We start from the raw sequence: 230686 nt of genomic DNA, 5'->3' as shown, positions 1-230686 counted from the left end.
CAGATCAATCAGCGGTTTCCAGGTTCCTCCCAGAAATCCTTTCAGTGAACCTTCACTGACGCCGGTGAGTGAATGATCATTCCCATGATCTTTCATCAAATCAAGCTTCACGTCCGCACGACGCTCTTTATAGGCATCTACAATCTTATCAATGATCGTATCACTCAAGCTTTTCCTGTTTTCGAAATCAAACGGTATGTATTCTGCATTTGCCTTTTTCGCCACGTCATCCAGACAGATCTGTTTGATTTTCAGTTCTTCGCAAATCGGCTCTATGCCTGGAAGTGTACAGTTAAATTCAGACAGTACCGCGTCGATCGCTCCCGTTGCCAGTACCGCTTCGCTTGTATAATTATTTCCTGCATGACCGTCGAACACTTCTGTGTAATGGCTCCCGCGAAGCTGCAGATCCTGACCTACACAGGTACATCCGACCAGCTTGAATCCTTTCGCACCGACAGCCTGCGCTTTTGCGATGGCTTCTTTACTCGTCAGGCGTTCCTGAAGGTCCACAAACATGGTATGCTGATGGCCCGTGATCATAATATTGATATATTCCGGATCGATGACACGCAGTCCGACCGGCGCCATACGCAGTTCCGGTTCTCCAAGCAATACATCGTTCAGAAGATTTGTCAGGGTGAGTCCGTAGATACCTGTGGATATCCCGAGTTTCAGACAGTCAACCAGCATATCAACCGGATCAGAATTCAAGTTAGTAGAAGTCTTTACCACACCGTGGAACACCTCAGATTTCGCTCCGCCAGGCATGATGCCAAGCTCCTTCCATCGCTCAACGCGCGGTTTATATGCAACCTTTTCAACAAGTTCCATTTTCTCATATTCCGGTTTATAGAGATCCGCCAGAACAGCATCCGCAACTGCCTGTGCCCTCTCATAATTGTCATCCGCCGTTATCCCGAACAGTTCACAGAGCCGGTTCAGTGCATGTAAGCCCTTTAATTCACCCTTTGCCTGTGCCGTCTTTTTCAAATTCAATGCTGTATTTTCAATCACATGGATATAACACCCCGATCCCGCTGCGACAGCTCTTAAGAAATTCCTTGTCACGATCGTATCGGCATTTGCCCCGCAGATTCCCCGCGGTGATTTTGGCGTGATGCGGCACGGGCCGTTGGAACACAGACGGCAGCAGACGCCCTGAAGCCCAAAATTACATTTCGTTTTCTGTGTATCCACACGGTGATGAGAGGTTTCCATTGGCAAACTGCGGATAAATTCCTCTAACGGTTTATCTGCACTTTTACACGTATTACATCCAAAGCACTGATTCATTTTCATTCCTCCTGTTTCTTAACAATTTTTGTCCACTTTCAATCTAAAAAATAACTGTTGATTTACTGATAGTTGTATTTTACCATTCTTAACCTTTTTAGTCAAGTTTATTTTATGGCAGATATTGCATCTTTTATATTATCCACAAAGATCAAACGGATCCCCGTCACCTCTTTCACTGCGGACCTGCATACTTTGGGCAGGATCACCGTCTCGAATCCTAGTTTTTTCGCCTCCTGAACACGCTGAAGCGCCATGCTGACTGCCCGTACTTCCCCGCTCAGCCCTACTTCGCCAAAAGCAACTACGCTTTCCGGAATCACAATATCACGGTAACTCGAAGCAATCGCGAGGAGAATGCCCAGGTCGATCGCCGGTTCTGTCATCTTGATTCCTCCGGCTATATTGACGTATGCATCACTGTCAGAGAGGTTCATGCCGCCCCGTTTTTCCAGAACGGCCATCAAAAGATTCACGCGGTTAAAATCCGTTCCCGCCGCCGTCCTTCTTGGTATTCCGAAATTACTCCTGCAAACCAGCGCCTGGACCTCGATCAGTATCGGTCTGGTCCCCTCCATGGAACATGCCACAACTGACCCCGATGCTCCCTTTGGTTTACCGTTCAGCATAAACTCCGAAGGATTTTTTACCTCTGCGAGACCCGTCTGACACATCTCAAATACTCCGATTTCATTCGTCGAGCCAAAACGGTTCTTCACACTGCGCAGGATACGGTAGGAAGCATGACGATCACCTTCGAAATACAGGACGGTATCTACCATGTGTTCCAGCACCCGCGGTCCTGCCACATTTCCGTCCTTCGTCACATGTCCGACGATAAATACAGAAACACCCATACCTTTCGCAATCTGCATCAGCGCGGCCGTCGATTCGCGAACCTGTGAAACACTGCCGGGAGCTGAACTCACCTCCTCATCGTACATAGTCTGTATGGAATCAATGATCAGGACATCCGGTTTCTGCTGTTCCACGGCGCTCCTGATGTCTGCCAGGTTTGTCTCACACAGCAGCAGCATATATTCATTAAAACTGCCGATTCTCTGCGCGCGCAGTTTAATCTGTGCAAGAGACTCCTCACCCGAGATATACAATACTTTCTTTTCCTGTTCTGCAATCTTCCTGCATACCTGAAGAAGCAGTGTGGATTTGCCGATTCCCGGGTCTCCGCCCACCAGAGTCATCGAACCCTGTACGATTCCTCCTCCGAGAACCCGGTCCAGCTCTCCGATATTCGTATGAAGACGTTCCTCTGTCTCCGTCTGAATCCGTGACAGCTGTACCGGTTCCACATGATTCTTTCTGCCAGCCGCTTTTTTTGACGTCCGTTCTGCCACCGGTTCTTCCACCAGTGTATTCCATTCTCTGCATCCGGGGCACTGTCCCATCCATTTTGCGGATTCATATCCACAATTCTGGCAGAAAAATATAGTCTTTCTCGCTTTCGCCATACCCTTTCCTCTCCGTTTCCATATCAATCGGGTAGGAGGTAGATAATTATTTTATCTACCGACCTCCCACACCACCGTACATACCGTTCAGTATACGGCGGTTCTTTAGTTTTCACATATTTTCAAATAGAACTCTGTGAATGTTGGATAACCTAATTCACAGAGTTTCTTATTGTTAAAAGCAGTCTGAAGCACGAAATATCCACTACAATACCAATTTCTATTTCGCATGTTGGCACATATCCATGCCTTTTCCTTTTCTACTCCTAACTTTTTGAGTTCTTTAAACTTTGTTTTGACTTTCTTCCACTGTTTCCAATAGATTGCCCTTATTCTATGGCGTAACCACTCATCATTACTCTGTAATAGACTTTTCATATCAGCCATTCCAAAGTAGTTTACCCATCCTCTAATAAACTGTGTCAATTTTAATGCTCGATATTCATTTCCCCATCCATTGCTTCTGTCAGTAAGTTCTCTGATTTTATTCTTCATCTTCGTTACTGATTTAGAATGTACTCGAAATCTGCATTTTCCCTTGTATCTATAGAAACTATAGCCAAGGTACTTGACTCTACTGATGTGTGCCACGCCAGTTTTGGTGCGATTTACTTTAAGGAATAGTTTTCCCTCGATATATGGCACTATATTGTCTAAGGTTCTTTCTGCACTTTTTCTGCTTTTACAAAAAATCATACAGTCATCTGCGTATCGGACAAATCTATGTCCTCTGCTTGTTAGTTCCTTATCCAGTTCATTCAGCATTATATTACTTAGGATCGGGCTTAATGGTCCCCCTTGTGGCATACCGACCTCTGTCTTTTCAAATATCCCTCCACTAATAACTCCAGCATTGAGATATTTGTGAATGAGCGATATTACATGTCCATCCTTGATGGTTCGTGATAGTACTTCAATTAGTTTGCTCTGACATACTGTGTCAAAGAACTTCTCTAAATCCATATCTACCACGTATACATATCCATCATTGACATTTGTCTGGCATTGTTTCAGTGCATCGTGTGCACCTCTGTTTGGACGAAACCCAAAACTGTTCTTCGAAAACTGTTTCTCATAAATCGGCGATAGCACCTGTGTGATTGCCTGTTGAAACACTCTATCTACCACTGTAGGCACTCCCAGTTTTCTGAACTCGCCTTTTGTTTCTTTGGGTATTTCTACCCTACGGACTGGGTTGGGCTTATATTTCCCATCCTTTATCTGTTGGGTTAGTTGCTCTTGGTTATCTCTTAGAAAGCCTAGAAGTTCATCCACGCTCATTCCGTCAACACCGCCTGCCCCTTTGTTTGATTTTACTTTCTTATAAGCCTTGTTTAGGTTATCCCTGTGTAAAATCTGTTCCATTAGATTGTCCGTCTGAAAATCTGTGATGTTGTTGTTGTTTTCAGCAATCCTCTGATGGGCGGACACTTCTGCATACTCTTTCTGTTCCGCAGATACCCTTTGCAGATAGTCCTCTATATGAAGTTGTCTGTCCTTAAATCCATCATTGGTTACATTCATTTACTCACATCTCCTAAAGTTCAGTCCTTCCCACTATGTTTGCAACCATAGTAGTACTATGACCTCTGCTGACTTCTCGCCATTCGTTGTTACTACAGACTTCATACTCTGTTTTCGTCTGCTGACGAGACCTCCCTAGGTACCACACGTTTCTTTCTCTCCATCCATCTGCCACATTTACCACAGTTAATTCCGAGTAGTTATTGGACTTTAGTTTGTAAGGCAACCTTATCCTTAACTGTAGCCTGATGTGATTTCTGTTCGTCAGACCGGAGATTTGCCTACACCTTCCTTCAGATTCCACCTCACGATGGACACCCTTGGTGTTCAGCTATATCCTTCCCACTACTAGGGCGGATTCGGGACTTTCACCCATTAGAAACGTGCGCCGCTAGGCGCACCTCCAAAAAGGGCTGTTGCATTCACAACAGCCCCGTAACCCTCTTAATTTATCAGTCATACTCTTTCAATTCTCACGGATACCCTGTCAACTTCTGCAAGATCCACGCTGAAGGAAAGCTTTCCGCCAAGATTCGTCTTTATCCGGTCGATTTCTTTGCCGTCCAGAATAATACCATATTCCGTATCAGCCTCCATCTCAACTGTGATCTGCGCGTCCTCCGCTCCTTCCACCAAAAACTCCATGCCGTTTTCCTGCAGCATCAGATTCGTCACTGTCGTTCCCGGAACTGACTCATATACGAATATCCCGTTTCTCTCCATTTTTGTGATTTCCGAAAAGGTTTTGACCTTATATACATCTCCATTACACTCAAAATCGGAAACCTTTGATTTCGTATCCAGTTCATAATTACCGAAACTGATCGTACCGTTTTCCTCTGCGCGAATTAATTCTTTAATTGTTGACATAATATGTCCTCCTGGAATCTAGTCTGTAGTGTCTTTTTACTGTATCTGATTGTTCTTTTTTATTCTTTTTCATTATATAATAAAAGGCCTGTTTATGCTAGTCAGTAACATAAAATTTAATTTCTTTTTTCTGTACGCCCACGCTTACCGTATCTCCGGCTTTCATGCGTCCGTTCAGTATCTCCTCCGCCATCGCGTCCTCTATTTTACTCTGAATCGCCCTCTTCAGCGGTCTGGCACCGTACTTGCTGTCAAATCCCTGTTCCGCAAGAAAATCTTTCACGGACGATCGGACTTTCAGTGTGATATTCATCTGCAGCTGGCATCTTTCCTGAAGATTTCTCAGAAGAATACTGACGATCTTCTTTATGTGCTCCCTGTTCAGCGCATGGAATACAATGATCTCATCGATCCGGTTCAAAAATTCCGGTTTAAACATCCGGCGCACTTCCTCCATAACGCCGCTCTTCATATACTCATAATCTTTTTTCTCATCATCACCGGATGTAAAACCGAGCTTCTTAGGTTCCATGATCGCCTGTGCTCCGGCATTTGACGTCATGATGATACAAGTCTGCTTGAAATCCACTTTACGTCCCTGAGCATCTGTAATATGCCCGTCGTCCAGGACCTGGAGCAGAATGTTGAAAACATCCGGATGAGCTTTCTCGATCTCGTCGAACAGAATCACGCTGTATGGGTTCCTTCGTACCTTTTCGCTCAACTGGCCGCCCTCCTCGTATCCGACGTATCCCGGCGGAGAGCCAATCAGTTTTGATACACTGTGTTTTTCCATATACTCAGACATATCGACCCGAATCATAGCCTGCTCGCTGCCAAATACCGCCTCCGCGAGCGCTTTGGAGAGCTCCGTCTTGCCCACACCGGTAGGACCGAGGAACAGAAATGACCCAATTGGCCTGTTTGGATCCTTCAGTCCTACTCTGCCTCTTTTAATAGCCTTGGCCACCGCAGATACTGCTTCCTCCTGTCCGATCACGCGTTTATGGAGAATTGACTCAAGCTTTGCGAGCCTTTTTGTCTCCTCCTCCTGCAGCTGCTGCACCGGAATCTTGGTCCATCCCGATACAATCTCCGCAACGGATTCTGCACAAACCTGCTGCGGTTTACTTTTCATATTCTTTCTGAAACGTCCTTCCGCTGACTTTTTCTTCTTCTCGAGCGCCGACTGTTCCTTCTGCAGCTCTTTTGCAAGCTCAAAATCCCCCTGCTTTACCGCCTCTTCTTTTTTCTGCTGTATTTCATCCAGCCGCCTGTCTGTGTCTGCATTCTTTTTCGGCGTCCCAAATCCAGCCAACTGTACCTTTGAGGCAGCTTCGTCTATGAGGTCTATCGCCTTATCCGGCAGGAACCGGTCATTAATATAGCGTACCGACATACTGACAGCCGCCTCCAGCGCCTCATCCGAGATTTCCACTCCGTGATGAGCTTCATAATATGGGCGAAGCCCCTTCAGAATCTCCAGTGCCTCCTCAGCAGTCGGTTCTTCAACCATGACCGGCTGGAATCTTCTTTCCAGAGCCGCGTCTTTTTCAATATATTTTCTGTATTCCTCTATCGTTGTAGCACCTATCATCTGTATCTCACCGCGTGACAGAGACGGTTTCAGAATGTTTGAAGCGTCCAGCGCACCCTCCGCACCGCCAGCACCGATAATCGTATGAAGTTCATCAATGAACAGCAGAATATCCCGGTTCCCGGCTACTTCTTTCACTACATTTTTTATACGCTCTTCAAACTCTCCACGATATTTCGATCCTGCTACCATCCCGGATAAATCCAGCACAACCACGCGCTTATTCAGCATCGCCTCCGGTACGTCCCCATCTACAACCCTCTGTGCAAGTCCTTCTGCAATCGCTGTCTTGCCCACTCCCGGCTCGCCGATCAGGCACGGGTTGTTTTTTGTCCGCCTGCTCAGGATCTGAATCACGCGGTCCATCTCGTGCTGACGTCCTACGACCGGGTCCAGTTCCCTGCGGCGTGCCATCTCTGTCAGATCCCTGCTGTACTGGTCCAATGTCGGCGTCACCGCCGCCTGACCTTCTCTGGAGGATTTTGCATTCGCCATCTCCTCCTTGATCTGTGCCGGGTTCTCTCCCATGGCGATCAATATCTCCATGTACAGTTTCTGAATGCTGATCCCCATAGTATGGAGCAGACGCGTGGCGACACATTCCGTTTCCTTTATCATCGCAATCAGAATGTGCTCTGTTCCGGTCTTATCCGCCTGAAAAGATACCGCCTCACGAGCGGCACCTTCCAGGACCTGTTCCGCTCGTTTTGAATATTCCACAGAGGAATCCAGCATCACATTGCCCGGCGTGGAGATAAACCGCTCAATATAGCCTCTCAGGTTCTTTTCCTCCACTCCCATATCAGCCAGCACCCTGCCGGCTGTTCCTTCTTTCTCCATCACCAATCCAAGCAGCAGGTGCTCTGTCCCGATATAATTCTGCTGACACTCACGTGATGCTTTGCGTGCACACTGCAGTGCGCTGCGCGCCTGTTCCGTATACTGTTCTCTCATGTAAGCCCTCCTGCTTATTTATATTCCTCAAATATCTCATCAATCAGTGCATGCACTTCTTCTTTTGATATATTTTTACACCAGCCTTTCGCCAGTGCCACCACAAGCTCATCTTTCAGTTCTTCCAGTGCAATGATCTTATCTGTGTCGATACTGACAACCGCACCCTTTCTTCTGTCTATACTCACAAATCCTTCCTGCTTTAGGACAGTATATGCTTTATTTACCGTGTGCATATTGATTCCGATTCCATCTGCCAGCTGCCGGACGGACGGGAGCGTCTCGCCTTCCTGTATCCTCGATGTAGCAATCCCCAGTATAATCTGATTCCTGAGCTGCATATAGATGGCTTCTTCACTGCTAAAATCAATATGGATCATCTCTATCAGCATTGTATCACCCTGCTTTCTTTATCTCATAAACATTACGCTTATCAGCTTTTGTTATAGAAATAATATAACAATTACCATTAAATTTCAAGTCCCAAAAGCTGGGTAATCTTCTGTCAGTCAACAAAATGGGGGTATCGCCCAGTGTAGATTGACGCTATCCCCATTGTATCTGTACTTTTATTCATTTGACCCTGGTATCATTCATTTTCAAACAGAGGCGTGGAAAAATACCGTTCCGCGGTATCCGGCAGTACTGTTACGACCGTCTTCCCTTTCCCCAGTTTTTTCGCAAGTTTCAGCGCTGCTGCAACATTTGTGCCGCTGGAAATCCCGCACATAAGTCCTTCTTTTCTGGCCAGATCCTTGGCAGTCTGAATTGCTTCTTCATCTGTAACGACATATATATCATCATAAATCTGCTGATTGAGGATTGCAGGTATCAATCCGTCTCCGATTCCCATCTGCAGATGTGTTCCGATCGTACCGCCTGCCAGTATCGCGGCATTCTCAGGCTCTACTGCCCATATCGTAATATCCGGATTCAGTGCCTTCAGGACTTCACCGATCCCGGTAATGGTTCCTCCGGTTCCTATCCCTGAACAGAACCCATGTATCGGTCCCGCCACCTGTTCCAGTATCTCCAGCCCCGTATGATGACGGTGCACCATGGGGTTCGCCGGGTTTTCAAACTGCTGCGGTACGAATACATTCGGATTTTCCTTTGCCATGCGAAGCGCTGTCTGCAGGCATTCGTCGATACATTCCCCGATATTTCCCGCATCATGGACCAGTTTTACCTCTGCCCCGTAATGCTGTACCAGTTTTCTGCGCTCTTCGCTGACCGAGTCCGGCATGATGATGATCGTCCGGTACCCCTTTACTGCGCCGATCAGTGAAAGCCCAATGCCCTGGTTTCCGCTCGTCGGCTCCACAATAATGGTATCCTTTGTCAGAAGTCCCTGCTTTTCTGCCTCCTCAATCATGTTGAAAGCCGTACGGGTCTTGATCGATCCACCCACATTCAATCCCTCAAATTTCACCAGAACCTCTGCATTTTCAGGGCTGTTCATGCGGTTCAGCCGGATCATCGGAGTATGCCCGATCGCTTCTAATACATTGTTGTATATCATCTTCGTAGTCCCTTCTGCCTGTGCGGCAGTTTTATTATATTTAATTCGCCTTCCGGCAAATTGGTGCGAGTTTGCACCGAACGTACATTACGCCTCGTCAATCGCCTTACCGATATCATTGCGGCAGTACTTGTTTTCAAATTCCACCAGCTTAATGGCTTCATAAGCATTTGCACGGGCATCCTTCAGATCTTTTCCCTTTGCGGTCACACCGAGCACCCTTCCCCCGTTCGTCACGATGCCCTTATCTGTCCTCTTTGTTCCTGCATGAAATACGTAATAGCCCTCTTTATCTTTAAAATTCTCCAGTCCGCTGATCACAAAACCCTTTTCGTAAGAAACGGGATATCCATCAGACGCCAGTACGACACAGACAGCCGCGTTGTCTTCAAACTGCAGATCAATCTGATCCAGAGTACCGTCAATACACGCCTCCACAACCTCGATCATATCATTTTTCATGCGCGGAAGAACAACCTGAGCTTCCGGATCACCAAATCTCGCGTTATATTCCAGAACTTTCGGTCCCTCCTCAGTCAGCATCAGGCCAAAGAAAATGATTCCCTTAAATTCTCTGCCCTCCGAAGCCATTGCGTCAACCGTTGCCTGGTAAATGTATTGATTGCAGAAATCGTCTACTTCATCCGTGTAGAATGGGCTCGGAGAAAAGGTACCCATTCCTCCGGTATTAAGCCCCTGGTCACCGTCTTTCGCACGTTTGTGGTCCTGTGCGGAGGTCATCGTTCTGATCGTCTTTCCATCAACAAAAGACAGAACCGAGACTTCACGCCCGGTCATAAATTCTTCAATGACCATCGTGTTTCCGGCAGTGCCGAACTTTTTATCCATCATAATGGACTTCACACCATCCCTGGCCTCCTGAAGCGTGTTGCAGATCAATACGCCTTTGCCCAGTGCCAGTCCGTCAGCCTTCAGGACGATCGGGAATTTTGCAGTTTCCAGATAAGCAAGCGCCTTTTCGGGATCCTCAAAATTCTCATACGCCGCCGTCGGTATGTTATATTTCTTCATAAGGTCTTTCGAAAAAGCCTTGGAGCCCTCCAGGATCGCCGCATTCTTTCTCGGTCCGAACACGCGCAGCCCTTCCGCCTCGAATACATCCACGATACCGCCCACAAGCGGATCATCCATTCCAACGATCGTAAGGTCTATCCCTTCTTCTTTCGCAAATGCCGCCAGTTTCTCAAATTCCATGGCGCCAATATCCACACACTTTGCATATTCTTCAATTCCGGCATTGCCCGGAGCACAGTAAATTTCGTCCACCCGGGGACTCTTCGACACCTTCCATGCAATCGCATGTTCTCTTCCGCCGCTTCCAATTATAAGAACCTTCATCTATCCGTCTCCTTCATACTTTCTTCTGCAGTACCCGCCGCTTTCATGCGGACAATTCCATTTTCGATTACCAGCTTGTCATTGGCGATCAGGTCAATGGCCCTGGGCATGATCACCCATTCGGCCTCTTCCATCACGCGTCTCTGCAGAACTTCCGGCGTATCACCGTCCCTCACTTCAACCGCCTTCTGAAGAATAATGGGACCGGTATCCGTTCCCTCATCTACGAAATGCACCGTCGCGCCTGTCACCTTGACTCCGCGTGCAAGTACACCCTCATGGACTTTCAGCCCGTAATACCCTGTACCGCAGAATGACGGAATCAGCGCAGGATGAATGTTGATAATTCTGTTCGGAAATGCACGCACGATACTCTTCGGAATCACTACCAGACAGCCTGCGAGTACGACCAGGTCGACATTCAGCTTTTGCAGAGCCTGAAGCAGCGCATCGTTAAATGCGTCCCTCGAATCATAATCCTTTGGCGAAACACAGATCGCGCGGATTCCGTGCTGTCTGGCTCTCTCCAGTGCATAGGCATCCGCGTTATTACTGATAACAGCTTCAATCTGTGTATTTGTGATTGTCTCATTAGCGATTCCATCGATAATAGCCTGCAGATTGGTTCCTCCTCCGGATACCAGAACTGCTAATCTCAGCATAGTGATACTCCTTTTTCACCGGACTCTATCCGTCCGATCCGGTACGGCTCTTCCCCCGCTGCCCGCATCGCTTCCATCGTCCTGTCTGCATCTGCCGGGTCTACCGCTACGATCATGCCAATCCCCATATTGTAGGTGTTATACATCATTTTCTCATCAATCTGACCTTTTTCTGCCAGCATTTTGAAGATCGGAGGAACAGGGTAACTGCCCTTTTCGATAACTGCGCACACATCGTCATTCAGCATACGAGGAACATTCTCATAGAATCCACCGCCTGTAATGTGACTGCACCCTTTGATTTTTACGCCTGCCTTTTTAATTTCCTTGAGCGCTTTTACATAAATCTTAGTCGGGGCAAGAAGAGCCTCTCCCAGTGTATTTCCAAGCTCTTCATAATATGTGTTCAGAGATTCTTTCGTAATTTCAAAAACTTTTCTGACCAGTGAGAAACCATTGCTGTGTACACCGGAAGATGCCATTCCGATCAGCACATCGCCTGCCTTCAGTTCTTTTCCCGTAATAAGATCCTTTTCATCTACGACACCTACCGCGAAGCCTGCAAGATCATATTCGTCTTCCGGGTAGAACCCCGGCATCTCAGCGGTTTCTCCGCCGATCAGTGCCGCCTCAGACTGTTCACATCCGTCTGCAACTCCCTTTACAATCCCGGCAATTTTCTCAGGAACATTCTTCCCGCATGCAATGTAATCAAGGAAAAACAGCGGTTCACCGCCAGCACATGCAATGTCATTCACACACATCGCGACACAGTCTATTCCAACCGTGTCATGTCTGTCCATCACGAACGCCAGTTTCAGTTTTGTTCCGACACCGTCTGTTCCGGACACAAGGGTTGGTTTCTCCATATCTTTGAATGCACTCATGGAAAAAGCACCGGAAAACCCTCCGATATTCGTCAATACCTCCGGGCGCATCGTTTTCTTAATATGTTCTTTCATGAGCTCTACAGATTTGTATCCGGCTTCAATGTCCACGCCCGCTTTTTTATAATCCATCATTCGTTTACCGTCCTTTTCTCGTCTGGTCAGATTTTATTTGGTATAATTCTTATATCCCACTTCCTGAAGTTTTGCATCTTTTGCCACCACCTGGTCTTTCAGCTCAGCAGAATACGCCTTTACTTTTGCAAGCAGTTCCGGATCAGATGTCCCAAGGATTTTCGCAGCAAGAATTCCGGCATTTGCCCCGCCGCCTATCGCTACCGTCGCAACCGGAATCCCCGATGGCATCTGTACGATCGAATACAGGGAATCTCTTCCGCCGAGAGATGTGGTATGCATCGGGATACCGATGACCGGCATCGGGAAAATTGCCGCACACATTCCCGGAAGATGTGCGGCCATGCCTGCCCCTGCGATGATCACTTTAAATCCCTTTTCCTCTGCAGTCTTCGCATATTCAAAAAACACATCCGGTTCTCTGTGCGCAGAAATAATCGTCATTTCATAATCGATTCCAAACTTCTCCAGCATATCTGCTGCTTTTGCCATAATCGGCATATCTGAGTCACTACCCATTACAATTCCTACTTTAGCCATTTCGTTCTCCTTTTCCTTTGCATAGACGCTGTTTATTTAATATTCTACTAGACCCGTTTCATGATTGTCAACCGCTAAAAACGGAAGGTTCAGTTCCTCCGTCCCCGGCAGGACAAAACGCCCGTTCTCAATTACTGAAACCGGTGCTTTTTCTTCCGACAAAATGTGTATGAATTCCAGTTCCTCATACGGTATCGTGATATCTGTATGACAGCCGAAATACGCATCCGCCGGATTTTCTTTCCGTTTGATGGAGACCTCATTGTCTCTGGCTGCGATCTCTTTGCCGTCCGGATTATATACCGGCGTATCCTCCGACCAGCTGTAACACGTGTCACCGACGGCAAAATGCGGTCCCATCTTCTCCGCGATCAGTATCGGAAGTTTAGCCGCAATGCCGTATTTCTCCGCCATAACATAGGCTGTGGTATTGGTGCCGATCGCAAATTCTCCCATCGGCAGGCTTTTATGCTGATACAGTATATTCTCACGAACCAATGTCCTTCCGGCTTCTTTGCTGTCAAAATTTCCGCAGCCATAATCTTCAATCATACCATTCTTAAATGTAAACCACAGATCTCTGTACTCCAGCCCATTCAGGAATACACGGGTTACGTGAAGCAGCCCGTTGGTTCCCTCCAGCACAGGTGATGTGAATACCTCTCCGACCGGAATATTTACATCCGCCACACAATTTTCAAAAATCGTCTGCCTTGCCGCATCAAAAAGCCGGTACAGCTGAACTTTCAGATCGGTCCTGTTCTCTTTGCATCCCCTGATGTGCACCGAGCTCCCCGCATCCAGTGCATCGATCAGGGTCTGCTGAATCCTCTGGTACTGCTTATAATCCAGCGTATTGATCTTCACTGTCTCCCTGAAAATTTCCTCATAGTCCCTGCCGATTTCGGGAAGCGGATAGGCTATGATGGTAAAGCTGCGCTCCTCACCTATGATATACCGGTTTGTTATCTGAGCTGACTCCATATCGAAACGCACTTTCAGGTTCTGCTGCTTTTCTGTGAGTGTACAGCTGCTCTCCTTGTTTGCCGGTGAAAACGGCTCTTCTCCGAAAACCTCTATCACCGCTGGACCGGCATGTGTATTTGCCAGCTCCTTATTTGCCTCAAAAGAATTCTGGAGCGCCCGCAGCTTCTTCTGTACCATTTCGTCGGTCAGATAGAGTGCCGCATCATTTCTGTGATCATATTCATACTGCTTATTCGGGATTCCTCCGTAATAACCGATGCGCAGATGCTGTCTTTTATTAATCAGGTGTACCGCACTCCTGTATATCACAGGCTTTAGACCCATCTCCTCAAACTGCAGAACCGCTGCACGGACCATACGCTCGAATCCCAGGCAGTACCGGATGTTTACCGTTTTCTTTTTAGACAGATCAATGCCGCCGTTTACGAATCCGATCCGGTACCCCTCTGTAAACGTCCGTGCCATCTGATCAATTTCCTGCTGCGGCAGCGTATTCAGAAACTCTGCCGTCCGTTTCTCATTTTCAGAAATGTACTCTCCGAACAGATAGAGATACCTCAGATCCGTTAGATCGGATTTCATGATGATCTCAGCTGCAAAATCCAGACTGGGATCTATCATTTCACGTACTCTGTAGTTCATCATATCATCACAGTAGTCTCTGATAAAACTGTAGATGATTCCGCGGACTGTCTCGGCGGCCGGCAGCTCCCCGCCGGAAAATGCAGTGTAAACCTCCAAAAACAATTCACAGAGAATCGTAATATCATACACACGCGCCTCAAAGGCAAATACGATGCAGCCCCTCATCTGGCTGTACAGAGCACACAGCTCCCGCCCGTACTCCTCCCCAAGACTGACTGCTGCATAATCAGGGTTCGCATAGGACACCTCATAATTGCCAGGAAGGATATCCTCATACAAAACATGATTCCATTCTCCCAGTGCCTCCATGGTCATCCTTCTCAGTGCGCCCTTCTCCTTCAGGTCCAGCAGTCCGAAGATCTGCTGCATAAATGACGCTGTTTTGATAAAGTAGTTTCTGTACGGAACAGAGACAATCCGTTCCGAAGGTATCTGCTCAATTCTGTCTTTTGCGAGCTTCCATCTCTCCACTAAAATCTCATCCATCTCTGTCACCTCTGTCATTTTATTCATCGATGATCATTCCCGCTTCCACATTGCGCTCAATCATCTGATTCATATATTCCCAAATATCAGCAGACCCCTGCGCCGTCTTTTCGTTGCGTTTTAAAATCTGAGACTTTTTCACCTGGTGTTCTTTCCAGTCGCTTCCTCCGTTCGCATCATTTAAAGTCAATGGCTGAAAATTGTCAAGCACATGGGCAAACAATGCTTCCGGTGTCTCATATGCTTCGAATTCTTCCCACAGTTCCCGAAGCTCACTTTCCTGATCTTCGGGAAGCAGTCCGAAAATGCGGTCCGCCGCCTTTTCTTCGCGCTGACGCTTTGTCACATTTCCGGCATCATCATATGCATACGTATCTCCGGCATCAATTTCCACCAGATCATGAATCAGCAGCATCTTGATTACTCTCAGCTGGTCTACTGCCTGATTCGCATGCTCGCTAAGCAGAAACGCCATCAGCGCCATATGCCAGGAGTGTTCCGCATCATTCTCATTTCTTCCATGGCCGGACAGATGTGTCTGGCGAAATATATTTTTTGCTTTGTCCGCTTCCAGCATAAATGCTGCCTGTTTTTCTAATCGTTTATTCATATTCAGGATACTCCTATCAGAAACAGTGCCAGCCATAAGACCGCCAGCACACCGTTTATCAATGAACCGGCCGTACTTGACCGGTGATTCTTATGTTTCTCTTTGAAACTGCCAAGTCCCGTAACAAACCCGGCAGCCGCCATCATAATTCCTGTCAGCCCCAGCACGCCTATATAAATCCCGGCTTTCCCTGCAAGTACAAATGATATCAGCACTGCAGCCAGAAACAGCAGCCCGGAAACTGCAGCCATCCACAGAGCCGCCCGTCCACCCTCGGCTTCTTCCTCCAGGACAAGTTTATATCTATAGCGTTTTGCCATACTTCCATCTCCTTATCACATTGCAGATTGAAAACAGCAGATAGCCCAGAACTGCTCCGGCTGTATTCAATAATAAATCATCCACATCAAAGCTACCGACTTTTCCAATCAGCTGCAGCGTCTCCACCGACAGACTCAGTAAACATCCCATAACTCCCGTCAGCAGCAGGTTTGGACGCTTTTTACTTAAAATCGGGAGGATAAATCCAAAGGGCAGAAACCCTACTACATTTCCCACCAGATTCAACAGTACCGCCTGCATTCCCAGCTGTTCCCTGTAAACCCAGAAACGCTTGATTTCCTTGAACAGAATCAGATTGTATCGGTAATCCTCTTCTATCCAGTTTTTACGGCCGTACCACTCTGAAAAAAACAGAAAATACAGCAGCAGGATCAGATAAAGGATAAAAAGAATCCAGCCTGCTGTCCGGATCCGTCGCTTGGTCTTAGTTTTCACACATGCTCCTCAACATATGAAACTGCCTCAACCGCAATTGAGACAGTCCATGATTTCCATTATATGGTTACTTTATATTTCTCTTTCAAAAGACGCGCACCGCCAATGATCATTAGAGTTCCGGTTACAACACCTGTGACCACTGCAATGATTCCAAGGGCGATACTGCCGCTTCCGACTCGTGACATGGTTCTGTATGTCTTTTCGTTCATCTGTATCCCTCCGTCTATTCCAGTACTCCGTACTGCTCATAATATGCATCAATCGCTGCCTTCAATGAGTCATCAATGATAATTTTGCCGTTATACTCACGATTATACAGATGTTCTGTAACTTCTTCCATTGTTACGATCGCCGTCGTATTCAGTCCATATTTTTCTTCAATTTCTTTGAGTGCGCTTTTCGTACCCTTTCCGCGTTCCATCCGGTCCACTGACACGACGAGTCCGATGGGGTCGACCTCTCCCTGTGCCCTTATGATCGGCAGGGTTTCTTCGATCGATGTACCGGCCGTCGTTACATCTTCGATAATCACTACACGATCCCCGTCCTGAATCGGGCTGCCGAGCAGAATTCCGGTGTCTCCATGGTCTTTTACCTCTTTCCGGTTGGAGCAGTACCGGATATCCGTATCATATAATTCACTGATCGCCATAGATGCAGCTACTGACAGCGGAATCCCTTTATAAGCCGGTCCGAACAGCACATCAAACTCCAGTCCGAATCTTTCTTTGATCGCTCTTGCATAATATCCGCCCAGTCTTCGCAGCTGTGCTCCTGTTCTGTAAAATCCGGTATTTACAAAAAATGGAGTCTTTCTTCCGCTCTTAGTTACAAAATCTCCGAACTTTAAAACGCCGCAGTCTACCATAAATTCAATGAACTCTTTCTTATAATTCTCCATGGGCTCAATTTCTCCTTATTCATTTCCTGCTATTAGGTGATTGCCAAATATCTTTCCCATTTTATCACATTTCTCCCGTGTTTTCAATCAATCGCGATACTTAATTGGCGGAACCGTCACTTGTTATCGCATCCCTGCAGTTTTCCCTGAGCGGATGCAGTAACTCGTCAAAAAAAACCGGGGAACCCGCAACGGAAAAACATGACTTGACCGGAGATGAACTGTCCTTTTTCACTGAGTATGCAAACGAGGCGGAGAACAACGGCTTTCTGCTCTCCACTTACACCAGCCCTCAGGACATAGATCTGGATCAGCTTTTCTACAATGGGGCCGGCATGATGACAGAAGGTCTTACTCAGGAAGAGACGGCGGCGTATCTGGCTGCCACAGACAGCTCAGAGCTCATGACCGATATGGTCCGTCTGACCACAGAGCAGATTGACAATTTCCTGCAGCATAAAATGGGAATCAGTCTGAGTGAAACAAACGGGCTTGACTGGACATACCTGGAGGATTTTGACAGTTATTACATCGAACACGGAGACACAAACTTCAGAAATTACACCTGCACGAGCGGTCAGGAGGAGAACGGCACATATCATCTGGAGTTTCAGTCAGAAGACGGTTCATTAACAAGCAGCCTTACCCTCAAAAAGAACGGTGATGAGTATCAGTTTCTCTCCAACGTCCTGGAGTAGCCTGGACCTCACACAAATATCGAAAGCAGCCGGGCATACGCAATCTCCGGCTGCTTTTTCTTCTGCTATCTCACGGCGCCAATCAGCTCACCGATATCCTCAATCCTGTATTTTTTCATATATTCTTCCAGTCCGTCTATGATCTCCGTTGTCGTATAAGGATTTGTGAAATTGGCTGTTCCTACGGATACGGCAGTGGCACCCGCCAGAATAAATTCGAGTGCATCCTCTGCTGTGGCTATGCCGCCCATACCAATAATGGGAACCTTCACCGCATTCGCCACCTGATACACCATGCGCACTGCGACCGGTTTAATAGCAGGTCCGGAGAGTCCGCCCGTTTTATTCGCGATCGCAAATGTTCTTCTGTTTACGTCTATCTTCATACCGGTCAGGGTATTGATCAGGGACAGGACATCGGCACCGCCCGCCTCCGCAGCCTTCGCCATCTCGGTAATATCCGTCACATTCGGACTCAGTTTCATGATGACGGGATGCTTCGCCCGCTTCTTCACCTCAGCAGTGATCGCTTCCACAGCTTTCGGGTTCTGTCCAAAGGCGATCCCGCCCTCCTTGACATTCGGGCAGGAGATATTGATCTCCATCATGTCGATTGCTTCATCCGAGAGGCGTTCCACGACCTCACAGTAATCTTCCGTCGTCCTGCCGCAGACATTTACGATGATCCGGGTATGAAACTGTCTGAGAAACGGCAGATCACGTTCACAAAAAACATCAATGCCCGGATTTTGAAGTCCGATCGCATTCAGCATTCCTCCACAGGTTTCGGCTATCCTGGGCGTCGGATTCCCAGGCCAGGGGGTATTGGCAACTCCCTTCGTCACAACCGCCCCCAGGCGGTTCAGGTCAACGAACTCACTGTACTCCGTACCGGACCCGAATGTCCCCGACGCCGTCATGACCGGATTTTGCAGCTGCACACCTGCCAGATTCACTTTCATACTCATAATTCCACCTCCGAAGCCAGAAACACCGGTCCGTCTTTGCAAATCCGTTTATTGTGGACGTGAGAATGCCCGTCCACTTCTTTCGACTGACAGACACACGCGAGGCAGGCCCCCACACCGCAGGCCATCTTTTCTTCCATGGAGATCCAGCATGGAATGTTCTGTTTTGCTGCATACTGCTTGATGGCTCTGAGCATCGGTGTCGGTCCGCATGCAAAAATTATATCAGCCGCAAGTGCCTGTTCGCGCACAGCATCCAGCACAGTGCCTTTCGTCCCTGCACTGCCGTCTTCTGTCGCTGTATACACATCACAGAACCCTTTGAGTTCCTCCTGCAAAAACAAAACGTCGCGGTACCCTGCGACTGCAACTGTCCCGGCGGCATTCAGCTCTCTTGCAGTCTGAACCATCGGCGGAATGCCGATACCGCCCCCCATCAGCATCACATGTTTGCCCCGTGCTTCGTCAAGCGGGAATCCATTGCCGAGCGGTCCAAGTACGGAAATCACTTCTCCCTCTTTCATCTGTGAAAATTCCCTGGTTCCCTCTCCGGCAATCCGGTACACCAGACGCAGTCTTCCCTGCGTACGGTCAATCTCACAGAGACTGATCGGTCTTGGCAGCATCCGGCTTTTGTCCCTGCTGTACAGCGACACAAACTGCCCCGCCGCCGCAGTTTCCGCTATCTTCCCGGTCTGAATCCACATGCTGAAGATATCCGGTGCAATCTCTTTTTGCTCCACTATTGTACAATTCTCTTTGATCTTCATCCGTTGTTATCTCCCGCTGTTTTTTAACGCACCGTCAATATCCGCAGCCATATCTTTTACCGCACACCGCGCGGCATCCGCAAAATTCTCAGCGCCCAGATGCTTATAGGCGTCCTGCTTGTACGCGGCAATAATTCCGCGGGAGGAATTCACGATCGCACCCAGACCATCCTCATTAAAGAAATGAACCAGATCGGCACCTTTTCCGCCCTGTGCGCCATATCCCGGGACCAGGATAAACGTCTTAGGCATCAGTTTGCGCAGGACTTTACCCATTTCCGGATAGGTTGCACCCACAACCGCACCGATGTAACTGTAGGAATCTCCCATGCAGGAAGCCCCCCACTGTGCAACTTTCTCACCCACCAGCTCGTAGAGCGGTCTGCCGTCTACCAGCTGATCCTGGAATTCCCCGCTTGACGGATTGGAGGTCTTCACCAGAATAAACAATCCTTTCTTTTCATCCTGGCACACCTTAATAAACGGCTTTACACCGTCAGATCCCAGATACGGATTTACGGTAGCAAAATCTTCGTCAAATCCGTAAAAGGATTGTCTGCCTATCTGTACTTTTCCGAGATGCCCCACTGCGTACGCCTCAGAAGTTGATCCGATATCCCCTCTCTTGATATCACCGATGACAATCAGATCTTTTTCATGACAGTAATCTACAGTCTTCTTAAACGCAGCCAGCCCCGGAATCCCAAACTGTTCATACATGGCGATCTGCGGCTTCACTGCCGGAATTAGATCATACGTCGCATCTACGACCGCCTTATTAAACTGCCATACTGCTTCAGCAGCACCTTCCAGTGTTTCCCCGTATTCTGCAAACGCTTTCTGCTGGATGTGTTCCGGAATATAAGAGAGCATCGGATCCAGGCCCACAACAATTGGTGCATTCGTTTTCTTTATTTTATCTGTCAGTTTATTTATCATATATTCCTCCGCTAATTTGCCTCGTATACTATTTTCCCGCCGCAGATCGTATATTTGACCTCGCCACTTACTCTGCGTCCCTGAAATGGTGTGTTTTTGCTCCTTGATACAAATGTGCGAGCATCGATGGTATATTCTGCATCCGGATCGATGATGACGACATCCGCCTCTTTTCCCACTGCAAGAGACCCTCTGTCCCCAAGCTTCAGAATCTTTGCAGGATTGTAGCTCATCTTCTCCGCCATCTGCATAGGTGTGATAACCCCCGGCTTTACAAGTTCTGATATTGTCAGCGCAACGCACGTCTCCAGACCCACGATGCCGAACGGCGCATCCCGCATGCTTCCGCTCTTTTCAGAATGCCTGTGAGGCGCATGGTCTGTGCTGATCACATCAAAAACATCGTCTTTCAATCCGCGTTTCAGTGCTTCCACATCCTCCTTTGTACGCAGTGGAGGATTCATCTTAAAGTTGCTGTTTCCCTCTTTGATATCCGCTGAAGTCAGCGTGAAGTGATGCGGGCATACTTCCGCCGTCACCTTCTGTCCGTCTTCTTTCGCATTGCGCATCATCAACTCGCTGTTTTTCGTGGAGCAATGGCACAGATGCAGCCTGCATCCCGTATCAAAAGACATAAAAATATCTCTGGCGATAATGACATCTTCTACGGAGTTGCTGATCCCCGGCAGTCCCAGCTTCTTCGCCACCTCATCGTCATTCAGACATCCGCCGTTTGCCATGTTGATATCCTCACAGTGTGCAAGAATGGGGATATCATACTGTGCAGCAATTTTCATGGCCTCCAGATACAGATGTGAATTCATGACCGTTTTTCCATCCTCACTCAGAGCCGGGACACCTGCCCTGATCATCCCCTCCAGATCTGCCAGTTCCTCGCCCTTCTGCCCTTTTGTGATAGCTCCTGTCTGGAGCACATGGATCGGCGAGCACTGCAGCGCTTTGTTGATGACGTAGCTGACCCTCGTCGGTTCATCTATTACGGGCTTTGTATTCGGCATGGCTACGATCGTTGTAAATCCGCCTTTTGCAGCAGCCTTAGAGCCGGTTTCGACATCCTCTTTATGTGTCTGTCCCGGGTCCCTGAGATGAACGTGCATATCAATCAATCCGGGCATCACATAACATCCCCTGGCATCGATGACCTTCTTTGCTTTCTTTCTGATCGCCGGCTGTACATCAGCAATCTTTCCATCCTCAATATACAGGTCCGCTTTTTCATCCCGTTTTGTATCCGGATCGATGATCCTTCCGTTTTTAATCAAAATATCCATATTAGGTTCTCCTTGCACTCATCTTGGGGTTACCGTATACATCCAGGCCTGCCCGGAAATTCACGGTCAACCTACTCATATCATACACGAAATTTTTCTTGAAATAAAGCTTTTTTTCTTCTTGACTTTTCACAATCTTCAGACTATAATAAAATCGTATCGGGAAGTTATTGGATATAATAGTAATTCACTAGTTATTAGAGATTATATTATGTTTACAATATAGTCTGTGATAACTGGTGATTTTTTATTTTCCAGTTCTTTCAATTTATTATTTTTTTTATTTTATGGAGGTAACATCTTATGAACAAAGGAACAGTAAAATGGTTCAACGCTGAAAAAGGTTATGGATTCATCACAAGCGACGACGGATCTGATGTATTCGTACACTTTTCTGCAATCCAGGGCGACGGCTTTAAATCTTTAGATGAAGGTCAGGCTGTATCTTATGACTTAACTGAAGGCGCTCGTGGTATGCAGGCTGCCAACGTTGTAAAATTATAATTATATAAGAGACAACGCTTAAGTCGAAACCAAAACGCTTCTGCCGGTCTGTATATCAGCCGGCAGAAGCGTTTTTCATGTCCCTGTTCTAATGGTTGTCCTCCATCACAAGAATATCCTGCGGTGCAATATAAAGAGTATCGGGCAGCTGTTTCGCCAGCCTGGACCCGATCTGGTTTTTTCCGATCTTCCACCAGAGCAGTGAATGATTCGCCGCCGGTGTCTCGATCAGGATGCTCCATTCGAACGGTGACTCACTGATCTCTTTTACCTTGCACAGAATTATGTTGCTTCCGTCTATCACCTGCTGCTCATTTGCAGGCATAAAATCATGTGCCCGGATGCCGATATGGCTGAAATGTTCCGGCAGTTCGGCCTCCACCTCGAGCGTCAGTCCCCAGTCGGCGGCCCAGACTCTTTTTCCTTCCAGCTTTTTTGCCGCCGATATATTTTTGCAGCCTGTCAGCCGCGCAACTTTCATAAATCCGGGATTGCGAAATACCTCCTTTGTCTCGCCCTGCCGTATGATACGTCCTTCATCCAGCATGCAGACCCGCCGGCATGTCTGATACGCCTCGTCTCTGCTGTGAGTCACCAGCACCGCATCTCCCCGATACAATTCCAGTATATTTTCAAACTGTATCTGCAGTTCCTCCTTCAGATACGCATCAAGCGCTGAAAACGGTTCGTCAAACAACATCACCTCCGGCTCATATGCCAGTATCCTTGCAAGTGCCACACGCTGCTGCTGTCCGCCGGAGAGCTGTCCCGGCCTGCGCTGTTCCAGACCTTCCAGCTGAAAAAGGCGGATCATGTGATTTACCTTTTCAGTCACATCCCCGGCTGACTTCTTAAGACCGGCTGCAATATTCTGCTCGACTGTCATATTGGGAAACAGAGCATAATTCTGGAACAGATAACCGACGCCGCGGGCCTGCGGCCTGACATTAATCTTCTTTCTGGAGTCGTAAAGCACACGTCCGTTGAGCTCGATATGACCTTCATCCGGGGTCATTATCCCGGCGATGCACCTGAGCGTCATGCTTTTTCCACATCCGGAGGCCCCCAGGATACCCAGGCAGCCTCCATCAGTCTCAAACGCAATATCCAGCTGAAAATTTTTTACTTTTTTCTTTATCTCTACTTTCAGACTCATATCTTCATCCCGCGTTTTTCTCTCGCCGTAGCGAGATTCATCACGACAACCACCGCGAATGATATGATTACCAGTATCATCACATAGTCGTATGCCGTATTCATATCGCCCGCCGCTACCGCCGAATAGACGGCGAGCGGAAGGGTTCTTGTTTTGCCGGCAATATTCCCGGCTATCATTGCAGTAGCACCAAATTCACCGAGTCCTCTGGCAAACGCCAGCACTGCTCCGGAGACCACACCGGGCATCGCATTGGGAAGCAGGACTTTCCAGAAAATCGTCCACTCCGACATTCCGAGGGTCCTTCCGGCATGAAGCAGATTTTCGTCCACCTGCTCAAAGGCACCGCGCGCCGAACGGTACATCAGCGGGAATGAAATAACGACCGCCGCGAGCACTGTAGCTCCCCAGGAGAAAGCGATCTTTACGCTGAAATAATCGATGAAAAATTTACCCAGCGGCCGTTTCACACCACATATGTAAAGCAGAAAAAATCCTGCCACGGTGGGCGGAAGAACCAGCGGCAAAGTAAACAATCCGTCCAGGATATGTTTCACAGCAGTTTTTTTAATCCCCACAACAAACCGCGCCAGTGCGATGCCGATAAAAAATGTGACAAGGATCGCAAGCCCCGCTGTTTTCATGGATATCAGAATTGGTGAATAGTCCATACGCCGTCTATCCTATATTTGAGGTGAAACCGTATTCTTCAAATACGGCCATGGCCTCCGGTGTCTGCAGGAAATCCACGAACTTCTGTGCCGCATCCTTTTTCTCAGACGCTGTGACAACTCCAACCGGATAAATAACAGGATCTGCCAGGGATCCCTCCGGCGCCTCCGACACAACTTTCACCTTGTCTGTAGTCGCTGCATCTGTCGCATATACGATACCCGCATCTGCGCTTCCCTCAGCTACCCAGTTCAGAACCTCCGTCACATTGGTTCCAAAGCTGGCTTTCGCGGCTATCTCATCATAGATTCCCAGGCTTGTAAGCGCTTCCTGCGCATACTGTCCTGCCGGTACGCTCTCCGGATCTCCGAGTGCGACGGTCCCGGCATTTTTGATATCTTCAAATGCCGCAAGTGCTGAATCACCCTCAGCCGGTACAATCAGTACGATTTTATTTTCCAGCAGTTCTACAACAGAATCTGCATCGATCATGGATTCATCTTTCAGAGCATTCATCTGCTTCATCGCAGCCGACATAAAAACATCTGCTTCCAGACCTTCTTCAATCTGCGTCTGCAGTTTTCCTGAACTGTCATATGTACCCTCTACCCTGATGCCGGGATTTGCTTTCTCGAACATCGGAATCAGTTCGTCCGTATACGAATATTCAAGACTTGCTGCTGCTGCAACAAGAATCGTAGTCTCCCCGCCTTCTGCATCTTTTTCATCCGCCGCCTCTGTCGGATCTGCCTCCGCCGTTGTCGGTTCTGCCTCCTGTGATGTCCCGGCATCCTTTGCAGTATCCGTCTTGGATTCGTCTGCGGCTTTATTTCCGCATCCGGCCATGGCTGCCGTCATCACTGCCGCCATCATCACTGCCACTAATTTTTTCTTCATTTTTGTCGTCCTCCTTTTAGCAAAACATTTTTTATTTGTATAACATGATCAGTCCTCTGCCTTCACTGATGATGCCTCCTTTCATCACCTCTGCGGCAGTATTTACTGATCACTGTCATATCCAGGATTAGCGCTGTGTTACTTTCTTGCACAGTTGGCGTCAGCGCCCGTCAGGATATCAAGTCCGTGTCCCAATTCACTGATAATATATTCCAGACACTCCCTGACCGCCTTCGGGCTCCCCGGGAGATTGACGATCAGCGTAGCCTCCCGGATACCGGCGGCCGCCCTGCTTAGCATCGCCCTCTTTGTAAACTGTGCACTGTAAGCACGCATGGCTTCCGGAATCCCCGGAACCAGCCGCTGTACAACCTCCGCCGTCGCCTCAGGCATACAGTCTCTCGGTGAAAATCCGGTCCCCCCTGTTGTCAGAATCAGATCTGCCAGGTTTCCGTCAGCGATGCGTCTCATCTCATCACTCAGCATCTGCTTTTCGTCCGGCAGAACTACCGCAGATACCACCTGATATCCATTCGCCTCTGCAATTTTCCTGATCGCTGGACCGCTCTGGTCCGCTCTCTCTTTTCGATATCCCGCATCACTGGACGTTATAATCGCTACCCGATACATCTTCTCATCATCCTCCTATCTGTGCCATACAATGAGATTCTTCTTCTGCTATCTGTTCTGTGAGAAACTCATGTCCCGTCGGTTTTCTCAAAATGGCATCACGGACGGCAGCCTCGATTTCCCGGTCATCCGCTCCTGTTCTCAGAAGCGCACGCAGGTCACGCCCCGCCTCATACTGAAGACATGACTTCAGAAATCCCTGTGAAGTCATTCTGATCCGGTTACATTCATTACAGAACTTATGGCTGATCGCACTGATAAACCCGATTTTTCCAGTCAGCCGATCAACCGTATAGTAATGCCCGGGACCATTCCCCAGTTTTTCTGGGCACGGTGTCACCTCTCCAAAAGCCTCTCTTAGCTGCCCGACGATCTCATCTTCTCCGACAAAAGTAAATTTTTTACCGAAACCAATCGGCATCATCTCAATAAATCTTACGTGAACGGGATAATCCCTTGCCAATGCTGCGATCTCCATCAGGTCCTGCCTCTCCATTCCCATCGGTACACAGTTGATCTTAAGCGGAACGTCACGGTACTGCATGGCAGCTTTAATTCCGCATGTTACCTGGTCCAGCATATCCCGTCTGGTGATCTCGCGAAACAGCACGGGATCCATGGTGTCCAGACTGATATTGATACCGCTGATCCCCGCGGCATGCAGGTCCTCCATATATTCTGTCAGCAAGATACCATTCGTCGTCAGAGTCACTTTTTCAATACCGGAAATCTGTTTCAGCTCATGCACAAGATACGGTACATTTTTTCGCACAAGAGGTTCCCCTCCTGTCAGCTTGATTTTGGAAATCCCAAGTCCCGCCATAATGCGGCATACTCTGAGAATCTCGTCATATCTGAGGATATCCTCGTGCGGCGTGCTTTTCACACCGTCTTCCGGCATGCAGTAGACACATCTCAGATTGCACCGGTCCGTCACAGAAATCCTGACATAGTCGATATTTCTCCCACATTGATCAATCATATGTAAAATCCCCGCTCTTTCCTCCGCTCTTGTTCACCAGATGAATATCCGTCATGACCATTCGCTTGTCAATCGCCTTACACATATCATAGATGGTCAGAAGTGCAGTTTGTACACCCGTAAGTGCCTCCATTTCCACACCCGTCTTCCCGTCCGTCTTCACTGTACATATGGCTGTAATCTCCTGCTTCTCTTCTGAAATCTCATACTCGATACTGCATTTTCCGACAGGCAGAGGATGACACATCGGTATCAAATCAGAAGTCTTTTTTACGCCCATGATACCCGCTACCCTGGCAACTCCGAGTACATCTCCTTTTTTCACACTGCCTTCCAGTACCGCCTGCATGATCTCTTTATTCACCCTGATCGTACCGCAGGCTGCAGCCGTGCGGCTGGTCACTTCCTTTTCTGTCACGTCTACCATCACCGCATTTCCATTCCTGTCAAAATGCGTCAGTTTATTCCCCATAACCGTGTTCCTCCTTACAGCGGCTCAAACATCACCTCAACGCGTCCTCCGCATGCCATTCCCAGCGTCGCCGCATCCGAATTGCTCAGGTCATAACCCGCAGTATCAAAAGCCTTTGTTCTGCAGACTTCGGCAGCCCGCTTTACTGCAGCATATTCAATGGCCCCGCCGCCAATTGTCCCATAGTTTTTTCCGTCGGAAGTTACCACCATCCGGCTGCCTCTGCCGCGCGGCGACGATCCCTCCTTTTCCGTCACGGTCACCATCACGGATGGTTTTGCCTGATTCAGGCCTTCAAGCACCGCACTATCCAGTGTACTGCCGGATTTGGCATTCTTCACCTGAATAATTTCAGCTGCAATACTGACCGCGATCTCCGCCGGCGTCTGTCCCCCGATTCTCAGCCCGACCGGTGCATGTACCTCATCAATCTGCGCCGCCGAAAAGCCCTCCTGTGCCAGCCGTTCTCTGGACAGCTTCACTTTACTTCTGCTCCCAATCATACCGATATATCCGTACGAACGTGTCAGCACGTTACGAAGACACGTATAGTCATGCTCATGTCCCCGCGTCACGATCACATAATACGCATGTTCCGGAAACTGTGCATCTGGAAACTCCGTTTCAAAATTGAGACAGCGAATTTCGTCTGCCATCGGAAATCTGCCTGCATTTGCATATTCCACACGGTCATCTACCACGATCAGGCGATATTCCAATTCCCGGAAAATACGCGCTGACGCCTGCGACACATGGCCAGCCCCGCACAGTACCACAGTCATTTGACCCTGAAAGTCTTCCGAAAAACATCCGTTTCCCCGATCTGTCCCAAATTTCTTTTCCCCCCGTCTGGCTCCGCTCAGATACGTGGTCACGGGTACCATCCCTTCCCTTCGCATTCTCCTGTGCAGTTCCAGATAAAATCCCCGGTAATCCATATCTTCTCCTCCCATTCAGACTACGCTTTTCCAAATCCGCAGTTCGGGAACGTACAAGTCGGACACCCCAGACACAGTCCGCCGACTCCCAGACTTGCGATCTCTTCTTTTGATATCGGATCATCAGCCAGTATCCGCGGAAGCAGGATATCAAAAATTGTTCTCTTCGCATACATCACGCATCCCGGAAGCCCCAGAACGGGTACCGCCTCTCCACCCTCTCTGTGATAATAGGAAAGCAGCATCATCGCCCCCGGCAGAACCGGTGCCCCGTATGTTATCACCTCTGCGCCTGTGGCAGCGATCGCGCCCGGCGTCCGGTCGTCCGGGTCCACGCTCATACCGCCTGTGCAGACTACGACCTCCGCTCCCTGTGCGATCATATCCAGAATCGCCTGGCGGATGTTATCTTTATCATCACCGACTAACGTTTTCATTGTAACTTCAGCACCGAATTCTTTAAACTTTTTCTCGACCACCGGAGTAAACGTATCTTCAATCCTCCCGTAGAATACTTCATTTCCGGTTGTTACGATCCCTGCCTTTTTCGGCTCTATTGGTTTGAGCATGAGCAGCGGCTGTTCCCCTGCCGCTTCTTTTGCAGCCTCCATCTTCTCTTTCTCAATCACCAGCGGAATAATACGGGTTCCCGCCAGCACCTCGCCCTTTTTTACGACTGTATTATTATGGCGGCATGCAATCATCATTTCCCCCAGCAGGTTGACTTTCATCAGACGGTCCTCTCTGATCTTCAGCAGTCCGTCCCTGGTAGCCCTGATTTCTATCTTTCCTTCCTTCACCTCCGAAGGCTCCATATATTCGCTCCTGCACATCTGATACAGGATATCAGCCGCCTCATTTTCATGAAGTATGCTTTCATCTCTTTCCCAGACATAGATGTGGTCTTTTCCCATGGAGAGCAGCACCGGGATGTCCTCCTCCCGGATGATATGCCCCTTTCGAAAAGCCGGCCCTTTCTTTTTGTCCTTAATAATCTGTGTCAGATCATGACATAATACCTGACCAACTGCATCTGTTGTCGCTATTTCTCTCATCTTATGTTCCTCCTTTTAGTGATAACCCTGATCCTTCAGCCTTTCCATCATATCTGCTCTTTCCGCCTCCCAGACCATATATTCCCCATATCCGATCCGATAGTGCAGCAATTCATCCGGATTCCTTCCATCTCTGCAGCAGCAAAGCGTTCTGATAACACCTGCATGTGTAATGAAAAGGAGCACCTTTTCCCCTTGAAGACATTGTACTCTTTCTTTCGTAAACTGTACAGCGCGCATCATCACCTGGCGGAAATTTTCTCCGCCGGGGGGGTGGTAAGTTCCCAGGTGCTCTCCCCTCATCCTGTACTCCTCCGGAAACTCCCGGCGGATATCACGAAAGGTTTTTCCCTCCCATTCCCCGAGATCAATTTCCCGGAGACGCCGGTCTGTCTGATAGGGCACGCCGAAATACTCTGCCGCACATTCGGCAGCCTCCACGCATCTTCCCAGGTCACTGGACCATATTTCGTCGGCCCGCCCGAACTGTCTTTCCATCCGCTGCAGGCCATCGGCAATTTCCGCCTGTCCTTTCTGCGTCACAGGCCTATCCGTCTGTCCGATATAACGCTTTTCTTCGTCAGGCAGCCGGATAGAACCGTGCCGCATCAAAATCAACTTCAATTGATGTCACCCTCCCATATGATTGTACGCTTCTGTAAATACTGCGGACGGATCTCATCAGATGCTTCCGCAGTGATCTCTGTCTGCAGTCCCGTCCGATGCCTTATCTCCTCCCGTATTGTCCTGCATGAGTCTGCGGTGTCGTCTGTGAGCCTTCTATAGAACATTAGATGAAGCTTCAGCTGTTTGTCTATACTCTGATATACGACCCTATAATCCATCAGGCCATCCGCCTCAAACACCAATTCATCCAAATCCTCCATTGACAAATTACCGCCCGGATACGATATTTCATTGCCTATCCTGCCCCGGGACGCCCAAAGACGCGTAAGAAAGCTTCCGCAGACACATTGTCTGCTGTCTGTTTTCCCGTAATCCCCGGTCCGGTACCGGATCAGCGGCATCCCCTTCCTCGTCAGCGTTGTCAGTACAAGTTCTCCGCACCGTCCATCAGGAAGAACTTCTCCGCTTTCTGGATGGATCACCTCAAACAGCAGATCATTTTCACGAATGTGCATACCACAGTGTGCCGGACAGTCGATCGCCGCCCCAAGACCTGCCTCTGTGATACCAAAATGATTATAAACCTCACACTGCAGCTCCTTCTCAAGCCGTTTTTTCACACTGTCTGACAGATGATCCGTGCTCAGCAGAATCCTCTGAAGCGGGAGACGGACGCCGTGTTCCCTCACGTAATATGCGAGCGCGAGCGCCTGAACAGGCGCTGCCACAAAGGAATCCGCCTTACTTTTCACCAAAACATCAGCTGCATCCCCGAGCTTCGTGATCAAACCATATCCGATCCCCCTTACCTGCAGCCGTGAAAGGCCCGTAAGCAGCAGATCTCCCACACTTCCCACCCTCTCACAGGGCAGAAATACCACAGTCACCCCGCCTGGTCCTGTCACAAGTTCCATGCCGTGGTGAAAAAAATCAATCGTCAGTTCCTGATCTTCTCCCGTAAAATACAGGCGTTTCGGACGGCCTGAGGTTCCTGTCGTGGTGAGCGTGACCACGCGTTCAATTTCTCCTTGCGGCACACAGAGCATCTGCAGTCCCTGCTCCCGGACCGCGGAAGCATCCGTAAACGGAAGACGCCGAAACTCCTCCCACGTATCCGGCACTGAAATTTCCTCATACAGTGTTCTGTAAAAAGGGCTCTCGCTTTTCGCCATCTGGATCACTTCCCGGATCCGGCCAAGCTGCCAGCCGCGTATTTCCTCCTCCCGCTCTGTTTCTATTCCATATTTTTGTCTGATCCATTCATCAAGTACCACTGTCTTCCAGCCCCCGGTATAGTGTCCTCCCGTCTGCCGCCGTCAGATTATAGGCACAGAACGGCACGAGATTCATCTTTTCTTTCTGAGATATAATATGAATATAGCATTCCCGCAGACGTTCCAGATCCAGATTCCAGGCGTCCATAAACGTCATACAGGAGACTGCAAGCGTATACTGTTCGATCCGCTCCAGAAAGTCATCGAGAGAGCCAGTCTGGCAGCAGCAGCCTGTTTTTTGATCCGCACTCCTGACCTTCGGCCGGCCCGACGACCAGCGTCTCGCCACGAACTTCTGTGCCTTTCTGGATGCTGCTCCCGGCTGTGCATGTGCCGCCCCGCAGCCGCAGCTCTTTTCCGAGTTCAGCGTCCGTATCGTTCCATCCTGCATTTTCATGAAATTCCCGCTGAACGAACAGTAGGCATTCTCCGCATTCCCCGGCGAAAAATCGCTGACTTTCATCCTGCCTTCCGTCTGATTCTCAATATCACGCAGCAGATCCGGCAGCGTGTAGCGCATGCCCGCATCCATATCCTCAAACCGCCCAAAATAGCTGATCGGCTGAAAATGCACGCCGCGTACCGCCGGCATATGATCCAGTGCAAACTGAAGAATGTCACCCGCCTCCTGTGTATTGACACCCGCCGCAAGTGTCGGAACCAGCACGACTCCGATATCGGCAGCCTCGCATTCGGCGATCGCCTTCTTCTTCAGTTCAAACAACGGCCGGCCGCGCAGCTTTCGGTAGGTCTCATCTCTGAGTCCGTCAAACTGTAAAAATACGCAGTTCAGACCCGCATCGGCAAGGTGCCTGATGTAGCCCGGTTCCTCTGCGATCCGGATCCCATTGGTATTCAGCTGGAAGAATGAAAATCCCTTCCCCCTGCCCAGTCTGATGATCTCATCCAGATCATCCCGCATGGTCGGTTCTCCTCCGGACAGCTGAATATTGAATGGTCCGCCGCTGTTCATCATCGCATCAAACCAGCTGCCGATCATCGCAATGTCCGGCTCCTTCGAAGGAGTTCCGGCAGACGCAAAGCAGACGGGACACCCCAGGTTGCAGCGGCTGGTAACTTCCATCAGCACACAGCACGTATGCTGGCGGTGATCCGGACACAGTCCGCAGTCATAAGGACACCCCTTCTCCCTCTCTGCATGCGCTGGATTCACCGGCGCTGCCTGTTCGTGGGCCCGTCCCCAGTTTTCGTAATCAGGCCATCCCCTCCAGATCAGCGTCCGAAAACTTCCGTGACCCGGGCATTCCTTTTCCAGATAGACCTCATCCCCCGTTTTTACTCTGCGAGCCGGTATCCTCTGCAGGCATACCGGGCACACACTCTCTGTAGTTCCTATACATGTTTCCTGATCGCTCATAACTCTTCCTCCTGCCGTCATGGCAGTTTTTCCAAAATTCCGGAAAGCTGCTGTTCAAATTTCTGTTTTTGTTCCTCCCACCCATCCTCTGCAAAACCGGCTTTTAATATCACATCGTTCAGAATCCCTTTTGTCTTAACGCCGTCTGCCGTCTCCATCATAAAAAACGGGCGCCGGAAATTCCGCTTTACCGTAAGATTTCCCCATTCGGAAAACCTCTCCAGCATGGATTCATCGATCGGACGTTCTAATAGATAGTGGAAGGATTTTGCATTAGCGAAACAATTCTCTGCTTTCTTACATGTAAAATATTCTCTCATGTCAGCACCGCCTTTAACGCCTCCTCCGTCTCCGCGATCTCCTCCTCCGTGGTGAACCGGGACAGGCTGAGACGCACGCTGCCAGTCTTCGGCATGCCAATCTCCGGAAAGATCAGCGGCGCGCAGTGCAGCCCCGTACGGCAGATAATATCAAAGCCGCCGGCGAGCATATCTCCGATATCCTCCGCCACCAGAAAATCCGATGAAAAGGTCAGCACCGGCGTCCTTACGGCATCCACCTGTGCCACACGGCAACCGAGATCCCGCAGGATCTCTTCCAGTCTTCGGACATAACCAAGTGTTCGCTCAAGATCCATCGGATGTTGTCCCGCCCAGCCGATGGAGAACGCGAGACCGCTTAAGGACTGTTCATTCTGAGTTCCCGCCTCAAGACGGATCGGCATCTCATCCGGCATCTCATCCTCGTCCGAGCGGATTCCGGTCCCTCCCGTCAGCACCGGTGTCAGTTCCGTATTCCCGGAAACGTACAGCGCTCCCGTCCCCTGGGGTCCCAGCAGATACTTATGCCCGGTCACCGCTGCCAGGTCAACACCCCAGTTCTCCGGTTCGACCGGATATAACCCCGCAGTCTGTGAAGCGTCCAGAAAAACCGAACAGCCATATTCTTTCGCAAGTGACGTCAGACCTGCAGCATCATTGACCGCCCCCGTTACATTAGAACCATGGGTCAATACCAGCATCCGCGGCCGGTACTCCTTCAGGAACCGTGACAGTGTCTCCTCCGTCAGACGTCCGCTTCTGTCAACCGGCATCACATGATACCGGAGCCTTTTATGTTTCTGCAGGAAATATAACGGCCTCAGCACCGCATTGTGTTCTGCAGCCGTTGTCAGTACGGCGTCCCCGTCTCTCCAGGGGAACCCGAGCAATCCCATGTTCAATGCATGAGTGGCACAGGATGCATACACGATACAGCTCTCATCCCGTACCTTTAAAAGTTTCGCCAGATAGCCTCTGCAGGTACGGCCCGCTTCGTGGCTGGCAAGGGTTGCACGGTTTCCGTGACCCGGAAGGTTCTGAAACACTTCCCTCATATATTCCGGAAGCCCCTCTGCCTTCGGCCAGGAGGTCGCCGCATTGTTCAGATAGATCATTCTCATCATCCTTTCTGCCGCAGTTCATACGCCCTCAGCAGCCGTTCATAATCAGTCGGAAGGTCTGTATCCTGAAGGATTTCTTCATCATCAACTTCCAGAAAACAGGTACTGTCCCCGTAACGTCTGAAAACTCCTCTCAATCCCTCTTCCCCCCGGTATTCCAGAATCTCTCTCATTATTTCCCCGGAGAACATCGGCGGGTGCCCCGGCTTTCCCCGGTAGGTAGGAATGAGCAGTTTCGGCTGTTTCTCCTGAAATGTCTCAGCGACACGCACGATCGTCTCCGGTGCGATCAGCGGTACATCTCCCGGACAAAACAGTATCCCCTGCGTCTCCGGTCTCACTGCACGGATCCCGATCCTGACAGATTCCATCATATCCGTCTCGTCATAATCTTTATTTTCCGAATAATGGACTTTCATTTTACGAAGGAGCGGAATCACTTTATGTCTCTGATATCCCACCACGACTTCAATGTTCCCGAAACCGGCACGTCTGAAACTGTTGATGGTTGATTCCAGGATACAGCCGTCCCCCAGCGGGAGAAGCGGTTTAAACTTCTTCATTCTTCTTGAGCAGCCTGCGGCTACTATGACTACGGTATAGTTTTCGTATGTGTTCTTCATGATGTCTTCCACCTGTTCTATCCCTCTAAAATCTCATATTCTGTCAGTAACTCCAGTATCTTTCCACAGCACTCCTCAAGGATCGGTGCACACACCATCAGACACTTTGAGAAGTCCCCCCCGATGATCTGCACGCAGTCTGTGCCTCCATACTGCGGCAGATATTGTTCACGAAACCAGTCGGTATACTCCTGAATGATTTCATGACATCGGTTGTCCTCCATCTCCTCAGGATCTCCTTTTCCGGTGAACAGCCCCAGCACACAGCACCCCCCGGTCAGCGCACCGCATGTTCCGCCTCCATGGCCCATGCCTCCGGTCAGTCCGCTCACCGCACGGATCAGATCCGGATTTTCTTTCTCTTCAATCTCCAGTGCGATCATCATCATGATCTGACTGCACTCAAATCCCTGCATTCCAAGTTCCAGCAGACGTTCCTTTAAATCCATCAGCGTCCCCACCTTTCCCGTCGTTATTTATCCTCCAGTGCCTGTTCTACCTGAAAGATTTTTCCAAGAGCGAGCTCCTCCGGAAGAAATGCCTGTCCGCAGCCCGGACATTTCGGCATCAGAATCGGAAAATCATTTCCCATATAATGGAGCACGATCTCCCCCGGTTCCATCGGCACCTGACATTTTTCACAAATCAGACTCCCCGGCTCAAAATCCCAGGACTCATAATATTTTTCTGACATCGCTCATCCCCCGCCCTCATTCGATATCGTCATCCGGTGTGCGTATGCTTTTTCTATCACGTAAGCACCTTCCTTCGTTTCACGGTAATACACCCAGAATGTTACATTTCCCACCTGCCGGTGCGCAATTGATAATCCGCTTTTTAGGTCTCTCACACTGTAACCTTCCCGCGCACGCGCCAGCACAGCCCGTATATCACTGTCCAGGATTTTCCGTTCTTCCAGCATCCGCTTCACCTGATCATCATACTGCAGTTTCACCCGTACCTCATCCTCCGTCTTTTCATCCCAGAATCTTTCCAACACTGCACTGCGAAGAAACAGCCGGTTGTCACGGCGCAGTGAATACCCGGGATTTGCTCTTTTGTATGCTTCCTCCGTATCGTAGAGCAGTTCCAGGATATGAGCCGCGGCGGCTCCGCCTTTCTGAAAACGATCCCTGCAGTTGATGCAGTATGTCAGATAGAAATCCGCCCCATCTGCCAGACATTGCTCCGTCATCAGATCCGCAACTACAGGATTGGAGATCTGCGCCAAACCGCCGTACCCGCAGCAGGACGTCTGTTTCCCACGGTAGTTTCCTTCCTGAAGCTCATACCCCATAGCTTTTGCCAGCTGACGCACCTGTTCCTGTGTTTTGGCATCATTGCGTGCGCCGCAGGAGTCATGCATCATCATCGTTTTCTGTTGTCCGCGATACGAGGGCGGCAGACCGATATTCAGTAACGCCTCCCAGACTCCCCTGCACTCCATGCCGGGAATCTGTTCGGAAAGCACCCGGAGACACATCGGACATGCGGCGATCACGATCGGTTTCCCCATCTGCTCCCAGGCTTTTTGAATCTTCTCAAGCGCCTCCCGGTACTGCCCTTTCTCTCCGGCCCATTCCGCCATCACACCGCAGCATCCCAGAATCAGACCGACGCCTCCGTCCAGCCGTTCCCGCAGATCAGCATACGCTTTTTCCACGGCTTTCGGTGCAGATGCGGGCAGCTGACACCCCGGGAAAAAGGCATAGGCGCTCGTTCCTTCATTCTGTGGTCTTGCCAGAAATACCCGATCTGAATTGCTGTACTGCATGTCATTCAGTGCAAATTCAAAAGCTGACGGGGGCATCTTTTCTTTCTCCACCATGATCTGACGGGCTTCCCGAATGACCTCCCCGAGGTCAAGTCCATGGGGACAGACTTCTTTACACTGGCCGCAGAGGCTGCACGAGTTGATCATCCTGTTCGCGTGACGTGTGCCCATGGCAATCGAAAGGTTATTATAGATCTCCCTTAAATACTTCTTCGGATAGCCCTTATGATAACGCATAAACGCACAGGCATTTGTGCAGTCCGTACATTTACAGTCCAGACAGCGTCCGGCTTCAGCCACGGCAGCCTCTCTGGTGATTTCCTGCTCCTGCCCGGTCAGCTCTGATTCGACAGTCCCCTCCTGTGCCGTATTGACATGGAGACTCGTAATGTAAACGCCTTCCTGCTCGCGCCCGGCGTCCATAGATACCTTTTTCAGGAAACGGTCTGCTGAGATTGCTGCACGTCTGCCCTCAGCCAACACGTCTACAAATCGCCCCTTAACCGCACGTATCGCATCGCCGCAGGCAAAGCGGTTTGTTTCTCCAAGCTGAAAATCCTCTTTTTTCACATTCAGCGCTGTATTCCGAAGTCCCCATGCAGCGACTACCGCATCATATTCAGCCGCCAACGCTTCGAGATCAATGATTTCCTGTCCCGTCTTTATGGTTATCGGGTACTTTTCGAGGCGTTTCTGTTCCCGTTTCAGCATATCCTCAGATATGAGGGGATTTTTTTCCAGTGATGACCACACTTTTTCTTCTTTTTCATAAACGGTTACCGCGTATCCCTTTTTTCCCAGTTCAAGCGCTGCCGCCATTCCCGCGGCACCGGCTCCTACCACAGCTGCCCGCTGTGTTTTTTTGGGCAGAAACATGCGTTTCTCTTTTATGTTTCCGAACTGAACGGCTGCCTTCTCGAGAGCCCGCAGACGCAGGCTGCCTCCGCAGTTTCCTCTTGTGCAGGATCCGCTGCACGGCTCTTCGCAAAGAGCGCTTAAAAGTTCCGGAAAGACGGCGCCCTTTTCATAGACAGCCCTCGCCCCGTCAAAATCCCCCTGTGCCAGTGCCCGGCAGACATCCCGGCAGTTGATATGAAGCGGACAGGACGCCATTGCCGCAGGCGGCTGCTCCTGTGTACACAGCTGTTCCAGTTCATGAAGTTTTTGCTGATTGACTTCCATTAATATCACATCCCTTTTGTGCACGATAGCAAAAGGATGACAGAAATAATCACCTGTGGATTATCCCTGTCATCCATGGACGGGGAAACTTCTTTCCCGCTGTTAATTATAGGCTATTTGAGTGCGTCCAGTGCCGCTTTTACTTTCTCCGGTCTCGCCGGGATTTCTGTGATCCTGGCACCGGTCGCGTTATAAATCGCACTTAAAATAGCCGGGTGTCCTGCCGTAAGAGGACCTTCACCACATCCGGATGCACCGTACGGTCCAAGCGGTCTCGGCGTCTCTGTGTAAATGATATTGAAATCATCCGGTACATCTTCCGGGTACGGAATTCCGCAGCCGGCAAGTGTCGTATGTTTCTTGTAATCCTCAAAGTCCTCAGAGAGGCCGAGCCCGAATCCCTGCGTACAGCCGCCGTAAACCTGGCCGTCAACAACAATCTTATTGATGATCGTTCCGAAATCACAAACCGTTGTGAAACGGATGATACGAACCTTACCAGTCTCAACGTTTACTTCCACTTCCGGAATAAAGAGCTGATACATGTAGTTCGAGAACGGCGCTCCCTGTCCTGTCTCCAGGTCACAGTCTGTACACGCACTGGCTACCCAGGTTCCCTCATAAAACGTCGGAATATTTTCAGCAACCATCTCATCATAAGTACGGAAGGTACCGTCCGGTTTCCGCATTGCATTGATCAGCATTTCTGCTGCAACACGTGTGGCATTTCCTGTCACAACGTTGGAACGGCTTCCACCTGCGGGACCGGACGCCGGTGTCAGTGCCGTGTCATTCATGACCAGTTTGATCATATCCGGTGTGATGCCTGCCTCGCGCAGTGTCTCATGAGCCATGGTCAGCGTACCGATATCCGCCCCCTGTCCGTGATCCTCCCAGGAGTTAAACACCGTCACGGTTCCATCCGGATTCAGCTGGATATTGGCAAACGATCCATCCTTGCCGTCCAGACCGCATCCATAGACGCCTGCCGCGAATCCGACACCGTATTTCAGTTTATCCGTATTCATCTTTGCGAGGCGCTCTTTTGCTTCATAATAGATCGGTCTCGCCTTGTCATACATCTCTTCCAGACAGTAAACTTCCGGCTCCTGACCGGTCGGAGTTGTACATCCGGTTCCTTCTCTGTAGATGTTGCGGTAGCGCAGTTCAAACGGATCAATCCCCATCTTCTCTGCCAGCACATCCATGCAGACCTCGGATCCCATGAAAGACTGCGGCGAGCCATATCCGCGGAATGCAGACCCCCATGCATGGTTGGTACATACGGTCTGGCTCTTATTGCGGATATTGCGGATGTCGTATCCGGCACCCGTGAACTGTGTCAGACGCATCGTCAGCAGATCGCCGAATTCGGAGTAAGGACCATGGTCGATATAATTGTCGCCTTCCATTGCCAGCAGTTTTCCGTTCTCATCCGCTGCCATCTTAATATGCATAAACGCCGGAGAACGTTTTCCTGTATACGTGATATTCTGATACTGATCGTACACGAGTGAACATGGACGTCCGTCCAGTGCCAGGCATGCAACACCGAGCAGCGCTTCCATTGTAGGGCTGAATTTATAGCCGAAGGTTCCGCCTGCCGGATTCTGCACAAGACGGAATTTTTCCGGCTCAATGCCGATGCCTGCGGTGATCATCGCAGAGTGCAGATGAATGCCGATACTCTTGGAATGCACGGTCAGTCTGCCTTCATCATCAATATACGCGAGTCCGCAGTCGGGTTCTATGTGCAGGTGCGGCTGACGGCTGGAATAAGCATCGATCTCCGCTACATAAGGAGCACGTTCCATGATCGGAGCGGTCTCCTCCCCCTTGATACAATTTGTTTCATAATAAATATTCGGTGTTCCCGGATGGATCTCAATCGCATCCTCAGCGATTGCTTCCATCGCGCTCATATAAGCCGGAAGCGCCTCCAGATCCAGTTTCACTTTCTTTGCAGCTTCCTTCGCATGCTCTTCCGTGTCGGCAGCTACGATGGCAACCGCATCGCCGATCTGGAAAATCTTCTCGTCACAGAGGATCGGACGGTCCCACCCGTCGCCTTTGTTGTTGGCAAATGTAATCAGCCCGCTGATGCGGTTCTTTCCTTTTACATCCTTATGTGTGATAACCTTGTAAACTCCAGGCATCTTTTCCGCTTCCGAATAATCGATCCCCTTCAGGAGCGCATGCGGAATATCCGCCTGTACAAGCGCAAGCCTTGCCGTGTTTGCCGGCATCTGCAGTGCCATGTCAGCACCGTAATCCCATGTTCCCGTAACTTTCTGAGCAGCCGACGGACGGATATAGCTTGTTCCCAGAATCTTATTGCCGACCGGTTTGAAGATCAGGTCCTCTTTCACCATCTCACCGCGCATGACTTTCGCTGCGTCCATAACCGCATCAACGAGCGGTTTATAGCCGGTACAGCGGCAAAGGTTGCGGTGAACCTGGAACCAGTGACGTACCTCCTCACGCGTAGGCGAAGGGTTCTCCGCCAGCAGCACTTTGGCAGACATGATAAAGCCAGGTGAACAGAAACCGCACTGCGCACATCCGTGACCCATCCACGCCAGCTGCAGCGGATGCAGATCTTCCGGTGTACCGATGCCTTCAATCGTCTCAATCACGGTGTCATCTTTTACCTTACCCATCTTCATAATACAGGAACGCACTGCCTTCCCGTCTACAATGACAGTACACGTCCCGCACTGGCCCTGATCACAGCCGATCTTACATCCCGTAAGAAGAAGCTGCTCACGGAGCACCTTTGCCAGGGAGTCTTCTGGATTCACCAACAGAGTGCGTGATAATCCGTTAATTACTAATCTCTTTTTAACCATTCATTAACCTCCTTAAACATCACGTTGACTTTCGTTTCCCTGGTAACCGAAATTGTGTCCGTAAGTAGCAGAACTAACATAAAAATACCGTGCAAAAATGCTTTTCATCTCTGCAGGATTCTTTTATAATGAAAACAAAGATAAGCATGCACCGGAAAGGAAGAATATTATGAAAAATCCCTATGTAGAAATCGAACTGCAGATGGCACGTACCATCGACTATCTCATCGCAGCTGCCAAAGCCGACACACAGGAAAAACTAGGTGATCTTCACTCCCAGATCATCCAGGCAGTCAATGCACAGATGGAACTTCAATATGAAAATTATGAACTGCCGGATCATATCTGCTCTTCATCTGTCACACTTCAGATTCAGGATGACGAAACGGGCCGCCTTTACACCCGCACGCTGCCGCTTGATTTTAAGGAAAACAACAATGGACTGACTCTGGAAGGTGAGACTTCACAGGGAAAACCCTCAGAAATTGTCTTCCTGTCAAACACAGCACTTGATAAAATCGCTGATGTTACCGGCCACGGACCTGATCAATCGAGGTGTGATGATTAAATAAAGCAGAACTATTAGATTTTGTGCATTTTTTCAAATTTTATCTATGTTTTGCATCATATTGTATTTATATTGTACATAATTCAGGCGGTTGCGTCAAGAAAATTTCGGAAAATTTCAAGATATACTTTGCATATTTGTAAAAGTTACATGCAGCCGCTCATCACAGATCTCATGACATTGCAGAGGAGAACACCCATGGACATTTCACACGAACTGATCATGCCGAATGATGACATTCCATTTAAGATGTTTATCTTTGAAGGCAAGGACGGCAATTATCACCGCGAAAAGCACTGGCACCGTTCGATCGAGATTTTTGCGCTTTTTGAGGGGGAACTTCAGTTTTTTATCAATGAAAAAGAATATCCGCTCATCCCCGGAGAATTCATGCTGGTGAATTCCAACGAGGTCCATTCGATTCTGTCCCCGAAGCCCAACCTGACGATCGTCTTGCAGATTCCTCTGTCTGCCTTCGAAAGTTATTATACGGATGAAAAATTCATTTATTTCTCACACAGCTCACGCAATCAGGATGCTGAAGTCATGACTTTGCTGCACAGCCTTTACACAACATATGCCAGGGGAGAGTGCGGTTATGAGCTCAAAGTCCTTAGCCAGTTCTATATGCTGGTGTATCTGCTCGTGACAAAATACCGGAAACTGGATGTCAATCCGGAGCTCGTGCGCAGCAATAAGAACCTGAACCGCCTCTCCAGGATCACTTCCTATATGAAGGAAAACTATGCTCAGAATCTGACACTTGAAAGTCTTGCTCAGACTTTCGGATACTCTCCCACGTACTTGTCACGGATGTTTCAGAAATATGCCGGTACTACCTTTAAAACTTATCTGCAGAACCTCCGCCTGGAGTATGCTTATAAACAACTGGTGAATACCAGAACTCCCATTTGCGAGATTGCCCTGAGCCACGGTTTTGCCAGCAGCAAGTCTTTTTCTCATGTCTTTACAAAGCGCTACGGTGTCCTTCCCAGTGAATTTCGCAAAACAGAGTTTTCCAAAAAGGATAAGAAATAGCCATAAACAGGCTAATTTTTTGGTCGTCAGGGCAAAAAAAGGTTGTTATAATGTCCATATAGAACACGGCGGGTCCAAACGGGCCGGCTGCCGTACCATGAAGGAGGATCTCTATGAGGATACAGGAAATAACGGCCCCCTCTTTCCGCAAATATGGAAAGATACTTCGCTCTTATGACGTAAGCGGACTTCTCGAAGAGATGAAACACACACCGCTGCCTGACAATGATGTGATTTACGTTCCGTCCGATCAGGATATGGAACAGCTTCCCGCTGCAGAAGAATTTAAAAACAGGGCTTACGGCGGGCTTCCCATTCAGATTGGTTACTGCAACGGCAACAATCGATCGCTGAATGCCGTCGAGTACCACCGTGATTCGGAAATCAATGTCGCTGTGACAGATCTCATCCTGCTGCTCGGCATGCAGCAGGATATCGCGGACGATTTAACCTATGAGACCTCAAAGATGGAAGCCTTTCTGCTTCCCGCAGGAACTGCGGCTGAGCTTTATGCCACCACGCTGCACTACGCGCCGATATCCGTCTCCGGAGAAAATTTCCGCTGTGTTGTCGTCCTGCCCCGCGGAACGAACACGGACATCGATTTTCCGCTGCAAGCTGAAGGCGAGGACCGTCTGATGGCGGCAAAGAACAAATGGCTGATCGCCCATCCGGATGCAGGGATCAAAGGTGCATTCTGCGGTCTGAAAGGCGATAACATCACACTGTAATGTCAAATCATATTGGGAGGAAATCTATGATGAACAATCTACCAGAAGTAAAAATAGGAATTGTAGCCGTGAGCAGGGACTGTTTCCCGGAAAGCCTGTCTGTCAACCGCAGAAAGGCACTGGTTGAAGCCTATACACAGAAATACGGGGCTGACTCCATCTATGAGTGCCCGGTTTGTATCGTGGAGAGTGAGCTCCACATGGTACAGGCTCTGGAAGATATCAAACAGGCAGGCTGCAATGCACTGGCAGTCTACCTCGGCAACTTCGGTCCTGAGATCTCGGAGACACTGCTCGCCAAGCACTTCGACGGTCCCAAAATGTTTGTGGCCGCAGCTGAGGAGAGCGGTGATAATCTCATTCAGGGCAGAGGAGACGCCTACTGCGGTATGCTCAACGCCAGCTACAATCTGAAACTGAGAAATGTTAAAGCTTACATCCCTGAATATCCGGTCGGGGATGCAGAAGAATGCGCTGATATGATCCACGAGTTTCTGCCGGTCGCACGCGCAGTCATCGGTCTCAGAGACCTTAAGATCATCAGCTTCGGACCGCGTCCGCTCAATTTCCTCGCCTGCAACGCCCCGATTCAGCAGCTGTACAACCTCGGCGTGGAACTGGAAGAAAACTCCGAGCTGGACCTGTTCGAGGCATTCCACAAGCATGACGGAGACGAAAGGATCCCGGAACTTGTAAAAGAGATGGAAGCAGAGCTTGGCAGCGGAAATAAGAAACCGGACATTCTGCCGAAACTCGCCCAGTATGAACTGACGTTGAAAGACTGGGTGGAGGAACACCGCGGATACCGCAAATATGTGGCGATCGCCGGAAAATGCTGGCCCGCATTCCAGACACAGTTCGGATTCGTTCCGTGTTACGTCAACAGCCGGCTGACCGCGCAGGGAATCCCGGTTTCCTGTGAAGTCGATATCTACGGTGCCCTGAGTGAATTTATCGGAACAGCCGTAAGCGAAGATATCGTGACGCTGCTTGACATCAACAACTCCGTGCCGAAAGATCTGTACAGCGAAGATATCAGCGGAAAATATGACTACACCTTAAAAGATACCTTCATGGGATTCCACTGCGGAAATACCGCGTCACAGAAGCTCTCTTTCTGTGAGATGAAATATCAGTTTATCATGGCAAGAGCGCTCCCGGAAGAAGTGACGCAGGGTACGCTGGAAGGAGATATCGTGCCGGGCGACATCACATTCTTCCGCCTGCAGAGCACCTCCGACAACAAACTGCGCGCCTATATCGCGCAGGGCGAAGTTCTTCCAGTGGCCACCCGCTCCTTTGGTGCGATTGGTATCTTTGCCATCCCTGAGATGGGAAGATTTTACCGCCACGTGCTGATCGAAGGGAACTACCCGCACCACGGCGCAGTGGCATTCGGTCATTTCGGAAAAGCATTATATGAGGTATTTAAATACATCGGCGTTCCTGTAGATGAAATCGGCTATAATCAGCCGGCCGGCGTTCGTTACCCGACAGAAAACCCATTTTGCAGCAGCCTGTAATCGGCTGCGCGGAGGTATATCTATGCTGTATATCGGTATCGATCTCGGTACTTCGGCAGTCAAATTGCTGCTGATGGACGAAAAAGGAACGATTTATAAAACAGTCAGCCGGGAGTATCCGCTGTATTTCCCACGTCCGGGATGGTCACAGCAGGACCCTGAAGACTGGTTTGTACAGACAATGAACGGCCTGCTGGAACTGACGGACGGTGCTGACAAGGGCAGTATCCGCGGCATCAGTTTCGGGGGCCAGATGCACGGCCTCGTTGTCCTGGATGACCGGGACCGTGTCATCCGCCCCGCCATCCTCTGGAATGACGGCAGAACGGGGGAGGAGACGGATTACCTGAACCACCAGATTGGTCAGGATAAACTCTCCGAATATACTGCCAATATTGCATTTGCAGGTTTTACTGCACCAAAAATTCTCTGGCTTGCAAAACATGAACCGGAAAATTTCAAACGCATCAGCAAGATCATGCTTCCGAAAGATTATCTGGCATACCGCCTGTCCGGCGAGTTCTGTACGGATATGTCGGATGCTTCGGGCATGCTGCTGCTCAATGTAAAAGAAAGATGTTGGTCAGAGGAGATGCTTTCTCTGTGCGGCATCACGGCAAAACAGCTCCCGAAGCTGTATGAGAGCTACGAACCTGTCGGAACGCTGAAACCGCAGATTGCAGATGAGCTTGGCCTCCCGCATACAGTAAAAGTCATCGCAGGAGCAGGCGACAATGCAGCGGCTGCCGTCGGAACCGGAACAGTCGGAGACGGCATGTGTAATCTCTCACTCGGAACTTCCGGGACGATCTTCATCTCCAGTGATACGTTTGGAGTAGATGAAAACAATGCACTGCATTCCTTCGCACATGCGGACGGCCACTATCACCTGATGGGCTGTATGCTCAGCGCTGCATCCTGCAATAAGTGGTGGAATGACGATATCTTAAAGACTTCAGATTATGCGGCAGAACAGAAAAACATCACGCGCCTCGGTGAGAATCAGGTATTCTACCTGCCTTATCTGATGGGAGAACGCTCCCCTCACAATGATCCGAATGCCAGAGCCGTCTTTCTCGGCATGACTATGGATACTGCACGGGAAGATATGACACAGGCCGTCCTCGAAGGCGTTGCCTTTGCCTTAAGAGACTCACTGGAAGTAGCCAGAAGCCTGGGCATCCAAATCACCCGGACAAAAATCTGCGGCGGCGGCGCCAAGAGCCCGCTCTGGAAGACCATCATCGCGAATGTCATGAACCTGAAGGTCGATGTGCCCGAAACGGAAGAAGGTCCCGCCCTCGGAGCCGCCATGCTCGCAGCAGTGGGCTGCGGAGAATATCCGGATGTCATAAGCGCTGCGGACGCGATCGTAAAGGTCGTACAGACGGTGGAACCGGATCCGGCACTTGCTGCAAAATACGAAGCGCGGTATCAGAAATTCAGGACGTTGTATCCTGCTTTAAAAGACATCTTCTAATATTTATATACTTTTCCTTAAAAGGGGACTGTTCCGAAACATTATTTGGAACCGTCCCTTTCTCCATGTACAGAAATGTCAAAACTCCACGGCTGGCAGATGATTATGATTGGATTTAAGAGACTTTTCATAATATGTGTAAAGAAAAACTATGAAGTTTTACTAGTTCATTAAAGTATGATATTTTAAAAGAAAAGGGGGGATTTACCACAAAATCATCTTTAAACAAGGAGTTCCCATGATAGTTACCTGCTTAAAATATTATTTTCTGTCCTGTCTAATCATTAAAGATGACATGCAAGAAATATTTGATGCTATTCTTAAATCTGATAAAATAATATTGTCTGCACCAATTTGTAGCTGGTTATGTTCAGCACACGTTTTAAGCTGTTTGGTGTGAATAAAATCAAAAAAAAGACCGATTCCGTTAAGAACCAGTCCTTATATTCATATAATCTTATTTCCGCTGCTTTGCTATTACTGCCCCAGACCATTGACGTAATCGTCCACTGCAGTCGTATCCATCGTATATTCTACCGCCGGTTTTCCGGAAGGATCTGCTGCCTTTTGGTAAATGGACCAGCCAAACCATCCGACCAATGCTACAGCCACAACGATGGCTGCTGTATATTCCAGTCTGCGGATACGTTTTTCTCTTTTCAAAATCTTATCTTTATTTGCCTTATAGTTTTTATAACGGTCAACTTTTTCCTGACTCATGCCTTCCTCTCCTTCACTCACAGATGTATAGACAGTATAGCACAATTCCATCTGTCTGCAAAGTATTAAAATCATCAGATCACAACGATCACACCGCCGTCATTTGCGTACATGGAGCTCAGGCCCCTGGTGTCCAGAATCACCGCATCTTTTACCTTCATGCGTGCCATAATTCCTTCTTTCACGATCTCTGCGCGTTCCGCACAGTTACAGTGAGAGATCGCCAGCACACGGTTCGCACTGTCTGCGGTGCGTTCCGCCACATAATCTACCATTTTGACCAGAGCCTTGTTAATGCCTCTTGCCTGATCCAGCTGACAGATTGTGCCCTCGTCTGTCGCCCCCATCACCGGTTTGATCTTAAGAGCAGACGCCACAAACGCCTTAACCAGACTCAGACGTCCGTTCTTGCGGAGTGTGTCCAGATTCTCCAATACAAAAAAGGTATTCTGGCTGGCAATATACGCCTCTACCGCCTGTACGATTTCTTCGAATTCCATTCCGGCCTCTTCAAATTCCGCAATCTTCATCGCGATCAATGTTTCCCCGATCGATGCACTTCTGGAATTAAACACATAAATCTTCTGATCCGGCTTCTCCTCCAGCAGAAGATCCCGTCCCAGCATCGCACTGTTAAAAGATCCGCTCAGTTCTGCCGACAGCGTCACCGCATAGACATGCTTGGCGCCGCAGTCAAATGCTCTTCGGAAGCTCTCCGGCGACGGACATGAAGACTTCGGACAGTTTGGGGAAGCAGCTACTTTCCTCAGAAAATCCGCCTGCACGAACGTCTCATCGTCAACAATGGATTCGCCGTCCACGTCCAGGATCAGCGGAACTGACTCAAAACGGGGGTCCGCTTTCATCTCCTCCGTAAATTCTCCGCTGCTGTCCACTACTATTTTAAAATCCATATCTTCCTCTTTCCTCCGGTTACTATAATATCTGTATTATCGAAATTCATTCTTATTTCCACTTAATGTAGTATTCAATACCATATTATACTAACACAGATATGCCGCTTTGAAAAGAGGTATTTTATGCTTTCTAAAAGCTGCACAAAAGGGACTGCACCAGACAAAATGGCAGTCCCTTTTGTATATCTCATCATTATCTTTCGTCGATATCTTCGAATTGTTTATGTGTTCCCACATATTTGTAAGCAGGGCGAATGATTTTCCCCTGGTTTACCAGCTCTTCCAGGCGGTGTGCACACCATCCGGATATACGGGCAATTGCAAAAATCGGAGTGAACAGTTCCCTCGGAATGCCAAGCATGGTATATACGAATCCGCTGTAGAAATCCACATTTGCGCAGACAGGCTTAAACAGTTTTCTCTTGTTCATGATCAGCTCGCCGGCATTTCTCTCTACCAGCTCATACAGTGCAAATTGATCCATCAGACCCTTTTCCTCGGCAAGACTTCTTGCATAGTCCTTCAGTATCACACATCTCGGATCAGACTCTGTATAAACGGCGTGTCCCATGCCATAGATAAGTCCGCTGTTGTCAAACGCTTTTCTATCCAGAATATCATTCAGATAGGCACGGATTTTGATTTCATCCGTCCAGTCCGGACAATTTTCCATAATATTGGCAAACATATCCTGAACCTTCAGGTTTGCACCGCCGTGGCGCGGTCCTTTCAGTGAACCGATGGATGCTGCAATCGCAGAATATGTATCTGTTCCCGTCGAAGTCACAACGTGCGTGGTAAATGTCGAGTTATTTCCGCCGCCATGCTCAGTATGAAGAACCAGTGCGATATCCAGCACCTTTGCCTCCAGCTCTGAAAATTTTCCGTCTTCGCGCAGCATGTGAAGAATATTCTCTGCAACAGACAGCCCGCGCTCAGGATTTCGAATCAGCAGATTCTTATCGAGACGGAAGTGCTGGAATGCATGGTAGGAATACACCGCGATCAGCGGCATCTTTCCAATCAGTTCCAGGGACTGGCGCAGAACATTCGGAATCGAAATATCATCCGGGTTATCATCGTAGCTGTACAGTGTCAGGATGCACCGCTGCATCGCATTCATGATATTGGCATTGGACGCCTTCATGATGACATCGCGGATGAAACGTCCGGAAAGGTCCTGCATGTCAAACAGAATATCCATGAATTTTTCCATCTGAGATCTGTTCGGAAGCTCCCCAAACATCAGAAGATACGTCACTTCTTCAAACCCAAATCTGCGGTTCTTATAGCTCTTTACCAGGTCCATCACATCATATCCCTGATAGTACAGCCGCCCGTCACTCGGGATCTTACGTCCGTCCACCGTATCGTATGCACAGACATCAGATATCTCTGTCAGCCCTGTCAGCACACCCTTACCGTTTGAATCACGAAGTCCTCTCTTTACGTCATACTCTGCATACAGGTCCAGATTAATCTTGCCGGATATCATACAATATTTCAACAGCTCTTCGAAATCCTTGTCCTGCTCAATCTTCACAGTATTGGAATCAGAATGATTTGTGCTCATTTATTATTTCCTCCTTCTTGTAATATTAAAAGAACACCAATTGCGATTAACTTCGTAATCAGTGTCCTTTTTAGCTCTGTAGCTTATTATAGCGGAAAAGTATTTTGATTTCAACTAATTTTTAACAATCTTTCAGAAATTAGTATTAAAATTAGTATTTTTGACATATATTACGATAAAATCTCGCCGCCAATTCAGCGTTTTACCGGTATTCCATCGATATAGACGTCCACAACTTCCAGTTCCTGATTGAGCAGTACCAGATCCGCGGCTTTCCCGGGCGTGATGCTTCCGCAGGTTTCGTAAACCCCGATCTGCTTTGCCGGGTTCATCGTAGCAGCACCTATCGCATCTTCCAATGGGATGCCCATCTCCTTCACAGCTGTCCTGACACATGACATAAGATCTGTGACTGATCCGGCAATTGTCCCATCAGCGAGTACTGCCTTTCTGCCGGCAACCGATACTTTCTGCCCTCCCAGTGTATAGGTTCCGTCCGTAAGCCCTGCAGCGCGCATACTGTCGCTGATCATGATGACCCGTTCAGCCCCGAACATCGCAAAAGCTGCACGCACTGCCGCCGGATGAATATGCACGCCGTCACAGATCAGTTCCACTCGGCAGTCCCGGTGATCAAATGCCGCGCCAATGACTCCCGGTTCCCGGTGTGAGAGCGGAGGCATCGCATTGAACATATGCGTGACATGAGACACGCCCTCTGCAAATGCCTGTCCCGCCGTTTCATAGTCTGCTTCCGTATGAGCAATGGAGACCACAACATCATCTTTCACCCCGCGGATAAATTCCATAGCCCCTTCGCACTCCGGAGCGATATCCACAAGCCGGATCAGTCCCCCGGAAGCTTTTAAAAGCTTCCGGAACATTCCGATGTCACACGCACGTATATATCTGGCATTCTGTGCCCCTTTTTTATTCACATTGATGAAGGGACCTTCCATATTGATGCCGACGAGTTTAGCCCCGTCTCCGCGGTAAACGGCGGCTGTCTCCATGATATGCAGCAGCTCCTCCTCCGGAAGCGTCATCGTCGCCGGACAGATGGATGTGATACCGGCCGCTGCCTCATATGCGGCAATTCTGGCAATCGCTTCTGTACTGCCGTCACAGAAATCAGCTCCGTCACAGCCGTGAAAATGGATATCTACAAGCCCCGGTACTGCATAGCAGCCCCGACCGTCCACGGTCTCATGGTCTTTGTGTCCGCCCGCGGAGAACCTGCCGTTTTCAATGATCACATTTCCTTCTCTGAATGTTCTGTCCTCGCCATATACAAGTACGTTCTTAAGAATCATCGGTCTCCTCCTGATACTATTCGGTAATGATTTTCGACATCGCCGCCTTATCTGCAACGATTGTTACGTCATGATGCATCTGCAGCACAGAAGCCGGTACTTTCGGTGTCACCTCGCCGAAAAACGCTTTTTTCACGATATCAGCCTTATCTTCTCCGCTGACAACCACCAGGATCTTCTTTGCACGCATGATAGTTCCTATCCCCATCGTATATGCCTGCCTCGGCACATCATCCGCGGATGCGAAAAAGCGTTTGTTTGCCTCAATGGTACTCTCCTGCAGATTCACACAGTTCGTCTCCGATGCGAAAAATTCAGCCGGCTCATTGAACCCTATATGTCCGTTATGCCCAAGGCCAAGCAGCTGCAGATCCACACCGCCCATGGATTTTATCACTTCCTCATAGCGGCGGCATTCTTTGTCGCTGTCCGGCTGGGTACCGTCCGGGAGATGTGTATTGTTCAGATCGATATTAACGTGGCTGAACAGATGATCGTGCATGAAGTAGTAATAGCTCTGGTCGTTTTCCCTGTCCAGTCCCCTGTACTCATCCAGATTCACCGTTTTAATTTCTTTAAAATCAAGATCTCCTTCGTTATACCATTTCACCAGATTCTGATAGGTGCCGATCGGAGTGGAACCGGTCGCGAGCCCCAGGACACTGTCCGGCTTCAGTATGATCTGTGATGCGATGATGTGAGCCGCCTTTCTGCTCATCTCCTGATAGTCATTTGTCGTATAAATTTTCATAAGTTCCTCCAAATTTGGTTTACTATATTATATGGTTTTATCCTCTTTCGCGCAGTGCTTTCAACGTATCATCATGCAGCATTTCCTTTTCATATTTGTCCAGGTTCACATAATATGAATACAGGATATCGATCATCACGAGAATCGGGAACTGGGGAGAAATGACATTTCCATGGTTCAGATGGGCCAGCGATGGAAGCAGAACCACCTCGTCACAGTAATTTCCAAACTCATCTTTATTTGTCGCAGTCAAAAGCACCGTGCGTGCGCGCCGTTTGTGGCCTTCTTTCAGAAGATAACGCACGGCCTCATTCTCACCGCTGATACTGATGCCGATGATCATACACCTCTCATTCTGGAATACGGAACGCATGCGGATGACATCCGGATCGTTTATGGTGTCGATATCCACACCGATGCGCATAAAACGAAGCTCCATCTCCCTGGCGGCAAGTCCCGAACTTCCGAGTCCGCTTACAAATACTCTGGATGCCTTTGCCATGTAACTGCACACTCTCGCAATCTGTGCTTCATCCTCCAGATTGTATGTTTTGTTCAGAAGCTCCTGGTACGTGTTCAGAACTGTCCTTGTATTTCCCGCCATCGCCTCTGTCCGCTCCGCAAAACCCTCCTCATACTGATAAATAAATTCCCGGTATCCTCTGTAGCCGCATTTTTTTGCAAAACGTGATAACGATGCCTCCGATACAAACAGCTGCTCAGATATGGCCCGTGCTGAAAAATCCATCTTTGTTCGGTTTTCAATGAAAAAATCGGCAATATTGCGCTCCACGGTCGTCAGCTTCCCGTAATTCGATTCGATGACAGGAATCACTGTTTTTGCATAAACTTCCATCCTCTGATCCTCATCTGCACTGTCTCTGTTTAAAGTTATAAAAGGCCCCCAGCATTCCCGCGTCGTTTCTGTGTCTGGCAAACGCAAGCTCTGTATGTTCCTCGATACTTGATACCAGATATTTTTTCAGCGCCTTTTGGACTCTGTCCTTCAGATAGTCTTCCTGCGTCATAATACCTCCGCCCAGCACCACGATTTCCGGATTCAGCACACAGCAGATATTGGCGATTCCCTTTCCCAGCACATCCGCCAGCTCATCGATCGCCTGGATACAGTCTTGATCACCCTGCCGGGCAGCTTCAAAGATGCGGTATCCATTCCATTTTCCGGAATTATCCTGTTTTTTCTGCGCCACCTTTTTACTCAGGATACTGCTGGCACCAAGCGACTGAAAGTCGCTGTCATCCATTTTCATGTATCCAACCTCACAGGCACTGCCGGACGCACCGTGAAAGACCTTTCCATCCAGTATGATCGCGCCTCCGATTCCGGTGCCTATCGTCAGGCAGACTGCATATTTTTTCCCGCGTGCAGCCCCTGATATGCTCTCCGCAAGCCCTGCGCACTTGACGTCATTTTCCACCTCGCATGGTATCCCGAATTTCTTCTCCATGGTATTTTTAAAATTCGTACCCGCATAATCCGGAATCAAGGGAGCCGCATAAAAAATCTCTCCCTTTTCCCTGTCTACCATACCGGCAGTGGAAATACAGATACCCGCAGGACGGTATGCATCCAGGTACTGCTGTACGATCCCCACGGCCTTCTCCAAAATGGCTGCTCCGCCTTCCTGCGCCCTGGTTTCCATCTTATCTTTCTCAGCAAACGTACCGTTCTCATCCAGAACCCCGTATTTGACAGCCGTTCCCCCGATGTCGATGCTTACATAATATTTCAACCCTGATCCCCCTTTCTTTCCTGATAAAGACTGCCACAAAAGACAAACCTCATGGTTTGTCTTTCGGTGACAGTTACTGGATTTTCACCTTGAAAATTGCTTTTTTTATCGTCTGCGGTTCTCCCGTCTGTATACCCGTCATATGGCCGTCATCCGGAAAACAGATCAGAAAGTCTCCCGGCTGCAGCACAGCATGGCCGGCTGCACTGCCTTCCAGCGGAAGAAAATCATCCTCCGGCACAAATTCTCCCTGTTTCATATTCCGGATAAAATTAAGATCAATCCGTTCTTCTCCGCGCAGCATGACATGAATATCCAGATACTGCCTGTGCGCCTCAAAAAAGCGCTGTTCCCTTTCCTGCGTTCTGTATTCTACAATATTAACATATCGGTTGTCTTTGTCAATCTCATGTCGTCCCGTATCATACGAAACCAGGTCATGTTCTGCTGCATATGCAAAACAAGATTTGATATTTTCTTTCAGAAAATCATATTCCGACAGCTGATGCAGATTTCCAAATATCATCCGTTACGCCTCCTCCTTCTTTTTGCCGATGCCGTAAATGGTCGTTTTATCATCCGGCAGCTCTCTGTTTCCCGTAACCGCCCTGTGAATATAACTGACGACCAGGCCGACCACGACGGAGATTCCTATGGTAATCAGTGAATAGGACCAGATGGAGACCTCCGGCTGCGTATATTTCACCCAGATGATGACGACTGCCGAAACGCCAAATGCCACATACGCGCCCAGTGTGGTCGCCACTTTTGTAAAAGCGCCCAGCACGAAGGTTCCACCCAGAACTCCGAGGACCAGCCCCATAAAACCATTGAACCATTCGTATGCGGACTTAATCTCTCCGTTCGCCAGCACCATGGAAATCAAAATTGCAACAATCCCCACACCCAGAGATACAAACTGCGCAATCCTTGTCTGCAGTTTAAAGCTCATCTCCTTTTTGGAGAGGCGCTCCTGGATATCCAGGGTCCAGCTGGTCGCCACGGAATTCAGACCAGTGGAGAGTGTGGACTGAGAGGCCGCGTAAATCGCTGCCAGCAGGACTCCTGTGATGCCGACAGGAAGCTGATATGCGATAAACGATGCAAAGATCTGGTCCTGCTGCACCGTCTGTGCAAGCTCGGGATTCTGTCCGTAGAACACGTAAAGACCAGTTCCGATCAGATAAAATACGGTCGCAATGAAAATGGAAAGTGCACCGTTCGTAAGCATCATTTTATTCAGCTTTTTCGTGTCTGTCGTCGTAGTAAAACGCTGAACGATATCCTGACTGGAAATGTAAGAGGAACATGTATTAAGACCGGCCCCCACAATGATAATGAACACGCTGTTCTTCAGGAAATTCCAGTCAAATATAGCCTCATCGCCTCCCAGGAATTTCCCTGCCTGAAAGGCTCCGAAGATCGATCCCATTCCGCCGTCGATATGGAAGATCAAAAATATAAGCGCAAAGGTGACACCAATCAGTAGCACGGAGCCCTGAATAAAGTCCGTCCAGAGTACGGATTTCAAGCCTCCCGTGTAGGAGTAAATGATCGCGATCACTCCCATCACAATGATCAGGATATTGACGTTGATCCCTGTCAGATTCGAAAGTACCATGGACGGCAGATACATGATGATGGACATTCTTCCGATCTGATAGATGATAAACATTACCGCTCCCAGTACGCGGAGTCCCTTGCTGCGGAACCGTAGTTCCAGGTAATGATATGCGGTGTCAATATCCAGTTTGCTGTAGATCGGCAGGAAAAAACGGATGGTAAGCGGTATCGCAATCAGCATTCCCAGCTGAGCAAACCATAAGATCCATGTGCCGCCGTAGGAATTTCCCGCCAGTGACAGAAACGAAATCGGACTCAACAGTGTTGCAAAAATGGAGACAGACGTTACCCACCAGGGAATCGTACCGTCGCCTTTAAAAAATTCTTTCCCCTTCATCTCTTTCTTCGAGAAATGAAGACCGGCGTACAGAACAGCCGCCAGATATACCACTAAGATCACCAAGTCAATGGTTGTAAAACCCTTCATCCCAACACCCTCCTGTATCTGTTACCTGCAGAATCTGCTGACAGCTTCTTTAATCATGTCTGCCGCTTCTCTTACTGTTGCCATATCTGCGTCAATTAATGCAGGCAGCGGTTCGCGGACACTCCCGAGTTCGAGGCCTTCATTGATGCGCAGAATCTCCTTGATCACCCCATACATGTTTCCATGGCAGGAACACATTTTATAAATGATATCATTTGCCGCATACTGTGCTTCCATCGCTTTGCTCATCTGCCCGGCACGCACCAGTTCATCAATCTTCAGATACAGTTCGGGCATCGCTCCGTAAGTGCCTCCGATTCCGCCTTCTGCACCGATCACGAGTCCGCTCACCAGCTGTTCATCCGGACCGTTGAACACGATGAAGTCTTCGCCTCCTCCTGCCTTAAACATCTGAATATCCTGAACGGGCATGGAAGAATTCTTCACCCCGATCACGCGGGGATTTTTTCTCATTTTAGCAAACAGGCTCATAGTAAGCGCGACTCCCGCCAGCTGCGGAATATTGTAAATGATAAAATCCGTGTTTGGTGCGGCTTCGCTGATCGTATTCCAGTATTCGGCGATTGCATATTCCGGAAGCCTGAAATAGATGGGCGGAATTGCCGCGATTGCATCGACGCCCAGGCTCTCGGCATGACGCGCCAGTTCCACGGAGTCTTTCGTATTGTTGCATGCCACATGTGCGATCACCGTAAGTTTTCCCTCTGCGGCCGCCACCACATGTTCCAGTACCGTCTTACGATCTTGTACGCTCTGGTAAATACACTCACCGGACGAACCGTTTACATAGACACCTTTCACACCTTTTTTCACAAAATATTTCGTCAGGTTCCGAACGCCTTCGGGACTTACATTCCCCTCGCTGTCATAGCATGCATAAAATGCCGGTATGATCCCTTTGTATTTTTTCAACTCTGCCATTTTCATATCTCCTCTCTTTCGCACTTACTGGAGTGCCTCTGCAAAATTTCTGGTAATGAGCTGCGGTCTTGTGATGATTGATCCGACTACAACACTGAACGCTCCGAGCTCGATCACCCGTCTGGCTTTTTCCGGTGTATTGATATTTCCTTCCGCGATCACGGGATGTTTTACCTGTCTTACGATGCTCCGAATGATTTCAAAATCATTTTCCTCGATTTTAGAACCCTCACTCTGCCTGGTATAACCGACAAGCGTTGTCCCGATAAAATCAAATCCCAGCGCATCCGCATGAAGCGCTTCTTCCACAGTGGAACAATCCGCCATCAGCTGCTGCTGCGGATACTTTTCCCTGACCTCCTTAAAAAAAGCATCCAATGTCTGACCGCCCGGGCGCAGGCTGACCGTCGCATCAACCGCAATAATCTCAGGTTTCACCTCCATCAGCTCATCAACCTCTCGGATGGTAGGGGTAATGTAAATGTCACTGTCCCCGTAATCTCTCTTCACGATTCCGATGATCGGCAGATCCACCTGACTCTTTATTTCTGCAATGTCTTCTCTGGTGTTTGCGCGGATGCCGCATGCTCCACCCTCCTGGGCTGCTTTTGCCATGCGCCCCATAATAAATGAAGAATGCAGTGGTTCATGCGGCAGTGCCTGACACGATACGATCAGTTTTCCTCTCAGCTTCTCGATTCTTTCGTCCATTTGCTGCGACCTCCTCAATTAGTAATGTCAGTATAACACTCTCGTTTTCATTTTCAATAGTTCTCACTTTTTGTGAAAGTACTTTCAAATCTTTTTATGTGTCCCTCATTATGGTCTAGCTTCCGCTGTTTTTTTAGTAAATATGCACAATGGAATGTCGCTTCTTTCAAATGGCATACAAAAAAACGGCTCTCTAAAATTTTGAGAGCCGCCAGTACTTAATTTTCGGTTGAAATTTTTTGTTTCCTCCGTTCTTTATTTCCAAAAAACGCAGCCAGGTGCGTAAGGGACACTGTCAGCGTCAGTATCTCCGCCAACGGGATCGACAGCCATACTCCGTCAGTCCCCAGAAAGTACGGTAAAACCAGCACTGATATCACAATAAACACAAATGTCCGCAGAAATGAAATCAATGCAGAGGTCCTGCCATCCGACAGTGCGGTAAAGATTCCCGACGCCAGAATATTGACGCCACAGAACAGATAGGCAAATGCAAACAGATAGCATCCCCGTTCCGTCAGTCTGTAAACTGCAGTCCCCTCATCCACAAATATCCGGGCAATCAGCGGGGCACCTGCAAAGGCTGCCGCCCCTATGATAACAGAAGAAACTGTAGTAAACCGCATACAGATCCGATAGATCCTTCGCAGCATATCCCGTCTTCCGGCGCCGTAGTTGTAGCTGAACACCGGCGCAACCCCGATGCTGAAGCCAAGATACAGGGCACAGAACAAAAACTGCCCGTATAATACGACGGTGATCGCCGCCACTCCGTCTTCTTTTGCCAGTCGAAGCATAATGATATTGAACAGGTACGTCACGATCGCCGCAGACAGATTCGTCACCATCTCTGAGGAGCCATTCAGGCAGCTCGCCCGAAGCGCCTTCCAGTCCAGCTTTGGTCTGACAAACCGCAAACCGTCTTTCTTGATCAGGAAATATACAATCCCTGTCACCGCCGGTATACACTGACCGATCCCTGTCGCCAGTGCGGCACCTGTAACCCCCATACCGAGCGGTCCCATGAACAGATAGTCGAGCACCATATTGGCTGCCCCTGCAGCCACCGTCAGCGTCAGACCCATACCCGGTCTTCCTGCTGTTACAAAGAATGACTGGAACAACATCTGCAGCATACACATCGGAGCAAAAAACAGGACCACCCGCAGGTACGCCGAACTATATCCGATCTGCATATCGGTTGCTCCTAAAAGCCGGCAGATCTGCTCCAGGAACACGACCCCGACAATCAGGCCGATAATTCCCGTAATCACACCCGTGACAACGATCAGTGAAAAATTTTCATTTGCCTCTTTTGGTTTCTTCTCACCCAGCTTCCTGGCAATGATCGCACTTCCTCCAGTCGCCAGCATAATTCCAATCGCCATCAGGATATTCACTGCCGGATATACAATATTATTCGCAGACAGTGCCACACTTCCGACCATCCTGGAGATAAAAATTCCATCTACAATTGTATACAGCGACATGAATACCATCATAACCATTGATGGAAGCGCAAATTTCATCAATGATAAAAATTTAAAATCACGCGCAATTGTTTGTTTCATACTATCAAACCTCTCTTTTTCTTTGCAAAATTCCTCTACATAAGGTATGATAAAGTATCGGGTTACCCTATAGTCAAGTTTTTTATCCATTACGGATCAGAGCTGCTGCAAGTACGGCACGGGAGGAGAATATGAAAACAAACCGCTTTCTGACAGCCGGTGAATTTGCAAAAATAACCGGTACCACCAAACACACGCTGTTCCACTATGATAAGATCGGTCTGCTTCCGCCCGACCACCGCGCAGACAACGGTTACCGGTATTATTCTCCCGAACAGCTGGAAACCTTTGATGTAATCTGCACACTCAGAGAACTTGACATGCCTCTTGCCGAGATCAGGCAGTATCTGGAGCATAAAAGCCCCGGTCTTTTTATGAAACTGCTTGAACAGGAGGAAGAACTGATCTCCCGCAAGATGAAGCAGCTGAAACAGACGCGGGCACTGCTGCGCAAAAAATCCGCCCAGCTTGCGTCCTATCTGGAACGCAGGCCGGCGGGTCCTGAACTTCTGGAATTTCCCGAACAATATTATATTTCATCCTACAGTGACCTGACCGACAGTACCATGATGGCTTCCGCTATCGGCAGTCTCTATGAACATTGTGCATCCATGGATGATAAAAGCCCTTACGGCGTCGGATACCTCCAGTACCGTTCCAGCCTGACAAAGGGCATCTATACAGATTACCACACTCTGTACCTGCTGTTTGACAGTCGGCCAAAACATCTCAGCCATACCGTAAAACCCGCCGGAACTTACCTGTGCGGCTGGCACACGGGCCCCTGGGATCTGATCGGAAAGACATATCAGAAGATATTTGCGCACGCCGATGCCCGTGCCCTTAAATTAGATGACCATTTCTTCGAGGACGCCATCCTGGATGGACTGACCGTCAGTGAGGAAAATCTTTACGTCACACGGATCTCAGTTCGAGTACTGTAGGATATACCAATTTTTCTATTTACTGCTCTCGCAGATAAATTCTTCCAGTTTTCTCATGGCAGCCCCCGTATCAATCAGTTCTTCTGCCAGCTTCACACCCTCTTCTATTGTTCCGGTCTTCCCGGTGATATAAAGGGCTGCTCCCGCATTTAGACATACGGCACAGCGTTTTGCTCCCCGTTCCGTCCCGTTTAAAATATTACGTGTGATCTTAGCATTTTCTTCCGGAGTCCCTCCCGTCAGCTCTTCCTTCGAACAACGCGTATAACCAAACTGTTCCGGGGTAACCGTGTAAGACTGAAACCATCCGTCCCTGATCTCACAAATCCTGGTCGGTGCGCTCATGGAAATCTCATCCAGTTTATCCTGTCCATACACCACCATTCCCCTCGAGACACCCAGTTTAGCCATAACCTGTGCCAGCGGCTCAACCAGTGCCTCTTCATATACGCCCATCAGCTCCATATTTGCCCCGGCCGGATTGGACAGCGGTCCCAGAATATTAAATACCGTACGGATTCCCAGTTCACGGCGGATCGGCGCCACGTATTTCATAGCGATGTGATAGTTCTGCGCAAACAGGAAACAGATACCAATATCTTTCAGCAGATCGGCGCTTTTCTCCGGCGGAAGATTAATGGTGACCCCCAATGCCTCCAATACGTCGGCAGCTCCGCACTTCGATGATGCGGCACGGTTTCCGTGCTTCGCCACCGGCACCCCTCCCGCAGCGATGACCAGCGCTGATGTGGTGGAAATGTTAAAGGAATTGGCTCCGTCTCCGCCGGTACCCACGATTTCCAGTACATCCATATCGTGCAGCAGTTTAATGCAGTGAGCCCGCATTCCGGCTGCGGAGGCCGTGATCTCATCGATCGTTTCCCCTTTCATGGACAGGGCTGCCAGATATGCCGCCATCTGAATGTCGTTCGCTTTGCCTTCCATGATCTCATCCATGACCTGCTGTGCTTCTCCATATGACAGGTCCTCATTCCTTGCCAGTTTTAAAATTGCTTCTTTAATCATGCTCTTTCCCTCCTGTATGATCTCCTGGTTTCTCCGTCAGGACGCAGCACGATCCGAATCGCACAAATAAAAAACCCGTCCAGACAGACATAGACTCTGTCAAGGACGGGTGATAATTCCCGCGGTGCCACCTTGATTCACGGTTTGACCCGTGCCCTTAGCGAGATACCAGCATATCTCCGGCAACTGACGTATGCCTACACGTCGCAGAATACTCGGCAGCTGCCTTTCCCTGCGCCCTCAACGGTCCATTTAACAGATTGCATTTCGACCCGGCTCTCAGCTCCCCGGACTCTCTGTGCGCGCATCCCTGTTTTTATCTCCGCTTCAACGGTTTGGCTATATGAATTTTTTACATAATATCACCAACAGCCCACCCTGTCAAGCCCTTTCCTGCCATTGACACGGCCGTCCCCCGCATGGTAAAGTTGTTATTAGAGAAAGGGGAATTTTCATGAAAGCTTTTCAAATCTGCGAGGTCAAAGACTTCATGTCCAAAATGCTTATCCGGAATATATTTGATCAGTTCTTGCTTTTTGAGCTGTCACTGACTACGAATGTTACTTACAATATAGACGGTACCCTCCATCCTGATTTTTATGATGCAGGTGAAGCTGAACAGCTCAAAGCTCACGAACAGACACATGTTCTCTGGAGTGATGTCCGGCCTTTTTGCTTCTCGCTGATCAAGGGAAAGAAAACCCCCCTGAATTTCAAGATCGTATTTCAGCTTGCCCGCCCTGACGTGGAGCATCTCCTGGCACAGAGCAGCCTTGGCATACAGGCGGATGATATCTTCGGACTGTATCTGAACTGCCAGTTCGACGGTGAGCATCTGACATGTGTAACCGGCACTTCCCTGCGCTTCTTTACGATGGATAAGTCGCTCGATTACGCGTGGGATGACAAGGTGACTCGCTTTTTCAAGACACAGGGCATCACGTTTGAGTCCTGATCACGACTATCTCTGTGATCCGGCTCAGCAGTTCATTTGTGATACTGCCGGAACGTGCGGCTGCATCAGCGGCCAGCAGTTCTTCCTGTCCGTCTCTTCCGATCAGTGTCGCTACATCTCCCACAGCCGCATCGGGAATATCTGTGATGTCAACTGCCAGCTGATCCATGCTGACCCGTCCGGCAATCGGAACCCTGCAGCCTCTGATCAGAACCTCTCCTTTGCCGCAGGACAGATTTCTCGGTATCCCATCTGCATATCCGATGGGCAGTATGGCGATCCGACTGTCCCTCACCGCCTCGTACATTCTGCCGTATCCCACATGCTCTCCCGCTTTAATCTCCCTGATTAAAACAACCTGTGACCGCAGCGACAGCACCGGACGCAGATCCGGCTGAAGCCTGGTCGTATCGTCTGGGGCACTCAAAACACCGTAGAGAGAGATTCCGGCTCTCACATAGCTGCATCCAAGTTCCGGATAGTTGAGAAGACCATAGCTGCTCTGGATATGTATGTCGGGGATCGTCACCTCCTGCTCCTTCAGCCACTCCAGTAATTCAAAAAACACCTCTGTCTGCCTGCGCGTAAACTTCACATCGTCTTCTAAAAGGCTGTCCGCCGCACATAAATGTGTATAGATTCCGCACACATTCAGATTCCTGCTCCGTACCGTCCTTAAGATCTCACTTCTTTCATTCACCCCGAAGCCAAGCCGGTGCATACCCGTATCAATTTTTATATGTGACCTGATGATATACCCCTGCCGTGCCAGTCTTTTTGCATATGGAGCATCGATCAGAGTCTGTATCAGCCGGTACCGGTGCAGTTCTTTCGCCCGCGAAGGATCCGTGAATCCCAGGATCAGGATGTCTCCCCGGATTCCCCAGCGGCGCAGCGCGATGCCCTCATCAATGGTCGCGACCGCAAATGAGGTCACGCCGATCTGTTCAAGGCATACCGCCGTTTCAAAAGCCCCGTGTCCATATGCATTTGCTTTCACCACAGCCATCAGCCTGCATCCCGGCGGCATGGCCTTACTCAGGGTTCTCGCATTGTGCTTCAGATTGTTCAGATCAACCTCTATCCACGCCCGGTCCGCACGTACCCGGCGGAGTTTTCTTCTCTGTTTCTTCCACCTGCTCCAGACGATAGCCACAGCGGCAGAACCTGCCACCGATACGGCGCACACTGCCAGAAAATGAATCAGGCTGTTCTCCACCAGCAACTTGTGTAAACCAGTCAGTCCGGCAAACAGGCGCACCACAACGATCATCATCGGATGAACCAGATACAGGAGCAGAGCAAAGTCAGAGATTCCCTCAAGCCTCTTCCCTCTCCAAAATGTCAGGGCTGTAAACAGAAAGTACATGACAGGTAAAAGCATCACATACATGCTGTCGTGTCTTTGCATCTGAAAATAGTGCAGACTCATGCCTTCTGCCAGCATCAGGAATAATGAAACCGCAGTCCCGGCGATACATGTTCTCAGCGAGATGCGGACAGTCTGTTCTGCGATGATCCCTCCCATCACAAAAAACACCGGCGCAAAAAAAATGCCGTTGCGCGTATAATCGGAAATTTCAAAAATGCCGGAATAGAAGCTCCAAAATAGCGGTATCTTTTCAGTCGCTCCATAATAACTGTCCCCGAACAGCCCCACTGTATAGAGTAATACGGTTACCGCCAGCGCTCGTTTCATACCGAGCTTTTTTACCAGCGTCCATGCCGCGGCTGCACCGATAACGGCAGCCGGAAGATACCAGAGGTGGTACAGTGTTCCGTCAAACACCAGATCCTTTACTATATTCGGCAGCAGATGTTTCATGTTGAAATATCCGTTATATATATTTAATGGCAGATAAAAAAGAATCGCGCATCCGTATATCACGGCCGTTTTCCTTACAAAGCTCACCAGCTTTTCCGCATTGCGATTGTAGCTCGATATGAGAAAAAATCCGGAAGTCATAAAAAAGAAAGGAACCGCCGTGCGGGCAAAAATACGTGTCAGTATGAAGTCCCCCGTATGACCAAATGAAGCCAGCGGCGAGGTGTGAATCGCAACAACGAGAATCGCCGCTGCCAGCCTCGCATAATCGATACCCCTGTATCCTCTGTCCCTACTCATCATACATATCCAACAGCCTCTCCAACAGCTGCTCAAAGGACAGGCCGATTCCTTTCATCATATTCGGATAACGGCTGTGGGCGGTAAAACCCGGTATGGTATTCACTTCATTAAATACCACATCACCGGAAGGCGTCAGAAACATGTCCACCCGGGCAAAGCCTGAACATCCCAGCACTTGATAAATGTTCTTTGCCGTCTCCTGTATTTTCTGCTCAGTTTTTGCATCAATTCTGGCCGGCATGTGGATTCTGGAATGCTTCAGTGCATACTTCTCTGTAAAGTCAAAGAATCCACCCGTCAGCTCGATCTCATCGACTCTCCCCACAGTGAGGACATCCATCCCCAGAATGGCACATCCAACCTCAAATCCGTCCACATTCTCCTCTACAATCACTTCGTCATCGTGGCAGAAGGCCGCACTGACTGCTGCATCAAGCTCCCCTTCCCCGTATATCTTTGCGATTCCACACGAAGAGCCGGCGCGTACCGGTTTGACAAACAGCGGATACGTAAAATCTTCCGGCAGGACAACCGCTCTGCACTTCTGATGTTTTTGCAGCACCACAGCCTTCGGGACAGATATTCCTGCCGCCCCGGCCAGTCTGTGCGCCCTGTCCTTGTCCATGCAAAGTGCTGAGGCGAGGACGCCGCAGCCGACAATCGGAATCCCGGCAAGTTCAAGTAATCCCTGTACGGTTCCATCCTCCCCGTTCTTTCCATGCAGTACCGGAAATGCGAGATCCAGCTGGGTCACACGATTTTCCCATACGGAAAGTTCCAGTATTCCATGCACCGCAGGATTTTGATGCACAACAACCGGTGTCAGATTTTTTTCATCCCGCATCCAGGTATCATCCGGTATTTTTCCGTAAGCTCCCCCGTAACGGTACCAGCTCCCCTGTCTCGTGATTCCGATCGGTATCACTTCATATTTCTCCTGATTCACATTTTCCAGTACAGAAAATGCCGACTGCAGTGATACGCCATATTCTGTTGAATTTCCTCCGAAGATAACCGCCAGTCTTTTTTTACCCATGTCTTATTTCCCTTTCTCTGATGTATGTGATGAAACTCTTATAGCGGCCTGCCTGTAAACTTTCTCCAGATCCTGCTCGTTTGAAATAATTTGGAAAACAGCAAAAAAATCAGATACCCAATGACACCTCCGATGGTATTCTGCAGAAAATCGTCGATATCCGAAGAACGGCCGATAAAATACTGTGCAAATTCGATCAGAAAAGAAAAACACGCAGCGCAGAGCATCGTCCTGAAAAATCTCCGAAATACAGGCAGGGCCGCCGGCAGGATAAAGCCAAACGGAATAAACATGACAACATTAGCGGCAACCTGTGTAAGCATTTCTTCCCTGCCCATCGCCCATTCCTCCGCTGTCCATCGCAGCGGGATCATGTTAATATCATGCCTGACAGCCATAGCGTCCAGACCTTCTGTCATGCCAAGGAACACGGAAATCAGTACGGTTGCCAATAGTATGATAAGACAGCAGCCAATCAGAAGCAGAAACGACATCTGCCTCAGAAAGCAGAACTTTTTCCTCAACACCAAATAAACGGGCAGATACAAAATTGCGACAGCAGCCATCAATATAAAGCCGATCAATACATATCCCAGAATGTCTCCCATAACTTTCACCTCCAAACCGTATATCTACATGCAAAAAGCACCTCCGGTCCTGATATGATATTATCAAAACCGGAGATGCCTTTTCTCCGCAAAACCAATTAAATTTCCTGTTTTTTTCTATATGAATTCTTACGATTCTCCTACGAAACCGGAATCGTCACCTCAAATGTCGTCCGTTCTTCTTTACTCTGCACCGTTATCTCTCCGTGATGCAGCTCCACGATCTCTCTGGCGATGGCAAGCCCAAGCCCCGCTCCGCCGCTGTTCGAACCGCGTGCCGTATCCAGCCGGTAAAACTGTTCGAAAATGCGTCCCAGCTTTTCCTTCGGGATTGTATTCCCCTGATTCACCACCGTGATGACTGCCGCATCCTCTTTGAATGCCGCCGCAATTTCCACAGTGCTTCCCTCGAAACTGTAATAAACGGCGTTTCGCAGCAGGTTATCCAATACACGCTGCATTTTATCGGCATCACACAGGATCATAAGATCCGGTTCGGCATGCAGCATGTAATTCAGATGCTTCTCTCCAAACATCGGTCCAAATTCAAAGACCAGCTGCTCCAGCAGGCGGGTCAGATTGACCCTGCTGTATTCCAGTACGATATTGGAAAGGTTAAACCGGGTGATCTCGAAAAACTCATCGATCAGCTCCTCCAGCCGCTCTGCCTTATCCAGGGAAATCCCCAGGTATTTTACACGAAGCTCCTCTGAGATTTCCTTTTCATCTCTGAGCAGTGTAAGATACCCGATCACAGAAGTCAGCGGCGTCTTCAGGTCGTGGGCCAGGTAAACAACCAGATCGTTCTTTCTCTGCTCCGCCAGCTGCGCGTCCAGCTTGCGTTTTTCCAGCGTATGTCTGATATCATTGAGCTTTTTCTCCGTCGCTGATAATTCCGGAGACATTGTGATATCATGGGCATCTTCCTGAATGAGCGCATCAATTCCGCTGTTCACTTCACCAAAGTATTTCGTAAACCATCTCAGGTAAAACCAGAAAATACAAAAAAAGGCGATGGCGATAACAGTCATAAAAATGAGGTCCATATAGTTGCGGAACGTCTGCTGATACAAGTTCAGAGCTTCCTGATAATCCATCCGGAACATCATTTCAAAAAGCGATATCATCCACTCCGAAAAGCGTCCGAAGAAAATCAGATCATAGATCATCCAGACACCCGCTGTCGCACCTGCCACCATCATCAGCGTCCTGATAAATATCTTTGTCCTAAGCTGCCCGTAACCGTCCTTTTCCCTTTTCACTCTACGCTTCAATCTTGTACCCCACTCCCCAGACCGTCTTTATAAATCTCGGCTTTTTCGCAGGCTCATGCAGCTTTTCCCGCAGCCGCCCGATATGCGCCATCACAGTATTGTTATTGTCAAGATATTTCTCTTTCCACACTGCTTCAAATAATTCCTCTGAGGATACCACCTTTCCCCGGTTTTCGCAGAGATACCAGAGCACCGAAAACTCAATCGGTGTAAGAGAAATCTCTTCCTCAAACAGACGGCAGCTGTGCGTTTCCCTGTTGATCAGAAGACCTTTGATGTCATATTCGCTGACGCTCTCTTTCTGCTGCTCAGAATTGCTGTTGTAGCGCATGTACCTTCTCAGCTGAGTCTTAACCCTCGCCACCACTTCCAGCGGATTAAAAGGCTTTGTGATGTAATCGTCTGCTCCGATGGTCAGCCCCATGATCTTATCCGAATCCTCCACCTTTGCCGTCAGCATGATGATCGGGAAAAAAAACTTCTCCCGGATCTTCCTGCAGATCTGAAATCCATCAATATCCGGCAGCATCACATCAAGCACCGCCAGGTCTATCTTTTTTGATTCTATGCATTCCAGCGCCTCAGCGCCGCTGTAAAATTTATACACGGTATAGCCGTCATTGTTCAGATAGACTTCCATCAGATCGGCAATCTCTCTTTCGTCATCTACGATCAGAATACTTTCCTTCATATTGCTGCCAAGCACTTCCTTTCCTGTCAGTCTCTGTACGTTTCTCCTATACAGCATATCCCAAACTGACCCAAAACGCAACGGAATATGACGGGCACCTGCTCACAGCCTTCGGAAGACATACGTTCTCAGAACTCTGTACGCCCCTGCCCCGAATGCCGGCGGAATCAGGATCAGCGGCGCATATCCGGCTTTTGCATAATCCAGGTACATATTTCCGGAAAGAAACATATTGAAGGATATGACATCGATCTTTTCTATTCCCGCCAGATGGATGAGCAGCGGAAATACGATAAGCAGCGTACAGAACACCATCGTCTTCATCGTGTCCCGAAGCATCACTGAGACGGCAAAAATCGTCATCCCCAGGCATAGATAGCACAGTCCGCGCAGCAAGAAAAGCAGCAGCAGATACTCACCGAGTGACATTATTTCTCCAAATGCAGACAGGGAAGGAATCGCTGCACAGGGAGCGGACAGTGCGGGAAAACCGTAATGGTATGCAGTATAGATAAAATCCGGCAGATACGCCATCACAAAGATGACAGCAGATATGGCAAATCCAAGGAGCAGCTTTTTGTGTACGGTCACCAGTCCTCCGTTCGGACTGCAGGAGAGCAGACGGATCATGCCGGTATTATATTCCACAGGGAAGAGAGACGAAAAAGCGGCGATCGTCGCCAGCATGAGCAGCGCTGCATTAATCATATCATACCGATATCCCTCATACGAATGTCCGCTGATGCGGTCGTACCCTGTTTCATATACGAAACCCAGATTTTTCCTGTTTGTCATGGCATAGTCCTGCAGATACCAAAGTCTCTGTGCCACACGCTGGAAGGCGCTCCGGTTCTTTGTCTGGTCTGACACCAGCCGCTGCACGGCATTCCATTGTGCATCACTGATTTCTTTTGCCTTATACTGTTTCCAGGCATCTGACAGCATCGTATCATAGTACAGCAAACGCTCCTGCTCTTTTCTCAGAACCTCCGTCTTTTGCCGTGTCACCGGTCCCTCAAGACGCTCCATATACTGCCGGTAATACTGCTCTTCCGAGCTGATATAGTCTGACCGCTGCACTCCCAGACAGATCTGCAGCGCAGCGAACACTGCCAGGATCATAAGTGCCCGCTGCATGACCAGACATTTGTATCCCTCGTGACTGAGCAGACCGCCGCTGCAGCCGCGCACGGCATTTATCTTTCTGCCTGCCCCAGGCGGCTCAGGTGCTTTCGTCAGCCTCTTTGCCGCAAAGCCATACAGATTCAGACAAATAAACACACACGCCAGCAATGCAAGCATAGCCCAATACAGCGGCATCATACTGACCGGGCGCGACATCAGGCTGACGTTGAAGTAGTAGCGGTAAATGGAATTCACCTGCTGAAACGGTATCAGATTGATATACTTTATAAGCTGAAAGACTGAATTGCCGTCAATCAGCTGATAAAGGCCGAAAGACACTCCAAACAGCAGTGCCGTCTGTACATACAGCATCGCAGTCCTCCTGATATGCAGAGCAAAAAAAACAAGAATAAGCGATACTATGTAACAGATTAAGATTTTAGATATTACAAAAAGCAGCAGATATTCCCCTGACGTCACGGACAACGCACATCCCATATAGCCGCTGACCGACTGAATGGGAGCCTCCCAGTTCATCTGACCGTATTTTGCGGACGCCAAAACTGCATTCATGCCCCAGAATACCAGATTAGCAAACACGCTTCCGAAAAACAGTGTACCCATCTTCGCTGCAATCAGGTGCCGTCTTCCCCGCAGAAGCGGTAACAACAGCGCTGTCAGTCCGCGCTCCCGCTCCCATACCACTAGAATCAGCACCATATAAAACAACAGACACAGCACCAGAAAATCCGTCGCCGGAAAATCCACCGTGTCATGGAACGTATGCGAATTGACAAATACCGGCCGCGTACCGGCAAGCGGCGCGAATGCCGCTGCGGTCTTTCTGGCATTCTCTCTTGAAAAGCGGCTCTCATTTTGAAAGATTGCAATCCCGCTCTGTCCCTTTGCCTTCTCCTGGATGTCCTCCAGATACGCCTCATATCCCGAGATATCTCTCAGCTGCTTTTCAAACTCCTGTAAAAGAGAATACTCCTGATAAGCATCCCGTGCAAATTTCGGCTCGTATTTCTCGATCTTTACATACTGGGCATACGCCTCAAACTCGTCCAGCTCTTCCTGAAACAAAAGCGCTTCGAGTTCTTTCGTACGTTCCTGTACTTCCCGGTAACATTCTTCTTCTGACAGACTTAAATAATAGGCATACGCTTTTTGATACACGGAGGTATCCAGCATCTCATCCGGGGCCTTCGTATACAGCAGTACGCCGTTTATCAGAAGCAGGACGGCCAGAACCAGCCAGAATGCCGGACTGAGCCAGACTTTCACGCATTCATTTTTCCATATCCGCATCCCGCCTCACCTCATCCTCGAACCGGTATAAATACACATCCTCAAGCGTCGGATGACTCCGCTGCCAGGGATATTCATTCGGTACCTCCTCCGCGATCACATGCACCATCAGCTGCTCCCCGCAGTATGAGACATTGCTGACCAGATACCGCTGCTCCAGGCCCGCAAGCGCCGATACCGGAACGATGAGATCATACACTTTTCCCTCCAGTTCTTCGATCAGCTCCTGGGGCCGTGCCACTGCCAGCACATTCCCCTGTTTCATCAGAATCACTTTCTTTCCGATCTGCTCAATATCTGAGACAACGTGAGTTGCCAGCAGAACAATCTTGTCTTCTGCGATCTGGGAGATCATATTGCGCACCCGTATACGTTCCCTGGGATCCAGTCCTGCCGTAGGCTCATCCAGGATCAGCACGGAGGGCTGGTTCAGAACCGCCTGGGCAATCAGTATCCTCTGCTTCATTCCGCCGGAATATGACCCCATCCTTTTTTTCGCCTGTTCCGTCATATTAACAAATTTCAGCACCTCCTTGATCTCTTTTATCGCCTGTCGCTTCGGCATTCCCTTCAAATCCGCCATATACGCCAGAAAGCGGTAGCCGGTAAACTGATCATACAATGCCTGCTGCTGGGGCATAAATCCCAAAACCTTGCGGAATACGGCGCTTCCACCGGTGACATCGATATTGTTGTACAGCACCATTCCGGTATCCGGGGCGAGGTTGCCCGCAATGATATTCATCAGCGTACTCTTCCCGGCACCGTTCGGCCCCAACAGTCCATAGACTCCCGGCGTCAGCTCCAGATTTATTCTCGACAAAGCCTTCTTTTTTCCATATGATTTGCTAAGTCCCAGTATTTCGAGTTTCAATTTTTCAACTCCTTTGATTTTTTCTCAGATCTGTGATATCTTCATTCTCCCCCTCCTGACTTTCTCCATTCGGCGAGCTGACGGTTGGCTTCCTCCACAATCCTGTTGACACCAGCAGTTTTTAGTTTTTGATTAAAAGATTCCATGGCTGCATCCAGATCATCCACACTACCGCAAAACATCCGATAGACTTCATCCGTATGCATAACAGGGGATCCAAATATCTCTGTGACAGCATTTATTTCTTCCTGAACCGGTTGTGTATCAAAACGGAATCCAAGCGGCAAATGAGTTTCATTCTCCTCATAACACCGTTCTACCATAGAGCGCTTGTCCTGCGGCATCCCCTCCTTAGGATATGTCAGCAGCGGATTGGTAAAGTTCTCTCCGTAATTACGCAGCCCATTATCTTGGTTGTAAACAGCATATCCACTTTCGACAGAATAATCGACCCCTTCCACACCGTACTGGATCAGATTGGCAATCTCTGCATCTGTGTACAACAGCGTCAAAAAGTCAAACGCCTCTTCCGGATATTTTGACCACGCTGCAATTCCCGTTGAGGAATCTCCGCCGTACGGGAGGAGACACATCCGTTTTTTGTCCGGTATCACCACCATATCAATCTTATGTTCTTTCTCTTCTCCGGGTTTTGAAAATTTATACACCGTTTCATATATCTGATCCGTATCCGTAACGGATTCCATAGCAAAGAATTCTCCAATGTTCTTAAGATCAGCATTCATTAAATTCTGATCCTGAAAACTTTTCATCTGAATCAGGTAATTCTTCAGTTCCTCTGTTTCAAAAGCATTCACAAACATACCTTCCGGATGATATCCAACTGCCTCGCATTCATCTATAAGCCAAAAACCCAGCCGATTCAACGCATCCATATATGTAACATACGGTACTATGTTTCCTCCCTCTCCGTCTCGTATCATCTTCAGTATATCAGCATTTTCAAAAATATCCTCAGATAATGCTTCCTGATTTATTCCATACTTTCTCAGGAGATCCTTCCGATAAGTCACCGCATTGAACAGCGGCATGTGCTGAGAGATCCCATACGTCACGCCATTAACCTGTGACCGTATCGGTTCCAGCTCGGTGAGCGCTGATTTGATCTTCACACCTTTTTCGGTCTCCAGCATATCATCCAGCGGCTCCAACAATTTTTTCCCAGCCATTTCTGTATATGGCGAGTAGTCATAATAAATATTTCCTTTATCATCATATCCTGACATCCCTGTGGGAACCGATATCACATCGGCCTGTCTGTCTTCTGACTTCAGTTTCTCCAGCGCCTGGTCCGGACTTAGTTGTTCATTATCGTTCATCGTATCATAATAAACTTCAATTTTAACATCATAGGGTACACTTTTATCTTCCAGCAGTTTATTCAATGGCTCCTGCCACATCTCCTGAAAAGTTCTTCCAAGACCACCTCCCCCTTCATAAATCTGCCAGACAATTACGTTCTCATTCTCTTTTTCCGTTTTCCGGGCTTCTTCGGTGTCCGTACTTTTTGCACTGCAGCCGCTGTGTAGTAAGATCATGAAGCCGACGGTCAGGATTGCTGGAATCCATTTTCTCATTCTCATAAAACCTCCTCCCTTACATGATTCGTACAGCGTGTTTCTATTTCATATTAATTACTTTTCCGGAACTGGCAAAGCAACTAACAGGATAAGGAGAAATATATATTTTCATTGATATCATCTTCGTTCCTGCATTTTCAAGATTAATGCAAATTTATATTACATATTTTCTCATATCTATGCATGTAGGTCAATGTTTTTGGTCTTATGTTTTGTTTTTTTGTATTTTATTCGCATTTCCTTTTAACTTTTTACAATTTTTCCCTAAAACACAGACGGAGGAGAACGGTCATGCAACACATTCTCCCCCGACTTATCATCTCCGGTCTGCCCGGTGCCGGTACACCTTCATCACTCCGCTTCCCCATTCTCCCATTTAAGCGGAATAAATACCTCATTTCCGTTATAAAAGTCTTTTTTTGTAATCAGACATGGCTGCCCGTTCTGTCCTGCCGTCACACCGTGGATATATTCTCCCGGAGTCTGCCAGCAGTAAAACGCATTCAGCACGGAATCTTGTAATTCCCTCGTCTTCTTCGTCTCCGCTTCATAATACCGATATGTTTCTCCTTCGGTCAGGAATGCCTTACCGTCCGCATACTGCGGCTGCTGGTCGGACTCCCCGCATTTTTTTATTTCTCCAGACGCTAAATCCGCTGCATATACCGCATAGCGCTCAAACCCATTGTCACCCCAATTCTCACCAACATCATACAATAATGTGTTGTGCGCCATATAGAAGCCGCCGTTGCCGTCTGCTCCCTCAAGGGTTTTCTCGTATGTCCCCGCCGCAATGTCGTACACATACCATGTTACCCGTTGTCCTGCCTCCTCAAAGTTCAGACCGTCAAAAGGCTTTTCAAAAAAAATTCCCCTGCAATACAGTTTATCCTCGTTTAGTCCCGCAACCTGCAGCGTCGCATTATTTCCTTTTTGTTTCGGCGTTAGCTCTTTTTGTTTTCCAGTGTCCAAATCCACACTGTATATCCATGTATCCACGACTCCTGTAGGCACCTGCATCCCATTCTCATCTGTCTCCAACTCATTCGATATACCGGCCAGATAAAGAATGCCATCTTTTACCGCGAAAGTGTCCAGATGATCCATCGTAAGCTCCGCCACCTTCTTCTGCGCGGATCGGTCCATGGCCGAGCTGGTGATCACGGCCTGCTGAAGCATCGGATCGATCTGTATCGTATACAGTTGATCTGCCGATAAAAAACCGCCGATCAGGCCCTCTCCGAGATAAGAATGACAGCGTTCCTCGTCCGGTGTATCCTCCTGCCACGTTTCATGAGTACAGTTCGGTTTGTTGCACACCTGCACGTCCTCTTTTTCCTTATAATCATAAAAATAAAGAAAATTCCGGCTGTCCACATGGTAAAGACCGTCATCTGTGGCAATGGCAAGCCCCATGCTCTGATTATAGAATGTGGTGTCTGCCAGCTTTTCCCTTCGCGTACCTCCTGCAAGAACGGCAGCTGCAATGCCTGCTGCCACAAAAACTACCAACATCACTATGATTACGATCCGCTTCTTTTTCATTCGTATTTTCCCCTCCATTCTTCAAGCTGGCGATTGGCTTCCGCCACGATTTTGTCTGCACCTGCGGCCTTTAGTTTCTGATTAAAGGATTTCAGGGCTGCATCCAGATCATCCACTTCACCCATAAATAACTTTATAACCTCATCGGTGTATTCTCCACTGCGTCCCAAAATCTCTCCTACCGCATCTTTTTCTTGTTGAACCGATTTCGTATTAAAGCGGAAACCGTTTGGCATATGAGTTTCATTTTCTTCATAACATTGTTCCAGCATGTTTCGCTTGTCCTCCTGCATCCCCTCTCCTGGATATGTAAGCAACGGATTTGTAAAATGTTCTCCGTAATTGCGAAGCGGGTTATTTTGATTGTAAACAACATATCCATTTTGCACAGAATAATCAACATTTTCCACACCATACTGAATTAGATTAGCAATATCCGCATCTGTGTATAATAAGCTTAAAAAGTCAAACGCTTCTTTCTGATGATTTGACCATGCAGAAATACCTGTTGCGGAATCTCCTCCATACAAGGCAAGCGTGGGCAGTTTTTTATTCGGTATCACTACAATATCAATTTCTTCCTCGCCCTGACCAGGGTGATACACTTTATATACTGTTTCATATATTTGATTTGTATCGCAATAATAAACCCCGGAAAAAAACTCTCCAGCACTTTGCGCATATGTACTTATCAGATTCTGATCCCATAAATGCTTCATTTGACTCAGATAATTTCTCAGTTCTTCTATTTCAAAAGCATTCATGAATTTCCCATTTCGCCCGTATACAAGGAGCTCACATTCATCTATGACCCAAAACCCAAGTCTGTTTAGTACTCCCATATCGGTAACATATGGCACTATTTTTCCATTCTCACCATCACATACCATTTTCAATATATCTTCGTTTTCAAAAATATCGTCAGATAGTTCCTCTATGCCTATTCCATATTTTTGCAGAAGATCCTTTCGATAGATTACTGAATTGAATGTCCGCATGTGTTGAGCAATCCCGTAAGTCACACCGTTAACCTGTAACCTCTTCAGCTCAGGCCCAGTAACATTCTCTTTAATCTTGATGCCCTTATCTGCCTCCAGCATATCATCCAGCGGTACCAACAATTTGTTTGTACCCATATCTCGATATGAAGAGTAATACGCATAAAGTTTTTCTCCGTACGCATCAAACCCAGTTATTCCTGTCGGAACAGAGATAATATCTGCCTGTAAATTTTCAGACTTTAAGTGTTCCAATGCTTCTGCTGGACTTAATCGCTCAACATCTTTTTCCAAATCGTAATAAACTTCTATTTTCACCTCATATGGCACACCCTTTTCCTTCAGAAGGTGATTAAGCGGCTCCTGCCATATATACGAAAAGCTTTCATCTGAAACCTGACTCTGTTCATAAACCCACCAAATAATTGTATTGGACTGCTCTTCTGTTTGATTCTCTGAAAATGTTTGATTTACATTTTCACCTTTTAACTGATTTTCACTGCAGCCGGTACAGCTGCATAGCAACACACAGCTTATCACCAGTAAGAGAAGCTTTTTGGACATACCTTTAATCATTCCTTTCTCATTTAATACTAAAACAGCATACATGAGTTATACACGCTTATATTCAAAAAGTAAATCTCTACTTAATTTTAATAGCATATCAAAGAAATAAGCTTTGTCATTTATTAACTAATCTTAATATTTTTAAAATATCTTATGGTATTGCCGTAACAACGTATCCACTATAAGTTGTTTTTGCATTGGTGGGACTATTTATAGCACCCGGACTAATACTTCCATACCAATATGTGGAATATGAAGTGCCTACGGTTGTCCTATAATCAGATGCCTTATTATAGACAAAATTAAACCTACCCGTACCTTTTGGATAAGAACCGCCCGAAAACTGATGCCACGAACTTTTAGTGCCACAATTAGCTGTTACTTTTTTTCCATTATAGTAACTACTGCTTGTACCTGCTGACACCGACATCGGTATCGCCAAAACCATTGTTAATGCCAATAAAAGTGCAATACTTCTTTTTCTTATCATACGTTTCCCCCTTTATTAAATGATATATATGATTATCTCTTTGATATCAAAATTGTATATTCATTATTATGCATTATTATTACTTTTTTATCAATATTTTTCCACTGACTTATTATTAATTTTTTTGTCTATGTTTTTTTATCAATACTTTCTTTTTAACTCTTTTGAGTGTTTTTTAGTTGACTTCATGGCATTTAAATATTATAATATAGACCAAAGGAGGTCCCTCATGAAAAAAATAAAGTTAAGCAATCGCGAAGCGGAAGTAATGGTCGTCCTGTGGAATTCAGACAAACCGCTAGCAGCCACTGATATTCCGGCAATTAATCCGGAATTAAGTGTTAATACAGTTCAGGCGGCTTTAAAAAACCTGCTGAAGAAATCTTACATCAAAGTGGCAGACATCATCTACCACGGAACAGTATTGACCCGCTCTTACGAGCCGTTGTTGACGCACGAGGATTATATCAACTCCCAGCTGGAAGATACGGTACTGACACCTTATGGTTATGCCGCCTCACTGGTCAAGAATGAAGAAAATGAAAATTTGTTGAATGAGCTGGAACAAATAATAAAGGAACAAAAGAAAAAACTAAAGAAGAGGTGATGATTTGATTCTTTCCTTCTCTTCATTTTTGGCGGCCTTTGCCGCCGGTAATGTAATGGTTCTTTTTCTCGCTGTACTTTTGAGAAGTAAATCTCCTTTGTCCAGATTGGGACTCAATGTTTTACTTCTTTTTACAGCATTTATTGGAATTCGTATGTTGTTCCCATTCGAATTTTTTTATACCATCACATTCCCATCTAAAGTAACCTTGCCGTTTTTATTTAGCTGGTTGTTTGAACATCCCATTTCACTGCCTGGCGGCATAACAGTTTACTTATGTCAGATACTGCTCACGTTATGGATTTCAGGAACTTTCTATTACCTTTTTCAAATCTTCTGGGGATATAGGAAACTTCAAAGACTTGTCAGGTTCCTTCCAACGCTGAACAGTGCGCAGGTTTCAATGATATTAAAGGAGGTACAAAAAGAACGGAATGACAGCACACAAATCCGCATCGTTCAGACCCCCTACATAGCAACACCTGCCCTGACTGGGTTCGTCCATCCGGTGATTCTTCTGCCAAATCTTCTTTTTGAAGATGAGGAGCTGCGCTATATCCTGACCCACGAATTTGATCATTATTACAGGCATGATCTGTTATGGAAATTATGTTTTGAGATATTAACTGCAGTTTACTGGTGGAATCCACTGATGTGGTTTTTAAAGAAAGAGCTTTCTGCTATAACTGAATTAAAAGCTGACGATACGGTCATCAAAAGCCTGGATGCTGAAAAACGCATTTCATATCTTGAATGTCTTGCCCGCATTCACAAATATCAGATACAGCAGCTTCAAAATTCCAACCTGATCCTGACTTTCAGTAATGATAAGCCTGATAGCTTATTATTTAGAGCACACTATATTATTAATGACAGAAAAAAGACGCATGGGGTTGGACTTGCCATTATATGTTTTATGCTGCTTGTATTATCTACACTTTTTATTTTTGAGTCGTATTCTGTCAGTCCGGATGTTAAAGAAGAAAGTGTAGAAGTTATTCCTGAAGAATGCTATTTTATAAAACTTGATGATTCTTTATATGAGTTTTATTCAGGCGATACATATTGCGGCACTGTTACTAATCCCTATTCAAATGATTTTAAAAACTATCCAATTTATTCCAAAGAAAATGAGGTATTGAGATGAAAAAATTAATGGTTATTGGCATGTTATTCTTATTGACATTTAATACTGCTCTGATTACTTTTGCAGGTGGAACAGATGTTTCTTCTATGCAAAATACAGATAGTGTCAGCTCCTCTGAGAGTATCACCCCTCGCAAAGACATTACGGGCTGGAGATATAAAAATGTTTCTGGTTTATGCTATAAAAGACTTTATAACTATACAACTCAAGAATGGATCGGCGGCTGGATTCGCTGCTAATACATAATTCTGGTTATTCTTCCCTTCTTCACACCGGGAAGATATGGTCTTAACGGACGATATCTTCCCGGTGTTTGCTGTCTGCAGGATAATCTTCTCATACTTTCTCCTTTTCTCACTTTTCGGGCTGACTTTCACAACTTACATAGTCACTTCCACAAAATCTGTGTTATAGTAAAAAGAAAACGGAGGTATCAATCATATGTATACAACATCACGCCACGAAGCAACGATATCGGTACCGGAATACCTGGAGGGATTTGTGGATGTTCCTACATTTCTGGAAGCCTGCAAGGCCTGTCCCAATTATGACCGTGTGTGGTCCTGCCCTTCGTATGATTTCGATGTTATGAAATACTGGAACCGCTATAAAACCTTCCGGCTGCTGGCAACCAAGATCACATTTGATGACGAATGTCTGTCAAAAACCTATACGCCGGAGGAGCAAAAAGAACTCCTGGATAAGATTCTTCCTGCCGAGAAACAGAAACTCAGTGATGAATTGCTGCGGGCGGAAAAACTTAATCCGGGCAGTATCAGTCTTTCTGCCGGAAGCTGTCATTTGTGCCCTCAGTGTACCAAACCGACGGGCAAGTCCTGTCTGAATCCTGAGATGATGCGTTACTCCATTGAATCTCTTGGCGGTAATGTCGGCCTGACGATCGAGAAACTTCTCGGACTCAGCCTGGAATGGATGGAAGAAGGTAAGCTCCCTCACCACTTTGTTCTTGTGTGCGGTCTGCTGCTTCCGTGATATGTGGCAGGTACAGATATTATACATAAAACAACTGCTCTGAATTTAGTTCATCAGAGCAGTTATTTTATATCTGCGGACTTTGGTTCGCCTTTCGGTATTGTTTCGACGTGATGCCGGCGTATCTTCATATTTAATTACAAAAACCCCCCCGTACAGGACGGCAAAACCGTGTGTGCAGGGGGTTCTATTTGTCTCATAAGCTGACTGCTTATTTCGTCAGCAGCATCATGATCTTATTGCTTCTCTCAAGGAACTTCGTCATCTGCTCCGGTGAAAGCTGTTTATGACTGAGCATGGCCATATCATACAGCTGCTCACAGATCATATCTGTATTCTCATCCTCTTTGTGGTCCATGATGTAGGACACGAGCGGATGATTCACGTTGAGCACGAGCGTCTCATTTCCGCCTCCGAACATGCTGGAATCCATACCATACATCTTCATCATATCCTGCATCCGGCGGTTTTCCTCTGAGAGTGTCATCATTGCAGAGACACTGTCATCTTTCAGTTTTTCGGCCCTGACATCAAGCTTCTCTGCATTCAGGACTTTCTTAAACATATCAGTAAGAGCCTCTGCTGCTTCCTTCAGTTCTTCACTGTCACCTTCCTTAAAGTCTTCTGTCAGATCAGCATCGATTCTCTGGAAATGCACTTCCTCTTTCACCTGCTCAACATGTGAGATAAACGCAGAATCTATATTGTGTTTCAGGACAACGGCATCTTTACCTTCCTTCCGGAACATATTGATATACTGGCTCTGCTGTACCTCGTCCGTCACATAGAAGATGTTTGTCTTAACAACTTCCTTCTTCTCTTCGGAATCTTTGTTTTCCTCCGCTGTCTCTGCTACTGTCTCTTCGGCTGCCTCATCTGCTTTTTCCTCTTCCGGTTTCTTATTCTCCTCGATGCAGTCAGTGAGCGTGAGATATTTGCCATCCAGGTTTTTGTAGAGGATATAGTCCATCATCTTCTCTGAGAATTTCGTCTCTTTGATGCATCCGAACTTGATGAACGGACTGATATCATCCCAGCATTTCTCATAGGCTTCGCGGTCCGTCTTGCACATGCCAGTCAGTTTATCCGCAACCTTTTTGCTGATATATTCTGAGATCTTCTTAACAAATCCGTCGTTCTGCAGCGCGCTTCTGGATACATTGAGCGGCAGGTCCGGACAGTCGATCACGCCTTTTAACAGCATCAGGAATTCCGGAATGACTTCTTTGATGTTGTCCGCAATAAATACCTGATTGTTGTACAGTTTGATGGTTCCCTCAATGGAATCGTATTCTGTATTGATCTTCGGGAAGTACAGGATACCCTTTAAATTAAACGGATAGTCTGTATTCAGATGGATCCAGAACAGAGGCTCTTTATAATCCATAAATACTTTGCGATAAAATTCTTTATACTCCTCATCCGTGCAGTCATTCGGATGCTTCATCCAGAGCGGCTGTGTATCGCTTAAGGAAACCGGTCGTTTATTGATCTTCACCATGTCACGGGCAGGAGAAATCTCCACGACTTCCTTTTCTCCGTCTTCATTTTCCTGTTCCTCTGTCCTGGCCTCCTCATGGATACGCTCCACGATCACGTCATCTTCTCTTAATTCTGACTCTTCAATCGTCTCGTATTCCTGTTCGGCGTTCTCTTTGGACAGGAAGATTTCTACCGGCATGAAGGAGCAGTATTTTTCGATGACTTCACGCATACGGTATTCATTTGCGAATTCCAGACTGTCTTCATTCAGGAACAGGGTAATCTCGGTACCGACGGTCTGTTTATCGCCCTCACCGATCTCATACTCTACGCCGCCGTCACACTCCCAGTGTACCGGTTTTGCGCCTTCTTTGAAAGAAAGCGTATCAATATGCACATCGTCTGCCACCATGAATGCAGAATAGAATCCAAGTCCGAAATGTCCGATGATCTGGTCTTCATTCGTCTTGTCCTTATACTTTTCCAGGAACTGGGTTGCCCCTGAAAATGCAATCTGAGTAATATACTCTTCTACTTCTTCCTCCGTCATACCGAGTCCGCTGTCGATAAACTTCAGAGTCTTCTTCTCCGGATTTACGATAACATCAATCTTACATTTATAATCATCCGGAAATGTGTATTCACCCATAATTTCCAGCTTTTTCAGCTTTGTGATGGCATCACATCCGTTGGAAATCATCTCACGTACAAAAATATCGTGATCGGAATACAGCCATTTTTTAATAATCGGAAAAATATTATCGCTGTCGATTGATAAATTACCGCGTTTTAAATTCTCTGCCATTGCAGTCCACACTCCTTTGTTCAATTAATATACTGTTTGGTAATATCTTAATACCCATTGTGCAAAAAGTCAAGAAAAAATTAGCACTCAATTTTAGTGAGTGCTAGTAATCTGCGCCGAGTGGCATTTCCCCTGCAAATCTATATACTAAATAAAAAAGGAAACCATAATCATATGAAATTTTGTTTCTGTCATCCCAAACCCGATTGCAAGCCGTATGAAATACAATCTTATGCTCAATATGGAGTGCAGTCCAATCAGCCCTCCAACACAGACCTGACAATGCAGGTTCTGTTTCAGGAAGGCGATCTGATTTCACTTAACAATCATGAGATACGGTTGGCGTCCGGTTATTTATATCTTATTGATTATGTATTTTTAGCAACACCAGAAATAAACAGTTACTTTCAAATAACACCTAAAATAAACGGCCGGCTCAACTTACTATACTCATTTTTTGCACCGTCAGGGTCTGCGGCACGTAACGCCTCCGCATCCGGCAGTTTCACTACAAACGCTGCTGCTGCTAAGGATGCTGTCCTAGGCTTTAACCTGACTTATCCGGAAACGGTCCGTAACATAGATATCACCGGTGCCATATCAGTCACTGCACTTGGCAGGATCAGATCTTCTTAAAATAGCTGGGCGGATATCCCATCACTTTTTTAAATACTCTGGTAAAGTAATTCGGGTCGTAGATTCCCACCTGCTCTGCGGCCTGTCTTATTGTAATCCCGTCACCAGGCAGAAACTCCAAAGATTTAATGATACGGACACGCGTCACATACTCCAGCGGAGTCAGTCCCGTCACATCCTTAAAAAGCATCCGGAAATAGCTCTCTGAAAGCGCAGAATCCCGGGCAAGTTTTGCGACATCCAGTTCTTCACTAAAGTGCTCTTCCATGTACGAAAGGGCACTGCCTACCAGTTCCCGTTTTCTAGTATTATGTTTCAGCAGCTTTGGCGGCTGCCGGTTCTGCGCCCGTTTGATCGTGACAAGGATAACCTGCAGAAGTGACGCTTTGATGTACTCTGCACCGAACTGCGTACAGTCCTGTTCTTCAAGAATCTGGAGCAGCAGAGCCTCAACGCGAAGAGCCTCCTGCGGTGTGAGATGGATAATTCCCTGAATATGAGACTTCTCATCATTTGTAAGAGAAGCCGCGTCATCTGTATCATTACCGGACATGTTCTCGAGCAGATTTTCCCACTGCGAACGGATGTCTTCCATACTGTCAGTAGCCGAGCCCGGCGGAAGTGTCTCGCGCATCAGCTGCTTCCACTCCTCACCCAACTGTTCCGGAAAAAAATAACAGTTAATAAACCGAATCTGGGAATTCATCATGTAACCATGTTTCTGGTGGGCGGGAACTAAAAAAACATCTCCGGAAATCAGCGGCATCTCAATGCCGCGGAACCGGTGCATGCACGCGCCCTTCGTGATCAGTACGAATTCCTGAAATGCATGTGTGTGCTCAGCGATCACCGTCTCGCTTTCATATTCCGCAGCTTCTGCCGCGATCGCCGTATTTTTCAGCGGGAAGTCAATATAATTTTCCATATACAGCACCTCTGTTAAATTTGAAGTATATCGTTTTCTCTATGAGATGTGGCATTATACTGACACTATAGCACAGAAACCAGACACACTCCAGAAAAATCATAAGATTGTGCTACTTTATTCTTGCATCGTTATGCTAATTTCAACAATCGGTGTGATAAACTGATAACATCAAATGAATTCATGCATGATTTTATCAAGACCGTTCCCCGCGTGATCTGCGGGTGTAACTCAAACCAAAAAGTATAACAGGAGGCGCAATATATGACGTCAAGAGAACGAGTATTAAAAACATTGAACTTTGAGGAAGCAGACCGCATTGCCGTTGACTGGGGTAACAATGCAGTTACCGGCATCCAGGCAGATGCATACCGCAATCTGCTCAAATATATCGGACATGAGGAAGAGGAGATCGTCATCCGCGATATCAAACAGGGACTCGCCCTTGTAAGTGATTACGTACTGGATTACTTTGATGTGGACACACGTCCGCTCCTGACCAACCCGCCAGACGGATGGCAGATGCGGATTGATGAAAACGGCGGCTTTTATGATGAGAACGGTGTTTACTTCAAACAGATGGGTGAATATTTCGATTTCGTAAAAAACCCGCTCGAAGATGCCGATACCATAGAAGATCTGAAAGCCTTTAAACCGTCTGACCCAACCGATCCTTCCAGATTTGCCGGAATGAGAGAACGTGCGAAATACCTGAGAGAGAACACAGACAAGGCGATCGTCATCGGTGAGCACGGTTCTGTATTCTATCAGGCCTGGGAGTGGAGAGGCATGCAGAACTTCATGGGTGACTTCGCCGGCGATCCTGAGTTTGCAGACTACCTGATGGATATGGCTGCCGACTGGTGGAGTGCCTGGTATGAGACCATGCTCAAAGAAGTCGGCGAGTATGTCGACATCATGTGGCTGGGAGACGACTGGGGAACACAGAACGGTCCGCTGGTCCAGCCGGAGCAGTTCGAAAAGCGAGTACAGCCGCGTATCAGGAGAGTCATCGACTCCATGCATAAATACTGCGATGCAAAAGTAGCATACCACAGCTGCGGATCAATCTCCTGGGCGTTTGACTCACTTCGTGATGCCGGAGTCGATATTATACAGCCGGTACAGGCAAACGCTGCGGGCATGCAGGACAGCAGGAAAATAAAAGAAATGACTTACGGAAAGCTGGTACTGCACGGCGGTCTTGACAATCAGGGGAAATTTGCCGGGCCAACAGATGCAGTCATCGCGGATGTTAAGCAGAAAATACGTGACTTTGCGCCGGGCGGCGGTTATCTGTTCGCATGCGGACACAATATCCAGTCCGACTGTCCGCCTGAAAATATCGTGGCGATCTTTGACACCTACAAAAAGTATGGTAAATATCCAATCAGCATCGACGAGGATTAATATCTGAATCCATCTATATATTCCTTTACTGAAAAAGAGGTCCGCCGGACCTCTTTTTCACTTACCGTAAGAATAATCTGATCAGCGTCTCTTTCCACTTCGTCAGCGGATAATACCGCATCGGCAGGTCCAGCCAGTTATATTTCTGCAGCACACTCTTCCTGTGGCTGAATGTCTCAAAAGATGCCTTTCCATGATAGCTTCCCATACCGCTTGCGCCGACCCCTCCGAATCCCATCTGGGATGTGGCCAGGTGAATGATCGTATCGTTGATACATCCGCCCCCAAATGATAGTTCTTTCAGCACCCGGTGTTCCATCGCAGGATCCCTGGTGAACAGATACAGTGCCAAAGGCTTATCTTTCGCCTTCACACGCGATATCGCTTCCGGTATATTGCAAAACGTCAGAATGGGGAGAATCGGTCCGAATATCTCCTGCTGCATAACCGGCGACTCCCAGGTGATATGGTCCAGGATCGTCGGTGCGATCTGCATCGTATCCTGATTCGCATATCCGCCTTCCAGTACCGCCTCATCCTTTATCAGCTCCATCAGTCGGTTAAAATGCTTCTGATTGATGATCCTGGGATAATCAGGGTGCATCACCGGTTCGCTCCCCAGCATTTTGTGAAGCCATTTCTTCAGGTATGTGACAAGCTCATCCTTTACGATTTCTTCTACCAGAAGGTAATCAGGCGCCACACAGGTCTGACCGCTGTTCAGAAACTTTCCAAACACGATACGGCGTGCCGCCAGATCAAGATCCGCAGTCGCGTCGACGATACACGGACTCTTTCCCCCCAGCTCCAGCGTTACCGGAGTCAGATTCTTTGCAGCTTTTTCCATAACTGTCTTCCCGACTTCCACGCCGCCGGTGAAGAAGATATAATCAAATCTTTGATTCAAAAGCTCCGTATTTTCTTTTCTGCCGCCTTCGACGACAGCCACATATTTTCTCGGGAACACTTCAGATATGATCTTCTGGATCACTCTCGAAACAGTAGGCGCATATGCGGAGGGTTTCAGAACACAGCAATTCCCCGCGGCGATAGCCCCGATCAGCGGTTCCATGCACAGCATAAACGGATAGTTCCACGGGGACATAATCAGCGTCACACCGTATGGCTCCGGGATCACAAAGCTTTTCGCCGGAAAATGGACAAGCGGTGTCGACACTCTCCTTCCTCTGATCCAGAACGGAAGATGGCGTTTGACGTAGCGCAGCTCAGAGAGCGTCATGCCGACCTCCGCCATATAGGACTCCGCACCTGATTTATGCAGATCCTGCTTCAGTGCGCTCAGTATCTCTGACTCGTTCTTTTTTATGCCCGCCTCCAGACGGCTCAGTGCCGTCATCCGGAACTGAAGACTTTTTGTCTGGTTTCCCGAAAAAAACGTCTGTTGTATTTTCACCAGTTTTCTGATATCCATAACCTATCCCCTTTCATCTTCTCCGTTCATTGTCACAAATCCATGTCAGAACGCTTTCTCCAGGATAAAAATAACGTCCTCATATTTCACCTCACGCGGGTTGACGATCATGGCACCGTCATTGATCGCCGTCCTGGCAATCTGGGCAAAATCACTTCTTTTAACACCGCATTCCCGCAGCCTGACGGGGAGTCCGCACTCTTTATGCAGACGCATACGCAGTTCCCACACGGCGCGTATCGCTTCTTTTCCCCGTTCACTTTCTGGAGTCCTGGCAAAGACCTCCGCTCCGGCGAGATGCAGCAGCAGCTCGGCATACATCTCTTTGCAAAGCCGGTGATTAAATGCCATGCCGTGCGGCAGCAGGATCGTCATCGCATCCCCGTGCGGAACCCGGCAGACACCGCCGAGCGCATGACCGACGGCATGTATCACGCCGACCATGCTGTTTGAAAATGCCGCGCCCGCCATCATGGATGCATTTGCCATGGCAAGGCGCGCCTTTTTGTCTCTTCCGTTTGTCACTGCACGCTCCAGATTATCTGCGATCAGACGGATGGCACCCACCGCATACGCGTCGCTTGGCGGATTCTTCTGAATACAGGTATACGCCTCAATCGCGTGACAGAGGGCATCCATACCCGTGGAAGCTGTCATTCTCGGCGGAAGCGTCTCTGTCATCCTTTCGTCCAGCACAGCTGCATCCGGCTGCAGATAGTAAGAGATAAACTCCATCTTCAGCCTGCGGGCCTCATTTTTGATGACTGCTACAAGTGTAGACTCCGAACCCGTCCCGGAGGTTGTCGGCACTGCGATAAACGGAATATGATTCAGCCCTGTCATGTTTTCACAGCCCCAGATATCCAGCAAATCCTCCACATTCTGAGAAAGGACCATCCGGACTCCCTTCGCCGTATCGATGACAGAACCTCCCCCCACCGCAACAAGGCTGTCACAGCCAAGCCTGCGGTATTCTTTTACAATATTATGCACGACCTTCAGAGAAGAGTCCGGCGGAATGCTGGTATAAATACCGCCCGGTTCAGTTCCGCCCCCCATCATTGCATCCAGCACAATCTTCAATGTACCGATTTTCTTCAGCATTTCATCAGAGAGCACCATCGGTTTTTCCGCCCCCAGATTTTCAAGTTCTGACGGAATGTTTTCCAGCGCATACCGTCCGCACATCACTTTTGCCGAGCTCTGAAATTCATAATATTCTGGTATCATACGTGTTACGTCTCCTCAAATTTTTTATGCATACATTTGATCCGGTATGGTTTCTTCTCCTCCGGCGACATCGTATATGCCCCTCTCGCCGCACCGATCAGTATTCTCGTGTACAGTGCCAGTGTACCGCAGTGCTTTTGTGCCACTTCCTTTAATATCCGCCTGGTCATCACCTTCGGAAAAAGATAGGATTCTACCACATCCACACAGCGCGTCAGCTCCATCGCTGTTCCGACGTCCCCATGCAGTGTAAATGCATGCGCGGCATACGCCTGAGCGATTCCCTGTCTTCCTGTCAGCACCATAGATGCCGCCTCCAGGCTGCGGAATGTGATACAGGTGTCGTAATACCTTTGGATCCGGGGATTCAAACGCTGCAGCTTATCTTTATTCTTGCGAAAAAACAGTCTCGGTCCATCCTTGGAGCATGCAAGGCAGTACGTCATCCCGTCCGGCCAGCTGTCGATCTCTTCCCTTACCCGTCCGTCGATTTTGTGCAGCTCACAGATACCTGCATACATCACATACAGTACGATGGCGCCAAGCCGCTTTTCCATCTTTTGTTTCATCACCGATTCTATGCTCATATGAAAATCCATTGTCATTCTTCTCCACTCAATTTACGTAAAATGCTTCTCGCCGCACTGATGCCGTTTGCACTCGCCTGCTGCAGCCCGCGTGTCACAGACGCACCGTCGCCGATGGCGCGGAGCCCGCTGATACTGGTCTGAAAATCACGGTCTACCACGACTTTATTAGAGTAGAACTTCACCTCGACCCCATACAGAAGCGTCTCATCACTGGCAATTCCGGGAGTCACCTTATCGAGCGCCATGATCATCTCGGAAATATCCACCATGATTCGGTGAGGCAGCACTAATGAAAGGTCCCCGGGCACGGAGTCCTTAAGTGTGGGGATCAGATTGTTCCTGCACAACCGTTCCTCGGTCGTTCTTCTGCCCCTCCTGAGATCCCCGAACGTCTGAACCATGATCTTTCCGTCACACAGCATGTTGCTCAGCTGTGCGACCGCCTTTCCGTATTCAATCGGTGTCTTAAATGGTTTGGTGAAATTTTTAGAGACGAGAAGCGCAAAATTCGTGTTATTCGTCTTATACTCAGCAGATTTGTAAGCGTGGCCGTTAACCACAGCCAGACCGTGTTCATAGTATTCCGTTGCGACTTCTCCGGAAGGATTCGTGCAGAAGGTACGAACCTTATCGTCAAACGTAGGCGTATAGTAAATCAGCTTCGCTTCATACAGATTTTTGTTCAGGAATTCCATGACCTCATCCCGAACTTCTACACGCACACCGATATCAACTGTCCCGACCTCCGTCTCAATGCCGTGATCACGGCAGACATGGCTCAGCCAATCGGCTCCTTCCCTGCCCACAGATGCGACAATCTCATCTGCCTGATAAATTTCACCGTCCTGCGTCACAACATTTTTTGCACAGCCCTCTTCTATCGTGATATCCGTCACCATGGTGTTAAATTTCACCTGAATTCCCTGACTTAGCAGGTGATCCTCAAGACGCTGGTAAATCTTATAACCTTCCTCCGTCCCCAGATGGCGGATGGGACATTCTACCAGTTTTAGATTTGCGTTGATCGCCTTTTTCCGGATCTCCCGCAGTTCTTTTTCCTTATCAAGCCCATACACCTTACTGTCTGCACCGAATTTCAGATAGATATCATCAGACTCTTTCAAGAGCTGTACGGTCTTTTCATAACCCAGAATCTCCGGCAGATTCCCTCCGACATCAGGCGAGAGTGACAGTTTCCCATCTGAAAAAGCTCCCGCCCCCGCAAATCCTGTGGTGATCGAACACGGGCTGCAGCCCATGCATTTTTGTGTCCTGCGCTTGGGACAGCTTCTGTTCTCAATCGCGCGGCCCTTCTCGATCATCAGAATCTTCAGACCGGGATTCTCCTGGATCAGCGTATATGCACAGAATATTCCCGACGGTCCTGCGCCTATGATTATCACATCATATTTGTTATTCATTCAGACTTTACCCTTCCACAATCAGATATTTTCCGTCCGGCAGCTCAAACACTTCACTGGCCTCTCTCAGCTCATCATCCGGCATATCCTGCACATCCATTCCGGATTCCTCCATGTAATCACGGACCTCCCTGATAGAATCCACAACGACGGCCATACAGTCTTCCAGAAACGCCTCGGCCTCCGCGAGTGTCTCTGCCACCGGTTCATCAAAAAGCTGTGACTGTTTTTTTAAAAATACTTCCAGACATTCTTCACTGTAACTCTGCATGATATTTCCCCCTTTTCCTCTGTATATCCAGTAATTCTTCCGGACGTTCGATAATGTAATGGGCATGGTGTTCTTCCAGTTCCCCGCGTTCCCTGAAGCCCCACAGAACTCCGATCGTCAGCATACACGCCCTGTTGCCCGTCTTCATATCTGTGTCGGTATCGCCGACATACATGCATTCTTCCGGCTTCACTCCCAGTCTGTGCGCGATCAGCAGAGCACTGTCAGGCGCAGGTTTCCGCGGGATACTTGGCATCTGCCCCTGAATGACATCGAACAGCCCATCCCCGTATATCCCATGAATGGCCCCCACAGCCGCCGGATGCGGCTTGTTCGTACAGACGGCCAGATGTACTCCGCGTTCTCTCAGCTCCAGCAGTGTCTCCGGCATGCCTTCATACGCCCTCACATGATAAAGAGGGTCTTTTGCAAATAAATCCCGGTACATCTGTCTTGCCTCATCCAGGTACGACAGATCGCCTCCTGTCTTAACAAAGCAGCGCCTGATCAGTTCATCCGCACCGTCACCGGCAAAATAATTGAAAAGTTCCACCGGAACCGAGTCCAGTCCATAATGTGTCAGTACCTGATTTGCCACATGCGCAATAGACTCTACGGTATCTAATAGTGTTCCATCCAAATCAAATAAACATGCCTTGTACATCCATGTTCTCCTTTTTCGCGCATTTTTGTTTAAAATTCAAAAAAAAGCATACGCTTTAAGTATACCCCGCTCAAATCGGTGCCGCAACCGATTTTCAGTTTTTTTTACTTTATGCTTTCTTTTTTTACAGAAAAGTATTACAATGATTTTAAATTCAGGTTATAAAAAAGGAGAATGATTGCTATGTGCAAAAACAATGTCATAAAGAAGCTGGCATGCCTTGCATTTATCGGTGCCGCTATCGGCGGGCTCATTATTTTTTTCAAAAAATTTGAAAAAGACGGTGATGACCTGTTCGAGGAAGGAGAGGACGATTTTGACTCCTGTCCCGGATGTGCCGACACCAGCCGAAGTTATACGACAATCTCCGGCGATGCGGTTGCTGCCCAGGATGAGCATCCTGAAAAAGCTGCAGAAGAAGCTGTGAAAGAGGCTGTTGAAAAAACAGAAAAAGAAGCAGAGAATACCTCAGAAACCATATAAACGATGCTATGAAGGAAGAGGCTGATTTCGTCACAAGAAATCAGCCTCTTCTGTCGTTTATTTCCATGCCCGGCAAAGCCTGTTCATCCCCTGCCGTATTTCCTCCTCGGACAGCGTCGCATACCCGAGAATCACCGCCCGGGATTCTTCCGGAGACATACTGCCTGCGGTATCATAGGCAGAAAGTCCATAGATACGAACACCCTGTGCAGCAGCCCGCTCCACAGCTTCCTGTTCTGTTATTCCGCCGGTGAATGTCAGCCCCACATGAACTCCCGCATTTTCCCCAAACACCCGGCAGATATCCGTCATCTGTTTCAATTCTGCAAGAAGTACATCATGTTTTCCTTTGTACAGGGCCCGCATCCGGTTCAGATGCCGCTCGTAATGCCCGTCACGGATCAGCAGTTCGATAATCCTCTGGTCCACTTTCGATACTGTGGCAGAAAAATTGCTTCCGCACTGTCCATATCGTTTGACCAGCTTTTCCGGCAAAACCATATAACTGATACGTATTGCAGGTGCGATTGATTTGGAAAACGTGCCGAGATAAATCACATTCTGATGGCTGTCATACCCCTGCAGTGCCGGAATCGGCTTTCCGCGGTACCGAAATTCACTGTCATAATCATCCTCAATGATGTAGCGTTCGCCGGCGTCATCCGCCCACGAAAGCAGCTGCATGCGCCGTTTGACCGGCATGACATTTCCCATGGGGAACTGGTGAGACGGCATCACGTAAGCAATATCTGCGCCGCTTCTCTCCAGTTCATCGATCCTCATACCCGCATCATCCATGGCTATGCTGCATACCTGATATTCCAGGTTCAAAAACCCCTGATACGCGCTCTTATACGTTGGGTTCTCCATGGCGATCACATGGTGCTGCCCCAGGATTACCCTGAGCAGCATCAGCAGGTAATCGTTTCCGGCGCCCACGATAATCTGTCCCGGCGTACAGTGCACTCCGCGGGCATGGTGCAGATAGGATGCCAGAACCTGGCGGAGTTCCCATTCTCCCTGCGGATCTCCCAGCTGAAACAGCGATGTGTCATCCTGCTGAAGGATTTCCTTTGATATTTTTCTCCACTGATTCTGCGGAAAGCCATGCGCATCGATACCATTGACCGCAAAATCGTATGTGTATTCCTCCAGATTTCCCGGCTTTTTCTCGTCCGGCACAGCCTCTTCTTCCGGAAACTGATATATGCCTTCAAGTTCACATACGAAATATCCCCTGTATGGGATAGATTCGATGTATCCTTCCGACATCAGCTGCATATAGGCAAGGTCCACAGTGCTCCTGCTGACCTGCAGGTAACGGCTCAGTGCACGCGTAGAAGGCAGACACTCCCCCGGGAGTATCTGCCTCTTTTGAATTTCCATTTTCAGGTGCTGATAAATCTGTTCATACAGGGGAGTTTTACTCTCTCCATCCAGAGATATGGTCAGCTCTCTCATCCTTCACCCTCTTATTTCGGCAGCTTGAATGAACTTTTCAGAGATACAATTCTGTTGAATACAAGCGCATCTTTCTTCGAATCTTTTACATCCACGCAGAAATATCCATTTCTCACAAACTGAAAACTATCGTACGCTTCTGCCTCTGCAAGTGAGGGCTCAAGATAACAGTCTTTTAATACGGTCAGAGAATTCGGATTCAGATTCAGAGTTCCGTCTTCATTGTATACCCCTTTTTCTTCATCGATGATATTTTCATAGAGGCGCACCTCCGCCTTGACAGCAGTCGCGGCAGCCACCCAGTGAATCGTACCCTTTACCTTTCTTCCCGTAAATCCGCTTCCGCTTCTCGTCTCGGGATCGTACGTGCAGTGTACTTCCGTCACGCGGCCGTTTTCGTCTTTGACGAAGCTTTCACATTTGACAAAGTATGCATTCATCAGACGGACTTCATTTCCCGGAAACAACCGGAAGTACTTTCTCGGCGGTTCCTCCATAAAATCTTCGCGTTCGATATACAGCTCTCTTGCAAACGGAACTTTTCTGGTGCCGAGATCTTCATTTTCCATATTGTTGGAGACCTCAAAATATTCCACCTGATCTTCCGGATAGTTGTCGATCACAAGTTTGACCGGATCCAGCACCGCCATCATACGCGGCCGTTTCATCTTCAGATCCTCGCGTATACAGTATTCCAGCATTGCATAGTCCACGGAACTGTTTGCCTTTGACACCCCACAGAGTTCCACGAACATCCTGATGGATTCCGGCGTAAACCCTCTTCTTCGAAGCGCCGCGATCGATACGAGACGTGGATCATCCCAGCCGTCTACAATGCCGTCTTCCACGAGTTTCTTTATATAACGCTTTCCCGTCACAACGTTGGTCAGATATAATTTGGCAAATTCAATCTGTTTCGGCGGCTTTTCGTACCCTAACTCCTGAACAACCCAGTCATACAGAGGTCTGTGGTCTTCGAATTCCAGGGTACAGATGGAATGTGTCACTCCTTCAATCGCATCCTCGATCGGATGCGCAAAGTCGTACATCGGATAAATACACCATGCATCCCCGGTGTTGTGATGTGTCATATGCGCTACCCGGTAAATGATCGGATCTCTCATATTGATGTTCGGAGAGGACATATCGATTTTTGCACGGAGTACTTTTTCACCGTCCTGATATTTTCCTTCTTTCATCTCCTGGAACAGTCTCAGATTCTCCTCTGCGCTTCTTTCTCTGTACGGACTGTTTTTTCCGGGCTTTGTCAGCGTTCCGCGGTATTCTCTGATCTCTTCCGCAGTCAGATCGCAGACATATGCTTTGCCTTTTTTGATCAGCTTCACTGCCGCCTCATACATCTGCGGAAAATAGTTGGATGCGAGAAACAGACGATCTTCCCAGTCAGCCCCCAGCCATGCGACATCCTCTTTGATCGAATCCACAAATTCTTCTTTCTCTTTCGTAGGATTCGTATCGTCAAAGCGAAGATTAAACTTCCCATGATATTCCTGTGCCAGCCCATAGTTCAACAGTATGGATTTGGCATGTCCGATATGCAGATAACCATTCGGCTCCGGCGGAAATCTGGTACATATCTCCTCATATGAACCTTCAGACAGATCCTTTTCGATGATCTGCTCAATAAAATTTTTGGAAATCGTTTCTTTTTCCACTTGTTTTCCTCCTCAGGTGCGAACTGAGCCGCCTGTTCGTGGGCGACTCAGCTTTTTACATTATTATTTTAGTATCATACCATAAAATTCCCACTTGTCAAAGGGTCTTACATCATTCCCCGAAACATACTCATCAGATTTTGCGTTCCCGCATCCGCAATAATCGGAATAAAGATGTACAGGATCAGGCAGACAGCTGCCGCCGTCACCACCAGCGATACGATCAGGCAGTAAAGCTTACGGTTCGTTTCCATCCTGACACCGTGTTCATATCCCCTCAGGAAAAACAGATAACTGACTGCAGCGAATATCAGAAACAGAACCACCGCAAATTTGGGAAGCGCCAGCGCAAAGATCGCCGACAGCAAAATACCTGCACTGTCAGCAAATGATGATACGCCGACGGCAGTCAGCATTTTATGCAGTGTCGTACTCCCTCCAAACATGGCAACAACTCCCTTAAAGATCCCCGCCTGAAGATACGCCCCGCCAAAGGCAGCTATGATGATCAGAAGAAATACCTTCAGGATCGAAATATCCACCGCACCATAAGAGATGCTCTTCAGTTTCGATATGGCCACCAGGCTGACCAGAAAACAGATCAGCGCCTTCAGCCCAACCATCTCCAGTCCCATCACACTGTTGTTGCTGTCACTGATCTTTCTGATCGTTGAATCCGGTCTGGAGATCAGCGGAATAATTTCAGCGAACATATTTTTCGTATTCTTCACGAACTGACCTTTTTTCTCATTAAACCACTGGGTGTTGAAGTTACCCTGTGGTCCTCCATATGGACTGCTCTGATACGGATTCCCCGGCTGCGGTCCCACATACGGGTTCCCCTGATACGGATTCCCCGGCTGCGGCCCCATGTACGGATTTCCCTGATATGGATTCCCCGGCTGCGGCCCCATGTACGGATTCCCCTGATATGGATTCCCCGGCTGCGGCCCCATGTACGGATTCCCCTGATACGGGTTCTTCTGACACTCTCTATCCTGATCTTCCTGCAAATCTGTTGATCTTCCCCCATCATCAGGAGTCTTTGCATCATGATCTGCCTGTCCCGCTGTATCCCGGGCTTTCTCCCGATCCTGTGCCGAGACTTCCGTCACTTTTTCTTCCTGTGAACCGCAGACCGATGATGTCTTCTCCGTGCAGCCGCAGGGTTGTCCGTTGATCAGCGGTTTCCCGCATTTTGTACAGAAATTTGCCATAGTCCCCTCCTCTTTCCTTTATTTTTTATTCCTATGTTAAAATTATAAGATATTCACGGGTAATGTCAAGTATTTCCCCAGCTGCCGGGTTATTGACATATCATAAAATCTATGATACGTTATATACCAAAAAAGAAAGGTGTGATAAATTTAAATGGACGACAGTGACAATAGCCACAGGGAAACAACCCTTACTGATTATCATATGATGACATCGACTGTTCCATGCAGTATCTTAGATAGCTGAGGTATAGTCTGCGCTTCCGAACCGAAGTACAGACTATGCCTTTTTATGTTCTCTTACATGTCACATATAAAAAATCAAGGAGGTTTCCAATACTATGATTGGTGCAATTATCTTACAGATCATTCTGATCATTTTGAATGCGACTTTTGCAAGCGCAGAGATCGCCGTTATTTCTATGAACGATACGAAACTGAAACGACTCACCGCGCAGGGTGATTCCCGGGCAGTAAAACTCTCTTCCCTGACCGAACAGCCGGCACGTTTTCTCGCCACCATACAGGTTGCCATTACGCTTGCATCGCTGCTGGGAAGTGCTTTCGCCGCTGACAATTTCGCAGGTCCTCTCGTCGATATCCTTATCAGCGCCGGCGTACCCATACCCAGGAATATAATGAACTCCCTGGCTGTCTTTCTCATAACACTGATTCTCTCATATTTCAGCCTGGTCTTCGGAGAGCTGGTGCCGAAACGGATCGCAATGAAGCAGGCCGACGCCCTCTCACTGAAGATGTCCCACCTTCTGTACGGAGTATCGAAGGCATTTGCACCGCTCGTCGCGCTGCTAACTGCCTCCACCAATGTAATGCTCAGGCTCCTGGGGATCAATCCTGATGAGGATGATGAAAAGGTAACCGAGGAAGAGATCCGCATGCTTCTGATGGAAGGAAGTGAGGACGGAACGATTGATATACACGAGAATGAAATTATACAGAATGTATTTGAATTTGACGATATCTCAGTAGAACAGATCTGTACTCATCGTATCGATGTGATCGCTCTGTACATAACAGACGACATCGAGAAATGGGAAGATACGATTTACAGCAGCCGCCATACTTATTATCCGGTCTGCGGCGAGAGCAATGACGATATCATCGGCATCTTAAATACCAAAGAATACTTCCGGATCAAAAACCGGACGCGTGAACATGTACTGGATGCAGCACTTGACAAGCCTTATTTTGTACCCGAGAGCATGAAAGCCAATGTACTGTTTCAGAACATGAAAAATTCCCGTATCTATTTTGCCGTCGTGCTGGATGAATACGGCGGACTGAGCGGTATCATAACCGTCCATGATCTGATCGAAGAGATTGTCGGTGATCTGTACGAGACCGAGGAACCGGCAGATATCGAACAGATCAGCGATGATACCTGGTGCATCCAGGGCTGCGCTGCGCTCGACGATGTTGCGGACATCCTGGGCATCAAACTTCCCGTCGATGATTACGATACGTACGGGGGGTACCTGTGCAGCGTCATCGGCAGGGTTCCCAACGATGAAGAGTGTTTTGAATGTGAAACCGATGATATACATGTCCAGGTACATTCGGTCTTTAACCACCGGATCGGCAGTACGACGGTTAAAAAACGAAAACATTGACCATGACAGAAGGAGTCCGCGGGCAACTGCCCCGGACTCCTTCTGTGTTCTTGAGTTATAGCCGTATCTGGCTGGTACACACATAGTCCAGCAGTTCCTGGCTGTGGCTGACCACCAGCATTCCAATCTTTCTCTCCTTCACTTCCCGGAGCAGGAAGTTCCAGATCTGTCCCTGGGTAATCAGGTCCAGCATGGTACTGATCTCATCGGCAATCAGGTAGCGGGTTCTTTGTCCAAGGGCTCTGGCTATGCAAAAACGCTGCAGCTCTCCTCCGGAAAGCTCCTGCGGATATCGTCCGAGCCAATCCGGTTCAATCCCCAGTCCGCGGACCACACGTTCTTCAATCTGGTCTCCTTCCTCCAGCACTGCCTCCATCTTCAGCCTGGGATTGACTGATTTCTCAGGATGCTGCCAGATCATCTGTACCGGACAGTATCCTTTCTTCGGAAGCGGGCGGCCATCCAGCAGGACCTGTCCCGAATCCGGCTGCATATACCCCCCGATAATCTTCATCAGCGTAGTCTTCCCGTAACCGCTGGGGGCGGTGACGCCTATGCGTTCCTGTGAGCCCACTTCCAGGCTGACACGATTCAGAACCGGTTCACCCTCTTCCTGATAGGAAAATACAATATCTTTAGCTTGCAGACTCATGACTGTGCCCCTCCTCACCCTGACATTTTACACAGCGTACAGTTCCGCAGCGTACGATTCGTGAAGTGATCTCTCCTTCACATTCTTTTGAAAACATCGGGCAGCGCGGTCCAAACACACATCCTTTCGGAAGTTCCTTCACATACGGCTGATTCCCGGCTATCGGCGAAAATCCATTTCTCGGCATTGCACGCCAGAGAGCTTTCGTATACGGGTGCCTCAGCGTCTCTTCCGCTTCAAAATCCGCCACCAGCGCCTCTTCTACCGTCGTCCCGGCGTAAAAAACCGCAATGCGGTCAGCCACCTCAAGCGCCAGTTCAATATCGTGGGTAATCAGCAGCACCCCGTTTCCCTCATCAGCGAAAGTCCGGAAATCCTTCATCGCCTTCTTGGCAAGCGAAAGCTCGAGCCCCGGTGTAGGCTCATCTGCGATGATCAGTCTCGGATTACCCATAAGAGCCGTACTGAGCAGAATCCTTCTGCTCATGCCCCCGGAGCACTCGAACGGGTACAGATCCTGTGTATCTTCCTGCAGCTGATATTTTTTAAACAGTCCGCGCTGCTTTTTTTTGGTCACGTCGTCTTTTCTGCCCTGGCGCACCTGTTTCCCAACTTTCATCAAAGGATCCAGATAATTGACGCTCTGCGGAACCAGTGCGATTTCTTTTCCTCTCACCTGCTGCTTGCGCTGTTGTGTCAAAAGCTCCTGCTCAAAATAAATTTCTCCGCTCATGCTGGCATTTCCCGGCAGAATTCCGAGAATGGCGTGTGCCAGCAGGCTTTTTCCGGAGCCGCTCGCACCAACCACCGCTACGATCTCACCTTCATGGACAGATACATTCAGATCCGATATGACCGGAAGGTCTATCTGCCTGGTTCCCCGGTCATACTGTTTAAACGATACTGAGAGATTACTGATCTCCAGTATATGCCACTTATTCAGACAACTCATACTTACCTCCCGTTTTTATTCATGCGCACTGGATGGGTCCAGAAGCTTTCTGAGGCTGCTGCCCGCCACATCAAACAATACAACTGTCAGCACCAGCATCACACCCGGCAGCACTGCCAGCCACCATTTTCCGGTAATCAGATATTTCATGCTTTCCGAAAGAATAATGCCGATCGCCGGCTGCTCTGATGAAAGACCAAAGCCTAAGAATGTAATACTGGCCTCGTGCAGGATCGCATGCGGAAACATCAGGATCAGCCCTACGATAAACTGAGGCAGAAGATGCGGCACCATATGCTTCATGGCTGTCTTCATTTTGCTGTGTCCCAGCCGATGGGCAATCTGGATATACTGACTGTTCTTCAGCTGCAGCACCTCTCCCCTGATAACACGCGCAAGTGATGGCCAGTGGGTAAGTGCAACTCCAAGGACGACCCCTTTCAGCCCTTTCCCAAGTGCATACGAGATCAGCAGCAGCAGCAGGATATGCGGGATCCCCAGAATCATATCGATCAAAAAGGAGATTACACTGTCAACTTTATTCCCAAGCACCGCCGCCATCACGCCCAGTAAAAATGCGATGACCGCGCTGATCCCTGCTGCCGCTACTCCGATCAGAATACTGATGGACAGTCCGGTCAGAGTTCTCGCCAGCATATCCCTGCCCAGCCAGTCCGTGCCGAACAGATATGAAAGACCCGGCGCAAGATTTTTTCTTGAAAAGTCTGTCACTCTGGCAGTATCGTAACAAAACACGCCGGCTGCCGCCACCAACACAAGAAACACCACTGCGGCTGTAAAAATGATAATGGTCTTTTTTCTCTGGTTCATGATACGGCCCCTCCTTTTCTCATTCGCGGGTCGACCACACCGTACAGTATATTGGCAATAAAATTGCCTGAAAATACGATCGCCGCCGTGACCAGAGTAATACCCATTAAAAGCGGCACATCACTGCCCGTACCCGCGGCGACAGCCGCCTGTCCGAGACCCGGGTAAGAAAATACCTGTTCAACCAGTACAGAACCGCCGATAATCTCGCTGATAGAAGCAAACTGAAGGGTGAGTGCCGGAAGAATAATATTGCGCAGGCCATGCCGGCATACCATACGCTTTCTGCTCTCTCCCCGCGCCTGTGCGAACAGCATATAATCGCTTTCCATCACATCGATCATCTTCTCCCTGGTATGGAGCGTGATATTGGAAACACCCGTGATGGAAAGGGTGAGTGCCGGAAGTATCGCATGCTGGATACGGTCGAGAAACGTTACGCCTGCAGCCTCCACTCCGATCGGCACGCTTAAGCCCACCGGCAGCACCTTAAGCCATACCGCAAATACAAGCAGCAGCAGCAGCGCCAGCCAGAAAACAGGAGTGCTGGCGATCAGAAGGGAATACCCCTTGATGAGCCTGTCAATCCAGGTCCCCCGGAACACGCCTGCCAGGATTCCCAGCAGAAAGCCCAAAAGCCCGGATATCATCCAGGCTATTACCATCAGCATCATCGAGTTGGCAAGTTTCACCCCGATCACCGCTGTCACAGGCTGGCGATACAGGAGAGAATCTCCCATATCGCCCTTTATAAAATCTTTTGCCCAATTCAGATACCGCTGCACGGGCGGTTCATCCACACCCCAGTAAGATTCCAGCTTCTCTTTCTGTTCCTGACTCATCGCTCCCAGTGCAGCCTGGCCCACGTTTGCCTGCAGCGGATCGATCGGCGACACACTGACCAGTGTAAATGTCACCACGCTGACAGCAAACAGCAGCAAAATCATTCTGATGAAGTTTTTTCCTATAAATCGTATACCGTAGCTTTTCAACGTCAGTTACTCCATTCCCACTGATCTACATTATTTACAATAGACCATCCATGTCCGTGCGGATGAATCTTCTGTTCCGCCACTTTCAGCCCATCTCTCACATAATAGAGGTGGTCCACATTGCACAGCCAGATCCATGGAATATCGCCGTCCTGTGTGATGCCGGAAGTACCGTCCCACTGGGCTTTCTGCCACAGTTCGTAGGATTCTTCCAGACTTCCCGCCTGAAGTGCTTCATCCATATATTTATCCACTGTTTCATTCGCATACGGAGAATACTCTGCAGTTCCTGTATCACTCATCGTGTGATAAATATTATAAAGTTCCATCGGCGTGTGCGCGCCCCATCCCCACATCAGCGGCTCGGAAAGCGCCCTGTCATATGCCACATCCCAGCCGGCACCTTCTGTTTTGACAGAAATGCCGATCTCTCTCAGCTGGTTAGCCGTATCTTCTGCCAATGCCTGGCGAACTGAGTCATCCGGGTGGAACATCAGTGTGAATTCAGCTTTCACTCCGTCTTTTTCACGGATACCGTCGGAGCCTTCCGCCCAGCCGGCATCGTCCAGAATCTTTTTCGCCGCTTCCTGATCATAAGACACTTCCGCGTCGGCATTGTACCAGGGCAGTTTGTCACATACGCTGTAAGCAGCCGTTCCGTAACCGCCCAGTACATTTTCAATCATTTCCTCACGGTCAATACCGATATTGATCGCTCTGCGGATTGCGAGATCTGAGGTAACATCGTTGCCAACCGTCAGTCCGTCTTTCTCCTCGGCCGGTACCGCCGGCAGATTAAAGCCTCTGTTGTCAACAGATGCCACCTGCAGGAGACTATAACCTGAAATGTCCTGATCTGCATAGGAAGCCGCAGTGTGCGCCACATCCACCTGTCCCGCCATTGCCGCAGCAAGCGCCGCGTCTTCATCCATAAACAGAACCGTCAGTTTTTTAATTTTAACTTCGTCACCATAATAATCCGGATTTGCCTCAAAGATTACCTGCTGTCCCTTGTCCCACTGTTTCATGATATAACGTCCGGACCCAATCGGGTTCTGTCCGTAATTGCTGTCATATGCATGTTCCGGGACAATGCCGACGATCGCCATCGTATAAGGCCAGATGGAAAACGGTGTTTCCAGATGAAATTCTACTGTTGTTTCATCCACAGCCACAGCCTCCTTCAGCATCGTAAAATCATTGACACTGCTGTTTTCTTTACAATTGTTATAGGTAAACGCCACATCTTCTGCTGTCAGCGGTTCTCCGTCTGTGAATTTCACATCATCGCGGATTTTCACAGTCCAGGTAAGTCCATCCTCGCTGACCGTATAGTCTGTCGCCAGATCTTTATCAATCTTCAGATCTTTTGTTGTTGTGGTCAGAGTACTCTGGATGAGCGGCTCATGCACGTGTTCCCCGGCTCCCCATCCGTACGCAGGGTCAAATCCGGATTCAGGCTCTGATGTCGTCGGCATCGTCACAACGACAGATTCCTGATCCGCTGAAGTGCCTTCATCTGTCTTCTCTGCACCCCCCGCTTCCTGTTTATTCTCCGGACCTTCTTTGCTGCCGCCGCTGCATCCGGCTAAAATCCCTGCTGTCATCGTAACAATACATAACAGCGCAAATAATCTCTTTTTCATGTCAATCTCCTTCCAACGGTTTGTGTTAACATATTAACACTCTGACTAATCGTCCACAAGCCCGGCCGGGGGATATTTTTTGTTTTTCCTTTTTGTCACATCTTCAGATTAAAGTCATAATATAATATGATAACAGGCCTGGGAACCTGTAAAACATGAGACACCCGCCCGGACAGGGCGGTCGTTGGTATCGCAGCACCTAAAATATAAATCGGAGGTAACATGCAGGTAATTTCAAATAAGACGCTGGAAAACACAATGTATTATCGTGATATACCAGTATTTGTTTATCAGATTAATTATCCTTCTTTCTCCACCTCATGCCGGATGAGGGCAGCCCGGGAAATCAATGAATATTACGCCTCCGCAGCTAAAGACCTTGAGTTCTACTGCCGAACGACACTCTATCCGCGCGCTGTGGAAAATGCCAGATACATACCCAGCAATCGTCCTCCATTCAACAGCTATGAGCTGATCGTCAAATATCATGTTCCGTACAATATAAACTGTATCACCAGTTTATATTTCGATCAGTATACTTTTATGGGCGGCGCTCACGGGGAAACTCTGCGCAAATCAAGTACCTGGGATTTCTGCAGCGGCAGACAGCTCCAGCTCTCTGATTTCTACCCGCCGGTTTCCACATCTTTGGAAACACTTTTTAAGGAGCTTGAACGCCAGACTGCAGAGCGCCTGCGTACGTCTCCCTCCTCTTATTTCGACAATTATGCGGAGCTACTCAGAAAAAACTTCCGACCGGAAAATTTTTACCTGAAACCGGAAGGCATCGTAATTTATTATCAACAGTATGAAATTGCTCCATATGCCAGTGGTATTCCAGAATTTTTGATAACATAACTTGTGTCACATGCTGAAAAGGTCATCCGCCGAAGGTGACCTTTTTCAATTTGCAGATAGTTCCTGCTATATTCCCGGCAGACAAAAACGCTCAGTAATCATTGTTATAAACAACTGTTTTTTTCGTAATTCTTGTTATTAACATGTCTTTTTTAGACTTATATTGTCTTATTTTGTCTTATTTCACCAAATTTTTTTAATTTACAGCATACTTAAGAATGTTTACATCAAGGAGGTAGTTACCGTGTCCCTACAAGACGTTATGCTGCTTATTCAGTCTATTTCAGGCCATCCCTGCCGTAAGGGGTATTATCATCTGGCTCTCGCTGTCTATTACTGCTGCCAGGTTCCTGTCTATTCCGGAATTTGTCTCGAACGTCAGATTTATCCCTTGATCTCCAATGAAATCAATCTTCCTGTAAGGTCAATTTCACGCAGCATCTCCCGTGCCGTCTGCGACTGCTGGGATTACGGAAATCGCACTAACCTTGACAAGGTTGCCAATCGCCATCTGATCGAAAAGCCTTCCCCAAAAGAGCTTATCATCTATCTCTGCAGTTATCTCGCAGGGTATCCGGATTTAATATAGACAAATTTGTTTTACAAATGAGAGGGTAACATGGACAGAATCACACAGTTAATACAAAAACTTGGGATCCGCTCTACGTATTGCGGATATCATTATTTACATTATGCGATGACTTTATGTCTCAGAGATGAAAATTATCTTCTTCACATCTGGAAATATCTTTACAGTGATGTCGCACTTCATTACGGCAAAAGCAGAAGCAGCGTTGAGCACGCCCTGCGTACTGTCGTCGCCGCCTGCTGGAATCACGGAAACAGGGAATTCCTGCATGAGATCTCCGGCTGCCGCCTCGAACAGTGCCCGACGGTTGGTGAATTTATTGAAATTCTTTTCCACTGGCTCGAAACAGACAAATAATTTCTATTGAAATTTTTCAGTATCGTGCTATACTACCCTTATGGGGTATTGGCGCAGCTGGGAGCGCGCAACATTCGCATTGTTGAGGCCACGGGTTCGAATCCCGTATACTCCACTGTTAAAAGTCTGTATTTATGCGGGTTTTCGGGAAATTTATTTTTATATCTGTCCTCTCATGGGCAGATATTTTTTTGTTTGGGGACTATTCTCGCGTAGCCATTTGCTGGTTCTGTTTTTTGTGCAAATAAAAATAGCCCCCGGCGGGACTTCCAGGGGGCACATAGCGCAGCATACTATGATTGCAAATAATATCTTAATCTTATGCTACGTAGATATTATAGACTAAAAACATCTATTTTTCAATAGTATACCATCATTTTTACAGTACTCTCAGTTGTAGTTTTGCAATGTTTCCCCTGATTAATGTTTGTATACACACCAAAACAAATTTGCGAAAACATATTGTATCCTAAACATATAAATAATTACATTCTTAATCAGGAGGGAACATATGGATACACAAAACACAGAAAAATCTTCAAGTGCTGCTTTGGGAGCTGTATTATGTTTTGCCGCAGCCTTTTTACCCATCAGCAGATCAGAAACTTACTCCGATGTAACGGCCGCTTTGCAGGGAGGCTCCATTGCCTCTAATATGATTATTGGGTTTTCCAAATTGGGAGCAGCCTATATCATCATGGCAGTCATTACATTATATTTGATTGTAAAATCCAATTCGTTTTCAAAATTTATGGCTGTTGTAACGAGTGTTTATGGTTTGTTTCTACTAAAAGCTCTCTGTTATCAAAGTAATACCGCATTTTATACGACAAAAATGGCATGGGGGAGTTACGTACTTATTGGCGGTATCATCTTAATGCTTGGTGGTCTATTTTTCGGTACTAAAACAAAGGTTAATCCTGTAACGAATACTACTAAAAATACAAAAACGCTCTTAACATGTCCATACTGCTCAAAAAGAATGAATGTGCCTTCAGGTCGTGGAAATATTGAAGTAACTTGTGCTTATTGTAGTCAGATATTCAATGTTAGAACTTGAATTAGTCCATTGTTTTTGTAAGCCGGTTGGAAACAGAAGGCCTGGTCACCTTAAAGAGTCTCTTTATCAACGAAACAAAAACAGAAGCGAATGTCCGATGCCCTTTACACAAAGTACAACATGTTTTTGGCAGACCATGGACATGATATCATATAAGAACGACCATTTCCGGAAGTTCAGAAAAAAAATTGTACAGTAATATCCTTCAAAACAACTTTTTTCCGTCCGAAATATCAATACCAAGCTCTTTCGCCCTGCCGGTCTGCTGATATGGATTGATTTTTTCCACGAAGCCGTCATGCTTGAAAAGCGAACCCGTATTCTTAAACCAAAAGGTCACGCCCGCCCCCGCGCATTGCTCCCGGATATTCAGCACCCACTCATAATCGCACTCACGCGCAGCCCGCCCCGTTTCTCCGCCAACGGTAACATGATCCACTCCGTAAAGATATGGGGTCAGGTCAATTGCCTCTAAAAGCGGAGCGCAGGCAATGAAACGCCGTTTTATAGGATAGGATAAAAACAAGGGCAGCCGGTAATCAGCCAGCGCCTGGTTTTCTACCGTGCAGCCGATGTTCACATTGTCATAGCCCTCACCCCAGTCGGCGGGAAGGGATACCAAGAAGCGGTCGATCCGCTTTGTCAAAATCAAAAAATCAATGTCCGTCCGTTCCCGGATCATTGCCCAGACTTCTTCACGCCACCCGTCTGCTTCAGGCAGGAAAAAGTCGGTGGCAAAGCAGGTAGCGAGGATCTTATCCCCTTTGATGTTGTATTCGCCCTTTTTATTTCTCCGGATGGGCCAGTCGAATTTATCTGTTTTCAGAATCGTATTCTGACCATAGCGTTTTGCATACGGCCCATAAAAATAACAGTTTGCACAGCCGTCACTTATTTTGTAGCAGCCCGTCCACGGTTCCCAGTTCATAGGTGTCCTCCTTATTTCTGTGCATAATATCGGTGCTTGGCTTTACCAAAACCACCCGTACCGATATTCCCTGATTTCATGTACCCACTGCCGGGTGGGTATCAGATAAATTATATAATAAAATCCCATCACGTTATAGTAAAAAACCGACATGATTTTCAAATTTTTTGAGGAGTAAAGCACTGATGAAATCCTTATTGTAAAATTCTTATTAAGCATTTTATATATCTTTTATCATCTTGTCACTATTTGTTAAGAATAGCATCACAGTTCTATCACAATTGTACTGTATACTTCTCTTATAAACAAAGAGGGCAGCAGCAATAAAAGTCAGAGATAAGTTCAGAGAACGCCGTTGTACCTCGCCTAAAAACAATTTACATTTATATAGATTTTTTTCATATCTGCCGGGGCTTTTGCCTCAGCTCTCCTTTTATTAACTCATATTGTTCATTAAAACGTTGTGTGGAATCGCACATGGTATTTCAAACCCTGGGGCGGCTATATCCGGTTTGACCCGTCCCTCCCGCGTATAGCCCCTGCCGGAAGTCAGCAAAATACTGTCATTGTATTGATTATAAGCACCCACCGTCAGTGCATAATCTGCGTTCCATTCTCCTCTTCAAGCAGTATATTGTTAACCCATATCGTTGTCGTGCTTAAGACAAAATGATGTTCAACGCATCCGGATAAAGATGGGTATACAATCGGCATGGATTCTCCGTTCGGCGATATAATCTGGATTGAAAGCCTTGCCAGAAGATCCGGCCAGATTTGGAAAGCAAACATCGGGTCCTTGCGGGACACTTTGAGCTCAAACTCTTCGCTGAAAGGAGCCTCAGTCACATTGCCATAGTAATGCCTGCGGTTGTTCCCTTCATTTCCCGCGGCAGCAGATACATTGACCTGTGCCATTTGTCCGAGATTATTAATATAACTGCTTGTCGCCCCTGCCGCCTCATGACCTGTCATGGCTGAACTTATGGCAATGCAGATAACAAGTGGTTTCCCCAGGGTTTTTGCCACATTTAATACGTATCGGATTCCCAGCATGAGATCTGTCTCCTGATAGCATAAAACGTCATCAGGAACACACATGATCTTCCGAAGGTTCTGTTTTGCCTTTTTAAGTTTAACCACAACAAGCTGAGCTTCCGGAACGACACCGGAAAAAGAAGTTTCTTCATTTCGGCTGCCTGCTATGATACTCGCAATCGCTGTACCGTGGCCGTTATCATCGAACGTGGTAACAACAGACATCGGTTCTCCGGAGTGGAGCGCAATGTTAATCATTTCCCTGCTGAATTCCGACCCAAAGTTAAAACCCTGCGGCGTCTTATCATCCTGTAATGTCTGATCCCATATAGAAATGATCCGCGTCGTCCCGTCATGAAAAAGAAAGGCAGGATATAAGTATAACAAAAACCACCCTCACGGATGGTTTATATGTTTTACAGCTGATCATACATCTCTTGAAATGTCTGAAGATGGCACTCTTCGTCCTTAATAATACGATGCAGATTTTCAACAATATTCATATCTTCAATGACTTTTGCCTGCCTGGAGTACTTTATAACAGCATCCTTCTCAGCCTTAACCGATTCTGCTATCATAGCCCTCAGCTCCTGAGGATAACCGACATACGAAGGCGACCACCAGCGCCTCCTTCCGTTCTTTACGCACCAGAGTCTGGGGTCTGCACCGAGCTGCCTCGCCAGCTCCGCGAATATATTGAGATGATGCATCTCCACAATACTGATATTATGAAAACATTCTGAAATCTCTCCGTACTTCGGTGCCGTCATAACCGCTATGTAAAAGTACCGTGAGACATCACTTATCTCTGACGCAATATCAGCCATATTGCTGAGCATCTCGCGGGCATACGCTGCATTTCTTTCTTTTACCTGTACTTTCGGATACGGACCCTCCGCCTTGTAGATGCACTCACTGCATTTGCCTTCACTCATTTCCATCCTCCTGATAAAAGATATCATTACCCTATATCTATTGATGAGAGCTGGACAATATGACACAAAGAAAAAACAGTCATCAGCCTGAGAAGCATCTCACTCAATCCAATGGCTGTTCCAGGTATTTTTTATATGTCTTCCCATTTTTTTATGTAATCATTTGTATTGATATTCCTGTTTTTATATGCAAGCACCAGTACCACCAAAAACAGAACAATTGCAGAGCACAGCTTACATTCCTCATAAACCTGAGGAAGCTTATCCCATTGAGTGCGATACATGAACAGGATGACAGCAGCCGCACTGACAAAAATAAACGGGAAGTTTGATGACACGATATGGGAGAATATAGTAACATGTTTCTGGTTAAACTTAATATTTCTTGTTTCCCAGTTAAACTTCTCCCCCTCATGAAACAGACTTAAATATGCTCCGATTTTACAAATTCCCTGCATCTTACTGATAACAATCAGATATGCAGGAATAATCACAATATAAGACAGCAGGATAAAGATCGTATCCTCCTGCGTCAGGGCAAATGCAATAAACGATGCAATAAACACATAGAAAAAATTAATAGTATTATTCACAACAGTGTCTAAATGCAGGAGTTCATCTCTCAGCATTAAATATTCTTTATCCATGTAACGCTCCCTCTGTCCGTTGATTCCCTTTTGATTCCACAATTTCCTTAACTCTGTATAACTTGCCAATATTTTGTACACCCTATGAAAAAAAGGAGTATACACACATGGAAAAACAATCTATTTTCCCGCCAGTGAAAGATATTGTCGATGATTACGACGATGGCAACATCCCGGAGGTGGATCTGCCGAAAAATGCGGCAGATCCGCTGCCGGAATCAGAACGGCCGCGCAAGGACGGGACCGGAGGGGACTGACCCCTCCTTTTTCTTTGCAGAAAATCAAGAAGTCTCCGAAAACACTGATAAAATCAGCATTCCGGAGACTTATCCATAAGCTACAGACGGGAATCGAACCCGTGACCTCAACACTACCAATGTTGCGCTCTACCTACTGAGCTACTGCAGCGCGTAACGTTCCGCTACGATTAGTAATTTTAACAAAGTCCGAGACTGATGTCAAGCGGAAATTGCAGTAATTTCGCGTGACGTCATCAGGTTTTTTCTGTCCCGGTCACACATGCTTTGACTTTCTGACGGATGCGCTGCAATGCATTGTCGATAGATTTAACAGAACGATCCAGCTTTTCAGAAATCTGAACATAATCTGCACCTTCCAGATACAGTTTGAGCACCTGGTTCTCAAAGTCACTGAGTGCTGACTGTATCATTTTCTCAATTCCTGCAGTGCTTTCCTGATCTATGATGATCGCTTCCGGATTTTGTACAGAAAGCTGGATAAGCTGAGATGCAAATTCTTCATCACTCAGCGAAACATAGGAATTCAGCGGCTGATGCTTCTGCCTTTTAGAGCTTTGAATGGCGTTGTACAGCTGACGCTCAATGCAGATCTGGGCAAATGTAGAAAAAGAGGCTGCCTTTCCGGGGCGGAAATCACGCACTGCCTTAAAGAGGCCAAGCATGCCCTCCTGTATCAGGTCATCCGTATCACCGCCTGCCAGATACATCGCCCTGGCTTTCTTCCTGACCAACGGCTTGTATTTATTCAGCAGATACTCTTCCACTTTCCCATCATGATGATTTATTCGTTCTAATAACTCTTCATCCGTAAACTCGTCAAAGTTTTTCATCTTAACCTCTCTGTCTGACGATTTCAAAAGCAAGAATTCCGGCAGCAACCGAAGCATTCAGCGAATCAATGTCTCCTTTCATCGGTATGGAAGCCACAAAATCACATTTTTCTCTTACAAGACGACTGACACCTTCTCCTTCGCTTCCGATCACAAGACCAATCGGCCCTTTCAGATCAAGATCGTACATGGATTCCCCTCCCATATCCGCACAGACAAACCAGAGACCTTCCTTTTTCAGCTGATCGATCTCCGCCGACAGATTTGTCACCTTTGCAACGGGGGTATAGTTCAGCGCCCCCGCCGAAGCCTTAGCGACTGTCGCTGTCAGTCCGACCGCCCGTCTCTTAGGGATAATCACTCCGTGTGCCCCTGCCAGATTTGCTGTACGGATAATTGCTCCCAGATTATGTGGATCTTCAATGTTGTCAAGCAGTATCAGAAATGGCGGCTCGCCTTTTTCCCTGGCCAGCTCCAGCATCGCCTCCACGCTGCTGTATACATAGGATGCGGCATATGCAATCACACCCTGATGCTTCCCTGTCTCAGAAATTTGATCCAGCCGTTCCTTTGCAACGTAATTGATGATCGTATCCTGTTTTTTGGCTTCCCTTATGATCGTCCTTACAGGCCCGTCCTGATTTCCATCGAGGACAAACAGTTTGTCTACACTGCGCCCGGCACGGAAGGCTTCAAGAACCGCGTTGCGCCCCTCTATTTTATTTTCCTCAAACTCACGATTTTCCATATTTTTATTTTTCCTCCAGACCTGCTTTCATCAGGTCAATCATCCTTTTTATATTTCCTGACAGATACAGATACCCCATCAGGGCTTCAAACCCCGTAGCCCTGCGGTAATCCGACACTGAGGCATTCTTCGCGACTGTATGTGGCTTTGCATTCCTTCCCCTTCTGAACACACTGGCTTCCTCATCCGTCAGAAGCGGCAGGATCCTGTCCATCATACCCGCCTGCTTCTGTGCCTTGACAAGCCCGCTGGCCTTTTTATGCATTTTCTGAACCGGCAGATTACCCTCGCTCATAATAATCGTCCGGATCAGAAGGTCATAAATGCTGTCACCGATATAAGCCAGTGACAGCGGCGAATATGACCGCACATCAATATCCGCCAGCTGAAATTGTTCTTTCAGGTAACTTAAGCTCTCTTCCATTTTACCCCTTCTCTTGTGTCCTCAAGAATGATTCCCTGCGCAAGCAGCTGGTCACGGATCTCATCTGCCAGTTTGAAATCGCGGGCTTTTCTGGCTTCCTGCCGTTTTTCGATCAGCGCTTCGATCTCCTCATCGAGGTTCTCCGCCTTTTTGTCGACGATCAGACCAAGCAGATCACAGAGGAACTTGATCTCCTCCAGCAGTGACGCCGCATACGCATGAGAGCTGTTCTCACCGGCAGTTGTATTGGCGAATTTTACAAGTTCAAACACTGCTGAAATCGCATCTGCCGTATTCAGGTCATCATCCATCGCCAGTTCAAATTTATCCCGGTATTCGTTCATCTCTTTCAGCTGTTTCTCTTCCTGCTGTGTCAGCTCGTGTATTTTGGCGCCATCACACAGCGTCTTCAAATGATCCACGGCAGTTACGATCCGTTCCAGCGCATTCTTAGAGGACTCCATGATATCCGCACTGAAATTCAGCGGACTTCTGTAATGGGCGCTCAGCATAAAGAAGCGCAGTACCTGAAGATCGTATTTTTCACCGATCTGACGGACGGTAAAGAAATTGCCAAGTGATTTTGACATTTTGCGGTTGTCGATATTCAGAAACGCATTATGCAGCCAGTATCTGGCAAATATCTTGCCGTTGCAGCACTCACTCTGCGCAATCTCATTTTCATGGTGGGGAAATACAAGATCCTCCCCTCCCGCATGGATATCGATTTCATCGCCGAGATACTTTTTGGACATAACGGAACATTCGATATGCCAGCCCGGACGCCCGTCGCCCCATGGCGACTGCCAGGACGGCTCTCCTTCTTTTTTTGGCTTCCAAAGCACAAAATCCAGCGGATCTTCCTTGGAATCTTCCCCTGTCACGAGCAGGGAACGGCCTCCGCTGCGCAGATCATCCAGATTTTTATGTGAAAGTTTTCCGTACTCCTGGAACTTTCTGGTTCTGAAATATACGGTCCCATCCGCGTTATATGCGTAGCCTTTGTCAACCAGTGTCTGGATCATATCGATCATGCCGTCAATTTCCTGCGTTGCCAGCGGATGTGTTGTCGCGGGTCTGACATTCATCGCCTCCATATCCTTCTTGCACTCTTTGATGTATCGTGTCGAGATCACTTCCGAATCAACGCCTTCTTCAATCGCTTTTGCGATAATTTTATCATCAACATCAGTGAAATTGGATACAAAGTTCACTTCATATCCTTTATATTCCATATAACGTCTCGCTGTGTCAAACACGATCATAGGACGTGCGTTTCCAATGTGGATCAGGTTATATACCGTTGGTCCGCACACATACATCCTGACCTTTCCTTCGGTAAGCGGTACGAACTCTTCCTTGCTTTTCGTCAGCGTATTATACAGCTTCATCTTTATTCTCCTTCTTCTTCATCTTATTCATCAACTGTTTATTAAACTAAAAAAACTCCGTCTCAGACAAGAGACGAAGTAATCCGCGGTTCCACTCTTATAGAGAGATATCCTCTCCACTTTCATACAGATAACGCCTGCCTGCGTGGCGGCATACTCAACGTTCTTCCGCCCGGCTCCCGAATGCACTTCTCTGCTTTTCCCCTTAAGACGGCTTGCAGCCAATGACCATCTCTCTCTGAAAGTTTTCAAACAGGTACTCTTTTCGTTCTCAGCCTTTTATGCTCTTAGTGTATGCAAAAAAATGCTGTTTGTCAACACTTATCCTGTGCATTATTTATCTTTTACACAGCCGCAGCAGCCCTCACATGGCCTGGCGCTCATCCTGTCCTCATCAGCCAGCTCAAGCACCGGTATCAGAGAGCAGATTGCCTGAGATGAAATTCCTTCCATCTGTCCGGTAAAACCAAGTCCTTCCTCTGTCGTGGCTTTTATATTCACCTGATTTGCTTCAAGATTCAGCGCCCGCGCCACATTTTCTGCCATCTGTCCGATATACGGCATCAGCTTTGGCTTCTGCGCAATGATGGTCGCATCAATATTATTAATGATATACCGCTCTTCCTCCAGCAGTTTCCCTACTTTTTCCAGGAGCATAATGCTGGAAACACCACAGTACTGCGGATCAGTATCCGGAAAATGAGTTCCGATATCACGCAGCGCAGCAGCTCCCAAAAGTGCATCCATAATGGCATGTACCACCACATCTGCATCCGAATGTCCCAGCAGGCCTTTCTCATATGGAATTTCAACGCCTCCCAGGATCAGTTTCCGTCCTTCCTCCAGCCGGTGTACATCATATCCCATTCCTACTCTCATATGCTTATCCCTCCGTTTTTCTTATCATACCGTATCATACATTGATTTTCAAACAAAGTTTGTACAAACTTTTACATCGGAGGTCCGTCAGATGCCTCTTGTCCGGCATAAGCCAGACAAGAAGATGCACCTCCTGAACCGGAATAATTAAAGATCCAGCAGCGCGCGCCAGGTCTTTTTGCCTACAATGCCGTCAATTGACAGACCCTTTTGCTTTTGAAATTCCATAACAGCCGCTTCCGTATCTTTCCCGAAGATTCCGTCCGCTCCGGAAGTCCCGATTCCAATTTTATATACATTAGACAGTTTCTCCTGAATCAGCCTGGTTATACCACCGCTTGCCCCTTTGCGCACTGTGGGACAGCCATTCAGTGTATTCGGTCCTGCGATCCCATCCACCTTACCAGGATTATATCCCTGTCTCACCAGCTCCTGCTGCAAACGCAGCACCCAGTTATCCTGCGACGGTGCCGGAATGTTTCCGCCGGCATTCCCCCAGGTTTTCATAAAAGAAGTGACATTTCCATATTTACTTTTCAGCCGTGACGGCGTACTGCCCCAGTCCGGGAGCTGAAAATGCGGACGGTCCACCGGTGAAGTCCAGTCTCCTCCCCATTCCAGTCCAAGAGATTTTCCGATTGCACCTACATGTTCAAAAAAGTTTCCGCTTTCATTGTACGCTCCTGTTCCATCATTTCTGTAAAAATCAAATGCTACCCCCCACTGATGCATGGAACTGTAGGAACTGCCCGGCGCATTTGTTACGATCTGACCCGGTTTTGTCCTCCCCTGAGCGTACAGCGCATCCTGCTCCGCCACACTCCGAAAACTCTCACCTATTGCTATCTGATACCCCTGTCTGGTACACTCTGCTTTTAATTCAGCAGCAAGCTCCTGCAGGCGAGGATGACATTTCGTTATATCTCTGCCCATTATACTTTCTCCTTAACATTTAAATTCCAAATTGCGAGAGCATACTTTCACCGCACCTATCATAAAAATTCTCATAATCATTGAAGATACAGCATATACTCTCTTAATTCATAATATGCCAATAGTTTTAGGGGGTGCGTTTCTGACATTTTTCACGTTAATCATACTTAAAAATATTATTTTATTTTTTTTAATTTAGGTATTGACTTTTTCTTTTTACAATTATATAATAGCAGAGCAGGTTGCGGTTGAGACAAGCAAAAGCGTCTGAATCCACTGTATTACCGTGGGATCTTAGCTCAGCTGGGAGAGCATCTGCCTTACAAGCAGAGGGTCATAGGTTCGAGCCCTATAGGTCCCACTTACTTTGAAAAAAGTAAAATTTCATATGTTTTGGCGAGATAGCTCAGTTGGCTAGAGCACACGGTTCATACCCGTGGTGTCGGGGGTTCAAATCCCTTTCTCGCTACTCAAAGAAAAACCCGTAAACTCAGAGTTTGCGGGTTTTTTATTGTTTGCTCTCAGATCATAGCCAAACAAAAAAACAGCCCCCGGTGGGAAATCCGAGGGCACATAGCGCAGCATACCAAGGTTGCAATTATTCATCTAGTCTTATGCTACATTTATATTATATAAAGATTTCAGCCAAAAATCAAATGGTAAATAATACCATTCATTATCCTCTGCGGTATATCATACTCCCGATCTATACCACCCTGCATTCTTCAGGTTTCTTGTCACCACGTATCGCCTTAAATACCGCCCGCCGAACCCCGATTCTTTCCGAGGGTACATATACAATGGTACAGACAACAGGTTTAATCCATGTCGCATACAGGCATCCTTTCGGAATTTTGAAAAACGGACAGTCTGCTTCTGCTATGCTGTATTGACGCAGCGTTCTTATGCTGATATTTACTGACACATGATTAGTCACCACAAATTTGGCATCCTCACTGCACTTTGCAAGAATAAGACTGGTCATATCATTTTCCTTTCTGACATATCCCAGACAGACAAAATCTTCAGTTCTCATCTCATCTATTCGTTTCCATTTTGGCGTCATAACACTGTCTCCCGTTGTAATAGAAGATATTCTCAATCATCCATCCCGACTTTTATATAGTATGTGTAAAATACATTTCTTTATTTGTCTAATTTTATCGTTTTTTGTCTTTCTATTTCCTGTTTTCCATTAACTCTGTATAATATCATAGACAAAATAATTATATAAGGACGGATTGTTATGCCACTAAAAGATATTATATTACTCATTCAGTCAGTATCTGGACACCCATGTCATAAAAGCTATTATCATTTAGCTCTGGCGGTGTATTATTGCTGCGATTTTCAGATATATCATGGGTTTTGCCTTGATCGTCAGATTTATCCATTAATATCTGACGAAACTGAACTTCCGGTTAAATCGATTTCACGCAGTATTTCCAGGGCTGTTTGTGACTGCTGGGATTACGGTAACCGCGAGAAACTGGACCAAATCGCCAGCCGTCATTTAACCGAAAAGCCCACTCCAAAAGAGTTTATTGTTTATCTCTGCAGTTATCTGATGGGATTTTCTGCGGATCTGATGATCTGACATGCCGCCTCGATACCGCATCCCATCATATCACTGCTGCTGCATCACTGTGTTATCCGTTTTCCCTGGGCTCACCCGCCAGCCCGAGCGCCAGAAGCATTGCGGGGATACATAAGATCCAGGAATGAACTACTGCAATTTGAAAAATGATCCCGCTAAACGCAAATTCAAAACCTGTCACAAAAATGTTTTTCTGTTTTACTATCTGACCGGACACGCCCCAGTCGAACAGTCAGAGTCTCCAATGTCAAAATCCGATTCTTCGTACTCATACCTTGTAAGAAGTGATGGATTAAACGGTCTCATGGCCGTCTTGCGTGCGTCGTACTCCTCTTTCGTAATGGCTTCGTATGGCAATAATTCATAGAAACTGTCATCATAGCTTAAAAATGAAAGAGCAACCACATCGTCCCAGTTATCCCACACCCACTGTTCCGTATCGTCCCACTCATTTTCCCGCACGTGGATCGTGACAGAACAGTTATGGTCCACATAATGCTCCATGAACATTTTATACGTTTCCAGCTGCTCTACAGCCGATACATCCGCTTTCACTTTGCCGGCTGGTGCCTTTACCGGAAATTCCACAACCTTGGTCGTCGGGTTCTCAGGATTCTGCCCCACCTCAGGCAGAACCGGATACCCCAGTTCTTCACATACCCGGCACAAAGGATCTGCCGCATTAATGCGCACCCTCCGGATATAATAGGGAGAATGTGAATAATGAACCCCGCTCGAGACTGTCGGCAGCAGGGACAGTGTCCCCTCGGGCTTGACGGTTGTCACCAGCAGCGGTCTTCCTGTGCCCAATCTGTCTGCGAGTTGTTCCGCCGCTTCGTGAGCCTCCCTGCGCAGTTTGTCAAGAAGCTCCATTTGCTTTTCCACAGGCATACCGGTCGCATTGACCATATCCTGCCACCCGGTCATTGAACAGCCTAAAAGGCGGTCTCTTTTCTGTACGGAATCCCAGCGGTGTATCTCCAGTTCACGGCAGGTCATGCGGTATCCGGCCCTGGCTGACAGCCTCTGCGCCTCCAGCAATGCCTGCTCATCCAGCTTGCCATCCCGAACAAATCCCATGACGTTGAGCGTTGTCAGATTACAGAGTCCGTGGCTGTCCATCAGTACTTCCCCGCACGGGTTGCATCCGTTAAAATTCGGCCGGCGCTTCTTTCCGGCCTCCTCATTGATCCATCCCGGCTCCCCGGAATAACGCATCTGCTGCATATGCCAGTGAAGCTGTTCTCTGGTCGGTTTTTTCTTATAATAGATTGAGTTGTTGCTCATCTGTCTGTGAGCGAGGGACTGGTCCAGCTCCCACCGTCCGTTGATCTGACGGTACAGATTGCTCTTTGCCTTGATACACACCTGATCATCTGCATCGATCAGGCCGATCTCCGACGTCCTGCGTACGCCCCCGGAGACGACATTTTCACCGATAATGTTGGCGATATCCAGCAGATCGATGGGCTGCAGCTGCGTCCGCGGTGCCTTGTCTCTGTCTCCTGCCGCCCGTATCACTTTGTGTATTTTCCCCAGCATGGCCATCATAGATTCATGTCCGCTGGCTGTCCCCCCGAAGGTTTTCAGTCTTTCACCTCTGGGACGGATCGAATCATAATTTACCACAATTTCCCGTATCTTACTGTACTCATGATTGCTCAATATATCAAAATAATGACTCAGAGCCTGGGCCCAACCCTCTTTGGAATCTCCGATAGACAGAACTGCAGTGTCCTTCGTGAAGGTCAGATCTGTAAATTCCAGTCGGTCCCGAGGCGGGCATCCGTCGTATGCTTTGTGCAGGATCTCGATATCCGTTCGGATCTTAGGAAGTTTTTCGGCATCTTCTTTCAATACCCTCACTCCCACGCCGCTGCCCACCATCAGCAGATAAAACAGATCATGATAAGCTCCAAAGTCATCAATCACCTCAAATGCACAGTTGTAATTTGCCATGGGATAGGCGTCTGCCACCGGGGTATTTCCCACCCAGAGTGTCCGCCCTGATAAAAACTGACGCAGGTGATAAATGTTATCATACAGCTTCCTGGCCTCGTCCTTTGAAGTTGGCGCCAATGAGCAGTTATACTCCACGGCGCGGCGCACCGTCTCCCACCAGAATTCACGCCGGCCAAACTTAGGCAGATACCTGGAATAGGTACGGGTATAGACGAAAGATCCAAGTTGTTCCATGGGATTCGGTGCATGTTTATAAGTACTCAGAAATTCTCTGTCTAGGAGTCCGTCTTCCCAGCTCCCGCCGGCACGTTCTTTATCCTTCTCTATCCGGTATAGAATATATGCCTTTGCCGTTTTGTAGTATTTCTGCTCAAACAGCGTTTCCTCCACCGTATCCTGGATTTTTTCAATATCCAGAATGTCCGTCCCCATGTCTTTCAGCCTGCTTACCGTAAGCTCAGTGGCTTCTTTTACCATAGTCTGGTCCATCTCTCCCGCCGCGGCCGAAGCAAGTGCAATCGCTCTCGATATAAAATCCTCGTTAAAAGGTACAACCTTTCCACTTCGCTTTCTTACGTTCATATGCATCCTCCTGTGATAACGTTCCTGTCTTTTTATGGCATATTTTGTATTTGATTTTACGCAATATACCATATATAGTATCTTATTAGCAGGAGATTATCAAGGGGGAAATAATTGGATAACACAAAATCACTTAGGCTGACCTTACACCAGTTTTCTCAGAAACCTTCTCGTCAAAACTCCGGTCCATGCCAGGTACAGGATAACTGCCGGCAGAATCCAGATGGCTGACTGCGCAAAAACTGCTTTTCCAATCCAGTAAGAGGGAAGCGGTGTGAAAAAATACTGTACGTGATTCGGAACACAGTAAGGCACCGCAACTCCCAGCGTTGTAAGTGTCGACAACTTTGCCGCTGCCATCCCTTCCAGCTTATTTGATGACACCGATACGATCAGCAGTGCGATAATAATTCCCTGCACTACTCCTCCTGCACTTAAAAACAGGATTTCCCACGCACTTAACTTTGTCAGCCTGAAAATCGGGAGAAGAACCAGTGTGATGATAAACGAGATCACAGCCGGTAACCCCAGCCGGGCCGCCAGATATCCCTTTCTCCCCAGCGTTGTGATAAACAGATAACCTGTGATATGATCATCTGTTTCTTCCAGTATTACCATCGCAGCCACAAAGCAGAACATGACCGGGGACAGCATGGAAAAAAACATATCCAGCACTCCGTAGTACGGGGCAAACACGCTTGGTCTGGAAAGCCAGCCCGTGAGCGCCTCCTCCAGAAAGGGTATGCCGAATCTGAAAAATATCCCGCAAAGCACCGGAGCAAAACAGGCGGCAAACAGCATCAAATCACGCCTTATAAAACGAATCATCTGTATAAAACACAGTCTTATTGCTTTCATAGTCCACACCTCATGAATTTTCCCACATTTTCAGTACACAGCTGCGCGCCGCACACACGAGTACCCCGACCATAAGTGCAAGGATCAGTACTTCCACTGCTGATGGCACATGTCCGTCAATCATATTCATACAGATAATCGCAGGATAGAACTGCAATATTTCAGATGTGATCCCCAATATATGGAGAACTGCCGGAAGAAAGGTGATAAGCTCAATCGGCATTATCCAGAGTATGAACTGATTAAGGCTGCTGATTTTCGTCGACACAATGATGCCAAGAAGCGTAAAAATAACGGAAGACACGGCAGTCCCTGCAAGAACAACAGATACCCTGCCCGTGTCCGCAGCTGCGGCAAGCACTGCCGCCACAGCCATTGATATCACACACAGAGAAAGTACTTTGGCAGCTACATATTCCATCGCACGAACCGGCATAACGGCGAATGCCAATGAGACTCTCTGACTTTTTTCCAGCAGAATGATCGCCCCCATAAAGAACAGTCCCATCGTCGCCGGATCAGAGAAAATCAGGATCGGTGCCACTTTTTCCTGCCATGATTCCGGCATTGCCAGCAGCACAACGGCGTAAAGCACCGTCAGAACCGTATACAGAAAATAAAATCCATATTTGAGCTGAAAACGCATATCCCACAACGTCAGGCTCCTGAGTCTCATACCAGTGTCCTCCCTGTTATATCGATGAAAATATCATTCAGCGTAGGTTCACTGCTGTGAATCGACTGCAGACGATTTTCCATGATCAGTGTCTGCAGTCTCTTATCCTGAGAAAGCGCATCGAGCGGACAGTCTGCCTGTTGTTCTCCCTGATCAATCCAGGTATAAGTGACCCTTGCAGCTCCCCTGGACATGATCAGATTATGAGGGCTGTCCAGGGCCATGATTTTGCCATTTACAATGAACGCTACCCTGTCACACAGCTCTGCTGCGTCCTGCATATTATGGGTGGTGAACAGAATCGTCTTCCCCTGTTCTTTTTCCCTGCGGATCAAATCTTTCATGACACGGCTGTTCGCCGGGTCCAGTCCGCTTGTCGGTTCATCGAGGCAGAGCAGCGCAGGATCATGCATCAGGGCCTTTATAAAGTTCAGCCGTGCCTTCATGCCTTTGGAGTATTCCGATACACGCTTATCACCGTCCCGATCCAATCCCACCTCAGAGAGAAGTTCATCAATTGAACGCCCCTGCTTTTTATACAGAGAACCGAAAAAGCGGAGGTTTTCTTTTGCCGAGAGTTTTTCATACATGGTTGAAAATTCAAAGTCGACCCCAATGTTCTCATAAAAACGACGATCCCGATGTCTGCATTCTGTCCCGTTTACCACCACACTTCCCTGGTAATCCGGGAGCATTCCGATCAAAATTTTCTGCAGCGTGCTTTTTCCCGCGCCGGACGGTCCCAAAAAGCCGAAAATTTCTCCCCTTCCGACAGAAAAATCCATATCCGATATGAACGGCTGATCGGTATAGCTGAAAAAAAGGTTCTTTACTTCGATCATAACTACCTCCGTACTTTTTGACCATTTTTATTGTAATGGTCAAAATAGGACTAACAGACAGTCCGGCAATAGAATCTGCCGGACTGATTTACAGTAACTGCAGGACTAACCCGTGAATCAGTAATCGCAGTGCGCTCTCATAATGGGGTTCCCCGATTTCTGCCTTATGCAGTGTCGCCATGTAGACGGCACGAAATGCCGCGCCGAATGCCTCTGCATCCACCCCTGTTTTTACAGGAAGCATGGAAAATAATTTTTCAAACATAGTGCTGTCATGTCCCAGATGTTCTTCCACAACACCCTTCGGCAGCTTACGCGCCAGAATCTCCAACTCATCAGAATTCAGTATCTTCAGAATGGGCGCCTCCGCAGCAATCCTGAATATCTGCAGGAGCATATCCGTCAGCTGATCCGCGGTAAGACTGTCCGGATCAACACTGCTGACTTTCCGGAAAATCTGCTGCTCAATCAGCTCATGCTGTTTCAGTATCACGTCAAACAACAGCAGTTCTTTAGATTTATAAAAGAGATAAAATGTCCCTTTGGGTATCTTAACACGCCTTACGATCTCATCCACCGTCGTATGCCGGACTCCGTATTGAACGAGGCATTTTTCAGCCTCCTCCTTCAGCCTTTTTATGATATCTTCTCTTTCCAGTTCCGAATAACATTTTGGCAAACAGGCCACCTCTTTTTTGACTAATTAATTGTATTTGGTCATTATATATCTGTTTTCAAATATTGTCAATACTTTTCCTCCACGACAAACATCTTCTCCAGATTATCCATATCTGAATTAAAGGAAACGCCGCATTTCTTATCATTTCTGATCATCAAAGCTTTCTCTCAGCGATACGATCCAATTTTCAATTGCCCCTGCCAGCAGATACTGCTGATGTAACACAGCCATTCCGGTTTTGGGAATGTCCGAAACAGGTTCTTTCAGACGTATATTTTCTTCCATGTATATTTTTAACGCTTTTACGTTGCTTTCTATATTCGTCAGGCATACTCTTTGTTCCTCAGGTGTCAGACTGTCCAGATTTACGATCACGGCGTTGAAATCCAGAAACATGCGGATCGGTTTCGATGCAGTCTCCAGCATCAGCTTTTCGAAACGTTTTTCTCCCTCATCCGTCAGAGTATAGACCGCCTTCTCCGCCATTTTACCCTCTTTTACCGTATTACTTTTGATATATCCCTTATCTTCCAGTTGAATCACTTTCTTATAAATTGAGGGTGTACTGATTTTTACCCACTTAGAGATATTTCGGTACTCAACCAGTTTTTGAATATCGTAGGCACTCAGTGATTCTTTCTTCAATATTCCTAATACAATCAAATCTATCGTTGCCATCGTGCCCTCCTACTTTGCTTGACATGTACTATAAATTATAGTACTATATAACTCGTTGTCAATATACTATAAATTATAGTACTATATTTTACACCTTAATCAAGAAAGGAGTACGACTTATGAAAGAACAGAACAAACGAATGGAACTGCTGGGAAGTGCCCCCATCCCAAAGGCACTTCTGGCAATGGGGCTTCCCGCTATGATCGGCATGATGGTCAATGCATTGTATAACCTCGCGGATGCATACTTTGTCGGGGGACTTGGGACGAGTCAGGTCGGTGCGATTACTGTCACTTTTCCACTTGGGCAGGTGATTGTGGGATTGGGCCTGTTATTCGGAAACGGTGCTGCGTCCTGCATCTCCCGATTATTAGGACGCGGCGAAAAGGCTGACGCCGACCGAATCGCAAGCACAGCCCTGTACAGCAGCCTGATCGTCGGAGCTGTGATCATTATACTTACCATGATCTTCCTGACTCCGATCCTGAAACTCCTGGGCGCAACTGAGAGTATCCTGCCTCACGCGTTAACATATGCGGGAATTTACATCATTTCGTCCATCTTTAGTATCTTTAATGTGACAATGAATAATATCGTGACAAGTGAGGGCGTTGCGAAGACTACGATGTGTGCACTGCTGACAGGCGCCGTTTTGAATATCATGCTGGATCCGTTCTTTATCTATGTTCTTAATCTGGGGATTATAGGTGCAGCAGTCGCCACCGCTATTTCACAGGCAGTCTCCACGCTGGTATACCTTGGTTATGTACTCACAAAAAAAAGTGTCTTCAGCTTCCATTTTAAAAAATGCTGTTTTTCCAGACAAGCATTATCAGAAATTCTGAAAATCGGGATTCCTACACTGGTATTTCAGCTGCTGACAAGTCTGTCGATTGCACTTGTCAATCTGCGTGCAGGAGAATACGGAGATTCTGTCATCGCCGGAATGGGTATCGTGACAAGAATCATATCGATGGGAAGCCTTATGGTATTTGGATTCATGAAAGGCTTCCAGCCAATCGCCGGATACAGCTATGGAGCAAAGAATTTTAAACGCCTGCACGAAGCTGTCAGAACCTCCATCATCTGGTCAACGGTATTCTGCGCCGTCTACGGAATCATCATGGCGGTATGTTCCGCCACAGTCATATCATGGTTTACCAAAGTAGATGCAGAAATGATCAATATCGGTCAAAAAGCACTGAGAGCAAACGGTGTATCCTTCCTGTTTTTTGGTTTTTATACCGTGTATTCCTCGCTTTTCCTTGCACTCGGAAAGGCAAAAGACGGTTTTATCCTGGGTGCATGCAGACAGGGAATCTGCTTCGTCCCTATCATTCTGATTTTTCCTATGATCTGGGGAATCAGAGGTGTTCTTTACGCACAGCCGACTGCTGACCTGATCTCTGCCATAATAGCAGCAGCGATGGCTGTACATCTTCATAACAGTTTTTTGATAAAACAGCAATAATTATTAAAAGACTTCAACAGAAATCGGATATAATAGTGGTGCGAAAGGAGAAGATATCATGCGGAACAAAAATATCCGGAAAATCATACCGGTGATTGACTATCTGGAGGCTCATCTGACAGAAAAGCCGGATCTGGAACGGGTGGCAAATGCGGCACATTATTCCAAGTATCATCTGCACCGCATGTTTGCCGATACGGTTGGCCTTACCATACATGAGTATCTGCAAAGAAGGCAGCTGACGGAAGCTGCAAAACTTCTGGTATTTTCAGATAAACCCATTCTGGACATCGCCCTGCTGGCAGGATATGACAGCCAGCAGGCGTTTACCAATATATTTACAGTCATGTACAAGATGCCCCCAAACAAATACAGGGAAAATGAAAAATTTTACCCGCTGCAGCTTAAGTTTGAATTGAAAGGAAGTGATCAGATGCTGAACCAGAAAGAAAAGACAGGCTGGGATATCCAGTTTGCCACAGAGAAGGACATCCCATGCTGGATGGAGCTGGTACGGCTTGTGATCGACGGTTTCCCGGGTCTGTTCGAAAATGACTATATCCCGATCCTGCGTGAAAAAATCCGTACAAAACAGGCGTTGATCTTAAAAGACGGCGATACAGCAATCGGAATCATGCTTTTCTCGTCTGAGACAGGAAGCATTGATTTTATGGGAAGCCATCCGCTCTGTCGAGGGCAGGGAATACCGCGGGCATTCCTTGATAAAGTTATGAAGGAATTACTGAAGGGAAAAGATATCAGCATCACCACGTTTCGGGAAGGTGACCGGGCGGATACCGGACACCGCAGAGAAATCAAGGGGCTTGGATTCGCGGAAGCCGAGTTGTTAATCGAATATGGGTATCCCACCCAGCGTTTTATTTTGCCAAAGGAGGACAACTATGAGTAATCAGAAAAAAAGCGGCAGTGCCATCCCGTTTCCTGACGAAATTGCCCATCTTGCCGGCATCACCCGCATGCTGGACGAGGCATTGGAGACTGCCGAGGCCGATGTGCAGCATGCGGATCGTGACTATATGGACGCCAAACGATACATGGCGGAATACCGCGGGGAAATCGATCCCAACGAGATGTTCCAGAATGAGCTGCTGCTCAGACAGACGGACCATACAGGTGCACTGGCTGTCAGAACCCGTGATATACTGGCAAAGCTGAGAGAGTCGCCGTATTTTGCCCGCATCGATTTTTCCGAAAATGGCAGTCTGCCTCCCGTCCCCTGTTACATCGGGCGCTTTACCTTCCGCCATAACAGTGAACTGCTTGTCTTCGACTGGCGCGCCCCTGTTTCCAGCATGTTTTACGATTATGAGACGGGTCCTGCCGGCTATGATTCCCCAATGGGACGTGTTGAGGGTATAATCACAAGAAAACGGCAGTTTAAGATCGCTGACGGCGTGATGGAGTACGCAATCGAAAGTTCTTCAAGTATACAGGATGATATCCTGCAAAAAGAACTTTCTCACACGTCCGATGAAAAAATGAAATCGATCATTGCCACCATACAGACAGAGCAAAACCAGATCATCCGGAATGAAAGCACAAAGACAATGATCATTCAGGGGGTAGCGGGATCCGGTAAAACATCGATTGCACTGCACCGGATTGCATTTCTCCTTTATCGTTTTAAAAACCAGCTGAAATCACAAAATGTGACCATCCTGTCGCCCAATAGAGTCTTCGGTGACTATATCTCAGGTGTAATCCCGGAACTCGGTGAGGAACCAATCTTTGAAATGGGGTTCACCGACATTGCAAGAGTACAGCTAAAACAAACTCTTGTTTTTGAGCCGGACAGAGACCCGATGGAACCGCATGATGAAAATTGGGCAAAAAGAGTGTGCTTTAAATCCACAGGGGAATTTGTCGTCCTGATGAACGCATACATAGAACAGCTTCCGAATCGTATCTTTAAACCGCGCGACTATTCCTTCGGCCGTTTCACGGCAGATGCCGGCTGGATTTCAAAACGCTTTTCTGCCTATCGCAGCTATCCTGTAAAACAGAGGCTCTCCATGACCGCGGATGACATCTATCACCGCTTTGAATCAGAAAACATCATGGAAGATGATCTGCCGAAACCCCGTACGATTTTGAAGAGCCTGACCGCTATGCTTACAGTTAAAAACTCTCTGGCTTTATATAAGGATTTTTACCGAAGCCTCAACCTCCCCCGGATGTTCGTGATGCCGGAGAAAAAAACACTGGAATGGGCAGATGTATTTCCATTCCTGTACATCCAGGCCGCTTTCGAAGGACTAAAGAAGAGTCCGATCACAAAGCATCTGGTCATAGATGAAATGCAGGATTATACCCCCATCCAGTACACAGTGATCAATCTGCTGTTTTCGTGCCCCAAGACGATACTGGGTGACTTCGGACAGTCCCTGAATCCACACCGGCGCCATACATTATCAGATCTCCGGCAAATCTATGATGGGGCTGAGTATGTAGAACTTAATCAAAGCTACCGCTCCACCTGCGAGATTATGACCTTTGCTAAATGTATCGGAGGTATTCACAAACTGAGCCCCATAGAACGACACGGTAACATCCCCGATGTGACTGCCTGTGCTGACAGGCAGGAGGAACTACAGATGATAGAAAAAGCAGTTCGCGATTTTATATCCGGAAATCATGCAACACTGGGCATTATCACCAAAACAGACAGGGAAGCCGGAGAGTTGTATGATGCCCTTCACCTTGTTGAACAGATACATCTTCTCACCCCGGACAGTACGAATTTCAAAAATGGTGTAACCATCACCTCCATACGGATGGCGAAAGGCCTCGAGTTTGATGAAGTCATAATACCTGATACTGACAGCCGTACATATGGCTCCGAATCTGACCGCAGCCTGCTCTATATTGCCTGCACAAGGGCAATGCATGACCTGACACTGCTGTATACGGGCATCCCCTCTCCGTTTATCGGGCAGACTTAAAAAACGGCGCAGCTGTTAAAAGATTATGATTTTTTTATAACAGGTATCCACACTTCAAACTGTGCGTTGTTTGGATCAGGATTCAGATAAACTTCGATGTCCGGCGCATTTCCGTATTCATAGCCGGAGGACGGGAGCCATTCTGTCACTATGCGCTGTTCCAGCTCCTGTATGGATCTATTCGTTCCCGATCCTGAGAAGATCGCCCATGTAGAGGCAGGCACCTCGTATTCTTCCAGCGATTCATCGATCGGCTGTGTGCTGGAGACAGCGATAAAATACCTCCACTCTTCCGCATCGCCGCAGGCACTGACTCCCAGAAGCCCCATCGGCTGCTGATTCATCACCCCTGCCAGTTTCGGCACCGTACCGTCGCTCGCCGCTTTCTCCCACATCTGTGGAACGACTGCAAAGTTCTTTTCAATTTCTCTGTGTAAAGGCTGCGATACTCCGACGATGCGAAAAGCCTCCTTTTTTTCAATGCGATATTCCATCTCTTCTGCTCCTTTGACTGTGATTTTAAAGCTGACAGGCGGATACGCCTTTACAGAACATCCGCCTCTGCGCACGGCAGAAGGCGCCGCCCCATGAACACTCTGAAACGCTCTGTTGAAAGCTGTCGGAGACGAATAACCATATTTCAGGGCAATATCTACGATCTTTTCATCACTGTTATTCAGTAAGTCCGCCGCTGCCAGTGACATCCGTCTTCGCCTGATGTATTCAGAGAGCGGCACCCCTGCCATATAAGCAAACATACGCTGAAAATGATATACCGAACAGCAGGCGCATTTCGCCGCTTCCGTATAATCCAGCTCCTCCGTAATGTGCTCTTCAATATAATTCATCGACTCATTTAAACGTTCTATCCAATCCATCCCGTCTGCTCCTTTTCATACCATTTATTTTAATCGTTTTACCCGGCTTTTTCCTCTCTTTTCCTGCACCAAAAAGAGAGCTGCTTCTATTATACCCGTCAAAAGTAAGATCAACAACCTGAAATATCTTACAGCCATCACAGCGCTTTTATTGTTGAATAATGTCAGTAAATAACGTATCATAAATAGTAAGAACAACTTTTTTAAATCCCCACAGACAAAAGAGGTGCCCGCATGTTCAGAAGCGCAGACACAGCCATGTTTACTGCAGAATCCAGGTTTATCACAATCCCTGGCCTCCTGTATGTAAGCAGGGTTGAAAAAGATGAATGGGCGATTACGCGCAGAGTCTCGCATGTACACGAACATGCAGAGATCGGTTTTATCCGGAGCGGATCTGCCGTTTTTATTATTGACGAAGAAGAATACCTCGTCTCAAAAGGTGATTTTTATATCTACAACAAGGGGACGATACATGATGAACAGCCGGAGAAATACACCCTGAGTGTTTACTGTGCCGGTATTTCACGTCTTGCACTTCCTCAACTTCCTCCAGACTGCATTTTGCCTTCAGATACATCCCCCGTCGTTCACTGCGCCGAATATTTTGATATGCTGGAACAGTTATTCAGCCACCTGTACGAATCACTCGATCATCAAACGGACGGAAGCAGAGAAACTGCATCCCATATGCTGATGACGATACTGTCACTGATCTTTCAAAAAACCGAGCATTCTGCGAAACGTCCTCCAGTCCGACCACATCCTCACGATGAACTCTGCATAAATGTCAAAACATTTATACATGAACACTACCTGGACGATATCTCTCTGCAGACGATCAGCAGCGCCGTCTGTATAAGCCCCTATTACATGTCTAGGGTCTTCAAAAAAGAAACCGGGTTCTCACCCATGGAATATGTCGAACGGCTGCGCCTTGGAAAAGCCCAGGTTCTCTTGATTCACACGGATATCCAGATCATTGAGATCGCACATCAGACCGGCTACAATAATCTCAGTACTTTCAATTATGCGTTTTCAAAGCTCTTCGGGATGTCCCCAAAGAAATTCAAAAAAGTTTACCGCGATTTATAGGCTCTCAGCCGCAAAAAGCGAAATGCAGCTACAAAAACTGCATTTCGCTTTTATTATACTATTGTAACAGTATCCGTCTGTCCCGAGGCATACGTCATGATTCTGTCCTCTGCCGCCTCCGCGTGCATGACCTCGCCCGTCACACGTCCTTCATACATGACGATAATGCGGTCACACAGAGAAATATTTTCAACCATCTCGGACGATACCATGACAATGCTCAGTCCCATCTTTGCCAGTGAATCTATGATCTTATAGATCTCCGTCTTAGTTCCCACATCAATCCCCTGTGTCGGTTCATCCAGAAACAAAATCCTGGGATTATTCATCAGCCATCTGGCTATGATCGCTTTCTGCTGATTTCCCCCGCTCAGCTTTGTAATCTTCTGTTCCAGTGTAGGTGTTTTGATGCTCAGTCTCGCTGCGTATTCTTTTACTTTCTCTTCTTCCATCTTCTTGCTGAGGAATCCCAGTTTTCCCCTGATATAGCGCAGATTCACGACGGAGACATTGGATTTGACAGACAGCTTTGAGAGTATTCCCTGCTGCTTTCTGCCCTCCGGCACGAGACCCATGCCGTTTTTAATGGCATCCAGTGTATTTTTGATGGGGACTTGTTTCCCGTCAACCTTAATAATTCCGCTTTCCCTCTTGTCCGCCCCAAACACACTCTGCAGCACCTCGCTTCTCCCTGCACCGACGAGACCGGTGATTCCGAGGATCTCACCCTCGTACAGTTTAAAATTCATATCAAAAACTTTCGTCGGTACATTCAGATTTTCAACTTCCAGTATCGGCTTTGCATGGGAATAATCCGTCATATAATGGTCTCTGACATATTTTTTGCTGTACTGCCTCCCTACCATCATCGTGATCATATCTTCCATCGTAGACTCCGCCGTTATGCAGGTGCCAATCTTACAACCGTCCCGAAAGACGGTAAATCTGTCACTGATACGCATAACTTCGTCCAACTTATGGGTGATAAACAGCATGGTTATTCCTTTGGACTTCAGTTCCTGCATGATCCCAAGCAGCCGATTGGCCTCTCCTGCAGTCAGCGACGAGGTTGGCTCATCAAGAATCAGAACCTTTGAATTCACAGACAGTGCCTTGGCGATTTCAACCTGCTGCTGCTGAGAAACATTTATGTCACGGACTTTTGTGTTCGGATCCATTCCGTCAAGTCCGACCTCGTGCAAATATTGGAGGCTGTCCCGAATCAGTTTGTTCTTATCAAGTAATCCCATCTTCCCCCTGGGCAGACGGGCCTGAAAAATATTTTCTGCAATGCTGAGCGCTCCGGACAACGACAGCTCCTGGTGTATCATGGCGATGCCAATACGCTGCGCATCCAGAGGATTCCTCAGCTTTACCTGCTGTCCGTCAAATTCTATGCTGCCCTCAGTGGGTGCATAGACTCCGGAAAGTATGTTCATCAAAGTCGATTTACCCGCGCCGTTCTCACCGACGATCGCGTGAATCTCGCCTTCGCGTATTTCCAAATCCACATTGTCCAGAGCCTTTACCCCTGGAAATTCCTTTGTGATTCCGCTGATTTTATAGATTTCTTTCTGACCCATACTGATCCTCCCGTAAGGTTTGTAAAATCAGTTTTTAATTTTATACATTTCTGGCAAATTGTTAGAAAATGTTTTATTTTTTTCTGCCGGTCCGCACACGGGACCGGCAGCAGCTAAATCTTTATTGCCTGTTATCTCGGAAAGTATTCTGCAACATTATCAGGAGTCACAACATCCAGATTTGTAAAGTCGTTGCCTTCCACTTCCGGCGTGCCTGTTACGAGCTGGTTGTATGCGAGGCATACAGGGTTTGCTCCCTGTGCGTAAGGATCCTGTCCGATCGTTGCCTGTACACTTCCATCGTAAAGAGCATCGATAACCTCTTCCATAAAGTCGAACATAACAACTTTAACTTCGCCCTTAATATTCATTTCGTCCAGAGCCTTTGTGACGCCCTGCTGACCGCCTGCTGTGATATAAATCGCAGCCAGATCAGGGTTTGCTGTCAGGAAGTCTTTTGTATAAGTGTATCCTTCGTCATTGGAGTCATGGTTTTCAACCTCTCCCACGATCTCAATCTCATCATACTTATCAAACACTTCCATCGCACCAAGACGACGGTCTTCGTGAGCCGGGACTGTAAAGTAACCGGTGATAATCGCTACTTTGCCTTTGCCGTCGATCAGTTCCGCAACTGTCTCGCCTGCTTTGACGCCTGCAGCATACAGATCCTGACCGGTAAAGCAAACTCTGCTGGAGTCTGCAACATCGGAGTTGAACGTATATACAGGTATCCCTGCAGCCGTAGCCCTGTCAACAGCCGGAATAATGGCCTCTGAGGTTCCGACCGTACAGATCGCATCGTACTGCATGGTCACGCAGTTATCGATTGCTTCTGCAAACAGCTGTCCGTCGTGCCCTTCGATCGTGACCATTTCTACGGTACAATTGTATGACGGATCCGCCATAAGCTGTGTGATCTCCTCAATACCGTTTACAACATCATACCAGAAAGAGTTGTTCATAACACAGAGTACTGCAATCTTGAACTCTTTTCCCGTATCGTTTGCCACAGGTTTGTGTGTCAGTTTGTCATAGATCGTTTGCAGATCTGCAGATAATGCCGCCGGCTCGGCCGTATCGCCGCCCGATGAGTCTGCTTCCCCTTCATTTTCCGTAGCTGCTGTATCAGCCTCATCGGCTGCATCATCTTCCGGGGCAGGCGTTTCCTCCGCTTTTTTCGCCTCACCGGACTTCGGGGGTTCTGCAGAACATCCTGCAAAACATGTCATCATAGCCATGACGATTGCCAGTACAAATGCCAGGTTTTTCTTCATTCTTTTTCCTCCTTCTTATTTGCCTTAAATGTATTTACAAGCCCCTGGGGGTATTGTACATTAGGTTATTTCCTGGGACTGCAGCCTACTTATCCTTCGCCTGCCTTGCAGACTCTTTTGCGATTCTTTCAGCGTTCTCTTTGTGTACCTTATCAGCGGAAGCTGTTCTGAAGCTGTCGAGTGCAACTGCTGCCACAATCACGATACCAATCACGATAGACTGCCAGTACGCGGATACGCCAAGCAGAACAAATGCATTTTTGAGGATACCCATAATGGCGGCACCGATCAGCGATCCCCAGACCGTTCCTTCACCGCCGCTCATGGCGACACCGCCGATGACAACGGCTGCGATAACATCCGTCTCATAGTTTTTTCCGAGTGCTGCATCTGCACTGCCCAGATTTCCTGCCACGATGATCCCGCAGAGCGCACATAAGGTGCTGGTGATAACGTATGTAAGACATTTCAGTTTATTAACCTTGATACCGGACAGTGTGGCGGCACGTTCATTATTCCCGATCGCATAGATATTGCGTCCTGTCAAAGTCTTCGTTGTAAACACGGTTCCCGCTACAACCGCCAGGAACATAACAATAACAGCAACCGGCACGGCTCCGATATATCCCCCGCCCAGCAGGGATAAGTAAGAATTGAAAAATATCGGACGGCCCTGTGTGAGCAGCAGTGTGGCGCCGGACAGTATTTTTCCCATTGCCAGCGTAACAATGAACGGAACGATGTTCAGCCTGGTCACAATCAGACCATTCACCAGACCAATCGCCGCCCCCATAAGCAGAATGACAATCAGGACTACGGGCCACGGCATATTTACTGCTTCCGAACTGAAATATGCACAGTAGCAGGCAGTGATGCCAACGACGTACCCTACGGACAGGTCAATGCCGCCGGAAATAATGATCAGACTCATTCCAACCGCAATGATTCCGTAGCGTGAAATCTGGTTCAGTACATTAAAGATGTTGGTAGGCGTCATGAACACCGGACTTGCAAAGCTCATTGCTATAATCAGTATTACCAGTGCAACAAATACGCTGAATTCCGAAGTACTTGTGATCCGTTTGATAAGAGGACGCTTCTGCGCCTTGAATTCTACAGTCTTATTTCCATCCATAATTTCTCCCTCACTCCTTGTACCCTGTTATTTATCCCCATTAAATTCATGAAGTGCATCGATCATGGCAACGATATTCTCACGCGGCGTGTTGCACTGGATGCAGTGGATGGCTCCAAAGATAAAACCGCCGTCTTTTGAAAATACCTCACAGCGTTTCAGAACCTGTTCTCTAACCTCTTCCGGCGTCCCGAACGGAAGAATTTTCTGCGTATCAACCCCTGCTCCCCAGAACAGCATGTTGTCTCCGTAGGCTTCTTTCAGTCTCTCAGGCTCCATACCTGCCGCTGAACACTGGACCGGATTCACAGAATCAAATCCGCTCTCAATCAACTGGGGAATTACATCGAATACCGCACCGCAGGTGTGTTTCAACGTTTTCCAGTTTGTGTTTTCATGTATCCAGTCATTCATCTTCCGGTAATACGGATGGTAATACTCATCATAGGTATCGGCTGAACACATACGTGATCTCTGATTACCCAGGTCGGTTCCGCATATAAACACGACGTCTGCGACGCTTCCCACGATTTCATTAAACTTTTTCCAGTTTTCAATTGCCATATCACTCTGGCGGTCAAATACTTCCGCCGTATATTCCGGATAAAGCAAAGGCGCTGTCATCCATCCGGTCACTGTCCGGATGCCTTTTGGGTCTTTCAGGCCCGGACCCGGGACGAACGCTGCATCTCCCAATGCAGATCCGCCCACGTCCAGCACTACCGCTCTCTTGCTGTCCCGGTATTTTTCCACTTCTCTGCGGTAATATTCCAACTCGGCCTCAGAAACCGCCTGATATTCTTCCAGGTTGTCTTCCACATTCATGTTGTCCTCATCAATCGGCTTCTGACGCTCGATGTTGTCAAAATAAAATCCGTTGGCAGGCATATGTCCGCTCGGCGGTGCGTTTCTGTCTCCCTGCGGATACACATACAGCCCGCCTTTTCCATCGTCACTGTACTCAAACCCTTCCGGAACAAGCAAATCTACGCCCATATACTCCATTTCTTTCCATTTTCCGGTATCCTTAAATCCAAACATGCCGCCATATGATTTGATGAATTCTACATCTACCCCCATGGCATCTTTCAGATCATCCTCAATCAGTCCAACCATGCTGAACACATCCCACGTCTTGATCGGGCGCTTTTCAAGTCCGTAATACTCCCGCAGTTTCGCCACGTTCGTCACATGCATCTGAGAACACGACATTCCCCCAATATCCATCGGCACTTTGTCCGGCTGTTTATGTGCAAACGCACACTTCACTCTCTCTTTTGATGTCATAATCGTAATTCCTCCCTTTTTGTAATATGTTTTTTACCGTGTCCGTACACGTTTATCTGTTAATTATATGCTGTGCATATTTAACACAGCATTATATATAATTTCAAATTAGTTTTTTGATTATTTATACTTTAATAATATCTTATCTGAAATATTTTCTCCACCGGATTATTGCCCCGGATTGTACAAAAACTACGCGAAAAACACTAGAATTCTGAATATTTTGCCCTCCTCTGTTTTTCCTGAACGCAAGTACGTGTTCGCACACGATTTCATGATATTTTTTTCTCTTTACAAATCGTAAAGAGAAAAATCTAAAGTGTATATTTCGTTGCAATATAAATATGCATATACACACATGTCTCGGCGGGACGTTTTCTCGTCAGCAAATATTTTCCTAAAATATCCACCCCCAGGTACCCCTGCTTATATGGCTCCTGGCACACCGTTGCAAAAATCACGTTTTCCTTCAGGTTCTTTTTGACAACATCCGTCATATCATACGTGACCACCCTGAGCACGCCGGCCAGCCCCAGCTCCTTGATCGCCCTCAATCCTCCTTCATGGCCTGCCCCCGCGAAACAGATTCCCATGAGTCCCGGATCCTCCTGCAATGCCTCCTTTATAAGCTGATAGGATGTCTCATCGTCCTCGTTGTTTTCAATGATTCTGCTCACTCTGATATTTTTGTAATCTTCCCTCAGTGTATCAAAGATTCCCTTTAGCCGCTGTGCGTGTGCCAATACCATCTGGGACCCAACTACCAGTATGACCCGCTCCTCTTTTCCGGAGTTCATCATTCCCAGCAGACCGGCGGCCGCCTTCCCGCTCTTCACATAGTCGCAGCCTACATACGCCAGTCTTCCCGAATCGTCTATATCTGTGTTAATGGTGACAACGGTTATTCCTTCCCGCTTCATTGCCTTCAGCTTCTCTGCAACCAGTTCTGAATAGACCGGCGTGATCACCAGTCCATCGATTCCCTCCTGCCGGAACTCATCCAGCTTTTTCAGCTGATCCTTCAGATCAAAACCTTTTGTAAACTTCACGGAACTTTTGACTTCAAATACTTTCAGTTCATCCAGCGCATCATGAATTCCCTCCAGAACTTCGTCAAAAAAAGGATTCCCTCCTGAGCACAGCAGAATTCCAATTTTTTTAGGAGTGTATCGCTTCGCCGCAAGTCCCTTTGCCGCAAGATCCGGCTGATATCCCAACTGCTCTGCAATCTCGATGACTCGTCTTGCCACTTCCGGGTTCACGCCCTTCCGGCGGTTTAGAGCCCTGTCAACGGTCCCTCTGGATACACCTGCTACTTCTGCAATCTTCTTAATCGTTATTTTCATTGTTCCTCCAACGTGTCCGCACACGTCTTGTATGAGTTCATTATATAATCTTTTTTGTTTTTTGACAATTGGTGTATGTCACAAAAATAATCCTGTTTTTTCAGGACTTTTTTCCATATTTCTCTCATCCCCCGTCTCAATCGATCTGAAAAATTCTGGCGGGATTATCGTACAGAAGTGCTTTGCCGATGCGGCATGCCTCCGTCTCATCAAACAGACCTTCCCCGACTTTCGCAGAAAGTACGGCAGCGATATTCTTTCTGGCAATATACTGATGTCCGTAAACCCCGTCAATCAGCATATAGTCTCCTCCGAAACCGCTGATCTTCGTATAGGAAAACAGCTCCAGCCACTCACTTAACGCCTTTCTGCTTGCCTCCGGCGATACGATATGCGCCCAGCACATGTCCACATAGACATTTGGAAACATCTTGCACAATGCACCAAGTTCACCCTGATACGGATACCCGATATGAAACAGATCAAATTTCATATTGGGATACTCCAGAAATATTTCGTTCAGATGCGACGGCCGGCTGTTGGAAAGAAGATTTCCGTTTCCCTCCTGTATACCGGTGTGTATCTGCATGATCATTCCCTTTTCCTGTGCAAGCCCGGTCATAAAACGAAACAGATAATTCGTGAGGACAGGATCACAGTAATATGTCTGCTCTTCCTTTTCTATGTACCCGCCCCCTGACCGGAGAAGTTTCAGAAAAGCGCTCTCTGCCTCCGTCCTTGTTGTCGGCTGGAAGTCAAGCGAACGCGAATATGCGATGCCAAGTTTCAATATGTGGCTGATTTCATCGTACTGATTCAGGCGGATCTCACACGCTCTCAGATAATCTTCAAATGAAGATATCGTGACTCCCGCAGCCTGCTCCAGCTCCTCCATATCCTTTCCTGTGCGCGGCTGTATCAGCTTATCAATCCTGTTTGCCGCGATGAAATATTCCCTGTCAAACTCTTCATTTCCCCAGGTATCCAGTATTGACACCCTGATGTTGGACTTCTCTTTCAGGACTTTTTGATAATGGCGTTCGCCAAAACCTTTTTGGTATGCGGCGTCCAAAGCCTCTATGGTCTCAGTACAGATGGCGTCAATCCCGTATATCTCCCTGACTGCAATCTGCAGGGACTGTCCATATCCGGTATGGCGGCAGACTTCCCAATATGGTTTCAGTATGTTCCATTTCTCCATAATGTTCAAAGAACTGCCCTTTAATGCGGCACACTCTTTTCTGGTCATTCCTGCACTCACCAGGTCCACATTGAAATAGTGCGCCAGAAATTCTGCAATCACGTCATTTTTCTCCCGGTTGTGCTCAAACGCCGGAAGGTGCTCATGTGTGTCAATAATCTGCAGCTGCATCACATAATCATATATTTCCTGTATCATACCGCATCCTCCTGTATGGATAATAGTTGTCCGTTTGATTTTTATTATAGAAAAGTTTTCATGTAAAATCCAGTAAATTCAGGTGACTCTTCCCTTTTTTATGATTTTTCATTTCCTTTGACGGTCATGTGTAGTAAAATTACAGTCAGAACTATTGATCTCAATGACAAAAGGAGGACGTCAATGGATAGTTTTACATTTTATGCCCCTACTTATTTCGTATTCGGCAAACACGGTGAAGAACAGGCAGGCGAATGCGTAAAACGCTTTGGCGGCAGCAAAGTACTGCTTCATTACGGCGGAGGCTCCGTCGTTCGCTCCGGTCTTCTTGACCGTATCAAGGCTTCCCTGGAACGCGAAGATATCTCTTACGTGGAACTGGGCGGTGTGCAGCCAAATCCGCGCAGCGGTCTTGTCTACGAGGGAATCTCTCTTTGCCGTAAAGAACAGGTGGATTTCGTGCTGGCTGTCGGCGGCGGGAGTACCATAGACTCCGCCAAGGCAATCGCTGCCGGCACGGTATATGACGGGGATTTCTGGGATTTTTATCAGGGAAAACCCGTGACCAAAGCGCTCCCCATCGGGACCGTTCTTACCATCGCGGCGGCGGGCAGTGAGGGTTCCCCTGACTCTGTGATCACCAATGAAGACGGCATGTTTAAGCGCGGCGCAACTGGCGAGGCCTTTCGCCCGCGTTTTTCGATCCTGAATCCGGAACTGACACAGTCACTTTCCCCATATCAGACCGCCTGCGGGATCACGGATATCATGGCTCATCTCTTTGAGCGCTACATGACAACTTCCACCGAAGTCGAAGCCACCGACCGCCTGCTGGAAGGCCTTCTGCTCACCATGATTCATGAGGGGCCGAGAGTGATCGCCGAACCAAATCACTACGATGCACGCGCCAATATCATGTGGGCCGGCATGATGGCTCACAACAACGCATGTGGTGTGGGCAGAACCCAGGACTGGTCCAGCCATAATATCGAACATGAACTGTCCGCTGAGTATGACTGTGCGCACGGCGCAGGACTTGCAGTCGTTATGCCCGCCGTGATGGAATACAATATGCACCACAACATCATGCGTTTCGCACAGGCTGCGGTGCGCGTGTGGGGATGTCAGATGGATTTCAACTATCCTGAGACTACGGCACGCAGCGGAATTAACGCATTTCGCCGCTTCCTTGATTCCATCGGAATGCCCGGTGATTTTTCCGGCCTGGGAGCAAAAGCCGCGGATATTCCCGCTATGGCTCACCGCGCCTGTTTCGGTGACGGCCGAAACGGTATCCTGGAAGGTTTTGCCCCTCTCACCGAGTCGGACGTTGTCAGGATCTATGAGTCTATGGTCTGATCTCTTTGACGACAGGAAAAAAGTCCCGCTCTTAGGCCGGGACTTTTTTCCTGTTGTCTGTTCTACTTCCATGCATCCAGGATCCGAATAATTTCCTCCTCATAATCCCCCAGAACATCCTCGCTTTGACCGCCGTTTCTCACATTCGTCTCAGCCCCAAAGCCATTTTCTTCAAACTCCCAGACGTGATACCCCACTCCGCGGTATTCAAAGTCCAGGCTTCCGCATCCGTCCACCTCTGTATACCGGAATTCCAACCGCATATCTTTTAACTTTTTCTGAATTTTTTCCAAACGCATAAAAATTTCCTCCAGTCCTCTTCCTATATGTACAATATAGTCAAAGTCCGGAGGAAAATCAAGTGTTCACTTCGCTGTCTGTGTTTTAATATTTCACCCATGTGCTGCCATGATCCGCGGAACAGACACACGTTTCAATGAATTTCACCCCTTGTGCACCGTCGCGGATATTTGGAAACCACATGTCGTCCATCACATCAGAGGCACGTTGTCCGCGGTTCACGCGGTCCATCGCAGTTCCGAACCGGCGGTACAGATTGGCCCAGGCCTCGAACAGACCTTCCGCATGTCCGCCTCCCATCCTGTCCTGAGTGATCATCTCGTCATCCTGATACAGATATCCCATACCCCTGTCCAGAATCTGTGCCGGCTGCCCCTGCACTTCATAGCGCAGCTGGTTCGGGTGCTCGTCCCACCACTCCACACTGGCTTTCGAGCCCACCACTCTGATCTTCTGCTGATGTACGGATCCGGCATTGACGCAGCTCGCCCAGAGATTCCCAACTGCTCCCCCTTTGAAATGCAGCAGTACAAATGCGTTGTCCTCAAGCGGTGCGCGGCTCTTCACGAAACTCTGCCGGTTACACATCAGCTCTTCAATTTCCAGTGAGGGGATCATCGCCTTTGCCAGATACAACGCATGTGTACCCACATCGCCCAGAACATACGACGGGCCCGCCGTCGCAGGATTCACCCTCCATTTCGTACCCGCATCGTTCTTCTCTACCTCGGCTGAATGAAATCCGTGTGCAAACTGCATGTTGATTATGCGGATATCCCCCAGATCACCGCGGGCAATCATATTTTTAGCCTGGTGGATCATCTGCGCTCCGGTATAGCCATACGTCACGCCGACGATCCGGTTTTTCTCTTCTGCCAGTGCAAGCAGCTCATCCGCCTGCTCGCTTGTAAAGCACAGCGGTTTCTCACATACTGCATGCAGCCCTGCATTGAGCGCAGCCCTGCAGATTTCATAATGTGTTCCGTTCGGTGTTGCGATCGTGACTGCTTCGATTCCGTCCGGCCGTTCGGCCTCCCCGGCAAACATCGTCTGATAGTCGGCATAGCAGCGCTCGGGCGGTACACCCAGATTCACGCCGAATTCCCTTCCGCGTTCCTGATCGACATCGAAGGCCCCGGCCGTCAGGGTGAACAGACGGTCTCTTGCCGCAGAACACCTGTGTATATAGCCGATCTGACTTCCTCTCCCGCCTCCTACCATCGCCCAATTAAGCGGACGTTTGAGATGGAATTCTTCATTAAACATCTTCTGTCCCTCCCTCACTTTTATCCGGCCAGTACACAGCGCCGGGTTCTTCCACCCACAGGTGCTGTTCTTCAAAATCAGGACCCAGATATGGGTTTCCTTCCAGATGGCGGATGACCCAGATATAATACATGGCGTAACCAGGCGCTGCAACCTGCGGATGTACTTTGTCCGGTATGATCTTCACCGTATCATTATGTTCCAGCAATATAGCCTCATCACCCAGTTTTAAAAGTCCGAACCCATTTTCCGGATAAAATTTGTAAAAATAAATCTCCGGCTGAGCATGTGAATGGGACGGAAACCCCGACCATTTTCCGGGATAATGTACATCTTCGCCGAGCATCAGATTTGAATCCGGTGTCAGTCTGTGGTCCTGGGCTGTCCTTACGATTCTTGTACCGGCTTCATTCATAAACCCTTTTCCCCGAACTTCCTTTACGATGTCGTCTCCACAGCGCACGGCAGACTCAAACTCCCTCCTATTCTCCGTACGCATCACTGCGACTTCACTGTCGTCGGCAATGCCGGTGATTTTCACTGTTACACCTTCGGGGACATTCAGGCACCACAGATCGTCATCAAGGAAGCTCTTTCTCTTCGCCCGCACCGTTCTTCCTTCAAACGTGACCTCTATCTCGCCGTACATCAGCAGATACGCGCGTTCCAACATAAGCTGATCCTCAAACTCTGTACCCGGTTTTAGCTTTAATACTCCAAAATCCATCATCATGTCGCTGTGCTTCCCATGAAGCTCTGTGATTGCCTGATATCCTGCCTTAAATGGCTCTTTCTGTTGAATTCTCATTTTTCCTCCTGTAACATACTGATAATCTGGTATGCCTCCTGCTCCACCCGGACGGCAGGATACGCAAATAATTTTAACCGGTCAAATTCCTCCGGATGTTCCCGCAGCTCCTTTCTCAGCGCATCGGAAAAGGCTTTTCGGAGAACTGTTCCAAAGTTCATTTTACCGATACGTTTGTTTTTCATCCTTTTAATATCAGCACTGCAGATGCCGCTGGATCCATGAATCACCAGCGGAAGCCGGCAGGCTTTCTGTATCTGATGCAACACTGAAAAATCTATCGGAGCCGTACGGTCCGCAAGGCGATGCACATTCCCGACAGATACAGCCAGCCAGTCTGCCTCTGTCTCAGATGACATCCCGGCAGCTTCCTCCGGCGACGTGTACAGGATATCCGTCTCTCCCAGGTCACTGTACGGCACCTGTCCAAGCTCCGCCTCCAGCAATGCTCCGCGGGCATGCGCATATTCTGCCATCTGCTGTGTAATCTCCCTGTTTTTTTCAAACGAAAATTTTGAACCGTCATACATGACCGAACTAAATCCGCTGTCAACTGCACGTCTGATGGTACCTGTATCGGAACAATGGTCCAGATGTACGCCAATGGGTACTGCAGCGCGCTGTGCAATTGAGGAAAGCAGCTTTCCCCAGCATTCTACATCCATCGCATCCCCCGCTCCTCTGTTCACCATCAGGAGCACCGGACACCCGGCTTTCTCCGCCGCATGTGTGACTGCGAGCGCATCTTCATATCCAAAAATGTTGAATCCCGGTATCACCTTTCCTGAATCCGCAGCTTCTTTGACATAATCTCTATCCCATCTCATACTTCTCTCCCATAGTGTGCCATTCTGACCTGCTCTGCCTTCTCCAGTTTTGGAATTCCATCCGCACAGCTGATATTGGTCAGTGCTATCGATGCACATGCCGTCCCCAGCTGCATTGCGTAACGCAGACCGCGGTCATTTAAAAGCCCGTACATCAGGCCGGCGGCGTAAGCATCCCCTGAACCGAATGTTTTCAAAGCCCTGGTCGGTATCACGCCGCACTGCTCAGCCGGTTTGTCCTTTACATATCCCCATGACCCATTCGCTCCGTCTTTTACAATGACAAGCCGTACCCCCTGTTCAAGCAGTGTCCTGGCCGAACGTTCGTTGTCTCTGTTATCCGGCATCGTCAGATACTCGACCGCATCAAATTCCTCCCGGTTGCCGATCACGACATCTGCCTGCGCAATGGCCGCCGCATAGCAGCGTGCAGCTTCTTCTCTGTTCTTCCATCCAAAGGGTCTGTAGTCAATATCCAGAATCACCGCAGTCTCATGCTTCTTTGCATAATCAATCATCTGAAACATCGCTTCGCGGGACGGACTGGCAGAAAACGCAGTTCCCGAGAGCAGTACTGCACGGGCATCCGCTATATAGACCTCATTAATTTCATTCGGACTGAGCAGCAAATCTGCTGTTCCTTCCCGATACAGGTAGGTTCCATGGTGAAACGCTTCTGAGCTGCTCTGATAGGTGCCGCTGTTGTCCGGACTTAAAATTTCCGTCAGCGCAATACAGTTGCGCGCTCCCGTATGATCCACCTGAATCCCAAATGTATCAATTCCCTGTTCCTGAAAACTCTGTAATATGTACTCTCCCATACCGTCTTTTGCTACTTTTCCTACAAACCCGGTTTTCAGACCCAGTCTGGCCGCACCTTGTGCAATATTTGCCGGAGAACCTCCAACTGATTTTGTAAAAGAAGGGATCTGTGCAAACGGACAATTAAGAGCTGTCGTATTCAAGTCAATTCCTGCACGGCCTGCCAAAATCAAATCCAGTTTTTTCACCATATTTCCCCGCCCTTTCTTTTTTATTATTTTTTATTCGTTTATATTATGTTTTATTATATTATGTTTCATTTTATTTGTCAATTATTTTGTTTTTGATTTCTTTCCAGGCAACAAAAATACGGCCGCACCCTCGATGCAAAATCGCAAGTACAGCCGCCCTTTTAACTTTCTGTTCCATTCTCCAATAACCGGATATTATGTTCTTTTAAATAATTCTGATACTGATCCGGGACTTCATCCGCGATCACGCAGTCTACCTGTCCCAGTTCTGCCACCTTATAAATCCCGATATGCCCAAATTTCCCTTTATCCACCATCATATACCAGTTCTCATGAATATCTGCAATTGCCCGATAGATATAAGTACTGATTATGGAATTCACAGTGATTCCCGCGTTTAGATCGAGCCCCGAACAACTGGTAAAAACCTTCGATACATAGATACTTTTCAAATACTGCGACGCATTTTCAATACTTGAAAAATATGTTGCTGAATCCACGGAGGTAACTTCACCTCCGATGACAAACAGTTTGCAGGGAAAACAAAGTAAATCCGCCAGAGCTGAAATATTGTTCGTCACAACTGTAAGGTTTTTATACCGCTTCAGTTTCTTTGCGAGCATGCAGCAGGTAGAACCCGACCCAAGAAACAATGTATCGCCATCCGTTATCCTGGAAGCAGCCAGTTCTGCCACCTTCATCTTCCCGGTATAGTTTCCGTCTTTCGGATATTTCTTGCCCGAATCAGTCAATTCGAACGGCGTTTCCGCCTTACGCGTGCTGTCCTCGTTCAGCAGCGCTCCCCCGTATATTTTCTTCACCAGACCTTCTTTCTGCAGAATCTGCAGGTCTTTCCGTATGGTTACATCACTCACCTGGTATCTTTCGCACAATTCACTTACCAGTACTCTTTTATTTTCAATTACCAGCTTTCTGATTTCATTTACACGCTCTTCCTGGAGCATAACACTCCCCCTTATCTTTCTGATATGTCATATGTTATCACATTCAAATCTAAAACACAATCCATTCAAACCGATCAGAAGAAATACGTGTCTTCTATCTTTTCTGCTCTGTCATAATCCATCTGCACTCTTCCTGCAGAAATATCAGTTTTACGTCCTTCCTGACTCCCTCCCAGACAATCTCGCAGCCGTATTCTGTGGAGGGGATTCCGGAATATGACTTTTGTTCACAATATCTGACCTCGATCTCCCGAATCGTCCGGATCATCCCGTCCTCATCCTCCAGTTTGATCATCAGGGGAATTCCCTCTCCTTTTCTGGTAAACCAGCATTTGCAGGCGATCTCCCGCACATGCCCCCGGATTGCTCCCGCATCCGCCGTCTGTATCTCACTGCCGATTTTAAAAGTCACCTTCAAACACCTCACTCAATTTTCAGCCGGCTGTAGTCGACCTTTCTCTTTTCCCGGCTGATCCCTCCGCTCATATGGTCAACCGGTGTTTTTAAAAACACGGCTCTCTTTACCGCATCAATTCCATATTTGGCCCTGATCTGATCAACTGTCCGATCCATCCTTTCCAGCTTTTCGTAATCGGTCCTGTCAAATATGTCCGTCTGCCGGTATGTCTCTCCATCCCTGATTCTGCCGGTATGGATACCGAGATGCCGGATGGGGCTGCCATCCCAGAGCTCGTCAAAAAGACGGCTTGCAGCGGCATGTATCTCAGCGGTGATATCTGTAGCTGATGTTAACGTCATCTGATGAGATGCATAACACAGGCTGCTGTCCTTGATTCCCACGCAGATGACTTCCGCTTTCACATTATGCTTTCTCAGCCTCGCAGAGACAGTTTCTGAGAGGGCAAGCAAAACCATTTTTGCCACAGCTGCATCCGTCACGTCAAAGGCGATCGTAGTAGAATTGCCATATCCCTTATTGGGCGGCGCTTCAGCTTCCACAACCGATATATCCTTTCCATTCGCAAACTCCCATATCACTTCGCCGTGCTTTTTTAAATGGTATCTCAGGACTGCGGGATCTGACAGTGCAAGCTCTCCGATTGTGTGAATCCCAAGGCTGTGCAATTTCCTCGCCGTTGCCCTTCCCACAAAGAAAAGCTTCCCGGCCGGCAGCGGCCACATTTTCTGTTTTACTTCTTCCGGAAACAGCGTATGCACAAGGTCGGGTTTCTTCAGTCCGGAAGCCATCTTGGCCAGCAATTTATTTTCCGATATCCCGACATTGACTGTGAAGCCCAGCTCCCGGCAGATCCTGCCCCGTATCTGCTCTGCCGCCTCTTCAGGACTTTCCCGCTGTTCTCTTGTACCCGTCATATCCAAAAACGCTTCGTCAATACTATACTGCTCCACACCCGGAGTATATTCCCGCAAAATCTCCATCAATGCACCGGAAGCCTTTTCATACAGGCTGTAATTGGGGGGTACCAGCAGCAGCCGGGGACATTTTTGCCTTGCCTCCCATACAGCCTCTCCGGTGTGTATCCCGTACTTCTGAGCCGGTATGGATTTGGCCAGTATGATCCCATGCCTCATAGCTGCATCACCTGCTACCGCTGACGGAATTTCACGCAGGTCCAGTCTGCCTCCCAGGTGATGCAGCCGATGAACAGCTTCCCAGCTGAGAAATGCCGAATTCACATCAATATGAAAAATAAGTCTTTTCATTTTTACCTCCCATGCCGCACCTGCTGCGGCTCTAATCAGGGATGTGGAAAAGTTTTCTTTCAACCTGCCACTCCATTTTTCATGTCCTCTAAATCGAATATATCAGAACACTTGTTCGAATTCAACCGGTAAAAAATTACAGCAGACCAAAACCGGGAAGGATTGATTGAATCTTTTGCCTCCGGGTGGTATGCTCTATAAGTGGCTGCTGAAAAGACACCCTATAAAATAAACCTGTAAATGCAGGCAGGAGAAATAAGTTTATGGACTACAGAAAAATAAAAGAAATTATGAAAGACAGGAAGTATACGCTTGAGGAATTGTCCGAACTGAGCGGGATTCCGCTGAGTACACTTTCAAAAATCACAAGCGGCATCACACCGAATCCCAGATACGACACGATGGCAGCGATCGCCCAGGCACTGAACTGTTCCCTTGATGAGTTTTCCGAAACCGCTCCCAAGATATCTTACACCTTCAAAAAATACTCTTCAAAATTCGAGGCACTTCCTCCGTACTGGAAAAATTACATCACCTTCAACATCGATCTTGAATATAACCGTCTGCTGCATAAAGTGTCAAAAGATAAAATTCTGCTGAAATGTTTTGAATTTTTCAATCCTGAAGTTGGGAGAGTTGAATATAGTATCCGTATCACACGAAACCTTGTGGTAGATTGTAATTCTCTGACTGCGGAATGTACGTTCGGTATTATTCTGCACACGAACAAGCTTTCTCCCAGTTTTTTTAAACATTCTATTCTGGGATTTCAGTACGCTGACTGGATTCAGCCTAAAAACGGCGAAATATGGTTGTTTCTGCACAACGGATATCTGATCATCGGACGGTTTTACCGGAAAAGAAATATGATGCTGCTGAAATCCCTTACAGATACCCAGCATGATCTGGTGATGACCGACCCGAATGATTACAAGCGGATGGGACGTTATCTTGGAGTCATTCCCTTTCCGGAAAACTTTTCACCAGGCTGAAAACCTTTTGGAACAACTTTCGCAGAAAAAGATGGCTCGTCTCCGAACCATCTTTTTCTGTCGTTATCTTTCACTTTTCTTTCTTCTGTATATATTTATCATGATGCAGCTTCCGGCAGCTGTCATCAGTGCAAGAAGCATCAGAGGGCTGCTGTCATCTCCAGTCTTCACATCTTTCCTGCTGCTTCTGTAAGTACTGCTTCCGTCTGTTCCCGGTTTTTTCCCGTTCCCGGAATCACCGCCAGCGCTGCCCCCGGGAGTATCATCCCCGCCTGGTTTAACAGCAGGAGTCCCTTTCACTGTGACCTCTGCCGCCGCCTCCGCAGTTCCGGCTTTTGCAGTAATGACAGCCGTTCCGCCGGAAAGCGCTGTTACGACGCCGTTTTTATCCACATTGGCGATCTCCGGATGGTCACTTGACCATAATACCGTCGCATCAACCGCATCTGCAGGGCTTGTCACTGGCGTCAGGGCAGCCGTCTCCCCTTTGTTCATCGTCAGTTTATCGGGATCTAATGTGATGCTCTCCACTCCCTGAACCGTAATGGTAACCACGCAGCTGGCAGTAACCGTCATATCCGCCTCACTGGCAGCCGTCAGTGTAACCACACCTGGTTTCAGCGCCGTGATCACCGGCACCTCCTCCCCATTTGCGCTGGCTGTCTGTTCGAGGCGGACACTGTCCGCATCGCCGGTCACACTCCAGTTGATTCTCGTACTGGACGGACTGTCCGCGTCCATGAGACTGGCGGTCAGGCTGACCGTCTGTTCCGGCGCGTCTTTCGTCAGAAGCACCTTTTTTTCGCTGGCGCTCAAACTGATTCCACTGGGATAATCCACTGCAAAACCGCCGTTTCTGGCAATATTATTTTCCACACTGGCTAAAGCTGCAAAGGTCCAGCAGCTTCCGAGCGATCCCTGATCGCGTACTGGTGTCAACGTCCCCGTATCCCGAAGGTCAAATCTGTCCGGCAAGTCCGTCCGCGGTGCCGGTGTATCTCCTGCTCCTTCAATGGAAACAGCCACCGCACCATTTACGGAAGCGGTATCCTGTCCTGTCAGTCTCACATTCTGTACTGCTTCCTCAATCTCCGCCTGTCCTCTCTCTTCTGCAGTCCGCCTGCTGGTGCCTGTCTCTAAGATATCCTCGGTATAGGCTCCGGAATTCACATCACACGTATAGGCCCTGATATTCGGAAAAATGCCGTCCATTCCCATATCTGTGGTCTGACCGTTTACTGTGATAAACGCCACATTTTCCACCGGTTCAACTCCGCTGACTGCTCCATACAGATTCGCGCTGATACCAATGTGCGGCGGCTTGTCCGAATCCAGTGTTTCCAGATACACGCTGACAGAAAACTTGCTGTCCGGCAGGACCGTGATCGCCTGATTCAGGCGCTCTGTGTAAAAACCTGCATACTTTTTAACCCCCTCGGCTACCTTTCGGGTCTCCCCGTTCTGAGTGACACTGATCTCATAACGGGTATCTGCACTTCCGGTAACAAACGACACAGCCTTCAGCAGTTCCGGCGTATCTTTTTCATTCGCAAAGCATTCTGTCGCGGTGAAACTGCCGTCTTCCGACCAGAAGTCGACGGTACCGAAAGGGTCGTTCATATACTGATGATTGTAGTTATCCGGCATGTCATCGGCGATAAACACTGCCGGGTTGTTCCGCATTAAAAAGGCATCCTCATATGACAGATAGAAATAACCGCTGTTCCCGGAGGTCTCTCCCCAGGAATTTTTAACAATAAACGCACCATCCCTGTCCGGTTTCGGGATATCGACCGGCTGGTCCGGATAAAAGATTTTTGCAAGTCCGGGGTTTCCCGTAAAATGTTCTCTGCTGTAATTGTCATCCCATCCCACGACTGTCACGATATGTCCTCCGTCAGCGTAAGAGACCGGATATCTATAATCCGAATCGACATACAGGTTTTTGCATTCCGGGTCCCAGTATGACCAGGCAGACAGAACATAAATGTCCGCGGCACCGTAGCTGTATACCGCATTTTTTACGTGCTCTATGTAACTGTCACGGTCATCATTCGGCAGATACAGTGCATTCTGTATGTGATACAGTGACTGATCCGATACCCTTCTGTAAGAAAAGTCTCCCTCCTCGCGGTATTGGTCAAGACTCTCCTCCACCGGGCCGCCCCAGTGAGAGAAGTATGACATGGACATCAGGAAGTGTCCGCCGCCATTGACTCCCCAATCCCATGCGTACCCGCTCCCGGTTCCCGCATTCTGATCGCTCAGGGCAGTCAGCATATTCATCTCAGACAGATCCATTCCTGCGGCAGCTTCCTCATTCAGCTCCTTCATCAGACTTAAAGTATATGGCTGACGCTCCGAAGAACTGTCTTCTATTCCTGCAACCTTTATCAAATATCTGCCGAAGGGAACCGAACTTCGGATACTCTGGCTCTTCCCGGCTATGGCAGATTCCGCAAGCATATTGCCCTCCGCATCATAAAGTGTCAGACTGTAGGAAGAGCCCACGGGAGGCGTCAATGTCAGGTTCAGCCTGGCACTGTTGTCCAGTGAGAATGCATAGACATCTACATCCTGCGGATTGTGAATCGTCGCCCTGATCTTCCCGGGAAAGCTCACCGCAACAGCCTCGGCAATACTGTTATTCGGTTCATAATTGTCACCGATTCCCTCTCCTGTCTCGTACACGAAGGTTCGAATATCTCCCGGCAGCACATCTTCCCTTCCCTGCATGATACTGACAGCCTTTAGCGTCAGGGTCTCGTCAATCCTGACTGTTCCGCTGCAGACAGTGCCGTTATCCGCAGACGGATCGCTGCCGTCTGTCGTATAGCGGATCGCAGCTCCCGGAGTATCGCAGGACAGCGTCACCTCTGTCCCGGGCTCCACCCGTCCGGATGGTATGTCTGCATTTACCACGTCCGTTTTCACTGTGTAGTCCCAGCTATTCACAGGTGAGTACCGTCCGTCTGCCGCAATTGTACATGCCGTCAATGTCATCTGCTGCGTCACAGGGATCGGCTCTTCATACAAGACACCGTAAGATACCGGGTCACTGCCGTCTGTGGTGTAATAAATATCCGCATCTTCATCAGATGTATCCAGAGACACTGCTGATCCGTAGAGCAGGGTCCCTTCCATCGTTTCGGCATACACTCCCAGCAGAACATCCGTGGTGATGCCTGCGAAGTATACATCAGCGCCATATCCCTCCGGTGTCACGCCCTGACTGTCAAAGTTCAGGCTCCAGCCTGCGGCTCCGCCTCCGGGCAGAGTTTCCGGCATACTTTGATTGTGCATGATGCGGTCCGTTTTCACGCCGTCTACATCGGATGGGTCTTCGGAGTTTCCGCTCAGACTGTAAACTCCGGACGGTTCTCTCAGGTAAAGCGCCAGATTGTAGTTAGTGACAAGATCATTGATGTCAGCAGCCGCCTTATCCGCTCCGAGATAACCAATATCCGTGAGCGCCGCCTCCAGATCGTCCATGGTGCATCCGCCATTGTTCAGCACGGTATGGTAAATACCTTCTCCGCCGCCCGGCAGTCCCTCCGTCTGATACGCCAGATACCGGCCGAAGAGATACCAGCTTCCATAAGGAACAGCTGCCGTATCGCCGTCCGGAACGTAATACTCCCGGAAGATGAACGGATGGGTATAGCCGTTCGCCGCAGTAAAATCCGTCAGAAATCCCACTTCATACACGCTGTCCGTACTGGCAAGACCGCAGACGGCAATAGCGCTCTGGGAAAAAGTTTCGTTCAGCCAGCTCTCACTGTAACCGCCGGTCTGTGCATAATTGACCAGATGCTGAAGCTCATGCGCCAGGGTCCCCAGAGTGGCGGCCGTATTTCCCGCATTGCCGCTGTCCAGGTGAAGCATATCCATGGCATTGCCGCTGGCCCAGTCATACTCATCCTTCGTATAAAGGTCAGCGCTGTAGAAAAAACCCGCAAAGTCCATCGGATAGAACACAAACGCGGTTTTACCGTCCCGGTCTGCATCGGCATTGCTCCAGTCGCCGAAAGCATCCTTCAAAGGATCGTGAATCTGGCTGTCGACAGCATCGGCATAAACCTGTGCCAGTGCATCACTCAGCTGGTCCTCCCTGCCGGCGGCACGCCAGATCGTGCAGGTAGTTCCGACGGCCGCCACCTCCGCCGTGAAGCTTCCCGCAGCCTCCTGGTAATAATCAGTGTATATCGTCTTCTGATCGCCGACCTGATATTCTTCCGGCGGGACCGCAGCTCTGGCCGTCGGCTGTTCCGCGAGTCCTGCGCCTTCGTGTTTCGGCAGGTACTGCATCCCGCAGCGCACGTCGCCGTACTGCTGTCCGCCTGTACTTTCCTCCTCCAAAGCTGCGCCGCCCCCCGGTGTCCCCGCAGGCTGTGCGGGCATGCCGACCGCCTGCACTGCCTCCAGATCTTCATTGGAGACAATGTTGTAATTCAGATTCTGTGCCATGATCACATTGCCTGTATAGTCAGGCCCCTCCTTGTCCACGGCAGTCTCCTGCTGCGCCAGCACCGGGACAACGCCCAGCAGGACAGACATCAGAACACCAAAGACAATCACACGCTGTCTTGATTTTCTCTTTTTCATCGCATCTCCTCCCATTTGCTGTAACAAGATGATTTGTATTCATTATAACAGATTTATTTTAAGGTTACATCCATGAAACGGGAAAATTCCAGAGAGATCTCCCGCGTAGCAAAAAAGGTCTCCGGAGTCATCCGAAAACCTTTCTTACCGCGAGATCATTATGCCGTCATTTCCTCTGCCTCCGATAAAACTTCAGAGTCACTGCGCGTCACCTCTTTCACCCATTTCCAGCTGTGCAGCCGGATGGTGACCGGGATGATCTTATAGATCTGATCCCATTTCAGCAGGAAGAATACCACCACCGGCGGCCAGTGAAACACAAATGCCGCCAGCGCAGAGAACGGGACAATGATCAGCCACATACTGATCAGATTCATTTTCATACTGAAGGCGGTATCCCCTCCTCCTCTGATGATGCCGTTATCACACGGAAGCTGAAAGGACGTGCCCACTGTGGTAACCGACATAACGATGATAAACTGCAGCGCCAGGTTATGTGCCTCCTCAGATATGTTGTAGAGCATCAATACCGGATTTCTCACAAGATAAATCACAACGCCTGTCACAATGCCGATACCGATAAACAGCGCTTCCATCGTATGTACCATCTGACGCAGTTTATCCCGCCTGCCCTCGCCGATCGTCTTCCCCACAAGGACGCTGGATGCACTCGTTGAGCCGTACGCGATAACAGAAATAATCTGATACACGATTGTCGCGATCGAATTTGCTGCAATCGCCGCGGCTCCCATATGCCCCAGAATACCTGTCTGCACCATCTGGGCGATTCCCCACTGTGCCTGATTCAAAAGCACCGGAAGCGCTACTCTGCGGTAATCTTTATAATACGATTTATCAATCATCACCAGTTTCTTCAGTGTCAGCTTCAGCTGCTTCTCCTTATACTTCAGATACCAGATGACGATCAAAAGTTCCACGCACCTGGACACCAGCGTCGCAATCGCAGCCCCCCGGATACCGAGTCTCGGAAAACCAAAGCTGCCATAGATCAGGCAATAGTTCAGCACGACGTTGATGCACAGTGTCGATGCTGAGATGATGTATCCGATCTTTACGATACCGATCGCCCGCAGGGACGCCGTCAGAACATTGGTCGCAGTGAATATCAGATAGGTAAAACAGATGATCTGAAGATACTTTACACCTTCTGTGATCACCGCGGTGTCACTCGTCAGCAGTCCCAGTACCTGTGCCGGGAAACACAGCACCGCAAGAAACATCACGGCGGCCATCCCCACCCCGTAGCGAAGAGCCACGCCGATAATGTGGGGAATCGGCCTGAAATCCTTTTTTCCCCAGTACTGGCTGCCCAGCACCACAACACCTTCCGCCGCCCCCATCACCAGCATCTGCAGCAGGAACTGGAACTGGTTGCACAGCGCCGCTCCGGACAGCGCCGTCTCACTGTATGCCCCCAGCATCACGTTGTCCATCAGGTTTACGCTGTATGTCAGCAGGTTCTGCAGCGCCAGCGATAACGTCAAGGTTGCAAATGTTTTATAAAATCTCTTTTCGCGAATCATGTTCCCTCACCTTTCTCCGACTTTCTTCGTAATTTCATAATAATCGCTTTGGAGGTGAAAGACAATTATATTAACTTGCAATTCATTAATATTTTGTGCTATTCTTTTTACTATGAAAGTCCCGGACAGCGGCTGACTTTCATTCATGATGATGACCGTTTAGCTTAATCAGGAGGCGCGATTATGAAAGTTTTAAGTGAACCCGGGGTCCTGCCCCAGTCAGAACGTTATTTTTCAACTCCGTCCGCCCTCGCACGGCAGTTGTTTTTCTACGTCACCCGCTGCGGCCACTATTATCTAAATGAAGAATATGATTTTCGTGATTCCTGTGAAGTCGGACGCATGGAGAGCCACCGGACTTATCTTCTCGACTATGTCCAGAGAGGGGCCATGCATATAGAGGCAGACGGAACCACGTTCACCGCAGAGGCCGGACAGCTGGCCATCACAGACTGCCGCAGACCGCACCGCTACTATACCAGCGGATATACGGAAAGAATCTGGATCCACATCGACGGCTCCAATATGGATGACTTTTGCCAGCAGATCCTCGCATTCCGCGGACACCGCGCGTTTACTCCGTTTCCGGGCAGCCATACGGAGCGTACCATGACAGATCTGATAACCGCAGTCAAAAATAATACGGTCCACTCGGAAGCCGACATTTCCCAGAAGATCTACCGCCTGCTGTGCGGACTTCTGTTCCCCCCGATGAATCAGGAGACACCGCAGGATGATCCTGTCGTCCTGGCGCTTGCCTATATCAACGGACATCTGTTTGAGGATCTCTCAATTCCGGAAATTGCCGGCCATGTGGGGCTGAGCCCTTCGCACTTTTCCAGACAGTTCCGCAGCCAGACCGGGTTCTCGCCGCATGAGTATATCGTGGTTCACCGGATCGACGAAGCCAAGGCGCTTCTCCACGATACAACCCTCTCAGTTAAGGAAATCGCTTACCGCACAGGGTACCACAGCGAGGTTAATTTCATCACTTCATTCACGGGAAAAGTTGGGGTTTCCCCCTCTGCGTTCCGGAAAATCCCGTTGTGATCAGGAACTGCAAAAAGAGGAAGGCAGCCCCGGCGGGTACCTTCCTCTCGCTTATTTTATTATCTGAAATATTCCACTCCGGATTCAAAAATCTGAATATCCTGTTCTCCGTAGATATTGACCGCCACGGAATCATCGCGGCGTTCTGAATGTGCCATCTTTCCGAGCACGCGTCCGTCAGGGCTTGTAATACCTTCGATCGCTGCATAGGAACCGTTGACATTCCACTCTTCATCCATCGATACGTTCCCGTTCAGGTCACAGTACTGCGTCGCCACCTGTCCGTCTGCAAACAGTTTCTGAATCCATTCATCACTTGCAACGAAACGTCCTTCCCCGTGAGATGCCGGATTTGTATAGACGCCTCCCAGCTGTGCCTTGGCAAGCCATGGGGATTTGTTCGTAACCACTTTCGTATATACCATCTTTGAAATATGGCGTCCGACTGTGTTGTACGTAAGTGTCGGTGAATCTTCTGTCTGTCCCACGATCTCACCGTGAGGAACGAGTCCCAGCTTGATCAGCGCCTGAAAACCGTTGCAGATTCCAAGTGCCAGTCCGTCCCGCTCATTCAGCAGCTTCATGACAGCTTCTTTGATCCTGGCATTACTAAACGCCGTCGCAAAGAATTTGGCGGAGCCGTCCGGCTCGTCACCTGCGGAGAATCCGCCCGGGAACATGATGATCTGTGACTGCCCGATCGCCTCCTCGAAGATGCGGACAGAATCACGAATGTCTTCCTCTGTCAGATTCTTGAATACCTTCGTCACAACGTCTGCGCCTGCGCGCTCGAATGCTCTGCGGCTGTCGTACTCGCAGTTCGTACCCGGGAATACCGGAATAAACACGGTCGGCCGTGCGACTTTATGTCTGCAGACATAGACACTTCCTCCGTCGTACAGCGGACTTTCCACCGGCTGCACATCGTCTGTTCCTTTTGTCTTAAACACGGATTCCAGAGTACCCGTCCATGCATCCAGCGCCTCATCCATGCTGACGTTCACACTGCCGTATGAGAATGCGGCGTCATCCGTCACTTCACCGATCACCGTGTAGGAGGATGCCAGCTCACCGACTTTTCCGTCTGTCACTTCACAGATCACGTCTCCGAATCCCGGAGCGAAGAAGTCCCTTGCATCCAGACTATGTTCGATCTTCACGCCCAGTTTATTCCCAAATGCCATCTTGCTGACGGCAGCGGCAATTCCATGGCGGTCCAGCGCATATGCCGAAACGATTCTGCCCTCCTGAATGTCCGTATGGAGTTTTTCATACATGTCCATCGCTTCCTCATAAACCGGCATATCATAGCTGTCTTTCGGCAGGCGAAGCCATACCAGACGGTTTCCTGCTTTTTTAAGCTCAGGTGTGATAATATCCTGTTCCTTCGCAATATCCACGGCAAAGGAGACGAGTGTCGGCGGAACGTCCATATCATTAAAGGTTCCGGACATACTGTCCTTCCCTCCGATGGACGGCAGTCCGAATCCAAGCTGTGCGCTGTATGCGCCCAGAAGCGCTGCGAACGGCTGGCTCCAGCGCGCCGGATCCTCTGTCATGCGGCGGAAGTACTCCTGGAACGTAAAGCGGATTTTTTTATAATCTCCGCCGGAAGCTGCGATGCGTGCGATGGACTCTGTCACCGCATAGATCGCCCCGTGATACGGACTCCAGCTGGACAGATACGGATCGAACCCGTAGCTCATCATCGTCACGGTATTCGTATTTCCATTTGCCACCGGCACCTTGGCAACCATCGTCTGAGTCTCAGTCAGCTGATACTTTCCGCCGTACGGCATGAATACACTCGCCGCACCGATGGAACCGTCGAACATCTCCACGAGTCCCTTCTGGGAGCATGTGTTCAGATCCTTCAGCGTATCCAGCCACTTCTCTTTCACATCAGAAACATCCTCGCGCACCAGTACATTGCCGTCACGGTCCGGTATATCGACAAGAACTTCTGTTTCCTGATGTGCACCGTTCGTATCGAGGAAGGCTCTCGAGATATTTACAATCTCTTTGCCTCTCCAGCACAGTACCAGGCGCGGACTCTCGGTCACGACCGCAACCTCAACAGCCTCCAGATTCTCCTCATTCGCATATTTCAGAAACTCTGCGACATCTTTCGGGTTCACGACAACGGCCATACGCTCCTGAGACTCGGAGATTGCGATCTCTGTACCATCCAGTCCTGCATATTTTTTCGGTACCTTATCCAGGTTCACCCGAAGACCGTCTGCCAGCTCCCCGATCGCAACGGAGACACCGCCCGCGCCGAAGTCGTTACATTTCTTGATCAGTCTGCTGACTTCTTCCCTGCGAAACATTCTCTGGATCTTACGCTCCGTCGGCGCATTACCCTTTTGTACTTCTGCTCCGCAAGTCTCGATAGACTCTTCCGTATGAACCTTGGAGGAACCGGTAGCTCCGCCGCAGCCGTCACGTCCGGTACGCCCGCCGAGCAGGATGATGATATCACCCGGATCCGACGTCTCGCGGATGACCGCACGTCTCGGAGCCGCGCCCATGACAGCGCCGATCTCCATGCGTTTTGCCGCATAATTCGGATGATAGATTTCTTTCACGTAACCGGTGGCCAGACCGATCTGGTTGCCGTAAGAGCTGTAGCCGTGTGCAGCGGAGCGAACCAGCTTTTTCTGCGGCAGTTTGCCCTTCATTGTCTCCTGTACCGGAACCGTCGGGTCTGCAGCGCCCGTCACACGCATCGCCTGATATACATACGTACGTCCCGAGAGCGGATCGCGGATTGCACCGCCAAGGCATGTGGCAGCGCCACCGAACGGCTCGATCTCAGTCGGATGGTTATGTGTCTCATTCTTAAAGTTGATCAGCCATTCCTCTTCCACACCGTCCACATCGACCGGCACGATGATACTGCAGGCATTGATCTCCTCGGATTCTTCCTGATCGGAAAGCTTGCCTTCTGCTTTCAGTTTACGCATCGCCATCAGTGCCAGATCCATCAGGCAGACAAACTTGTCATCGCGGTCTTTGAAGATAACCGCGCGGTCCGCCAGATACTGCTCATATGTGGCAACGATCGGTTCTTTATAATCACCCTCTCTGAAATCCACTTTTTTCAGCTCCGTGGAGAATGTCGTATGGCGGCAGTGATCAGACCAGTACGTGTCCAGCACGCGGATCTCTGTCATGGAAGGGTCGCGCTTTTCTTCCTTCGTATAATAATTATGGATATGCAGGAAATCTTTAAAGGTCATCGCCAGATTCAATGAATCGTACAGTTCTTTCAGTGCATCCTCACTCATACCAAGAAATCCGTCAAAGATCTTTACATCTTCAGGCTCGTCAAATACAGTCACCAGGGTTTCCGGTTTCACCATATCTGTCTCACGGGAATCCACCGGGTTGATACAGTGATTTTTAACAGCCTCAAATTCCTCATCTGAAATGTTTCCCTCGATCACATATGTCGTCGCAGACCGGATGATCGGTTTTTCATCCTCTTTCAGGAACTGCACACACTGCACCGCAGAGTCCGCACGCTGGTCAAACTGCCCGGGAAGATACTCTACCGAAAAAACACGTGCACTGCCGGCTGCCGCAAACTCTTCACGGTAAAGAACATCTACCGGCGGCTCGGAGAATACACTTCTGCACGCTTTCTCAAAAATATCGTCTGAAATATTCTCCACATCATAGCGGATCAGTACCCTTACCCCTGTTACTCCCGGGATATTGAGATAACTGCCGATCTCGTGTTTCAATTCCTTTGCCTGTACTGCGAAATCCGGTTTCTTTTCTACGTAAACTCGTCTTACACTACCCATTTTCTCCTCCTATGTTTCCACACTTGCTGCAGCCTGCAGCCTCATTCGTTGGTGACTGCGATAACTTCAACTTCACAAAGCACATTTTTCGGAAGCGTCTTCACCGCCACACAGGAACGTGCCGGTTTCCCGGTGAAATATTTTCCATATACTTCATTAAAAGCCGCAAAGTCATCCATATCTGCCAGAAAACAAGTCGTCTTGACCGCCTGTCCATAGCTGCTTCCCGCTTCTTTTAAGACTTCTCCCAGATTCTGCATCACACGTTCTGCCTGTTCTGTAATATCTGCCCCTGTGATCTCGCCTGTAGCCGGATCGATCGGTATCTGCCCTGAAGTAAATATCATATTTCCCGTGATGATTGCCTGTGAATACGGTCCGATCGCCGCCGGAGCTTTTGTGGTGCTGACTGTTTTCATGTCCTGTTCTCCTCTCTTTACGCTGCTTCCGTTCATTCTTCTAAGAATGCAGTCTTCATGCTTATTATAGCGAATAATGCCCTTGTACGTCAAGAAGTGCCCTCCCAGAATTCACGCACCAGATTTCCCACCTGTGTCAGGGAGCATCCTCTGTAATCATGCCACTCCCGCGGAAACAGTTTCCGGTAATCCGCCGTCAGGAAACGCTCATCAAGGAGCGCTATCACTCCCCGGTCCTGATCAGTCCGTATCACCCGCCCTGCCGCCTGCAGGACTTTGTTCATTCCCGGAAAGCGATATGCATAGTCAAAGCCATTTTCACCTGCCTGATCATAATAATTCATTAAAATCTCCCTCTCTGTTCCAATCTGCGGAAGCCCCGTACCGATCAAAACTGCACCGATCAGCCGCTCTCCGGAAAGGTCGATCCCCTCCGCAAAGATTCCTCCCATCACGCAGAAACCAACTGTAGTGTGTTCCCCGTCGAGTGCAAACGCTTCCAGAAACGCTTCCCTGTCGGCTTCATTCATCGACGTATGCTGTACCAGGTAGCGGACGGTTTCATCCCTCTCATCCGCATATTGCTCCCGGTACACTTCGTACACATCACTCAGCATCCGGTAAGACGGGAAGAAGACCATATAATTTCCCTTTTTCCCCGAGATGACCTGATGAATATAGGAAGAGATCCTGCTGTACTCTTCATACCCCCTCCGTTTATACCTGCTGCTCACATCTTTTCCGATCAGCAGCGCCCGGTTCTCCCGGGGAAACGGTGACTCCACATAAATCGCATAATCTTCGCCTTCGCTGCTTCCGAGCAGCTTCCTGTAGTAGGTGATCGGAAGCAGTGTGGCGGAAAAAAACACGGTACATCGTCCCCTGCTCAGGCATTGCTGCAGATTCCGGGCCGGATTGACGCAGAACAGGCGGAGATAAAATTTTCCGGTCTCGTCATGGTATGCATACGTCACATAATTTTCATCGAGCAGATCACAGATATTCAGAAAGGTCCGAACCTGAAAATAGAATTCCAGAACGTCTTTCCGAAGTTGTCCCTCCGCCAGTTCTTCCAGAAATGTCTCCAGTTCTCCCTGAAGATTCATCAGCGAAATCCCGAGTGCTCCCGGTCCGTCCAGCACCTGATATGATTCACATTCCCGCTTCAGTTCCAGCAGCTGACGGTTGCCCCTGTCCAGATACCGTTCCAGCTTTTTATTATACGGGGCAACTTTTTTTCGTATTGCCAGAAAATCTTCCTTGCACAAAACGGCGCTGAACATCTCCCGTCCCCGCTCCACCAGATTATGTGCCTCATCGATCAGAAAAAGATACTCTCCTTTTACCCCCTCAGAAAAAAAGCGGCGCAGGTGCGCCCTGGGGTCAAATACATAATTATAGTCACAGATCACCGCGTCTGTCCATACAGACAGATCCAGGCTCATTTCATATGGGCATACCTTCCATTTTTCACTGTGCCTGAGCAGTGTTTCCCTGTCAAATGCATTCTCACCGGTCAGTATCTCGTACACCGCATCATTGACGCGGTCATAGTGTCCTCTGGCACGCTCGCAGTGCTCCGGGCTGCATTCCATTTCTTCGCAGGCACACAGCTTCTCTTTCGCCGTCAGCGTAATGACCTTAAACGCCAGTCCATGATCTTTCAGAATACCAAAAGCCTCCTCCGCGACCGTCCTGGCGATCGTGCGTGCCGTGAGATAAAAAATCTTATCTCCATGCCCTTCGCCCATTGCCCGGACTGCGGGAAAAACGGCTGACATCGTCTTTCCCACCCCGGTAGGCGCCTGTACGAACAACTCCTTTTTCCGCAGGATAGTCCGATAGACGCTGCTTACGATCTCCCGCTGTCCTTCACGGTAGGAAAATGGAAATTCGAGTCCCTGCATCGATTCATTCCGGCACTTCTTCCAGCTCACATAAAATTCGGCCCACGGATAATACTTCTCCAGCAGCTGCCCAAACCACTGCTCCAGTTCTGCCTGCGTATACTTCTCATGAAAATAGCGGATATCCTCGTCTTCCATGTTGCAGTAAGTAATCTGTACCGTGATATTGCCGCAGGGATGGTCCTGCATGTACATCCATGCATAGCACATCGCCTGCGCCGTGTGAAGCGGATCAGGACCTTTCAGTTCCGCCAGATCACGGAAGGTCCCTTTGATCTCGTCAATCAGAACGTCCCCTTTTCTGTCAACGATCCCATCCGCGCGTCCTTCCAGCACGAATAAAAATGTTTCATATTCTTTTTCATAGCGCAGCGATACTTCGGCCTGATACTCCGCCCCCATACTCTTTTGTATCTTTCGGTGTATCTTGCTTCCCAGCTGCATCGCCTCTTTATCCGGCGCCGCACCTGTCCTGCTGTCCAGATCTCCGCCGCGCAGGATAAACTCTACCAGACCGCGCACGGAAATTTTGACTACTTCTTTTTCCATGTCTTCCCTCGTTCTTTGCGTATAGACAGCATTGTATCATATTTTCTCCAAATACAAAACCGCTGCAAATACGGATAGTCTCCTATCCGTCCTGCAGCAGTCTTTCTTTTCTATCGTCTATTATTTTTTTCAGGCTATCGCATACTTTTTCAGCATACGTGTAAATTCCGGATTTTCGCCATAGCTCTGTACCGTCAATGGCTTCGTCAAATCCATGCTCAGAATCCCAAGAATTGATTTCGCATCGACAACAACACGATTATAAAAAATGTCAATGTCAAAATCGCATTTGCCCGCAACGGATACAAATTCTTTTACTTCTTCTGCGGCGTTCAATTTAATCTTACATTCTGCCATAGTTATCATTCCTCTCTCGTGACCCGCGTTAATGTTTTTATTTAACACATTATGGCACCTTGCAGCGAGAAAGTCAATTCAAAATCCTGTATAAATTCAGGCCCCAAATCGCCCGATTTATGTGATTTTACACAATTCCTGTCTGAGCCCGCATCTGCTATCCCAGAATGCTTTGTATGTGTTGATTGCTGACTGTATGGAATTTTCCTTCGTCCGCCGCCTTCGCATATTCCGGATGAACCGGGACTTTTCCAAGTACCGGAAGCTCATACGCCGACGCAACCTGATCCACTTTGCTCTCTCCAAAGATAGGAAATGCCTTTCCGCAGTCAGGACAGATCGCGTAGCTGTAATTCTCCACGATTCCAAGTACCGGAATCTTCATCATCTCAGCCATTTTCACCGCTTTTTTAACGATCATTTTCACCAGGTCCTGCGGTGAGGTAACGACAACCACACCATTCACCGGAAGCGACTGAAAGACCGTAAGCGGTACATCACCGGTTCCCGGAGGCATGTCAACCAGCAGGAAGTCCAGTTCGCCCCAGATGACGTCTGTCCAGAACTGTTTCACCATATTTGCGATGACTGGTCCTCTCCAGATCACAGGATCGTCCGCATTTGGGAGCAAAAGGTTGATGGACATGATTTTGATTCCATTTTCCGCCGCGATTGGCTCGATCCCGCGGTCGCCTGCTTTTGCGGGACCTTTAATTCCATACATTTTCGGAATGGACGGACCTGTGATGTCCGCATCCAGGATTCCCACTTTAAAGCCCTGTTCGCACAGCTGGTTCGCAATTGACGCTGTGACAAGAGATTTGCCGACGCCTCCCTTTCCGCTGATGATTCCGATCACCCGTCCAATCCGGGAGTCTTCATTCATTTTTTCCTGAAAGCTGTGCTGTTGTCTGCTGGGACATCCTTCACAGCTCTCTTTGCTGCATGTTGTACTGCTGCATTCTTTCGCCATTTCTTTCCACCTTCTTATTTAATAAATCTGTCTATTGCTTTATGAAGCTCTGCCAGCGTTTCCTTATCTCCGCTCTCCACTGCATCCACAATACAGTGTTCAATATGATCCTGCAGGATCACCTTGCCCGTATTATTGATCGCAGCTTTTACTGCGGACAGCTGAATCAGCACTTCACTGCAGTCTCTTCCGTCTTCCACCATCCGTTTTATCGATTCCAGATGGCCAATTGCCCTCGACAGCCGGTTGATAACCGCTTTCGTATTCTGATGAGTATGGGTATGCGTATGATTGTGTGTATGCTCCACCACGGTTCCATCTTCCAATACATGTGTATGCTTTACACTGTTCTCATGCTCTGCCATCGATCTCCTCCTGATGTACCTTTGTCCCTTTTCTATCCGCAGACTCCGTTTATACCTCTGTAAAGGTCATACGCTGTTTCATCCCGGAGGTCATGATCTCAAACACGATGCTGCCGTCCTCTTTATTGATGATATCATATTCCAGAACCTTGTCCCTGAATTTGTGCCTGACATATTCTTCCGGATCCTCTATTTCGATCTCATCAATATAGACATCCCGCATCTGATTGTTTGAACATTTATTATATATTTCCCAAATTGCTTCATAACGTTTCATTTGTTTCTCTCCTCCCATAATAAAACCGTATTTTTTATTATAGCAGGATATCTCCGTTCCTACAAGCAGGGGTGGGGGATATCCTGTCAAAATATTTCCCTCTCTATTCTTCCTCCGGAAATTCCACAAGCGTATAAAACCCTCGTTCCGTCTCATTGATCTCTCTGACGATTCCCCGTGTGGCTTTTAAGCGCTCATGCGGCTGATAATTTTTGCTCATCGCTATGGCAGGTATAATCGTATAATAATAGGAAGTAGGAAGTGCACTTTCCGAGATCTCAACTTCCTGCCCGATCTCCAGAAGCCCCTGCCGTTCCATCTTGAATTCCATCGTTTTCAATCTTTTGTCCCTCCCTGCAGCTATAAGGATTCACATGCACCATACAGTGCTTCACCCCTTCTATTTCACTCTCAATTCTATCATGTACAGCTTCCGCAATTCCATGCGCTTCTTCCAGTGTTTTTTTCCCGTCCTGGCTGATCTCCAGATCCACATACTTTTTATTGCCAAACATCCTGGTCTTCACGTCATCCACAGCGATCACTCCCTTTTGTTCTATCGCAATCCTGTATATCTGCCTGACAGTCTTCTCATCACACGCCACATCTGTCATCTTGCATATCGCATCGCGAAAAATGCTCACAGCCGCTTTGACGATAAAAATGCAGATCACAGCTCCGGCAGCCGGGTCCAGCACAGGATACCCAAGCCTTGCCCCTAAAATGCCTATAAAACTCCCCACAGACGACATCGCGTCAGACCGGTGATGCCAGGCATCCGCCATAAGCGCCCCTGAATTGATCTGCTTTGCAGCGGCCTTCGTGTACCAGTACATTGCCTCTTTGACTATGATGGAAACCACCGCAGCAAAAAGCGCCAGTAGTCCAGGCGCTTCCAGCGCCTGATAATCCGCATCTATGATTTTAATGATTCCGGAATATCCGATCCCAATCCCGGTAGCCGCAAGTGCAATTGCAAGAATCAATGAAGCTACACATTCCAGTCGTTCGTGTCCATACTGATGGCGGACATCCGACTGTTTTCCCGCCATTTTTACGCCGATCATCACAACAACCGTACTGAATACATCTGAAGCAGAATGCACAGCATCTGAAATCATGGCACCCGATCCGGCTATGATTCCGGCTACAAATTTGGCAACAGACAATACCACATTGACGATAATGCTGTTCACGGATACACGTACCGCGATGCTTTCTTCTATTGCTGCATGTGCTGTCTGTTTACCCAAATCGGTTACCTCCTGACAAACGGGGATGCATATCTTATACTATGCATCCCCGTTCGGAAGGTTCCTGCCTCACAGGCACCGTTACTATGACATCACTGTATTTTTAAATATCACATGTTTTACTTTATTCAGCGCAAACATCAGCACATATCCAAGTACTCCGCATGAAATAACTTCACCGAGGCCCACAGTGAGCATCATGAACGGAATCGGAAGCGGGATTCCGTAACCATAGCGCAGCACAAACGGTACGATCAGCACGTTCATGATGATCGGCGGCAGCGGAACCAGATATTTATGCCTGCGAAGCAGCCAGGATCCCACAGCACCCACCAGCGTTGCGATACTTCCGAATACGACGTCCAGCACGATCGCACCGCCCATTGCATTGCCAATGATGCAGCCGATGAAAAGCCCCGGGATCGCCGCCGGCGTGAACAGCGGAAGAATCGTCAGTGCCTCTGAAATCCTCACCTGTACCTCACCGAAGCTAAACGCTGAGAACACGACAGTTACAACCACATAGATCGCGGCGATCATCGCCGCCTGGGTGATAAATAATACCTTTTTGTCTCTCATTTTCTGTCTCTCCTTTAGTTTTGTTTTTAGGGTGATCATGTTCACCCTACGTGTGGAAGGTCTCGAACACACGGTTATTTAGTTGTACCGACTCCCTGTTTATCAGGGTTTTGGCGATTATTACTATAGCACGGTTCCGGGGGAAATGCAAGCTGTACCCGCACTGTACCCACAATGAAAATTATGTATCAAGATGCCGTCGATATCTGCTTCATTTCATCTGTTTTTGCTGGCGGCAACACGCGATCGTATAAATTTTTTATTATGTACATTAAAAACCGTGTACTTTTGTGATAATATAGATGTATAATCTTTTCACTACCTGTCAACACCGCAGCCAGGAAAGGACGTGTTAATATGCCATTACCGAAAGAACACACCTACACTGTTGAAGATATTTACAACCTGCCGGAAGGGCAGCGGGCAGAACTGATTGACGGCCAAATTTACTATATGGCACCACCCTGCAGAAGTCATCAGCGCATTGCCGGCAAGTTATATACATCCATTTCTAACTATATTGATGCTAAAGCCTGCCCATGCGAGCCCTATATCGCCCCATTTGCAGTATTTCTGAATGAGAACGATAAAAATTATGTAGAACCGGATATCAGCGTTATTTGTGATCCAAACAAACTCACAGATAGGGGATGCAATGGTGCACCGGACTGGATTATTGAAATCGTATCCCCCGGCAGCAGGCGCATGGACTACTCCACCAAATTGTTTAAATACCGCGCTTCCGGCGTTCGGGAATACTGGATTGTCGACCCGCACAAAAACAGAATTACCATCTGGAACTTTGCAATGGACGATACAGCAGAATACACTTTTACAGATACAGTAAAAGCCGGAATCTATGAAGACTTATCCATAGATTTCTCACAACTGGATATCTAACCCTCTGGAAGGGGCGGGAACCAGGCAGAACCAAACAGGGAGGCAATGTACTCGCATGAGTCGCTGCCTCCCTGTTCCTATTAACTATCATCCAATATTGTATTAAGAATTCACTGATTTCTGCACAGCTCAGACACGATTTCAACCCATCTCCACAGCCTCTTCGGGTCATATCGTATCGTACTCACATCCTTGATAATAATCTCCACATTACAGTTCTTTAACAGTTTCAGTTTCCCCTGCACATCCCGGCGGACTGCATCCTCGTCGAATGTGTCAAAGGCAAAGCATGCCGGACTCGGCTTCAGGGATACGACGTAATCCCGTCCCACAACCTCGGCCATGTGTTCCGTATCACTCCACGGGCTGCAGGAGATCTTTCTCAGATTTTTAATCTGACGAAGCTGGTCCATCTTGATGTCCAGACGCTCGCAGCATCCGTAGTAACTCAGCCCAAACCGTTCCATCCACGGTCTTTCATAAGCAATCGAAAACTCATCATGCATTTCTGGAGATACGGAAGTGAAGAACTGGCTGGCGGATGCCCCCCACATATCGCAGCACTTCATATTTGTCATGGTCCCTCTTTTCAGTTCCTTCGAATATCCGTATGCACCGGATCCCATTCGGTAATTGAGGTTGTTGGAACCAAGGCAGCCAAGGGCCTCGTACTGATCCAGCGCCGCCATATAGGCTTCCGATATTTTTTTCATGGATGCGTGGACGAGTTCCGGTTCCATTACCACATTCAGCAGGAGTTCATTCGTGCCCATCAGCTGCACCAGGTCGTCCACCGGAGCATACCAGAATCCCTGAACACCCTTGATCTCCACCGGCATCACCGGTCCCAGGATGTCCTGATAAGCCTCATAGGTGGCCTGTGTCGCCTCCTTGTCCAAAGTCACTTTCGGTGCCTTGATTTTCTCGGTATCTTCTATCGTAACAATCTGCGGAATAAACTTATGGCTAACAATATTATTCTCTGCATCGCTGGCAATTGTTTCCTCGGTAATCGCAATCCCCATGCCGGAGTTCTCAATGATCATCGGCGAGTAAAAGACAGGTTCCAGTACCATATCCCCCGGCATGTGTTTCCACAGATAAATTTTTCTGCGCAGCTCCTCCTCGATCCTCTGTGCAAACGGTGTAGACGTTCTCAGTGTCAGCTCATCATCCACATTCATCTCGTGCCAGGGCAGTTCATTATGCCATACGACCGGACGTGCAGACTCCAGATCATTGACTCTCTCCCAGAGTTCTGCCGTCTCCTTCTGTACAGGAAGATTCGCGATGTCCATAAACTCACGTGCCAGTTCCCGGATAACCGCCACGTCCTCATCATTGTATTCCACCGGAAGAAACATATAAGTCGTATCATTGGATACCGCTGTACCCGGCGCATCAAACGCCGCATGTGTTGTCATATTTGTTGCCATTTTTTATCCCCTTTCCATCATCAGATTCATTCCATTATACATTTTGGTATTTTGTAACTTTCACAGTTTTTTTCCTCTGCTAGTGTTATTGTACGTTTTGGAATGATATTCCGTCAATATCTTTCTATTTTTTCATCAGATTCACGATTCTCTCATTTTGTTCACGTGAACATTATTATTCTTTTTGTCTACATTTACGTTCTATTGTAAACAGAAATAAGGTTATTGCATTTTTAGTTTACATTTTTGTTTTTTGCCTATATGCCCAGCTCCGGTCAAAACAAAGAAAAGTTTTGAAGATCGTATTTCTCTGGATATTCGCATAGATATGGAGAAGGGGATGAAATCCAAATATCGGATTTCATCCCCTTATTAAGGAAGTGAAATGAAACAGTTACAACTATATTAACATGATACCACGGATTGCTCCGCACGATGTGCTCCCGCAATCCTAAAAACATTCGAAATCCGCCCTGATTGGGCTGCTTTCTCATGTTTTGCGGGTCCCAAAGTCATGCTTTTTCATGCAAGCATGAAACGCATAACCTTTTGACCCTGGTATCTTAACATTAATACTGATCTACATTATCAGCTGTTACCAGCTCATAAGGAATATCAAGCGTAGCAAAGTCTTTGCCCTGAGATGCTGCGTATGCTGCAATGGCTCCCCATTTTCCCTGGCCTTCTGCTGCCTGGAATACGGTACATCCGAAAGTGCCTGCCTTTACTGCCTCTTTTGCATCATCGTTGGCATCGATGCCGCAGACAATGATATCGCTCATGCCTGCTCCCTGAATTGCGTTCAGAGCACCCATACCCATCTCATCGTTCGCTGCAACGATCACATCGATGTCATCACCGTACTGAATCAGCCAGTCTTCTGTGATTTCCATACCGCGGTCTCTTAAGTATTCTCCCTCCAGATCCGCAAGTACTTTATAGTTGTAGTTTGCTTCATCAAGTGCATCATAGAAGCCCTGACGGCGCAGTGTCGTATGTGTAAATCCGTCGGTACCGCCAAGATAACAGATATTAACGGTTTCAGAATCATCGATGTTATCTCTTACATACTCACCCTGCAGATGACCGGATACATAGTGGTCGGAACCTACAAACCAGTGGTCGATCGGGTCACATGCGATATCGGAGTTAACGACTACGAAAGGAATACCTGCTTCTTTTGCCATATCGCAGATAACAACTTCACCGTTTGAATCAGATGCTGTTACGATCAGGCAGTCAACTCCCTGTGTAATGAAGTTCTCCGCCAGTTCAATATGAGTGTTTACTTCCTGCTTGCCGTCACCAACATTGAGTGTAACGTTCGGGAAATTCTGTTTTGTGTAGTCCTCCATCGCTTTCTGTACTCTGGAACAGAAGGTATCGGTAAAGCTCTGTGCTACATAACCCCATACATATTCTTCATCGCCGCTGATGTCATACGTCTTTGCATATTCTTTTTCCCAGTCCTTCAGGTCTGAAGTATCTGCTGCTGTCTCAGTACCGGAAGCATCTTCTTTCGCCGCATCGTCTTTCGGTGCCTCTGTTGTCTCCTCCGCTGCTGCGTCGTCCGCCACCGCTGCATCATCAGCAGGCGCTGCTGCGTCCTTGTCTCCTCCGCCGCATCCAAACAGGCTGAGTGCCATCACAAATGTCAGACCAAGTGCCAATATTTTTTTCCGCATTTTTTCTCTCCTTCTCAATACTTCATCTTAGTTTTTGCATCGTTTCCTCTGTTTCACACTGTTTTACTTATTCCCGTTGTGTCCATCACCTCTTTTATTTTGAATTCGCCTTACGGACCTGAACATCGATGATAACCGCCACACAGATCAGGATACCGAGCACGATGTCCTGGAACGACGAGTTGATGTTCTGCAGGTTCATGAAGTTCTTTATGATACCGATGATCAGGGAGCCCACGATGGTATTCAGGATATTCCCCACACCTCCGCTCATACTTGTTCCGCCGACGATGACCGCCGTGATCGCATCCATCTCCATCCCTTCACCGGCTGCCGGCTGCCCGGAACTCATCCGCGCCATCAGCAGGATTCCTGCAAGCCCCGTACAGACTCCGCCGAACGCACACGCGAAGAACTTGGATCTCTTTACACGGATACCCGACGCCAGTGCTGCCGCCTGGTTTCCTCCGATCGCATATAACGACCTCCCCATCGGGGTCCATGCCAGTATGATGTACGTGATGATCAGCACGAGGATCATGATCACCACCGGGAACGGGATGAACCCGATGTACCCCTGTCCCAGGAAGTTAAAGGATGCCGGAAGGTTCGAATAGTTCTGCCCCCCCGTGAACGCCATGATCGCTCCGTCTGCCATCTGCATGGATGCCAGCGTTGCGATGAACGGCGGTATGTCAAACGCCGTGATCAGCGCGCCGTTGATCGCACCGAACAGCAGGCCGCATGCCAGGCCTACCACCAGTGCCAGGAACAGATTTCCCGTCTTCATCATGCAGTACGCCGACAGCGTTCCTGCAAACGCCAGCACTCGCCCCGGCGACAGGTCGACCATTCCCGAGATCAGCATCAGCTGCTCCCCGCATGCCAGGATTGTGATGACCACGACCTGGCGGACAACGTTCCTCAAGTTCACGCCCGAAATAAAGTTGCGGTTCACGACCGACATTATCACAAACAACAATACAAAGATCAATACGATCCCAAATTTACTGTAAAATTCAGCCACCGAAAAACTGCCTTTTTTACTCTTCACCATCATGCCTGCCCTCCTATTGCAAAACTCATAATCCTTTCCTGCGTCAGGTCGTCCCCCTGCACCTCACCGGTGATCCGGCCTTCCGCCATGACCAGTGCCCGGTCACAGACACCGATGATCTCCGGGAGCTCAGACGAGATCATGATCACCCCCGCCCCCTGCTGGGCCAGGTCGCACATGATCTTATAGATCTCATACTTCGCACCGACGTCGATTCCCCTCGTCGGCTCGTCCATGATGAACACCGTCGGGTTCTGCAGCAGCCATTTCGCGATGACCACCTTCTGCTGGTTCCCTCCGCTCAAAGACCCTGCGCTCGTCTTGATCGACGGCGCCTTGACGGTCAGCTTTTCGGACATCTGTGCTGCCTCCCTGTCCTCCTGCTTCCGGTTCAGCAAAAATCCCCGGCTGAAATGCTTCAGATTCGCCAGCGCGATATTCTCCCCGATCGAGCGGCACAGCACCAGGCCTTCGCCCTTCCTGTCCTCCGACAGGTAGATGATCCCCGCCCGGATCGCATCCGGCACACGGCGGATCTGCACCTTTTTCCCCTTCAGCCAGATCTCTCCCGACTGCAGCTTATCCAGCCCGAAGACTGCCCTCGCCACTTCCGTACGCCCTGCTCCTACCAGCCCGGACATCCCAAGGATCTCCCCCGCACGCAGGGTAAACGACACGTCCTCAAACACGCCCTCCCGCGTCAGGTTCTTCACTTCCAGGATCGTATCGCCGATCTTCGGGTGTTTCGGCGGGTACACGTTCGTCATCTCACGGCCGACCATCTTCGCGATGATCTCATCCGTCGTGATCTCCCCGACCTTATGGGTCGAGATCGCCTTCCCGTCCCGCAGGATCGTCACCATATCCCCGATCTGCCCGATCTCATCCAGCTTGTGGGAGATATAGATGAAGCTGATCCCCTGCTTTTTCAGCATCCGGATCTTCTCATGGAGCACCTCCACCTCGCTCTCCGTGATCGAGGAAGTGGGCTCATCCATGATGATTACCTTCGCATTTACAGAAATCGCCTTGATGATCTCGATGATCTGCATGTCCGATACCGTCAGCGAACGCATGGTCCGTTTTGCATCGTAGTGGAACCCGAAGTTGTCGATCAGCTGCTGCGCCTCGGCATACATCTTCTTCCACTGGATGGTCTTCAGTTTTGTCAGCGGTGCACGGCCGAGAAAGATGTTCTCGGCGATCGTCAGGTCCAGTACCGGGCTCAGCTCCTGGTGGATCGTCGCCACGCCGATGCTGTTCATATACCTGGGGTTATGCGCCGTGATCTTCTTTCCGTACAGGAACAGGTCGCCTTCATCCGCCACATACAGCCCGTTGATGATCTTGATCAGTGTGGATTTCCCGGCTCCGTTCTCGCCCGCGAGTACATGCACCGTGCCCTCCTCGACCGCGAAGCTGACGTTATCCAGTGCCTTTACCCCAGGAAACGATTTGGAGATGTTCTTTAATTCCAGCACGTTCTTTCCCTTTTCTTTCTCCTTTTCCATTTCCCTCCTCCTTCCAATTTCATTACTCTTTTTAGTCATTTATGACTTTTTGCGCTGCTGTTCCTCACGCTTTTTGTGCATTTTGAACATATTATTATCATACCACAATCATTCTTTTGTCTTCTGGATAATCCGGATATCTATTAGCACAAAAAAGATGTTTTCCCCATTTATCACAGTCAGAAGAAGCCGGCGTATGTTACGATTACAAAAAAATGCAGGAACACCTGACTGCGGTGTTCCTGCATTTTTTGCTTTTTCTTACCGGATGCTTTTGAAATATTTGGGAGAATAGCCCAGTATTTTCTTAAACAGGCGGGTATAGTAATTGGCGTCATAGATGCCTACGCTGGCGGCTGCATCCGCAATATTACACTGATTCCGTTCCAGGTATTCCAGTGATTTAATGATACGGATTCTGTTCAGATATTCCACCGGCGTCATGCCCGTCTCTTCCTTAAAAACAGTTCGGAAATGGCGGCTGCTCCAGTAAACACTTGCCGCCAGTTCCTCTATATCGATCTTCTCTTCCAGATGATTTTCCATATACTCAATCGCCCGGTAAATCGCGTCCTTTCGGGTATCCTTCACTACCCCTTTCGTCTCTTCCTTTTTGCAGTGAATCCTCTGGAAAAACACCAGAAGCATCTGAAGACAGGCAGACTTTACGCATTTGATCCCTTCCTGCTGATGCTCCTGCTCCTGCATCATTTTGTTCAGCCAGTATTCGATCTCACGCCTCTCCTGCATATTGAGATGAAGAATTCCCTGCTTATTTAATTTCACCTGATTCAGCTTTCCATTTTGAAAATCCTCTTCCTTGCTGAACATCTCATGGACAAGATCATCCCACTGTTTGCCAAGCCCATCATTCTGATACAGACGCCCTATGCTGCTCTTTGCCTTATCCAGCGTCATATTGCATTCCTCGCCCAGCATCTCCGGATAAAACTGACAGTTGATGAGCTCAAGATTCGAACTTACCTCATACCCGTGCTGTTCTCCCGGCTCAATAAAAAAGATATCTCCCGGCGCAAGCGATACTTTGACTCCTCTGTACTCGTGGAGACAGGACCCTTTCGTTATCAGCGCAAATTCATGAAAGTGATGACGGTGCGGCTTTACCGAAACCTTATGCGCCCACATAGTCACAGCTATCCCGGTCTCATCCTGTTTCGGAAAATCCAGAAATTCGCCATTATGACTGATTCCCCATCCATTGTCTTTGTCTACAACCCGCATTTTCATCTGTAAAAACCCCTTTTGCAGCAAACGCGGTGAACACTGCCTCACCAGTTCTCACCGCGTTCTTATCAATACGTTTGTTTAGTATTTTCTTTCAATTTCTTCTCTCATAATCTGAGTCCAACGAATCAGATTATCTGGATTGTTGCCAATGGTGTGGTTATCTTTCATAACGAATTCACAGATACCGCCGTATGTTTCCTCTACCGCTCTGCGGCATTCTTTACGCACATGCTCTTCGTTCATCTCAGGCATTGCAAGAGGTGTCGGTTTCAGTTTGACACTTGCAATATAGTCTTTGCCCAGATAATCCGGAACAGTCTTGTAATCAGCCCACGGTGATACCGAAACGTGACGAAGGTGCGGAATCTGTTTCAGATATTTCCAGCGTACATCGTACGGCTCGCAGCATCCGTAATGAGCCAGCCCAAACCTCTCAGCCAGGCGTTTAAAATGCGGCAGGATAAACTCACCGAACATGTCGGGATTGCAGGACACCGTCTCCTGAGCCTGCAGCGTGACCCACATATCCTTCGTACGCACTTTCCCGTCAAAGTCAGAAGCCGGAAGTGCCGTCGTATATCCCTGACCGCCGGTTCCGAGATACGTATTGTCATTATTCAGTGAAAGAAGGCCCTGTTCTTCCAGATAATCAAACCGTTCCATGATACCGTCCGTCATAAAGGTCATCAGACGTTCAATCCATTCCGGATCCGTTACAAAATCACACATGAAATCTTCCATTCCCCGGAATGCGACAAACTCGTTTAAAAAGTCGTCTGCCCAGTGCCATTTCATGGAGAAGCGGCAGTTCAGGATATCCCCAAAGGTATCTTTGGCAAGGTCCATAACCTGATTGCTCTTATCCCAGTCCACTGTTATCTGCGGGAAATGCATCTTGGGAAAATCTTCCTCGTAATCCTCAATGGCCGGCAGCACATGGTAAGATCCGCCCTTTTGTCCAGTATACTCTATTTTGGGCGTAATGCCAAATCCATTATCTGTATAATACCACGGCACGTTGAAATCTTTTGTGATCACCCGGTCATCCCTGATCATCTCCGCAGAATAGATATCTTTGCGGAGTGTATTCTCCCATGTTCTTGCCAGCGGATCTTTGCATTCAAACACATCGTCCGTCATAATCTCATTCCAGCCGTTTTCCGGATCCACAAATATAACCGGATATGTGCTCTTCAGGTCATGATTCTCTGTCCATAACTTTCTTTTGATTTTCATACTGTCTGTCTCAGCGATGGCTGCAACTTTCTCCGCCAGTCTTCGCAGCACCGCCTTATCTTCATCAGAAAATTTCAGTGCCGTATTAATCTGTGCTACCGGTGGATGTTTGTACATATACTGCTCTCTGAATAATTCCCCTCCGCTTACGGATATTTCTGTATCTACACTCATGAAAAAATGTCTCCTTTCAGTTCTTTTTGTCAGGTTAACGAAATCGATTTCAGTTCTTAATAATATTTATAGCACAAACCAACTTCCAATGCACTACAGCCTTTTTGTGAATTCTATCATTTTTTTTAGGTTTTACCCACCTGTCATACACATAAAAAAAGCAGGTCAGAATTATGCATAAGTTCTGACCTGCTTTTTTATAAAATCTGACGAAGACTATCCGATCACTTTTCTCATGATCTCGGACCATTTTGTAAGACGCTGAGGTTCATAACAGATAGTAGAGATATCCTTCAGAGTGAACTCAACCGGGCAGTTATATTTCTGTGCAGCATTCAGGCGCGTACGAAGATCCTCCTCGACCGTCTCAGGGTTCCAGTTCGGTGCAGCAACAAGAGCCGGAGCCGGTTTATTGGAATATACATACCTTCCTTCCATTTCCTCAGCGATCCGCTCAAAATCTTTGACCCAGGCGCTGACAGAAATCTTATGGATTCCTTTGATCTGCTTCACGTATTCCATACGATCATCCAGGGGTTCACAGCATCCGTAATAGCCGAGTCCAAACTTATCGTACCACTCGCCGGCATACTGGAATTCAAACTCATTGTGCATTTCCGGTGATACTGTATAAAGGATCTGCGCCATACCGTACGTCCACACATCTTTCAGTTCAGGTTTCTCCGGATTCTCCGGCAGCAGATCCGTCCAGGCGCCGGTGCAGTGAACCACCTGCTGCTGACGCATCAGGCAATCCATGTCTTTCAGCTTATTGATGGTCGCCAGATGAACATCGATTGTTTTGCGCATCAGCGCATGTACCCAGTCCTCATCAAACAGCATCTTATCGTACAGCGTATCGATATCCGACCACTCCATAAAATGATCCCACGGGCGGTATTCATATTCCGGACCGTCCATGATGACTTTCAGGATATCTCCGACGGCTTCATTTGCCATCTCTTCCCTGCGTTTTGTCTCCTCCTCATCCAGATAGAAATCCGGAACTTTGATCTTTTCAATGTCATCCCAGTCCTGCAGCTGGCTTACATAGGAATGCGCCTCTACCACGTTGCCGTCATCCCTGGTCAGCTTTTCTTCTATGATATCCAGTCCGAAATTCAACCCGCGTATCACTTTCGGTATGTAGATATAGGGTTCATATACCCAGTCATCCTGAATGTGTTTATGACGGTACAGAAGCTGTCTCAGCGTGGTCTCCATTTCCTGATAGAATGGATCCTCACACCTGAGTGTCAGCTCATCATTGACATTCATCTCATTCCATGGAAATTCTCCCATCAGAAACATTGGTTTGTCCACCTTGCGGGCATTCAGATGATACCACTGCTGTTTTCTTTCTTTCATAATGGGCAGCGTCGACAGTTCTGCCAGTTCATTTGCCAGGTTCCTCAGTACCTGAATATCGTTTTTCAACATATTGCATTTCCTCCTTACACTGTATGCTGATTGCACCACATCTCTTATGCATCAAGCATAGCACAGTCAGCCAGGAACATGTTAGGACGCTGCGGATTAAAACTTGGACAAAACACAGATTTTTCTGTTGATCAATCCTGTATCTTTTTAAAATATCTGGGTGAATATCCCATGATCTTTTTAAACAGCCGGCTGAAATATGCGGGATCGTAATACCCGACTCGCTCCGCTGCCTCCGACACATTTAAGTTTTCTTTCTGCATATACTCCAGCGACTTCAGGATTCTCAGCCTGTTCAGGTATTCTGTCGGCGTGAGCCCCGTCACATCCTTGAATACTGACCGGAAGTATCCGACACTCCAGTATGCGCTGTCTGCCATCTGATTAAAATCCAGCTCTTCCGCAATATGCGTCTCCATGTAAGCCAGTATTTCATAAATCTTTTCTTTTCGGCAGTCCTTGTGGTGGCTGCTCTGCTCAAACTGGCGCCTTTGAATCCGCCTGAATTTCACAAGTATCATCTGAAGGCAGGCCATCTTGATCTGCTCCATGCCCTCCTCGCGGTTTTCCTGCTCCTCCATCATGCTGTTCATAAGGTACTCGATCACGCTTCGCTCCTTCATGTTCAAATGAATGATCCCCTGCCGGTTCAGATTACTCTGCCGCGACTGGTAGATCCAGTCCTCCTCCGAATCTGACAATCCCCGGATCAGCTCATTCCACCTGTTCTGTATTTCTCTCTTCTCATATACGATATCATTCCTTTGTTTCACACCTTCCAGCATCTCATTGCATTCCCGGCTCAGTTCCTCCGAAAAAAACTGACAGTTGATCAGTTCAATCGGAGCCTGAATCTCATAACTGTGCTCTTCACCGGGTTCAATCAGAAATACGTCCCCCGGGATCAGGGGCACCTGAACCCCCTTGTATACATGGATGCAGCACCCCTTGGTAATCAGTGCAAATTCCAGAAAGTTATGTCGGTGCGGTTTCACGGAAACCATGTGATTCCACACTGTCACAGCGATTCCGCTGCTGTCCTGCCTTGGAAATTCCAGGTAGCCGTCATGACAGGGCACCATCCAGCCGTTTTCGTCCCATATATCCATTTTTCATCACTCCGCTTTGTCATTTATTCATCCGTGTACAGCATTCAAAAGACACAACTCCCCTCACGGGAAGCTGTGTCTATTATTTTACCAAATCAACTGATTAACCGCCAGCAATTAATCCAGATACTCTTCAACATTTTTTGCATCTACTGTTTCAAACGGAATCGAGAAGCTGACGGTCTCTTTCTTTCCGTTCACACATGCATCGTATGCAGAGACAGCCCCCCACTTTGCCTGCCCCATCGCGTTCTGGAATACTGTGCAGGCAATATTACCCGCTTTCACCTCTTTCAGACAGTCCTGATTTGCATCGATACCTAAAATCTTAACCTTATCGGCAAGACCTGCCGCCTGATAAGCCTGGAGTGTACCCATCGCACTCTCGTCATTACAGCACGGGATCACCTGTACTTCATCACTAAATGAAGTGATCCAGTCCTCCGCGTTTGTCATGGCAATATCCCTCATATATTCAGAGATCAGCACCGCCTTGAGGTCATAGTTATACCCTGCGGCATCAAGAGTTTCAAAGAGACCGTTGTGGCGCTGTGCAGAATGATCATATCCGTCAGAGCCTTTCTGATAGCACATGACAACCGGATCTGTATCATCCACGTTTTCAATCAGCCATTCAGCCTGAAGCTTGCCCGCCTCATAGTTGGAGGATCCGACATAACCGATTTCCTTTTCCAGGTGGTCGCTGTGAATGACGGAGTTCAGACAGACAAGCGGCATCCCCTCCGCCATACAGGTGTCCACTACCCCCACACAGCCGTCTGCATCCTGTGGTATGATGATGATACAGTCTACGCCCTGGGCGATAAAGTTTTCGGCAAGCTGGAGCTGAACATTGGGGTCCAGTTCACCATCCGCCTCGAGAACCTTCACATTCGGAAAATTCTTCTCACAATAGCTCACGAAGGTATTTCGGATCTTCGTCGTAAAGGTATCTTCAAAACCCATGTCAATGAATCCCCATGTGTACTCCTCTTCTCCGCTGGGTGCGTATTTTTCCGTATAAGCAACCTCCCAGTCTCCGAGTGTTTCTTCTGACGCTGCCTGGATCTTGTCTTCCGAAACCTTAATATCTGTTTCCACCTTGCCCGAGCTCTCTGTTGTTTCCATTCCTTCACTTAACGCGGGATCATCACCCGCCGCACCGCCGGCTGTTCCTCCCGATCCGCCAGAACATCCCGTCATGCCCAGCACCAGTCCCATCGTCAAAAGCACTGCTAAAAGTTTCTTCATTTTGGTTTTCCTCCTTTTTTTGTTTACTTTATAAATGAAATCATATGATGTTGGGTTTATTTCATCACTTTCTTTAACCCTTTGATCTGGATTTGCGTACCTGAATATCGATGATAACTGCAATCATAACCAGCAGGCCCAGCACGATTTTCTGATAAGAGGCATTGATGTTCTGCAGATTCATAAAGTTTTTGATGATGCCGATGATCAGCGAACCGACAATCGTGTTTACGATAGTTCCCGTACCGCCTGACATGCTGGTCCCGCCGATGATAACAGCCGTGATGGCATCCATCTCATAACTCTCAGCAGCAGCCGGCTGACCGGAGTTCATGCGTGACATCAGCACGATACCTGCGATACCTGACATCACTCCGGCAAACGCAGCAGCAAAAAACTTTGTAAAACGCACGTTGATGCCGGATGCCCTTGCTGCAGCCGTATTGCCGCCGACGGCATACATGGCACGCCCGATAGGCGTCCATGAGAGGATGTAATATGTGATCAAAAGTATAAATGCCATGATGAAGACCGGAAATGGAATCGGTCCGACATATCCCTGTCCGATAAACTGGAACGCAGCTCCCAGATTCGAGTAGTTCTGACCTCCTGTAAACGCCATGATCGCACCTTCTGCAACCATCATCGATGCCAGGGTGCCGATAAACGGCGGAATGTCAAAAAATGTGATAACAAATCCGTTGAAAGCACCGAATAACAGACCTACCAGGACTCCTACACCAATTGCCAGAAACAGATTGCCGGTTACAAGAACCACGTATGCGGCGAGTGTACCGGCACAGGCGAGAACACGCGAAGCCGAGAGATCGATCATTCCGCAGATGATCATCAGCTGCTCACCACACGCCATGATCGTGATAACCACAATCTGCCTCAGAATATTCCTGACATTCATCCCGGAAAGAAACGACCGGTTCCATATCGAAAACACGATAAACATGAGCAAAAATACCAGGAATATACCAAATCTGTTATAAAACTCACCAATACTGAATTGCTTTTTTTCTCTAATCTTTTCCATTGACAGCCGCCCCTCCTAACGCAAAACTCATAATTCTCTCCTGTGAGAAATCTTTTCGTGCAACCTCTCCGGTTATCCTGCCTTCCGCCATGACAAGCGTCCGGTCACAGACGCCGATAATCTCGGGAAGTTCCGATGAGATCATGATAACTCCGGCACCCTGTGCGGCCAGATCACACATAATCTTATAAATTTCATATTTGGCGCCGACGTCAATTCCCCTGGTCGGTTCATCCATGATAAATACCAGCGGATCCTGAAGAAGCCATTTTGCGATGACTACCTTCTGCTGGTTTCCCCCGGAGAGACTCTGCGCCTCCGTGTGGATCGTAGGTGTCTTGATCGCCAGTTTTTTCTTCATCTCCTCGGCATCCTGCCTCTCCAGCTTCTTGTTGAGCAGAAATCCTCTGTACCTCTTAAGGTTGGGCAGTCCGATGTTCTCAGCAATGGAGCGGATCAATACCAGCCCTTCCAGCTTCCTGTCTTCAGACAGCATAATGATCCCTTCTTTTATAGCATCGGATACTTTTCTGATCTCGATTTGTCTCCCGTTGATATAGAGTTCTCCGGTCTCATGCGGATCGAGTCCGAATATCGCTCTCACTACCTCTGTACGTCCCGCTCCTACAAGTCCCGCCATCCCGAGGATCTCGCCTTTGTGAAGGGTAAACGTCACATTATGAAAAATTTTCGGCTGTGTAAAATTTTTAACTTCGAAGAGTGCTTTCCCTATACCGGATTCTTTGATGGGATAAACATGATCCATCCTGCGTCCAACCATTTTCGTGATAATCTCTTCTGTCGTCAGCTCATCAACACCGTGTGAGGATATCACCCTGCCGTCACGTATGACTGTAACTCTGTCGCCCACCTGTCTGATCTCTTCCAGCTTGTGTGAGATATAGATAATGCTGATTCCCATTTTTCTCAGCTTATGTATCTGCTCATGCAGAACTGCTACCTCCGACTCCGTAATGGAGGATGTCGGCTCATCCATGATAATCACTTTGGCGTTCACGGAAATCGCCTTAATGATCTCAATGATCTGCATGTCGGAAACCGTGAGCGACCTCATGATCCGTCTGGCGTCATAGTGGAATCCCAGATCATCAATCAGCTTTTGTGCGTCTTTTACCATACGCTTTTTATCGACAATTTTAGGTCCTCGAGTCGGCACACGGCCGAGAAAAATATTCTCTGCAATCGTCAGGTCAGGAACAGGATTCAATTCCTGATGTATCGTCGCAATACCGATTTCCTTCATATATCTGGGATTATGTGTTGTGATTTTTTCACCAAATACACAGAGCTCTCCCTGGTCCGCAGTATACATGCCATTAATGATCTTGATAAGCGTAGATTTTCCCGCACCATTCTCCCCTACCAGAATGTGAACACTGCCCTCCTCCACGGCAAAGCTGACATCGTCAAGCGCCTTTACACCCGGGAATGACTTGGAAATATGCTTTAGCTCCAACGCTATTTTTTTCTTCTCCACCTTATCCCTCCTCAACAATTAGAATCGAATGGCACCTTTGATATAAGCGGGGTCTTTTCCAGTCATAACCTCAAATGCCTCGTTGATATCCTCCAGTTTAAACTCGTGCGTTACATATTCATCGATCGGCATCACTTTATCAATATACGCCTGAACCGCTATCTCCCGATCTCTTTCCAGATCTGAAGAATACCAGGGATGAACAGAATGCAGCTGTGCGGATTTGATCATCAGGTTATAACCCGTCTCTGCATCCCACATCTCTGTCTTTCCATACATGGAAGGTATTAAAATTTTTCCGCCTGACAGCGCTCCGAAGAATTCTGCGTTTCGAACAATTTGGGATGCAGTCTTCAGTCCCCCGAGACTTCCGGTAATTTCAATCACAACATCCACACCGCGATTTCCTGTGGTTTCATAAATGATTTCATCCAGATCCTGCCTGTCCGGATTGATCAGCAATGTCGCTCCGAGTTTTTTTGCATGCTCCAGTCTGCCATCATCAAAATCGATTGCAATGATTTCCTTTGCCCCGCTGTTTTTCAGGCCGCCGATCGTCATCAGTCCCATAATTCCGCATCCGATGACGGCGCAGGTATCATAAAACTGTGGGTTCGCCGCACGGACGATATTCACACAGCACTGCATCGGCTCAACCAGGCATTTCTCGATGTTCCTGGTTCCTTCCGGAATCCCTGCCATCTGTATTTCTTTCACGATAATGTAGGTTGCAAATGCCCCCTGCAGAAGCGTCGGACCTGAGACATAATCACCCTTTTTAAACTTTTTAATATCCTTTCCCGTCTCAACGACAATACCTATCGGTTCGTGACCAAATGCAACCGGATATTCCATATCTCCCATACACATATTGCCGTATTTATTGTATACGATATTGGCTTTTCCCATATACACGTTCACATCCGAATGACACAGTCCGGAAGAGATCGTCTGAATCAGCATCTCATCATCTGCTATCGGCCGCAGCTCTTCATTAAACAGTTCAAATCTTTTTGGTTCAACTAAGTAAGCAATTGTTCTCTTCAACTTCAAATTTCCTCCCTGAATATTTTGTCTTTCATTTAAAATATGTATATTTTTCTTATAAAAGCAGTATATCATGTGAATTTTTGTTTTTTTAGGACTTTTCAAAGATTAACTTGGACTTTTTGCAGATGTTTGCATCATGCGGTAATACAGCGCAAAAAAATAGAAGCTGTGCTTCGTCCGCATCAGCTTCCATCCTTCATCTCATATCCTTTTAAAATAACGTGGCGAATATCCTATCACCTTTTTAAACAGCCTGCTGTAATAACTTGGATCATAGATTCCTACCTTTTCCGCCGCCTCCGAAATCATCAGATGATCCTTTTCCATGTACTCAAGTGATTTTACGATTCTGAGACGGTTAAGATATTCTACAGGCGGCAGCCCTGTCACATCTTTAAATATAGACCGGAAATATCCTTCACTCCAATAGCTTTTTTTAGCCAGTTCTGTCAGGTCGATCTTTTCAGCAAGATGTTCTTCCATGTAATTGATTGCCCGATAAATCTGTTCCCGCCTGTCATCCTGATGCTGTGTCAGTTTCTGAAAACGTCTGTTCTGAATTCGCTGAAGCATCACCAGAATCATCTGAAGACAAGCCGATTTCACATTTGCAAATCCCTGTTCCTTTCTTCTCTGTTCACGCATCATTCTTTGCAGGAGATACTCTGCATCCCGCCGTTCCTCCGACTCAAGGTGTATGACCCCCTGTCTGTTCAGACTATTCTGACGGTTCTGCTCATGTCCCTCACATGCAATTTCGGCATAGGCGGAAACATTTTGGAGCAGTTCATTCCAACGCTTTTTCAGTTCAAACTCATCATACAGGATTTCCTGTTCGCCGCTGACCTTCTCCAGCATCTGACTGCATTCGTCATTCAAGCTTTCCCCATAAAACTGACAGTTGATGATTTCAATCGGCATCTGAGTTGCATATCCATGAAATTCATGTGGCGCTATCAGGAAAACATCTCCTGGAATCAGAGGCACGTCAATCCCCCGATAACTGTGCACACAGCTTCCCTGTGTCAGCAGCGCAAATTCGTAAAATGCATGGCTGTGCATGCCGATTCCCAGGTGATTCCAGGTTGTTACTGAAATATTGCTGGAATCTTGTGTCATAAATCTCATATAGCCATCGCGCTCTGACATCACCCAGCGCTCTTCATCAAACTCCTGTAGCGGTACATTTATCTGAAACTTGTCCAAATATACCCCCCCCGCAAAAATTAGTTTTATTATAAGAATATATACTAGATTATACCATATTATCTTAAAATTTCAAGAGTCAAGAACATTTATTCATATATGGCATATGAATCATGAATTTCGAAAGAAATCGATCGCTGTATGGCAATCGACTTCTTTCAAAACTACTGTCGGTTTGTACTCTCAAATGTTCAATGAAGTCTCAGGCCTTCTGTTCTTAAAGAAAACCTTCATGCAACCGGTTCTTTATGAAAATGGTGAAATACGTTTTACTGTAAGCGTGGCATTTGTAAATGAAGCCAAGTCAAAGACTGCAGCGCTGGTAGAATAAAATGCCAGATCAACCTGACCGCTCAGAAATTCAATGACGCTGCCCTGCAGGATCGTAGTGTCAGTTGTAGAAAGTGTGCTGTATTGCAATGTGGAGTCAATAAAAGTTCCGTTTTGCCGTACCCCCGCAGAAATTGTCTGATCGGTTCCCTCAACTGGGGCGATGCGGATCATATAATTGATTTCATATTCACCCGGTATATAAATTTGCATCTCATTCTGGTTTGCTCCAACATTGAAAAAGGGCATATAATTACTGAGCTGTACCTGTTCCACCTGATCGCTGGCAGAAAAATCAAACGACTGAACAGTGTTGGAATAAAGGCCTCCGAACGCTGCTTCCATTTCTCTTCCAGCGATTTCAACAGTTGCCGGATAATCGGATAAGAACATACCTAAATTCGGCGATATAAAATTTAAGTCTTCTCCGAACCTGATAGGTATTGGGCCGCCGTTGCCATTGATATAAAATAAAACATCTCCTGGATTAAAGGTTCCGACCGGTCCCTGCTCACCCTGTGGACCAGGTTCTCCCTGTGGGCCAGCTTCTCCCTGTGGGCCGGGGTCTCCCTGCGGACCAGGTTCTCCCTGCGGACCAGCTTCTCCCTGTGAGCCAGGTTCTCCCTGCGGACCAGCTTCTCCCTGTGGGCCAGGTTCTCCCTGAGGACCAGCTTCTCCCTGCGGACCAGCTTCTCCCTGCGGACCGGCTTCTCCCTGTGGGCCAGGTTCTCCCTGCGGACCAGCTTCTCCCTGTGGGCCCGGTATACCCTGCGGGCCCCGGCAGCATCCACATTTACAGCACTCACAACTATTACTATTCAGTCTTTCATTCTTGCAATTGTTATTATTTATATTCATATTAGAATCCTCCTGCACACATATTCAAAACTCATATGCGCGTTAAATATCAGGAATGCCCATGTACAGTCAGTCTCGCCGCTGATGTTCACGGCCACCCTAATATAAGATTATGACAAAAACTGTCAAGTAGTTCCCGTTTAACATAATCGCAGAATCTGGTTTTTCCTTAAATAGGCAGAGAGGTTCTTTTCTAATATCTATACAATTAAAACGCCGCGACTTTTATGAAGTCGCGGCATTAAGGGTTTGATGATTATCTTTTCAGTTATTATTTTACCAATTCTTTTGCAAGAGTAGCTGCTGAAGCTGCATCCTCTGAATATCCGTCAGCTCCGATTTCATCAGCAAATTCCTGTGTGATAGGTGCTCCGCCTACCATGATCTTGATGTTGCTTCTGAAGTCTGATTCGTTCAGCGCTGCTACGGTGTCTCTCATGGACGGCATTGTTGTTGTCAGCAGTGCGGACAGGCATACAATCTTTGTATCCGGGTTTGCTTTGTAGCACTCGATGATTTTCTCGATCGGAACGTCTACTCCGAGGTCGATCACTTCGAATCCTGCACTTTCGATCATCATCGCTACCAGGTTCTTTCCGATATCATGAAGGTCGCCTGCTACTGTTGCGATGATCAGTTTTCCCATTGCTCCTGTGCTTCCTGCTGAAAGATGTGGTTTCAGTACTTCTACACCTTTTTTCATTGCTCTTGCTGCTACCAGCATCTCCGGTACGAAGATCTCGTTGTTTTTGAATTTCTCTCCGACAACTGCCATTGCGTCGATCATTCCGCCGTTCAGGATCTCTGTAGGATCACATCCATCATCCAATGCTGCCTGTACAGCCGGTCCAACTAATTTTGCTTTTCCCTTTGCTACTAAATCTGCAACTTCCTGAATTTTTGGTGACATGTTAAATTCCTCCGCTTCTTTAAATAATGTTTTGATATTTAAACCGAAGGATAAGTCTTCCTCAAAACTTATCCTCCGATTACATCACCACTGATGCTTTTTATTATGCTTTCTGTACCGGTCCGATCAGGCCTTCCCTGTAAGCTCCGATGTATTCCATGCAGTAATCATCCAGTCCCAGAAGCGCCTCTGTCGCATAGATGAGTCCCATCATATCCCTGTTCAGCGGATCAAGGATCGCGCTGTCGAGTCCTGCGTTCATCGCAAGTACGGTAAATCCAAGGTTCACCAGTTTTCTTGCCGGCAGGTTAAAGGAGATGTTGCTGACTGCCGCTGTGATATGTATGGTCGGATACTGCGCACGGATCGTGCTGATCACCTCTGTGATCATTGCGATGCCATCTTCCGATGTACAAAGCATTTCGATCAGCGGATCAATATGGATCCTGCTCGGATCGATATTGTACTCTTTCGCCTTCTCCATAATCTTACCGAATACTTCCAGCCTCTTCTCAGCCGTACGCGGGATTCCGGTGTCATCACACAGCAGTGCAACTACTTCCCAGCCCGGATTAGCTGCCACGATCGGGAACAGCTCATCAATTTTATCACCTTCCATGGATACGGAATTGATGATACCAGGTCTGCTGCAGCATTTATATGCTTCGCTCAGCACTTTTGCACTCGGGCTGTCCACTGCGATCGGAAGATCTGTTACGCTCTCCACGAGACCGATCATCCACTTCAGCGTCTCAACTTCTACTGCTTCGTCAACAGATGCACACACATCGATAAATGTTGCGCCTGCCTCTGCCTCTTTTTTTGCGATATCTTTGATCCATTCTTCATCACGTGCCGCGATTGCTTTCGCCATGGATGGAATGGAACCATTGATCTTTTCACCAATAATAATCATGCCGGGTAAACCCTCCTAAAAGTATTTTCTTATTTAGCTTTGCGAGAAATTGCTTTTTTCACTTTTCTAACGATATGATCAGAAGTCAGATCAAATCTCTCTCTCAGGTAATCCTGAGGACCAACTTCACCATATACATCTTCTACAGCAACATATTCAACCGGAACCTCGATTTCCGTTGCCAGAGCTTCCGTCACCGCGCTGAACAGACCGCCGATTTTGTTGTGGTTCTCTGCTGTCACGACAGCACCGGTCTCTTTTGCATATTTCAGTGCACACTCTTTGTCAAGAGGTTTTACCGTAAACATATCTACGATCGCGATCTCGATGCCTTCTTTTGCCAGCTCTTCAGCTGCCATGAATGCTTCGTGGATCATAATGCCTGTTGCAAATACAACGGCATCTTTGCCTTCGCGCAGAGTAATACCCTTGCCGATCGGCATCTCTTCGCCGTCGCCGTAAACTTTTGCAGCCATTTTACGTCCGCAGCGGATATATTTTACACCCTCGATATCGTTTACCTGATGCAGAACGCTAGTCAGCTGATTTGCATCAGCGATATCGATAACAGTGGCTGTCGGGATTGCACGGTACAGTGCCATATCTTCAAACGGCATGTGTGTTCCGCCGTTGAAAGCTGCGCAGATACCTGCATCAGTTCCGATTACAGTGATATCATTTCCTGTGTATCCTGCAGACAAGAACACCTGGTCAAAGCAGCGGCGGGATGCAAACGGTCCGAATGTGTGTGCAATCGGTTTAAATCCCTGAGAAGCCAGTCCAGCTGCGACTCCCATCATGTTGCCCTCTGCGATACCGCAGTTGATCGCTCTGTCAGGATTGGCAGCGCCCCATTTTGCAGTTCCGATACAGCTCATAAGGTCTGCATCCAGATAAATAACGTCAGGATCCTTTTCTGCTAATGCAGGAATCTCTTTTCCAAGAATATCCTTGAATGCGCGGGATTCCATTTCACCATTATATACTATCTTCATCTCTTTCCCTCCGCTTATGCCATAGCAGCAAGTTTTTCATTCAACTCGCTTAACCATTCGTCAAACTTATCAGCGCCTACAGCCATACTATGATTGCCCATAGTCTCTTCGATCTCTTTTACACCTGCACCTTTTACAGTGTCCATAACGATCGCGTACGGTTTATCCCCGCCCTTTTTCGTATTTTCCAGTGCATCATAAAGAGCTTCAACGTCGTTTCCGTTGACTGTTACAGTCTCGAATCCGAAAGCAGCCATTTTGGCGCCCAGATCACCTGTCGGAAGTACGTCTGCCACATAGCCGTCCAGCTGCTTCTTGTTGTTGTCAACCAGAACAACCAGATTAGACAGTTTTTTAGCTGCCGCAAACATAAATGCTTCCCAGCACTGTCCTTCATTGATTTCACCGTCACCAACGATCAGGAAGGTACGGCAGTCCCTGCCTTTTAATTTGTCTGCAAGTGCGATACCGTCAGCCAGTGAAGTGCCCTGTCCGAGAGAACCTGTTGTAATATCGATACCAGGCGTCTTCTTGCAGTCGCAGTGGCTTGGGAAATTTGTTCCGGGCTGATTCAGCGTTTTGATCTCATCATATGGATAAAATCCTTTTAACGCCAGTGTTGCATAGATAGCCGGACCTGCATGTCCCTTAGAGCAAACCAGTTTGTCTCTCTCCGGCATTTTCGGGTTTTTCGGGTCTACAGTCATCTGTGATCCGTAAAGTACAGACAATGCGTCACATACGCTCAAAGCTCCGCCGATATGACCAAATCCACGGGATTTAATGGACTCAACGGTGCCGATACGAATCTCGGTTGCAAACTTCTGTAAGCTTTTCTTTAATTCAGCATCCATGTTCTTTTCTCCTCAACTATTATATTTATTTGTATTCGCTGCTACGCGCTTGTACCTGATGGAACCGGTTTGTCCAGAAGGACAATCCGTAGCGAAATTATTCGCTGCTACGCGCTCATAATTTCTATATCCTGGCTACACCAGATTTTCTAGCTGCTTCTGCTACTGCTGCTGCTACCGCTTTACCAACACGCGGATCAAACGGTGCCGGAAGAATATATTCTTCATTCAGCTCTTCGTCGCTGATCAGTCCGGCGATCGCATCAGCTGCAGCAATCTTCATCTCGTCATTGATATCTCTTGCGCGCACGTCGAATGTTCCGCGGAAAATACCCGGGAATGCGAGTACGTTATTGCACTGGTTCGGGAAATCACTTCTTCCTGTCGCGATAACTCTTGCACCGCCTGCTTTTGCATCGTCCGGGAAGATTTCCGGAGTCGGGTTTGCACATGCAAAAATGATCGCATCTTTATTCATGGTCTTAACCATATCCGTTGTAACCATGCCCGGTGCACTTACACCGATGAACAGGTCCGCACCAACCAGCATTTCCGCCAGCGTGCCTGCTTTCTTCTCGGCATTTGTGATTTTCGCCATCTCTTCTTTAACCGGATTCATGCCTTCCGCTCTTCCTTCATAGATCGCACCTTTTCTGTCGCACAGAACCGCATGTTTCACCCCTGCGGAAAGCAGCAGTTTTGTGATGGAAATTGCAGCAGCACCCGCACCGTTGACAACAACCTTGATCTCATCGATCTTTTTGCCAACCAGTTTCAGTGCATTTTTAACGCCAGCAAGTGTGATGACGGCAGTACCGTGCTGATCATCATGGAAAATCGGAATATCACATTTTTCTTTCAGTTTTTTCTCGATCTCAAAACATCTCGGAGCTGCAATGTCTTCCAGGTTAACGCCGCCGAAGCTTCCTGAGATCATATAGATTGTATTAACAATCTCATCTACATCTTTGCTCTTAACACACAGCGGGAACGCATCTACATCACCAAACGCCTTGAACAGCACGCATTTGCCTTCCATAACCGGCATACCTGCTTCCGGTCCGATATCTCCCAGTCCCAGAACGGCTGTACCGTCAGTTACAACAAGGCACATATTATGACGTCTTGTGTAGTCGTAGCTCTTATCCACATCCTTCTGGATTTCCAGACACGGCTGTGCAACACCCGGTGTGTATGCCAGAGACAGATCGTCTTTGGTAGCTACCGGTACTCTTGAAACCACTTCAATTTTTCCCTTCCACTCATCATGAAGTCTCAGGGACTCTTTTGCATAATCCATAATTGTATACGCTCCTATTTTTATTGTTTATTCTACTCCGCTGCAAAAGGGAGTGTGGATCCTCCGTACGGCATTGCCAGTACTTTGGCATCTTTTCCAAGCTTTTCGAAGGCACAGTCCAGCGCTTCCTGTGCGGATGCTTTCGGCTCCAGGAAAATCCCGCGCACAAAATCATCTTCCAGATCAGATACAAGATAAATCTCTGCATTTTCCAATACCATGGCAATCGCAGCGGCCTTGTGTCCTCCCAGCTGGAAGTCCTCCTGGATCCGTGGGATCATGGACTCGGCTGATGGTGACTTTGTCATCCACTCCTCAAATACATGCTCACCAAGCCCCTCTTTACAGGATCCGATCAATATAATAATTCCGCCCTTTTTGACGGCATGTTTTGCATTATCCAGCGCTTTCTGTGTCTGATACAGATTCAGATCCTTCGGAGCTCCGCCCTGTGACACCAGCACGATATCAGCCCTCTCGGGAATCTCTTTTCTGTAGATCCTGTCCAGGAACCTGCAGGCTTCTCTGTGTGCTTTCACAGCATCGCCGGCAGCAGCCATAATCACTTTTTTATGTTCGTCCAGTACAACATTCACGATATAATCAATACCGCAGATCTGTCCGGCCTCCTCTATATCTTCACGAACCGGATTGCCCTCCAGCCTTCCGGCACATGCTTCCGGTTTCACCATCTGACTGTGATTGGACTGAATCGCGTCCCGAGTGGATACGCCCGGCATGATGGCCTTGGCTCCCCCGCTGTATCCGGCAAAGTAATGGTATTCGATATTGCCCAGGCAGATTCTCCTGTCCGCCTCCGCAACAACACGCACGACATCGACCGGAGTTCCATGTGAAGTAGTACCCATATGTACGCAGTCCGAAGCATCACCGTCCATACAGGTGATTTCTTCATATGCACGCTCTCCAGCCAGCTTCTTCATCTCCTCCGGAGTATGCATTCTGTGGCTTCCAAGCGCAAATACCAGCGTAATATCCTCTTTTTTAATCCCCGCATCATACAATGCATCCAGAAGCGGAGGCATCACAACATACGTAGGCATCGGTCGAGTGATATCACTGGTAACGATTGCAATTTTCTCACCCGGTTTTACCACCTCAGAAAGAAGTGGTGCGCCAACAGGCTGAGAAAGTGCCCGACGCACTTCCTCTTCACCCATCAGTTCATGTTCAACCTGGTTTGCGTGCAGCACATCCATGACGTTTTCGTCCGGAAGCTCCACTGTCTGAACCGTAGTTCCAAAACCAAATTCTAATTTCATATTATTCTCCTAAGCAAACGTTTTTGCAGCATGGCGCAGCGCCTTTACAACCGGAAGTTCTTCTCCCGAAAGGAATCTGATGAGCGCGCCTCCCGCCGTACAGATATAGGACATCTGATCTTTCAGATCATATTTTTCCGTAGCGGTCACACTGTCGCCGCCGCCGATCAGAGTATATCCCTCTGTTTTTGCCAGAGCTTCCCAAACCATCTTCGTACCGTACTCGGTGATCTCTTCTTCAAAGATCCCCATTGGTCCGTTTACGCATACGGTCTTCGCACCAAGAATAATCTTCTGATATTCATCGGATGCTTTGTGCCCGATATCCACAAGCCCTGCATGGGCCGGTATCGAACCAACACCTGCTTCTTTTCTTTCTCCGCCTTCTACGTAAGCGAGATCACACGGAAGCACAATCTTATCTTTATACTGTTCATAAAGAGGTTTTGCTTTCTCGATCCAGTCTGCGTAGTTGGACTTCACGATAAAGTCCATACTGCCTTTACCGATTTCTTCACCTGCCGCTGCCAGCAGGATATTCGCCACGAGTCCGCCTGTCAGCACTTTGTCTGCAATACCGCGGCTGAGAACAGTCTCCATCATCATAAAAGCGTCTGAAATCTTAGCACCGCCCAGCACAAACACGCATGGGCGCTCCGGAGTTTCCATGACCTGGGAAACCGCGCAGTATTCTTCCTCGAACAGCCTTCCCATTGCTGATGGCATTACCTGTTCAAAACCGCACAGCGACGGCTGATCACGGTGTGCGGCGGCAAACGCATCGCACACATAAAGATCACCCAGAGGGGCAAGCTTGCGCACCATAAGGGTCTGCGCCTGCTCCTCATGGGACAGATTCAGTTTCAATTCAAACAACGTCTGCTCTTCCGATACAAAACGGACGTTGTCCAGCAGAAGGATCTCCCCTTCCTGCAAATCGGCAATTGCTTTGCGGGCAGCCGGTCCGCATACGTCATCAATAAATTTGACCTGCTGACCTAAAAGTTCGGTCAAAACCTTTGCATGAGGTTCCGTGGTATAAAAGTTTTTATACTCGATATCACTTCCCTGATGGGCCATCAGTACGACTTTCGCACCCTTGTCCACCATCTCTTTAATAGTAGGAACACAGGCCTGAATACGGTTGATACTCTTCAGCGTATTGGTCGCTTTATCGACCGGCTGGTTCATATCTACACGGCAGAGCACTGTTTTTCCTTTTAAATCATATTCATCTAATGTTTTTATTCCGAAACGCATTTAATTTTCCCCCGCAAATTCAAACTATTCTGATTAAAGGTTTTTAAAAGCACCGATGTTCAGGTATTTGTTTGTTTCTGCGGTACCTTCTTCGCGTGTCATCTGCATTCCGCAAGCTGCACGGATACCATCCATTGTCTCCGGAATCGTTACGGATTCCTGTGGGATATGAATTCCGAACATGATATCGTTTCCAGTCTCTACGATACTGTCAGCCCACAGACCGATTTCGTACATATCGCCTCTTGTGTGTCCGAGATCACGCGCATATTTGAAGAAGGATGCGTTGCCCATAAAGCCTTCTTCCAGTGTTACGACACGGATACGAGGATGTTTCTCGAATGCTTCCAGAGCCATTTCTTTTGTGATCTTTTCTTTTCCTGTTGCTACTACAGTAATGAAGTGTCCGTGTGTTACCGGTGTATGTACGAGGATACCTGTCGCATCAACATGCGGCATGATCGTCATAAGGTCAACTGCCTGATGAGTAGGAGCTTTCTCTACCTGAAGTGCATTTGTCAGTCCGCGGTTGTAATCGCCCGGGTCAGCAACACGGCGTACGATAGTGATCGCAACTTTTTCAATGCCGTATGCACGGTCCAGACAGTCTACAGTACGGATCAGACCAGTTGTATTACAGGATGTCAGTTTCAGGTAATCTTTATTAACACCTTTTTCAAAGTTAGCATAACCATGGAAGAAAACGTCAGCAACGTCATTTTTCTCGCCGCCCTGGAAAATAGCTTTTACACCTTTTGCAGCATAGATTTCTTTGTTTTTTGCTCCTACACCTGCCGGTGAAGAGTCAAGCATAATATCTACTTTGTCTACCAAATCATTAAAGCTTCCGGCTACCGGGATATTATATTTGTCGAAAGCTGCTTTGTCAGCACCATCAACCAGATATAAATCATAAGGCATGCCTTTTTCTTTCAGTGCCCGTACAGCTAATGTCGGCGCAAAATCCGCAACACCTACCAGCTCCATATCGCCCTGAAGTGCAACACCGTCAGCGAGACGCTGTCCGATGGTACCATAACCTGCTACTCCAACTTTAACTTTTCCCATTTTAAAAACTTCCTCCTTAAAATAATTTACAACAATATCCGTACTGTATTATCATCTATATCCGGCGCAAATCCTAGCGCTTTACGCCTGTCCTTTATCTGATAATACTCCGATTTTCAATCGTTGTACGCTATTAATATTATATTCTGTCCCCCTTTCCATGTCAACAGTTTATTTGGCTGAATTCCACAAGCAGCCATGCCGAAAAATGGTGAATTTTACTGCATGTTTTACAACGCGTCCGTGTTAATCACTTATAGTTGTTTGTGACTTTTTTTGATTTTTTTTGCCCTTTTTTGGTTTTGTTTTACACAGGGAAAGGCCTGCCCGGTCAGAACTGACCTTGGCAGACCTTATTCTACTTATTTCGACATCTTAAATTTCAATATCTTAAACTGAATGGTTTCATATAACGGCTTATGTATAATGTATTTAATGTTCTTTTGCTTTTAAATCCTCCCCTGAGCCTCCCGCTCTGCGAGTTCACTCATCATGCGGTTATAATTCTTATCGAGGCCGTAAAAACATGCGATCACCAGCATAATCACCCAAACGGCGATCGGCACATACAGATAAGCATTCGATATTGCCGCATTGGCTGCGGCATTCTGCACTGCCATTGTCCCATCATACCCCGCTTTCGCAAAATACATGCCGAGCACGGCACTCGTAATTCCCGAGCCAAACTTCTGACCCACAGACATAGATGCAAACATAAGACCTTCCACCCTGGCTCCCAGTTTCCATTGACCGTATTCGATCGCGTCACTCGGCAGCGAAAAGCTCACGCCGTAAAAGAACGACATCCCAACTCCGCGCATTGCCGCAGTGATAATAGCAAGCGGCACACTTGTATAATTTCCGATAAAGATAATCTGTCCGATAATACCCAGGATACAGCCCCCGACGATCAGATTTCTCTTTCCAAATCGCGGAAGCAGGACCGGCAGACACAGGATCACGATAACCATCGGAATCTTTTCTGCAAGCGAAATCGGCATCACCAGATCAACATTCCCCAGAATATACTGGCAGTAATAGGTCAGATCCGTTCCTATTATGATCTGATAAACCGTGTAGAACAGCATCAGTCCCAGTGAAATCAGGAAATAGCGGTTCTTAACCAGAAGCTTCAGCGCCTTGCCCGCAGATATCTTATCTTCCGCCTTTTCAGAAATGCGTACACGCTCACGCGTGCTCGAAAATGTATTAAACAGGATCAACACAGATAACAATGCATAAGCTGCCGTCACCAGAATCCATGCCATCTGTTCATTCCCGGTCAGAGCAGCCACTTTGTTGATCAGCGGCAGCGTCAATGCCGTGATGATCATACTTCCCGTAATGGACAGTGCCATACGGATGTTGCAGATGGTCTCGCGTTCATTCCGGTTTCTGGTCATGTTGGAGCCGAGCGTATGGAACGGCTGGCTGATTCCCGTGTATATCACGGTGTTCATCAGGTTATACGTCAGAAAAATATAGATCGTCTGACCGGTAACTCCCACCGGCGGCACAGTAAACAGCAGAACCGCCATCACCGCATACGGAATAGCAAGCCTGAGAATCCAGATCCTGGCTTTCCCATATTCAGAATGCGTACGGTCGATGATCATACCCATGATAAAATCCGAAAAGCCATCAAAGATACGCGATATCAGCATGATAATACCGACAATCCCCGCAGAAATCCCAATGACATTTGTATAATAATAAATCAATAACGTTGTAGTCAACGTGTATACTATCGTTAATGCAGGGTCCCCAAAACAGAAAGAAAGTTTTTCTTTCCAGGACACCTCTGCGTATTCATCATCCTCATTTGCAAAGTGTTTTTTTCCAAAACCCACTTTTATCATATCTCTCTTCATAATAATTCTCCTCAACCCTTTTGAGGGATATGCCCTCTTTCCTACAAACGCCATATGATTTACGCTATTCAGTTTTAAAAGTTCAGAATATGAAATAAGTTCCTCCTTTTTTTACATCATACGACACTATTCTAAATCAAACGGTTTCGACATGCAACATAAAATTATGATATTTTTTCTGGATTTTACAAAACCAATACTATATAATGACCATATAAGACACAGAAAGGATGGAACGTCATGATACAATGTTTTGCGAAAAATTCTTTTACACCTTCATTCAAAGACGGGAAAATGCCGCGCCTTCTGTCGGCCAGCCATATTACCATCGGTTTCAGCCAGCACTCCCGGATTCTGCACAATCACAAAGACAGGCTGGAACTTCTGTTCATTCGGACAGGATCGGGGTCTTACGTTGTGGACGATGAATATTATGACGTGAAAGCCGGCAATATTATCATTTGTAATGCGGGCGTCCTGCACGATGAAGTCCCTCAGTATAATCGTGAACTTTCCATGCTCTCTATCGCCATTGACAACCTTCAGCTGGAGGGACTCCCCGAAAATCATCTGATCTCAGCTGATATCAAACCGGTTCTGAAAGTCGAGAAACATTTTGTCCTCATGGATGCGATCTTCCAGACCATTTTCGATTCCGTCGCTTTCGACAGTGAGGAGCAGCAGGAAACCAATCAGTATCTGACGCAGGCTCTTTTGTCCCTGCTGATCCATGCATTCAAACAGTACGGACAGCCAAACACTGAACACTCAAAGGAAGATCCTCTGTTAAAGGACATCAAGCAATATATTGATGAGAATTATTCCGAAGACCTGACCCTCCAGAAGATCAGCGACCAGTTTTTTATCAGCCCGTCCTATCTGTCACACCTGTTCAAGCGGAAACTGGGCTACTCCCCGATCCATTATATCGTAAGGCGCCGGATCGGAGAGGCACAGTCGCTGCTGATCATGTCGCAGAAATCCATTACGGAAATCGCGTCCATGGTCGGTTTTGACAACTTAAGCCACTTTAACGTCCAGTTCAAAAAATACGTAGGACTCTCCCCGCTGTCCTACCGAAAAAAATACACCTTGCGGGACCCTTCAGACGAGTTAACGGATTAAACCCGTACAAAAAGTATCTACCTCTACATGCTTACCTTTAAAATGCCGTGTTACATATCCTCCTGACGGATATTATTTAGCTTCTTCCAAAGATAAAAGCAAAATTCAGATTATAAATAAGGCTTCTGCGATGAAGAATCATCTCATCCCAGAAGCCTTATATCAGTTTCTTTCTCCCTGCCAGTTGTTTTCGATTGCTTTTTTCAGAACCCCGGCATCTTCACGCAGTAAATCAAACGGATTCCGGGCATTTAATCGCAGAGGAAGCTGATCATAGTAATTTTCCAGAAGAATATATCCCGTATACCCATTCCGCCCCAGCCACTTCATCGCTTCATGGAATCCTGAGTCACCTTTCCCCAGAACCGCACCGCTCATGGCATCCTGTCCGTCTTTCACATGCAGCTGATCACACATATACGGATACAGCTCATTCAGGATCTCGATCTGATCATAGCCGCGAAACAGATGGTAATTCTGGCTGTCATAATAAAGGGAAAAGTTCTTCCGGCCCACGCACTCATAAAACGCTTTGAATTCCCGGGGACTCATCAGATTCTCGCTGGCGACATTTATGCCATATTCGCCCGCAGCATCACATAAGTACTGAAAAGCTGCCGCACTGTTCTCCATATCCTCTTCTGTCTTCACTTCACTTTTTCCAAATCCCGGCACCTGAATCACCGAAACCCCTAACACTCTCGCTGTAACAACCGCGCGCTTCAGCAAATCCCATACAATCTCATACTCTCTGGTACTCTTACTCGCATGCATAGGAATATTATCAAAATCATTCAACGCAATCGCACAGTATTCGATCCCGTATCTCTGCTGTTCTTCCAGGTAGATTTTCTGCATGTCCGGATGTGTCAGCGGATAATCATTCTCATATAATCCGATCCGCAAAGACAATGCATCCAGTCCAACGGAGGCGGCAATCGCAGCAGCATACAGTCCTGCACCCGGAAGCCCCCAGTCACATGCTCCAATTTTAATCTGTTTCATCATATCATCTCCGCTCCGCCGCCATCTCCGGCGGCATAAATTGTCATATTATTCACTGCATTAATCATTCGGAATGGCTGCTGATTCTATTTTAACCAAAAATTAACAGATCAGTTAGCTAAATCGTGTCATATTTTTACAGACATATCAGCGATCTCCAACTGTGTTTTTTCTAAATATGTATTTTCTTGCTCCTGGAGTATTCCACACAGGCGGCGACAGTCCGTTATACTGTCGTGTTCTTAAAGTACTGACGGTATTCTGTCGGCGACAGCCCGGTATATTTTTTAAACATCACATTAAAATGGCTGTTGTCATTAAATCCCAGTTCTTCGCTGATAGACCCGATAGACTTATCCGTATTCATCAGCAGCTTCTGTGCCTCCCCAATTTTGAGCTGAGCCACATATTTCATGGGAGAGTATCCTGTCTGCTCCTTAAAAATATGCGACAGATAATAATGGCTGACATGAAACTTATTCCCAAGATCGCTCAGTGTGATCGCCTCTTTATAGTAGGTTTCCAGATACTTTATTACCATATCAATAAAATCATCAACATTCTTATGAAGAACCGTATCCTCCTGGTGCCGCTGCAGAAGCTTTTCACAGACAATGTTAAGTATCGTTTCCGCGAGCAGATCGCGCGTTTTCGAAAAGGCCGCCGCCTCCGGATTCAGAGATGCCAGCGCAAGAATCAGGTGTTCCACACACTGACGCTCTTCCACGAAATTCAAAATCGGATTTTGTGTCATGCTCAGAAAATCATCGCCCAACAGCCCCTCAACGGATACATTTTCGAGAACACAGCAGTAAGTCTCCATATTATTTGCAGAGAAATACGTTTCCCCATGAAGGACCCCTGCATTGCAAATCACCAGATTACCATTATGTACAGGCCACTGCCTTCCCCCAACGATATACTGTCCCTCGCCAGTCATGATATACAGCAGCTCCAGGCAGTCTTCATGGCTGTGAAGAAGCTGAGAGTGGTTAAAATGGTAATCCCGGTCAACATAATGAAGCCTGGAAAACCGCGCATGAATCGACAATTCTTTTTTATCCATAATTCCCTCCCGTGCCGCCCTTGTCTTGGATAAAAATCTTATTCCCGCAGAATAAGCAGTCAATACAGGGACAGCATCTATGAGTTTATTATATATCAGTTTTCACTGTTTTTAAATTACTCAATTTGTTTTTTAAGCAAGAATGCACAAAAAACAGTACAAAACGCCGGAAGAACAGCCGAAATCATTGCAAAAATACTGAAATCTTTAACAAGAAAACTATAACTATCACATAGTAATTATGATTAAAATATAACTGTAACATTCAGGGACGGCTGCAAAAACTATATTCAATGCGAAGGAGAACTCACTATGAAAAGAAAAATGATTAGTACAATGTTAGCGATTACAATGGCATTCTCGTTAATTGCCTGCGGTTCCAGCGATAAAAATGCCAAAACTGCCGACAGTTCATCGACAACTGAAGACACCTCAGCTTCTGATGATTCGGATACCGCAGTTTCTGACTTAAAAGTCGGAATTGTCATGAAATCTTCGGACGAGTTTCAGAATTCAGTAGTCAAGGGCGCCACAGAAGCCGCTATTAAAGCGGGTGTTCCGGAAGCCAATATTAAGGCAGTAGCCTCAACAAGCGAATCCGATTCCATGCAGCAGGTTACAGCGATCGAAGATATGATCTCGAACGGAACCAACATTCTGTTGTGTGCATGCCAGGAAGAAAATGCCCTGAAAGGCGTTCTGGGACAGGCAGCCGATGCCGGAATCAAAGTCGTGATGGTCGATACTGATTGCCCTTCCTTTGAAAATAAGGTGACCTTTATTGGCACCGATAATTATCAGGCAGCGTATGATGGGGCATTAGAATTTTCCAAAAGGCTGGAAGAAGGATCAAATGTTGTCATACTTCGCGGTAAACTCGGTGATGTGAACCACGAAAGCAGGACCGACGGTCTTAAAACTGCCCTGGAAGAATCCGGCATGAACGTTCTGGAAGTTCAGGATGCGAACTGCGAAACTGATAAGGCAGCCAATACCATGGAATCATTTCTCTCAAAATATCCCGGTCAGATAAACGCCGTAATGGTTACCTCTGATTCTATGGCAGTCGGAGCCGCTCAGGCAATCGAGAGCGCAGGTGCTGATGGAATAAAAATCTGTGGTTTTGATGGATTCCAATCAGCGATTGAATTGGTAGAAACAGGTGAAATCGAAATGATCATCGGGCAGAAACCGTATGAGATGGGCAGTGAAGGATTTGCGTGTGGACTGGGCTCACTCGACGGTAAAACATATGATACGTACATCAATCCCGGTATCCAGGTCATCGACAGCGAGAATTATAAGGATTTTCTCAGTTAATAACGAGCCGGGTATTCTGTCAGAATCAGGATACCCGGTCTCCGTCAAAAGGGAGGAGGGACTTAATTGGACAACGTCGTAGTTGAATTAAAACACATCCGAAAGGAATTCCCCGGCGTCGTAGCTCTGGATGATATGTCACTTCAGTTAAGAAAAGGGGAAGTTCATGGCCTGATAGGAGAAAATGGGGCCGGTAAATCCACTTTGATCAAAACCATCACCGGTGTAAATATTCCGGAGCAGGGGGACATTTTTGTAGACGGTAAGAAAACGGTGTTTCACGGACCCGCAGAATCCAAGGCAAAAGGAATCGCCTGCGTGTATCAGGAACTGAATATCGTCAAAGAACTGCCCATCGTCGACAACCTGTTTCTGGGGAGTCATGTAAAAAACAAATCAGGTTTCCTGGATTATGCCTATATGAACAAAAAAACCGAAGAAGTCATGGCATCCATGGGACAGAAAATCTCAGCGGGTGAAATCTGCGGCAGACTCGGTATGGGGCAGCAGCAGATGGTGGAAATCGGACGGGCGATCCTTCAGGATGCCCGGGTCATTATCCTGGACGAACCCACCTCCAGTCTGGGAGAGCGGGAATCTGAGGAATTATTCAAAGCTGTCCGCATTTTAAAAGAGAAAAATATTGCCGTTTTATTTATCTCACATAAGTTAGAAGAAATATTTGAGATCTGTGACATTGTCACCGTAATGCGTGACGGAAAACACATCTCAACAAAACCGTCCAAAGATATGACAAAGGATTCCCTGATCGCCGATATGGTAGGACGTACCCTGGAGAATCTGTATCCCCGACTCGAGCACAATCCCGGCGAAGCGGCTCTGGAGGTATCAGAACTCACTAAAATAGGACAGTACTACAACGTCAGTTTCCAGGCAAAGCGCAGTGAAATCCTCGGCTTTTCCGGTCTGGTCGGAGCAGGCAGGACAGAGCTAATGCATGGGATCTTTGGTTCTACCGTACCGGACTCCGGGGAAATAAAAATCAACGGCAGCAAGGCGGTCATCAAATCGCCGCAGGATGCCATCAGAAAGGGAATCGCTTTCCTGACAGAAGACCGAAAGCAGGAGGGTCTGGTCCTGACTGAATCCATCGCAAGGAACCTGTCTTTGGTAAATCTCAAAAAAATACGCAAAGGTATGTTTATTGATTTTTCAAAAGTAAATAAGCAGGCAGATGCCTGTGTTGCAAAATTGAAAATCGCAACCCCGTCAATCCAAAAAAATGCCGGCGAGCTATCAGGAGGAAACCAACAGAAAGTCGTCATCGGAAAATGGATGAATCAGGATGCTGACATCTATATCTTTGACGAACCGACCAGAGGCATTGACGTCGGCGCAAAAATTGAAGTTTACAACCTGATGAATGAACTCCTCACAGCAGGCAAATGTGTGATTATGGTATCATCCGACCTCCAGGAAGTCCTTGGAATGTGCGACCGTATCATTATCATGAGAGAAGGAAAAGTCAGAGGAGAATTGTCAGCAACGGATGATCATTTCAATCAGGAAGACATTATGAAACTGGCATGGGGAGGAAAACTAGATGACTAAGAAAAAAATGCCGTCCTTTATGGGACCGCTTATCGCAGCTGTATTACTGTCAATTGTTTTGGCAATCATCTCATCCACTTTTTTGACAATCAATAACCTGATGAACATTCTCAGGCAGGCCTCCATTAACGCAATGGTATCCCTGGGTATGCTGCTGGTACTGTTAACCGGAGGAATTGATATTTCCGTAGGCCCGATGGTGGCCTTATCATCCTGTGTCATGGGCGTATTGCTGAAAAATGGTATTACCAATCCTTTTATTTTGATTCTTTCCTGTCTGCTGACAGGCGCACTCTGCGGTGAGATCAATGGTTTTATTTTTACCAAACTGAAACTGCCGCATCCGTTCGTATCAACAATGGGTTCCAGACAGGTATTCCGTGGTTTGGCGCTGCTGATCACAGCTGCAGCTCCGATCGGAGGTTTCCCGGATTCTGTCACATTTATCGGTTCCGCTAACATCGGTGTATTCCCCGTCTGTTTCGTGGTTGTCATCGTAATCTTCGCAATCGTCGGTATTTTCTTATCCAAAACCGCCCTGGGACGGAACATATATTCTGTCGGCGGCAATAAGGAAGCCTCAAGGCTGGCAGGCATCAACGTACCGCACACACTGAATTTCGTCTACGTTATGTCCGGATTAATGTGTGCAGTTGCCGGAATTATCATGATGGGACGCGTCGGAAGTGCAACGCCTCTTGCGGGCGAGACCTTTGATATGGACGCGATTGCCTCCTGCGTCATCGGCGGCGCATCCTTCAGCGGCGGCAAGGGAACCGTAAGCGGAACTCTGATCGGTGCATTACTCATCGCCATTATCAGAAACGGCTTAAACCTGATGGGTGCACAGACGGATGTACAGTACATTGTCATCGGTATCGTGATCATAGCCGCAGTATTCGTTGACGTAGTCCGTGGTAACGCAGATATCAAGTCCAGAATGAAAATAAGAGCAAAGGTGCAGGCAGATGCTTAATGATACGCCACAAAAAAGGAGCTTGAGGGGACCCTCAAGCTCCTTATGTACGAAATCCTGCATTGTCACGCTTTTCTTGCGTTCTTTCTCATATCCATCGCTACGGCTCCGACGATGATCAGGCCCTTGATGATATTACTGAAGTTATCATTCACGCCGATCAGTACCAGGCCGTTGTTGATGACACCCAGGATCAGGATACCGCAGAGGACTCCTGTCACGCGGCAGATACCTCCCGTATGGGATGTCCCGCCGACGGTTGCCGCCGCGATCGCATCCAGCTCGTAGTTCAAACCGGAGTTTGCAGGGTCCGCAGATCCCGCACGGCCTGCCAGCAGGATTCCGCCGAGGGCTGCACAGGCGCCGCACCATACGTATGTCAGCACCAGGTTTCTCTCTACGTTGATACCAGCCACACGCGCTGCCTGGTCATTTCCTCCGATCGCATATAAGCTCTTTCCGAAACGGGTCTGCCCCAGGATAAAGGCTGCGATTCCGAAGACAATCAAAAATACCACGATGATGATCGGGATCGGGCCAATCTTGCCGCTTCCCAGCCAGCGGTAGCCGTCTGACAGGTTCGATACCGGGCGCGTCGTGAAGATCTTCGCTGCCGCACGGCAGATCAGCTGGCCGCCCAGTGTCGCGATGAATGCCGGCATCTTCGTGTATGCGATCAGCGCACCCTGGATCGCCCCGATGGCGATACCCATCACCATGCCGAGCAGGATTGCCACAATCGCCGGTACCTGCACGCCGAAGTTTGCCAGCGCCTTTGTCGCCAGGTCCACCGGCTGTACCAGTGCACCGGTCACACACGCGATCAGCGCCGCGGATGCACCGATCGACAGGTCAATCCCCCGCGTCAGGATCGCAAATGCCACACCGAAGGCCATGATTCCCTTGATGGACTCGCCCGTCAGCAGGGTCCGCAGGTTGGCGATCGTTAAGAATTTCGGGTTGATGATACTTACAAGGATGACCAGGACGATCAGCACGATCCAGATCATATTATCAGATAAGCGTTTCTTTGTTTTCGCGTTCATTTGGTTGCCCCCTTCTAATTCGCTTTGGCTTCCACTTCATGGGAAGTCGCATATTTCATGATCAATTCCTGTGAGAATTCCGAACGGTCCAGGATTCCGCTCACATGCCCTTCGTGCATCACCACCATGCGGTCCGCCACTCCCATGACTTCCGGCATCTCCGATGATACCACGATGATCGCTTTCCCCTGGCCTGCCAGTTCCGACAGCAGGGCATGGATCTCGGACTTCGCCCCGACGTCGATTCCTCGCGTCGGCTCGTCCACGATCAGCACGTCCGGGTTGGTCAGCAGCCATCTTCCGACCAGCACCTTCTGCTGGTTCCCTCCGGACAGGTTCTGGATAGGGGTTTCCATTGTCGGGGTCTTCACCCGGATCTTATCTATGTACGTCTGCGCGTCCTCACGCATCTTCTTCGCATTCAGCGGCATCCCGTACGCCTTCAGGTTCAGGTTTGCCATCACCATGTTCTCACGCACGCTCAACAGCCCCACGATCCCGTTCCCGCGCCGGTCTTCCGTCAGCAGGCTGATGTGGTTCTCGATCGCATCCTTCGGGCTTTTGATCTCCAGCTCTTTCCCGTCCTTGATGATCTTCCCGGACGTCTTGTGCCGCATCCCGAAGATCGTCTCCATCGTCTCCGTCCGGCCTGCTCCCACAAGCCCTGCGAATCCCAGGATCTCTCCCTTCCTCAGCTCAAACGACACGTGCTGCACCAGCCGCCCTGCGCACAGGTCCTCCACCTTCAGCACCACTTCCCCGATCGGGCATTCCGTCTTCGGGAACATATCCGTGATCTCGCGCCCTACCATCAGCTGGATCAGCTTGTCCTGCGTCAGGTTCTCCGCGCGGTCCGTCGCGATGTACTCGCCGTCCCGGTATACCGTGATGTCATCACTGATCCGGAAGATCTCGTCCATCTTATGCGAAATATAAACAATGGCTACGCCTTTTTCTTTCAAATCTGCAATAATCTTAAACAGGTCCTCAACCTCTGACTCCGTCAGGGCGGAGGTCGGCTCATCCATGATTACGATCGACGAATCATAGGACACCGCCTTTACAATCTCGACCATCTGCATTTTTGCGACGGTCAGGTCTTTCATCTTCTCATGCGGGTCTATGTCCAGCCCCATGCGCTGAAACAGTTCCACGCAGTCATCATACATCTTCTTGTGGTCGGTCAGGATCCCTTTCTTCGGTTCCCTTCCCAGCCATACGTTGTCACACACGGAGCGTTCATATACCGGGGAGAGCTCCTGATGGATCATCGAAATTCCCGCATCCAGTGCTTCCTGTGTACTCTTAAAGCTGACTTCTTTTCCTTTATAGATGATTTTTCCCGAGGTTGCGGGATGAATACCGATCAGGCATTTCATCAATGTGGATTTTCCGGCACCATTCTCACCCATCAGCGTATGTACGGTTCCGGGGCGTACTTTTAACTGAACGCCCTTCAATGCCCTTACTCCAGGAAATTCTTTTACAATATCATGCATCTCCAGAACGTATGTTTCACTCAAACCATTCACCTCTCATATCTCTTATTTTACGACAATGGGTGCCGACCAGCGGCCGACACCCGTATCAATGCCAACAATTATCATTCGATATTCAGAGTGTAATTGTCATATTCGTCTACATTGTCGATATTAACCGGCTCAAATGGAATCCATACGATGCTTCCTGTCTCATCCAGTTCCCACTCTGTTCCTTCATTAGCAGGTTTTCCCTGTACAAGGTTTGCGGCCGCTTTCATAGCTCCGTATCCCTGTCCTGCTGCATTCTGGAACACTGTCATGTACATGTCGCCGTCATGGATAGCCTGACGTCCGTCTGTCGTAGCGTCGATGCCGACGATCGGAACAGAAGATGGATCAAGGCCCTGTGATTTCATAGCCTCAACAGCTCCAAGAGACAGCGCATCACAGTTACCTACGATACAGTCATACTCGATGGTTGTCAGCAGCGGTGTGATCATATCCTGTGCTGTCGCACGATCCCAGTCAGCTACAAGAGGTGCTGTTGCTTCTTCTGCGTTAATACCGTTGTCTTCAAAAGCTTTCAGCAGAGAGGTTGTACGGTTTGTCGTAGCAACCTGTCCCAGAGTACCCTGGATCAGGATATATTTGATGTCTGTCTTACCCTGCTCTTTAAAGTATTTAGCGAGTGCCTCACCCTGGAAATAACCGGAAGTCATTTCGTTGGATCCTACATATACTACGTTCTCATTCAGAACTTTACTTCCAGCGTCAATGTCATCTGGCGGTCTGTTAACAAATACCACTTTCATGTCGCCTGCTGCATCAACGATCTGCTGGCATGCATCCGCTGCTGCGTCAACCGGGTTAACAATGATGACTTTCTGATCATTATTCTTTGCCGTCTCAACAAACTGAAGAAGTTTACTCTGGTCATTCTGTGCATCAACAGTCGTCATCTTTACTCCCAGTGCCTCAGCTGCCTTAATAGCACCTGATTCCATCTCGGAAAGGAACTCATCTCTGTTAGCGATGACCATTGTGATGTCTCCAAGAACTTCTGCCATATCTCCGGAAGCTGCATCTTCACCATCAGTTGCTGCGTCGTCTTTTGCCTCTGCCTCTTCTGTTGTTTCTGCTTCCTTACTTCCGCTGTCCTTACTCTCTCCGTCAGAACCTCCACATCCTGCCAGGCTGCCCATTACCATGCCTGCCGCCAATAAGGTTGCTAATACTCTCTTTCTCATGTTTTGTCCTCCCAAAACTGGATTTTCAATTTTTTTGGTTTTGCACAATTTCTGTATCGATACTGGTATTATTATAACGCATTCCCTGTTTTATGGCTTTTGTTAATCTGTTGTTAATTTTGCGTTTTTTTTATCGTTACTTTTACTTTTTTTGATTTTCTGCTTTCTTTATTTTAACGAATTTTGCACCATAATCTTCTTATATTTTGTGCAGTTTCACGGTATTTATGCGTTTTACACCATTTTTCACTGTCATCAGCCACAGGACTTTTGGTTTTCTGCACTGTATCATTTTTATTTTTGCCGCACTGCCGCCTTTCTCTATCACTGGTTTTATTTTTCTGCACTTTTTTACTCTGATTTATGGATTTTATAAATTTGATGCTATATAATAGAAGCTGGAGGAAAACACAACATAGAAAAAGGAGCGTTTACCATGATACTCAGTTTTGCAAAAGATTCTGTTCCTGTATCGTTCGCGGAGGGAACGACACCAAGGCTTTTAACTGCCAGCAACATTACCCGCGCCTCCAGCCAGTACGCACGTGTACTGCACAGCCACAATGACCGCCTGGAGCTTCTGTTAGTCCGTACAGGATCCGGCTATTACATCGTTGACGATGAGAAATTCGAGATAAAAGCAGGCAATATCGTCGTCTGCAATGAAGGATCGCTCCACGACGAAGTGCCGGAATACAACCGGCAGTTGTCCATGATCGCCATCGCCATCGATGATGTATACATCAAAGGCCTTCCAAAGAACCATCTGATTCCTGATACCGTGAAACCCGTTTTAAAAGTTGGAAAAGAATTCGTACTGATGGACGCCATGTTTCAGTCAATTTTTGAGTCCCTGGCTTTCGGAACAGAGGAGAAACAGGAGACCTGCATTTATCTGACGCAGGCGCTGCTTTCACTTGTACTGCATTCATTTGGGGAATATGGCATACCAAGTCCCGTTACGCCCAGAAAAAACAGTTCAGCACTGCTCCATGATATTAAAAAATACATCGATGATAATTTTGCCGAGGACCTGTCACTGCCCAAAATCAGCGAACAGTTCTTCATCAGCCAGTCCTATCTCTCACATCTGTTCAAGCGGAAGCTGGGGTATTCTCCCATGCACTATATCGTGAGGAGACGTATCGGCGAAGCACAGCTGCTGCTGGTATTCACAAAGAAATCGATTACGGAAATCGCCTCCGAAGTGGGTTTTGATAATTTAAGTCATTTTAATGTGCAGTTCAAAAAATATGTCGGACTATCTCCGCTGGCTTACCGTAAGCGAAACATTCTGCCCGATCCCGATGAAGAGGAAGATGAATATTAAGGTCCCCGCAGACCACAGCGCAAAAGAACCTCATGGAATCCATGAGGCCCTTTTGCTTTTAAGGTATAGGAAATTAAGAGAAGCTTATTTATCACCGTTGAATTCATGAATTGCATCAATCATGCCAACGATGTTTTCCAGTGGTACGTTGCACTGGATGATATGAATGGAAGCGCAGATATAACCTCCGTTTTTGGAGAAAATTTCACAGCGCTGTTTTACCTGGTCTTTGACTTCCTGAACAGTTCCAAACGGCAGTACTTTCTGTGTATCCACGCAGCCACCCCAGAATACCATTTGATCACCGTATGTATCTTTCAGGCGCCTGGGATCCATTCCTGCCGCGGAACACTGCACCGGATTCACAGAATCAAATCCGCTTTCGATCAGTTTTGGAATCACATCAAAGATAGCTCCGCAGGAGTGTTTCAGAGTATGCCATTTTGCATGCTCATGTACCCATTGATTCATCTTCGAGTAATACGGTTTATAGAACTCCTCGAATGTATCCAGTGAACACATCAGTGAAAGCTGATTTCCAAAATCCGTTCCGCATATATAGGCAATATCTACGACATCGCCCAGAATATCATACATCTTCGTCCAGTTCTTAATCATCATGTCCGTCTGGTATTCAAATACTTCATGCACGTAATCCGGATAGAGAATCGGCGCCATGTACCAGTCGGATACCGTACGGATTCCTTTCGGATGTTTCAGCTGGGGCCCCGCGATAAAAGCAGCATCGCCCAGAGCCGCTCCGCCCGGATCAAAGACAACTGCACGTTCGCTCTTACCGTTCTTATATTCTTCCGCAACTTTTCTCAGATAATTCAGGTTATCCTCTGTCACGTCACAGTATTCTTCACAGTTATCCATGAAGTTCATATCGTCCTCATCGATCGGCTGCTGACGCTCTACATTGTCAAAATAGAATCCTCCCGCAGGCATATGGCCGCTCGGCGAAACACTCGTATCGCCCTGCGGATAGATAAAATAACCGCCTTTGCCGTCATCGGTGATCTGGCATTCCTTAGGAACCAACAGGTCAACGCCCATGTATTCCCACTCTTTCCAGTCCCCGTCCGTCCGCAGCCCAAAGCTTGCATTAAACGGTGTGATCTGCTCTACATCGGTTCCGATGGCTGTTTTCAGATCTTCATCCATCGCTCCGGTCATGCCGAAAATATCAAATACTTTGACCGGACGTTTTTCCAGCCCGTAATATTCCCTCAGTTTTTTTACATTTGTCACATGAGTTGTGGAACAACCCATTCCCCCAAAATCCATCGCCATTTTGTCCGGCTGTTTATGCGCGAATGACGTTCTTACTCTTTCTTTTGATGTCATAATATTCCCTCTTTGCTCTTATATTTTTTCGTTTCGTCCTTAAGCATCGATACAACCGTATTATATCCCGGGAATCATGTTTTTGCTATGGATATTCTGCTTTGTATTTCCTTGATTTTCGTAAATACCTTTGCACTTTTTTGATTTTATGTACATTATGAAGCGCGCTCAAAAACGCCTCATTCCTTTGCGGCCTTTCTGTTCTTTTCCCATTGTTTTTTTCATTTTCTGTACTCTTTGTGACGCTCCGCATCATTTGTCCCGTCATTCGCTTTATACAGAAAAGAAGCGCCCCTGAAGACCAGCTTCGCAGGAACGCTTCTTTTACATCTTATTTTAAGGATTTAAGGATAAGGATAGAATATTTCGTCAATTATTTTATTTCAGTCTTGGATACTCTGTTGATACCAGAACTTTACCTGCAGTGATCTTCATGCCTTCTTCAATGTCTTCCAGGTTAAAGCGTCCTGTTACCATTTTACGCATATCAATGCGTCCTGATGCCATCAGTGCGATAACATCCGGGTAGATGCCCTGTCCGGACTGTCCGTTGGATCCGGAGATGCTCGCTGCATTCCACTGCCATCCGTAGATATCTACCGGTGTCAAACCTACCGTGTGACCAATCTGTACAGTCTTACCGCCGATTGCCAGAGATTTTGCCATAACAGGATACGTAAATTTAGTAGCGCCTGCGCACTCAGCAAACATGGAGACACCCGCTCCGTTTGTGAGATCCATCAGCATTTCCGCCTGGTCCTCTGCGCTCTTGAAGGATGTCGGATCAAAGACATAGTCTGCTCCACATGCCTTAGCCAGTTCTACACGCTCAGGAATGCTTTCAAATGCGATCAGTTTCGCTGCTCCGGCAGTCTTCATCAGAGAAATCGCCGAAAGTCCGATCGGACCAGCACCAAATACTACAACGTGTCCGCCCGGACGGATACCGCCGCCGCGCACAAACAGACCATTATAGGCAACACCTGTCGGCTCGATCATAGCGCCCAGCTCAAATGCCGTCATCTTATCGCCGCCATAGTAATTCATAATATCATTTAATTTATAGCAGTATTTTGCATGTACGGTTGCATACTCAGCAAATCCGCCATCATATGTAAGTCCCGGCTCTTCCAGCTCTTTACACTGATTGAACATACCGCGGCGGCATGCATCACACTCACCGCACCAGTGCATGGATTCAACAGAAACCAGATCGCCGACTTTCAGTTTCTTAACATTTTTGCCCACTTCCACGATCTCACCGGCGAACTCGTGTCCTGTAATGATCGGATATTTGGAATGTCCGTCATACATGGAATATCCCATATCATCTTTTCTCAGAAGATGTGCATCTGTACCGCAGATTCCTGCTGCACCGACTTTAATCTTTACCTGGTTCTCGCCGCAGACAGGTTCCGGACGATCTGTTACAGAGCCACGGATATCTTTCCAGATCTGATTTCCGCGAAGTGCACGGCCTGTGCTGGATTCACGCTCTGATAAACGATAGCCTTCCTTGGGCTGAAAATCTGCTTCTACATAAAACGCTCTCATATTCTTGCTCCTTTACGTTTTTCTTATTGGATTTTATGCCGGACATCCCTTTCGGGGTGCCCGGCAAAAGGTAAAAGGTAGTAGGATTTATTCATCGAAGGTTAACATAACCTTACGAGCGACAGCTTTGTTTCTTGCCATTTCCATAGCTTCGGCAAGATCCTCGAATTTGTAGTAATGAGATACAAGCTCTTCAAAATCATATTTATCTTTAATCTTGGACATGAAGCGGATCGTTCTCGGGAACCAGTTTGTTGTTCCGCCGCTGCCCGCGATATGCAGAGTTTTCCAGATTGTCTTACCGATCTCAACCGGTACTTTTCTTCCGATGGAGTGTCCAACCACACCAACTCTTGCGCTGTGTCCGGCGATATCAAACAGAGAAGCAATACCGATGTCATTTCCTGAGCACTCGATCACTACGTCTGCTCCGCGGCCGTTTGTGAGGTCTTTGATCATCTGCTCAACATCTCCTGCAGTCGGATCAACCGTATAAGTTGCGCCATATTTCATTGCATTTTCTCTTCTGGATTCTACCGGATCAACAACGATTACGGTAGCTCCTGATGTTGCACATACCATGGATGCAGAACAGCCGATCGGGCCTCCGCCGATGATAACACATGTATCGGAAGCATCCGGATTACATCCGTTGCCCCAAACGCCCCAGTAACCAACGTTGAAGTTCTCTACAAAGATACCAACTTCGTTTGACCAGTCTTCCGGAATAACATGAGTATAAGCTTCTTCAAGAATCATGTATTCGCCGAATCCTCCAGGAGAGTCCGGACGGAAACCAACCTCGCGCATATTCAGGCATGCTGATGACATTTTTCCATCTTTACAGTTTGCACACTGATGGCATGGGATTACACAGTCACCGACAACTTTATCGCCGATCTTTACAGAAGTTACACTTTTACCAAGTTCAACAGCTCTTCCTACCCACTCGTGACCTGGAGTATAAGGACCAAGGTCATAACGTCCTTCTGCAGACTCGCCTTCGAAGCACTCTACGTCAGACTGGCAGATGCCGCAGGCAACAAGTTTAATCAGTATCTGGTCATCGCGAAGCGGCGGAAGCTCAACTTCTTCGATTCTAAGGTCATGCGGTCCATACATAAACGCCTGTTTACATTTCATAATTCTAATCCTCCATTTTTAACTTTCATTATTTATATGTTCGGCCGGACAGCCCGAGCTGTCCAGGCCATATGATTCCAATTAGTATGTCAGTGTATAGATATGACGTCCGCCTGGCTCGTTCGGGCCTTTGATAACGGCTTCGATGTCTTCTCTCTTTCTCTGAGTCATCATATCGATTGGCGGAAGCTCTCCTGCCGGATATTTTTCGAGAATATCATTCACCAGTTTTTCCAGGTAGTTCAATGTTCTCTCAATTCCTTCACGTGCTTTTTCAGCATCAGCCAGCTTCGGATTTCCGATAACGCCTTCCGGCTGTACGATACATTCCATTGCACAGGAGCCAAATGCGTTGTACCATTTGATCGGTCCTACGCCGCGCTCTGCGGAGTTGTTGATATGTCCCGGAGGCAGCAGCGGATATGCTTTGGTCTCCACTTCCTCGCCTCTCTTGATCAGTTCCGGGAACAGACCCAGACACCAGGACTGTTCTACTTCGTCTGCATGGATAAACGGTGTATCGTATGGGCCGCCGCCTTCTTTGGTATCCAGCTGCTCTTTTGCTGCATTCCAGAAGTGTGTGTAAAGGATAATGCCGGGAACCTGGAATTTCTTACCGAATTTATGGATAGCCAGCGGAATTACATAATCCTGTCCATGTCCGTTAACAACGATCATTTTGCGGAAACCGGTGTTCCAGAATCCTGCGAATACATAGCACAGATAGTCGGCAAGGATTTCTTCCGGAATCATGATCGTACCTTTCTGTCCCAGGTGATGATATGGATGAGAGCCATACCAGATCGGCTGTGCCACTGTACAGCCAGTCGCTTTTGCAACCTGCTCACAGAGACGTGTGTCAAGGTATGTATCTTCTCCGTAAGGAGCAGATGGTCCATGGTTCTCTGTAGAGCCAACAGGAATCAGGATAACATCGTTTGTTTTTAAGCGTTCTGCCACTTCTTTGTTTGTCATGTTCTGGTAGTAAATACCATTAGGGGCCTCCATGTTGCCGCCAGTTGCCGGGATTTGCCATTTAGACATAATTCTTTTTCCTCCTTTATTGATAGGTTTTATAGTTAATTTTAATTTTGCTCCACTTGTTTCATATAGGCAATCGCCTGTTTTGCCGCTTCCAGTTCGTCCGGCCACGGCAGGCATTCCACTGACAGGTACCCGTCGTATCCTGCTGTCTCCAGTGCCTTCAGGATTTTCACGAAATCAAACTGTCCCGTTCCCGGATATCTTCTGGAATTATCCGCCAGATGAAAATATCCGATGTGTCCCGCGCACCGTTCTATCGCCTTTACAGGGTCACACTCATCGATTCCCATGTGGAATGTATCAAGGTGAACATAGAGATTATCAATCTGATACTCTTCCAGAAATCTCATTGTCTCATCGGCCGTTGTAAAAATGTTCACTTCATACCGGTTGATCACTTCCAGATTCAGTTTTACGTTCCGCTCTTTCGCATATGCCGCAAGCACTCTTAAGTTTCTTGCAAGGCGGTCGATATACTTTTTACGGTTTCCGCCGGCGGGAACATTGCCCTTCACCCATCCGATTACGATATCTGCTTTCATCTTCTGCGCCATGTCGATGTAACGCTGCATCTCTGTCACTGCGGTGTTCATCACATATGGTCTGTCATCGATCAGACTGCACATTCCTTCTGTGTTCAGACGCCCTGTGATGATCATTCCGACCTTGGCACCATATGTTTCTTCTGCCTTTTTGATGGCCTCGTAATCAAATTCCTCATCCGGTCTTGTATGTACTTCAATTGCCTGATAGCCGAGTTCTGCGGCTTTCTTAAGATTATCACACACATTTCCCTTCAAAAGGATCGGAGCGGTAGAAGGTGCATCGTCTGCGGAAGATATCGCATATTTCCAGTTCTTCACCTGACTGCCTCCTTAATAATTCTTACAAAGTCAGATAACACAGCATTTAATCATCCTTTGTCTGACTGCCGTTTGTGTTATCCCCTGTTGTTAAATACATTATAGGATGAAACGCGCTTTTCGACTACAGATATCCTGCTTGATAAACCCATCGAAATCTACTTCTTTTCTCCGTTATTTTTGAGGAGTTTATAATTCTTGCAATTGGAGGTGGTTTCCTTTCCGCAGGCTGTGCACCAAAAAGATGGCAGCTGTACATAATATACAACCGCCATCCTGGTTTTCTTCATTAATTATCATTTATGCACTGCTCACGCCCGCAGCAGCTGCAGATTCTCGCATACGTTACCACTTCCACACTTTTATCAACCCACAGCGTCTTCGTCAGATAAAGTACATTGCCGTCATGTTCCGCCACACATGTCTCCAGCAATTCTCCATGATAGCCGTGAATCTCTCCGAGCACCTGTCCCCGGAGAATCCTCTGCCCGGCTTCCACGCGCGGATACCAAAACCCGGATTCATAACATTGATGGTACACCGGATTTTCCAGCCGGTACGGTTCCGTCAGAGGCATCAGCGGCTCCCCATCCATGACTCCCCAGCATCTCATGATGTTAAGCAGATCCCGGACATTTGCACGTACCTCCTCCTCACTCCATCGTCCAGAGTCTCCGCGCTCAATTAAGATGCTGGGAACACCCAGAAGCCCCGCATAATTATAGGCCCCCGTCGATGCAGACGACCTGACCATGAACGGCACATCTACCGCAGCAGCAGCCCGCTGCGCCTCCATCGAAATTTCATCCGGACAATTTCCCACGTAATATACATAAGGCTGGAGTTCCTCATATATCCCTCCGGAATGGAGATCTACATAGTAATCTGCCTTCGAAAACAGTTCCCGTTCCATGTACCAGGCAAGTTTCTGAGACGCCGTCCCTTCCGGATTCCCCGGAAAAGCCCGGTTCAGATTCTTCTCGTCCTCGGGGACTACTGTGGGTCTTCTCGTCTCAAATCCGGTTCTGTTCACGACCGGAATAATGATAACATTCCCGATGATCTGCGCAGGTTCCAATTTTCCTGCCATTTCCATCAGAGTCTGGATTCCTACATATTCACAGCTGTGGACACCCGCCGTCAAAAGCAGTGTCTTTCCGGGGCGCTCACCACAGAGCACTGTCGCATGAAGTACATACGGGGTTCCGTCCACATGCAGGCGGCCGTTTTGCTTTTCTCCCCTTTTGACACGCAGTTCCTGCAGCTCAAAGTATTCCGTCTGTTGTTCTTTCATGTTCATAATCCGCCTCTCCCTTATTTACTGCATCTATTATATAGTAGATGCGGGTTCTGTGTCCATGTATTCTATCACCAGGGCTATATCAGTTTGGAATATCCACGGCTGCTCCTGCCGGGCGGATATCCACCGTGTTATCATTCAGGGTTGTAGCCGCTCCACAGTCCGACAGACGCTCATGATGCAGCGCATTGACTGTCAATCCATTGAGGGAATGAGCGATGTCATATACCCCCTCTGCTATCACCGTACCTTTTTTTACCCGCACCGTCACTTCCGCCTGAAATTCCACCTCCGCCAGGTCATTAAAGCACAAAACACGTTCCCCATCCCTGATATTACGCATTTCTGCGTCCTCTGGGTGAACGAGAAGCGACATTACGCCTCTGCGCGCCCTGAGATCTGCGCGCTCCCCGAACGTGCTGTTCAGTGTATGCACCGAAGGTCCCGATACCAGATGCAGTGGGTAGCCATCCTCCTCCGCCTGCAGGTACATCGGAACCGGAATTTCCGCTTCCCGGTTTACAATCTCTATTTTTCCGCTTTTCGTGCGGTATATCTGGTGATCCGCCTCCGGAAACGAGATGCTGCCTCCGCCCTGTATCCTTTCCCATTCATCCGCCGGACGCTCTCTCAGAAAACTTCCCGCCTCTCTCAGTACTTTCTGAACCATTTCCGCTTCAGTCTTTTCAAAATAAGAATTCCGATACCCCATGGCGCCTGCCAGCAGACGAAACGTATCCCAATTGCTCTTACACTCACCCGCAGGTTCGACGATTTTCTCTGCATACCCCGCTGTAAAATAGCCGTACGACCGGTAAACATCCGATTGCTCCACTGAAAATGCAGCGGGCAGCAAAACATCCGCATACCTGGCGGTATCCGTCATAAAACGTTCATGCACGACAGTAAACAGATCTTCTCTCGCAAGCCCCTCCAGAAGTTTTTTTTGATTGGAAACCGTATTGGCCGGATTCAGACCGTATACGTACAGCCCTTTAATCGGAGACCCCTGAATATCCCCTGCCAGAGCAGACGCCAGCTGATTGATATTGATCTTCCTTCCCGGCGTTTCCCGAAAATCCGGTCTCCGAATAAGGTCCATCCGGAACACTTCGCCGCCCGAGACCATGCACCCGCAAATCCCTCCTCCTCTGTACTTCCAGGCGCCCACAAATGCAGGAAGGATGGTGATCAGCCGTACCGCCATCGCCCCGTTTCGATGTCTGGAAAGACCGCTCCCCAGCAAAACGGACGGCGCCTGTGCGGCGGCATATGCCCTTGCCAGTTTTCTCACCCGCCCGGCAGGAATCCCCGTGATTTTTTCCGTGCGCTCCGGCGTATAATCTCCAAGTGTCCCGATCAGTTCACCGGCTCCCACAGTCTCCTCCTCCAGAAACAGCATATCTGCCAGCCCTTCTTCCACCAGCACCTGCATCAGGGACAGCGCAAGCGCTCCGTCCGTTCCAGGCCGGATCAGCACCACTTCGTCAGCAACCCGCGCCGTCGGGTTCTCGTACGTGTCGATCAGAATGATCTTCTTCCCCTGTTTTTTACCGTTTACAAGATCCGCCATGCTGTGAATCCGTGTGGCTGCGGCATTACACCCCCACACGAGGACACAGTCACTGTCTCTGAGTTCCCCCGGATCAAGGGACGGAGTCTTTCCCATCACCTGTGCATAGCCCTCCCCTTTTGCCGACGAACACAGACTCATCACCAGCTCGGACGCCCCCATGTAATTGAAAAACGCGTGTCCGCAAAATCTCTGGATATCGCTCATGACACCGGAATAGACAGCCGGAAGGATCGCCTGCGGACCCTCTTTCTTAATGATACACCCAAACCGCAGGGCGATGAGGTCCGCCGCCTCCTCCCAGGATATCGGAACGAATTCTCCGCTCCCTTTCCTTCCATTCCTTTTCATCGGCCGAAGAAGACGCTCCCTGTGATAAAGCGATTTCACATATCCTCTCACTTTCGCACAGATTACGCCGCGCGTCGCCGGATGATCCGGGTCTCCAATCATACGGTATATCCTGTCTCCGTCAGTTTCCGCGAGCAGTCCGCAGGATGCAGGACAATCATATGGACAAATGGTTTTCTTCAGCATCATAGAATTCCCTCCTGAAAATGTTCATACTGTCATGAAAAAAAGAGCTCTCGCCACCAACCCCGCGGGTCTTCAGCAACAGCTCTCTTTCATACCTATTCAAATAAATCACTTCTGACATAACCTGTCTGGTCTTCAAAGGAAATCTCAATCCATTCCCCCTGGCTGCCGGTCTTTGTGACCTGCTGACCTTCGCCCAGCTTACCGAGCACTTCCGCATCCTCACTGGCCTGTGCACGCACATTGCAGTCGCTCCTGACAGTGATGAGCGAACCATTTTCAGCCGATGCAGCTTCAGAAGTTCCAATGCCCAGGCTATCGATAAAACTTTTCAGAGAATCATCACTTTCCAGAGCGGACTCATATTCATCCTGAACCTTCGATATCAAGGTCTCAACATCACTTTCCTTCATCGTCTCCTGGATATAGGCCTGTGTTTCGGCGTTCTGTTCCTGTGTCGCAATATATAGCCTGCCGTCATCTCCGGTACATACATACAGCTGACTAAGTCCCGGCACCGCCGTATCAATCCCATTGAATTTATACGAATAACAGGCATATACAACATAGGTACCTTCTTCCGGTCCCTTTATGGTATATGTCTCGACATCACCATAACTCTCAATATTTTGATCCTTTGTGATCTTAGCTTCCTCTGTCGCATCAAGACTGTCGACTACGCTTTTAATTCCGGCAATATCTTTGCTTCCAAGCGCAGTATAATAAGTCTGAATGACAGCGTTTACATCCGGATATGCCTCTTTCTCCAGCCGAGTCTCTTCTTCCGGTGTTACGGCAGGTTCCGGATCGTCTCCGGTCCCTTCCGATTCTTTGTCATCAGCGGCCTCGTCAGATTCATTCTGGCTTTCCTGCTGTGTCTGGCTGCTCTCGTCCTGAGCACTCACCTTGGAAGAAATAAATTTAATTCCCAGGAACAGTACTGCCAGCACAAGAATAATAGATAGTCCAAGCAGGATATATCTGAGATTGTCAGAAAGCCATTCTCTAAAATTATCCAACTTATCTGACCTCCTTTGTCAATTGGTACACTAGCCTTAAGCTATACCGACGCATCTGGAGGGATTCGAACCCCCGGCACGTGGCACCGGAAACCACTGCTCTATCCCCTGAGCTACAGATGCCTGCCATGGTATTTCATACCACACTGCACTAGTGTACCATATAAACAGGGAATTGTAAAGTCTTTTAAATCAGAGGTTTTGCACAAATAGAATTCCCCAGCCAAAGAACCTTTTCTTTCCTGTCGTAATAATAAACGTTGTCGGACAGATACTCCTCCTCCGACACATATAAGCGGTTCACCTCCCGGACAATCTCCTGAAGATCCCCCTCAAAATCCTCCACGGTCTCAGGAACAATAATACACTCATGAATACTACTCGGCAGCACAAAGAAGCTTCTGCCGAATGTATCGGCAATCCGCTCCAGGACTCCCGGATAACAGACGCATACCGCCCCCAGATACTTTTCTTCATTCGTCAGAACATACATCCCCTCATCATCCCGGCATTCATCCGCCATGTTCCCGATCTCTTCATCGTCCGAGAGTCCGGCGATCACCTGCCCGATGCTCATAAACTGAAACGGCAGATGCCTTCGTGTGTTTTTCACAGCTGCCTCATACAGCATCTCATCCGTCACCTTCCAGTTCTTCATGTGTTCGCTGCGAATCAGTATCCGCGCCGAATTACAGAAGATTTGCTCCGTCCGGTAATAATATATCAGCGCAAGGTCCAGAATCTTTCGGTGTGGAATTCCACGAAGCATTTCTCTGTTCTTATCATAGTTGACAAGCTGATAACAGATATTCGGCAATGCCTTCTGAAAATCTGTAAAACACCCGACGGAACCTGTCTCATCGATCCGGTTCTCTCTCCACTCCTCGACCAGCAGCTGTCCCAGTTCCCTCAGGGATTTCCCCTCTTCATACGCCTGATAGTACGGTTCCAGATAAATAACCGGTTCCAGATTTGATCCGGCACCCATAATCGCCAGGCCATCCTGATAGACTCCGTTGTTTTTCGGAATCCTCTGCAGTCTTATGTCCGCCTCCTCTCCCAGCTGGTCCTCCACGCATGTCTGTATGGCTGTTTTAAATCTCGTGTAATCCAAATAATCACCCTTTCTTATTTATTTTTTCAGTGGTGCCTGTTTTGGATACGCAAACAAGACCACGGAAAATCGGACTGTGGTTTTCATGCTTTCTTCTGTTGTTCCTGTCTATGTTGGAATGTCCGCACGAACGTGCGAAAAAGAAATACTTTAAAAATCAGATTTGGAAATTGCTGCCCGGACTTAAGTCCGGGCGCATAAATAGTTACATTAAACGCGGGATAAATACTCTCCCGTTCTTGTATCGATCTTAATCTTGTCTCCCTGCTCCACAAACAGAGGAACGTATACAACTGCACCAGTCTCTACTGTTGCAGGTTTTGTTGCACCCTGAGCGGTATCTCCCTTAAAGCCCGGTTCTGTCTCTGTGATCTCAAGCTCCACAAACAGCGGAGGTTCAACCGCAAATACATTGCCGTTATGGGAACAGATCTTTACCATCTCATTCTCTTTCACGAACTTCAGCGCATCGCCGATTGCTTCTGCGTTCAGAGCGATCTGATCGTATGTCTCCATATTCATGAAATTATACAGATCTCCGTCGCTGTACAGGTACTGCATGTCTGAACGTTCGATACGTGCTGCCGGGAACTTCTCGGTAGGACGGAATGTTTTTTCTACCACACCGCCGCTGATGATATTTTTTAATTTCGTTCTTACAAACGCTGCACCTTTTCCAGGTTTTACGTGCTGGAACTCAATAATCTGAACGATATTGCCATCTATTTCCAGTGTAACACCATTCTTAAAATCTCCTGCTGATATCATACTGATATTCCTCCTTAATCGTATGCGTCAAATCCGCACATTACTTCACTATGCTATATTCTATATTATCTGCGGCTTTTTTTCAACTAATTTTTTACGCATTCTACGATTTTACGGATTTCGTCGACAATCTGGGAGAATCCCTTATCGTCGGTTACCACTCGAACATCGCTGACCTTTTCATACTCAGCCTTGCGCTGTTCCTGCAGCGTTTCGATCTTCTGCTGCAGATCTCCGCCCTTCAGCATCGGGCGTGAACTGTCATACTTCAGCCGTCTCAGCAGCGTCTGTACGGAAGCCTCGAGAAGTATTACCGTTCCCATATTTTCAAGGTACGGCTGATTCCGGGACTGAACCGGAAGTCCGCCTCCGACCGAGAGCACTTTGCGCTCTCTGTCTTTGCTGAGCTCTTTCAGGCATTCTGTTTCCAGTTCCCGGAAATGTGATTCCCCGTAACGTTCAAAGATCTCTGTAATTTCCATACCGGACTTTTGAACGATCAGCTCGTCCATGTCAACGAACGGAAGCTGCATGACTTTGGCGAGCTGTTTGCCGACACTCGTCTTGCCGCTTCCCATAAACCCGATTAAAATGATATGATTCATCTCACGCTCTTCCTCCGTGACGTCTGTAGAAAAACAGGACGATCTTTTCAAGATACCGCTTAAAGACAATCTGGATCTCTTCCTTGGGATGTATTGGCTTTACCAGAATATTGCGTATACCGCTCCTCTTTGCGCCATATACATCCGTAAACAGCTGATCTCCTATAAACACGGTATTACTGGTATCCGTCCCCATCATGCGCATGGCCTTCTGATAATTCTTCCTGGAGGGCTTGTGTGCATCTTCAATATAAAAGGCCCCGATCTCTCTGTTAAAAGAATCGACACGCTCCCGCTGGTTATTCGAGAGCAGGCAGCTGGAAAATCCAAGTTCTTTCAGACGGCTAAACAGTTTAACCGCACGGTCATCCGCCGGTGCACCGTGCGGGACCAGAGTATTGTCAATATCAAAGATCAGTCCCCGGTATCCGTCCCGGTAAAGCTTTTCAAAGTCGATCTGATAAGTGGAATCCACACACTCATCGGGATAAAACTGCTTAAACATGCTGCTGTCTCTCCTGTTATCGTTCGTGCAGCGGTACGTACAGCTCATCCGCCTTCACATTCTTATATGCCGGCCGTATGATCTTGTCTGTGTTGATCAGTTCTTCCATCCGATGTGCGCTCCACCCGGCAATCCGGGCAATCGCAAACATTGGAGTATAAAGCTCCAGCGGAAGATCAAGCATGCTGTATACAAAACCGCTGTAAAAATCTACATTTGCACTGACGCCTTTATAGATATGGCGCTCGCGTGCGATGATCTTGGGCGCCAGTTCCTCCACCATAGAATACAGGCGGAAATCTTTATCGCGTCCCTTCTCTCTCGCCAGCTGTTCCACAAACTTTTTAAATATCGTCGCTCTCGGGTCTGAAATGGAGTATACCGCATGCCCCATACCGTAGATCAGACCGCGCTGATCAAACGCTTCCTTTCTCAGAAGCTTCACCAGGTAATCTTCGACGGCTTCTTCGTCATCCCAGTCCCTGATGTTTTTCTTCATATCGTCAAACATTTTTACGACTTTAATATTTGCACCGCCGTGTTTTGGTCCTTTCAGGGAACCGAGCGCTGCTGCAATCGCAGAATACGTATCTGTTCCTGAAGAAGAGACCACGTGCGTTGTAAATGTTGAGTTATTTCCTCCGCCGTGTTCCATATGGAGCACAAGTGCCAGGTCCAGAATCGTTGCCTCCAGCTGTGTATACTGCTTATCCGGGCGCAGCATCCGCAGAATATTTTCCGCTGTGGAAAGATTTCTTGACGGATGATGAATATACAGACTCTTACCTTTGATATAGTGATTATAAGCATGATATCCATAGACAGAAAGCATCGGGAATACACTGATCAACGTCAGACACTGGCGCAGTACGTTCGGCAGTGTGATATCATCTGCGTTGTTGTCATATGCATACAATGTCAATACACTGCGGGACAGCGTATTCATCATATCTTTACTCGGTGCTTTCATTACGACGTCTCTTACAAAGTTCGTCGGCAGCGAACGCTGCGATGCGAGAATTTTATTAAAATCAGCCAGCTGCTGTTCATTCGGCAACACGCCAAACAGCAAAAGGTAGGCAACTTCCTCAAAACCCTGACGGTGTTCCGTCAGGAAACCATTGGTCAGGTCTTCAATATTAATCCCCCGGTAATACAGTCTGCCGTCGCACGGCTGCATTTTTCCATCTACTTCTTCCGAGGAAACAATATTGGAAATCTGCGTTAAGCCGGCCAATACGCCTTTGCCGTTAATATCCCTCAGCCCCCGCTTCACATCATACTTTCCGTACAGTGAAACATCCATTTTGCTGTTCTGGACACAGATATCCGTCAACATTTCCATCTCAGGTGTTACTTTTAATTTAAATGCCATAGTCATACCCCTTTCATTAATTCCGTTTTTTAGTTCCCCCCACATTCTTTCTTTTTCTGAATACGTATCAGGCACCGGCTCTTTTTCAGGCAGACGCCTTCTCCATAGTATATCACCAATTACCCTCAGGATACAACTTCACAATTCTTAAAAATTCATGAATATTTCTGTGTTCAGTGTATAATATTCTTTAAATACCCAACAAACTCCTCCGCTATCGGGCTTAATTCATCCCTTCTGCGCTTGATATAACCGAAATAAATGCTGTCTATCCCGGATGTGATCGGAATTCCGTGAATATTGTTGTATTCATATTTTCCCTGAAGCAGGGAACTTCCTATATTGGCAAGCCTGGAGCTCATCAAAAACTGCATCAGCACATGATCGCTGTCTGTAACGACGGCCTTTGGCAGCTTTTCATAAGCTCCCAGCTCATTCTTCAGGTGTCCGAGATGGCTGGTGAGTGAGAAAAATTCCTCCCGCATCTGCACGAGTTTCATTTCTTTGAGCTGCTGTTCATCGACGCTCTGGGCTCTGTAAAGCGGATGCTGCGGTCCCACAAACAGATATGGTTCTGTCTTTTTCAGCAGCCGGAATTCCAGCCGCCTGTGCCCAAGCACTTCCTGAAAAGCAAAATACTGCCGTTCTGATATAAAAACAAAACCAATCTCCGACCTGTGCTTATGGAGGTCCTGCATAACCTCCTCAACAGTCCCTTCCAGATACCGGAACCTGAACGGAAATGTCTCCTTTTCCTGGTAAAAACCGGCATAAATCTTTGTCAGCTTATAATTGGGATTGGCGGATACTGAAAATTTTTCCATCCGGGTCTCTTCCTGCAGATTGCCGATCATCTCGACATTGCGCAGGATGCTGTTGGCGTACTCATAAACCTTTCGCCCCTCCTCCGTCATAACCACGCCCGTAGCCTGGCGGTTCAGTAAAGACATATTAAGCTCTTCTTCCAATGCCTTGATCGTCTTGCTGATATGCGGCTGCGATGTATACAGAACATCGGCCGCCGCCTTAAAACTACCCATATCTACGCTGACCACAAAAAACTGTAGCTGTTTTAACTGCATATGAATGTACTCCATTTCTTCTTTTTCGTATGTCTGTAACATATGATAAGTGCTGCCGTCGTGACGATCCATGTGAGCGGATAGCTCACATATATGGTTCTCGGATCTGATGCAGTCCGAAGCATCACAATGACGTACACAACCCGCAGTCCACACATGGTAAAGAGCGAAATCAGCATCGGTGCAGCCGAGTTTCCCATTCCCCTCAGTGTCCCTGTCAGTGTCTGATTCACGGCATAAAGCGAATAAAATGGTATCAGTATCTGCATGATCTGCATTCCATGGTCAGCCACCTCTCTGCTGGAATCAAAAATCCCGATCATCTCCCTGCCGAAATATAAAAGCACACCCCCGAGTACCACTGTCACCGTCACACTCAGAATCAGCGTTATTCTTGTTCCCTTTTCCACCCGATCCCTCTTGCCGGCACCGTAGTTCTGCCCCACAAAACTGGACACCGCGAGACCAAACGCCTCGATCGGCATATACAAAAAACCCTCCAGCTTCAGATAAGCGGCAAACCCCGCCATCGTTTCAAGTCCAAACAGATTCACCCTGCTCTGCACAATGACATTAGACAGGCTGACCAGTACAGACTGAAGACCTGCCGGTACCCCGACCCGGATCATCTTCATGCATTCCTCCCTGTTCAGATGTATCCTGCGCGGGATCAGCCGGTATTGCGCCCCGCTGACAGTCAGCTTTGCCAGCACGAGAACCGCACTGACACACTGAGCTGCCGCCGTGGCAAGTGCCGCTCCTCGTACCCCCCGGGAAAACCCGGCTACAAATAAGAAATCCAGGATCACATTGACTACCCCTCCAGCCGCCAGGCAGTACAGTCCGGTCCGCGAATCGCCTGCAGCGCGCAGTATGGAGCTGCCCATATTAAAAAGCATCATCGGCAGCATACCAAGGAAATATATGCGAATATAAGGCACCGCGTACGTCATGACAGTCTCCGGTATATTGAGCAGCCCCAACAGCAGCGGAGCCGCCCAGACTCCGATGACCGTCAGTGCAATTCCGGCTGTCACTGCCAGTGCAAGTGCCGTGTGTACCTGTATATTTACCTTTTCCCAGTCCCTGCTTCCGATCGAGTGAGAGATCACAATGCCCGCCCCGATCGACAGCCCGATAAAAAAATAGATCAGGAACGCGGTGAGCTGACCTGCTGACCCGACTGCCGCCAGCGCCTCTGTCCCCGCATACCTGCCGACCACAGCAACATCCACTGTGTTATAGAGCTGCTGAAACAGATTCGTCGCCATGACAGGGAGTGCAAACGTTACCAGGCTTCCCGCAATATTACCTTCCGTCATCTGTCGGATATCATTTTTCATGGTTACCTCCCATGGCGCACCTGCTGCGGCTCTGATCAGGAATGGATGAAAGTTTTCTTTCGGCCCTTACGGCATGCTGTCAGATGACCTTTTGAAACCATTGTCAGTTTTGGCTTACGGCTTTTGCACTCCTCGGCAGAATCATTGCATCGATTCTGAAACGGACATCCCGGCGGCACATCCAGTGGGCTTGGAACCTCTCCCTCTATACTCCCAATCTTCTTTCCGGGTTCCATATGAATGGAAAACAGTGCGTCCAGCAGTGCCTGTGTATACGGGTGACAGGCGTATTTGGCCACCTCGTCCCCCGGTATTACTTCTACGATATTCCCCAGGTACATTACCGCCAGCTGATGTGCAAAGGACTGAACCAAAGCAATATCATGACAGATAAAAACAATACTGATATGTTTTTCCTTCTGCAGACGCACCAGGAGTTCTATGATGTTCTTCTGGATTGAGACATCGAGTGCGGAAGTCGCCTCATCACATACAAGAATCTCCGGTTCCAGTGACAGTGCGCGTGCGATGCTGACGCGCTGCCGCTGGCCTCCGCTCATATTATGCGGATAACGGTACAGAAATTCTTCTGATAAATCTACCATTTTCAAAAGTTCTTTCGCCTTTTTCGCTTTGTCAGGCTTCTTCAGCATTCCAAAGTTCAGCAGAGGTTCTGTCAGAATATCTATGATTTTCATCTTCGGATCAAAAGAAGCAAGCGGATCCTGGTAGACCATCTGCATGTGGCGCCTGTTGTTTCTTTTCTCCCGTCCGGAGACACTGAGCAGATCTTTTCCATGATAAAGGATTTCTCCCTCTGTCGGGTTCTCCAGCTGCATCAACATACGCACGAAGGTAGATTTGCCGCACCCACTCTCTCCGACGATACCAAGCGTCTTTCCTTTATAGACATTCAGGCTGATATCATTGCAGGCCGTCAGGCTGCGTTTCCCGGAAGCCGGATACACCTTTGTGATATGTTTCGCCTGCAGTACAATATCGGCATCACGAAACAAAACGCTCACCTCCCATCTCCGGAACAGCTGTCAGCAGATCCTTCGTGTACTCACTGGAAGGATGGTTCATGACCTCATCTCGCGTACCGCTGTCAACCACCTTCCCATACTGCATGACGATCAGCTGATCCGCCATATAAGATGCCACTCCCAGATTATGAGTGACAATGATGATACCGGTTCCAAATGTATCCCGAAGTTCCATCATCTGACGCACAATCTGCGCCTGAGTTGTCACATCCAGTGCACTGGTCGGTTCATCAGCCAGTAAAAGCTGTGGCTCAAACGTCATCGCCATGGCAATCCCCACTCTCTGCCGCATGCCTCCGCTTAATTGATGAGGATAACTTTTCATAATATTCTCCCCGTCCGGAAGCCGCATCCTGTTCAGCATGTCAATCGCCTTCCCCCACGCCTCACTCTTTGACATCCTGCTGTGAGTACATATGTATTCCACATACTGCCTGCCGATCTTCCGAATCGGGTTCAAAGTCCCCCCGCAGTCCTGAAAGATCATGGATATCTTAGTGCCGCGGATCTTCTGCCATTCTTCTTTGGATTTTGACAGCATGGATTCCCCCTGGAAAAGAATATCTCCATCGGTAACCCTGCCAGCGCCGGGCAGGGCCCCAAGTACAGCGCGTATCACTGTCGTCTTCCCGCTCCCGCTTTCTCCCACAACACTGATGATCTCTCCTTTTTTCATCGAAAGGCCAAAGTGTTCCATGACAGGTTCCTGTTTTCCATACTGTACAGTCAAATCTTTTATCTCCAGCATATGATACTCCTTTATTCAGCCAGCGCGATATCCTTCGTCAGCCAGTAATAATCCATCGGATACATGGTAACGCCTGTAACCCTGCTGTTCGAAAACAGATACGTCGTCTCATATCCAAAGAACACGGTCGATGCGTCATCCATGATCAGCTGCTGAATCTGAATCGTCAGGTCCTTTCTTGCATCTTCATCAAATTCTGCTGCCAGCTGATCCAGCAGGCTGTCTACTTCCGGATTAAGATACCCGGTCTGATTGGATGCCGATGTGCTGTGCCAGTTTTCACGCAGATATTTTTCAGGATCACCGGTATTTGCCACCAGCACATTCCAGATCAGCATATCAAAATCCCCGGAATCTCTCATGTCCAGCAGCGTCTCGTAACTCACAGTATTCAGAGTGACCTTAATACCTATATCTTTCAGACTCGCCTGTGCTGCCTGTGCATATACATTCAGTTCTTCACGGCTTGTATAGATGACAAAATTCAGATCCAGTACTTCGCCTTCCGGCGTCTCCACAAAGCCATCACCATCCAGGTCCTCATAACCAGCCTCGGCGAGAAGCGCCTTCGCCCCTTCCGGATCATATGCATTCTCATCCTGCAGTTCGTCAAATCCAAAGTCCAGTGTCGGTGGGACCGGAGCTTTTCCCGGAGTTGCACCGCCTTCGAGCAGCGTGCTGCAGTATGTCTCTTTATCCAGGCCGCGTATGATCGCCTGACGGAGCCTGATGTCTCCCAGCACACCGTTCTGATTCATAAACGCATACGTGGACCGCAGTGACTGCAGCTTTTGAATTTCAATGCTCTCGTCACCTTCGAAGTCGGCGATGTTCTCAGTCTTAAGATTGTAAGCGATATCGATTTCACCCGTCTGTAAAGCCATGGAACGTGTCGTCTGATCATCAATACACTTTAATGTCACTTTATCAAGCGGAACTTCGCCGTCCCAGTAATATTCATTTTTAACGACGATACAGGAATCCGTCGGGTTGAAGCTCTCCACCGCATACGGTCCCGTACAGATCGGTCCGCTCATTGCAAAGGAATCCGTGTCAGCGGTTGTATCCACGATCAGGAACAGCGGGTCCGCAAGACTGCCGGGTACGACTGCCACCGGGTCTTTTGTCCTGATCAGCAGATTTTGCCCGTCAACCTCAATAGACTCCGGATCGAAGAACGTGGCTGCCCTGTCACTCAGTTCAAAAGTTCGTTCCAGTGAGGCCTTCACAGCCTCAGGTGTCATGTCATTGCCATTTGAGAACTTTACACCTTCCCTGATCTTAAATGTCCAGGTGAGCTGGTCCTCACTCACCGACCACTCTTTTGCCAGGCACGGTACAATCTCGCCGTTCTCATCAAATTTAGCAAGCGTTTCTCCCACACCATAACGCGTCACCACCCAGCTGAAATACTGTTCCGTGGGCTCCAGTGTATCAGCGAAACTCGTCACACCGATAGTGACCTCCCCGCCGGAAGCCGTCTGCCCGGATGCCTCCTGCCCGGATGCCGCAGAACCTTTTGCCGCACTCTCTGACTTCTGGCATCCTGCGAGCAGTGATATGCCGATTAGCGACGCAAGTGCCAGACCCATTGTTTTTTTCATCCATTTATACATTGATTTCTTCCTCTCTTTCCTCGCATAACGTTGTTCTCATTCTAATTTTTTCCCTATTCCTGTTTCGGATCCAGGATATCCCGGATGCTGTCACCCAGCATATTAAAAACGACCACCACGATAACAATTGCAATACCGGGATAGATCATAAGCCATGGCGCTTTGCTTATGTAAGTTCTGCCCTCATTCAGCATCAGCCCCCACTCCGGAGTCGGAGCCTGGGCCCCAAAGCCCAGAAAAGACAGCGCTGCCAGCTCCAGCATCATCGTGCCGATATCTGTTGCAGCAGTCACAACCATCGTCGTGATCATATTGGGGAGCACATGTTTCAGAATTATGTTTTTTGTGCTGGTTCCGGTTACGACAGCCGCCTCCATATACAGATTGTTCTTAATCTTCAGAACCATACTCCTCGCCAGTCTCGCATACTTTGTCCAGCTCACAGCGGCTATCGCGATCACGGCATTGACCATATTGGGCCCCAGAAGACCTGCTATCGCGATCGCCAGTACAAGTCCCGGAAAAGAAATCATCATATCAGCCAGCCGCATGATGACAGCATCGACCGCACCGCCAAAGTAACCGGCGATCACACCGAGAGCCGTACCGACGACCAGGATCACCGCCACCAGGATCAGCGTCATCGTCAGGGATGACCTGGTGCCATAGATCACCCTGGATAGTACATCTCTGCCAAGTTTATCTGTCCCGCACGTATACGTGCCGTCCGGTGCCTTTAAAGAATCCGACATCACCGCATCATACGGGTCATGCGGAGAGATCAGCGGTGCCAGTAACGCCACACCTACAATGATCAATGCCAGGACAGAAAACATCGTAAACTGTTTATGAGACTTTAGAAACTTCAGTATCTTCACGTTATCTTTCCTCCTTCAGCCTGGGATCCAGCCGGTTATAGGAGAGATCCACCAGCAGATTAATTCCCATATACAGCAGCGCAATCCACAGCACATATCCCTGTACCAGCGGATAATCCCGGCAGGAGATCGCTTTGACCGCCATGCTTCCCAGTCCCGGCCAGTTATAAATGATTTCAACAACTGCAGTACCACCGAGCAGACTCCCCAGAGAAATTCCCAGAAGTGTGACCAGCGGCAGCATGGAATTCGGGAGCACATGCTTCCAGAGAATCGTACTCTCTCTGATGCCCCGCATCCTTGCTCCCGTCACATAGTCCTGCCGTAGTTCTTCCAACACTGCAATGCGTACCTGCCGGGTATACTTTGCCGACATGGAAAATGCCAGCGTTACCGCAGGAAGAATCAGTGATTTAAAATCCGTACTTCCCCCCGATACGGTAACCCATCTGAGCGTAACACCGAAAATACTGAGCAGAATCAAACCGACCCAGAAGCTTGGGATTGAGACTCCCATAAAGGTCAGCCCCCGCACCAGGTAATCCGGCCATCGGTTCTGGTATACAGCCGACAGAATCCCCAGTGGAATGGACACAGCCAGCATGATGATCAGTGAGAACAATGCCAGTTTCAGGGTCGGCCAGAAACAAGAAGTCAGTTTTTCCACGACAGGTACTTTCATAGAATAAGAAGTACCCATATCCCCGGTCAGAACACCCTTCAGCCAGGTTCCATATTGAATGAGAAACGGTTTGTCCAGGCCAAGTTCCGCCCGTGTCTGTTCGAGAAGCTCCGGAGTCGGCACGTTCCCGCACTCAGTCAGCATGATTTCCGCGGGGTCCCCCGGAGAAAGATACGTCAGCCCAAAAGTAAAAAAACTGATGCCAAACAGCACAACTAAAATCTGTATCAATCTTCTTCCCAGTTGTTTCTTATTCACAATCCTTCATCCTCCTGCAGCTTCTGTTTTGTTATCATATCACCTCTCCTTTCCGATCTGTTCTTCCAGATATCTGATAAATTCATGCGCCATCTCCGACAGAGAATCCTTGATTCGTTTGATATATCCGAATGAGACACTGTTTTCGCTTCCTCTGACAGGAATCGCCTTGATTTGATATTCCTTATACTTATCTTTTAGAAAACTGCTGTCAACCGAGCAGTAATCTGTATGTTTCAACAGCTGTATCAAAAAATGATCGCTGTTTGTACAGGCGATCTCCTGTCTGCCGGATCTGTTTAACCCCTCCCCATTCAAAACACCTAAATGCTTCGACAGAGAGTGAATGTCCTCTCTTCTCTGAATCAGCTTTACAGCCTCCAGGTCCTTTTCTGAAACGCACCGCCTGTCGAACAGCGGATTCTTTTCGCTGCAGAACAAAAAAAGTGATGTTTTCGCCAGTTCATGGAATTCCAGACCTTTCGTTCTCAGCCTTTCTTCAAATACCGGCTGATTTCTTCTGGATATGTAAGTAAAGCCCAGCTCCGCACTCCTCCGGTGCACCCATACCACGATATCTTCAAAGTCGCCTTCTCTGAGATCCAGATGTGGTTTTCTATACGCTTTCAGCCCGTAAAATTCTGCGAGAAGCGTTGACAGATTATTACTGGGTGTACAGCACACCGTCAGTCCCTCTTCTCTTTCTCCCTTTAGACTATTCAGCATTTCAAAATTCTTCAGCGTACTCAGTGCATACCGGTAGACCTGCTCTCCCTCTCTCGTCAGCGTAACCCCGCTTCTGTTCCTGACAAGCAGCACCATGCCCATCTCTTCTTCCAGCGCCTTGATAACCTTACTGACATTCGGCTGTGTCGTGATCAGCACCTCCGCTGCTGCATGAAAACTCCCCAGATCAACACTTGTCACAAAATACTGCAACTGCTTGATATCCATATGTCCCCCTTTTCATTCTCCATAGTCAATGCTAAATTTACTGACGCCGTCTTCAGAATAAAAACAAAAATAATTAAGGGAGGAAGGTTCTTGGTGCCTTTCTCCCGGTGTTTGCAGCGCGATCCCCCCTGAGGGGTTAAAAAGCAGAAAAAAAATGCTTCATTGCAATAAAAAAATGCGCACAATAAGTGCGCATAAGCATGTAATCAATTTACATTTGCTTCGCTCACACCTATACACCGTAGGCATTGCCATTCACATAAAAGCAGGTCTCCTGGCTTAAAAGCATTGTCTACTTCCCTTCCCGGATATGATATTTTCATCCAGTGGTTATGAAGTCGACCCTTTTTTCACAGTGACGGGATCGCATTGGATTCTCACCAATTTCCCTATTAATCCTGAAACAGGAACTTTTATGACTCTTTTTAAATCAAAATTACTATAACATACTTTTTTGTATTTTTCTCTCTTTTTTTTTGTTTTTCCCATTCCATTTTGTTATCACCCCTGGTGCAGTAATTTTTTAAAACTTTCACAAATGATATTGACTTTTCGCAGGATCGGTCTTATAATCAACATATGAACAGTTATTCATATGTTTCATCATTTAATTATAGAAACGGAGAGGATAAGTTATGAAACGCATGGAAGAATCGCTTGGACCTCAGCACAAAGAAACCTGTGGCTGCGGGCATGAACATCATGAGCACCACGACCACCATGAGCACGACCATGAATCCTGCGGCTGCGGGCATGAGCACCATGACCACGGGCATGAGTCCTGCGGCTGCGGGCATGAGCACCATGACCACGGGCATGAGTCCTGCGGCTGCGGCCATGAACATCATGAGCACGCTTTTCACAGCGGCAATACTGCCGAACTACCGGATGACGGCCACGAAAAGAGCGTTTACATTTTAGAAAATCTCGGCTGTGCCAATTGTGCAGCTAAGATGGAGCAGAAAATACAGGAACTCCCCGGTGTGTCTGCAGCCAGCATCACGTTTGCCACAAAGCAGCTGCGTATATCCGCCGACGGCCAGGCCGCATTGATTCCACAGATCCAGAGTATCTGCTCCTCCATCGAATCAGAAGTTCGCGTCGTGCCGAAGGATACTATTTCTGCAGGCAGCAGCAAAACTAAAACTTATATCCTTCAGAATCTCGGATGTGCCAACTGCGCTGCAAAGATGGAGCAACGGATCAACCAGCTCACCGATGTGGAGTGTGCATCCATTACCTTTGCCACAAAGCAGCTGAAACTCACAGCAAAATCGCCGCAGCGTCTGATTCCAGAGATTCAGAAGATCTGCAACGCGATTGAGGACGGTATTGAAATTGTCGAAAAAGAATCCTCTGTGCGCAGCCATGAAGCCGTTGCTGCAAAAAAGGGGATGTCGGAAAGCACCCGCGCCCTGACAGAAATCATCATCGGGGCGGTCCTTTTCATCGCCGGTGAAATACTGGAACATATGGGCTTTGGAACTGCCGTCACACTCCCCATCTATACTGTCGCTTATGCGGTCCTTGGCTGGAAAGTCATCTGGACAGCGATCAGGAATATTGCCAGAGGACAGATATTTGATGAAAACTTCCTGATGAGTATCGCAACGCTGGGTGCCTTTGTTATCCGCGAATATCCGGAAGCGGTCGGTGTTATGCTGTTCTACCGCGTCGGTGAGTTCTTCGAAGAAAAGGCAGTTTCAAAAAGCCGCTCACAGATTATGGATGCGGTTGATCTGCGCCCCGAAACCGTTAATCTCATCTCAGGCGGCGATGTACTGGTGATTCCGTCCGAAGAAGCGAGAATCGGCGACGTGCTGCTCGTTCGTCCCGGTGATCGTATTCCGCTCGACGGAGTGATCATCGAAGGCAGCAGTCAGCTGGATACCTCGCCTATCACAGGAGAGCCTGTTCCTGTCAAGGCAGAAACCGGTGATTCCATCCTGTCGGGATGTGTCAATACCAGCGGTCAGCTGAAAATCCGTGTTGAAAAGGAATTATCAGAGTCCATGGTGACACGAATCCTGGATTCCGTTGAGAATGCAGCAGCCAGTAAACCGGTTATTGACCGTTTTATTACAAGATTTGCCCGGATTTACACACCGTTTGTCGTTATCCTCGCCCTTGTAACTGCCGTCCTGCCTTCCCTGATTACAGGTGACTGGCAGCACTGGATCTACACTGCGCTCACCTTCCTGGTCATGAGCTGTCCATGCGCTCTTGTTCTCAGTGTACCTCTGGCATTCTTTTCCGGGATCGGCGCGGGTTCCAAAAAAGGGATCCTGTTCAAAGGAGGAATTTCACTTGAGGCATTAAAAGGAGTCCGCGCAGTTGTCATGGATAAGACAGGTACGATTACAGAGGGTAACTTCATTGTACAGGAAACCGTTCCCAGCGGCCATATCACGCAGGATGAGCTTCTGTCGCTGGCAGCAGGCTGTGAACAATCTTCTACGCACCCGATCGCCGTGAGCATAGTGGAAGCTGCAAGAGTGAAGGATCTGAGACTTTCCAAGCCGGCATCTCTTGAGGAAATTGCCGGCCATGGTATCAAAGCAGTCATTGACGGCAGAGAAGTACTGTGCGGCAACCGCAAACTTATGGAAGCACAGCATGTTGATATCGCCAGCTACCGCCCATCGTCATTCGGAACAGAAGTCCTGATCGCCATTGACGGTATTTTCTCGGGACATCTGACAATCTCCGATACCATCAAAGAGGATGCCAGGTCAAGTATTACCGCCTTGAAAAAACTGGGGCTGACCACAATCATGCTGACCGGCGATGCACAGGAAAGTGCAGATTCCGTGGCAGAGCAGACCGGCATCGACGAGGTTCATGCCAGGCTGCTGCCTCAGGATAAGCTTACACGTTTACATGATCTGCGCAGCAGATACGGCAGCGTCATGTTCGTCGGTGACGGCATCAATGATGCCCCGGTGCTTGCCGGTGCCAATGTAGGCGCTGCCATGGGGAGCGGAGCGGACGCAGCAATTGAAGCGGCAGATGTTGTCTTTATGACCTCAAGCATGGAAGCCATTCCTCAGTCTGTAGGGATCGCCCGTTCCACCAGCAGAATCTCCTGGCAGAACGTTATCTTCGCTCTGGTCATCAAGGGAATCGTGATGGTGCTGGGACTCTGCGGATTCGCATCCATGTGGCTGGCCGTGTTTGCGGATACCGGAGTAGCATTTCTCTGTATCCTGAACTCAATCCGTATTCTTTACAAACGCTTATAGGCATTTACGCCATTGACCAAATTGCATTTATCAGTTAAACTGAAAATAAATCAACGATAACCCGGACTGCCGCAGCCTTCTGCAGCAGTCCCGGTTTTTTAAAGGAGATGCAAACCATATGTCAAAAGAAAAGATAGAAGTCTGCACAGAAGCCCATCATCACCGTAACCTGAAAAACACCCCAATGCCTGCAGAAGACATCCTGTACCGGCTGGCAGATCTGTTCAAAGTATTTGGCGATCCCACCAGAATCCGAATATTATATAAACTCTCGGAACAGGAATTATGTGTCTGTGACATCGCCGAGGTTCTGGAAATGACGCAGAGCGCGATCTCACACCAGCTTCGAATCCTAAAACAGATGTCACTTGTAAAATTTCGCAGGGAGGGAAAAACGGTTTACTATTCCCTTGCTGATGACCATGTGGCAACGATACTGGCTCAGGGACTTGACCATGTCGAAGAATAGTAAACTGCCTGAACCAGTAAAAGCCCCGGAATATCCAGGGCTTGTGTGCTGTATTCATTGATTTAAGTTCTGACCGGAAAGATATGCCTAGTGGCAGCAGTTTCCCCCTGCACACTCACCGTCATGTTCATGGTGTTCGTGATGGCTGCATACCGTGTCCGGGTCATAGGAGAGACTGCCATTCAAATATGCCAAAACCGCCTGATCTGCGTCGCCACTGACACCGGGATACAGTTCGATTCCCGCCTGTGCAAGCGCCTGTCTCGCACCTTGTCCGATCCCCCCGCAGATAAGGACTTTCACTGCCTTTTCCGCAAGGAAATCAGCGAGTGCCCCGTGTCCGCTTCCGTTGGTATCTGCCACCTCAGAAGAAACCACCTTTCCGTCCTCTGTCTCATACACCTTAAATTTCTCCGAATGTCCAAAATGCTGAAAAACCTTTCCATCTTCATACGTGACTGCTATTTTCATCATATTTTCCTCCTTTTATATTCTGTTGTCTTCTGCAGTGCCCGCAGCCGCATCCTCTGTTATCGCCTTCGCACAGAACGTAATCTCC

At 48.0% G+C, this 230686-nt stretch carries 212 protein-coding genes, 5 tRNA genes, 1 riboswitch and 1 other annotated feature (2 of these 219 only partly in view); of the genes, 40 read left to right on the top strand and 177 right to left on the bottom strand.

Going from position 1 to position 230686, the window contains the following annotated elements; all coding sequences use genetic code 11:
* The 17 genes from cooS to pyrE all read right to left on the bottom strand — a co-directional run.
* Positions 1-1296: the 5' portion of an anaerobic carbon-monoxide dehydrogenase catalytic subunit gene (gene cooS / locus NQ502_RS15320; RefSeq protein WP_028530309.1), read on the bottom strand. It extends 588 nt beyond the left edge of the window; the window shows 1296 of its 1884 coding nt (coding positions 1-1296); the start codon lies at positions 1294-1296; its stop codon lies off the left edge, out of view.
* A 107-nt stretch (positions 1297-1403) separates the two neighbouring features.
* Positions 1404-2765, bottom strand: a complete 1362-nt coding sequence (gene radA, locus NQ502_RS15315) for a DNA repair protein RadA (protein WP_028530308.1) — start codon at positions 2763-2765, stop codon at positions 1404-1406.
* Between the two features lie 105 nt (positions 2766-2870).
* Positions 2871-4289 (bottom strand): group II intron reverse transcriptase/maturase, encoded by a 1419-nt coding sequence (gene ltrA, locus NQ502_RS15310; protein ID WP_260046563.1) that lies wholly within the window; start codon positions 4287-4289, stop codon positions 2871-2873.
* Between the two features lie 456 nt (positions 4290-4745).
* On the bottom strand, positions 4746-5159 hold the full coding sequence (locus tag NQ502_RS15305; RefSeq protein ID WP_028529072.1) for a hypothetical protein: 414 nt from the start codon (positions 5157-5159) through the stop codon (positions 4746-4748).
* Between the two features lie 97 nt (positions 5160-5256).
* Positions 5257-7710, bottom strand: a complete 2454-nt coding sequence (locus NQ502_RS15300; protein WP_028529071.1) for an ATP-dependent Clp protease ATP-binding subunit — start codon at positions 7708-7710, stop codon at positions 5257-5259.
* A 14-nt stretch (positions 7711-7724) separates the two neighbouring features.
* Complete coding sequence (locus NQ502_RS15295; protein ID WP_028529070.1) at positions 7725-8102, bottom strand: GntR family transcriptional regulator; 378 nt, start codon at positions 8100-8102, stop codon at positions 7725-7727.
* Between the two features lie 197 nt (positions 8103-8299).
* Positions 8300-9232, bottom strand: a complete 933-nt coding sequence (gene cysK, locus NQ502_RS15290) for a cysteine synthase A (protein ID WP_028529069.1) — start codon at positions 9230-9232, stop codon at positions 8300-8302.
* Positions 9233-9319: 87 nt separating this feature from the next.
* Complete coding sequence (gene purD / locus NQ502_RS15285; protein WP_028529068.1) at positions 9320-10591, bottom strand: phosphoribosylamine--glycine ligase; 1272 nt, start codon at positions 10589-10591, stop codon at positions 9320-9322.
* A complete protein-coding gene (gene purN, locus NQ502_RS15280) occupies positions 10588-11253 on the bottom strand; it encodes a phosphoribosylglycinamide formyltransferase (protein WP_044983324.1) in 666 nt (221 codons plus the stop codon). Before purN ends, purD begins: the two co-directional genes overlap by 4 nt.
* Positions 11247-12272, bottom strand: coding sequence for a phosphoribosylformylglycinamidine cyclo-ligase (gene purM, locus NQ502_RS15275; RefSeq protein ID WP_044983331.1), 1026 nt, complete (start codon positions 12270-12272; stop codon positions 11247-11249). Before purM ends, purN begins: the two co-directional genes overlap by 7 nt.
* A gap of 36 nt (positions 12273-12308) precedes the next feature.
* Positions 12309-12815 (bottom strand): 5-(carboxyamino)imidazole ribonucleotide mutase, encoded by a 507-nt coding sequence (gene purE, locus NQ502_RS15270; protein ID WP_028529066.1) that lies wholly within the window; start codon positions 12813-12815, stop codon positions 12309-12311.
* Positions 12816-12851: 36 nt separating this feature from the next.
* The gene (locus tag NQ502_RS15265) at positions 12852-14960 is read right to left on the bottom strand and encodes an aminopeptidase (RefSeq protein WP_242830274.1); all 2109 of its coding nucleotides are present in this window, start codon (positions 14958-14960) and stop codon (positions 12852-12854) included.
* A complete protein-coding gene (locus NQ502_RS15260) occupies positions 14953-15543 on the bottom strand; it encodes an HD domain-containing protein (RefSeq protein WP_028529065.1) in 591 nt (196 codons plus the stop codon). The genes NQ502_RS15265 and NQ502_RS15260 overlap by 8 nt, the downstream gene beginning before the upstream one ends.
* A 2-nt stretch (positions 15544-15545) precedes the next feature.
* Positions 15546-15863: a hypothetical protein gene (locus tag NQ502_RS15255; RefSeq protein ID WP_028529064.1), complete on the bottom strand. Its 318-nt coding sequence runs from the start codon at positions 15861-15863 to the stop codon at positions 15546-15548.
* Positions 15847-16320 carry a VanZ family protein gene (locus tag NQ502_RS15250; RefSeq protein WP_028529063.1) on the bottom strand — a complete coding sequence of 158 codons (474 nt, stop codon included), beginning with the start codon at positions 16318-16320 and terminating at the stop codon, positions 15847-15849. Before NQ502_RS15250 ends, NQ502_RS15255 begins: the two co-directional genes overlap by 17 nt.
* Before the next feature lie 59 nt (positions 16321-16379).
* Entirely contained in the window at positions 16380-16532 is a 153-nt protein-coding gene (locus NQ502_RS15245; protein WP_028529062.1) for a hypothetical protein, read from the bottom strand.
* 14 nt (positions 16533-16546) lie between these two features.
* Positions 16547-17224: an orotate phosphoribosyltransferase gene (gene pyrE, locus NQ502_RS15240; RefSeq protein ID WP_028529061.1), complete on the bottom strand. Its 678-nt coding sequence runs from the start codon at positions 17222-17224 to the stop codon at positions 16547-16549.
* Between the two features lie 206 nt (positions 17225-17430).
* Here pyrE and NQ502_RS15235 point away from each other — a divergent pair, with 206 nt between their 5' ends.
* The gene (locus NQ502_RS15235; RefSeq protein WP_148511938.1) at positions 17431-17922 is read left to right on the top strand and encodes a hypothetical protein; all 492 of its coding nucleotides are present in this window, start codon (positions 17431-17433) and stop codon (positions 17920-17922) included.
* Positions 17923-17987: 65 nt separating this feature from the next.
* On the opposite strand, the gene NQ502_RS15230 is transcribed toward NQ502_RS15235, so the two are convergent.
* The 4 genes from NQ502_RS15230 to NQ502_RS15215 are packed head-to-tail and all read right to left on the bottom strand — an operon-like array spanning position 17988 to position 21891.
* A complete protein-coding gene (locus tag NQ502_RS15230; protein WP_028529060.1) occupies positions 17988-18890 on the bottom strand; it encodes a dihydroorotate dehydrogenase in 903 nt (300 codons plus the stop codon).
* Positions 18887-19660: a dihydroorotate dehydrogenase electron transfer subunit gene (locus NQ502_RS15225; protein WP_028529059.1), complete on the bottom strand. Its 774-nt coding sequence runs from the start codon at positions 19658-19660 to the stop codon at positions 18887-18889. The genes NQ502_RS15230 and NQ502_RS15225 overlap by 4 nt, the downstream gene beginning before the upstream one ends.
* Positions 19661-19666: 6 nt before the next feature.
* The gene (gene pyrF / locus NQ502_RS15220) at positions 19667-20599 is read right to left on the bottom strand and encodes an orotidine-5'-phosphate decarboxylase (RefSeq protein WP_028529058.1); all 933 of its coding nucleotides are present in this window, start codon (positions 20597-20599) and stop codon (positions 19667-19669) included.
* An 11-nt stretch (positions 20600-20610) separates the two neighbouring features.
* On the bottom strand, positions 20611-21891 hold the full coding sequence (locus NQ502_RS15215) for a dihydroorotase (RefSeq protein ID WP_028529057.1): 1281 nt from the start codon (positions 21889-21891) through the stop codon (positions 20611-20613).
* Between the two features lie 303 nt (positions 21892-22194).
* Between NQ502_RS15215 and NQ502_RS15210 the strand changes: the two genes are divergently transcribed.
* Complete coding sequence (locus NQ502_RS15210; protein ID WP_028529056.1) at positions 22195-22395, top strand: cold-shock protein; 201 nt, start codon at positions 22195-22197, stop codon at positions 22393-22395.
* Between the two features lie 88 nt (positions 22396-22483).
* Here NQ502_RS15210 and NQ502_RS15205 read toward each other — a convergent pair whose 3' ends face one another.
* From NQ502_RS15205 to NQ502_RS15120, 18 genes are all read right to left on the bottom strand, one after another.
* The gene (locus NQ502_RS15205) at positions 22484-23551 is read right to left on the bottom strand and encodes a sulfate/molybdate ABC transporter ATP-binding protein (RefSeq protein WP_028529055.1); all 1068 of its coding nucleotides are present in this window, start codon (positions 23549-23551) and stop codon (positions 22484-22486) included.
* On the bottom strand, positions 23548-24222 hold the full coding sequence (modB, locus tag NQ502_RS15200; protein ID WP_028529054.1) for a molybdate ABC transporter permease subunit: 675 nt from the start codon (positions 24220-24222) through the stop codon (positions 23548-23550). The genes NQ502_RS15205 and modB overlap by 4 nt, the downstream gene beginning before the upstream one ends.
* Positions 24223-24229: 7 nt before the next feature.
* A complete protein-coding gene (modA, locus tag NQ502_RS15195; RefSeq protein ID WP_028529053.1) occupies positions 24230-25120 on the bottom strand; it encodes a molybdate ABC transporter substrate-binding protein in 891 nt (296 codons plus the stop codon).
* A gap of 138 nt (positions 25121-25258) precedes the next feature.
* The gene (locus NQ502_RS15190; RefSeq protein ID WP_028529052.1) at positions 25259-25750 is read right to left on the bottom strand and encodes a MogA/MoaB family molybdenum cofactor biosynthesis protein; all 492 of its coding nucleotides are present in this window, start codon (positions 25748-25750) and stop codon (positions 25259-25261) included.
* A gap of 7 nt (positions 25751-25757) precedes the next feature.
* Positions 25758-26732 carry a GTP 3',8-cyclase MoaA gene (gene moaA, locus NQ502_RS15185; RefSeq protein WP_028529051.1) on the bottom strand — a complete coding sequence of 325 codons (975 nt, stop codon included), beginning with the start codon at positions 26730-26732 and terminating at the stop codon, positions 25758-25760.
* Complete coding sequence (gene moaC, locus NQ502_RS15180; protein WP_028529050.1) at positions 26725-27204, bottom strand: cyclic pyranopterin monophosphate synthase MoaC; 480 nt, start codon at positions 27202-27204, stop codon at positions 26725-26727. The genes moaA and moaC overlap by 8 nt, the downstream gene beginning before the upstream one ends.
* Before the next feature lie 14 nt (positions 27205-27218).
* Complete coding sequence (locus NQ502_RS15175; RefSeq protein WP_028529049.1) at positions 27219-28142, bottom strand: XdhC family protein; 924 nt, start codon at positions 28140-28142, stop codon at positions 27219-27221.
* 20 nt (positions 28143-28162) lie between these two features.
* Positions 28163-29197, bottom strand: coding sequence for a molybdopterin-binding protein (locus NQ502_RS15170; RefSeq protein ID WP_028529048.1), 1035 nt, complete (start codon positions 29195-29197; stop codon positions 28163-28165).
* A gap of 15 nt (positions 29198-29212) precedes the next feature.
* Positions 29213-29821, bottom strand: coding sequence for a histidine phosphatase family protein (locus NQ502_RS15165; RefSeq protein ID WP_049898200.1), 609 nt, complete (start codon positions 29819-29821; stop codon positions 29213-29215).
* Positions 29818-31098, bottom strand: coding sequence for a DVU_1553 family AMP-dependent CoA ligase (locus NQ502_RS15160; RefSeq protein ID WP_049898198.1), 1281 nt, complete (start codon positions 31096-31098; stop codon positions 29818-29820). Before NQ502_RS15160 ends, NQ502_RS15165 begins: the two co-directional genes overlap by 4 nt.
* A complete protein-coding gene (gene trsS, locus NQ502_RS15155; protein WP_028529047.1) occupies positions 31088-32476 on the bottom strand; it encodes a radical SAM (seleno)protein TrsS in 1389 nt (462 codons plus the stop codon). The genes NQ502_RS15160 and trsS overlap by 11 nt, the downstream gene beginning before the upstream one ends.
* A 17-nt stretch (positions 32477-32493) precedes the next feature.
* Positions 32494-32796 (bottom strand): hypothetical protein, encoded by a 303-nt coding sequence (locus NQ502_RS15150; RefSeq protein ID WP_028529046.1) that lies wholly within the window; start codon positions 32794-32796, stop codon positions 32494-32496.
* Complete coding sequence (locus tag NQ502_RS15145; protein ID WP_044983322.1) at positions 32793-33911, bottom strand: aminotransferase class V-fold PLP-dependent enzyme; 1119 nt, start codon at positions 33909-33911, stop codon at positions 32793-32795. Before NQ502_RS15145 ends, NQ502_RS15150 begins: the two co-directional genes overlap by 4 nt.
* A gap of 5 nt (positions 33912-33916) precedes the next feature.
* The gene (locus tag NQ502_RS15140) at positions 33917-34540 is read right to left on the bottom strand and encodes a nucleotidyltransferase family protein (protein ID WP_049898197.1); all 624 of its coding nucleotides are present in this window, start codon (positions 34538-34540) and stop codon (positions 33917-33919) included.
* Positions 34541-34557: 17 nt separating this feature from the next.
* A complete protein-coding gene (locus tag NQ502_RS15135) occupies positions 34558-34989 on the bottom strand; it encodes a DVU_1555 family C-GCAxxG-C-C protein (protein ID WP_044983321.1) in 432 nt (143 codons plus the stop codon).
* A 23-nt stretch (positions 34990-35012) separates the two neighbouring features.
* Positions 35013-35234 carry a DVU_1557 family redox protein gene (locus NQ502_RS15130; RefSeq protein WP_028529044.1) on the bottom strand — a complete coding sequence of 74 codons (222 nt, stop codon included), beginning with the start codon at positions 35232-35234 and terminating at the stop codon, positions 35013-35015.
* Between the two features lie 3 nt (positions 35235-35237).
* Positions 35238-37496, bottom strand: a complete 2259-nt coding sequence (locus NQ502_RS15125; RefSeq protein ID WP_044983320.1) for a pyridine nucleotide-disulfide oxidoreductase/dicluster-binding protein — start codon at positions 37494-37496, stop codon at positions 35238-35240.
* 113 nt (positions 37497-37609) lie between these two features.
* Complete coding sequence (locus tag NQ502_RS15120) at positions 37610-40345, bottom strand: molybdopterin-dependent aldehyde oxidoreductase (RefSeq protein ID WP_028529042.1); 2736 nt, start codon at positions 40343-40345, stop codon at positions 37610-37612.
* A 169-nt stretch (positions 40346-40514) separates the two neighbouring features.
* Here NQ502_RS15120 and NQ502_RS15115 point away from each other — a divergent pair, with 169 nt between their 5' ends.
* From NQ502_RS15115 to xylB, 5 genes are all read left to right on the top strand, one after another.
* A complete protein-coding gene (locus NQ502_RS15115) occupies positions 40515-40913 on the top strand; it encodes a hypothetical protein (RefSeq protein ID WP_148511937.1) in 399 nt (132 codons plus the stop codon).
* A gap of 198 nt (positions 40914-41111) precedes the next feature.
* Complete coding sequence (locus tag NQ502_RS15110) at positions 41112-41951, top strand: helix-turn-helix transcriptional regulator (RefSeq protein ID WP_028529041.1); 840 nt, start codon at positions 41112-41114, stop codon at positions 41949-41951.
* Positions 41952-42064: 113 nt separating this feature from the next.
* Positions 42065-42682 (top strand): DUF4867 family protein, encoded by a 618-nt coding sequence (locus NQ502_RS15105; RefSeq protein WP_028529040.1) that lies wholly within the window; start codon positions 42065-42067, stop codon positions 42680-42682.
* Positions 42683-42711: 29 nt separating this feature from the next.
* The gene (locus NQ502_RS15100) at positions 42712-44205 is read left to right on the top strand and encodes an L-fucose/L-arabinose isomerase family protein (RefSeq protein ID WP_028529039.1); all 1494 of its coding nucleotides are present in this window, start codon (positions 42712-42714) and stop codon (positions 44203-44205) included.
* A gap of 22 nt (positions 44206-44227) precedes the next feature.
* The gene (gene xylB, locus NQ502_RS15095; RefSeq protein ID WP_028529038.1) at positions 44228-45685 is read left to right on the top strand and encodes a xylulokinase; all 1458 of its coding nucleotides are present in this window, start codon (positions 44228-44230) and stop codon (positions 45683-45685) included.
* Between the two features lie 477 nt (positions 45686-46162).
* Here xylB and NQ502_RS15090 read toward each other — a convergent pair whose 3' ends face one another.
* The 12 genes from NQ502_RS15090 to NQ502_RS15035 all read right to left on the bottom strand — a co-directional run bounded on the left by NQ502_RS15090 (position 46163) and on the right by NQ502_RS15035 (position 57987).
* Positions 46163-46405, bottom strand: coding sequence for a hypothetical protein (locus tag NQ502_RS15090; RefSeq protein ID WP_028529037.1), 243 nt, complete (start codon positions 46403-46405; stop codon positions 46163-46165).
* Between the two features lie 74 nt (positions 46406-46479).
* Positions 46480-47319: a DegV family protein gene (locus NQ502_RS15085; protein WP_028529036.1), complete on the bottom strand. Its 840-nt coding sequence runs from the start codon at positions 47317-47319 to the stop codon at positions 46480-46482.
* Between the two features lie 196 nt (positions 47320-47515).
* A complete protein-coding gene (locus NQ502_RS15080; RefSeq protein WP_044983319.1) occupies positions 47516-48895 on the bottom strand; it encodes a citrate/2-methylcitrate synthase in 1380 nt (459 codons plus the stop codon).
* A gap of 194 nt (positions 48896-49089) precedes the next feature.
* Complete coding sequence (gene nagA / locus NQ502_RS15075) at positions 49090-50208, bottom strand: N-acetylglucosamine-6-phosphate deacetylase (RefSeq protein ID WP_028529034.1); 1119 nt, start codon at positions 50206-50208, stop codon at positions 49090-49092.
* Positions 50209-50224: 16 nt separating this feature from the next.
* Complete coding sequence (gene nagB, locus NQ502_RS15070; protein WP_028529033.1) at positions 50225-50959, bottom strand: glucosamine-6-phosphate deaminase; 735 nt, start codon at positions 50957-50959, stop codon at positions 50225-50227.
* A 37-nt stretch (positions 50960-50996) separates the two neighbouring features.
* Positions 50997-51815, bottom strand: coding sequence for a MurR/RpiR family transcriptional regulator (locus NQ502_RS15065; protein WP_028529032.1), 819 nt, complete (start codon positions 51813-51815; stop codon positions 50997-50999).
* Between the two features lie 10 nt (positions 51816-51825).
* Positions 51826-52713: an ROK family protein gene (locus tag NQ502_RS15060; protein ID WP_028529031.1), complete on the bottom strand. Its 888-nt coding sequence runs from the start codon at positions 52711-52713 to the stop codon at positions 51826-51828.
* 73 nt (positions 52714-52786) lie between these two features.
* Positions 52787-53239, bottom strand: a complete 453-nt coding sequence (locus tag NQ502_RS15055; protein ID WP_028529030.1) for a YhcH/YjgK/YiaL family protein — start codon at positions 53237-53239, stop codon at positions 52787-52789.
* A 3-nt stretch (positions 53240-53242) separates the two neighbouring features.
* A complete protein-coding gene (locus NQ502_RS15050; RefSeq protein ID WP_028529029.1) occupies positions 53243-54763 on the bottom strand; it encodes a sodium:solute symporter in 1521 nt (506 codons plus the stop codon).
* A 21-nt stretch (positions 54764-54784) separates the two neighbouring features.
* Positions 54785-55705: a dihydrodipicolinate synthase family protein gene (locus tag NQ502_RS15045; RefSeq protein WP_028529028.1), complete on the bottom strand. Its 921-nt coding sequence runs from the start codon at positions 55703-55705 to the stop codon at positions 54785-54787.
* A 24-nt stretch (positions 55706-55729) separates the two neighbouring features.
* Entirely contained in the window at positions 55730-56416 is a 687-nt protein-coding gene (locus NQ502_RS15040) for an N-acetylmannosamine-6-phosphate 2-epimerase (RefSeq protein ID WP_028529027.1), read from the bottom strand.
* 218 nt (positions 56417-56634) lie between these two features.
* Positions 56635-57987, bottom strand: a complete 1353-nt coding sequence (locus tag NQ502_RS15035; RefSeq protein WP_028529026.1) for an MATE family efflux transporter — start codon at positions 57985-57987, stop codon at positions 56635-56637.
* A 131-nt stretch (positions 57988-58118) separates the two neighbouring features.
* Here NQ502_RS15035 and NQ502_RS15030 point away from each other — a divergent pair, with 131 nt between their 5' ends.
* Positions 58119-58931, top strand: coding sequence for a MerR family transcriptional regulator (locus NQ502_RS15030; RefSeq protein WP_028529025.1), 813 nt, complete (start codon positions 58119-58121; stop codon positions 58929-58931).
* Between the two features lie 15 nt (positions 58932-58946).
* On the opposite strand, the gene trpD is transcribed toward NQ502_RS15030, so the two are convergent.
* Positions 58947-59957, bottom strand: a complete 1011-nt coding sequence (trpD, locus tag NQ502_RS15025; protein WP_028529024.1) for an anthranilate phosphoribosyltransferase — start codon at positions 59955-59957, stop codon at positions 58947-58949.
* A gap of 454 nt (positions 59958-60411) precedes the next feature.
* Between trpD and NQ502_RS15020 the strand changes: the two genes are divergently transcribed.
* Positions 60412-60912: a DUF5721 family protein gene (locus tag NQ502_RS15020; protein ID WP_028529023.1), complete on the top strand. Its 501-nt coding sequence runs from the start codon at positions 60412-60414 to the stop codon at positions 60910-60912.
* On the opposite strand, the gene vanT is transcribed toward NQ502_RS15020, so the two are convergent.
* The 11 genes from vanT to NQ502_RS14965 form a co-directional block, all read right to left on the bottom strand.
* A complete protein-coding gene (gene vanT / locus NQ502_RS15015; protein ID WP_028529022.1) occupies positions 60896-63037 on the bottom strand; it encodes a serine racemase VanT catalytic subunit in 2142 nt (713 codons plus the stop codon). The two genes, NQ502_RS15020 and vanT, sit on opposite strands and share 17 nt — an antisense overlap.
* The gene (gene vanG, locus NQ502_RS15010) at positions 63030-64076 is read right to left on the bottom strand and encodes a D-alanine--D-serine ligase VanG (protein WP_028529021.1); all 1047 of its coding nucleotides are present in this window, start codon (positions 64074-64076) and stop codon (positions 63030-63032) included. The genes vanT and vanG overlap by 8 nt, the downstream gene beginning before the upstream one ends.
* A gap of 38 nt (positions 64077-64114) precedes the next feature.
* Positions 64115-64684 (bottom strand): VanZ family protein, encoded by a 570-nt coding sequence (locus NQ502_RS15005; RefSeq protein ID WP_044983317.1) that lies wholly within the window; start codon positions 64682-64684, stop codon positions 64115-64117.
* Positions 64685-64824: 140 nt separating this feature from the next.
* On the bottom strand, positions 64825-65958 hold the full coding sequence (gene vanS / locus NQ502_RS15000; RefSeq protein ID WP_028529020.1) for a vancomycin resistance histidine kinase VanS: 1134 nt from the start codon (positions 65956-65958) through the stop codon (positions 64825-64827).
* A complete protein-coding gene (gene vanR / locus NQ502_RS14995) occupies positions 65948-66649 on the bottom strand; it encodes a VanR-ABDEGLN family response regulator transcription factor (RefSeq protein ID WP_028529019.1) in 702 nt (233 codons plus the stop codon). Before vanR ends, vanS begins: the two co-directional genes overlap by 11 nt.
* Positions 66650-66751: 102 nt before the next feature.
* Positions 66752-69085, bottom strand: coding sequence for a hypothetical protein (locus NQ502_RS14990; protein WP_028529018.1), 2334 nt, complete (start codon positions 69083-69085; stop codon positions 66752-66754).
* Positions 69066-69959, bottom strand: a complete 894-nt coding sequence (locus NQ502_RS14985) for an ABC transporter ATP-binding protein (RefSeq protein ID WP_028529017.1) — start codon at positions 69957-69959, stop codon at positions 69066-69068. Before NQ502_RS14985 ends, NQ502_RS14990 begins: the two co-directional genes overlap by 20 nt.
* Positions 69960-70000: 41 nt before the next feature.
* Entirely contained in the window at positions 70001-71563 is a 1563-nt protein-coding gene (locus NQ502_RS14980) for a DUF3502 domain-containing protein (RefSeq protein WP_083963340.1), read from the bottom strand.
* A 348-nt stretch (positions 71564-71911) separates the two neighbouring features.
* Positions 71912-73105: a hypothetical protein gene (locus NQ502_RS14975; RefSeq protein ID WP_028529015.1), complete on the bottom strand. Its 1194-nt coding sequence runs from the start codon at positions 73103-73105 to the stop codon at positions 71912-71914.
* Positions 73102-74679: an ABC transporter substrate-binding protein gene (locus NQ502_RS14970; protein WP_028529014.1), complete on the bottom strand. Its 1578-nt coding sequence runs from the start codon at positions 74677-74679 to the stop codon at positions 73102-73104. Before NQ502_RS14970 ends, NQ502_RS14975 begins: the two co-directional genes overlap by 4 nt.
* A gap of 142 nt (positions 74680-74821) precedes the next feature.
* A complete protein-coding gene (locus tag NQ502_RS14965) occupies positions 74822-75160 on the bottom strand; it encodes a hypothetical protein (RefSeq protein WP_148511936.1) in 339 nt (112 codons plus the stop codon).
* Between the two features lie 229 nt (positions 75161-75389).
* Here NQ502_RS14965 and NQ502_RS14960 point away from each other — a divergent pair, with 229 nt between their 5' ends.
* The 4 genes from NQ502_RS14960 to NQ502_RS14945 all read left to right on the top strand — a co-directional run bounded on the left by NQ502_RS14960 (position 75390) and on the right by NQ502_RS14945 (position 77907).
* The gene (locus tag NQ502_RS14960; protein ID WP_028529013.1) at positions 75390-75767 is read left to right on the top strand and encodes a BlaI/MecI/CopY family transcriptional regulator; all 378 of its coding nucleotides are present in this window, start codon (positions 75390-75392) and stop codon (positions 75765-75767) included.
* Between the two features lie 4 nt (positions 75768-75771).
* Entirely contained in the window at positions 75772-76914 is a 1143-nt protein-coding gene (locus NQ502_RS14955) for a M56 family metallopeptidase (RefSeq protein ID WP_083963336.1), read from the top strand.
* Positions 76911-77153 carry a hypothetical protein gene (locus NQ502_RS14950; RefSeq protein ID WP_148511935.1) on the top strand — a complete coding sequence of 81 codons (243 nt, stop codon included), beginning with the start codon at positions 76911-76913 and terminating at the stop codon, positions 77151-77153. The genes NQ502_RS14955 and NQ502_RS14950 overlap by 4 nt, the downstream gene beginning before the upstream one ends.
* A 202-nt stretch (positions 77154-77355) precedes the next feature.
* Complete coding sequence (locus NQ502_RS14945) at positions 77356-77907, top strand: DUF2284 domain-containing protein (RefSeq protein ID WP_044983316.1); 552 nt, start codon at positions 77356-77358, stop codon at positions 77905-77907.
* 211 nt (positions 77908-78118) lie between these two features.
* On the opposite strand, the gene htpG is transcribed toward NQ502_RS14945, so the two are convergent.
* Positions 78119-80194, bottom strand: a complete 2076-nt coding sequence (gene htpG, locus NQ502_RS14940; RefSeq protein WP_028529010.1) for a molecular chaperone HtpG — start codon at positions 80192-80194, stop codon at positions 78119-78121.
* A 622-nt stretch (positions 80195-80816) separates the two neighbouring features.
* A complete protein-coding gene (locus NQ502_RS14935) occupies positions 80817-81755 on the bottom strand; it encodes an AraC family transcriptional regulator (RefSeq protein ID WP_028529008.1) in 939 nt (312 codons plus the stop codon).
* Between the two features lie 264 nt (positions 81756-82019).
* On the opposite strand from NQ502_RS14935, the gene NQ502_RS14930 reads away from it, so the two are divergent.
* Entirely contained in the window at positions 82020-83165 is a 1146-nt protein-coding gene (locus tag NQ502_RS14930) for a uroporphyrinogen decarboxylase family protein (RefSeq protein ID WP_028529007.1), read from the top strand.
* Positions 83166-83226: 61 nt separating this feature from the next.
* Here NQ502_RS14930 and NQ502_RS14925 read toward each other — a convergent pair whose 3' ends face one another.
* The 6 genes from NQ502_RS14925 to NQ502_RS14900 are packed head-to-tail and all read right to left on the bottom strand — an operon-like array spanning position 83227 to position 88773.
* The gene (locus tag NQ502_RS14925; protein ID WP_028529006.1) at positions 83227-84597 is read right to left on the bottom strand and encodes an aldehyde dehydrogenase; all 1371 of its coding nucleotides are present in this window, start codon (positions 84595-84597) and stop codon (positions 83227-83229) included.
* A 45-nt stretch (positions 84598-84642) separates the two neighbouring features.
* Positions 84643-85827 carry an iron-containing alcohol dehydrogenase gene (locus NQ502_RS14920; RefSeq protein ID WP_028529005.1) on the bottom strand — a complete coding sequence of 395 codons (1185 nt, stop codon included), beginning with the start codon at positions 85825-85827 and terminating at the stop codon, positions 84643-84645.
* Between the two features lie 5 nt (positions 85828-85832).
* Entirely contained in the window at positions 85833-86426 is a 594-nt protein-coding gene (locus tag NQ502_RS14915) for a hypothetical protein (protein ID WP_028529004.1), read from the bottom strand.
* Positions 86427-86428: 2 nt separating this feature from the next.
* A complete protein-coding gene (locus tag NQ502_RS14910) occupies positions 86429-87838 on the bottom strand; it encodes an NAD(P)/FAD-dependent oxidoreductase (protein ID WP_028529003.1) in 1410 nt (469 codons plus the stop codon).
* Positions 87839-87845: 7 nt separating this feature from the next.
* Positions 87846-88109, bottom strand: coding sequence for a hypothetical protein (locus tag NQ502_RS14905; RefSeq protein WP_028529002.1), 264 nt, complete (start codon positions 88107-88109; stop codon positions 87846-87848).
* Positions 88093-88773 (bottom strand): HAD family hydrolase, encoded by a 681-nt coding sequence (locus NQ502_RS14900; RefSeq protein WP_028529001.1) that lies wholly within the window; start codon positions 88771-88773, stop codon positions 88093-88095. The genes NQ502_RS14905 and NQ502_RS14900 overlap by 17 nt, the downstream gene beginning before the upstream one ends.
* Positions 88774-88956: 183 nt before the next feature.
* Here NQ502_RS14900 and NQ502_RS14895 point away from each other — a divergent pair, with 183 nt between their 5' ends.
* A complete protein-coding gene (locus NQ502_RS14895) occupies positions 88957-89256 on the top strand; it encodes a hypothetical protein (RefSeq protein WP_028529000.1) in 300 nt (99 codons plus the stop codon).
* A gap of 57 nt (positions 89257-89313) precedes the next feature.
* On the opposite strand, the gene pdxR is transcribed toward NQ502_RS14895, so the two are convergent.
* The 3 genes from pdxR to NQ502_RS14880 form a co-directional block, all read right to left on the bottom strand.
* Positions 89314-90717, bottom strand: a complete 1404-nt coding sequence (gene pdxR / locus NQ502_RS14890; protein ID WP_028528999.1) for a MocR-like pyridoxine biosynthesis transcription factor PdxR — start codon at positions 90715-90717, stop codon at positions 89314-89316.
* Between the two features lie 11 nt (positions 90718-90728).
* The gene (locus NQ502_RS14885; protein ID WP_028528998.1) at positions 90729-92393 is read right to left on the bottom strand and encodes a glutamine--tRNA ligase/YqeY domain fusion protein; all 1665 of its coding nucleotides are present in this window, start codon (positions 92391-92393) and stop codon (positions 90729-90731) included.
* A 107-nt stretch (positions 92394-92500) separates the two neighbouring features.
* A complete protein-coding gene (locus NQ502_RS14880; protein ID WP_260046568.1) occupies positions 92501-93610 on the bottom strand; it encodes a proline-rich domain-containing protein in 1110 nt (369 codons plus the stop codon).
* A 341-nt stretch (positions 93611-93951) separates the two neighbouring features.
* Between NQ502_RS14880 and NQ502_RS14875 the strand changes: the two genes are divergently transcribed.
* Positions 93952-95241: a hemolysin family protein gene (locus tag NQ502_RS14875; RefSeq protein ID WP_028529395.1), complete on the top strand. Its 1290-nt coding sequence runs from the start codon at positions 93952-93954 to the stop codon at positions 95239-95241.
* 55 nt (positions 95242-95296) lie between these two features.
* Here NQ502_RS14875 and NQ502_RS14870 read toward each other — a convergent pair whose 3' ends face one another.
* The 5 genes from NQ502_RS14870 to NQ502_RS14850 are packed head-to-tail and all read right to left on the bottom strand — an operon-like array spanning position 95297 to position 100314.
* A complete protein-coding gene (locus NQ502_RS14870; RefSeq protein WP_028529394.1) occupies positions 95297-95893 on the bottom strand; it encodes an ABC transporter ATP-binding protein in 597 nt (198 codons plus the stop codon).
* Complete coding sequence (locus NQ502_RS14865) at positions 95877-96845, bottom strand: ABC transporter ATP-binding protein (RefSeq protein ID WP_044983403.1); 969 nt, start codon at positions 96843-96845, stop codon at positions 95877-95879. The genes NQ502_RS14870 and NQ502_RS14865 overlap by 17 nt, the downstream gene beginning before the upstream one ends.
* A gap of 15 nt (positions 96846-96860) precedes the next feature.
* Positions 96861-97676, bottom strand: a complete 816-nt coding sequence (locus NQ502_RS14860) for an ABC transporter permease (protein ID WP_028529393.1) — start codon at positions 97674-97676, stop codon at positions 96861-96863.
* Positions 97673-98623 (bottom strand): ABC transporter permease, encoded by a 951-nt coding sequence (locus NQ502_RS14855; protein ID WP_187374526.1) that lies wholly within the window; start codon positions 98621-98623, stop codon positions 97673-97675. Before NQ502_RS14855 ends, NQ502_RS14860 begins: the two co-directional genes overlap by 4 nt.
* 47 nt (positions 98624-98670) lie before the next feature.
* Positions 98671-100314, bottom strand: coding sequence for an ABC transporter substrate-binding protein (locus NQ502_RS14850; protein WP_028529391.1), 1644 nt, complete (start codon positions 100312-100314; stop codon positions 98671-98673).
* A gap of 222 nt (positions 100315-100536) precedes the next feature.
* On the opposite strand from NQ502_RS14850, the gene NQ502_RS14845 reads away from it, so the two are divergent.
* From NQ502_RS14845 to NQ502_RS14825, 5 genes are all read left to right on the top strand, one after another.
* A complete protein-coding gene (locus tag NQ502_RS14845) occupies positions 100537-101172 on the top strand; it encodes a DUF3298 and DUF4163 domain-containing protein (protein ID WP_028529390.1) in 636 nt (211 codons plus the stop codon).
* A 244-nt stretch (positions 101173-101416) separates the two neighbouring features.
* Positions 101417-101761: a sporulation initiation factor Spo0A C-terminal domain-containing protein gene (locus tag NQ502_RS14840; RefSeq protein WP_148511947.1), complete on the top strand. Its 345-nt coding sequence runs from the start codon at positions 101417-101419 to the stop codon at positions 101759-101761.
* A 30-nt stretch (positions 101762-101791) separates the two neighbouring features.
* Positions 101792-102118 carry a sporulation initiation factor Spo0A C-terminal domain-containing protein gene (locus NQ502_RS14835; RefSeq protein ID WP_028529388.1) on the top strand — a complete coding sequence of 109 codons (327 nt, stop codon included), beginning with the start codon at positions 101792-101794 and terminating at the stop codon, positions 102116-102118.
* 42 nt (positions 102119-102160) lie between these two features.
* A tRNA-Ala gene (locus NQ502_RS14830) sits at positions 102161-102233 on the top strand.
* Positions 102234-102629: 396 nt separating this feature from the next.
* Complete coding sequence (locus NQ502_RS14825; RefSeq protein ID WP_028529387.1) at positions 102630-103178, top strand: hypothetical protein; 549 nt, start codon at positions 102630-102632, stop codon at positions 103176-103178.
* A 205-nt stretch (positions 103179-103383) separates the two neighbouring features.
* On the opposite strand, the gene NQ502_RS14820 is transcribed toward NQ502_RS14825, so the two are convergent.
* The 4 genes from NQ502_RS14820 to NQ502_RS14805 form a co-directional block, all read right to left on the bottom strand.
* Entirely contained in the window at positions 103384-104106 is a 723-nt protein-coding gene (locus tag NQ502_RS14820) for a DUF5131 family protein (protein ID WP_028529386.1), read from the bottom strand.
* A gap of 591 nt (positions 104107-104697) precedes the next feature.
* Positions 104698-105528, bottom strand: coding sequence for a S8 family serine peptidase (locus tag NQ502_RS14815; RefSeq protein ID WP_049898279.1), 831 nt, complete (start codon positions 105526-105528; stop codon positions 104698-104700).
* Positions 105529-105557: 29 nt separating this feature from the next.
* Entirely contained in the window at positions 105558-106076 is a 519-nt protein-coding gene (locus NQ502_RS14810) for a ferritin-like domain-containing protein (RefSeq protein WP_028529385.1), read from the bottom strand.
* A gap of 131 nt (positions 106077-106207) precedes the next feature.
* The gene (locus tag NQ502_RS14805) at positions 106208-106723 is read right to left on the bottom strand and encodes a hypothetical protein (protein WP_028529384.1); all 516 of its coding nucleotides are present in this window, start codon (positions 106721-106723) and stop codon (positions 106208-106210) included.
* A 107-nt stretch (positions 106724-106830) separates the two neighbouring features.
* Here NQ502_RS14805 and NQ502_RS14800 point away from each other — a divergent pair, with 107 nt between their 5' ends.
* Complete coding sequence (locus NQ502_RS14800; protein ID WP_148511946.1) at positions 106831-106980, top strand: AE-binding protein; 150 nt, start codon at positions 106831-106833, stop codon at positions 106978-106980.
* A 78-nt stretch (positions 106981-107058) separates the two neighbouring features.
* Here NQ502_RS14800 and NQ502_RS14795 read toward each other — a convergent pair.
* From NQ502_RS14795 to NQ502_RS14765, 7 genes are all read right to left on the bottom strand, one after another.
* Positions 107059-107131: transfer RNA gene (locus NQ502_RS14795), tRNA-Thr, on the bottom strand.
* A gap of 85 nt (positions 107132-107216) precedes the next feature.
* Complete coding sequence (sigH, locus tag NQ502_RS14790; protein ID WP_028529383.1) at positions 107217-107813, bottom strand: RNA polymerase sporulation sigma factor SigH; 597 nt, start codon at positions 107811-107813, stop codon at positions 107217-107219.
* Between the two features lies 1 nt (position 107814).
* Entirely contained in the window at positions 107815-108561 is a 747-nt protein-coding gene (gene rlmB, locus NQ502_RS14785) for a 23S rRNA (guanosine(2251)-2'-O)-methyltransferase RlmB (RefSeq protein WP_028529382.1), read from the bottom strand.
* Between the two features lie 4 nt (positions 108562-108565).
* Positions 108566-108985, bottom strand: coding sequence for a Mini-ribonuclease 3 (locus NQ502_RS14780; RefSeq protein ID WP_028529381.1), 420 nt, complete (start codon positions 108983-108985; stop codon positions 108566-108568).
* A complete protein-coding gene (gene cysS, locus NQ502_RS14775; RefSeq protein ID WP_028529380.1) occupies positions 108970-110376 on the bottom strand; it encodes a cysteine--tRNA ligase in 1407 nt (468 codons plus the stop codon). The genes NQ502_RS14780 and cysS overlap by 16 nt, the downstream gene beginning before the upstream one ends.
* A gap of 66 nt (positions 110377-110442) precedes the next feature.
* Positions 110443-110658: a binding site (T-box leader), on the bottom strand.
* Positions 110659-110709: 51 nt separating this feature from the next.
* On the bottom strand, positions 110710-111255 hold the full coding sequence (gene ispF, locus NQ502_RS14770) for a 2-C-methyl-D-erythritol 2,4-cyclodiphosphate synthase (protein ID WP_028529379.1): 546 nt from the start codon (positions 111253-111255) through the stop codon (positions 110710-110712).
* A gap of 147 nt (positions 111256-111402) precedes the next feature.
* Entirely contained in the window at positions 111403-112188 is a 786-nt protein-coding gene (locus tag NQ502_RS14765; protein ID WP_242830284.1) for a peptidoglycan-binding protein, read from the bottom strand.
* Between the two features lie 288 nt (positions 112189-112476).
* Here NQ502_RS14765 and NQ502_RS14760 point away from each other — a divergent pair.
* Both NQ502_RS14760 and NQ502_RS14755 read left to right on the top strand, forming a co-directional pair.
* Positions 112477-112549 (top strand) — tRNA-Val (locus tag NQ502_RS14760).
* 34 nt (positions 112550-112583) lie between these two features.
* Positions 112584-112657: transfer RNA gene (locus tag NQ502_RS14755), tRNA-Met, on the top strand.
* A gap of 237 nt (positions 112658-112894) precedes the next feature.
* On the opposite strand, the gene NQ502_RS14750 is transcribed toward NQ502_RS14755, so the two are convergent.
* Positions 112895-113254, bottom strand: coding sequence for a hypothetical protein (locus NQ502_RS14750; protein ID WP_028529378.1), 360 nt, complete (start codon positions 113252-113254; stop codon positions 112895-112897).
* A gap of 180 nt (positions 113255-113434) precedes the next feature.
* Here NQ502_RS14750 and NQ502_RS14745 point away from each other — a divergent pair, with 180 nt between their 5' ends.
* Positions 113435-113785, top strand: a complete 351-nt coding sequence (locus NQ502_RS14745) for a sporulation initiation factor Spo0A C-terminal domain-containing protein (RefSeq protein ID WP_028529377.1) — start codon at positions 113435-113437, stop codon at positions 113783-113785.
* Between the two features lie 201 nt (positions 113786-113986).
* Here NQ502_RS14745 and nrdJ read toward each other — a convergent pair whose 3' ends face one another.
* The 6 genes from nrdJ to NQ502_RS14715 form a co-directional block, all read right to left on the bottom strand.
* The gene (gene nrdJ, locus NQ502_RS14740) at positions 113987-116329 is read right to left on the bottom strand and encodes a ribonucleoside-triphosphate reductase, adenosylcobalamin-dependent (protein ID WP_028529376.1); all 2343 of its coding nucleotides are present in this window, start codon (positions 116327-116329) and stop codon (positions 113987-113989) included.
* Positions 116330-116473: 144 nt separating this feature from the next.
* Positions 116474-117187, bottom strand: a complete 714-nt coding sequence (locus NQ502_RS14735; RefSeq protein WP_028529375.1) for a hypothetical protein — start codon at positions 117185-117187, stop codon at positions 116474-116476.
* A 10-nt stretch (positions 117188-117197) separates the two neighbouring features.
* Complete coding sequence (locus NQ502_RS14730; RefSeq protein ID WP_028529374.1) at positions 117198-117863, bottom strand: fluoroquinolone export ABC transporter permease subunit; 666 nt, start codon at positions 117861-117863, stop codon at positions 117198-117200.
* Positions 117860-118705, bottom strand: a complete 846-nt coding sequence (locus NQ502_RS14725; protein WP_028529373.1) for an ABC transporter ATP-binding protein — start codon at positions 118703-118705, stop codon at positions 117860-117862. The genes NQ502_RS14730 and NQ502_RS14725 overlap by 4 nt, the downstream gene beginning before the upstream one ends.
* Before the next feature lie 88 nt (positions 118706-118793).
* On the bottom strand, positions 118794-119393 hold the full coding sequence (locus tag NQ502_RS14720) for a TetR/AcrR family transcriptional regulator (RefSeq protein ID WP_242830283.1): 600 nt from the start codon (positions 119391-119393) through the stop codon (positions 118794-118796).
* Positions 119394-119525: 132 nt separating this feature from the next.
* Positions 119526-120062 (bottom strand): PadR family transcriptional regulator, encoded by a 537-nt coding sequence (locus tag NQ502_RS14715; protein ID WP_028529371.1) that lies wholly within the window; start codon positions 120060-120062, stop codon positions 119526-119528.
* Positions 120063-120181: 119 nt separating this feature from the next.
* Between NQ502_RS14715 and NQ502_RS14710 the strand changes: the two genes are divergently transcribed.
* From NQ502_RS14710 to NQ502_RS14700, 3 genes are read left to right on the top strand one after another with little or no spacing between them, the layout of a single operon-like run.
* Entirely contained in the window at positions 120182-121534 is a 1353-nt protein-coding gene (locus NQ502_RS14710; protein WP_028529370.1) for an MATE family efflux transporter, read from the top strand.
* Between the two features lie 58 nt (positions 121535-121592).
* On the top strand, positions 121593-122444 hold the full coding sequence (locus NQ502_RS14705) for a helix-turn-helix domain-containing protein (RefSeq protein WP_028529369.1): 852 nt from the start codon (positions 121593-121595) through the stop codon (positions 122442-122444).
* Positions 122437-124497 carry a HelD family protein gene (locus NQ502_RS14700; RefSeq protein ID WP_028529368.1) on the top strand — a complete coding sequence of 687 codons (2061 nt, stop codon included), beginning with the start codon at positions 122437-122439 and terminating at the stop codon, positions 124495-124497. The genes NQ502_RS14705 and NQ502_RS14700 overlap by 8 nt, the downstream gene beginning before the upstream one ends.
* Before the next feature lie 23 nt (positions 124498-124520).
* On the opposite strand, the gene NQ502_RS14695 is transcribed toward NQ502_RS14700, so the two are convergent.
* Complete coding sequence (locus NQ502_RS14695; RefSeq protein ID WP_028529367.1) at positions 124521-125375, bottom strand: AraC family transcriptional regulator; 855 nt, start codon at positions 125373-125375, stop codon at positions 124521-124523.
* A 234-nt stretch (positions 125376-125609) separates the two neighbouring features.
* Here NQ502_RS14695 and NQ502_RS14690 point away from each other — a divergent pair, with 234 nt between their 5' ends.
* The gene (locus NQ502_RS14690) at positions 125610-126470 is read left to right on the top strand and encodes a helix-turn-helix transcriptional regulator (RefSeq protein WP_028529366.1); all 861 of its coding nucleotides are present in this window, start codon (positions 125610-125612) and stop codon (positions 126468-126470) included.
* Positions 126471-126523: 53 nt separating this feature from the next.
* Here NQ502_RS14690 and NQ502_RS14685 read toward each other — a convergent pair whose 3' ends face one another.
* The 6 genes from NQ502_RS14685 to NQ502_RS14660 form a co-directional block, all read right to left on the bottom strand.
* Positions 126524-128053, bottom strand: a complete 1530-nt coding sequence (locus NQ502_RS14685) for a sugar ABC transporter ATP-binding protein (protein ID WP_028529365.1) — start codon at positions 128051-128053, stop codon at positions 126524-126526.
* A 131-nt stretch (positions 128054-128184) separates the two neighbouring features.
* Positions 128185-129330 (bottom strand): sugar ABC transporter substrate-binding protein, encoded by a 1146-nt coding sequence (locus NQ502_RS14680; protein WP_028529364.1) that lies wholly within the window; start codon positions 129328-129330, stop codon positions 128185-128187.
* 85 nt (positions 129331-129415) lie between these two features.
* Positions 129416-130465 (bottom strand): ABC transporter permease, encoded by a 1050-nt coding sequence (locus NQ502_RS14675; RefSeq protein WP_049898275.1) that lies wholly within the window; start codon positions 130463-130465, stop codon positions 129416-129418.
* Positions 130466-130492: 27 nt separating this feature from the next.
* Entirely contained in the window at positions 130493-131752 is a 1260-nt protein-coding gene (locus NQ502_RS14670) for a uroporphyrinogen decarboxylase family protein (RefSeq protein ID WP_044983402.1), read from the bottom strand.
* A gap of 314 nt (positions 131753-132066) precedes the next feature.
* Entirely contained in the window at positions 132067-133098 is a 1032-nt protein-coding gene (locus NQ502_RS14665; RefSeq protein ID WP_044983401.1) for a LacI family DNA-binding transcriptional regulator, read from the bottom strand.
* Positions 133099-133234: 136 nt separating this feature from the next.
* Positions 133235-134497: an amidohydrolase family protein gene (locus NQ502_RS14660; RefSeq protein WP_044983400.1), complete on the bottom strand. Its 1263-nt coding sequence runs from the start codon at positions 134495-134497 to the stop codon at positions 133235-133237.
* A gap of 183 nt (positions 134498-134680) precedes the next feature.
* Here NQ502_RS14660 and NQ502_RS14655 point away from each other — a divergent pair, with 183 nt between their 5' ends.
* Positions 134681-135856, top strand: coding sequence for an iron-containing alcohol dehydrogenase (locus NQ502_RS14655; RefSeq protein WP_028529361.1), 1176 nt, complete (start codon positions 134681-134683; stop codon positions 135854-135856).
* Positions 135857-135918: 62 nt separating this feature from the next.
* Here NQ502_RS14655 and NQ502_RS14650 read toward each other — a convergent pair whose 3' ends face one another.
* The 8 genes from NQ502_RS14650 to NQ502_RS14615 all read right to left on the bottom strand — a co-directional run bounded on the left by NQ502_RS14650 (position 135919) and on the right by NQ502_RS14615 (position 142721).
* Positions 135919-136155, bottom strand: coding sequence for a hypothetical protein (locus tag NQ502_RS14650; RefSeq protein WP_028529360.1), 237 nt, complete (start codon positions 136153-136155; stop codon positions 135919-135921).
* Between the two features lie 85 nt (positions 136156-136240).
* Positions 136241-137422, bottom strand: a complete 1182-nt coding sequence (locus NQ502_RS14645) for a Gfo/Idh/MocA family protein (RefSeq protein ID WP_028529359.1) — start codon at positions 137420-137422, stop codon at positions 136241-136243.
* A complete protein-coding gene (locus tag NQ502_RS14640) occupies positions 137415-138230 on the bottom strand; it encodes a 5-deoxy-glucuronate isomerase (protein ID WP_028529358.1) in 816 nt (271 codons plus the stop codon). Before NQ502_RS14640 ends, NQ502_RS14645 begins: the two co-directional genes overlap by 8 nt.
* Positions 138227-139057: a class II fructose-bisphosphate aldolase gene (locus tag NQ502_RS14635; protein WP_028529357.1), complete on the bottom strand. Its 831-nt coding sequence runs from the start codon at positions 139055-139057 to the stop codon at positions 138227-138229. Before NQ502_RS14635 ends, NQ502_RS14640 begins: the two co-directional genes overlap by 4 nt.
* Positions 139054-140070, bottom strand: a complete 1017-nt coding sequence (gene iolC / locus NQ502_RS14630) for a 5-dehydro-2-deoxygluconokinase (RefSeq protein ID WP_028529356.1) — start codon at positions 140068-140070, stop codon at positions 139054-139056. The genes NQ502_RS14635 and iolC overlap by 4 nt, the downstream gene beginning before the upstream one ends.
* Before the next feature lie 161 nt (positions 140071-140231).
* Positions 140232-141035 carry a DeoR/GlpR family DNA-binding transcription regulator gene (locus NQ502_RS14625; protein WP_049898273.1) on the bottom strand — a complete coding sequence of 268 codons (804 nt, stop codon included), beginning with the start codon at positions 141033-141035 and terminating at the stop codon, positions 140232-140234.
* Positions 141036-141129: 94 nt separating this feature from the next.
* Positions 141130-141447 carry a hypothetical protein gene (locus NQ502_RS14620; RefSeq protein ID WP_028529355.1) on the bottom strand — a complete coding sequence of 106 codons (318 nt, stop codon included), beginning with the start codon at positions 141445-141447 and terminating at the stop codon, positions 141130-141132.
* Between the two features lie 11 nt (positions 141448-141458).
* Positions 141459-142721 (bottom strand): DNA polymerase Y family protein, encoded by a 1263-nt coding sequence (locus NQ502_RS14615; RefSeq protein ID WP_028529354.1) that lies wholly within the window; start codon positions 142719-142721, stop codon positions 141459-141461.
* Between the two features lie 263 nt (positions 142722-142984).
* Between NQ502_RS14615 and NQ502_RS14610 the strand changes: the two genes are divergently transcribed.
* Complete coding sequence (locus NQ502_RS14610) at positions 142985-143713, top strand: helix-turn-helix domain-containing protein (RefSeq protein ID WP_028529353.1); 729 nt, start codon at positions 142985-142987, stop codon at positions 143711-143713.
* A 63-nt stretch (positions 143714-143776) separates the two neighbouring features.
* Here NQ502_RS14610 and NQ502_RS14605 read toward each other — a convergent pair whose 3' ends face one another.
* Positions 143777-148318, bottom strand: a complete 4542-nt coding sequence (locus tag NQ502_RS14605) for a chitobiase/beta-hexosaminidase C-terminal domain-containing protein (RefSeq protein WP_028529352.1) — start codon at positions 148316-148318, stop codon at positions 143777-143779.
* Between the two features lie 158 nt (positions 148319-148476).
* The gene (locus tag NQ502_RS14600) at positions 148477-149862 is read right to left on the bottom strand and encodes an MATE family efflux transporter (RefSeq protein WP_044983399.1); all 1386 of its coding nucleotides are present in this window, start codon (positions 149860-149862) and stop codon (positions 148477-148479) included.
* Between the two features lie 183 nt (positions 149863-150045).
* Between NQ502_RS14600 and NQ502_RS14595 the strand changes: the two genes are divergently transcribed.
* Complete coding sequence (locus NQ502_RS14595) at positions 150046-150912, top strand: AraC family transcriptional regulator (protein WP_044983398.1); 867 nt, start codon at positions 150046-150048, stop codon at positions 150910-150912.
* A gap of 59 nt (positions 150913-150971) precedes the next feature.
* Here the strand turns inward: NQ502_RS14595 and NQ502_RS14590 are convergent, their stop codons facing one another.
* The 10 genes from NQ502_RS14590 to NQ502_RS14545 form a co-directional block, all read right to left on the bottom strand.
* Positions 150972-154724: a phosphoribosylformylglycinamidine synthase gene (locus tag NQ502_RS14590; RefSeq protein WP_028529350.1), complete on the bottom strand. Its 3753-nt coding sequence runs from the start codon at positions 154722-154724 to the stop codon at positions 150972-150974.
* A 41-nt stretch (positions 154725-154765) separates the two neighbouring features.
* Positions 154766-155143 (bottom strand): RidA family protein, encoded by a 378-nt coding sequence (locus NQ502_RS14585; RefSeq protein WP_028529349.1) that lies wholly within the window; start codon positions 155141-155143, stop codon positions 154766-154768.
* A gap of 89 nt (positions 155144-155232) precedes the next feature.
* Positions 155233-157599, bottom strand: coding sequence for an ATP-dependent DNA helicase (locus NQ502_RS14580; protein WP_028529348.1), 2367 nt, complete (start codon positions 157597-157599; stop codon positions 155233-155235).
* 129 nt (positions 157600-157728) lie between these two features.
* Positions 157729-157956: an HPr family phosphocarrier protein gene (locus tag NQ502_RS14575; RefSeq protein ID WP_028529347.1), complete on the bottom strand. Its 228-nt coding sequence runs from the start codon at positions 157954-157956 to the stop codon at positions 157729-157731.
* Between the two features lie 157 nt (positions 157957-158113).
* Positions 158114-158929, bottom strand: coding sequence for an Mrp/NBP35 family ATP-binding protein (locus NQ502_RS14570; protein ID WP_028529346.1), 816 nt, complete (start codon positions 158927-158929; stop codon positions 158114-158116).
* Positions 158930-158943: 14 nt separating this feature from the next.
* The gene (locus tag NQ502_RS14565) at positions 158944-159294 is read right to left on the bottom strand and encodes a metal-sensing transcriptional repressor (protein ID WP_028529345.1); all 351 of its coding nucleotides are present in this window, start codon (positions 159292-159294) and stop codon (positions 158944-158946) included.
* A 49-nt stretch (positions 159295-159343) separates the two neighbouring features.
* Positions 159344-159571 carry a hypothetical protein gene (locus NQ502_RS14560; protein WP_028529344.1) on the bottom strand — a complete coding sequence of 76 codons (228 nt, stop codon included), beginning with the start codon at positions 159569-159571 and terminating at the stop codon, positions 159344-159346.
* A 103-nt stretch (positions 159572-159674) separates the two neighbouring features.
* Positions 159675-159902, bottom strand: coding sequence for a hypothetical protein (locus NQ502_RS14555; RefSeq protein ID WP_044983397.1), 228 nt, complete (start codon positions 159900-159902; stop codon positions 159675-159677).
* Positions 159850-160824: a cation diffusion facilitator family transporter gene (locus NQ502_RS14550; protein ID WP_044983396.1), complete on the bottom strand. Its 975-nt coding sequence runs from the start codon at positions 160822-160824 to the stop codon at positions 159850-159852. Before NQ502_RS14550 ends, NQ502_RS14555 begins: the two co-directional genes overlap by 53 nt.
* Before the next feature lie 84 nt (positions 160825-160908).
* Positions 160909-161403 (bottom strand): QueT transporter family protein, encoded by a 495-nt coding sequence (locus NQ502_RS14545; RefSeq protein ID WP_028529342.1) that lies wholly within the window; start codon positions 161401-161403, stop codon positions 160909-160911.
* A 357-nt stretch (positions 161404-161760) separates the two neighbouring features.
* Between NQ502_RS14545 and NQ502_RS14540 the strand changes: the two genes are divergently transcribed.
* Complete coding sequence (locus tag NQ502_RS14540; RefSeq protein WP_028529341.1) at positions 161761-162303, top strand: Uma2 family endonuclease; 543 nt, start codon at positions 161761-161763, stop codon at positions 162301-162303.
* Between the two features lie 110 nt (positions 162304-162413).
* Here NQ502_RS14540 and NQ502_RS14535 read toward each other — a convergent pair whose 3' ends face one another.
* From NQ502_RS14535 to NQ502_RS14420, 24 genes are all read right to left on the bottom strand, one after another.
* Positions 162414-163739 carry a hypothetical protein gene (locus tag NQ502_RS14535; protein ID WP_049898270.1) on the bottom strand — a complete coding sequence of 442 codons (1326 nt, stop codon included), beginning with the start codon at positions 163737-163739 and terminating at the stop codon, positions 162414-162416.
* Positions 163740-164308: 569 nt separating this feature from the next.
* Positions 164309-165424: a substrate-binding domain-containing protein gene (locus tag NQ502_RS14530; RefSeq protein WP_028529339.1), complete on the bottom strand. Its 1116-nt coding sequence runs from the start codon at positions 165422-165424 to the stop codon at positions 164309-164311.
* Between the two features lie 94 nt (positions 165425-165518).
* On the bottom strand, positions 165519-166484 hold the full coding sequence (locus NQ502_RS14525; RefSeq protein WP_260046567.1) for an ABC transporter permease: 966 nt from the start codon (positions 166482-166484) through the stop codon (positions 165519-165521).
* Entirely contained in the window at positions 166481-167992 is a 1512-nt protein-coding gene (locus tag NQ502_RS14520) for a sugar ABC transporter ATP-binding protein (RefSeq protein ID WP_260046566.1), read from the bottom strand. Before NQ502_RS14520 ends, NQ502_RS14525 begins: the two co-directional genes overlap by 4 nt.
* Before the next feature lie 261 nt (positions 167993-168253).
* Complete coding sequence (locus NQ502_RS14515) at positions 168254-169240, bottom strand: AraC family transcriptional regulator (protein WP_028530276.1); 987 nt, start codon at positions 169238-169240, stop codon at positions 168254-168256.
* A 78-nt stretch (positions 169241-169318) separates the two neighbouring features.
* On the bottom strand, positions 169319-170650 hold the full coding sequence (locus NQ502_RS14510; protein WP_207637671.1) for a ribbon-helix-helix domain-containing protein: 1332 nt from the start codon (positions 170648-170650) through the stop codon (positions 169319-169321).
* A gap of 216 nt (positions 170651-170866) precedes the next feature.
* Entirely contained in the window at positions 170867-172090 is a 1224-nt protein-coding gene (locus NQ502_RS14505; RefSeq protein WP_028530274.1) for a hypothetical protein, read from the bottom strand.
* A 131-nt stretch (positions 172091-172221) separates the two neighbouring features.
* Positions 172222-173199 (bottom strand): AraC family transcriptional regulator, encoded by a 978-nt coding sequence (locus NQ502_RS14500; protein ID WP_028530273.1) that lies wholly within the window; start codon positions 173197-173199, stop codon positions 172222-172224.
* A 117-nt stretch (positions 173200-173316) separates the two neighbouring features.
* Positions 173317-174450 (bottom strand): sugar ABC transporter substrate-binding protein, encoded by a 1134-nt coding sequence (locus NQ502_RS14495; protein WP_028530272.1) that lies wholly within the window; start codon positions 174448-174450, stop codon positions 173317-173319.
* A gap of 73 nt (positions 174451-174523) precedes the next feature.
* Positions 174524-175492: an ABC transporter permease gene (locus tag NQ502_RS14490; RefSeq protein ID WP_049898502.1), complete on the bottom strand. Its 969-nt coding sequence runs from the start codon at positions 175490-175492 to the stop codon at positions 174524-174526.
* The gene (locus NQ502_RS14485) at positions 175479-176990 is read right to left on the bottom strand and encodes a sugar ABC transporter ATP-binding protein (protein WP_044983640.1); all 1512 of its coding nucleotides are present in this window, start codon (positions 176988-176990) and stop codon (positions 175479-175481) included. The genes NQ502_RS14490 and NQ502_RS14485 overlap by 14 nt, the downstream gene beginning before the upstream one ends.
* Positions 176991-177008: 18 nt before the next feature.
* A complete protein-coding gene (locus NQ502_RS14480) occupies positions 177009-178037 on the bottom strand; it encodes a zinc-dependent alcohol dehydrogenase (protein WP_028530269.1) in 1029 nt (342 codons plus the stop codon).
* Between the two features lie 204 nt (positions 178038-178241).
* Positions 178242-179246 carry an AraC family transcriptional regulator gene (locus tag NQ502_RS14475; protein WP_028530268.1) on the bottom strand — a complete coding sequence of 335 codons (1005 nt, stop codon included), beginning with the start codon at positions 179244-179246 and terminating at the stop codon, positions 178242-178244.
* Between the two features lie 246 nt (positions 179247-179492).
* Positions 179493-179921 carry a hypothetical protein gene (locus NQ502_RS14470; protein WP_242830311.1) on the bottom strand — a complete coding sequence of 143 codons (429 nt, stop codon included), beginning with the start codon at positions 179919-179921 and terminating at the stop codon, positions 179493-179495.
* Positions 179922-179992: 71 nt separating this feature from the next.
* Positions 179993-180382 (bottom strand): hypothetical protein, encoded by a 390-nt coding sequence (locus tag NQ502_RS19365; protein ID WP_242830310.1) that lies wholly within the window; start codon positions 180380-180382, stop codon positions 179993-179995.
* A 323-nt stretch (positions 180383-180705) separates the two neighbouring features.
* Positions 180706-181344: a corrinoid protein gene (locus NQ502_RS14460; RefSeq protein WP_240288941.1), complete on the bottom strand. Its 639-nt coding sequence runs from the start codon at positions 181342-181344 to the stop codon at positions 180706-180708.
* A 103-nt stretch (positions 181345-181447) separates the two neighbouring features.
* On the bottom strand, positions 181448-182260 hold the full coding sequence (locus NQ502_RS14455) for a methyltetrahydrofolate cobalamin methyltransferase (protein ID WP_260046565.1): 813 nt from the start codon (positions 182258-182260) through the stop codon (positions 181448-181450).
* A gap of 29 nt (positions 182261-182289) precedes the next feature.
* Entirely contained in the window at positions 182290-183255 is a 966-nt protein-coding gene (locus tag NQ502_RS14450; protein WP_028530239.1) for a transketolase family protein, read from the bottom strand.
* Between the two features lie 14 nt (positions 183256-183269).
* Positions 183270-184109 (bottom strand): transketolase, encoded by an 840-nt coding sequence (locus tag NQ502_RS14445; RefSeq protein ID WP_028530238.1) that lies wholly within the window; start codon positions 184107-184109, stop codon positions 183270-183272.
* A 124-nt stretch (positions 184110-184233) separates the two neighbouring features.
* Positions 184234-185409 carry an NAD(P)-dependent malic enzyme gene (locus NQ502_RS14440; protein WP_028530237.1) on the bottom strand — a complete coding sequence of 392 codons (1176 nt, stop codon included), beginning with the start codon at positions 185407-185409 and terminating at the stop codon, positions 184234-184236.
* 32 nt (positions 185410-185441) lie between these two features.
* Positions 185442-186692 (bottom strand): nickel-dependent lactate racemase family protein, encoded by a 1251-nt coding sequence (locus NQ502_RS14435; protein WP_028530236.1) that lies wholly within the window; start codon positions 186690-186692, stop codon positions 185442-185444.
* Between the two features lie 9 nt (positions 186693-186701).
* On the bottom strand, positions 186702-187952 hold the full coding sequence (locus NQ502_RS14430; protein ID WP_028530235.1) for a phosphoglycerate kinase: 1251 nt from the start codon (positions 187950-187952) through the stop codon (positions 186702-186704).
* A 33-nt stretch (positions 187953-187985) separates the two neighbouring features.
* Complete coding sequence (locus tag NQ502_RS14425; protein WP_028530234.1) at positions 187986-189020, bottom strand: type II glyceraldehyde-3-phosphate dehydrogenase; 1035 nt, start codon at positions 189018-189020, stop codon at positions 187986-187988.
* Between the two features lie 449 nt (positions 189021-189469).
* Positions 189470-190891 carry an MFS transporter gene (locus NQ502_RS14420; protein ID WP_049898495.1) on the bottom strand — a complete coding sequence of 474 codons (1422 nt, stop codon included), beginning with the start codon at positions 190889-190891 and terminating at the stop codon, positions 189470-189472.
* 240 nt (positions 190892-191131) lie between these two features.
* Here NQ502_RS14420 and NQ502_RS14415 point away from each other — a divergent pair, with 240 nt between their 5' ends.
* Positions 191132-192016: an AraC family transcriptional regulator gene (locus tag NQ502_RS14415; protein WP_028530232.1), complete on the top strand. Its 885-nt coding sequence runs from the start codon at positions 191132-191134 to the stop codon at positions 192014-192016.
* Positions 192017-192178: 162 nt separating this feature from the next.
* Here the strand turns inward: NQ502_RS14415 and NQ502_RS14410 are convergent, their stop codons facing one another.
* Complete coding sequence (locus NQ502_RS14410) at positions 192179-193024, bottom strand: sugar phosphate isomerase/epimerase family protein (RefSeq protein ID WP_083963529.1); 846 nt, start codon at positions 193022-193024, stop codon at positions 192179-192181.
* Positions 193025-193247: 223 nt separating this feature from the next.
* The gene (locus NQ502_RS14405) at positions 193248-194087 is read right to left on the bottom strand and encodes an AraC family transcriptional regulator (RefSeq protein WP_028530230.1); all 840 of its coding nucleotides are present in this window, start codon (positions 194085-194087) and stop codon (positions 193248-193250) included.
* A gap of 312 nt (positions 194088-194399) precedes the next feature.
* Between NQ502_RS14405 and NQ502_RS14400 the strand changes: the two genes are divergently transcribed.
* From NQ502_RS14400 to NQ502_RS14390, 3 genes are all read left to right on the top strand, one after another.
* A complete protein-coding gene (locus NQ502_RS14400) occupies positions 194400-195407 on the top strand; it encodes a sugar ABC transporter substrate-binding protein (RefSeq protein ID WP_028530229.1) in 1008 nt (335 codons plus the stop codon).
* Between the two features lie 66 nt (positions 195408-195473).
* Positions 195474-196979 (top strand): sugar ABC transporter ATP-binding protein, encoded by a 1506-nt coding sequence (locus tag NQ502_RS14395; protein ID WP_028530228.1) that lies wholly within the window; start codon positions 195474-195476, stop codon positions 196977-196979.
* Positions 196972-197955 (top strand): ABC transporter permease, encoded by a 984-nt coding sequence (locus NQ502_RS14390; RefSeq protein WP_028530227.1) that lies wholly within the window; start codon positions 196972-196974, stop codon positions 197953-197955. The genes NQ502_RS14395 and NQ502_RS14390 overlap by 8 nt, the downstream gene beginning before the upstream one ends.
* Before the next feature lie 65 nt (positions 197956-198020).
* Here the strand turns inward: NQ502_RS14390 and NQ502_RS14385 are convergent, their stop codons facing one another.
* From NQ502_RS14385 to NQ502_RS14375, 3 genes are all read right to left on the bottom strand, one after another.
* On the bottom strand, positions 198021-199001 hold the full coding sequence (locus NQ502_RS14385; RefSeq protein WP_260046564.1) for an ABC transporter permease: 981 nt from the start codon (positions 198999-199001) through the stop codon (positions 198021-198023).
* 14 nt (positions 199002-199015) lie between these two features.
* The gene (locus NQ502_RS14380; RefSeq protein ID WP_260046761.1) at positions 199016-200500 is read right to left on the bottom strand and encodes a sugar ABC transporter ATP-binding protein; all 1485 of its coding nucleotides are present in this window, start codon (positions 200498-200500) and stop codon (positions 199016-199018) included.
* A gap of 104 nt (positions 200501-200604) precedes the next feature.
* Positions 200605-201729 carry a substrate-binding domain-containing protein gene (locus NQ502_RS14375; protein WP_049898384.1) on the bottom strand — a complete coding sequence of 375 codons (1125 nt, stop codon included), beginning with the start codon at positions 201727-201729 and terminating at the stop codon, positions 200605-200607.
* Between the two features lie 436 nt (positions 201730-202165).
* Between NQ502_RS14375 and NQ502_RS14370 the strand changes: the two genes are divergently transcribed.
* Entirely contained in the window at positions 202166-203059 is an 894-nt protein-coding gene (locus tag NQ502_RS14370; RefSeq protein WP_028529801.1) for an AraC family transcriptional regulator, read from the top strand.
* 84 nt (positions 203060-203143) lie between these two features.
* Here the strand turns inward: NQ502_RS14370 and NQ502_RS14365 are convergent, their stop codons facing one another.
* The 22 genes from NQ502_RS14365 to NQ502_RS14260 form a co-directional block, all read right to left on the bottom strand.
* Positions 203144-204409 (bottom strand): uroporphyrinogen decarboxylase family protein, encoded by a 1266-nt coding sequence (locus tag NQ502_RS14365; protein ID WP_044983522.1) that lies wholly within the window; start codon positions 204407-204409, stop codon positions 203144-203146.
* A gap of 378 nt (positions 204410-204787) precedes the next feature.
* Positions 204788-205963 carry a scyllo-inosose 3-dehydrogenase gene (gene iolM / locus NQ502_RS14360; RefSeq protein WP_028529799.1) on the bottom strand — a complete coding sequence of 392 codons (1176 nt, stop codon included), beginning with the start codon at positions 205961-205963 and terminating at the stop codon, positions 204788-204790.
* An 87-nt stretch (positions 205964-206050) separates the two neighbouring features.
* Complete coding sequence (locus NQ502_RS14355; protein ID WP_028529798.1) at positions 206051-207106, bottom strand: zinc-dependent alcohol dehydrogenase; 1056 nt, start codon at positions 207104-207106, stop codon at positions 206051-206053.
* Positions 207107-207187: 81 nt separating this feature from the next.
* The gene (gene iolN, locus NQ502_RS14350; protein ID WP_028529797.1) at positions 207188-208150 is read right to left on the bottom strand and encodes a 3-dehydro-scyllo-inosose hydrolase; all 963 of its coding nucleotides are present in this window, start codon (positions 208148-208150) and stop codon (positions 207188-207190) included.
* 41 nt (positions 208151-208191) lie between these two features.
* The gene (locus NQ502_RS14345) at positions 208192-209013 is read right to left on the bottom strand and encodes a sugar phosphate isomerase/epimerase family protein (protein ID WP_028529796.1); all 822 of its coding nucleotides are present in this window, start codon (positions 209011-209013) and stop codon (positions 208192-208194) included.
* Between the two features lie 289 nt (positions 209014-209302).
* Positions 209303-210313, bottom strand: a complete 1011-nt coding sequence (locus NQ502_RS14340; RefSeq protein ID WP_049898383.1) for a M14 family metallopeptidase — start codon at positions 210311-210313, stop codon at positions 209303-209305.
* 82 nt (positions 210314-210395) lie between these two features.
* Positions 210396-212426, bottom strand: coding sequence for a molybdopterin-containing oxidoreductase family protein (locus tag NQ502_RS14335; protein WP_028529795.1), 2031 nt, complete (start codon positions 212424-212426; stop codon positions 210396-210398).
* A gap of 92 nt (positions 212427-212518) precedes the next feature.
* On the bottom strand, positions 212519-213442 hold the full coding sequence (locus NQ502_RS14330) for an SH3 domain-containing protein (protein ID WP_028529794.1): 924 nt from the start codon (positions 213440-213442) through the stop codon (positions 212519-212521).
* Between the two features lie 50 nt (positions 213443-213492).
* Positions 213493-213565, bottom strand: a tRNA-Arg gene (locus NQ502_RS14325).
* Between the two features lie 64 nt (positions 213566-213629).
* Positions 213630-214556: a DUF5688 family protein gene (locus tag NQ502_RS14320; protein WP_028529793.1), complete on the bottom strand. Its 927-nt coding sequence runs from the start codon at positions 214554-214556 to the stop codon at positions 213630-213632.
* A 210-nt stretch (positions 214557-214766) separates the two neighbouring features.
* Entirely contained in the window at positions 214767-215324 is a 558-nt protein-coding gene (gene efp / locus NQ502_RS14315; protein WP_028529792.1) for an elongation factor P, read from the bottom strand.
* Positions 215325-215410: 86 nt separating this feature from the next.
* Complete coding sequence (locus NQ502_RS14310) at positions 215411-215929, bottom strand: shikimate kinase (RefSeq protein WP_028529791.1); 519 nt, start codon at positions 215927-215929, stop codon at positions 215411-215413.
* Position 215930: 1 nt separating this feature from the next.
* The gene (locus NQ502_RS14305) at positions 215931-216434 is read right to left on the bottom strand and encodes a YqeG family HAD IIIA-type phosphatase (RefSeq protein WP_028529790.1); all 504 of its coding nucleotides are present in this window, start codon (positions 216432-216434) and stop codon (positions 215931-215933) included.
* 16 nt (positions 216435-216450) lie between these two features.
* Positions 216451-217809, bottom strand: coding sequence for a citrate/2-methylcitrate synthase (locus tag NQ502_RS14300; RefSeq protein ID WP_028529789.1), 1359 nt, complete (start codon positions 217807-217809; stop codon positions 216451-216453).
* Between the two features lie 173 nt (positions 217810-217982).
* Positions 217983-218891, bottom strand: coding sequence for a LysR family transcriptional regulator (locus tag NQ502_RS14295; protein ID WP_028529788.1), 909 nt, complete (start codon positions 218889-218891; stop codon positions 217983-217985).
* The gene (locus tag NQ502_RS14290) at positions 218882-220234 is read right to left on the bottom strand and encodes an MATE family efflux transporter (protein WP_044983521.1); all 1353 of its coding nucleotides are present in this window, start codon (positions 220232-220234) and stop codon (positions 218882-218884) included. The genes NQ502_RS14295 and NQ502_RS14290 overlap by 10 nt, the downstream gene beginning before the upstream one ends.
* Positions 220235-220269: 35 nt before the next feature.
* The gene (locus NQ502_RS14285) at positions 220270-221250 is read right to left on the bottom strand and encodes an ABC transporter ATP-binding protein (RefSeq protein WP_028529787.1); all 981 of its coding nucleotides are present in this window, start codon (positions 221248-221250) and stop codon (positions 220270-220272) included.
* Positions 221240-222028 (bottom strand): ABC transporter ATP-binding protein, encoded by a 789-nt coding sequence (locus NQ502_RS14280; protein ID WP_028529786.1) that lies wholly within the window; start codon positions 222026-222028, stop codon positions 221240-221242. Before NQ502_RS14280 ends, NQ502_RS14285 begins: the two co-directional genes overlap by 11 nt.
* A gap of 11 nt (positions 222029-222039) precedes the next feature.
* A complete protein-coding gene (locus NQ502_RS14275; RefSeq protein ID WP_028529785.1) occupies positions 222040-223644 on the bottom strand; it encodes an ABC transporter substrate-binding protein in 1605 nt (534 codons plus the stop codon).
* Positions 223645-223697: 53 nt separating this feature from the next.
* Positions 223698-224522, bottom strand: a complete 825-nt coding sequence (gene nikC, locus NQ502_RS14270; protein WP_028529784.1) for a nickel transporter permease — start codon at positions 224520-224522, stop codon at positions 223698-223700.
* A gap of 1 nt (position 224523) precedes the next feature.
* A complete protein-coding gene (gene nikB / locus NQ502_RS14265; protein ID WP_028529783.1) occupies positions 224524-225462 on the bottom strand; it encodes a nickel ABC transporter permease in 939 nt (312 codons plus the stop codon).
* 39 nt (positions 225463-225501) lie between these two features.
* Entirely contained in the window at positions 225502-226416 is a 915-nt protein-coding gene (locus NQ502_RS14260; RefSeq protein ID WP_028529782.1) for a LysR family transcriptional regulator, read from the bottom strand.
* A 247-nt stretch (positions 226417-226663) separates the two neighbouring features.
* Positions 226664-226846: riboswitch (cobalamin riboswitch) on the bottom strand.
* Between the two features lie 205 nt (positions 226847-227051).
* On the opposite strand from NQ502_RS14260, the gene NQ502_RS14255 reads away from it, so the two are divergent.
* On the top strand, positions 227052-229658 hold the full coding sequence (locus tag NQ502_RS14255; protein WP_148511964.1) for a heavy metal translocating P-type ATPase: 2607 nt from the start codon (positions 227052-227054) through the stop codon (positions 229656-229658).
* Between the two features lie 118 nt (positions 229659-229776).
* On the top strand, positions 229777-230127 hold the full coding sequence (locus NQ502_RS14250; RefSeq protein WP_028529780.1) for an ArsR/SmtB family transcription factor: 351 nt from the start codon (positions 229777-229779) through the stop codon (positions 230125-230127).
* A gap of 87 nt (positions 230128-230214) precedes the next feature.
* On the opposite strand, the gene NQ502_RS14245 is transcribed toward NQ502_RS14250, so the two are convergent.
* Positions 230215-230601 carry a NifB/NifX family molybdenum-iron cluster-binding protein gene (locus NQ502_RS14245; protein WP_242830295.1) on the bottom strand — a complete coding sequence of 129 codons (387 nt, stop codon included), beginning with the start codon at positions 230599-230601 and terminating at the stop codon, positions 230215-230217.
* Positions 230576-230686, bottom strand: the final stretch of a protein-coding gene (locus NQ502_RS14240; protein ID WP_028529778.1) for a DUF134 domain-containing protein. Its footprint extends 273 nt past the window's final position; 111 of the gene's 384 nt are visible here — the last part of the coding sequence; its start codon lies beyond the right edge, outside the window — the gene reads right to left on this strand; its stop codon occupies positions 230576-230578. The genes NQ502_RS14245 and NQ502_RS14240 overlap by 26 nt, the downstream gene beginning before the upstream one ends.

The organism is Ruminococcus gauvreauii (assembly GCF_025151995.1).
GTDB classification, from domain to species: Bacteria; Bacillota; Clostridia; order Lachnospirales; family Lachnospiraceae; genus Ruminococcus_G; species Ruminococcus_G gauvreauii.
This window is presented reverse-complemented; position numbering and strand designations above follow the sequence as displayed.

Coding starts and splice junctions, on each gene's coding strand:
- radA (WP_028530308.1), bottom strand. CDS start 2,765: ATGGCGAAAGCGAGAAAGACTATATTTTTCTGCCAGAATTGTGGATAT.
- NQ502_RS14435 (WP_028530236.1), bottom strand. CDS start 186,692: ATGAAATTAGAATTTGGTTTTGGAACTACGGTTCAGACAGTGGAGCTT.
- NQ502_RS14970 (WP_028529014.1), bottom strand. CDS start 74,679: ATGATTAAAGGTATGTCCAAAAAGCTTCTCTTACTGGTGATAAGCTGT.
- NQ502_RS14585 (WP_028529349.1), bottom strand. CDS start 155,143: ATGAAAACAGTCAGCACCACAAAAGCTCCGGCGGCGATCGGACCGTAT.
- NQ502_RS15100 (WP_028529039.1), top strand. CDS start 42,712: ATGAACAATCTACCAGAAGTAAAAATAGGAATTGTAGCCGTGAGCAGG.
- cysS (WP_028529380.1), bottom strand. CDS start 110,376: ATGAAGCTGTATAATACGCTGACGAAAAGCAAGGAAGAGTTCGTACCG.
- NQ502_RS14685 (WP_028529365.1), bottom strand. CDS start 128,053: ATGGGTCAGAAAGAAATCTATAAAATCAGCGGAATCACAAAGGAATTT.
- NQ502_RS15305 (WP_028529072.1), bottom strand. CDS start 5,159: ATGTCAACAATTAAAGAATTAATTCGCGCAGAGGAAAACGGTACGATC.
- NQ502_RS15110 (WP_028529041.1), top strand. CDS start 41,112: ATGGACATTTCACACGAACTGATCATGCCGAATGATGACATTCCATTT.
- NQ502_RS14590 (WP_028529350.1), bottom strand. CDS start 154,724: ATGGGTAGTGTAAGACGAGTTTACGTAGAAAAGAAACCGGATTTCGCA.
- NQ502_RS15030 (WP_028529025.1), top strand. CDS start 58,119: ATGAAAACAAACCGCTTTCTGACAGCCGGTGAATTTGCAAAAATAACC.
- NQ502_RS15115 (WP_148511937.1), top strand. CDS start 40,515: ATGAAAAATCCCTATGTAGAAATCGAACTGCAGATGGCACGTACCATC.
- NQ502_RS14385 (WP_260046564.1), bottom strand. CDS start 199,001: ATGAACGCGAAAACAAAGAAACGCTTATCTGATAATATGATCTGGATC.
- NQ502_RS14520 (WP_260046566.1), bottom strand. CDS start 167,992: ATGGAAAAGGAGAAAGAAAAGGGAAAGAACGTGCTGGAATTAAAGAAC.
- NQ502_RS14490 (WP_049898502.1), bottom strand. CDS start 175,492: ATGGAAAAGATTAGAGAAAAAAAGCAATTCAGTATTGGTGAGTTTTAT.
- NQ502_RS14575 (WP_028529347.1), bottom strand. CDS start 157,956: ATGGCAGAATGTAAGATTAAATTGAACGCCGCAGAAGAAGTAAAAGAA.
- NQ502_RS15215 (WP_028529057.1), bottom strand. CDS start 21,891: ATGGATATTTTGATTAAAAACGGAAGGATCATCGATCCGGATACAAAA.
- NQ502_RS14565 (WP_028529345.1), bottom strand. CDS start 159,294: ATGGCAGAGCATGAGAACAGTGTAAAGCATACACATGTATTGGAAGAT.
- trpD (WP_028529024.1), bottom strand. CDS start 59,957: ATGATTAAAGAAGCAATTTTAAAACTGGCAAGGAATGAGGACCTGTCA.
- NQ502_RS14530 (WP_028529339.1), bottom strand. CDS start 165,424: ATGCGGAAAAAAATATTGGCACTTGGTCTGACATTTGTGATGGCACTC.
- NQ502_RS14430 (WP_028530235.1), bottom strand. CDS start 187,952: ATGCGTTTCGGAATAAAAACATTAGATGAATATGATTTAAAAGGAAAA.
- rlmB (WP_028529382.1), bottom strand. CDS start 108,561: ATGGAAAATCGTGAGTTTGAGGAAAATAAAATAGAGGGGCGCAACGCG.
- NQ502_RS14500 (WP_028530273.1), bottom strand. CDS start 173,199: ATGGATATATGGGACGAAAACGGCTGGATGGTGCCCTGTCATGACGGC.
- NQ502_RS15145 (WP_044983322.1), bottom strand. CDS start 33,911: ATGATCTATCTGAACAATGCGGCGACCTCCTGGCCGAAGGCAGAGGGG.
- NQ502_RS14305 (WP_028529790.1), bottom strand. CDS start 216,434: ATGTTTAAGCAGTTTTATCCCGATGAGTGTGTGGATTCCACTTATCAG.
- NQ502_RS14905 (WP_028529002.1), bottom strand. CDS start 88,109: ATGCAGAGTTACAGTGAAGAATGTCTGGAAGTATTTTTAAAAAAACAG.
- NQ502_RS15080 (WP_044983319.1), bottom strand. CDS start 48,895: ATGAGCACAAATCATTCTGATTCCAATACTGTGAAGATTGAGCAGGAC.
- NQ502_RS14365 (WP_044983522.1), bottom strand. CDS start 204,409: ATGACATCAAAAGAAAGAGTAAGAACGTCATTCGCGCATAAACAGCCG.
- ispF (WP_028529379.1), bottom strand. CDS start 111,255: ATGAGAGTAGGAATGGGATATGATGTACACCGGCTGGAGGAAGGACGG.
- NQ502_RS14950 (WP_148511935.1), top strand. CDS start 76,911: ATGAAAAAATTAATGGTTATTGGCATGTTATTCTTATTGACATTTAAT.
- nagB (WP_028529033.1), bottom strand. CDS start 50,959: ATGAAAATTTATACGACAAATGACTATCAGGAGATGAGCAGAAAGGCG.
- pyrE (WP_028529061.1), bottom strand. CDS start 17,224: ATGGAGAATTATAAGAAAGAGTTCATTGAATTTATGGTAGACTGCGGC.
- NQ502_RS14570 (WP_028529346.1), bottom strand. CDS start 158,929: ATGGCGAAAGAATGCAGCAGTACAACATGCAGCAAAGAGAGCTGTGAA.
- NQ502_RS14295 (WP_028529788.1), bottom strand. CDS start 218,891: ATGCAGTTAAAACAGCTACAGTTTTTTGTGGTCAGCGTAGATATGGGT.
- NQ502_RS14660 (WP_044983400.1), bottom strand. CDS start 134,497: ATGATACAGGAAATATATGATTATGTGATGCAGCTGCAGATTATTGAC.
- NQ502_RS14635 (WP_028529357.1), bottom strand. CDS start 139,057: ATGAGATGGGATAGAGATTATGTCAAAGAAGCTGCGGATTCAGGAAAG.
- NQ502_RS14700 (WP_028529368.1), top strand. CDS start 122,437: ATGAGTAATCAGAAAAAAAGCGGCAGTGCCATCCCGTTTCCTGACGAA.
- NQ502_RS14375 (WP_049898384.1), bottom strand. CDS start 201,729: ATGAGAAAGAGAGTATTAGCAACCTTATTGGCGGCAGGCATGGTAATG.
- NQ502_RS14420 (WP_049898495.1), bottom strand. CDS start 190,891: ATGAAGAGAGATATGATAAAAGTGGGTTTTGGAAAAAAACACTTTGCA.
- pdxR (WP_028528999.1), bottom strand. CDS start 90,717: ATGAGAGAGCTGACCATATCTCTGGATGGAGAGAGTAAAACTCCCCTG.
- NQ502_RS14820 (WP_028529386.1), bottom strand. CDS start 104,106: ATGAACTGGGAACCGTGGACGGGCTGCTACAAAATAAGTGACGGCTGT.
- NQ502_RS14705 (WP_028529369.1), top strand. CDS start 121,593: ATGCGGAACAAAAATATCCGGAAAATCATACCGGTGATTGACTATCTG.
- NQ502_RS14695 (WP_028529367.1), bottom strand. CDS start 125,375: ATGGATTGGATAGAACGTTTAAATGAGTCGATGAATTATATTGAAGAG.
- xylB (WP_028529038.1), top strand. CDS start 44,228: ATGCTGTATATCGGTATCGATCTCGGTACTTCGGCAGTCAAATTGCTG.
- NQ502_RS15225 (WP_028529059.1), bottom strand. CDS start 19,660: ATGAAGATCAAAGAGAATTGTACAATAGTGGAGCAAAAAGAGATTGCA.
- NQ502_RS14900 (WP_028529001.1), bottom strand. CDS start 88,773: ATGTACAAGGCATGTTTATTTGATTTGGATGGAACACTATTAGATACC.
- NQ502_RS14805 (WP_028529384.1), bottom strand. CDS start 106,723: ATGGATAAAGAATATTTAATGCTGAGAGATGAACTCCTGCATTTAGAC.
- NQ502_RS14640 (WP_028529358.1), bottom strand. CDS start 138,230: ATGAGAATTCAACAGAAAGAGCCATTTAAGGCAGGATATCAGGCAATC.
- NQ502_RS14845 (WP_028529390.1), top strand. CDS start 100,537: ATGCAGGTAATTTCAAATAAGACGCTGGAAAACACAATGTATTATCGT.
- NQ502_RS14370 (WP_028529801.1), top strand. CDS start 202,166: ATGATACTCAGTTTTGCAAAAGATTCTGTTCCTGTATCGTTCGCGGAG.
- NQ502_RS14980 (WP_083963340.1), bottom strand. CDS start 71,563: ATGAGAATGAGAAAATGGATTCCAGCAATCCTGACCGTCGGCTTCATG.
- NQ502_RS14455 (WP_260046565.1), bottom strand. CDS start 182,260: ATGATTATTATTGGTGAAAAGATCAATGGTTCCATTCCATCCATGGCG.
- cysK (WP_028529069.1), bottom strand. CDS start 9,232: ATGATATACAACAATGTATTAGAAGCGATCGGGCATACTCCGATGATC.
- NQ502_RS14710 (WP_028529370.1), top strand. CDS start 120,182: ATGAAAGAACAGAACAAACGAATGGAACTGCTGGGAAGTGCCCCCATC.
- iolN (WP_028529797.1), bottom strand. CDS start 208,150: ATGTCTAAATGGCAAATCCCGGCAACTGGCGGCAACATGGAGGCCCCT.
- NQ502_RS14245 (WP_242830295.1), bottom strand. CDS start 230,601: ATGATGAAAATAGCAGTCACGTATGAAGATGGAAAGGTTTTTCAGCAT.
- NQ502_RS14515 (WP_028530276.1), bottom strand. CDS start 169,240: ATGAAAATGCGGGTTGTAGACAAAGACAATGGATGGGGAATCAGTCAT.
- NQ502_RS14935 (WP_028529008.1), bottom strand. CDS start 81,755: ATGGAAAATTATATTGACTTCCCGCTGAAAAATACGGCGATCGCGGCA.
- NQ502_RS15175 (WP_028529049.1), bottom strand. CDS start 28,142: ATGGATTACCGGGGATTTTATCTGGAACTGCACAGGAGAATGCGAAGG.
- NQ502_RS14870 (WP_028529394.1), bottom strand. CDS start 95,893: ATGAGTCTGCAAGCTAAAGATATTGTATTTTCCTATCAGGAAGAGGGT.
- NQ502_RS15065 (WP_028529032.1), bottom strand. CDS start 51,815: ATGGAAGTTTATGCAAAAACAGTGATTCCTGTCATCGAATCGAATTAC.
- NQ502_RS14535 (WP_049898270.1), bottom strand. CDS start 163,739: ATGGCAACAAATATGACAACACATGCGGCGTTTGATGCGCCGGGTACA.
- NQ502_RS14545 (WP_028529342.1), bottom strand. CDS start 161,403: ATGAGAGACAAAAAGGTATTATTTATCACCCAGGCGGCGATGATCGCC.
- NQ502_RS14990 (WP_028529018.1), bottom strand. CDS start 69,085: ATGCGGATATGGAAAAATGAATGCGTGAAAGTCTGGCTCAGTCCGGCA.
- NQ502_RS14380 (WP_260046761.1), bottom strand. CDS start 200,500: ATGCATGATATTGTAAAAGAATTTCCTGGAGTAAGGGCATTGAAGGGC.
- NQ502_RS14745 (WP_028529377.1), top strand. CDS start 113,435: ATGCCACTAAAAGATATTATATTACTCATTCAGTCAGTATCTGGACAC.
- NQ502_RS14290 (WP_044983521.1), bottom strand. CDS start 220,234: ATGAAAAATGATATCCGACAGATGACGGAAGGTAATATTGCGGGAAGC.
- NQ502_RS14310 (WP_028529791.1), bottom strand. CDS start 215,929: ATGAATCATATCATTTTAATCGGGTTTATGGGAAGCGGCAAGACGAGT.
- NQ502_RS14605 (WP_028529352.1), bottom strand. CDS start 148,318: ATGAAAAAGAGAAAATCAAGACAGCGTGTGATTGTCTTTGGTGTTCTG.
- NQ502_RS15005 (WP_044983317.1), bottom strand. CDS start 64,684: ATGGGAGACATTCTGGGATATGTATTGATCGGCTTTATATTGATGGCT.
- NQ502_RS14810 (WP_028529385.1), bottom strand. CDS start 106,076: ATGAGTGAAGGCAAATGCAGTGAGTGCATCTACAAGGCGGAGGGTCCG.
- NQ502_RS14880 (WP_260046568.1), bottom strand. CDS start 93,610: ATGGCAAATTTCTGTACAAAATGCGGGAAACCGCTGATCAACGGACAA.
- iolC (WP_028529356.1), bottom strand. CDS start 140,070: ATGGTGAAAAAACTGGATTTGATTTTGGCAGGCCGTGCAGGAATTGAC.
- vanR (WP_028529019.1), bottom strand. CDS start 66,649: ATGAAGGAAAGTATTCTGATCGTAGATGACGAAAGAGAGATTGCCGAT.
- NQ502_RS14610 (WP_028529353.1), top strand. CDS start 142,985: ATGGACTACAGAAAAATAAAAGAAATTATGAAAGACAGGAAGTATACG.
- NQ502_RS14915 (WP_028529004.1), bottom strand. CDS start 86,426: ATGGATTTTCATATGAGCATAGAATCGGTGATGAAACAAAAGATGGAA.
- NQ502_RS14410 (WP_083963529.1), bottom strand. CDS start 193,024: ATGATGAAACAGATTAAAATTGGAGCATGTGACTGGGGGCTTCCGGGT.
- NQ502_RS14920 (WP_028529005.1), bottom strand. CDS start 85,827: ATGATACCAGAATATTATGAATTTCAGAGCTCGGCAAAAGTGATGTGC.
- NQ502_RS14415 (WP_028530232.1), top strand. CDS start 191,132: ATGATACAATGTTTTGCGAAAAATTCTTTTACACCTTCATTCAAAGAC.
- NQ502_RS14675 (WP_049898275.1), bottom strand. CDS start 130,465: ATGGATGGAAATAAGACTGTAGAATTCAAGGCGCAGAAGCGTCCTCTT.
- NQ502_RS14425 (WP_028530234.1), bottom strand. CDS start 189,020: ATGGGAAAAGTTAAAGTTGGAGTAGCAGGTTATGGTACCATCGGACAG.
- NQ502_RS14835 (WP_028529388.1), top strand. CDS start 101,792: ATGGACAGAATCACACAGTTAATACAAAAACTTGGGATCCGCTCTACG.
- NQ502_RS14450 (WP_028530239.1), bottom strand. CDS start 183,255: ATGAAGATAGTATATAATGGTGAAATGGAATCCCGCGCATTCAAGGAT.
- NQ502_RS14250 (WP_028529780.1), top strand. CDS start 229,777: ATGTCAAAAGAAAAGATAGAAGTCTGCACAGAAGCCCATCATCACCGT.
- NQ502_RS15040 (WP_028529027.1), bottom strand. CDS start 56,416: ATGGACGAAAGAATCGAGAAGCTGAGAGGAAAACTGATCGTATCGTGT.
- NQ502_RS14730 (WP_028529374.1), bottom strand. CDS start 117,863: ATGAGACTCAGGAGCCTGACGTTGTGGGATATGCGTTTTCAGCTCAAA.
- NQ502_RS14595 (WP_044983398.1), top strand. CDS start 150,046: ATGAAAGTTTTAAGTGAACCCGGGGTCCTGCCCCAGTCAGAACGTTAT.
- trsS (WP_028529047.1), bottom strand. CDS start 32,476: ATGAGCGATCAGGAAACATGTATAGGAACTACAGAGAGTGTGTGCCCG.
- NQ502_RS15120 (WP_028529042.1), bottom strand. CDS start 40,345: ATGGTTAAAAAGAGATTAGTAATTAACGGATTATCACGCACTCTGTTG.
- NQ502_RS14355 (WP_028529798.1), bottom strand. CDS start 207,106: ATGAAATGTAAACAGGCGTTTATGTATGGACCGCATGACCTTAGAATC.
- efp (WP_028529792.1), bottom strand. CDS start 215,324: ATGATATCAGCAGGAGATTTTAAGAATGGTGTTACACTGGAAATAGAT.
- NQ502_RS14860 (WP_028529393.1), bottom strand. CDS start 97,676: ATGAACCAGAGAAAAAAGACCATTATCATTTTTACAGCCGCAGTGGTG.
- purD (WP_028529068.1), bottom strand. CDS start 10,591: ATGAAGGTTCTTATAATTGGAAGCGGCGGAAGAGAACATGCGATTGCA.
- NQ502_RS14670 (WP_044983402.1), bottom strand. CDS start 131,752: ATGACATCAAAAGAGAGAGTGAAGTGTGCGTTTGCACATAAACAGCCG.
- NQ502_RS14625 (WP_049898273.1), bottom strand. CDS start 141,035: ATGCTCCAGGAAGAGCGTGTAAATGAAATCAGAAAGCTGGTAATTGAA.
- NQ502_RS15190 (WP_028529052.1), bottom strand. CDS start 25,750: ATGTATCGGGTAGCGATTATAACGTCCAGTGATGCGGGATATCGAAAA.
- NQ502_RS15245 (WP_028529062.1), bottom strand. CDS start 16,532: ATGAACGAAAAGACATACAGAACCATGTCACGAGTCGGAAGCGGCAGT.
- NQ502_RS14400 (WP_028530229.1), top strand. CDS start 194,400: ATGAAAAGAAAAATGATTAGTACAATGTTAGCGATTACAATGGCATTC.
- iolM (WP_028529799.1), bottom strand. CDS start 205,963: ATGAGAGCGTTTTATGTAGAAGCAGATTTTCAGCCCAAGGAAGGCTAT.
- NQ502_RS15130 (WP_028529044.1), bottom strand. CDS start 35,234: ATGTCAGAAAAATATTATGAGTCCTGGGATTTTGAGCCGGGGAGTCTG.
- NQ502_RS14780 (WP_028529381.1), bottom strand. CDS start 108,985: ATGGAAGAGAGCTTAAGTTACCTGAAAGAACAATTTCAGCTGGCGGAT.
- NQ502_RS14440 (WP_028530237.1), bottom strand. CDS start 185,409: ATGGATTATGCAAAAGAGTCCCTGAGACTTCATGATGAGTGGAAGGGA.
- NQ502_RS14655 (WP_028529361.1), top strand. CDS start 134,681: ATGGATAGTTTTACATTTTATGCCCCTACTTATTTCGTATTCGGCAAA.
- NQ502_RS14725 (WP_028529373.1), bottom strand. CDS start 118,705: ATGATCGAAGTAAAGAACCTTTTTTTCAGCTATACCGATCAGCCGTTC.
- ltrA (WP_260046563.1), bottom strand. CDS start 4,289: ATGAATGTAACCAATGATGGATTTAAGGACAGACAACTTCATATAGAG.
- NQ502_RS15105 (WP_028529040.1), top strand. CDS start 42,065: ATGAGGATACAGGAAATAACGGCCCCCTCTTTCCGCAAATATGGAAAG.
- NQ502_RS14560 (WP_028529344.1), bottom strand. CDS start 159,571: ATGAAACGTTATGAAGCAATTTGGGAAATATATAATAAATGTTCAAAC.
- NQ502_RS14505 (WP_028530274.1), bottom strand. CDS start 172,090: ATGTTGAAAAACGATATTCAGGTACTGAGGAACCTGGCAAATGAACTG.
- modA (WP_028529053.1), bottom strand. CDS start 25,120: ATGAAGAAAAAATTAGTGGCAGTGATGATGGCGGCAGTGATGACGGCA.
- NQ502_RS14335 (WP_028529795.1), bottom strand. CDS start 212,426: ATGATGCTGAAGAAAACCATTTGTCCATATGATTGTCCTGCATCCTGC.
- NQ502_RS14340 (WP_049898383.1), bottom strand. CDS start 210,313: ATGAACATGAAAGAACAACAGACGGAATACTTTGAGCTGCAGGAACTG.
- NQ502_RS14930 (WP_028529007.1), top strand. CDS start 82,020: ATGACGTCAAGAGAACGAGTATTAAAAACATTGAACTTTGAGGAAGCA.
- NQ502_RS14510 (WP_207637671.1), bottom strand. CDS start 170,650: ATGAGTGTAGATACAGAAATATCCGTAAGCGGAGGGGAATTATTCAGA.
- moaC (WP_028529050.1), bottom strand. CDS start 27,204: ATGGGGAATAAACTGACGCATTTTGACAGGAATGGAAATGCGGTGATG.
- NQ502_RS15260 (WP_028529065.1), bottom strand. CDS start 15,543: ATGAATAAACGATTAGAAAAACAGGCAGCATTTATGCTGGAAGCGGAC.
- NQ502_RS14945 (WP_044983316.1), top strand. CDS start 77,356: ATGTATACAACATCACGCCACGAAGCAACGATATCGGTACCGGAATAC.
- NQ502_RS15205 (WP_028529055.1), bottom strand. CDS start 23,551: ATGAGTCTGAAAGTAGAGATAAAGAAAAAAGTAAAAAATTTTCAGCTG.
- moaA (WP_028529051.1), bottom strand. CDS start 26,732: ATGATTGATCAATGTGGGAGAAATATCGACTATGTCAGGATTTCTGTG.
- NQ502_RS14850 (WP_028529391.1), bottom strand. CDS start 100,314: ATGAAAAAGAGATTATTTGCGCTGTTATGTATTGTTACGATGACAGCA.
- NQ502_RS14680 (WP_028529364.1), bottom strand. CDS start 129,330: ATGAAGAAAAACCTGGCATTTGTACTGGCAATCGTCATGGCTATGATG.
- NQ502_RS14300 (WP_028529789.1), bottom strand. CDS start 217,809: ATGGCATTTAAATTAAAAGTAACACCTGAGATGGAAATGTTGACGGAT.
- NQ502_RS14580 (WP_028529348.1), bottom strand. CDS start 157,599: ATGGAAAAAGAAGTAGTCAAAATTTCCGTGCGCGGTCTGGTAGAGTTT.
- NQ502_RS14965 (WP_148511936.1), bottom strand. CDS start 75,160: ATGATAAGAAAAAGAAGTATTGCACTTTTATTGGCATTAACAATGGTT.
- NQ502_RS15295 (WP_028529070.1), bottom strand. CDS start 8,102: ATGCTGATAGAGATGATCCATATTGATTTTAGCAGTGAAGAAGCCATC.
- NQ502_RS14255 (WP_148511964.1), top strand. CDS start 227,052: ATGAAACGCATGGAAGAATCGCTTGGACCTCAGCACAAAGAAACCTGT.
- NQ502_RS14865 (WP_044983403.1), bottom strand. CDS start 96,845: ATGAGTTGTCTGAATAAGTGGCATATACTGGAGATCAGTAATCTCTCA.
- NQ502_RS14765 (WP_242830284.1), bottom strand. CDS start 112,188: ATGGGCAGAGATATAACGAAATGTCATCCTCGCCTGCAGGAGCTTGCT.
- NQ502_RS14390 (WP_028530227.1), top strand. CDS start 196,972: ATGACTAAGAAAAAAATGCCGTCCTTTATGGGACCGCTTATCGCAGCT.
- NQ502_RS15090 (WP_028529037.1), bottom strand. CDS start 46,405: ATGAGTCAGGAAAAAGTTGACCGTTATAAAAACTATAAGGCAAATAAA.
- nagA (WP_028529034.1), bottom strand. CDS start 50,208: ATGATTCTTAAGAACGTACTTGTATATGGCGAGGACAGAACATTCAGA.
- NQ502_RS14445 (WP_028530238.1), bottom strand. CDS start 184,109: ATGGATGCTGAATTAAAGAAAAGCTTACAGAAGTTTGCAACCGAGATT.
- NQ502_RS15055 (WP_028529030.1), bottom strand. CDS start 53,239: ATGATATTTGGAAATCTGCATCAGCTGTCGGAATATGATTTTCTGAAA.
- NQ502_RS14875 (WP_028529395.1), top strand. CDS start 93,952: ATGATTGGTGCAATTATCTTACAGATCATTCTGATCATTTTGAATGCG.
- NQ502_RS15035 (WP_028529026.1), bottom strand. CDS start 57,987: ATGAAACAAACAATTGCGCGTGATTTTAAATTTTTATCATTGATGAAA.
- NQ502_RS15050 (WP_028529029.1), bottom strand. CDS start 54,763: ATGAAGGGTTTTACAACCATTGACTTGGTGATCTTAGTGGTATATCTG.
- NQ502_RS14895 (WP_028529000.1), top strand. CDS start 88,957: ATGTGCAAAAACAATGTCATAAAGAAGCTGGCATGCCTTGCATTTATC.
- NQ502_RS14615 (WP_028529354.1), bottom strand. CDS start 142,721: ATGAAAAGACTTATTTTTCATATTGATGTGAATTCGGCATTTCTCAGC.
- NQ502_RS14280 (WP_028529786.1), bottom strand. CDS start 222,028: ATGCTGGAGATAAAAGATTTGACTGTACAGTATGGAAAACAGGAACCT.
- NQ502_RS14495 (WP_028530272.1), bottom strand. CDS start 174,450: ATGAAGAAACTTTTAGCAGTGCTTTTGACGATGGGACTGGTGCTGGGC.
- NQ502_RS14645 (WP_028529359.1), bottom strand. CDS start 137,422: ATGTTTAATGAAGAATTCCATCTCAAACGTCCGCTTAATTGGGCGATG.
- NQ502_RS14975 (WP_028529015.1), bottom strand. CDS start 73,105: ATGAAAAAGAAGCGGATCGTAATCATAGTGATGTTGGTAGTTTTTGTG.
- NQ502_RS14665 (WP_044983401.1), bottom strand. CDS start 133,098: ATGAAAATAACGATTAAGAAGATTGCAGAAGTAGCAGGTGTATCCAGA.
- NQ502_RS15210 (WP_028529056.1), top strand. CDS start 22,195: ATGAACAAAGGAACAGTAAAATGGTTCAACGCTGAAAAAGGTTATGGA.
- NQ502_RS14690 (WP_028529366.1), top strand. CDS start 125,610: ATGTTCAGAAGCGCAGACACAGCCATGTTTACTGCAGAATCCAGGTTT.
- NQ502_RS14540 (WP_028529341.1), top strand. CDS start 161,761: ATGCCATTACCGAAAGAACACACCTACACTGTTGAAGATATTTACAAC.
- NQ502_RS15150 (WP_028529046.1), bottom strand. CDS start 32,796: ATGAGAGAATATTTTACATGTAAGAAAGCAGAGAATTGTTTCGCTAAT.
- purE (WP_028529066.1), bottom strand. CDS start 12,815: ATGGCTAAAGTAGGAATTGTAATGGGTAGTGACTCAGATATGCCGATT.
- NQ502_RS14960 (WP_028529013.1), top strand. CDS start 75,390: ATGAAAAAAATAAAGTTAAGCAATCGCGAAGCGGAAGTAATGGTCGTC.
- vanG (WP_028529021.1), bottom strand. CDS start 64,076: ATGGGTAAAAAAAGACTGGCGGTTATCTTCGGAGGAAATTCAACAGAA.
- NQ502_RS14715 (WP_028529371.1), bottom strand. CDS start 120,062: ATGGCAACGATAGATTTGATTGTATTAGGAATATTGAAGAAAGAATCA.
- NQ502_RS14260 (WP_028529782.1), bottom strand. CDS start 226,416: ATGGATATCAAGCAGTTGCAGTATTTTGTGACAAGTGTTGATCTGGGG.
- sigH (WP_028529383.1), bottom strand. CDS start 107,813: ATGAAAAACTTTGACGAGTTTACGGATGAAGAGTTATTAGAACGAATA.
- NQ502_RS15125 (WP_044983320.1), bottom strand. CDS start 37,496: ATGGAAGTCAATCAGCAAAAACTTCATGAACTGGAACAGCTGTGTACA.
- NQ502_RS15045 (WP_028529028.1), bottom strand. CDS start 55,705: ATGGCAGAGTTGAAAAAATACAAAGGGATCATACCGGCATTTTATGCA.
- NQ502_RS15255 (WP_028529064.1), bottom strand. CDS start 15,863: ATGGCAAAACGCTATAGATATAAACTTGTCCTGGAGGAAGAAGCCGAG.
- modB (WP_028529054.1), bottom strand. CDS start 24,222: ATGGACTATTCACCAATTCTGATATCCATGAAAACAGCGGGGCTTGCG.
- NQ502_RS14555 (WP_044983397.1), bottom strand. CDS start 159,902: ATGGAATTCAAGATGGAACGGCAGGGGCTTCTGGAGATCGGGCAGGAA.
- NQ502_RS15135 (WP_044983321.1), bottom strand. CDS start 34,989: ATGGATTTAAAGGAACGTCTGCTGGAACTTGGAATGCAGGGATTTGAG.
- pyrF (WP_028529058.1), bottom strand. CDS start 20,599: ATGATAAATAAACTGACAGATAAAATAAAGAAAACGAATGCACCAATT.
- NQ502_RS15230 (WP_028529060.1), bottom strand. CDS start 18,890: ATGAGTATGAAAGTGAATCTGGCAGGTGTGCAGCTGCAAAATCCGGTC.
- NQ502_RS14525 (WP_260046567.1), bottom strand. CDS start 166,484: ATGATGGTGAAGAGTAAAAAAGGCAGTTTTTCGGTGGCTGAATTTTAC.
- NQ502_RS14405 (WP_028530230.1), bottom strand. CDS start 194,087: ATGGATAAAAAAGAATTGTCGATTCATGCGCGGTTTTCCAGGCTTCAT.
- NQ502_RS14855 (WP_187374526.1), bottom strand. CDS start 98,623: ATGATTTTGCTGCTGTTTGCTGTCAGCGTGGTGACATTTACACTGGTC.
- NQ502_RS14470 (WP_242830311.1), bottom strand. CDS start 179,921: ATGGAAGCAGCGTTCGGAGGCCTTTATTCCAACACTGTTCAGTCGTTT.
- nrdJ (WP_028529376.1), bottom strand. CDS start 116,329: ATGAACGTAAGAAAGCGAAGTGGAAAGGTTGTACCTTTTAACGAGGAT.
- NQ502_RS14750 (WP_028529378.1), bottom strand. CDS start 113,254: ATGACGCCAAAATGGAAACGAATAGATGAGATGAGAACTGAAGATTTT.
- NQ502_RS14910 (WP_028529003.1), bottom strand. CDS start 87,838: ATGAATAACAAATATGATGTGATAATCATAGGCGCAGGACCGTCGGGA.
- NQ502_RS14600 (WP_044983399.1), bottom strand. CDS start 149,862: ATGATTCGCGAAAAGAGATTTTATAAAACATTTGCAACCTTGACGTTA.
- NQ502_RS15140 (WP_049898197.1), bottom strand. CDS start 34,540: ATGAAGAACACATACGAAAACTATACCGTAGTCATAGTAGCCGCAGGC.
- NQ502_RS15265 (WP_242830274.1), bottom strand. CDS start 14,960: ATGAATAAAATGACAGAGGTGACAGAGATGGATGAGATTTTAGTGGAG.
- htpG (WP_028529010.1), bottom strand. CDS start 80,194: ATGGCAGAGAATTTAAAACGCGGTAATTTATCAATCGACAGCGATAAT.
- purN (WP_044983324.1), bottom strand. CDS start 11,253: ATGCTGAGATTAGCAGTTCTGGTATCCGGAGGAGGAACCAATCTGCAG.
- NQ502_RS14925 (WP_028529006.1), bottom strand. CDS start 84,597: ATGGATATCAGAAAACTGGTGAAAATACAACAGACGTTTTTTTCGGGA.
- vanT (WP_028529022.1), bottom strand. CDS start 63,037: ATGAGTAGGGACAGAGGATACAGGGGTATCGATTATGCGAGGCTGGCA.
- NQ502_RS14735 (WP_028529375.1), bottom strand. CDS start 117,187: ATGAAAGCAATAAGACTGTGTTTTATACAGATGATTCGTTTTATAAGG.
- NQ502_RS15300 (WP_028529071.1), bottom strand. CDS start 7,710: ATGAGAGAACAGTATACGGAACAGGCGCGCAGCGCACTGCAGTGTGCA.
- NQ502_RS15170 (WP_028529048.1), bottom strand. CDS start 29,197: ATGAGAGAAATAGCGACAACAGATGCAGTTGGTCAGGTATTATGTCAT.
- NQ502_RS14650 (WP_028529360.1), bottom strand. CDS start 136,155: ATGCGTTTGGAAAAAATTCAGAAAAAGTTAAAAGATATGCGGTTGGAA.
- NQ502_RS14800 (WP_148511946.1), top strand. CDS start 106,831: ATGGAAAAACAATCTATTTTCCCGCCAGTGAAAGATATTGTCGATGAT.
- NQ502_RS14825 (WP_028529387.1), top strand. CDS start 102,630: ATGGATACACAAAACACAGAAAAATCTTCAAGTGCTGCTTTGGGAGCT.
- NQ502_RS15020 (WP_028529023.1), top strand. CDS start 60,412: ATGAAAGCTTTTCAAATCTGCGAGGTCAAAGACTTCATGTCCAAAATG.
- purM (WP_044983331.1), bottom strand. CDS start 12,272: ATGGATTATAAAAAAGCGGGCGTGGACATTGAAGCCGGATACAAATCT.
- NQ502_RS14275 (WP_028529785.1), bottom strand. CDS start 223,644: ATGTATAAATGGATGAAAAAAACAATGGGTCTGGCACTTGCGTCGCTA.
- NQ502_RS15085 (WP_028529036.1), bottom strand. CDS start 47,319: ATGGATTTTAAAATAGTAGTGGACAGCAGCGGAGAATTTACGGAGGAG.
- NQ502_RS14460 (WP_240288941.1), bottom strand. CDS start 181,344: ATGTCACCAAAAATTCAGGAAGTTGCAGATTTAGTAGCAAAGGGAAAA.